Annotated in this window: 199 protein-coding genes, 5 tRNA genes and 11 pseudogenes (1 of these 215 cut by a window edge); 121 read left to right on the top strand and 94 right to left on the bottom strand. The window is 61.2% G+C overall.

From position 1 onward, the window contains the following. Window positions 1-186 precede the first annotated feature (186 nt). Window positions 187-1,518, bottom strand: coding sequence for a sensor histidine kinase (locus G7009_RS02450; RefSeq protein ID WP_181128394.1), 1,332 nt, complete (start codon window positions 1,516-1,518; stop codon window positions 187-189). 69 nt (window positions 1,519-1,587) lie between these two features. Then, complete coding sequence (locus G7009_RS02455) at window positions 1,588-2,004, bottom strand: Spy/CpxP family protein refolding chaperone (protein WP_181128395.1); 417 nt, start codon at window positions 2,002-2,004, stop codon at window positions 1,588-1,590. 712 nt (window positions 2,005-2,716) lie between these two features. Between G7009_RS02455 and G7009_RS02460 the strand changes: the two genes are divergently transcribed. Continuing rightward, the gene (locus G7009_RS02460) at window positions 2,717-3,532 is read left to right on the top strand and encodes a UDP-2,3-diacylglucosamine diphosphatase (protein WP_181128396.1); all 816 of its coding nucleotides are present in this window, start codon (window positions 2,717-2,719) and stop codon (window positions 3,530-3,532) included. 267 nt (window positions 3,533-3,799) lie between these two features. Here G7009_RS02460 and G7009_RS02465 read toward each other — a convergent pair whose 3' ends face one another. Further along, the gene (locus tag G7009_RS02465; RefSeq protein WP_181128397.1) at window positions 3,800-4,111 is read right to left on the bottom strand and encodes a DUF962 domain-containing protein; all 312 of its coding nucleotides are present in this window, start codon (window positions 4,109-4,111) and stop codon (window positions 3,800-3,802) included. A 155-nt stretch (window positions 4,112-4,266) separates the two neighbouring features. On the opposite strand from G7009_RS02465, the pseudogene G7009_RS02470 reads away from it, so the two are divergent. Beyond that, window positions 4,267-5,330, top strand: a pseudogene (locus G7009_RS02470) (AraC family transcriptional regulator). On the opposite strand, the gene G7009_RS02475 reads toward G7009_RS02470, so the two are convergent. Further along, window positions 5,287-6,741 carry a TrkH family potassium uptake protein gene (locus G7009_RS02475; RefSeq protein ID WP_181128398.1) on the bottom strand — a complete coding sequence of 485 codons (1,455 nt, stop codon included), beginning with the start codon at window positions 6,739-6,741 and terminating at the stop codon, window positions 5,287-5,289. The pseudogene G7009_RS02470 and the gene G7009_RS02475 sit on opposite strands and share 44 nt — an antisense overlap. A 102-nt stretch (window positions 6,742-6,843) precedes the next feature. Here G7009_RS02475 and G7009_RS02480 point away from each other — a divergent pair, with 102 nt between their 5' ends. Next, a complete protein-coding gene (locus tag G7009_RS02480; protein ID WP_181128399.1) occupies window positions 6,844-7,401 on the top strand; it encodes an NAD(P)H nitroreductase in 558 nt (185 codons plus the stop codon). Window positions 7,402-7,703: 302 nt separating this feature from the next. Here G7009_RS02480 and G7009_RS02485 read toward each other — a convergent pair whose 3' ends face one another. After that, window positions 7,704-8,501 (bottom strand): lipopolysaccharide biosynthesis protein, encoded by a 798-nt coding sequence (locus tag G7009_RS02485; protein WP_181128400.1) that lies wholly within the window; start codon window positions 8,499-8,501, stop codon window positions 7,704-7,706. 415 nt (window positions 8,502-8,916) lie between these two features. Between G7009_RS02485 and G7009_RS02490 the strand changes: the two genes are divergently transcribed. Beyond that, window positions 8,917-9,849 carry a KpsF/GutQ family sugar-phosphate isomerase gene (locus G7009_RS02490; protein ID WP_181128401.1) on the top strand — a complete coding sequence of 311 codons (933 nt, stop codon included), beginning with the start codon at window positions 8,917-8,919 and terminating at the stop codon, window positions 9,847-9,849. Between the two features lie 395 nt (window positions 9,850-10,244). On the opposite strand, the gene kdsA is transcribed toward G7009_RS02490, so the two are convergent. Together kdsA and G7009_RS02500 are read right to left on the bottom strand one after the other, a co-directional pair. Then, window positions 10,245-11,087 carry a 3-deoxy-8-phosphooctulonate synthase gene (kdsA, locus tag G7009_RS02495; RefSeq protein WP_181128402.1) on the bottom strand — a complete coding sequence of 281 codons (843 nt, stop codon included), beginning with the start codon at window positions 11,085-11,087 and terminating at the stop codon, window positions 10,245-10,247. A 351-nt stretch (window positions 11,088-11,438) separates the two neighbouring features. Beyond that, entirely contained in the window at window positions 11,439-12,281 is an 843-nt protein-coding gene (locus G7009_RS02500) for a lipopolysaccharide kinase InaA family protein (RefSeq protein WP_181128403.1), read from the bottom strand. 527 nt (window positions 12,282-12,808) lie between these two features. On the opposite strand from G7009_RS02500, the gene G7009_RS02505 reads away from it, so the two are divergent. Beyond that, window positions 12,809-13,108: a DUF3077 domain-containing protein gene (locus tag G7009_RS02505; protein WP_181128404.1), complete on the top strand. Its 300-nt coding sequence runs from the start codon at window positions 12,809-12,811 to the stop codon at window positions 13,106-13,108. A 1,407-nt stretch (window positions 13,109-14,515) separates the two neighbouring features. Here the strand turns inward: G7009_RS02505 and G7009_RS02510 are convergent. After that, a complete protein-coding gene (locus G7009_RS02510) occupies window positions 14,516-15,409 on the bottom strand; it encodes a LysR family transcriptional regulator (protein ID WP_181128405.1) in 894 nt (297 codons plus the stop codon). A 94-nt stretch (window positions 15,410-15,503) separates the two neighbouring features. Between G7009_RS02510 and G7009_RS02515 the strand changes: the two genes are divergently transcribed. Both G7009_RS02515 and G7009_RS02520 read left to right on the top strand, forming a co-directional pair. Beyond that, the gene (locus G7009_RS02515; RefSeq protein ID WP_181128406.1) at window positions 15,504-16,691 is read left to right on the top strand and encodes an MFS transporter; all 1,188 of its coding nucleotides are present in this window, start codon (window positions 15,504-15,506) and stop codon (window positions 16,689-16,691) included. A gap of 157 nt (window positions 16,692-16,848) precedes the next feature. Next, window positions 16,849-17,472 carry a glutathione S-transferase family protein gene (locus G7009_RS02520; RefSeq protein WP_181128407.1) on the top strand — a complete coding sequence of 208 codons (624 nt, stop codon included), beginning with the start codon at window positions 16,849-16,851 and terminating at the stop codon, window positions 17,470-17,472. A 119-nt stretch (window positions 17,473-17,591) separates the two neighbouring features. On the opposite strand, the gene G7009_RS02525 is transcribed toward G7009_RS02520, so the two are convergent. Beyond that, the gene (locus tag G7009_RS02525; protein WP_308813303.1) at window positions 17,592-17,840 is read right to left on the bottom strand and encodes an NAD(P)-dependent oxidoreductase; all 249 of its coding nucleotides are present in this window, start codon (window positions 17,838-17,840) and stop codon (window positions 17,592-17,594) included. On the opposite strand from G7009_RS02525, the pseudogene G7009_RS02530 reads away from it, so the two are divergent. After that, window positions 17,788-18,623 (top strand): annotated as a pseudogene (locus G7009_RS02530) (LysR substrate-binding domain-containing protein). The gene G7009_RS02525 and the pseudogene G7009_RS02530 overlap by 53 nt on opposite strands. A gap of 1,107 nt (window positions 18,624-19,730) precedes the next feature. Here the strand turns inward: G7009_RS02530 and dctM are convergent. The 9 genes from dctM to G7009_RS02575 form a co-directional block, all read right to left on the bottom strand. Next, window positions 19,731-21,014, bottom strand: coding sequence for a C4-dicarboxylate TRAP transporter large permease protein DctM (gene dctM / locus G7009_RS02535; protein ID WP_181128409.1), 1,284 nt, complete (start codon window positions 21,012-21,014; stop codon window positions 19,731-19,733). Next, window positions 21,014-21,646, bottom strand: a complete 633-nt coding sequence (locus G7009_RS02540; protein ID WP_181128410.1) for a TRAP transporter small permease — start codon at window positions 21,644-21,646, stop codon at window positions 21,014-21,016. Before G7009_RS02540 ends, dctM begins: the two co-directional genes overlap by 1 nt. 101 nt (window positions 21,647-21,747) lie before the next feature. Continuing rightward, window positions 21,748-22,746, bottom strand: a complete 999-nt coding sequence (locus tag G7009_RS02545; protein WP_181128411.1) for a TRAP transporter substrate-binding protein — start codon at window positions 22,744-22,746, stop codon at window positions 21,748-21,750. 408 nt (window positions 22,747-23,154) lie between these two features. Beyond that, complete coding sequence (locus G7009_RS02550) at window positions 23,155-23,979, bottom strand: HpcH/HpaI aldolase/citrate lyase family protein (protein ID WP_181128412.1); 825 nt, start codon at window positions 23,977-23,979, stop codon at window positions 23,155-23,157. Between the two features lie 260 nt (window positions 23,980-24,239). After that, on the bottom strand, window positions 24,240-24,449 hold the full coding sequence (locus G7009_RS02555; protein WP_181128413.1) for a hypothetical protein: 210 nt from the start codon (window positions 24,447-24,449) through the stop codon (window positions 24,240-24,242). Window positions 24,450-24,642: 193 nt separating this feature from the next. Continuing rightward, window positions 24,643-25,842: a CaiB/BaiF CoA transferase family protein gene (locus G7009_RS02560; protein WP_181128414.1), complete on the bottom strand. Its 1,200-nt coding sequence runs from the start codon at window positions 25,840-25,842 to the stop codon at window positions 24,643-24,645. Between the two features lie 230 nt (window positions 25,843-26,072). Continuing rightward, window positions 26,073-27,422 carry an MmgE/PrpD family protein gene (locus tag G7009_RS02565; protein WP_181128415.1) on the bottom strand — a complete coding sequence of 450 codons (1,350 nt, stop codon included), beginning with the start codon at window positions 27,420-27,422 and terminating at the stop codon, window positions 26,073-26,075. A gap of 10 nt (window positions 27,423-27,432) precedes the next feature. Beyond that, window positions 27,433-28,596, bottom strand: a complete 1,164-nt coding sequence (locus G7009_RS02570) for an acyl-CoA dehydrogenase family protein (protein ID WP_181128416.1) — start codon at window positions 28,594-28,596, stop codon at window positions 27,433-27,435. Window positions 28,597-28,662: 66 nt separating this feature from the next. After that, window positions 28,663-29,502, bottom strand: a complete 840-nt coding sequence (locus G7009_RS02575; protein ID WP_181128417.1) for an FAS1-like dehydratase domain-containing protein — start codon at window positions 29,500-29,502, stop codon at window positions 28,663-28,665. 127 nt (window positions 29,503-29,629) lie between these two features. Between G7009_RS02575 and G7009_RS02580 the strand changes: the two genes are divergently transcribed. Beyond that, complete coding sequence (locus G7009_RS02580) at window positions 29,630-30,532, top strand: LysR family transcriptional regulator (RefSeq protein WP_181128418.1); 903 nt, start codon at window positions 29,630-29,632, stop codon at window positions 30,530-30,532. 575 nt (window positions 30,533-31,107) lie between these two features. Here G7009_RS02580 and G7009_RS02585 read toward each other — a convergent pair. After that, window positions 31,108-32,169 (bottom strand): SDR family oxidoreductase, encoded by a 1,062-nt coding sequence (locus tag G7009_RS02585; RefSeq protein ID WP_181128419.1) that lies wholly within the window; start codon window positions 32,167-32,169, stop codon window positions 31,108-31,110. Window positions 32,170-32,526: 357 nt separating this feature from the next. On the opposite strand from G7009_RS02585, the gene G7009_RS02590 reads away from it, so the two are divergent. From G7009_RS02590 to G7009_RS02600, 3 genes are all read left to right on the top strand, one after another. Next, the gene (locus G7009_RS02590) at window positions 32,527-33,153 is read left to right on the top strand and encodes a glutathione S-transferase family protein (RefSeq protein ID WP_181128420.1); all 627 of its coding nucleotides are present in this window, start codon (window positions 32,527-32,529) and stop codon (window positions 33,151-33,153) included. Between the two features lie 529 nt (window positions 33,154-33,682). Beyond that, window positions 33,683-33,841 (top strand): DUF2986 domain-containing protein, encoded by a 159-nt coding sequence (locus G7009_RS02595; RefSeq protein WP_181128421.1) that lies wholly within the window; start codon window positions 33,683-33,685, stop codon window positions 33,839-33,841. Window positions 33,842-34,103: 262 nt separating this feature from the next. Next, the gene (locus tag G7009_RS02600; RefSeq protein ID WP_181128422.1) at window positions 34,104-36,308 is read left to right on the top strand and encodes a TonB-dependent receptor; all 2,205 of its coding nucleotides are present in this window, start codon (window positions 34,104-34,106) and stop codon (window positions 36,306-36,308) included. Window positions 36,309-36,914: 606 nt separating this feature from the next. Here the strand turns inward: G7009_RS02600 and G7009_RS28120 are convergent. The 5 genes and pseudogenes from G7009_RS28120 to G7009_RS02625 all read right to left on the bottom strand — a co-directional run. Then, a pseudogene (locus G7009_RS28120) lies at window positions 36,915-37,335 on the bottom strand (carboxymuconolactone decarboxylase family protein); the annotation flags it as partial. 208 nt (window positions 37,336-37,543) lie between these two features. Continuing rightward, on the bottom strand, window positions 37,544-38,146 hold the full coding sequence (gstA, locus tag G7009_RS02610; protein ID WP_181128423.1) for a glutathione transferase GstA: 603 nt from the start codon (window positions 38,144-38,146) through the stop codon (window positions 37,544-37,546). A 109-nt stretch (window positions 38,147-38,255) separates the two neighbouring features. Further along, on the bottom strand, window positions 38,256-38,951 hold the full coding sequence (locus tag G7009_RS02615; RefSeq protein WP_308813306.1) for a tRNA (adenine(22)-N(1))-methyltransferase: 696 nt from the start codon (window positions 38,949-38,951) through the stop codon (window positions 38,256-38,258). Between the two features lie 187 nt (window positions 38,952-39,138). Then, on the bottom strand, window positions 39,139-39,288 hold the full coding sequence (locus G7009_RS02620) for a hypothetical protein (RefSeq protein ID WP_181128424.1): 150 nt from the start codon (window positions 39,286-39,288) through the stop codon (window positions 39,139-39,141). 8 nt (window positions 39,289-39,296) lie between these two features. Then, window positions 39,297-39,607 (bottom strand): annotated as a pseudogene (locus G7009_RS02625) (MlaD family protein); the annotation flags it as partial. Between the two features lie 202 nt (window positions 39,608-39,809). Between G7009_RS02625 and G7009_RS02630 the strand changes: the two are divergent. Then, on the top strand, window positions 39,810-41,180 hold the full coding sequence (locus G7009_RS02630; RefSeq protein WP_181128426.1) for an APC family permease: 1,371 nt from the start codon (window positions 39,810-39,812) through the stop codon (window positions 41,178-41,180). A gap of 130 nt (window positions 41,181-41,310) precedes the next feature. After that, a complete protein-coding gene (locus G7009_RS02635; protein ID WP_181128427.1) occupies window positions 41,311-41,547 on the top strand; it encodes a hypothetical protein in 237 nt (78 codons plus the stop codon). A 93-nt stretch (window positions 41,548-41,640) separates the two neighbouring features. Here G7009_RS02635 and tspO read toward each other — a convergent pair whose 3' ends face one another. From tspO to G7009_RS02655, 4 genes are all read right to left on the bottom strand, one after another. Continuing rightward, window positions 41,641-42,081, bottom strand: coding sequence for a tryptophan-rich sensory protein TspO (tspO, locus tag G7009_RS02640; RefSeq protein ID WP_181128428.1), 441 nt, complete (start codon window positions 42,079-42,081; stop codon window positions 41,641-41,643). A gap of 186 nt (window positions 42,082-42,267) precedes the next feature. Next, on the bottom strand, window positions 42,268-42,588 hold the full coding sequence (locus tag G7009_RS02645; RefSeq protein ID WP_181128429.1) for a hypothetical protein: 321 nt from the start codon (window positions 42,586-42,588) through the stop codon (window positions 42,268-42,270). 242 nt (window positions 42,589-42,830) lie between these two features. Continuing rightward, window positions 42,831-44,021 carry a PAS domain-containing sensor histidine kinase gene (locus G7009_RS02650; RefSeq protein WP_181128430.1) on the bottom strand — a complete coding sequence of 397 codons (1,191 nt, stop codon included), beginning with the start codon at window positions 44,019-44,021 and terminating at the stop codon, window positions 42,831-42,833. After that, window positions 44,011-44,826, bottom strand: coding sequence for an alpha/beta fold hydrolase (locus G7009_RS02655; protein ID WP_181128431.1), 816 nt, complete (start codon window positions 44,824-44,826; stop codon window positions 44,011-44,013). The genes G7009_RS02650 and G7009_RS02655 overlap by 11 nt, the downstream gene beginning before the upstream one ends. Before the next feature lie 103 nt (window positions 44,827-44,929). Between G7009_RS02655 and G7009_RS02660 the strand changes: the two genes are divergently transcribed. The 4 genes from G7009_RS02660 to G7009_RS28125 all read left to right on the top strand — a co-directional run bounded on the left by G7009_RS02660 (window position 44,930) and on the right by G7009_RS28125 (window position 46,737). Continuing rightward, window positions 44,930-45,466, top strand: coding sequence for an AAA family ATPase (locus tag G7009_RS02660; protein ID WP_181128432.1), 537 nt, complete (start codon window positions 44,930-44,932; stop codon window positions 45,464-45,466). Between the two features lie 117 nt (window positions 45,467-45,583). Then, a complete protein-coding gene (locus tag G7009_RS02665) occupies window positions 45,584-46,168 on the top strand; it encodes a GNAT family N-acetyltransferase (RefSeq protein WP_181128433.1) in 585 nt (194 codons plus the stop codon). Between the two features lie 156 nt (window positions 46,169-46,324). Then, complete coding sequence (locus G7009_RS02670; protein WP_258197850.1) at window positions 46,325-46,477, top strand: hypothetical protein; 153 nt, start codon at window positions 46,325-46,327, stop codon at window positions 46,475-46,477. Then, on the top strand, window positions 46,459-46,737 hold the full coding sequence (locus G7009_RS28125) for a hypothetical protein (protein WP_375139528.1): 279 nt from the start codon (window positions 46,459-46,461) through the stop codon (window positions 46,735-46,737). Before G7009_RS02670 ends, G7009_RS28125 begins: the two co-directional genes overlap by 19 nt. A 130-nt stretch (window positions 46,738-46,867) precedes the next feature. Here the strand turns inward: G7009_RS28125 and G7009_RS02675 are convergent, their stop codons facing one another. Genes G7009_RS02675 through G7009_RS02695 form a run of 5 tightly spaced genes read right to left on the bottom strand, consistent with a single transcriptional unit; the run spans window position 46,868 to window position 53,075 of the window. Next, on the bottom strand, window positions 46,868-48,610 hold the full coding sequence (locus G7009_RS02675; protein WP_181128434.1) for an acetyl/propionyl/methylcrotonyl-CoA carboxylase subunit alpha: 1,743 nt from the start codon (window positions 48,608-48,610) through the stop codon (window positions 46,868-46,870). Beyond that, on the bottom strand, window positions 48,607-50,229 hold the full coding sequence (locus G7009_RS02680; RefSeq protein ID WP_181128435.1) for a 5-oxoprolinase subunit B/C family protein: 1,623 nt from the start codon (window positions 50,227-50,229) through the stop codon (window positions 48,607-48,609). The genes G7009_RS02675 and G7009_RS02680 overlap by 4 nt, the downstream gene beginning before the upstream one ends. A 9-nt stretch (window positions 50,230-50,238) precedes the next feature. Then, window positions 50,239-51,045 (bottom strand): putative hydro-lyase, encoded by an 807-nt coding sequence (locus tag G7009_RS02685; RefSeq protein ID WP_181128436.1) that lies wholly within the window; start codon window positions 51,043-51,045, stop codon window positions 50,239-50,241. Beyond that, window positions 51,042-51,812, bottom strand: coding sequence for a LamB/YcsF family protein (locus G7009_RS02690; protein WP_181128437.1), 771 nt, complete (start codon window positions 51,810-51,812; stop codon window positions 51,042-51,044). Before G7009_RS02690 ends, G7009_RS02685 begins: the two co-directional genes overlap by 4 nt. Before the next feature lie 27 nt (window positions 51,813-51,839). Then, window positions 51,840-53,075 carry an NRAMP family divalent metal transporter gene (locus G7009_RS02695; protein WP_181128438.1) on the bottom strand — a complete coding sequence of 412 codons (1,236 nt, stop codon included), beginning with the start codon at window positions 53,073-53,075 and terminating at the stop codon, window positions 51,840-51,842. A 268-nt stretch (window positions 53,076-53,343) separates the two neighbouring features. On the opposite strand from G7009_RS02695, the gene G7009_RS02700 reads away from it, so the two are divergent. Then, window positions 53,344-54,006 (top strand): GntR family transcriptional regulator, encoded by a 663-nt coding sequence (locus G7009_RS02700; protein WP_181128439.1) that lies wholly within the window; start codon window positions 53,344-53,346, stop codon window positions 54,004-54,006. 114 nt (window positions 54,007-54,120) lie between these two features. Here G7009_RS02700 and G7009_RS02705 read toward each other — a convergent pair whose 3' ends face one another. The 7 genes from G7009_RS02705 to G7009_RS02735 form a co-directional block, all read right to left on the bottom strand. Then, window positions 54,121-54,603: an HIT family protein gene (locus tag G7009_RS02705; RefSeq protein WP_181128689.1), complete on the bottom strand. Its 483-nt coding sequence runs from the start codon at window positions 54,601-54,603 to the stop codon at window positions 54,121-54,123. A 120-nt stretch (window positions 54,604-54,723) separates the two neighbouring features. Continuing rightward, window positions 54,724-55,107: a RidA family protein gene (locus G7009_RS02710; protein ID WP_181128440.1), complete on the bottom strand. Its 384-nt coding sequence runs from the start codon at window positions 55,105-55,107 to the stop codon at window positions 54,724-54,726. Between the two features lie 33 nt (window positions 55,108-55,140). Next, entirely contained in the window at window positions 55,141-55,833 is a 693-nt protein-coding gene (locus G7009_RS02715; RefSeq protein WP_181128441.1) for a DUF3726 domain-containing protein, read from the bottom strand. A gap of 2 nt (window positions 55,834-55,835) precedes the next feature. Beyond that, window positions 55,836-57,530, bottom strand: coding sequence for a hypothetical protein (locus G7009_RS02720; RefSeq protein WP_375139529.1), 1,695 nt, complete (start codon window positions 57,528-57,530; stop codon window positions 55,836-55,838). A gap of 26 nt (window positions 57,531-57,556) precedes the next feature. Continuing rightward, window positions 57,557-59,107 carry a BCCT family transporter gene (locus tag G7009_RS02725; RefSeq protein ID WP_181128443.1) on the bottom strand — a complete coding sequence of 517 codons (1,551 nt, stop codon included), beginning with the start codon at window positions 59,105-59,107 and terminating at the stop codon, window positions 57,557-57,559. A 57-nt stretch (window positions 59,108-59,164) separates the two neighbouring features. Next, window positions 59,165-60,151 (bottom strand): dipeptidase, encoded by a 987-nt coding sequence (locus G7009_RS02730; protein ID WP_181128444.1) that lies wholly within the window; start codon window positions 60,149-60,151, stop codon window positions 59,165-59,167. A 13-nt stretch (window positions 60,152-60,164) separates the two neighbouring features. After that, the gene (locus G7009_RS02735) at window positions 60,165-61,607 is read right to left on the bottom strand and encodes an aldehyde dehydrogenase family protein (protein ID WP_181128445.1); all 1,443 of its coding nucleotides are present in this window, start codon (window positions 61,605-61,607) and stop codon (window positions 60,165-60,167) included. A gap of 92 nt (window positions 61,608-61,699) precedes the next feature. Here G7009_RS02735 and G7009_RS02740 point away from each other — a divergent pair, with 92 nt between their 5' ends. Together G7009_RS02740 and G7009_RS02745 are read left to right on the top strand one after the other, a co-directional pair. Next, a complete protein-coding gene (locus G7009_RS02740) occupies window positions 61,700-62,581 on the top strand; it encodes a LysR family transcriptional regulator (protein ID WP_181128446.1) in 882 nt (293 codons plus the stop codon). A 132-nt stretch (window positions 62,582-62,713) separates the two neighbouring features. Beyond that, complete coding sequence (locus G7009_RS02745) at window positions 62,714-64,909, top strand: OsmC domain/YcaO domain-containing protein (protein ID WP_181128447.1); 2,196 nt, start codon at window positions 62,714-62,716, stop codon at window positions 64,907-64,909. A 30-nt stretch (window positions 64,910-64,939) separates the two neighbouring features. Here the strand turns inward: G7009_RS02745 and G7009_RS02750 are convergent, their stop codons facing one another. Further along, a complete protein-coding gene (locus G7009_RS02750; RefSeq protein ID WP_181128448.1) occupies window positions 64,940-65,653 on the bottom strand; it encodes a TorF family putative porin in 714 nt (237 codons plus the stop codon). A gap of 300 nt (window positions 65,654-65,953) precedes the next feature. Between G7009_RS02750 and G7009_RS02755 the strand changes: the two genes are divergently transcribed. Further along, window positions 65,954-66,160, top strand: coding sequence for a hypothetical protein (locus tag G7009_RS02755; protein ID WP_181128449.1), 207 nt, complete (start codon window positions 65,954-65,956; stop codon window positions 66,158-66,160). 108 nt (window positions 66,161-66,268) lie between these two features. On the opposite strand, the gene G7009_RS02760 is transcribed toward G7009_RS02755, so the two are convergent. The 3 genes from G7009_RS02760 to G7009_RS02770 form a co-directional block, all read right to left on the bottom strand. Beyond that, window positions 66,269-66,766 (bottom strand): signal peptidase II, encoded by a 498-nt coding sequence (locus G7009_RS02760; RefSeq protein ID WP_181128450.1) that lies wholly within the window; start codon window positions 66,764-66,766, stop codon window positions 66,269-66,271. A 239-nt stretch (window positions 66,767-67,005) separates the two neighbouring features. Beyond that, complete coding sequence (locus G7009_RS02765) at window positions 67,006-67,959, bottom strand: YsnF/AvaK domain-containing protein (protein WP_181128451.1); 954 nt, start codon at window positions 67,957-67,959, stop codon at window positions 67,006-67,008. A gap of 53 nt (window positions 67,960-68,012) precedes the next feature. Then, the gene (locus G7009_RS02770; protein ID WP_181128452.1) at window positions 68,013-68,423 is read right to left on the bottom strand and encodes a DUF2382 domain-containing protein; all 411 of its coding nucleotides are present in this window, start codon (window positions 68,421-68,423) and stop codon (window positions 68,013-68,015) included. A gap of 332 nt (window positions 68,424-68,755) precedes the next feature. Between G7009_RS02770 and G7009_RS02775 the strand changes: the two genes are divergently transcribed. Continuing rightward, window positions 68,756-70,549 (top strand): bifunctional diguanylate cyclase/phosphodiesterase, encoded by a 1,794-nt coding sequence (locus tag G7009_RS02775; protein WP_181128453.1) that lies wholly within the window; start codon window positions 68,756-68,758, stop codon window positions 70,547-70,549. Window positions 70,550-70,642: 93 nt separating this feature from the next. On the opposite strand, the gene G7009_RS02780 is transcribed toward G7009_RS02775, so the two are convergent. The 8 genes from G7009_RS02780 to G7009_RS02815 form a co-directional block, all read right to left on the bottom strand. Further along, a complete protein-coding gene (locus G7009_RS02780; RefSeq protein WP_181128454.1) occupies window positions 70,643-71,644 on the bottom strand; it encodes an NADP-dependent oxidoreductase in 1,002 nt (333 codons plus the stop codon). A gap of 116 nt (window positions 71,645-71,760) precedes the next feature. Continuing rightward, window positions 71,761-72,924 carry an MFS transporter gene (locus G7009_RS02785; RefSeq protein ID WP_181128455.1) on the bottom strand — a complete coding sequence of 388 codons (1,164 nt, stop codon included), beginning with the start codon at window positions 72,922-72,924 and terminating at the stop codon, window positions 71,761-71,763. 265 nt (window positions 72,925-73,189) lie between these two features. Then, entirely contained in the window at window positions 73,190-74,389 is a 1,200-nt protein-coding gene (locus G7009_RS02790) for a benzoate/H(+) symporter BenE family transporter (RefSeq protein WP_181128456.1), read from the bottom strand. A 245-nt stretch (window positions 74,390-74,634) separates the two neighbouring features. Then, window positions 74,635-75,006: a glutaredoxin family protein gene (locus G7009_RS02795; RefSeq protein WP_181128457.1), complete on the bottom strand. Its 372-nt coding sequence runs from the start codon at window positions 75,004-75,006 to the stop codon at window positions 74,635-74,637. 70 nt (window positions 75,007-75,076) lie between these two features. Then, window positions 75,077-75,622, bottom strand: coding sequence for a GTP cyclohydrolase I FolE (gene folE / locus G7009_RS02800; protein ID WP_181128458.1), 546 nt, complete (start codon window positions 75,620-75,622; stop codon window positions 75,077-75,079). A 70-nt stretch (window positions 75,623-75,692) separates the two neighbouring features. Further along, window positions 75,693-76,253 (bottom strand): Smr/MutS family protein, encoded by a 561-nt coding sequence (locus tag G7009_RS02805; protein WP_181128459.1) that lies wholly within the window; start codon window positions 76,251-76,253, stop codon window positions 75,693-75,695. 52 nt (window positions 76,254-76,305) lie between these two features. After that, a complete protein-coding gene (locus G7009_RS02810) occupies window positions 76,306-76,626 on the bottom strand; it encodes a hypothetical protein (RefSeq protein ID WP_181128460.1) in 321 nt (106 codons plus the stop codon). A 73-nt stretch (window positions 76,627-76,699) separates the two neighbouring features. Further along, window positions 76,700-77,290: a cysteine hydrolase family protein gene (locus tag G7009_RS02815; protein WP_181128461.1), complete on the bottom strand. Its 591-nt coding sequence runs from the start codon at window positions 77,288-77,290 to the stop codon at window positions 76,700-76,702. Between the two features lie 177 nt (window positions 77,291-77,467). Here G7009_RS02815 and prmB point away from each other — a divergent pair, with 177 nt between their 5' ends. Next, the gene (prmB, locus tag G7009_RS02820; protein ID WP_181128462.1) at window positions 77,468-78,376 is read left to right on the top strand and encodes a 50S ribosomal protein L3 N(5)-glutamine methyltransferase; all 909 of its coding nucleotides are present in this window, start codon (window positions 77,468-77,470) and stop codon (window positions 78,374-78,376) included. 650 nt (window positions 78,377-79,026) lie between these two features. Here the strand turns inward: prmB and G7009_RS02825 are convergent. Together G7009_RS02825 and G7009_RS02830 are read right to left on the bottom strand one after the other, a co-directional pair. Continuing rightward, a complete protein-coding gene (locus G7009_RS02825) occupies window positions 79,027-79,815 on the bottom strand; it encodes a hypothetical protein (RefSeq protein ID WP_181128463.1) in 789 nt (262 codons plus the stop codon). Window positions 79,816-79,985: 170 nt separating this feature from the next. Next, window positions 79,986-80,948 carry an alpha/beta hydrolase gene (locus G7009_RS02830; RefSeq protein WP_181128464.1) on the bottom strand — a complete coding sequence of 321 codons (963 nt, stop codon included), beginning with the start codon at window positions 80,946-80,948 and terminating at the stop codon, window positions 79,986-79,988. 134 nt (window positions 80,949-81,082) lie between these two features. On the opposite strand from G7009_RS02830, the gene aroC reads away from it, so the two are divergent. From aroC to G7009_RS02845, 3 genes are read left to right on the top strand one after another with little or no spacing between them, the layout of a single operon-like run. Further along, on the top strand, window positions 81,083-82,174 hold the full coding sequence (gene aroC, locus G7009_RS02835; protein WP_181128465.1) for a chorismate synthase: 1,092 nt from the start codon (window positions 81,083-81,085) through the stop codon (window positions 82,172-82,174). A 38-nt stretch (window positions 82,175-82,212) separates the two neighbouring features. Beyond that, window positions 82,213-83,367: an MFS transporter gene (locus G7009_RS02840; protein WP_181128466.1), complete on the top strand. Its 1,155-nt coding sequence runs from the start codon at window positions 82,213-82,215 to the stop codon at window positions 83,365-83,367. Next, window positions 83,367-83,900 carry a hypothetical protein gene (locus G7009_RS02845; protein WP_181128467.1) on the top strand — a complete coding sequence of 178 codons (534 nt, stop codon included), beginning with the start codon at window positions 83,367-83,369 and terminating at the stop codon, window positions 83,898-83,900. The genes G7009_RS02840 and G7009_RS02845 overlap by 1 nt, the downstream gene beginning before the upstream one ends. An 89-nt stretch (window positions 83,901-83,989) precedes the next feature. Here G7009_RS02845 and G7009_RS02850 read toward each other — a convergent pair whose 3' ends face one another. Continuing rightward, window positions 83,990-84,262 carry a DUF3509 domain-containing protein gene (locus G7009_RS02850; RefSeq protein WP_181128468.1) on the bottom strand — a complete coding sequence of 91 codons (273 nt, stop codon included), beginning with the start codon at window positions 84,260-84,262 and terminating at the stop codon, window positions 83,990-83,992. A 267-nt stretch (window positions 84,263-84,529) separates the two neighbouring features. Here G7009_RS02850 and G7009_RS02855 point away from each other — a divergent pair, with 267 nt between their 5' ends. Then, a complete protein-coding gene (locus tag G7009_RS02855) occupies window positions 84,530-85,054 on the top strand; it encodes an ankyrin repeat domain-containing protein (protein ID WP_181128469.1) in 525 nt (174 codons plus the stop codon). 59 nt (window positions 85,055-85,113) lie between these two features. Then, on the top strand, window positions 85,114-85,644 hold the full coding sequence (locus G7009_RS02860) for a hypothetical protein (protein WP_181128470.1): 531 nt from the start codon (window positions 85,114-85,116) through the stop codon (window positions 85,642-85,644). A 46-nt stretch (window positions 85,645-85,690) separates the two neighbouring features. On the opposite strand, the gene G7009_RS02865 is transcribed toward G7009_RS02860, so the two are convergent. Beyond that, window positions 85,691-86,629, bottom strand: a complete 939-nt coding sequence (locus G7009_RS02865; RefSeq protein WP_181128471.1) for a ZIP family metal transporter — start codon at window positions 86,627-86,629, stop codon at window positions 85,691-85,693. A 127-nt stretch (window positions 86,630-86,756) separates the two neighbouring features. Here G7009_RS02865 and G7009_RS02870 point away from each other — a divergent pair, with 127 nt between their 5' ends. From G7009_RS02870 to G7009_RS02885, 4 genes are all read left to right on the top strand, one after another. Further along, window positions 86,757-86,954: a PLDc N-terminal domain-containing protein gene (locus G7009_RS02870; protein WP_181128472.1), complete on the top strand. Its 198-nt coding sequence runs from the start codon at window positions 86,757-86,759 to the stop codon at window positions 86,952-86,954. Window positions 86,955-87,469: 515 nt separating this feature from the next. Further along, complete coding sequence (locus G7009_RS02875; protein WP_181128473.1) at window positions 87,470-89,548, top strand: LTA synthase family protein; 2,079 nt, start codon at window positions 87,470-87,472, stop codon at window positions 89,546-89,548. 184 nt (window positions 89,549-89,732) lie between these two features. Then, the gene (locus G7009_RS02880; protein WP_181128474.1) at window positions 89,733-89,969 is read left to right on the top strand and encodes a hypothetical protein; all 237 of its coding nucleotides are present in this window, start codon (window positions 89,733-89,735) and stop codon (window positions 89,967-89,969) included. Window positions 89,970-90,162: 193 nt separating this feature from the next. Beyond that, window positions 90,163-90,495, top strand: coding sequence for a ribonuclease E inhibitor RraB (locus tag G7009_RS02885; protein ID WP_181128475.1), 333 nt, complete (start codon window positions 90,163-90,165; stop codon window positions 90,493-90,495). Window positions 90,496-90,815: 320 nt separating this feature from the next. Here the strand turns inward: G7009_RS02885 and G7009_RS02890 are convergent, their stop codons facing one another. Then, a complete protein-coding gene (locus tag G7009_RS02890; RefSeq protein ID WP_181128476.1) occupies window positions 90,816-91,622 on the bottom strand; it encodes a c-type cytochrome in 807 nt (268 codons plus the stop codon). Window positions 91,623-92,147: 525 nt separating this feature from the next. Between G7009_RS02890 and G7009_RS02895 the strand changes: the two genes are divergently transcribed. Beyond that, window positions 92,148-92,876, top strand: coding sequence for an amidotransferase (locus G7009_RS02895; RefSeq protein ID WP_181128477.1), 729 nt, complete (start codon window positions 92,148-92,150; stop codon window positions 92,874-92,876). Window positions 92,877-92,964: 88 nt separating this feature from the next. On the opposite strand, the gene G7009_RS02900 is transcribed toward G7009_RS02895, so the two are convergent. Together G7009_RS02900 and G7009_RS02905 are read right to left on the bottom strand one after the other, a co-directional pair. After that, complete coding sequence (locus G7009_RS02900) at window positions 92,965-93,936, bottom strand: magnesium and cobalt transport protein CorA (RefSeq protein WP_181128478.1); 972 nt, start codon at window positions 93,934-93,936, stop codon at window positions 92,965-92,967. A gap of 84 nt (window positions 93,937-94,020) precedes the next feature. Beyond that, complete coding sequence (locus G7009_RS02905; RefSeq protein ID WP_181128479.1) at window positions 94,021-95,487, bottom strand: right-handed parallel beta-helix repeat-containing protein; 1,467 nt, start codon at window positions 95,485-95,487, stop codon at window positions 94,021-94,023. A 243-nt stretch (window positions 95,488-95,730) separates the two neighbouring features. On the opposite strand from G7009_RS02905, the gene G7009_RS02910 reads away from it, so the two are divergent. The 3 genes from G7009_RS02910 (at window position 95,731) to def (ending at window position 97,581) form a co-directional block, all read left to right on the top strand. Further along, on the top strand, window positions 95,731-95,922 hold the full coding sequence (locus G7009_RS02910; RefSeq protein ID WP_181128480.1) for a CsbD family protein: 192 nt from the start codon (window positions 95,731-95,733) through the stop codon (window positions 95,920-95,922). A gap of 166 nt (window positions 95,923-96,088) precedes the next feature. Beyond that, a complete protein-coding gene (locus G7009_RS02915) occupies window positions 96,089-97,048 on the top strand; it encodes a YihY/virulence factor BrkB family protein (protein ID WP_181128481.1) in 960 nt (319 codons plus the stop codon). Next, window positions 97,045-97,581, top strand: a complete 537-nt coding sequence (def, locus tag G7009_RS02920; protein ID WP_181128482.1) for a peptide deformylase — start codon at window positions 97,045-97,047, stop codon at window positions 97,579-97,581. The genes G7009_RS02915 and def overlap by 4 nt, the downstream gene beginning before the upstream one ends. Here def and G7009_RS02925 read toward each other — a convergent pair. After that, on the bottom strand, window positions 97,536-97,904 hold the full coding sequence (locus G7009_RS02925; RefSeq protein WP_181128690.1) for a GNAT family N-acetyltransferase: 369 nt from the start codon (window positions 97,902-97,904) through the stop codon (window positions 97,536-97,538). The genes def and G7009_RS02925 overlap by 46 nt on opposite strands. Window positions 97,905-98,251: 347 nt before the next feature. Here G7009_RS02925 and G7009_RS02930 point away from each other — a divergent pair, with 347 nt between their 5' ends. Next, window positions 98,252-98,509 (top strand): DUF2790 domain-containing protein, encoded by a 258-nt coding sequence (locus tag G7009_RS02930; protein WP_181128483.1) that lies wholly within the window; start codon window positions 98,252-98,254, stop codon window positions 98,507-98,509. 322 nt (window positions 98,510-98,831) lie between these two features. Next, entirely contained in the window at window positions 98,832-99,476 is a 645-nt protein-coding gene (locus tag G7009_RS02935) for a LysE family translocator (RefSeq protein WP_181128484.1), read from the top strand. Here G7009_RS02935 and G7009_RS02940 read toward each other — a convergent pair. After that, window positions 99,440-100,249 carry a helix-turn-helix transcriptional regulator gene (locus G7009_RS02940; protein WP_181128485.1) on the bottom strand — a complete coding sequence of 270 codons (810 nt, stop codon included), beginning with the start codon at window positions 100,247-100,249 and terminating at the stop codon, window positions 99,440-99,442. The genes G7009_RS02935 and G7009_RS02940 overlap by 37 nt on opposite strands. 157 nt (window positions 100,250-100,406) lie before the next feature. Between G7009_RS02940 and G7009_RS02945 the strand changes: the two genes are divergently transcribed. The 4 genes and pseudogenes from G7009_RS02945 (at window position 100,407) to G7009_RS02960 (ending at window position 102,328) form a co-directional block, all read left to right on the top strand. After that, window positions 100,407-100,886 carry a GyrI-like domain-containing protein gene (locus G7009_RS02945; RefSeq protein WP_181128486.1) on the top strand — a complete coding sequence of 160 codons (480 nt, stop codon included), beginning with the start codon at window positions 100,407-100,409 and terminating at the stop codon, window positions 100,884-100,886. A 111-nt stretch (window positions 100,887-100,997) separates the two neighbouring features. Further along, the gene (locus tag G7009_RS02950; protein WP_181128487.1) at window positions 100,998-101,423 is read left to right on the top strand and encodes a YybH family protein; all 426 of its coding nucleotides are present in this window, start codon (window positions 100,998-101,000) and stop codon (window positions 101,421-101,423) included. A gap of 56 nt (window positions 101,424-101,479) precedes the next feature. Then, window positions 101,480-101,840 (top strand): annotated as a pseudogene (locus G7009_RS02955) (YciI family protein). After that, entirely contained in the window at window positions 101,837-102,328 is a 492-nt protein-coding gene (locus G7009_RS02960; RefSeq protein WP_181128488.1) for an SRPBCC family protein, read from the top strand. Before G7009_RS02955 ends, G7009_RS02960 begins: the two are co-directional and overlap by 4 nt. A gap of 106 nt (window positions 102,329-102,434) precedes the next feature. On the opposite strand, the gene G7009_RS02965 is transcribed toward G7009_RS02960, so the two are convergent. Beyond that, on the bottom strand, window positions 102,435-102,905 hold the full coding sequence (locus tag G7009_RS02965) for a MaoC family dehydratase (protein ID WP_181128489.1): 471 nt from the start codon (window positions 102,903-102,905) through the stop codon (window positions 102,435-102,437). Between the two features lie 446 nt (window positions 102,906-103,351). On the opposite strand from G7009_RS02965, the gene fadD2 reads away from it, so the two are divergent. The 22 genes from fadD2 to mgtE all read left to right on the top strand — a co-directional run bounded on the left by fadD2 (window position 103,352) and on the right by mgtE (window position 127,225). Next, the gene (gene fadD2 / locus G7009_RS02970; protein WP_181128490.1) at window positions 103,352-105,040 is read left to right on the top strand and encodes a long-chain-fatty-acid--CoA ligase FadD2; all 1,689 of its coding nucleotides are present in this window, start codon (window positions 103,352-103,354) and stop codon (window positions 105,038-105,040) included. Between the two features lie 614 nt (window positions 105,041-105,654). Further along, entirely contained in the window at window positions 105,655-107,352 is a 1,698-nt protein-coding gene (gene fadD1, locus G7009_RS02975; protein ID WP_181128491.1) for a long-chain-fatty-acid--CoA ligase FadD1, read from the top strand. A gap of 485 nt (window positions 107,353-107,837) precedes the next feature. Beyond that, window positions 107,838-108,623, top strand: a complete 786-nt coding sequence (locus G7009_RS02980) for an ABC transporter substrate-binding protein (RefSeq protein WP_181128492.1) — start codon at window positions 107,838-107,840, stop codon at window positions 108,621-108,623. A gap of 87 nt (window positions 108,624-108,710) precedes the next feature. Then, window positions 108,711-109,400: an ABC transporter permease gene (locus tag G7009_RS02985; protein WP_181128493.1), complete on the top strand. Its 690-nt coding sequence runs from the start codon at window positions 108,711-108,713 to the stop codon at window positions 109,398-109,400. Further along, entirely contained in the window at window positions 109,397-110,095 is a 699-nt protein-coding gene (locus G7009_RS02990) for an ABC transporter permease (RefSeq protein ID WP_181128494.1), read from the top strand. The genes G7009_RS02985 and G7009_RS02990 overlap by 4 nt, the downstream gene beginning before the upstream one ends. Before the next feature lie 22 nt (window positions 110,096-110,117). Next, window positions 110,118-110,882: an ABC transporter ATP-binding protein gene (locus G7009_RS02995; RefSeq protein ID WP_181128495.1), complete on the top strand. Its 765-nt coding sequence runs from the start codon at window positions 110,118-110,120 to the stop codon at window positions 110,880-110,882. A gap of 99 nt (window positions 110,883-110,981) precedes the next feature. After that, window positions 110,982-111,953, top strand: a complete 972-nt coding sequence (argR, locus tag G7009_RS03000) for a transcriptional regulator ArgR (protein WP_181128496.1) — start codon at window positions 110,982-110,984, stop codon at window positions 111,951-111,953. A 536-nt stretch (window positions 111,954-112,489) separates the two neighbouring features. Beyond that, window positions 112,490-113,710, top strand: a complete 1,221-nt coding sequence (locus G7009_RS03005; RefSeq protein ID WP_181128497.1) for an aspartate aminotransferase family protein — start codon at window positions 112,490-112,492, stop codon at window positions 113,708-113,710. Window positions 113,711-113,839: 129 nt separating this feature from the next. After that, window positions 113,840-114,859: an arginine/ornithine succinyltransferase subunit alpha gene (gene aruF / locus G7009_RS03010; protein WP_181128498.1), complete on the top strand. Its 1,020-nt coding sequence runs from the start codon at window positions 113,840-113,842 to the stop codon at window positions 114,857-114,859. Between the two features lie 66 nt (window positions 114,860-114,925). Continuing rightward, window positions 114,926-115,957 carry an arginine N-succinyltransferase gene (gene astA, locus G7009_RS03015; RefSeq protein WP_181128499.1) on the top strand — a complete coding sequence of 344 codons (1,032 nt, stop codon included), beginning with the start codon at window positions 114,926-114,928 and terminating at the stop codon, window positions 115,955-115,957. Then, a complete protein-coding gene (gene astD / locus G7009_RS03020; protein ID WP_181128500.1) occupies window positions 115,954-117,417 on the top strand; it encodes a succinylglutamate-semialdehyde dehydrogenase in 1,464 nt (487 codons plus the stop codon). The genes astA and astD overlap by 4 nt, the downstream gene beginning before the upstream one ends. A gap of 22 nt (window positions 117,418-117,439) precedes the next feature. Then, complete coding sequence (gene astB, locus G7009_RS03025; RefSeq protein WP_181128501.1) at window positions 117,440-118,789, top strand: N-succinylarginine dihydrolase; 1,350 nt, start codon at window positions 117,440-117,442, stop codon at window positions 118,787-118,789. Window positions 118,790-118,803: 14 nt separating this feature from the next. Further along, the gene (locus tag G7009_RS03030; protein WP_181128502.1) at window positions 118,804-119,091 is read left to right on the top strand and encodes a topoisomerase II; all 288 of its coding nucleotides are present in this window, start codon (window positions 118,804-118,806) and stop codon (window positions 119,089-119,091) included. A 10-nt stretch (window positions 119,092-119,101) separates the two neighbouring features. Continuing rightward, window positions 119,102-120,109: a succinylglutamate desuccinylase gene (gene astE / locus G7009_RS03035; RefSeq protein WP_181128503.1), complete on the top strand. Its 1,008-nt coding sequence runs from the start codon at window positions 119,102-119,104 to the stop codon at window positions 120,107-120,109. A gap of 402 nt (window positions 120,110-120,511) precedes the next feature. Next, window positions 120,512-123,136, top strand: a complete 2,625-nt coding sequence (alaS, locus tag G7009_RS03040) for an alanine--tRNA ligase (RefSeq protein ID WP_181128504.1) — start codon at window positions 120,512-120,514, stop codon at window positions 123,134-123,136. Between the two features lie 85 nt (window positions 123,137-123,221). Continuing rightward, the gene (locus G7009_RS03045; protein ID WP_181128505.1) at window positions 123,222-124,457 is read left to right on the top strand and encodes an aspartate kinase; all 1,236 of its coding nucleotides are present in this window, start codon (window positions 123,222-123,224) and stop codon (window positions 124,455-124,457) included. 179 nt (window positions 124,458-124,636) lie between these two features. Further along, the gene (gene csrA / locus G7009_RS03050; RefSeq protein WP_003254503.1) at window positions 124,637-124,825 is read left to right on the top strand and encodes a carbon storage regulator CsrA; all 189 of its coding nucleotides are present in this window, start codon (window positions 124,637-124,639) and stop codon (window positions 124,823-124,825) included. Between the two features lie 72 nt (window positions 124,826-124,897). Continuing rightward, window positions 124,898-124,988 (top strand) — tRNA-Ser (locus G7009_RS03055). Between the two features lie 108 nt (window positions 124,989-125,096). Continuing rightward, a tRNA-Arg gene (locus tag G7009_RS03060) sits at window positions 125,097-125,173 on the top strand. 73 nt (window positions 125,174-125,246) lie between these two features. Next, a tRNA-Arg gene (locus G7009_RS03065) sits at window positions 125,247-125,323 on the top strand. Window positions 125,324-125,397: 74 nt separating this feature from the next. Then, window positions 125,398-125,474 (top strand) — tRNA-Arg (locus G7009_RS03070). A 308-nt stretch (window positions 125,475-125,782) separates the two neighbouring features. Then, entirely contained in the window at window positions 125,783-127,225 is a 1,443-nt protein-coding gene (gene mgtE / locus G7009_RS03075; protein WP_181128506.1) for a magnesium transporter, read from the top strand. A 71-nt stretch (window positions 127,226-127,296) separates the two neighbouring features. Here the strand turns inward: mgtE and G7009_RS03080 are convergent, their stop codons facing one another. Beyond that, window positions 127,297-127,623 (bottom strand): Arc family DNA-binding protein, encoded by a 327-nt coding sequence (locus G7009_RS03080; RefSeq protein WP_009681471.1) that lies wholly within the window; start codon window positions 127,621-127,623, stop codon window positions 127,297-127,299. A 347-nt stretch (window positions 127,624-127,970) separates the two neighbouring features. Here G7009_RS03080 and phnN point away from each other — a divergent pair, with 347 nt between their 5' ends. Continuing rightward, on the top strand, window positions 127,971-128,564 hold the full coding sequence (phnN, locus tag G7009_RS03085; protein WP_181128507.1) for a phosphonate metabolism protein/1,5-bisphosphokinase (PRPP-forming) PhnN: 594 nt from the start codon (window positions 127,971-127,973) through the stop codon (window positions 128,562-128,564). A gap of 7 nt (window positions 128,565-128,571) precedes the next feature. Here the strand turns inward: phnN and G7009_RS03090 are convergent, their stop codons facing one another. Then, window positions 128,572-128,760, bottom strand: a complete 189-nt coding sequence (locus G7009_RS03090) for a hypothetical protein (protein WP_181128508.1) — start codon at window positions 128,758-128,760, stop codon at window positions 128,572-128,574. A gap of 486 nt (window positions 128,761-129,246) precedes the next feature. Here G7009_RS03090 and G7009_RS03095 point away from each other — a divergent pair. Further along, window positions 129,247-129,318 (top strand) — tRNA-Arg (locus tag G7009_RS03095). A 1,006-nt stretch (window positions 129,319-130,324) separates the two neighbouring features. Here the strand turns inward: G7009_RS03095 and G7009_RS03100 are convergent. Then, a complete protein-coding gene (locus tag G7009_RS03100; RefSeq protein ID WP_181128509.1) occupies window positions 130,325-130,657 on the bottom strand; it encodes a DUF7693 family protein in 333 nt (110 codons plus the stop codon). A 65-nt stretch (window positions 130,658-130,722) separates the two neighbouring features. Between G7009_RS03100 and G7009_RS03105 the strand changes: the two genes are divergently transcribed. From G7009_RS03105 to G7009_RS03110, 3 genes are all read left to right on the top strand, one after another. Then, window positions 130,723-131,256 (top strand): enoyl-CoA hydratase/isomerase family protein, encoded by a 534-nt coding sequence (locus G7009_RS03105; protein WP_181128510.1) that lies wholly within the window; start codon window positions 130,723-130,725, stop codon window positions 131,254-131,256. An 18-nt stretch (window positions 131,257-131,274) separates the two neighbouring features. Continuing rightward, window positions 131,275-131,409 (top strand): hypothetical protein, encoded by a 135-nt coding sequence (locus G7009_RS27615; protein ID WP_258197851.1) that lies wholly within the window; start codon window positions 131,275-131,277, stop codon window positions 131,407-131,409. Between the two features lie 445 nt (window positions 131,410-131,854). Next, window positions 131,855-132,778, top strand: a complete 924-nt coding sequence (locus tag G7009_RS03110) for a LysR family transcriptional regulator (protein WP_181128511.1) — start codon at window positions 131,855-131,857, stop codon at window positions 132,776-132,778. Here the strand turns inward: G7009_RS03110 and G7009_RS03115 are convergent. Then, the gene (locus G7009_RS03115; protein ID WP_181128512.1) at window positions 132,775-133,914 is read right to left on the bottom strand and encodes a porin; all 1,140 of its coding nucleotides are present in this window, start codon (window positions 133,912-133,914) and stop codon (window positions 132,775-132,777) included. The two genes, G7009_RS03110 and G7009_RS03115, sit on opposite strands and share 4 nt — an antisense overlap. Before the next feature lie 382 nt (window positions 133,915-134,296). Between G7009_RS03115 and G7009_RS03120 the strand changes: the two genes are divergently transcribed. Continuing rightward, entirely contained in the window at window positions 134,297-135,616 is a 1,320-nt protein-coding gene (locus G7009_RS03120) for an MFS transporter (protein WP_181128513.1), read from the top strand. A 3-nt stretch (window positions 135,617-135,619) separates the two neighbouring features. Beyond that, window positions 135,620-136,795: a M20 aminoacylase family protein gene (locus G7009_RS03125; protein ID WP_181128514.1), complete on the top strand. Its 1,176-nt coding sequence runs from the start codon at window positions 135,620-135,622 to the stop codon at window positions 136,793-136,795. Between the two features lie 155 nt (window positions 136,796-136,950). Here G7009_RS03125 and G7009_RS03130 read toward each other — a convergent pair. Further along, window positions 136,951-137,670 (bottom strand): annotated as a pseudogene (locus G7009_RS03130) (transposase); the annotation flags it as partial. Continuing rightward, window positions 137,671-138,196, bottom strand: a pseudogene (locus G7009_RS27620) (transposase); the annotation flags it as partial. It abuts the pseudogene before it with no gap. Between the two features lie 424 nt (window positions 138,197-138,620). Here G7009_RS27620 and G7009_RS03140 point away from each other — a divergent pair. After that, complete coding sequence (locus G7009_RS03140; protein ID WP_181128515.1) at window positions 138,621-139,760, top strand: lactonase family protein; 1,140 nt, start codon at window positions 138,621-138,623, stop codon at window positions 139,758-139,760. A gap of 136 nt (window positions 139,761-139,896) precedes the next feature. After that, window positions 139,897-141,058 (top strand): annotated as a pseudogene (locus G7009_RS03145) (IS3 family transposase). A gap of 7 nt (window positions 141,059-141,065) precedes the next feature. Here the strand turns inward: G7009_RS03145 and G7009_RS03150 are convergent. Together G7009_RS03150 and G7009_RS03155 are read right to left on the bottom strand one after the other, a co-directional pair. Beyond that, window positions 141,066-141,308: pseudogene (locus G7009_RS03150) on the bottom strand (transposase); the annotation flags it as partial. 202 nt (window positions 141,309-141,510) lie between these two features. After that, the gene (locus G7009_RS03155; protein ID WP_181128516.1) at window positions 141,511-142,476 is read right to left on the bottom strand and encodes an endonuclease; all 966 of its coding nucleotides are present in this window, start codon (window positions 142,474-142,476) and stop codon (window positions 141,511-141,513) included. A 61-nt stretch (window positions 142,477-142,537) separates the two neighbouring features. Between G7009_RS03155 and G7009_RS03160 the strand changes: the two genes are divergently transcribed. Then, entirely contained in the window at window positions 142,538-144,565 is a 2,028-nt protein-coding gene (locus G7009_RS03160; protein WP_181128517.1) for a sensor domain-containing diguanylate cyclase, read from the top strand. Between the two features lie 43 nt (window positions 144,566-144,608). Here the strand turns inward: G7009_RS03160 and G7009_RS27625 are convergent, their stop codons facing one another. Both G7009_RS27625 and G7009_RS03170 read right to left on the bottom strand, forming a co-directional pair. Further along, window positions 144,609-144,878 (bottom strand): hypothetical protein, encoded by a 270-nt coding sequence (locus G7009_RS27625; protein ID WP_258197852.1) that lies wholly within the window; start codon window positions 144,876-144,878, stop codon window positions 144,609-144,611. Window positions 144,879-145,351: 473 nt separating this feature from the next. Further along, window positions 145,352-146,151 (bottom strand): annotated as a pseudogene (locus G7009_RS03170) (NAD(P)/FAD-dependent oxidoreductase); the annotation flags it as partial. Window positions 146,152-146,426: 275 nt separating this feature from the next. On the opposite strand from G7009_RS03170, the gene G7009_RS03175 reads away from it, so the two are divergent. From G7009_RS03175 to G7009_RS28130, 5 genes are all read left to right on the top strand, one after another. Next, entirely contained in the window at window positions 146,427-147,917 is a 1,491-nt protein-coding gene (locus tag G7009_RS03175) for an aldehyde dehydrogenase (protein ID WP_181128692.1), read from the top strand. Window positions 147,918-148,079: 162 nt separating this feature from the next. After that, a complete protein-coding gene (locus tag G7009_RS03180) occupies window positions 148,080-148,958 on the top strand; it encodes a helix-turn-helix transcriptional regulator (RefSeq protein ID WP_181128693.1) in 879 nt (292 codons plus the stop codon). Window positions 148,959-148,971: 13 nt separating this feature from the next. Then, window positions 148,972-150,354, top strand: a complete 1,383-nt coding sequence (locus tag G7009_RS03185) for an aspartate aminotransferase family protein (RefSeq protein ID WP_181128518.1) — start codon at window positions 148,972-148,974, stop codon at window positions 150,352-150,354. 163 nt (window positions 150,355-150,517) lie between these two features. Further along, window positions 150,518-151,963: an APC family permease gene (locus G7009_RS03190; protein WP_181128694.1), complete on the top strand. Its 1,446-nt coding sequence runs from the start codon at window positions 150,518-150,520 to the stop codon at window positions 151,961-151,963. 184 nt (window positions 151,964-152,147) lie between these two features. Then, complete coding sequence (locus G7009_RS28130; RefSeq protein ID WP_375139530.1) at window positions 152,148-152,348, top strand: helix-turn-helix domain-containing protein; 201 nt, start codon at window positions 152,148-152,150, stop codon at window positions 152,346-152,348. 10 nt (window positions 152,349-152,358) lie between these two features. Here G7009_RS28130 and G7009_RS03195 read toward each other — a convergent pair. Then, window positions 152,359-152,702 (bottom strand): annotated as a pseudogene (locus G7009_RS03195) (hypothetical protein); the annotation flags it as partial. 255 nt (window positions 152,703-152,957) lie between these two features. Beyond that, window positions 152,958-153,998, bottom strand: coding sequence for an ABC transporter substrate-binding protein (locus tag G7009_RS03200; protein ID WP_181128519.1), 1,041 nt, complete (start codon window positions 153,996-153,998; stop codon window positions 152,958-152,960). Between the two features lie 317 nt (window positions 153,999-154,315). Between G7009_RS03200 and G7009_RS03205 the strand changes: the two genes are divergently transcribed. Beyond that, window positions 154,316-155,233 (top strand): LysR substrate-binding domain-containing protein, encoded by a 918-nt coding sequence (locus G7009_RS03205; protein WP_181128520.1) that lies wholly within the window; start codon window positions 154,316-154,318, stop codon window positions 155,231-155,233. A 650-nt stretch (window positions 155,234-155,883) separates the two neighbouring features. On the opposite strand, the gene argE is transcribed toward G7009_RS03205, so the two are convergent. The 5 genes from argE to G7009_RS03230 all read right to left on the bottom strand — a co-directional run bounded on the left by argE (window position 155,884) and on the right by G7009_RS03230 (window position 161,791). Continuing rightward, complete coding sequence (gene argE, locus G7009_RS03210; RefSeq protein ID WP_181128521.1) at window positions 155,884-157,041, bottom strand: acetylornithine deacetylase; 1,158 nt, start codon at window positions 157,039-157,041, stop codon at window positions 155,884-155,886. Next, entirely contained in the window at window positions 157,034-157,711 is a 678-nt protein-coding gene (locus G7009_RS03215; RefSeq protein WP_181128522.1) for a DUF1028 domain-containing protein, read from the bottom strand. Before G7009_RS03215 ends, argE begins: the two co-directional genes overlap by 8 nt. A gap of 79 nt (window positions 157,712-157,790) precedes the next feature. Further along, window positions 157,791-158,216 (bottom strand): RidA family protein, encoded by a 426-nt coding sequence (locus G7009_RS03220; protein WP_181128523.1) that lies wholly within the window; start codon window positions 158,214-158,216, stop codon window positions 157,791-157,793. 55 nt (window positions 158,217-158,271) lie between these two features. Continuing rightward, on the bottom strand, window positions 158,272-159,549 hold the full coding sequence (locus G7009_RS03225; RefSeq protein WP_181128524.1) for a flavin-containing monooxygenase: 1,278 nt from the start codon (window positions 159,547-159,549) through the stop codon (window positions 158,272-158,274). Between the two features lie 328 nt (window positions 159,550-159,877). Next, a complete protein-coding gene (locus G7009_RS03230; protein WP_181128525.1) occupies window positions 159,878-161,791 on the bottom strand; it encodes a hypothetical protein in 1,914 nt (637 codons plus the stop codon). A gap of 957 nt (window positions 161,792-162,748) precedes the next feature. Here G7009_RS03230 and G7009_RS03235 point away from each other — a divergent pair. Then, window positions 162,749-163,810 carry an acyltransferase family protein gene (locus tag G7009_RS03235; protein WP_181128526.1) on the top strand — a complete coding sequence of 354 codons (1,062 nt, stop codon included), beginning with the start codon at window positions 162,749-162,751 and terminating at the stop codon, window positions 163,808-163,810. A gap of 39 nt (window positions 163,811-163,849) precedes the next feature. Here G7009_RS03235 and G7009_RS03240 read toward each other — a convergent pair whose 3' ends face one another. Together G7009_RS03240 and G7009_RS03245 are read right to left on the bottom strand one after the other, a co-directional pair. Further along, window positions 163,850-164,665, bottom strand: coding sequence for a DUF1206 domain-containing protein (locus G7009_RS03240; protein WP_181128527.1), 816 nt, complete (start codon window positions 164,663-164,665; stop codon window positions 163,850-163,852). 113 nt (window positions 164,666-164,778) lie between these two features. Then, window positions 164,779-167,328, bottom strand: coding sequence for an ATP-binding protein (locus G7009_RS03245; RefSeq protein ID WP_375139531.1), 2,550 nt, complete (start codon window positions 167,326-167,328; stop codon window positions 164,779-164,781). 288 nt (window positions 167,329-167,616) lie between these two features. Here G7009_RS03245 and G7009_RS03250 point away from each other — a divergent pair, with 288 nt between their 5' ends. Together G7009_RS03250 and G7009_RS03255 are read left to right on the top strand one after the other, a co-directional pair. Continuing rightward, window positions 167,617-170,172: a bifunctional diguanylate cyclase/phosphodiesterase gene (locus G7009_RS03250; RefSeq protein ID WP_181128529.1), complete on the top strand. Its 2,556-nt coding sequence runs from the start codon at window positions 167,617-167,619 to the stop codon at window positions 170,170-170,172. Between the two features lie 94 nt (window positions 170,173-170,266). Beyond that, window positions 170,267-170,587 carry a hypothetical protein gene (locus G7009_RS03255; RefSeq protein ID WP_181128530.1) on the top strand — a complete coding sequence of 107 codons (321 nt, stop codon included), beginning with the start codon at window positions 170,267-170,269 and terminating at the stop codon, window positions 170,585-170,587. A gap of 1,435 nt (window positions 170,588-172,022) precedes the next feature. Here G7009_RS03255 and lpdA read toward each other — a convergent pair. The 4 genes from lpdA to G7009_RS03275 are packed head-to-tail and all read right to left on the bottom strand — an operon-like array spanning window position 172,023 to window position 177,044. Beyond that, window positions 172,023-173,402: a dihydrolipoyl dehydrogenase gene (lpdA, locus tag G7009_RS03260; RefSeq protein WP_181128531.1), complete on the bottom strand. Its 1,380-nt coding sequence runs from the start codon at window positions 173,400-173,402 to the stop codon at window positions 172,023-172,025. Between the two features lie 2 nt (window positions 173,403-173,404). Further along, window positions 173,405-174,751, bottom strand: coding sequence for a dihydrolipoamide acetyltransferase family protein (locus G7009_RS03265; protein WP_181128532.1), 1,347 nt, complete (start codon window positions 174,749-174,751; stop codon window positions 173,405-173,407). Then, entirely contained in the window at window positions 174,752-175,810 is a 1,059-nt protein-coding gene (locus G7009_RS03270) for an alpha-ketoacid dehydrogenase subunit beta (protein ID WP_181128533.1), read from the bottom strand. A gap of 1 nt (window position 175,811) precedes the next feature. Further along, window positions 175,812-177,044 (bottom strand): 3-methyl-2-oxobutanoate dehydrogenase (2-methylpropanoyl-transferring) subunit alpha, encoded by a 1,233-nt coding sequence (locus tag G7009_RS03275; protein ID WP_181128534.1) that lies wholly within the window; start codon window positions 177,042-177,044, stop codon window positions 175,812-175,814. Window positions 177,045-177,240: 196 nt separating this feature from the next. On the opposite strand from G7009_RS03275, the gene bkdR reads away from it, so the two are divergent. The 3 genes from bkdR (at window position 177,241) to G7009_RS03290 (ending at window position 180,958) form a co-directional block, all read left to right on the top strand. Beyond that, window positions 177,241-177,726 carry a Bkd operon transcriptional regulator BkdR gene (gene bkdR, locus G7009_RS03280; RefSeq protein ID WP_181128535.1) on the top strand — a complete coding sequence of 162 codons (486 nt, stop codon included), beginning with the start codon at window positions 177,241-177,243 and terminating at the stop codon, window positions 177,724-177,726. A gap of 474 nt (window positions 177,727-178,200) precedes the next feature. Further along, on the top strand, window positions 178,201-179,442 hold the full coding sequence (locus G7009_RS03285; RefSeq protein WP_181128695.1) for a glutamine synthetase family protein: 1,242 nt from the start codon (window positions 178,201-178,203) through the stop codon (window positions 179,440-179,442). Between the two features lie 148 nt (window positions 179,443-179,590). After that, complete coding sequence (locus tag G7009_RS03290; RefSeq protein ID WP_181128536.1) at window positions 179,591-180,958, top strand: MFS transporter; 1,368 nt, start codon at window positions 179,591-179,593, stop codon at window positions 180,956-180,958. 52 nt (window positions 180,959-181,010) lie between these two features. Here G7009_RS03290 and G7009_RS03295 read toward each other — a convergent pair whose 3' ends face one another. The 4 genes from G7009_RS03295 to flgA form a co-directional block, all read right to left on the bottom strand. After that, window positions 181,011-181,748 carry a flagellar brake protein gene (locus tag G7009_RS03295; RefSeq protein ID WP_181128537.1) on the bottom strand — a complete coding sequence of 246 codons (738 nt, stop codon included), beginning with the start codon at window positions 181,746-181,748 and terminating at the stop codon, window positions 181,011-181,013. Window positions 181,749-181,825: 77 nt separating this feature from the next. Then, entirely contained in the window at window positions 181,826-182,293 is a 468-nt protein-coding gene (locus G7009_RS03300; protein ID WP_181128538.1) for a flagella synthesis protein FlgN, read from the bottom strand. 44 nt (window positions 182,294-182,337) lie between these two features. Then, on the bottom strand, window positions 182,338-182,652 hold the full coding sequence (gene flgM / locus G7009_RS03305) for a flagellar biosynthesis anti-sigma factor FlgM (RefSeq protein ID WP_181128539.1): 315 nt from the start codon (window positions 182,650-182,652) through the stop codon (window positions 182,338-182,340). Between the two features lie 151 nt (window positions 182,653-182,803). Continuing rightward, window positions 182,804-183,556, bottom strand: coding sequence for a flagellar basal body P-ring formation chaperone FlgA (gene flgA / locus G7009_RS03310; protein ID WP_181128540.1), 753 nt, complete (start codon window positions 183,554-183,556; stop codon window positions 182,804-182,806). A 64-nt stretch (window positions 183,557-183,620) separates the two neighbouring features. Here flgA and G7009_RS03315 point away from each other — a divergent pair, with 64 nt between their 5' ends. The 15 genes from G7009_RS03315 to G7009_RS03385 all read left to right on the top strand — a co-directional run bounded on the left by G7009_RS03315 (window position 183,621) and on the right by G7009_RS03385 (window position 201,725). After that, window positions 183,621-184,550 carry a chemotaxis protein CheV gene (locus tag G7009_RS03315; RefSeq protein WP_181128541.1) on the top strand — a complete coding sequence of 310 codons (930 nt, stop codon included), beginning with the start codon at window positions 183,621-183,623 and terminating at the stop codon, window positions 184,548-184,550. Between the two features lie 48 nt (window positions 184,551-184,598). Further along, a complete protein-coding gene (gene cheR, locus G7009_RS03320; protein ID WP_181128542.1) occupies window positions 184,599-185,426 on the top strand; it encodes a protein-glutamate O-methyltransferase CheR in 828 nt (275 codons plus the stop codon). A 963-nt stretch (window positions 185,427-186,389) separates the two neighbouring features. Then, complete coding sequence (gene flgB / locus G7009_RS03325; protein WP_181128543.1) at window positions 186,390-186,797, top strand: flagellar basal body rod protein FlgB; 408 nt, start codon at window positions 186,390-186,392, stop codon at window positions 186,795-186,797. Between the two features lie 3 nt (window positions 186,798-186,800). Next, window positions 186,801-187,241 carry a flagellar basal body rod protein FlgC gene (gene flgC / locus G7009_RS03330; protein ID WP_181128544.1) on the top strand — a complete coding sequence of 147 codons (441 nt, stop codon included), beginning with the start codon at window positions 186,801-186,803 and terminating at the stop codon, window positions 187,239-187,241. 15 nt (window positions 187,242-187,256) lie between these two features. Beyond that, on the top strand, window positions 187,257-187,973 hold the full coding sequence (flgD, locus tag G7009_RS03335) for a flagellar hook assembly protein FlgD (RefSeq protein ID WP_181128545.1): 717 nt from the start codon (window positions 187,257-187,259) through the stop codon (window positions 187,971-187,973). Window positions 187,974-188,003: 30 nt separating this feature from the next. Further along, window positions 188,004-189,365 carry a flagellar hook protein FlgE gene (gene flgE, locus G7009_RS03340; RefSeq protein WP_181128546.1) on the top strand — a complete coding sequence of 454 codons (1,362 nt, stop codon included), beginning with the start codon at window positions 188,004-188,006 and terminating at the stop codon, window positions 189,363-189,365. A 71-nt stretch (window positions 189,366-189,436) separates the two neighbouring features. Next, window positions 189,437-189,625 carry a hypothetical protein gene (locus G7009_RS03345; RefSeq protein ID WP_181128547.1) on the top strand — a complete coding sequence of 63 codons (189 nt, stop codon included), beginning with the start codon at window positions 189,437-189,439 and terminating at the stop codon, window positions 189,623-189,625. 181 nt (window positions 189,626-189,806) lie between these two features. Then, entirely contained in the window at window positions 189,807-190,547 is a 741-nt protein-coding gene (locus G7009_RS03350) for a flagellar basal body rod protein FlgF (RefSeq protein ID WP_181128548.1), read from the top strand. A 46-nt stretch (window positions 190,548-190,593) separates the two neighbouring features. Further along, window positions 190,594-191,379, top strand: coding sequence for a flagellar basal-body rod protein FlgG (flgG, locus tag G7009_RS03355; RefSeq protein ID WP_181128549.1), 786 nt, complete (start codon window positions 190,594-190,596; stop codon window positions 191,377-191,379). 53 nt (window positions 191,380-191,432) lie between these two features. Beyond that, on the top strand, window positions 191,433-192,128 hold the full coding sequence (flgH, locus tag G7009_RS03360; RefSeq protein ID WP_181128550.1) for a flagellar basal body L-ring protein FlgH: 696 nt from the start codon (window positions 191,433-191,435) through the stop codon (window positions 192,126-192,128). Between the two features lie 12 nt (window positions 192,129-192,140). Then, entirely contained in the window at window positions 192,141-193,250 is a 1,110-nt protein-coding gene (locus tag G7009_RS03365; RefSeq protein ID WP_181128551.1) for a flagellar basal body P-ring protein FlgI, read from the top strand. Between the two features lie 11 nt (window positions 193,251-193,261). Further along, entirely contained in the window at window positions 193,262-194,455 is a 1,194-nt protein-coding gene (gene flgJ, locus G7009_RS03370) for a flagellar assembly peptidoglycan hydrolase FlgJ (protein WP_181128552.1), read from the top strand. 12 nt (window positions 194,456-194,467) lie between these two features. Next, on the top strand, window positions 194,468-196,513 hold the full coding sequence (gene flgK / locus G7009_RS03375) for a flagellar hook-associated protein FlgK (protein WP_181128553.1): 2,046 nt from the start codon (window positions 194,468-194,470) through the stop codon (window positions 196,511-196,513). 13 nt (window positions 196,514-196,526) lie between these two features. Continuing rightward, entirely contained in the window at window positions 196,527-198,095 is a 1,569-nt protein-coding gene (locus tag G7009_RS03380) for a flagellar hook-associated protein 3 (RefSeq protein ID WP_181128554.1), read from the top strand. A 75-nt stretch (window positions 198,096-198,170) separates the two neighbouring features. Continuing rightward, on the top strand, window positions 198,171-201,725 hold the full coding sequence (locus tag G7009_RS03385) for a glycosyltransferase (RefSeq protein ID WP_181128555.1): 3,555 nt from the start codon (window positions 198,171-198,173) through the stop codon (window positions 201,723-201,725). A 96-nt stretch (window positions 201,726-201,821) separates the two neighbouring features. On the opposite strand, the gene G7009_RS03390 is transcribed toward G7009_RS03385, so the two are convergent. The 5 genes from G7009_RS03390 to G7009_RS03410 are packed head-to-tail and all read right to left on the bottom strand — an operon-like array spanning window position 201,822 to window position 209,447. Beyond that, a complete protein-coding gene (locus G7009_RS03390; protein WP_181128556.1) occupies window positions 201,822-206,234 on the bottom strand; it encodes a glycosyltransferase in 4,413 nt (1,470 codons plus the stop codon). Between the two features lie 58 nt (window positions 206,235-206,292). After that, on the bottom strand, window positions 206,293-207,441 hold the full coding sequence (locus tag G7009_RS03395; RefSeq protein WP_181128557.1) for a hypothetical protein: 1,149 nt from the start codon (window positions 207,439-207,441) through the stop codon (window positions 206,293-206,295). After that, complete coding sequence (locus G7009_RS03400; RefSeq protein ID WP_219856411.1) at window positions 207,434-208,105, bottom strand: NTP transferase domain-containing protein; 672 nt, start codon at window positions 208,103-208,105, stop codon at window positions 207,434-207,436. Before G7009_RS03400 ends, G7009_RS03395 begins: the two co-directional genes overlap by 8 nt. Further along, window positions 208,081-208,683, bottom strand: coding sequence for an HAD-IB family phosphatase (locus G7009_RS03405; RefSeq protein ID WP_181128558.1), 603 nt, complete (start codon window positions 208,681-208,683; stop codon window positions 208,081-208,083). The genes G7009_RS03400 and G7009_RS03405 overlap by 25 nt, the downstream gene beginning before the upstream one ends. 2 nt (window positions 208,684-208,685) lie before the next feature. Continuing rightward, the gene (locus tag G7009_RS03410; RefSeq protein ID WP_181128559.1) at window positions 208,686-209,447 is read right to left on the bottom strand and encodes a class I SAM-dependent methyltransferase; all 762 of its coding nucleotides are present in this window, start codon (window positions 209,445-209,447) and stop codon (window positions 208,686-208,688) included. A 320-nt stretch (window positions 209,448-209,767) separates the two neighbouring features. Between G7009_RS03410 and G7009_RS03415 the strand changes: the two genes are divergently transcribed. The 19 genes from G7009_RS03415 to G7009_RS03505 all read left to right on the top strand — a co-directional run. Further along, on the top strand, window positions 209,768-210,703 hold the full coding sequence (locus tag G7009_RS03415) for a ketoacyl-ACP synthase III (RefSeq protein ID WP_181128697.1): 936 nt from the start codon (window positions 209,768-209,770) through the stop codon (window positions 210,701-210,703). A 252-nt stretch (window positions 210,704-210,955) separates the two neighbouring features. Next, window positions 210,956-211,798, top strand: a complete 843-nt coding sequence (locus tag G7009_RS03420) for a flagellin domain-containing protein (protein ID WP_181128560.1) — start codon at window positions 210,956-210,958, stop codon at window positions 211,796-211,798. A gap of 70 nt (window positions 211,799-211,868) precedes the next feature. Beyond that, a complete protein-coding gene (locus tag G7009_RS03425; RefSeq protein WP_181128561.1) occupies window positions 211,869-212,225 on the top strand; it encodes a flagellar protein FlaG in 357 nt (118 codons plus the stop codon). A 79-nt stretch (window positions 212,226-212,304) separates the two neighbouring features. Then, the gene (gene fliD / locus G7009_RS03430) at window positions 212,305-213,708 is read left to right on the top strand and encodes a flagellar filament capping protein FliD (RefSeq protein WP_181128562.1); all 1,404 of its coding nucleotides are present in this window, start codon (window positions 212,305-212,307) and stop codon (window positions 213,706-213,708) included. Window positions 213,709-213,835: 127 nt separating this feature from the next. After that, on the top strand, window positions 213,836-214,231 hold the full coding sequence (gene fliS / locus G7009_RS03435) for a flagellar export chaperone FliS (RefSeq protein ID WP_181128563.1): 396 nt from the start codon (window positions 213,836-213,838) through the stop codon (window positions 214,229-214,231). 9 nt (window positions 214,232-214,240) lie between these two features. After that, a complete protein-coding gene (locus G7009_RS03440) occupies window positions 214,241-214,537 on the top strand; it encodes a flagellar protein FliT (protein WP_181128564.1) in 297 nt (98 codons plus the stop codon). A 166-nt stretch (window positions 214,538-214,703) separates the two neighbouring features. Then, window positions 214,704-216,179 carry a sigma-54 dependent transcriptional regulator gene (locus tag G7009_RS03445; protein ID WP_181128565.1) on the top strand — a complete coding sequence of 492 codons (1,476 nt, stop codon included), beginning with the start codon at window positions 214,704-214,706 and terminating at the stop codon, window positions 216,177-216,179. 205 nt (window positions 216,180-216,384) lie between these two features. Beyond that, on the top strand, window positions 216,385-217,590 hold the full coding sequence (locus G7009_RS03450) for a sensor histidine kinase (RefSeq protein WP_181128566.1): 1,206 nt from the start codon (window positions 216,385-216,387) through the stop codon (window positions 217,588-217,590). After that, window positions 217,590-218,966: a sigma-54-dependent transcriptional regulator gene (locus G7009_RS03455; RefSeq protein WP_181128567.1), complete on the top strand. Its 1,377-nt coding sequence runs from the start codon at window positions 217,590-217,592 to the stop codon at window positions 218,964-218,966. Before G7009_RS03450 ends, G7009_RS03455 begins: the two co-directional genes overlap by 1 nt. 105 nt (window positions 218,967-219,071) lie before the next feature. Continuing rightward, entirely contained in the window at window positions 219,072-219,398 is a 327-nt protein-coding gene (fliE, locus tag G7009_RS03460) for a flagellar hook-basal body complex protein FliE (RefSeq protein ID WP_181128568.1), read from the top strand. A gap of 14 nt (window positions 219,399-219,412) precedes the next feature. After that, window positions 219,413-221,194 carry a flagellar basal-body MS-ring/collar protein FliF gene (fliF, locus tag G7009_RS03465; protein WP_181128569.1) on the top strand — a complete coding sequence of 594 codons (1,782 nt, stop codon included), beginning with the start codon at window positions 219,413-219,415 and terminating at the stop codon, window positions 221,192-221,194. After that, window positions 221,187-222,206 carry a flagellar motor switch protein FliG gene (gene fliG, locus G7009_RS03470; RefSeq protein WP_181128570.1) on the top strand — a complete coding sequence of 340 codons (1,020 nt, stop codon included), beginning with the start codon at window positions 221,187-221,189 and terminating at the stop codon, window positions 222,204-222,206. The genes fliF and fliG overlap by 8 nt, the downstream gene beginning before the upstream one ends. 73 nt (window positions 222,207-222,279) lie before the next feature. Beyond that, window positions 222,280-223,038 (top strand): flagellar assembly protein FliH, encoded by a 759-nt coding sequence (gene fliH / locus G7009_RS03475; RefSeq protein WP_181128698.1) that lies wholly within the window; start codon window positions 222,280-222,282, stop codon window positions 223,036-223,038. Continuing rightward, entirely contained in the window at window positions 223,028-224,386 is a 1,359-nt protein-coding gene (gene fliI, locus G7009_RS03480) for a flagellar protein export ATPase FliI (protein WP_181128571.1), read from the top strand. The genes fliH and fliI overlap by 11 nt, the downstream gene beginning before the upstream one ends. A 6-nt stretch (window positions 224,387-224,392) precedes the next feature. Next, window positions 224,393-224,842 (top strand): flagellar export protein FliJ, encoded by a 450-nt coding sequence (gene fliJ / locus G7009_RS03485; protein ID WP_181128572.1) that lies wholly within the window; start codon window positions 224,393-224,395, stop codon window positions 224,840-224,842. A gap of 980 nt (window positions 224,843-225,822) precedes the next feature. Further along, complete coding sequence (locus G7009_RS03490) at window positions 225,823-226,128, top strand: STAS domain-containing protein (protein ID WP_181128573.1); 306 nt, start codon at window positions 225,823-225,825, stop codon at window positions 226,126-226,128. Window positions 226,129-226,137: 9 nt separating this feature from the next. Continuing rightward, window positions 226,138-227,841 carry an ATP-binding SpoIIE family protein phosphatase gene (locus G7009_RS03495; RefSeq protein ID WP_181128574.1) on the top strand — a complete coding sequence of 568 codons (1,704 nt, stop codon included), beginning with the start codon at window positions 226,138-226,140 and terminating at the stop codon, window positions 227,839-227,841. A gap of 75 nt (window positions 227,842-227,916) precedes the next feature. Continuing rightward, window positions 227,917-228,213: an Hpt domain-containing protein gene (locus G7009_RS03500; RefSeq protein ID WP_219856421.1), complete on the top strand. Its 297-nt coding sequence runs from the start codon at window positions 227,917-227,919 to the stop codon at window positions 228,211-228,213. Between the two features lie 72 nt (window positions 228,214-228,285). Continuing rightward, window positions 228,286-229,279, top strand: partial view of a flagellar hook-length control protein FliK gene (locus tag G7009_RS03505; protein ID WP_181128576.1) — the 5' portion only. It continues 212 nt past the right edge of the window; the window shows 994 of its 1,206 coding nt (coding positions 1-994); its start codon is at window positions 228,286-228,288; its stop codon lies off the right edge, out of view.

Consider the following 229,279-nt stretch of genomic DNA (forward strand, 5'->3'; position numbering starts at 1 on the left):
CGCCACCGGGACACCGCGCACCGGTGGCGAGCGGGCTTGTCCCGCGATAGGCCGGCAGCGTCACTGAAGATTCCAGAAGCCAAACAAGAGCGCCAGCCAACGAAACTTGATGACTTTTCCTCGACTGACCAGCATCAGGCCATTATCCGGCGTGTGCTAGGCACAAGTGAAAGGTACGTTACGCCCTCAACCCCCCACCGGCTTCGTCAACGGCAACTCCAGCCGGGCGACGAAGCCGCCCTGAGCATGGTTTTCGAACACCAGGCTCCCGCCATGACGTTCCACTGCCTTGCGGGCAATCGCCAGTCCCAAGCCATGACCCGATGCTTGCTGCCCCGGCGCGCGGAAGAAGGGTTCTCCCAGGCGCGCCAGATGCTCCGGCGCCGCGCCGGGACCATGGTCGCGCACACTCAGGAGAATGCGATCCTGATCACCCTGGGCGCTGATCTCGATGGGTTGGCCCACGGGGTTGAAGCGCAAGGCGTTGCGTACCAGGTTGTCCACGGCTCGCTCGATCAAGGTCGGCCAGCCCATCAACGTCAGGCCGGGCGTACTTTCCAGGCGAATCTCCTGGTCCGGCGCGCTGAGCTGGGCATCCTTGCGTACGCTGCCGAGCAAGGCATTGAGGTCGACCGTTTCGGCATGGGCCTGTTCAGCATCGACGCGAGCCAGTTCGAGGATTTCGCTGATCAGGTCTTCCAGGCGATCGCATTCTCGGGTCAGGCGCGGCCACAGGGCTTCGCGCTGGGCAGGCTCGGCGCGTTCGGCCAGTGCCAGGGCGATGCGCAGACGCGCCAGCGGGGAACGCAACTCATGGGATACATCACGTAGCAGTTGGCGCTGGCTGCCGATAAGGCTCTGCAAGCGCGCGCCCATCTTGTTGAAGTCGTTGGCCAGGACCCCGAACTCGTCCCGCCTGTCAGCCAGGCGCGCCAGGCTGTTCTGCTGGTAGCTGGCCTGGCCCAGGTCGTGCACCGCCCCACGCAGTCGACTCAGCGGCCGGGTGATCGACAGCGTCACCAACAGGCTGAACAACGTCAACACCACCAAGGCGATGCCCAGTGCGCTGAGGGGCCACAGCAGGCTGTCGCGGTGCCAGGCATCCAGCTCGGGGTGGGGAATGCGGTAGATCAGCAGGTAGGTCTCGCCGCTGCGAGGGCTGGTGTATTCCTCGGTCAGTCGTCGCCAAGGCAGGCGCTTGTCATTGTGCTGGCGCGCCTCGAAAGCTGCCGCCCGCCGCGGGAACGTGCCTGGCACCACGGCTTCGCCGCTCTCGTTGAGCACCTGTACATCGATCTTGAAGCGTTGCCTGCGGCGCTCCAGGAACTGCTGCGCGGAGTCGACACCTTCCTGTTCATAATGCTCGGCCCAATGACTGGCCAAGGTGTTCAGGCCCGGATGACGGCTGAGGATCCAGGCATCCTGGTTCAGCATATGGCCGAGCAGAATGGACAGACCGGCGACCAGGGTGATGGCCAGCCAGAAACTCGCCAGGATGCGCCAGAACAATGAACGCAAGACAACACCTCCTACAAACGGGAAAAGCCCGACCTGCCGCAGGGGCGGGTCGGGCGTGCGGTCGACAGCTTACTGGGCCTTGCTGGCTTTTTCAGCTTTCCAGGCCTTGAATTCCTGCCACTCGGCCTTGCGTTCGGCGCGTTTCTTTTGCATTTCGTCGAACTGCTTCTGCTGTTCTGGCTTGAGCAGGCCGCGGATTTCAGCTTGGGTCTTGTCGTGCCGTGCCTTGAGCTCGTCCTTCATGGCTTTCTGCTCGGCGGCCGGCAGCTTGTCCAGGTAGCGCTTGGTGATGTCGCGATGGGCTTTCATGTCCTCGCCCTTGAGCTTGCCGATCTGCTGGCGCTGTTCGTGGGTCAGGTCCAGTTGAGCGTAAGGCGCGCCACCGCGGTGATGTGGGCCTTCGTGACGCGGGCCGCCTTCTGGCATGGCCATGGCAACGGTTGGCAGAGCGGCGGCGAACATCAGAGCGATCAGGGTCTTGCGCATGGTGTCTCTCCTTTCGAGGGCCGGTGTTTACCGGATGTGCTCAGTTTAGGGAGATCAAGGTCAAGGGCGGTCAGGTGAGCGTAAAGCTTGCGTAAAGACGATGGTGACGTCATGACGTTCGACGCTGCCCATTGCTCCCTGCAGGCGGGCGAGAGCTGCTTGGCGTGACTGCGACGGGATCGCTAATGCAGTGTCGCTGCTGCGGCATCTTTCGCACGTTGAACAGGGATAGTGTGGCTTTGGCGTGACTGCGACGGGATCGCCAAGGCAGTGTCGCTGCCGCGGCATCTTTCGCACGTTGAACAGGACAGTGTGGCTTTGGCGTGACTGCGACGGGATCGCCAAGGCAGTGTCGCTGCCGCGGCATCTTTCGCACGTTGAACAGGGATAGTGTGGCTTTGGCGTGACTGCGACGGGATCGCTAATGCAGTGTCGCTGCTGCGGCATCTTTCGCACGTTGAACAGGGATAGTGTGGCTTTGGCGTGACTGCGACGGGATCGCCAAGACAGTTTCGCTACCGCGGCATCTTTCGCACGTTGAACAGGACAGTGTGGCTTTGGCGTGACTGCGACGGGATCGCCAAAGCGGTGTCGCTACCGCAGCATCTTTCGCACGCTGGACAGCATTGCCTTCGCGTATCTGTCATGGCAACGCCACCGCGTTGTCACCTGGATCTGTCACCCTCCTGCAAACAGCGCCGGAGGCCGATCCATGACCCACGTCGAATGCTCTCGACCGTCGCGCAAGCAACGTGTACGCACGTTGTGGATCTCCGATGTGCACCTGGGCACCCGGGACTGCCAGGCCGAGCACCTGTCGCGTTTTCTCAAGGGCTACCAGGCCGACCGCGTCTATCTGGTCGGCGATATCATCGACGGCTGGAAGCTGCGCGGGGGGATCTACTGGCCGCAGGCCCACACCAACGTCATCCGCCGCCTGCTGACCATGAGCAAGCGCGGGACCGAGGTGATCTATGTCACCGGCAACCATGACGAATTCCTGCGGCGTTACTCGACGCTCGTTCTTGGCAATATTCAATTGGTCGATCAGGCCGAGCATTTGACCGCGGACGGTCGGCGGTTGCTGGTAATCCATGGCGACCAGTTCGATGTGATCACTCGGTATCACCGATGGCTGGCGTTTCTGGGTGACCGGGCCTATGAGGTGACGTTGGTGCTCAACCGCTGGCTGAACCACTGGCGGGCGCGTTATGGCTATGGGTATTGGTCGCTCTCCGCTTACCTCAAGCACAAGGTGAAGGGAGCGGTGAACTTCATCAGCGACTTCGAACAGGCCATCACCCATGAGTGCACCCGGCGCGGATTTCATGGGGTAGTGTGCGGGCATATTCATCATGCCGAGATTCGCAAGGTGGGCGATGTGGATTATTTCAATTGTGGCGATTGGGTGGAGTCCTGCACGGCGTTGATCGAGCACTGGGATGGGCAGATCGAGCTGTATCGGCTGGCCGAGGTGCAGCAGGGGCGCTTAGGGCAGGCAATGCCTAGGGTGAAAGAGCCGGTTTGATCGGGTTTGTAAGGGCTGGCCTTGATGTCGATCAGTTGACGCAAAAGTAATCATACTGAAGCTTATCTTCAATCTTACAGATCTTCTGTGACGCTGATGGCCTCTCGCGAGACTGGCCCGCTCACCACCGTGGCGGGGTGTGAAAGTACGCATTGCCCCCAGTGGTGAGCGGGCTAGTCCCGCGATGAGGCCATCAGCCGCACCGCCTCTCCAGTGGCAAGCGGGCTTGCCGGACCACCCGCGATAAAGCCGTCAGCCGCCTCCCACTCAAAGCTTCACCTTCCCCCGCAAAATATCGCGAAACATGGCGAAATCCCCGATCAAGCTGTAAAAAGGATAGGTAAAGGTCGCCGGCCGATTCTTCTCGAAGAAAAAGTGCCCGGCCCAGGCGAACCCATACCCGGCCAGTGGCACCGCCACCAACAGTAGCCACTCGCCGCTGGCAATGGCATAAGCCAGCAGCGCGATGACCAGACTGGTCCCGACAAAATGCAAACGGCGACAGGTGGGGTTGCTGTGCTCTCCCAGGTAATAAGGGTAGAACTCGGCAAAACTGCGGTATTGCGCTGTACGGGTCATGACTGTGCTTCCAAGGCTGCTCTGACTGAAAGGGTAGGACTGCGTGGAACCTGATTCGAGTCTAGAGTGATAAGCGGTACTGGCCAGTGACAATAAGCGCCAATTGAATATCCTTTGCAATCTACCGCGGGAGCGGTCAGCACAAGAAGTCGCCCATGAGTGAGAGAACCACGTCAGCCAGCTGGGCTTCAGGGATCGTCAAGGCACTCGAACTCGAAGGGCTCGATTGCCGCGCTATGTTCAAGCAACTAGGGCTCGATTTTTCCGCCCTCGACGACCCTGACGCACGTTTTCGCCAGGATGACATGACCCGGCTCTGGCAATTGGCCGTGGAATTGTCGGGCAATCAGGCCGTCGGCCTGAACATGTCGCGGGTGGTGCGGCCGGCATCCTTCCATGTGGTCGGCTATGCGTTGATGTCGAGCCGTACCCTGGCCGAAGGTTTCCATCGCCTGGTGCGCTATCAGCGCATCATTGCAGAAAGCTCCGACCTGAGTTTCCATCTGCACGACGGCAACTACACCCTCGTACTGACCGTGCATGGCGATCACCTGCCGCCTACTCGCCACAGCGCCGAGGCTTCACTCGCCTGCGCCTTGTCACTGTGCAGCTGGCTCAGCGGCCGAGCGATCCAGCTGCGAAGGGTGCTGATCCAGGGGCCACAGCCGGCGGATGTGGAACCTTACCGAAAGGCATTCCGCGCACCGCTGATATTCGACGCGCCGCATGATGCGCTGGTCTTCGAACGAGCCGACATGGAAGCAGCGCTACCGACCGCCAACGAGGCCATGGCCATCCTGCATGATCGCTTCGCCGGGGAGTACCTGGCGCGTTTCTCGGAAAGCCGGGTGACCCACCGCGCCCGCCAGGTGCTGTGCCGGATCCTGCCCGAGGGCGAACCCAAGCGCGAAGCGGTCGCCCAGGCCCTGCACATGTCCCAGCGCACCTTGCAGCGTCGGCTGCAGGAAGAAGGCACCAGCTTCCAGAACCTGCTCGACGACACCCGCCGTGAACTGGCTGAGCAATACCTGGCCCAGCCTGCGATGACGTTGCTGCAAACCGCCTACCTGCTGGGCTTCGCCGACCCGAGCAACTTCTACCGCGCCTTCCGGCGCTGGTTCGACACCACGCCGAGCGAGTATCGCGGCCGGCGGGGCGCGGCGGCCGCGCAAGACTCAGTGGCGCCAGAAGGCCGGCATGCACAGCACCAGCACGGTGATGATCTCCAGGCGGCCAAGCAGCATGCCGCCCGCCAGGATCCACTTGGCCGCATCGGGCAGGGTAGAGAAGTTGCCCGCGGGCCCGATCACTTCGCCGAGGCCCGGACCGACACCGGATACGGTGCTGGCGGCACCGGTCAGGGCGGTCATCCAGTCGACCCCCAGCAGTGACAGCAGCAGGGCGATGATGCAGATGGTGATCGCGAAGAAGAACGAGAACGTCAGGATCGAGCGCACGATCTCTTCATCGAGACGGTGGCCGTTGTACTTCTGCTTGATCACCGCGCGTGGGTGGATCAGCTGGTTGAGGCTGGCCTTGAGCAGGATGTAGGCGACCTGGAAACGGAAGATCTTGATCCCGCCCGCCGTCGAACCGGAGCAACCGCCGATGAAGCCCAGGTAGAAGAACAGCATGAGCGAGAAGTTGCCCCACAGACTGTAGTCACCCAGGGCGAAGCCGGTGGTGGTGACCACCGAGGTGACGTTCAGGGCCACGTGGCGCAGGGCGTCGAACCACGGCAGGTTGTTGGTGGCCCAGTACCAGGTGCCGAGCACGATCCAGGTAGCCACCAGCAAGCCGAGCAGTCCCTGGACCTGCTGGTCGCGAATCATCGCGCCGCGATTGCCGCGCAAGGTGGCCACATACAGGGTGAACGGCAGGCTGCCGAGGATCATCACCACCACCGCGACCCAGTGCACGGCAGGCATGTCCCACTTGGCCAGAGACTGGTCGGAGGTGGAGAACCCGCCGGTGGAGATCGCCGACATGGCATGGTTGACCGCATCGAACAACCCCATCCCCGCCCACCAGAAGGCCAGACTGCCCAGCACCGTGATGCCGACGTACACCAGCACGATCGACTTGGCGACCATGTGCGAGCGCGGCATGACCTTTTCCGAGCGATCGGACGACTCGGTCTGGAACAGGCGCATGCCACCGATGCGCAGCAACGGCAGGATCGCCACCGCCATGCCGATGAAGCCGATGCCGCCCAGCCAGTGCAGCATCGAGCGCCACATCAGGATGCCCGGCGACATGCTGTCCAGCCCGCTCAATACGGTCGAACCGGTGGCGGTGATGCCGGACATGCTTTCGAAGAAGGCGTTGGTGTAGCTGATGTGCTGGGTCAGCAGGAAGGGCAGGGCGGCGAACAGACCCACCACCAGCCAGCTGCTGACCGTCAGCAGGTACATGTCGCGAGGCCGCAGGTGCACGTGCTCCGGCCGTCCCGGTATGACCAGGGCCAACCCGGCAACGAAGGTGATCAGGCTTGACCAGAGGAAGGAATGCATGTCGCCGGTGCGTTCGAAGATCACCAGGGTCGCCATGGGGACGACCATGCTGACCGCCAGGGTGATGAGGAAGATGCCGATGATGAAACCAATGATCCTTAAGGTCGGCAACGCCATGTGATCTGCTCTGACTTGGAACGGAAGGGCGCCATTCTACCTATGGACCTTTCGAAGTAAACGCTAGAATGACCGCACATTCATCTTTCTTGGGGGTAGCCGATGGAGGCTCTTGATGCGTTGCTCAACCGTGTGTCCGTGGCACGTTTGACCGACCCCGCGCCTGATGGCGCTCAGCGCGAAGCCTTGTTTCAGGCCGCTTTGCGCGCGCCCGACCATGGCCAGCTGCGGCCGTGGCGTTTTCTCACCATCGAAGGCGAGGGCCGTGATCGCCTGGGCGAGCTGTTCGCCGAAGCGGTGGAGCGCAAGGGCGACGCCACGTCCAAGGCGCTGGACAAGGCCCGCGCCATGCCATTGCGCGCGCCGTTGCTGATCGTGGTGATCGCTTGTCTGCAGGATCATTACAAGGTGCCCAAGTCCGAGCAGCGCCTGGCCGCCGGTTGCGCCGCACACGGTATTCTCCTGGCTGCCCATGCCCAAGGGATCGGCGCGGTGTGGCGCACCGGCGACCTGGCGTTCGATGACCATGTGCATCAGGGTCTGGGGATGGCGGAGAACGAAGAGGTGATCGGTTATCTGTATGTCGGAACGCCGGAGAACCAACCGCGCCCGGCGCCGGTGCTGGAAACGGCCGAGTTCGTGCAGGGCTGGGGAGGCTGAATAGAGCGCTCGAGGCGGGTGGGTGGGCAAGGCCAGCCAGTTGTGGCGAGGCAGCCTGGTTTTCGGATGCTGGAGGTTTGGCTTTCGGTTTCAGAATCGGCTGGGCTTTTAAGGGCCTATCGCGGGACAAGCCCGCTCGCCACCTGGGTTTTCGCCACGCCCGCGCATCGGTGGCGAGCGGGCTTGTCCCGCGACAGGGCCAGCAGATGCCCAGCAGATCTTGAAATCCTGAAGAGAAGTTCCAGCATCTGAAAATCGGGATACCTGCTTTAACGGGCAGGTCCCTGCCAACGCATCGCGGCTCAACCGGGCAGGTGACGAGCCACCAGCGCCCTTGCCTGGGCTACATCGATCTTGGGGATCACCGAGGTCGGGACACGCGACGTGGCCGACAGGTTGTAAACCTGGAACCTGTCATCGATCACTCTCTGCCTCATCAACGCCAGTGACGGCAGGATACGACGCTCCCAATGCTGGTCCAGCCCGCAAGGGGAGTGCCCTGTCTGGCCCGTTTCATAGAAGCGTCCCACCGATTGGTCGAGATCCACTCCGACCAGAAACACCTCGCTGAAACCGAGATGGCAAGCCAGCTGCAGCGCCACGTAGGCGACGGTCCTGGCATCGAAAAAGCCCTTGCTCAGGTTTCTGCTGAAGCCGATCGAGCGCCCACGTTTGCTCCAGAAAGTCCAACTGCGCACCAGCGATCCCGTGCCCAGCCAATCCTCGAGCGAAAGGGCACGGGCCTTGAACAACGGATAGCGGTTGGTGACAGGCGGGATATCGTGCTCTTGCAGGCGCTCTGGCCATAGCAACAGATTATTGCTGTGTTGCAACGCCCAGGCATAGAGCTCGGGCTGTTGATTGGGGAAGTCCAGATCGGAGCAGACGTAGAAGAACGGCTTGATCGGGGTGCCCATCAACATGGAGACCGAACCGTTCATTGCGATCACTGGCACATCGGGGAAATGAGCCAGATCAAAATGCCGGGCACTTTGGCCTGAGGCGAGAATGATGACAGGACCTTTGCAGGTCTTATGGCACGTCTCGAAAGAGCGCAACATTTCTTGTGAACATGCTGCCGTTGGTTTTTTGGGGCGCATAAGAAGCCGAAAGTTGCTGAGACGATTTGACGGGCGCGAGTGGTGCGGATAGCTGAAGTTGTAGCTTTGATGGACAGGATAAACAAGCCGTATAGCACAAGTGTTTTACGCTGGCCAATGTTCATCGTGGATACGTGGTTTGGATGTTGTTGCGGATTGTGAGTGACCACAAGTTCAGAGTGACGGGGTGGTTGTATGGGTAATCGGAGCAGTCTCTATTTAGGGGCTTATACAGCCGCACCCGCCAGATGCGGAAAAGCCGATTCCAAGCAGGGTATGTTCATACAACCCTAGCCTCCACACTCAGCCAAACGCAGCCCCTTCGGCCCACCAAGACACCAAGCTTTGCGTGATAACGCAAACCCCCTTAAGATCCCCGCCCATTATCAGCCTGTCGACACGATCACCCTCCTTGATGAACCACCTTCCAATCGCAAGAAAATCCCTGATCGCCCAAGCCCAGGCCGTCACCCAGATGGCCGGCCGCCTGAACGATGAATTCCAGAATGCCGTCGAATTGATCCTTGGCTGCAAAGGCCGGACAGTCGTCTGCGGCATGGGCAAATCGGGTCTGATCGGCAAGAAAATGGTCGCCACCTTCGCTTCCACCGGCACGCCGAGTTTCTTCCTGCACCCCGCCGAAGCGTTCCACGGCGATCTCGGCATGCTCAAGCCGGTCGACGTGCTGATTCTGATCAGCTACAGCGGCGAAACCGAAGAACTGATCAAGCTGATCCCGAGCGTCAAGTCGTTCGGCAACACGATCATCGCCATGACCGGCAATGGCAGCTCCACCTTGGCCAAGCATGCCGATATCTGGCTGGATATCTCAGTAGAGCGCGAAGTCTGCCCCAACAATCTGGCGCCGACGACTTCGACCCTCGCGACCATGGCGATGGGCGATGCCCTGGCAGTCGCGTTGATCGAGGCCATCGGGTTCAAACCCATGGACTTCGCGCGCTACCACCCCGGTGGCAGCCTGGGTCGCAAGTTGCTGACTCGCGTTCGGGACGTCATGCATTCGCCAGCGCCGGTGGTCACACCCGACACCCGTTTTCATGACTGCCTGTTGGTCATGACACAGAGCCGTCTGGGTATGACCCTGGTGATCGACCAAGACAAACTGGTCGGCATAGTCACCGACGGAGATGTCCGCCGAGCCTTGTTGGAAGACGAAGGAACCGTTGATGCCGTTGTCTCCGAATTCATGACCACCACCCCGCATACCATTGACCAGGATGCCCGGCTGGCGACGGCGGAGGCCTATATGATCGATAACAAGATTCGGGTGCTGGCAGTTACGGGGGAGGGGAATGCGGTAGTGGGTATCGTCGAGATTTTCGACTGACTTTACCTGTGCTCGGGTGTCTCTGATTGACTCGATATGAACGGGCATGTGTAGCCAATGCCAGTCAATTAAGGCAAAACATTCGATCTTCACAGGCTGAAGCTTATCTGAGGGGTCTCGAAGTTTTGTGATGCTGATGGCCCTGTCGCGGGACTAGCCCGCTCGCCACCTGGTATGGGTTTCGCTGCACCACGCACCGGTGGCGAGCGGGCTAGTCCCGCGACAGGGCCATCAGCACCACTGAAGATTTCAGAAACCCCAGGATATGCCCCAGTATGCAAGAGCGAATTTTTTCTACTTAACTGACTGACAGTGGGCGTGTGAGCCTCTTCTGCAACCACTCGACGGCTGCTGCTCCAAACGGGCCGACATCACGATATCGACCCTTCGCAAACTCAGCGAATGTTCAGCGGCGGGAACGATTTGACCAGATCATCCAGCGCTTTGATCTGCGCCAGGAATGGCTCCAGTTGATCCAGCGGCAGGGCGCTTGGCCCATCGCACTTGGCCTGGTCCGGATCCGGATGCGCTTCCAGGAACAGCCCCGCCAGGCCAACGCCCATGCCAGCACGGGCCAGCTCGACGACCTGCTCGCGACGGCCACCCGAGGCGGCGCCCGAAGGGTCGCGCTGCTGCAGGGCGTGAGTCACGTCGAAGATGACCGGCAGATCATCGCAGGTACGCTTCATGACACCGAAACCCAGCATGTCGACCACCAGGTTGTCGTAACCCAGGCAGGTGCCACGGTCGCACAGGATCAACTGGTCGTTACCGGCTTCCTTGAACTTCTGCACGATGTTCTGCACTTGCGACGGGCTCAGGAACTGCGGTTTCTTGATGTTCACGGGCTTGCCCGTCTTGGCGAGCGCCATCACCAGGTCGGTCTGGCGCGCCAGGAAGGCCGGCAACTGCAGCACGTCGACCACTTCGGCCACCGGGCCCGCCTGGTGGATCTCATGGACGTCGGTAATGACCGGTACGCCGAATTCAGCCTTGACCTTCTCGAAGATGCGCAGGCCTTCTTCCATGCCTGGGCCACGGTAGGAGTGGATCGAGGAGCGGTTGGCCTTGTCGAAGCTCGCCTTGAAGACGTAAGGAATCCCCAGTTTCTCTGTGACACGCACGTACTCGGCACACGCCGTCAGGGCCAGGTCCAGCGACTCCAGCACATTGACACCTCCGAAGAGTACGAAGGGCAAGGAGTTTGAGCATTCGATGGAGGAGGAAATTTTGATCATCTGTTCACTTCACATATCTGGCTGAGGTGGAAAGCTCGGTTGGGGGTAGTATAACGAGCTTGCGTCAGAGGGTCAGGATTTATTGGTTGTCGGATGTGCGCGAGGGGGTCACATATAAGCCAGAATATTGAGTCTGCTGTTCGGCTCGACGAGATGGTTTAATGATCACGGACACCTAAATGCTCGGGGTGTCAAAAAAGTTGAGCGCCATGCAAGTCTTGATAATGTTCTTGTGTAGTTGAAATGGCAGAACAGTCGGCTGTCTGTTAAGTGGCTAGAGTGTTTTGAGGGATTTTAAAATCAATAATGCCCCGTGTTAAGGATCAACCGGGGCACTTGTGTGTTTTCCGACTACCAATGCCGTTTCAACACACCACGGTGGAAGATCTCGCGGCGCTCGAGACGGCCAACGTCCTGGTGCTTGCTGATGTCGTAGATCTCGGAAAAGGCCGGGCGATCGAGGTGTGGGTAAGCGCCCAGTGCCGCCTCCACCAAGGCGTCGTAGTCGGCCTCGGTGATGTAGCGGTACATCTCGCGGTAATAGAAGAACCCCATCTGGAAGCCGAGCACTTCGCTGAAGTGGCTGGTTGGCTCGTAGAAGCAGTTCTCGAGGTCGATGGCGTGGGCCGGTCCGTCTCCCTTTTTGGGCAACATGACATTCGCCGCCCACAGGTCCATGTGCACGATGTCGTGCGAGTGCAATGAGGCCAGCAGCTCTAATACCGCGCTGATCAAAGGACGGATGGCCTGTGGGTCGCGTCTTATCAGCGTAAAGCCGTCGACGTGATCTTTCAGCAATTCCGTGATCAGGAAAAAGTCCTCGACCAGACCGAGGCGCGAGCGTCGATAACCGTAGCCGAGTAATCGAGGGACACGAGCGCCGCGACGATAGGCTTCGCACGTATTGATCATTTCTTCGATCGCCCAGTCATAGATGCCGCTGCGCTTGGGGTTGCCCCGATGGACGCGTAGCTTCTTCTTCAGCGAGTCCAGTTGTTCTCGTTTGGTGAACAGGGCGCTTTGCTGGCAATCCAGCGGGGCGCTGACCCGCTTGGCGGCGGCCGGGGAGTCGATCAGGCGTTCCAGGGCCGTCCGTGTGTAGGCGGGTATCTCATCGGTGAAGTGCAAAGTGGTGCGCTGGTGGCGCACGGTGTATGGAAAATCCTTGCGCCATTGCTGGTATTGCCCTGTCACTGAGTCCTCGCACGGTGTTGAATCGATATTGTTGTGCCGGGGATTTTACACATGCGTGGGATTAATCCTATAAGAAACGGACTTTTCTATCGGCGGTATCGCTCGGCTCGTTGGGCTGCGCTGTCGCGTAGAGAGCAAAGCCCTCAAGCGCGGTGAATATTCTGTGGGAGCGGCGGTTCGCCGATGCGATTTACCCGCGAAGCAGGCACCGCGGGTTATGGCACCGGCTTCGCCGGTTCGCGGGTAAATCGCATCGGTGAACCGCCGCTCCCACAGGGACCTGCTAAATAAATGAGTTAGCGTTGTTCTATGAGAGCGTAATTACACAGCTGGAATACAGCGTCCTCCTACGTGTCTCTGTTATGGCCTTCTCGGAACGTCCCAGTACAGTAGCAACGATGCAATCTTCAGATTTTCCTTATTCTTGTAGTCCATTTCCCAAACATACTCTTACCGCCTTTGCGCTTTTGCAGTGATTTCCTTGGGCCTCTAGTCCCGCTGGGTCATTACCAATCCAACGACCGGTTTTGGCAGGCCGCCCAACTGGCCTTTCCACGCTGCAGTCCATCGGCGTTGGCACCTTCGACGAAGGGGCTGACGAGAGTATTGGGCACCGGCTGTTTCGTGTGGTGCCGGGGCATGACCTGGACTATGTACTGGAGCAGTCGTTATTGATGATGGGTTGCGTGTACAAGCTGACGCGTGAAGCCAGCCTTGCGCCGGACGACACCTTGGTGCTGGCGGCGTATTACCTGAGCGGAATGGCCAAGGCGTTGATCGAGGATATGGCGTTGGCGCGCACGTTGGGTTTCGAGGGGGAGGGATAGTGGTGGAGCGAATCTACAGGGCGATGATCGGCGCGTTCATGGGGGGGTGGTTCGGTGTTTCCATGACTAACGGATCGCCCTGACAGGATTCATTACCAGGCGAGTCCTTCGGCCTCGATCGCAGGGCAAGCCAGCTCCCACCGGTTTAGTGCAAGCTGTGAGAAGGCGCACGATGCCAAAACTATGGTTTTGTACAGTCCGGATAGAGCCTGTTGGTTACAGGCAAGCCAGCCCCCATCGGTTTAGTGCAAGCTGTGAGAAGGCGCACGATGCCAAAACTATGGTTTTGTACAGTCCGGATAGAGCATGTTGGTTACAGGCAAGCCAGCCCCCATCGGTTTAGTGCAAGCTGTGAGAAGGCGCACGACGTCAAAACTATGGTTTTGTACAGTCCGATAGAGCATGTTGTTACAGGCAAGCCAGCTCCCACCGGTTTAGTGCAAGCTGTGAGAAGGCGCACGACGCCAAAACTATGGTTTTGTACAGTCCGAATAGAGCCTGTTGGTTACAGGCAAGCCAGCCCCCACCGGTTTAGTGCAAGCTGTGAGAAAGCGCACGATGCCAAAACTATGGTTTTGTACAGTCCGGATAGAGCCTGTTGGTTACAGGCAAGCCAGCCCCCATCGGTTTAGTGCAAGCTGTGAGAAGGCGCACGACGCCAAAACTATGGTTTTGTACAGTCCGAATAGAGCCTGTTGGTTACAGGCAAGCCAGCTCCCACCGGTTTAGTGCAAGCTGTGAGAAGGCGCACGATGCCAAAACTATGGTTTTGTACAGTCCGAATAGAGCCTGTTGGTTACAGGCAAGCCAGCTCCCATCGGTTCAGTGCAAGCTGTGAGAAGGCGCACGACGCCAAAACTATGGTTTTGTACAGTCCGAATAGAGCCTGTTGGTTACAGGCAAGCCAGCTCCCACCGGTTTAATGCAAGCTGTGAGAAGGCGCACGACGCCAAAACTATGGTTTGTACAGTCCGAATAGAGCCTGTTGGTTACAAGCAAGCCAGCTCCCACCGGTTCAGTGCAAGCTGTGAGAAGGCGCACGACGCCAAAACTATGGTTTTGTACAGTCCGAATAGAGCCCTGTTGGTTACAGGCAAGCCAGCTCCCACCGGTTTAATGCAAGCTGTGAGAAGGCGCACGACGCCAAAACTATGGTTTGTACAGTCCGAATAGAGCCTGTTGGTTACAAGCAAGCCAGCTCCCATCGGGTTCTGTACCAAACCAGAGCATTAGCATCGTGCACTTTCTCACGGTTTGCACTGAACCGGTGGGAGCTGGCTTGCCCTGCGATCGAGTCCGAAGGACTCGCCTGGTAATACAACATGCTCATTCAACGCAGAAGCTGGGGTTACACATGACCCAGAAAAACGTCGGAAGGCCTCGAAAATCCCGACCAACCTGCGTCGCTCATAGCCGATGATGCTCCCGCAAGAAATCAATGAACACCCGCACCCGCGCCGGCATTGCCGGACCACCCACGAACACCGCGTGGATCGGCTCCTTGTCCCCAGGGTTGTACGCCTCCAGCAACGGCACCAACCGACCGCTCTTCAGATCCTCAGCCACGCTGAAGACACCGATGCGCGCGATACCGGCCCCAAGTCGGGCCAACTGTGCCAGTGCCTCGCCGCTGCTGCATTCGATAGTCCCGGCGACCTTCAGTGAAAAACCTTGCCCATCACGACTGAACGGCCAGTCGGGTGCGGTCCGCACGAAGTTGAATCGCAGACAGTTGTGCCGAACCAAGTCTTCAGGTTCACGAGGCGTGCCGTGACGTTCCAGATACGCCGGCGAAGCGACGATGACTTGGCCAGTACCGCCAATGCAGCGAGCGCTCAGGGGGCTGTCCGGCAAATGACCGAAGCGCAACGCGACATCGGCTTCCCCGCCCAGGATGTCGACGACTTCATCGCCCAGCGTCAGGTCCACCAATACCTCCGGATAACGAGCGCTGAACGCCGCCACCAAGGGCACGATGGTCAACCGACCGTGGCCAAGCGCCGCGCTGACCCTCAGTCGACCTCTCGGCACGCCTTGGTCAGTGATGGCTTCCTCGACCTCGGCCATGTCGGCAAGGATGCGCCGCGCAGCGCGTAGATAGGCCTCGCCCTCGGCGGTCAGGGTGATCGCCCGGGTGGTACGTAGCAGCAAGCGGGTACCCAGGCGCTGTTCGGTACGCGCGATGACCCGGCTGACCGCAGAGGGTGTCAGCCCCAACGCCCGGGCCGCAGCGGACAAGCTCCCTTCCTGCGCCACCTTGGCGAACACCTCCATCTCCCCGGATCGCCCGCTGATATCCATTTGTGCCTCTGACGCAAAGGTGTTTGCCCGCGACACGGGCTACCGCTTGAAAAGATCTGATCGTACCATTCCCCGCACAGATAAGGAGTCGTTCATGCGTATCAATCCACCCTTGGTAGCCCTGTCCATCGGTGCCTTCGGCATCGGTGTCACCGAGTTCGCCCCCATGGGCATGCTGCCCAGTATCGCCGCGGACCTGGGCGTATCGATCCCCGCGGCGGGGCTGCTGGTCAGCGCCTACGCCCTCGGCGTGCTGATCGGCGCGCCCTTGATGACACTGGCCACGGTCAGGGTTCCAAGGCGCTACCTGCTGATCGGCCTGATGGCCATTTTCGCGCTGGGCAACCTCATGTCGGCGCTGGCAACCGATTACCAGAGCCTGCTCGTCGCCCGCGTGGTGACCTCGCTCAACCATGGCGCGTTCTTCGGGGTCGGCTCGATCGTGGCGGCCAGCGTGGTACCGCCGGAGAAGCGTGCAGGCGCCGTGGCAGCCATGTTCATGGGGCTCACGCTGGCGACCATCGGCGGGGTGCCGTTGGCCACCTGGTTCGGCGAGTTGATGGGTTGGCGCACCGCGTTCTGGGGCATCGCCGGCCTGGGTGTCGTGGCGATGGTCGCGCTCTGGTTCGCCCTGCCCGATATGCCCCTGCCTGAAAACGACGGGGTACTGGCCGAGATCCGCGTGCTGGGCCGTGGGCCAGTGCTGGCGGCGCTGGCGCTGACCGTCGTCGGCTCGGCGGCGATGTTTACCGTCTTCACCTACATCGCGCCGATCCTGCACAGCGAGACCCATGCCTCCACCACCTTCATCACCGGCATGCTGGTGCTGTTCGGGGTCGGCCTGACCTTGGGCAACGTGTGGGGCGGCAAGGCCGCGGACCGTTCGATCGATCGCACCTTGATCGTCTCGCTGGTCGTGTTGATCGCCGTATTGCTGGCGTTCTCGGTACTGATGCGCTGGCAGTTGCCGACCGCGCTGGCGATCCTGGTCTGGGGCGCCGCCAGCTTCGCCTTGGTACCGCCTTTGCAGATGCGGGTCATGGAGGCGGCCAAGGATGCGCCCAACCTGGCATCCGCGGTGAATATCGGCGCGTTCAATTTCGGCAATGCGATCGGTGCCGCGCTGGGCGGTGCCGTGATCAATGCAGGGCTGGGGTATCCGGCGATTTCGCTCGCTGGCGCGATGATGGCGGGGTTGGGGCTGGTGATGGTGCTGATGTTTGGCTGGCGTTCGCGGCGTGTTGTGGCGGGTGGGGGAGGCAAGTCGAGCGCAGTGGCGTAGGTTGGTTCTTGCTTGAGAGGAGCTGGCTTGCGGAGGTCGGTCCGTTGCTCGAGGCCATCATGCTTGATCTGTTGTGGTTTAAAGCAGCGCTTGAGGCTTCCCTTGACCGCTAACCATATCGTCATGGAGCATTTCCCTCCCAGACAAGGATGAATACATGATACGGATACTAGGCAGGGCTACCTCCATCAATGTGCGCAAGGTGCTATGGACATGCGCCGAGATTGGCATCTCTTTCGAGCAGGAAGACTGGGGCACAGGTTTCGAATCGACCCAGACGCCTGAATTCCTGGCGCTGAACCCGAATGCCATGATGCCCGTCATCCAGGATGGCGATTTCACGCTGTGGGAATCGAATTCCATCATTCGCTACCTGGCAACGCGGTACGGCGACACTGCTCTCTATCCGGTCGAAGCAAGAGCAAGGGCGAAAGTCGATCAGTGGATCGATTGGCAGGCTTCGGATCTGAACCGGTCCTGGAGCTATGCGTTCATGTCGCTGGTCCGTCATTCTCCCTTGCATCAGGACGCTCAGGCACTCATGGCAGGATGTGCGGAGTGGTCCAGGTACATGCGGATTCTGGATCGGCAGCTCGAGTCGACCGGGGGTTACGTTGCTGGTGACCAGTTTTCGCTGGCGGACATACCCATTGGCCTGTCCGTCAATCGGTGGTTTGAAACGCCTTTCGATCGGCCTGGCTTGCCGGTGGTAAGTTCCTATTACGAGCGGTTGAGCCAGCGAGCCGGGTTTTGCCGGTATGGGAGAAACGGGGTGCCTTGAGGTGCCTTACTGACAGATACCAGTGCCATACGAACCGAATGTTGTACCTTGCGACACTGGCTGCAGTGACAAAGAGTCACTGCTCTTGGCGCCGCGACCAGCTAATGGCTGACCGCTGCTCAAACCACCCCATCAGGCGGCGTTCTACCCTCAACAACGCAACCCAGATTGATCGCCGCCGTGCGCGCCATCAGCTCCCGTGCCTCGCGGGTCGCTGAACCGATATGAGGCAGCGCCAACAGCTTGTTCAACTCCAACAAAGGAGAATCGGCGGGCAACGGTTCCTGGGCGAACACATCCAGCGCCGCCCCACGGATGGCATGTCGTTGGAGCGCATCGATCAGGGCCGCACGCCAGTTGCATGTCACCCATGGCGCGGTGAGTCGGCAGGTGAGGCTGCTGGAGGACGCCATAGGCGTCGAGCTGTTCGAGCGACGTAACCGGGCGATCTTTCTCAATGACGCCGGCAGGGAGCTGTTCAACGTCACCAGGTCCTTGTTCGAGCAACTGGAAAGCACCGTTCCCCGGCTGCAGAAAGGCGTTCGTGAAGAAGTGCTGGTGATCTCCTGCGAGCCGACCATCGCAATGAAATGGCTGATTCCGCGCTTGCCTGATTTCCAGGCCGCCCAACCGCACCTGCAGCTGCAACTCCTTGCCGCGGGCGGTCCCATAGACTTCGCTCGATCAGGCGTCGATCTGGCGGTGCGTCGCGATGATTTCTACTGGGACGCGTCGATCCACTGCGAGACGATCTGCGAAGAATGGATCGGTCCGGTCTGTACCCCGGCTTCGTATCCGCAAGGTGGCCGGCTCGATGGCATGCGCCTGCTCCATAGCAAGACGCGCCCGTTGGCCTGGGAAAGCTGGTTGCGCCTGTCGGGGACGGCGGCACCGAATGCGACCAGGCTCGACTACGAGCATTTCTACTTGTGCCTCCAGGCCGCGGCGGGGTCAGCATGGCGTCGTTGCTCATGGTTCAGGACGAGGTCGAGTGCGGGCAGTTGATCGCCCCGTTCGGCTTCATGCGGGACGGGGCGATCAACTGCCTGCTGTCGCCGCGCCCGCTCGAGGAAAGCGCCAAGTGCCAGGTGTTCCGCGATTGGATCACCGCCCAGATGGCGCGCGGCATCCGGCGGATAGAAGAGGTCTGATTTTCGCTGGAAGGGGGGCGCGAGCACGCTTTGAGGACCAAGATCCAAAAGCAAGATCAAGGGGAAGTCGTCGATTCAAATGCTGGCGCTCAGCCTTCGGCTCCCGGATTCTTCAGTGATGCTACTGGCCTCATCGCGGGACAAGCCCGCTCGCCACTGATACGCGCATGTCCCGGTGGCGAGCGGGCTTGTCCCGCGATAGGCCAGTAGCCTCACTGAAATTCGAAAGCCGAATATTTTTCTTAACTGACTGACATTAACCTGTTTTTGCTGGAAGAAAGGGGGTTGAGCGATCACGCTTTGAGGACCAAGATCCAAAAGCAAGATCAAGGGGAAGTCGTCGATTCAAATGCTGGCGCTCAGCCTTCGGCTCCCGGATTCTTCAGTGATGCTACTGGCCTCATCGCGGGACAAGCCCGCTCGCCACTGATGCGCGCATGTCCTGGTGGCGAGCGGGCTTGTCCCGCGATAGGCCAGTAGCATCACTGAAATTCGAAAGCCGAATATTTTTCTTAACTGACTGACATTAACCTGTTTTTGCTGGAAGAAAGGGGGTTGAGCGATCACGCTTTGAGGACCAAGATCCAAAAGCAAGATCAAGGGAAGTCGTCGATTCAAATGCTGGCGCTCAGCCTTCGGCTCCCGGATTCTTCAGTGATGCTACTGGCCTCATCGCGGGACAAGCCCGCTCGCCACTGATGCGCGCATGTCCCGGTGGCGAGCGGGCTTGTCCCGCGATGAGGCCAGTAGCCTCACTGAAATTCGAAAGCCGAACATTTTTTCTTAACTGACTGACATTAACCTGTTTTTGCTGGAAGAGACGGGGTTGGAGCGATCACGCTTTGAGGACCAAGATCCAAAAGCAAGAACAAGGGAAGTCGTCGATCAAATGCTGGGCTCAGCCTTCGGCTCCCGGATTCTTCAGTGATGCTACTGGCCTCATCGCGGGACAAGCCCGCTCGCCACTGATACGCGCATGTCCTGGTGGCGAGCGGGCTTGTCCCGCGATAGGCCAGTAGCATCACTGAAATTCGAAAGCCGAACATTTTGTCTTAACTGACTGACATTAGCCTAAACCCTTCCTTTCCTGCCGCATGCAGACATCCCCTACGGCATCCCCAGCCAATTCGGCAGGGCCAGCGAGATGAACGGTACATAGGTGACCAGAACCAGGAATAACAGCAGGATCGACAGCCACGGCAGCGCCGCGCGGATGGTTTGCCCCAGTGTCAGGCCGGTCACCGCCGAGGTCACGAACAGGTTCAACCCCACCGGTGGATGCACCAGGCCAATCTCCATGTTCACCACCATCACGATCCCCAGGTGGATGGGGTCGATCCCCAGTTTCATGGCAATCGGGAAGAAGATCGGCGCGAGGATCAGGATGATGGCCGACGGCTCCATGAAGCTACCGGCGACCAGGAGGACGATATTCACCATGATCAGGAAGCCGATCGGCGTCAGGCCCTCGGAAAGCACCCAGTTGGTGATCTGCTGCGGGATCTGCTCGGTCGTCAGCACATGGGCGAACAGTATCGCGTTGGCGATGATGAACATCAGCATGATGGTCAGCCTGCCGGACTCGAGCAGCACTTTCGGGCAGTCCCTCAAGCGCATGTCCTTATAGACGAACAGGGCGATGAACGCTGAATACACCGCTGCCACCGCCGCCGCTTCGGTTGGGGTGAACATGCCGCTGTAGATGCCGCCGAGGATGATCACCAGCAACAACAGGCCCCAGAACGCACGTTGTGCGGTATGCAACCACTCGCGAAAGGTCGCCCGAGGCTGGGCCGGCAGATTTTTCACCCGGGCGACGATGTAGATCACCACCATCAGGGACACGCCCAGGAGGAGGCCAGGGATCACGCCCGCCATGAACAGTTTGCCCACGGACGTTTCGGTCGCGGCCGAATACACCACCATCACGATCGACGGTGGGATGAGGATGCCCAAGGTACCGGCGTTGCAGATGATCCCGGCGCCGAATTCCTTGGGGTAGCCCGAACGCACCATGCCCGCGACCGCAATCGAGCCGACGGCTGCAACGGTGGCCGGCGATGAGCCCGACAGCGCCGCGAACAACATGCACGCCAATACCGCCGCGATGGCCAGGCCGCCGCGGATGTGGCCGACGCAGGCGTTGGCGAAGTCGATAAGCCGCTGGGCCACGCCTCCGGTGGTCATGAACGCACCCGACAAGAGGAAGAACGGGATCGCCAGGAAGGTGTAGCTGTCGGAGGTTTCGAACAGCTTGATCGCCAGCGAACTCAGCGAATCCTGGCTGAACAGCAGTATCGACACCGCACCCGACAAGCCCAGCGAGATGGCGATGGGCACGCCCAGGAACATGAATATGAAGAGCAGCAGGAACAAACAGATAACCGTCATCAGTGATGCTCCTCACCGGGATTGGCCAGTTTGGTGGCTTCTGCCGCTTCGTCCGCCAAACCCAGGCCCAGCTGACGATGGGTGTAGATGCGGTACAGGATTTCCAGATAACGCACGGTGATCAGCGCGAAACCGAAGGGTACGATGAGCGCGATATGGCCGATCTTGATCCCGTAGCGGTCCAGGTCTTCGGCGCCGATGCCCGCGGCCATCACCGCCCAGACCCATTTCAGGCTTGCCACCAGAAACAGCCCGGCGTACGCCAGGCAGCATGCGCAGGCGATCATTGCCAGTACGCGCTGCACCGGTTTGCGGGCCTTCTTGACCAGCACGTCGATGCCCAGGTGGCCCGCCGTGCGCACGCCATAGGCGATGCCGAAGAAGATCAGCCAGCCGAAAAGCGCCTTGGTCAGTGAGATGCTCCAGGTCATTTCCTGGGCATAACCCATCAGGTGATCGCCGATGGAGGCGAAGAAGTCGCTGCTGAACGCCCATCGGTCGCTGAGCGTGTAGAACATCGAATAAAGGTTGTTCAGCGCCACGTAGATGAACGTCACCAGCGTCATGGCAGCCAGGAGAAAGGCAATCATGCCTTCCTCGAAGTGCTCCCAGACTCGCCTGAGCCCTTGCATAAGAATTCTCCGAACGGGGGGAGGGTGGCCACCCTGGGGGTATGGCCACGCATGCATCACTCCCTGGCAACACAGCGTATGCAGGGAGTAGAGGCCACCACTCAGGACGCCTGGTTGGCTGCCTCGGCCGCTTTGATCAGGTCCGCGCCGATTTCATTGGAAAACTTCTCCCAGACAGGGCGCATGGCTTCGCGCCATTGCTCACGTTGCTCCGGGGTCAGTGAGTCGATTTCGCTGGTCTTGGCGTCGATGATTTTCTGCCTGGCGGCCAGATTCAGCGCTTCGGCCTGTTTGTTCACCTCGACGGTGACCTGATCCATGATCTTTTGCAGCTCTGTCCGGACATCCTCCGGCAGACCGCTCCAGAACTTGGAATTGGTGATGACCATGTAGTCGATCAGGCCATGGTTGGTTTCAGTGAAGAAAGGCTGTACCTCATGGACCTTCTGGCTTTCGTAGTTGGACCAGGTGTTCTCCGTGCCATTGACCGTGCCGGTCTGCAGGCCTTGATAGACTTCGGCAAAGCTCATCTTGCGAGGGTTGGCGCGAATCGCCTTGAACTGTTCTTCAAGCACGCTGGACGCCTGGACGCGGAACTTCAGACCACGGGCATCCTTGGGCAGGATCACTTTCTTGTTGGCCGAAAGTTGCTTGAGGCCGTTATGCCAATAGGCCAGGCCGTGGATGCCCTTGTCCTCCATTGAGGTCAGCAACGCCTTGCCCTGAGGGCCTTGCTGGAAACGGTCGACCGCAGCCAGGTCGTTGAACAGGAAGGGCAGGTCGAAGATCTGGATCTGCTTGGTGTAGTGCTCGAACTTGGCCAGCGAGGGCGCCAGCATCTGCACGTCGCCCAGCAGCAAGGCTTCCATCTCCTTGCCGTCGCCGAACAGCGACGAGTTCGGGTACACCTCGACCTTCACCTTGTCCTTGAGCTTGGGATCGGCGGCGACCAGCTGCTGAAACATCAGCGCGCCTTGGCCCTTGGGGGTGTTCTCCGCCACCACGTGCGCGAACTTGATCACGACAGGGTCGGCTGCCTGCGCGAGGCTTGTGATGGAGAGCGCGGCGGCGCAGAACACCGCCTTGGTCAGCTTCAACATAGCGATTACCTTTTTATTGTTGTAAGAGAAATCAGCCTTTGAGCGTCGTTTCGGGGCTACCTGTGTTCAAAAGCAGCTTCAAACTTTTCAATCCTAAGATGGCCCAGTCCATTGCGTTTCGTGAATTAGCTTTTTTATAACCCTGCATTCGCGGATGCTGAACGCCAACCAGGGAACTCGACTCGATCCTGGAAAAGCTTAGCTCACTGCGAGAGCGGCAACCGCTAGGCACGCAGCAGCATGGAGGCGCCGATCGTCTGGTCTTCCAGTTAAAGCGCGCCTGCACGGTTGATGGAGCTGAAGCGTCATTCACCGCCGCGGCCAGTAGCCGCTGAACAGCGGCACGAGAGCGCCGATCGTCCGGTCTTCCAGCTAAAAGCACCCTTGCGCCGTTGACGGGGATAAAGCCTAACTCACCGCCAGAGCCAGTAGCCGCTGGGCACGCAGCAGCACGGGGGCATCGATCATCTGGCTTTCCAATTGAAACGCGCCCGCGCCATTGGCGGCGACGCTCGCTTGCACCACCTTGCGCGCCCACTCCAGGTCGTCCGCGCTGGGCGCGAGGGCACGATGGATGTGCGCCACCTGGTTGGGATGGATGCACAGCGCGCCGCCATACCCCATGTCATAGGCGTGCCGGACCGCGCGCTGCAGACCGTCGGGGTCGCCGATGGCCGGGTAGACGCCATCCAGTGGTGGTAGCAAGTCGGCGCCGCGCGAGTGCAGTTGCACCGCCATGCGTGCCTGGTCGAGGAACAGCTGGGCAGCGACGCTGTCCGTGTTCAGGCCGAGATCGAGAGCCAGGTCCAGGCTGCCGAAAGACAGGCGCTCGACGCCGTCGGCGTGAGCGATCCGCTCCAGCGCCAACAGGCCTTTGGCGCTTTCCATGATTGGCCAGATCGGTTTGCCGGTTTGCCAGGCAACAGCGACCTGGACTGCGCTTTCCACCTTGGGCAGCAACAGGCCAGCGACGCCGGGCTGTTGCTTGCAGAACGCCAGGTCGGCGGCGTGCTCGGGGTGATCGGGTGCATTGACCCGTACCCAGACCGATGCCTGCGGCTCGCTGAGTAGAAAGGCCCCCAGGTGATCGCGCGCCTGGCGTTTGAGCGGCTCCTCGACGGCGTCCTCGAAATCGACGATGACCACATCGGCGCCCGCCGCCAATGCCTTGGCAAAGCGCTCTGGTCGGCTTCCCGGCACGAAGAGCGCCGAACGGACAATGGATCGCGACATGCTGAAGAACTCCTCGTGGGTTGAAAGAACACAGCTGTGGCTCGCCTAGGCAAGCACCGCCTCTCATGGAACGGCACTTAACTCATTGTCCAGCGTGTACCTGTGGCGGTTCGCCGATGTGACGTGTCCCGCGAAGAAGCCAGTCCAGACACCTTGGTGTATGGCACGGGCTTCGCCCGTGTTCGCGGGACAAGCCCGCTCTCCACCTGGGCTTGCGGCCCTTGTTTTCTGCGCGACTGCACAGCCGGGAGCCGGTGATCTCACACCACCCCGGCTGCGACCAGGCGGGCCTGCTCATCCGCTGAAAACCCCAGCTTGCCGAGAATGCCGCTGGTGTGTTGCCCCAGGGCCGGCACACCGTCCCCGGCACGAAGAGCGCCGAACGGACAATGGATCGCGACATGCTGAAGAACTCCTCGTGGGTTGAAAGAACACAACTGTGGCTCGCCTAGGCAAGCACCGCCTCTCATGGAACGGCACTTAACTCATTGTCCAGCGTGTACCTGTGGCGGTTCGCCGATGTGACGTGTCCCGCGAAGAAGCCAGTCCAGACACCTTGGTGTATGGCACGGGCTTCGCCCGTGTTCGCGGGACAAGCCCGCTCTCCACCTGGGCTTGCGGCCCTTGTTTTCTGCGCGACTGCACAGCCGGGAGCCGGTGATCTCACACCACCCCGGCTGCGACCAGGCGAGCCTGCTCATCCGCTGAAAACCCCAGCTCGCCGAGAATGCCGCTGGTGTGTTGCCCCAGGGCCGGCACACCGTCCATTCGCGGCGTGAACGCCGTGTTGCGTCCCGGTGGCAGCAGCGACGGCACCTTGCCGCTCGGGCTGTCCACTTCGCGCCAGCAATCGCGGGCCTTGAGCTGCTCGTGGTCCCAGACACCCTGCATGTCATTCACTCGGGCATTGGCGATTTGCGCCTCCTCCAGCCGGGCGATGACCTGGTCGAGCGACAACGTGGCAAACCCATCGACGATGATCTGTCGCAGCGCTTCACGGTTTTCCGAGCGCTTGAAGTTGGCCGAGAAGCGCTCGTCCGAGGCCAGCGCCGGGTCCAGCAAGACCTTCTCGCAGAACAGCGCCCATTCACGCTCGTTCTGCAGGCCCAGCATGATGGTGCCGCCACCGCCGGTGGGGAACGGCCCATAAGGGTAGATGGTCGCGTGAGAAGCGCCGGCCCGGGCCGGAGGCGGGGCGCCGTTGTAGGCGTAGTACAACGGGTAGCCCATCCATTCCACCAGGCTCTCCAGCATGGACACATCGATGCGGCTGCCCACGCCGGTCTTTTCACGCAGCAGCAAAGCCGACAGCACGCCGGTATAGGCGTACATGCCCGCCGCGATGTCAGCGATCGAGCAGCCCGCCTTGGCCATCTCGTTCTCGCCCGGGCCGCCGGTCACCGAGAGAAAACCGCCCTCGCTCTGGATCAGCAGGTCATAGGCCTTCTTCTTCTCGTAAGGCCCACCTTCGCCGTAACCAGAAATATCACAGACGATCAGCCGTGGAAAACGCTCCTGCAATGCCTCGAAGGACAGTCCCATGCGCGCCGCCGCGCCTGGCGCCAGGTTTTGCACCAGGACGTCGGCCTTGCCCAGCAGGGCCTCGAGAATGCCACCTGCTTCGTCCTGCTTCAGGTCGAGCGTCAGGCTTTCCTTGGAACGGTTGGTCCAGACGAAATGCGAGGCCAGGCCGTCGACCCGCTGGTCGTAGCCACGGGCGAAATCACCGCTGCCGGGGCGTTCGATCTTCACCACGCGGGCGCCCAGATCGGCCAGCTGGCGCGTGCAGAAGGGTGCCGCGATGGCGTGCTCCAGGCTGACGACGGTGATGCCGTCCAGTGGACGAGGGTTGGAGTGAGTCATTTTTCATTACCTGCGCGAGAGCTCCGGCCTTGGCCTGCAACGGTGAATTGCCGCATGCCAAGGCGCGTCAGCTGTGAGATCAGATCCGCCGCGATGGCGTGTTCCAGGCTGATGAGGGTGATGCTGTGCAGTGGCCGAGGAGTGGGTCGAGTCATGGGATTATCCAGTGGCTGGAGCTGGCGGCCCTGGCCTGCAACGGTGCTCTGTCGCGGGCCAAGACGCGCCAGCTGTCAGATCAGATCCGCCAACGATGCGGCGTCACGCAGCTGCCAGACCTTGTCGATCAGCACCTTGCCCTGCGCTTCGCTGCGTGCACCGGAGAACGCCAGCAAGCGCTGGAACTTGGCCTCGAGCTCCGGTCGCGACAAGGTGTTGCCAGGGTCGCCCTTGGGCTCGTCGATGGCCGCGGTGAGCGTGCGACCGTCGGTGGTGGTGACGATCACGCGGCCCAGCCAGCGCGCGGGATAGGCGGTATCGACCTCGGGATCCAGCTGCATTTCGACTTTCTCGCGGAAGGCGTCCACGGCGGCATCGGTCAGGGCCAGGTCGCGGAATTCGATCAGTTGGGCGCTGCCGTGCACGGCGATCAGCCCGAGCACCGCGCCCATGGAAAACTTCGCCTGGTGCACGCTGGCCGGTTTCACCACACGGCCCAGCACGTCGATCGCGCCTTGGTGCACACGTGTGACGACCTTGGCGATCTGGTCATGGCGCAGGCCTTCACGCTGCATCAGGTACAGCAGGGCATCGGCGGCCGGGTGCGTATGACGGCACGAGGCATGGAACTTGAACGAGGTTTCGATCAGCGCCCAACGCGTCCCCAGGCGGTCCGACAACCTGGCAGGGTCTGCGTCGGTGGACATGCCCGCGGCTATGCCCTGGTCGCCCTCGAGGATGTTGCGCGCGCCGGTCAGCCCGTCCTTTGTCATGTAGGCGGCCAGCAGGCCGTCCGCGGCAGCCTTGGCGGTATGCAGCTGCTTGGAGTCGGCGGCATCGCGCAGGAACTCCCACAGCCCGGCGGCCTGGGTGCCGGCACTGCCCAACAGGTTGATGAATTGCTCCTTGTCCAATCCCAGCAGCTTGCCCACGCCCACGGCCGCCGCCAAGGTGCCCACGGTGGCGGTGGTGTGGAAGATGCGGTAGTGCGAACGGCCCATGAATTCGCCGATGCGAATCCCGGCTTCGTAGCCGGCTACCGAGGCCAGCAGCAAGTCCTTGCCGGACTTGTCCAGGTCCTGGGCAGCCGCCAGCACCGCCGAGAACACCACGGTGGCCGGGTGCAGCACCGAGCTGTTGTGCAGATCGTCCTGTTCGACCAGGTGGGAAGACGCGCCGTTGACCAATGCCGCGAAGTAGGGCGAGGTGCCGCGCCCGTTGACCAGGATCTTCGCGCGCCCGTCAACCGGGCCCATGCGTTCGGCCCAGCGTTCGAACAGCGGAATCGGGTGAGCGCCCTGGCTGGCCAACGCCGAGCCTATCCAGTCCAGGAACAGCTCTTCAGTGCGCGCCAGCACCTCGGCGGGAATCTGATCGTAATGGAGGTCGGCCAGGAATGTGGCCAAGGCTTGGGTATGGCTCATGTGCAAGGCCTCAGAAGCTGCGTGGCAGTTCGAGCAAGTGCTCGGCGACGTAGGACAGGATCAGGTTGGTCGAGATCGGCGCCACCTGGTACAGCCGGGTCTCGCGGAATTTGCGCTCCACATCATATTCGCAGGCGAAACCAAAGCCGCCATGGGTCTGCAGACAGGCATTGGCGGCTTCCCACGACGCTTTCGCCGCCAGGTACTTGGCCATGTTGGCGCTGGCCCCGGCGTTCTTGCCGCTGTCGTATTCCTCGCAGGCGCGCCAGCGCATCAGGTCGGCGGCCTCGATCTCGATGTGCGCCTCGGCGATGGGGAACTGCACCCCCTGGTTCTGTCCGATCGGACGGCCGAACACCACGCGGTCGCGGGCATAGGCGCTGGCTTTCTCGATGAACCAGCGGCCGTCGCCGATGCATTCGGCGGCGATCAGCGTGCGCTCGGCGTTGAGGCCGTCGAGGATATAGCGGAAGCCCTTGCCTTCTTCGCCGATCAGACTGTCGGCCGGCAGTTCGAGGTTGTCGAAGAACAGCTCGTTGGTTTCATGGTTGACCATGTTGGCGATGGGCTGGACGGTCAGCCCCTTGCCGATGGCCTCGCGCAGGTCGACGAGGAAAATGGACATGCCTTCGGATTTCTTCTTCACCTCGGCCAGCGGCGTGGTGCGTGCCAGGAGGATCATCAGGTCGGAGTGCTGGATCCGCGAGATCCAGACCTTCTGGCCATTGATGACGTATTTGTCGCCTTGCCTGACGGCGGTGGTCTTGATCTTGGTGGTATCGGTGCCGGTGGTGGGTTCGGTCACCCCCATCGACTGCAGGCGCAGCTCACCGCTGGCCAGCTTGGGCAGGTAGTGGCGCTTCTGCGCCTCGCTGCCGTGGCGCAGCAGCGTGAACATGTTGTACATCTGGCCGTGGACGGTGCCGGAGTTGCCGCCACAGGCGTTCACTTCCTCCAGGATGACCGACGCTTCGGCAAGCCCCAGGCCCGAGCCGCCGTATTCGGTCGGGATCATCGCCGACAGCCAGCCGGCGTCGGTGAGGGCCTTGACGAAGGCTTCGGGGAAACCTTTCTTCTCGTCGATGTCGCGCCAGTAGGCGGCGTCGAATCCGGCGCACAGGGCACGCACGCCTTCACGGATGGCATTGAGGTCTTCGCAGTCGTAGGGATTCATGGTCGTGCTCTCTGGATCGGACGGCGGCGCGCCACGCAGGAACGGGCGCGATCACGGAACAGGGTGTCAGTCGAACTCCACTTCGGCGCTTTGCGCGACGCCTGCGTCATTGCCGGCCCACAACTGCGCGCTGCCTGCCTCGACGATGCGCCCACTCACCTCGAACGGGGTGGGCAAGGTCAGCGGCCGTACGCCGCGATAGGCGAAACGCCGCACGCGTTTGTCGGGGTTGGCCCGGACGAAGGCGCGCAGGTTCAAGGTGGCGATCATCGGTCCATGCACGACCAGGCCGGGGTAGCCCTCGGTGTCGGTGACGTAGGGGTAGTCGTAGTGGATACGGTGGCCGTTGAAGGTCACGGCGGAGTAGCGGAACAACAGGGTCGGCGTGGGCGAAATGGTTTCGCTCCAGTCGCCCGGCCCTGGCGCTTCGCCACTGGCGAGCTTGGGTGGGTTGGGTTCGCGATAGACGATGTCCTGCTCTTCGCGCACGCAGAGTCGACCGTCTTGCGAGTAGTCATGGCGTACCGTGACGAACAGCAGCGAGCCGGTACGGCCGTGCTTTTCCTCGATCCGCAGGATGGTCGACAGACGATGCGCCTCGGCGCCGACGGTAAGCGGCTCGATGAACTCGACCCGGCCACCGGCCCACATGCGGTTGCGATTGTCGGCGGGAGGCAAAAAGCCGCCACGCGCCGGATGACCGTCGCCGCCCAGTTGCGATTCGGCCACGGGCTCCTGAAAAAAGCACCACTGCCAGAGCGCTGGCAGCGCCTCGCCGTCGGCGGGTGCGTCTTCGCCGAAGGTGGCGGCGATGCGCTTGACCAGGTTGCGGCTCAGGACGTCGTGGGCTTCTTCCGTACGGCCGATCCAGGCGGTGAAATCCGTCGTCGAAGTGGGGGCATTCATTACCGTTCGCCTCTGCGTTTATTGTTATGGGCAGATCATGCGAGCCGCTGGGCATTCTGAGAATTTGCATTTGCGTAAGGCGGCGTTCAGCTAAGCTGAACACTTCGTTACCTGTCTGGGTGCTCTTATGCATTTCGACCTGGCCGACCTGAGGCTGTTTATCCATATCGGCGAATCCCCGAGCCTAACCCAGGGCGCGCGCCGGGCATTTCTGTCCCCGGCCGCCGCCAGTGCACGCGTCAAGGCGCTGGAGGGCCAGCTCGGTACTCGCCTGCTCTACCGCGACAGTCGGGGTGTCGAACTCACGCCAGCCGGCCAGAAGCTGCTCAAGCATGCCCGCCTGATCATGAACCAGGTGGATTACCTGAAGGCGGAGTTCACGCATTTCGGCACGGATTCGGCGGGCCACATCCGCATCTTCGCCAACACCACGGCGGTGACCGAGTTTCTCCCCGAGGTGCTGGCGGGATTTCTCGCCAAGCGCCCCGGGGTGACGGTCGACCTGCAAGAGCGCTTGTCGCGCGATATCGTCCGTGGCGTGCTGGATGGCAGCACGGACATGGGGATCATCGCCGGCCCGGTGGAGGCCGCCGGGTTGCAAGTGATCCATTTCAGTACCGATCGCCTGCTGCTGGCCGTGCCCGTGGGTCATGAACTGGCGGCTCAGAAGCAAGTGACGTTGAAACAGACGCTCGCCTTCCAGCACATCGGCCTGCATGAAGGCAGCACGCTGTTGAGCTTCTTGCGCGACCATGTCGAGCGGATGGGGCAGAGTCTGTCACTGAGGATCCAGGTGTCGGGGTTCGAGGCGATCTGCCGCATGGTGGAGGCCGGCGTGGGCATCGGCGTCATTCCCGAATCCGCGGCGGTGCGTCACAGTCGCACCATGAAACTGGTCACCATCGCGCTGGACGAACCCTGGGCGGTGCGCGAGCGCAGCATCCTGGTGCGAGAACTCGATGCGCTGCCGGGCACGGTGCGGGCGTTGATTGCCACGTTGATGCCTGAAAGCGGCACGGGGATGGGGTGATCGGGTCCTGCGATTAATGCCGATCGGTCAATACACAGCATTTGGTTTTCAGCTGAGATCTGCGGTGCCGCCGATGGCCTCATCGCGGGTCAAGCCCGCTCGCCACCGATCTTGCGGCAGCCGCCCTTTCTCCGGTGAACCAAATCCCGGTGGCGAGCGGGCTTGACCCGCGATGAGGCCATCGGCGGCACCGCAGATCCTAGCCACCGAACCCCGACCGCTTCCCCTAACCGACCGGCGTTGGGCCTGCGATGGGTTTCTCCGCAAGACTCTGCCAAAGCTCGTCCCGCTGTGCCCTTACGGCCGCGCACACTTACGAACCCGCTGGTTTCCCGTCAATTGCGTACTTATTCTCTGCTCGACAGTGCAGCGCCACACTCGGCGCCCACTCAGGGTGGGAGGGCAGGGCGGGCCTCTTTTCGGTGAACCAAATCCCCGGTGGCGAGCGGGCTTGACCCGCGATGAGGCCATCGGCGGCACAGCAAATCCTAGCCACCGAACCCCGACCGCTTTCCCTAACCGACCGGCATTGGGCCTGCGATGGGTTCTCCGCAAGCCCAACGCCCAGCGATAACTCAGGGTATCAAGCGCTCCTCGCGCAGTTTGTCGAATACGTCGAAAAACGCCTGATCGCTGGCCTGGTAGGCAGTGAATCCCATGATCCGGCTCTTCGACATGTCCGTGACCACCTCGATGGGGCGCCCGAGGTCCGCGTCGGTGTGCCATGGCGAAATCAGGCGGCCAATATCGCTTTCTTTGAGCCCGTGTTCAGCGGCGATCTCGGTCCAGACGGTCTGGTCATCGGCCATCTGTCGTTCGAGAGGCGAGGGCGCGGCGGGGTAATCGGCGGGAGCCAGGTCGAAGTAGTCGGCAATCCTGCGCCACATCCATTTCCACCGGAACACATCGCCATTGGTGATGTTGAACGCCTGATTGGCCGCTGCGGGCGTCGTGGCGGCCCACAACTGTTGTCTGGCCAGTTGGCGTGCGTCGGTCATGTCGGTGAGGCTATCCCATTGCACCCTCGATCCCGGAAACACGAAGGGCCGCCCGGTCCGTTTGCAGACGGTGGCATAGACGGCCAGGGTGGTCGCCATGTTCATCGCGTTACCTACGGCGACACCGGTGACGGTATGCGGCCGATGCACGCTCCAGGAGAAAACGTCCCTTGCCGCGGCGGCGAACAGCTCGTCTTCTTGGGCGTAGTAGAAGTTTTCAACGTCCAGGCGGCCCTGGTCTTCTCGGAACGGGGTCTGCGGGAGACTGCCTTTGCCATAAGCTTCGAAAGGGCCAAGGTAGTGTTTCAAGCCAGTGACCAAGGCGACGTGCCGAACACTCCCGGCGGGGCGTATGGCATCGAGGACGTTGCGCACCATACCGGCATTGACGCGGATGTTTTCCGCTTCGGTGGCTTGCCGCGACCAGGTGGTAATGAACACATGGGTGGGTTTCATATTCGCCAGCGCTTGGCTCAACGAGGCCGGATCCTGAAGGTCGGCGGCCACCGGAATCACGCCAGGAGTCGGCGAGGGATGACGCGAAAGCGCTGCGACCTGCCAGTGGTTTTCGATCAGTAATTGCGTGATGGCGCTGCCGACGATGCCGCTGGCACCCACGACCAATGCTGTCTGGGACATAGGTCTCTCCTCGATTGTAGGGTTATGAGCCCACTGAGGCGACGGAGGTTCAAGCGGTCCGCAGGACCTCGGCAAGGACAGTGACCAATGCCCAAGATCGCGCGCGAGGCGCGACGCAATGACCGTTCGCTGATCGCTCATAAGCGTATCGCCTCAATGCCTGTGACAACCGAGCACCTTGAGCGGCTGACGATCTGGAAAAGTTGCGTCGAGCTTCGAGCGCGGCTTTGCTTGCGCGGGGGAAACGTTGGCACTTGATTCAGGCTCCCCGGCAATCCGCGATGATCCAAAATTCAGGGCACTCCGTGCCGGCACGGTAGTCACTCCTAGACACCTTTCTCGCCCAGCGGAGCCCTCATGATCACTGTTCACCACCTCAACAACTCACGCTCGCAGCGCATCCTGTGGTTGCTCGAAGAGCTTGGCCTGCCCTACGAGATCAAGCGCTACCAGCGCGATCCGAAGACCAACCTCGCGCCACCCGAGCTCAAGGCCATCCATCCGCTGGGCAAATCCCCGGTGATCGAAGACGGTCCTCACGTGCTGATCGAGTCCGGCGCCATCGTCGACTACCTGATTCGCCGTCACGGAGAAGGGCGTCTGCAACCTGATCCGGCCAGCGCCACCTACGACGAATATGTTCAATGGCTGCACTTCGCCGAAGGCTCGGCCATATTGCCGCTGATGCTCAACCTGTACGTCGGGCGCCTGGGCGACGCTGGCGCGCCGCTGCACCCTCGTATCCAATCGGAGCTGGCCAACTACCTCGGCTACCTGAACGAAGCGCTAGGCCTGACGCCGTATCTGGTGGGTGAAGAATTGACCGGCGCGGATATCCAGATGAGCTTCGTGGGCGAATTCGCCAAGGCTCAGGGCATGTTGCAGCCGTATCCGAATGTGGCGGCGTGGGTGCAGAGGTTGCAGGAGCGACCTGCGTATCGCAAGGCGCTGGAGCAAGGCGGGCAGTATGCGTTTGCGAAGTAGAGTATCGGGCTGTGGCAGGCTGGCCAACGGATCGTAGGGCTGGATTCATCAGTCTTCGAAGGCGGCACCGCCCTGTTACTGCCGCATCTGGAAACTGACGGCCTGGCCCGCGAGCGTGGAAGGTTGTGCCAGGCGGTCCTTGGGAGTGATAGCCTTGCTCACAAGATGAACGGCACCCAGATGTTGGACAACCGACCATTACCGGCGGCAACACCGGATTATTACTGGCGGCACCGCTGGACCCCGTGTAATGACATGAACTCGTCCATGCTGCCGTTGGCTTGTTTAAGAACGCCACCGTGGCACTGTGATGCCTCGGCGTGGGCGAGTCCATGTCATTACACGGGGTCCAGCAGTGCCGCCAGTAATGGTTGAGTGTCCAACATCTGGAGTGCCGTTCAACTTGGAGCTGGCTTGCCGGACCGCCGCAACGTCAGCAAGGGCCGTAGCAGCCTCAAGAAAGCCATATGTATCAAGTGACCAGCAATAAGCCGATATCATCAAGCCCTTACCTATCTAGTAGAACGCTATGAACCGTCGTAAAAAGATAAACCAGTTACTCAAGGCTCACGCCAAGAAGGCAAGCGCCAAGTTGGCGCCGAAAAAGCCTAAATACATCAGCAAGGCTGATCGATTGAAGCTGTCTGAGGAGTCCAGTGACGAAACAATCGTTTCTCCTGACTCCTGACTCCTGACTCCTGACTCCTGAGCTGCATGGCTCGGGTATTTCTGCTTTGCAGGCCACCTCTCAAAGAGAAGTCCACCTGTCCGATAGCCAGGCAGAATCGACGACGCAATCCACCTCGCCTGGTGGCTTGTGATGACCGATCCAGGGCGGTCCGCCCCGAGCTTCGGTCTACTTTGCGAATAGCCAGCTCGCTTTCCTTGATAGATATGGATGGGAAGGATTAGCATTCGTGTATCCGATTCATCCCTCCCAGGATTTCACCATGGTGTCTCGCTTCCCAACCCGGCCAGCTCTGTTGGCAGTCTGCTGTTCCGCAAGTCTGATGACGCACGCTGCCGAGCCGATCCAGCTTGATGCGACCGACGTCAATGCCGACGCCATCATGCAAAGCCCCGGGGCGCTTCCCGAGGAATATGCCGGTGGCCAGGTGGCCCGTGGGGGCCAGATGGGGGTGCTGGGCAACCAGGACAACATGGACGTTCCCTTCACCATGACCAGCTACACGTCCAAGGTCATCGAGGATCAGCAGGCCGAGGACATCGGGGACGTGCTGGCCAACGACCCATCGGTACGGGAGTCGTTCGGCTTCGGCAATCAATCCAAGATTTTCGTGATCCGCGGCCTGCCGCTGGCGGGGGACGATATTTCCTTCAACGGCCTGTACGGGATCCTGCCGCGCCAGATCATGTCCACGGACGGTGTGGAACGTGTCGAGGTGTTCAAGGGGCCCAATGCCTTTCTCAACGGCGTGAGCCCGACCGGTACGGGGCTGGGCGGTAACGTCAACCTGCAACCCAAGCGGGCCGGCGACCTGCCTACTCGTCGCTACACCCAGGACATCAGCTCCGATGGGCGGATTGGCGAGCATCTGGATATCGGTCAGCGCTTTGGCGAGGACAACCGGTTCGGCGCAAGGTTGAACCTCAGCCAGCGCGAAGGCGAAACCGCCGTGGACGATCAGGACCAGCGCACCAAGCTGTTCGTCGCGGGCCTCGACTACCGTGGTGACGGCTTCCGCCTATCGACCGATATCGGTTACCAGAAACAGCGGGTCAACCACCTGCGCAACTCCGTGCGCCTCGGCACTGCCGCCAACGCGACCACCAAGGTTCCGACCGCGCCGGACGCCAGCCACAACTATGGCCAGGACTGGAGCTACAGCGAGTCGGAAGATACCTTCGGCATGGTGCGTGGCGAATGGGACCTGAACGAAAGCTGGACCGCCTACCTGGCGGGCGGTGCCCGCCATACCCGCGAGCATGGCACCTATGGCACGCCGGTTCTGGTAGGTAATTCCGGGAGAGCCACGATCGGTGGCTCGGATATCGTGCATGGCGAGGACAACACCAGTTTCAGCGCCGGCCTCAACGGCCGCATCCAGACGGGGCCGTTGAGCCACCAGATCGCGCTGGGCGCATCGACCATGTGGGCACAGCAGGAAAACGCCTACAAGTTCTACCGTTCCACCGCTGGCAATACCACTATCTACGACAACGTGAAGCTCCCCCGGCCAACCGACGTCAGCAGTACTGGCGGCGAAATGGGCGACCCGGGCGTAACCGGCAAGACTCGTAATCGCAGCATCGCCGTTTCCGATACGGTCGGCGTGTTCGATGACCGCCTGTTGCTGACTTATGGCATTCGCAGGCAGCAGTTGCGCGTTGAAAACTACTTCTACGACGGCACTTTCCCCAACAGTCCCACCAACCCGTCCAAGGACGGCAGCCGAAGCGGCGCGCCCTATGACGAATCGGTCACCACGCCGGTCTACGGCATCGTGTTCAAGGCCACCGACAGCGTGTCGCTTTATGCGAATCGCATCGAAGGGCTGGCCCAAGGTCCAGTAGCTCCAAGTAATGTCGAAAACGCCGGTCAGGCATTCCCGCCGGGACGCACCAAGCAGCTCGAGGCAGGTATCAAGCTGGACATGCTGAGCTTCGGCGCCAGCCTGGCCGCTTTCCGCATAGAGAAACCTGCGGATGGATACGTCCAAGGGAGCCAGTACCTTCGTGATGGCGAGCAAGTCAACAAAGGCCTCGAACTGAGCGTGTACGGCGAGCCGATCGAGGGACTGCGCCTGATGGCAGGCGGCACCCGCATGACCTCCGAGCTCAAGAACACCGCGGGCGGTAGCGCCGATGGCAACCATGCCATCGGCGTGCCGACCTTCCAGTTGAACGCGAGCGTCGATTGGGATGTGCCGGGCGTACCGGGACTGGCCCTCAATGCCAGGATGCTGCGTACGGGTGGCCAGTATGTCGATCAGGCGAACACCCTGAGCCTGCCAACGTGGAATCGGTTCGACGCGGGCGCTCGGTACAGTCTGAGGGTCGCCGAGAAGGACCTGACGCTGCGCGTGAATGTGGAAAACATCACTGACAAGAACTACTGGGCATCGGCCAACGGTGGCTACCTGACGCAGGGGGATCCGCGCCTTGTGAAGTTCTCTGGCACGATCGATTTTTGAGGCGATGTGTCAGGGCCGTTTGTAGATGCGATCCTGTGGGAGCGGGTTCACCCGCGAACACCGGCAAAGCCGGTGCCATACCCAGCAATGTATTCTTCGCGGGTAAACCCGCTCCCACAGGGTGCGCGCAGCGCTTGTGGGCGTTGATTACCTCGCATGCTCGCCGGTACTTTCTCGCGGAAACTGTTCTGAAAGCCAAGGTCTGCTATGGATGATAGCAGCCCCTTGCGAGTGCCTGATATCGGCCCATAGCAGACCTTCGCGGGGGGCTGCTCACGGCCAGAAGCAGACTGCTTGGCAGATGCGATCCTGTGGGAGCGGGTTTACCCGCGAACACCGGCAAAGCCGGTGCCATGCACCGCGTCGCATTCTTCGCGGGTAAACCCGCTCCCACAGGGTGTGCGCAGTGCTTGCGGACGTTGATTATCTCGCATGCTCGCCGGTACTTTCTAGCGGAAACTGTTCTGAAAGCCAAGGGTTGCTCACGGCCAAAAGCAGACTGCTTGGCAGAGGCGATCCTTGTGGGAGCGGGTTCACCCGCGAACACCGGTAAAGCCGGTGCCATGCACCGCGTCGCATTCTTCGCGGGTAAACCCGCTCCCACAGGAATGCCACGCTCAGGCGGTTCCAGCCATTGATCGAGATGACCAGGAACGACAGGTCGGCCAACTCTTCGTCCGACAGCCGCTCGCGCACGCGGTTGAAGATCTCGTCCGAGACCCCGTGCGGCTCAAGCCGGGTCAACGTCTCCGTCCATTCCAGCGCGGCGCGCTCACGGGCCGAAAACAGCGTCGACTCTCTCCATATCGTGACATGGTGCAGGCGCAATTCCCGTTCACCGTGGATCTTCGCTTCCTTGACATGCATGTCCACACAGAACGCACAGCCGTTGATCTGCGATGCCCGCAGCGTGACAAGGTGGCCGACCTCGGCGAGGAATGGCTTCTTGTTCAGCAGTTGGGTGAGTTCAAGGTACTTGCCGGCAGCGGCCGGGGGATAGCTTGTAGTAATCGAGACGTTGAGACATGGCCTGTGTTCCTTCGCGAGTAGGTTGGACCGATGCGGTAGGCAAGCGGTAGGCGAACTCTATCGTCGGCACGTCCCTGTTCGCAGGGCCAAGATACGCGTTTTCGACTGGGCCATCGATGAACGGCAGAAGGTCGGCAAATCGTTGGGCAGATCTTTGAATGGACAGCCTATGGCTGCTCGGAGGCAGCCATAGGATTGCAACTCTGCTACAGCAAGCCTTCCGCCTTCATCGCTTGCTGCACGGATGGGCGCTGACTCAGGCGTTGATGGTAGGCAGCCACCGACGGCCAGGGGGCCAGGTCGACTTTGACCTTCGCGGCCCAATTGAGCACGGTGAACAGGTAGGCATCCGCGACGGTGAACCTACTGAACAGGAATTCCCGGCCTTCCAGCTGCTCCGACAGCCAGTCCAGACGCTTGCCGAGCAGCTCTGTCATTGCTGCTCGCCATTCCGGGGTCTGCTTGGGATCGAACAACGAGCCCATGGTCTTGTGTAACTCGGTGGAGACGAAACTCAGCATTTCCAGGAGCTGGTAATGCTCGGCACTGCCGGGCTCGGGGGCCAGCTCGCTGTCGGGGTGTTGGGCGGCCAGGTATTGCAGCACCACCTGCGCTTCGGTCACTACGCGCCCATCGTCCAGTTGCAGGGCAGGGACGTAGCCTTTTGGATTGATCTCAAGGTAATTCTCGCCGGTGTCGGTCTGCTTGCTGGTGCGATCGACCTTGACCAGGTCAAAGGGCGTGTTCGTTTCGCGCAGCACGATGTGAGGGGCTAGAGAGCAGGCACCGGTTAGGTAGAAGAGCTTCATGGCAGATCCTTTCAGGAGGTTGAACCTTAAGCGATGAGACACTCAGGGCAGTAAAGATAGACCATGGAAACCCGGGCGGATTTCCTTTTCCGCGGATTCCGGGTCCCGTTCAAGCCAACAGCTCGTTGATCCATCGGATCTGCCGGGCGAGCTCTTGCGTCTTCTCCTCGGGTACGGCCTGTCGCGCGCGGGCGAAATGGGCCAGGGTCTTCTGCTTGAGACGGAGCATGCGTTGCCACTTGAGCAGGAACGCCGGGCTGCGCGCCCGCATCTGCAGTGGGCCGAAGTACAGCTCTTCGGCGGTATAGGCTACCGGTCCGTCGCGTTCGGCCACGATGATTTCGTAGTCGAAGCGGTTTTCTCGCAGCAGGTCCTCGTGGAGGATGCGATAGCCCTGTTCCATCAACCAGCGCCGTAGTGGCTGCTCGCCGCCGTTGGGCTGCAGGATCAGGCGCTCCTGGCCGCTCAGGCGTGCCTTGTCGAGGTCGAGGATGTCGCGGATCGTCTCACCGCCCATGCCGCAGATGCAGATCGCCGTGATCCTGTCTTCCGGCCTGATCGCCGCCAGGCCGGCGGCCAGGCGCACGCTGATCCGCTGCTCGAGGCCGTTTTCGCGCACGGTGCGCTCTGCCGAACGGAACGGCGTCAACGCCACCTCGCCAGCCACCGCGGCCGTGATGGCGCCACGGCGCATCAAGGCCACCGGCAGATAGCCATGGTCCGAGCCGATATCGGCCAGGCGCGCCCCTGTCGGCACCTGCGCCGCCACGCGCTCCAGACGCATGGACAGTGTCTGTTCGTTCAACCGCATCCCCTTTTTCATCAGGCTCGTCCGGCACGTCTGGCCGGATCGGGGCGCGATTCTGTCGGGCAATGCGGGGTATTTCAAATTTATGCGACCAGGGCCGTGGCTTGGACCGTGTCTGCCGTGGTCTTGACCTTATCGTTCTGCAATGCGCTTGGCGCAGGGCGCATTGGCAGCGCCTGCGCATTCACTCGCGAATGCGTGAGGGCTGCTGGCTCAGAAAAGCGCTCACGGTGGCGATACACGCGCCTTGCACCGGGCCCAGAAGCTTTGGATAGATCATCGCGTCGACCATCACCGGGAAGGTCTGACGCTGTTCATCGTAGTGCAGCTGCACCGCGGTCACCTCGCCTTTTCCCCATAGGTAATCGGTGGTGCGACTCCATGTCGGTGAATACCTGGGCGGGCACCTCCGATTGTCCCGCATCGGCGCCAATGAAGCTGCCCGAGAGCAAGGTATCGGTCCCGCTGACGCCGCTGGCACCGATACGTGGACGTACGACCCAAAAACGCGCGCCTTCGGTAGCGAAGCTCTCGGCCTCCTTGGTCAGTTGGACTTTGGCGACGACATGGGTGTCATCGGCCAGCTCCACTGAAGTCACCCCACCGATAACCGAGCTGCGGTATTTCACCGGGGTCTTCTGCGCCACCAGGCCGGCAACTGTCCTCATGAGGGGATAGGCGGCGCAGCAAGGAGCGCATGCACCCGCGCAATAAGGGTTTCAGGTACCCAAGTGTACACTCCGACCTAGCCCCTCCTGGCCAATGCGTTACCAAGCGCCGCGATGGTTTGCGCTCCATGGTGTGGAGCAGATGTCCCAGCCCCGGCAATGAACAACAATAATCTCGGGAAATGCAATGTCTGACCATAGCCTCAACGAAAGTCCAGCCGACTCGGATCCATCGCTTCGACGCGTTCTGGGCTTGCCCGCCCTGGTGTTCTTTGGCTTGGTGTACATGGTGCCCCTGACGGTATTCACCACCTATGGCATCGTCACCGAAGTGACCGGTGGGCGCGCTGCCGGTGCCTATGTCATCACCCTTATAGCCATGGCATTCACCGCGGCTTCCTACAGTTTCATGGTGAAGCGATACCCCGTCGCGGGGTCGGCTTACTCCTATACCAACCGGTCCTTCGGGCCCAATACCGGTTTTCTCACGGGCTGGTCGTTGCTGCTCGACTATTTGTTCATACCGATGATCAACTACCTGCTTATCGGTATCTTCCTGAACATCGTCTTTCCGGCAATCCCGATCTGGACGATCGTGGTTAGCGCCGTCGTCCTGGTCACCCTGCTCAACGTCGTCGGTATCACTTCGGTGGCACGAGCCAGCAATGCGATCGTGGCGGCCCAACTGGTCTTTATCGTGGTGTTCGTCGCCTCGTCGGCGCAGACCTTGAACACCGGTGTGCCGATCGATTTTCTGGCGCCCTTGCGGGGCAGCGACAGCGTGACGGGTTTCGGCCCGCTCATGGCCGGCGCGGCGATATTGTGTCTGTCCTTCCTCGGGTTCGACGCCGTTTCGACTCTGGCGGAAGAAACCAAGGACCCGCGCAAGACGCTGCCGAAAGCGATCATGCTGACGACAGTAGGGGCGGGGGTACTCTTCACGTTGCTGGCCTATGTCAGTCAACTGGTTCACCCGGCCATCACCTTTGATAACGTGGACACGGCCGCCAACGAGGTCATGCTCATGGCAGGCGGCCAGTTGCTCGCCAACTTCTTCACCGCAGCCTTCGTTGCCGGTAGCCTCGGCTCGGCAATCGCTTCCCAGGCCGCGGTATCGCGAATCATCTTTACCATGGCCCGGGACCGCTTCCTGCCAAAGGCATGGCTCGGCAACCTGTCGCCACGCTTCGGTACACCGGTCGCGGCGACCTTGCTGGTTTCCTCGGTGTCGATGCTGGCGCTGGTCATAGACCTCACGACCTTGGCTTCGCTGATCAGCTTCGGCGCTCTGGTGGCGTTCTCGGCGGTCAACCTGTCGGTCATCCGTACTTACCTGATCGATGAGCCGAACAATCGGACTGCCGCCGGGATCCTCAAGTACGGGATCGTTCCCGGCATTGGACTGTGCCTGACCCTTTGGCTGTGGACCAGCCTGTCGGGGCTGACATTGGCTATCGGTTCCACGTGGTTCCTGATCGGGCTGGTGTATCTGGCGTTCCTGACCTCCGGCTTCCAGTCACGTATCAAGGAAATCGCGTTTCCTGAAGGAGGCCACTGACGCGGGTGATGAGTTGGTTGTCAGGGCCCGCCTGACAGCCGTCCCCCACGGATGGCGCTCGAGTTGAACCAATAACTGACTGAAGAGTCAGGATAGACAGTTGTTCTCTCTCTATCACGAGGATCCCTCCATGCGTCTCTATACGCTCGAGTACCTGTTCAACGGCGAGCCCCGCACACACCAGTTCGAATTGGAACAGTCCAAGTTATCCGTCCAGGAGGCGGCGATGCACTTGCTGCAGCTGCATTTCGGGGACGGGGAGAACAGCCTCGTCATGCCCAGCGCGGACGCGACCCCGGAAGAGGTCCTGGAGCAGGCCGAATTGTTGGGGCTGACGCAGATCGAGGTCGTCGATAAGACTCGTTGAGGGCAGGGCAGCGAAGTGCGGCGCCGGCCTGGCAGACCCGGGGGCCTCGGAGCAGCGTGCTCCGAGGCCCGAACGAGACGCGCGTCGAGCGCCTCAGCGGTTATTGCGCAGGATGGAGAAGTTGAGCGCGGTGGCTACGCAAAGCCATAGCAGATAAGGCAGCAAGAGGAACCCGCTCAGGGTGTCCAGGCTGAATGCCATCACTACCATCACGGCGACAACGAGCCAGAGCAGAGTGATGATCAGCATGCCGGCGAAAATACGGTGCGCGCCGAAGAATACCGGTGTCCACAGCGTATTGAGCGCAATCTGTGCAGCCCATAATGCCAGCAGCTCCTGGCTCCCAGGCAACAGGGTCAGGCGGTAACCTGCCCAGGCGAGGAGCAGGTAGATGATTGTCCAGGCGACGGGGAAGGCCCATTTGGGCGGAGTGAAGCTTGGTTTGACGAGTTCTTCGTACCATTGGCCCGGTTTGAAGATGATACCGGTGCTCGCCGCAGCACCACAGGCTATGAGAAAAACTAGGAAGGTCATCGTCTGTCCTTAGCTGAGGCCAGCTGTCTGGGTTTGAAAAGCCATATCGGCCGTTTCAGGTTGGACGCCCAGTGAAGCGAAAAGTCTGTTTGGCGGAACGAATTTCTTTGTCGCTCCACATGCAATTTCGGACAGGTCCGCTATCGGGCCAAGCCTACTCCTGCCCGTGCGCTGCCATCTGGCGGTTCACGCCGGCAGCCGCGCTCCGGTGCGTTCGGCCGCATTCTGGAACACGCGTCGAAGCTCGTCCGCCTCTTGCTCGGCGATCGCCTTGGCAACGATCAGCCCATGCGCAAAGCCAAGCCCTTGCCCCTTGGCGGCGGCCAGTTCCTCGCGGCTGCCTGCCTCTGCGATATCGCCCAGGTACAGAGCCGCTGGATGTTCGTAACGGTCCTGCAACCTGAGCGCACGCAGTTCGTCCAGGGCGATACTGAATTGAGCGGCGGCAGCCCCACTCATACTTAGATGCTCGAACTGAAGCAGGCTCAGACGGTCGGTGGCGGTCATTGGAAGAATCTCTATGTTTGGAAAACCGGTGGATGAAGAGACACACCGGTTCCTTGGCAATCAAGGGCTGTGCTGTTAATTGAGGGTATCAGATGGAACGGGCGTTGGAATACCGGGATGAAGCATTACCACGGGTTGCAATGGGCTACCCGATCCGAACACAAGGCGCCCCAGGAGTTCATGCTTGAAAACGGGGGGGCATGTGGATTCGTCCGAGTGCTTTCGAAGAGTCGAAACGCGGGTTATCCAGGTCCCGTCGGCCGCTCGACCAGGGGCAGTCTGGCGCTGAAGGTCGTTCCATCGATAGCGTTGGAACTCACCGCAACCTCTCCTCCGTGTGCTTTGGCGATTTCCCGCACGATGAACAGCCCGAGGCCCACGCTTCGCACATTGTCCTCACGCTCGCTGGCACGGGTCATGGGTTCGAAAAGGCGAGCCATCACACCTTCCTCGATCACGCAGCCCCTGTTGTGCACGGAGACGGTAGCCGTTACGTCCTCCAGGGACGAGGTGATGGTGATCGGATAATCGAGATCACCATAGGCCACACTGTTGGCGACCAGGTTGCCAACGATTTGCTGGATACGATCAGCATCGAGATCGGCAGTGCCCACACCCAGGGATTCGTGGCGCAAGTTCGCCTGGGGGAAGGCAAGTCGCAGTTCGTTGACGCTTTGGCCGATCACCTTGTGCAGGTCGAGGGGGTTTCGAGTGATGCCGATACCATGGCCGACCCTGACCAAGGCGAAATCGAGCAGCTGCGCAATCATGCGTCGCGCTCGCTCGGATGACTGGCTGATATGGCCGAGCAACTGGGTTTCCTGGATGCTGCGTTCGCCGCGGGAGAGCAGATCGGTGGCCATCTTGATCGCGGTCAGTGGGTTTTTCAGGTCATGGCTCGCGATTGCCACCATCTGTTCGGCGAACAAGGCTCTGCGCTGGGATTTTTCATAGGCCAGCTTCAACTCCGCTTTCGCTTGCCGCAATGCCATCTCGGCATCGGTCTTTTCACTCAGCAACGCTTCGGCCTGCTTGCGCGCGGCGAGCAGCTCGCGCTCGTACCGGTCACGATCCGTGGTGCCGAACAGGGCCAGCTCATAGAACACCCCGCCGGGGTATTCACGTCGGACTCCGTTCAGCAACATGGTAACGGTATGCCCGGCGCAATGGACCAAGTCGAGCTTCACCTCGGCGACGGAGCCCTGCATCCGCATCAGGGGTGCCCAGTGGGTCTGATGAAAGATTCGTCCTCCCATGGTCAGCAGTTTCTGGAACTGTCGGCCGCAAAGCTCGGAGGGCTCAAGGCCGATCCAGGTGCGGAAGATGTCGTTGGCGCGCAAGATCGTGCCATCTTCGGTAGTGACGATCAGCCCACAGGGCGCGCCTTCGAAAAGTGCCTCGAAGTCAGGCAACGCGGGCGGGTCAGCCGGCATGTCCGACGACCCAGGGAGACAGGAACTGGTCCATGGCTTCAGAGCAGGCACTCGGCGCGCTCATGTGCGGGCAGTGACCGACATTGGGGATGATGCACAGGGTACTGGCAGGCATGACGGCATGCAGGTACTCGCCCACGGCAAGAGGGGCGATCAGGTCATCGGTCGACTGCAGAATCAGCGTCGGCGTAGCGAGCCCCGCGATATCGGATCGGTTGTCCGACAGGAAGGTGACGCGCGCGAACTGCTTGGCGATCTCGGGCTCGGTTCGGCAGAAGCTGTTGGCCAGCTCCTCGCTGAGGGCCGGCTGCCCCGGCGCGCCCATGATGACCGGCGCCATCGTGCTCGACCAGCCGAGGTAGTTGCTGTCCAGGGTATCGAGCAGCGAGTCGATATCCTCGCGTGTGAATCCGCCTACATAGCCGTCCGAATCGATATAGCAGGGTGATGGACCGACCATGACGTGCGCCGCGACGCGGCCTGGCATCATGCGATCGGCCAATGCGCCGATCATGGCGCTCACGGAATGTCCGACCAGGATGACCGGTCCCACCGCGTAATGCTCGATGATCTCGCTGAGGTCGTGGGCGTAACCGGCGAGCAAGCTGTATTTTTCCTTGTCGTAGGCGCCGAGGTCCGACTTGCCGGCACCTACCAGGTCGTACCGGACCACCCGAAAGCGGCTGGTGAAGTGCCGGTACAGGTAGATCCACATCGTCTGATCGCAGCCGAAGCCGTGAGAAAGAATCAGGGTCGCCGGGCCATCGCCCTCGACACTGACGTTGTTACGCTGCTGAAGAGTCATGTCTGTTATCGCCGCGTAGCCCCATGGATTCAGCCGGGTATGATACCGGAGGTTTGAGGCCGTAGGGCCACCACATCCTTGGAATGAGAGAAACGGAAGCCCCATGCGACGGATTGTGATACTTGGTAATGCAGGCAGTGGTAAATCCACCTTCGCGCGTGCCTTGGGCAAGCGCCTTGAGGTGTCGGTGGTACACCTGGACTGCCTGTTCTGGGAACCTGGCTGGGTCGAGCCCGACGCCGAGCGATTCCGAAACCGGGTGCGGGAGGCAGTGGCCAGCGGTACCTGGGTCTGCGAGGGCAACTATGCCCGACGCACCTTCGATCTGCGCCTGCCCCGTGCCGACCTGGTTGTCTGGCTCGATACCCCACGGCTGACCTGCTTTCTGCGAGTGATCAGGCGCAGCGTCACGAATCGCCCTCGGCCTGACCTCGCGGCGGGGTGCAAGGAGAAGTTCGATCGAGCGTTCCTGAAGTTCCTGTGGTTCGTATGGACGTTCGACCGCAGCTACCGTCCCGGTATCGAAGCAGTCCGCTTGGCCATAGCCGTGCAAGTGCCCACGGTGCACTTACGCGGTACGCGGCAGATTGCTACATTTCTCGATGGCTTGACCCCGGTAGAGGAAGGCTGTCGCCCATAGATCAGAACCCTTGGCCGGCTCCGCTCGCAAGCATCCTGAACCTTCACCCTGCCTGCGCATACGGATATACACGTCGGGCTTATCGATCAGCGCAATCTCCCATAATGGATCTTCGCCATGGAATGCACGCCCACTCTCAAGACCCGCCGCCTGACCCTCGTACCCCTGCGATTGGCTGACGCACCGGCTGTTCAATGGCTGTTCGCGCACTGGGAAGTGGTGCGCTATCTGGATAGCCGCGTCCCCTGGCCTTATCCCGAAGATGGCGCGCTGACCTATATTCGCGACGTTGCCCTCCCTGCAATCGAGGCAGGACGCGAATGGCACTGGATGATCCAGCTCAGCGGGGAGTCGGCTTGCAGCATCGGTAGCATCAGCCTGTACGACCAGCCAGGGAACAACCGGGGTTTCTGGCTCGCGCCCCAATGGCAGGGCAAGGGCTACATGCGCGAAGCCTGTGAAGTCATCAATGCCTACTGGTTCGAAACCTTGAGCCGGCCCCTCATGCAAGTGCCCAAGGCTGTGGCCAACCTTGCCTCGCGTAGCATTTCCGAACAGGAGGGGATGCGGCTGGTGGACGTGCGGGACGGCAAATTCGTGTCCGGAGCGATGCGCAAGGAGATCTGGGAGCTGTCACGGGATGAATGGCTGGCAAACGCTGGAACGAGCGGCATGATCGAGCTGAATGGGAACGAAGCCTGAGAGTTCCATCTTCAATGCCTCGATATGCAGCAGATTTCGATCTGGCTCCAAGGCAGCTCGCAAGCTTCCAACCACTCAAGGGGTTACAACATAGGCATTGCATAGTCTGGGTGTGCCGCTAAATCGCATAGGTCAGGCCTATGCAGGAGCACCACCATGCGCATCGTTTCGATTCTCAAGAATGGTAAAAACCAAGCAGTTCGCTTTCCAGACGACATGGCTTATGAGGGTGTCGGAGAGCTGGAAATCACGCGCTGCGGCGACACGATCACGCTACTACCTACGCTGAGATGCGATACGGGCAGATAGGCAAGAAAACATCACCCAAGCACAAGACGTTGGTCGATGAGTTTGTAAGACGTCTGGATGAGGTTTCACCTTGGGATCGGCACGCCGACGACATGACGATAAGACTAAAGCGTGAACTGACTGAAGTTGGATCGGTAATTGGCGAAAATGATATCGCAATAGCGGGTCACGCGATTGCCACCGGCGCTGTGTTGGTGACGAACAACGTGCGAGAGTTCAGCCGCGTTGCAGGGCTTTCTTACGAAGACTGGGTTCACTGAACAGGCGCGTAGGCCAGGCCCTTCGAGAGACCGGCGCAGACAAGCAGCAGCGAAGAATGACCGGTCTCTTGACGGTAGTGGCCGCTGGAGGCACAAGTCCAAATCCTTCGCTGCCGCTTGTATCATCTCCTCAGAGCGTTGCCGTTCTACCCAATGCCGCGCCTGCCTCCAGATAGGCACCTGCCTGCTGCTCGATGACCAGCCTGCCACTGCGCGGTGCGGTTACCTGGGTTTCCATCTTCATCGCTTCCATCACCGCGATGACGTCCCCGGCCACGACCTGGGCACCATCTTCCACCAGCCAGGCGTGCAGGTTGCCGGAAATGGGCGCCTGTACCTGGTCCTCACAGGGTGCGACAGGGTCGGTTACCGGGTTCGGTGCCGCCAACGACCGATCGGCCAGCGGCGTGAGGCTTTGCAGCAAGGCACTGGGCAGGCCCACCGCATGACGCTTGCCGTCGATCTCGATGAAGGTGCGTAGCACGGCCGCATCCTCCACGGGCAGAGTCCGTGGGGCGAGGGTGACCCGTTCGGCGAAATCGGTTTCGATCCAGCGTGTGTGCACGGCGAACCGGCCGGGGCCGGTAAAATCGTCATGGGCCATGACGGCCTGGTGGAAAGGCAGGACCGAGGCGACGCCTTCGATGCGGAACTCGGCCAGGGCGCGGCGGGCTCGTGCGATGGCCTGTTCGCGGGTAGCACCGCTGACGATCAGCTTGGCCATCATCGAATCGAACGTGCCAGGGATTCGCGAACCGCTGGTGACGCCGCTGTCCAGGCGTACGCCAGGGCCGGAGGGTGGCTGGAAGAGGCTGATCTGCCCGGGTGTCGGCAAGAAGCCCTTGCCCGCGTCTTCCGCGTTGATCCGGAACTCGAAGCTGTGGCCGCGCGGGGCGGGTGTTTCGTCGAAGGACAGGGACAGGCCGTCGGCGATGCGCAGTTGCTCGATCACCAGATCGACGCCGGTGGTTTCCTCGGTGACCGGATGCTCGACCTGCAGGCGTGTGTTGACCTCGAGGAACGACAGGGTGCCGTCCTGGCTGAGCAGGAACTCCACCGTGCCGGCACCGACATAGCCCGCCTTGGCGCAGATGTCACGAGCGGCCTGGTGGATGCGTTGGCGCTGCTCGTCGCTGATGAAAGGCGCCGGCGCCTCTTCCACCAGTTTCTGGTTGCGGCGTTGCAGCGAGCAGTCGCGGGTGCCGACCACCACCACCTTGCCCTGCGTGTCGGCGAGGATCTGCGCCTCGATATGCCGAGGGCGATCGAGGAACTGTTCGACGAAGCACTCGCCACGGCCGAAGGCGGCTTGGGCTTCACGCACCGCCGAGGCGAACAGCTCGGCGACCTCGTCCAGGCGCCAGGCGACTTTCATGCCTCGTCCGCCGCCACCAAAAGCGGCCTTGATGGCAATCGGCAGGCCGTGCCGTTCGGCGAAGGCCAGCACCTCGGCCGCGCTTTCGACGGGTCCGGGCGTACCGGCTACCAAAGGTGCGCCTACCTCCTGGGCCAGCTTGCGCGCCTGGACCTTGTCCCCCAGCACATCGATGGTCTGTGGCTTGGGGCCGACCCAGATCAGCCCCGCATCGAGCACCGCGCGGGCGAAATCGGCGCGTTCGGAAAGAAATCCGTAGCCAGGGTGCACCGCGTCCGCGCCGCTGCGCCTGGCGATGTCGAGCAGCTTGGCGATATCCAGATAAGTATCGGCCGGACGCTGGCCATCGAGCGAATAGGCTTCGTCGGCCAGGCTCACGTGCAGGGCATCCATGTCGGCGTCGGCGTACACGGCCACGCAAGGCACGCCGTAGTCGCGGCAAGCGCGGGCGATGCGCACGGCGATTTCACCGCGGTTGGCGATCAGCAGTTTCTTCATGAGGGTTTCTTCGTATCGGCAGTTGAAAGAGAGGCTTCGGCGTCGGGTCGGATCTCACTGAACCTATCCAGCGGGTTGAAGCGGATCCGTGCGTTGACGGGTATCTGCCCGGCCAGGTCCAGATGGTGAGTGGCCACGGCGGCAATCACCGGGTAGCCGCCGGTCAGCGGATGATCCGCGAGAAACAGTACCGGTTGACCGTTGGCGGGGACCTGGATGGATCCGACGGAGGTCCCTTCACTGGGCAGTTCCTGATCCTGGCTGCGCTCCAGTGGAGTTTCGCCGAGCAGACGGATACCGACCCGGTTGGACTGCGCGGTGACACGCCAGGGCTGGCTGCTCAGACGATCGAGAGCGTCCTGGGTGAACCAGTCGCTGCGTGGTCCCATGACGACGTCGAGCGTGACGATGTCGTCAGCGGTGGGCAGTTCGAAGGCCGGTGTTTCATCGAGCGACACGCCGGTGCCCGTGGCGGGCGCGGCGAACGGCAGACGATCACCGGCGGCGAGCACGGGTGGGCCGACCTGTGCCAGGGTATCGGTGGACAGGCTGCCCAGCACGGGCGCTACATCGAAGCCGCCGCGAATCGCCAGATAGCTGCGCAGCCCCGCTTTGGGTGAGCCAAGGCTGACGCGATCGCCATCGTCCAGTTCGATAGGCTGGTAGTTGCGCGGGTGCCAGCGCAAGCCGCTGGCGGTGGTGATGCTGATCGGCGTCTGCGCGCCAGTGACCGCGATCACGGCGCGGCCATGACAGACGAAGCTCAGGCCGCCGAGCACCGCTTCCACGCAGGCCATGTCCGAGCGGTTGCCCACCGCGCGATTGGCCGCTCGCAATGCGCTCCGGTCCAGGGCACCGGAAGCGGCTACACCCTGGCTGGTCTGGCCGACGCGGCCAAGATCCTGCAATACACTTTGCAAGCCAGGGGTGATGATTTCCAGATACGTATCGCTTGCCGTCGTGAAAGCGTGTTCTGCGTGCCGAGGGGGCGGGAGACCCGCGCCGGGAAGCGGCCCGGCATCGATGAAGCGGACCCGGTAGCCAGGGCGCAGCAGGGCCGGTTCAGGACGGGCCAGGTCCCACATCTGCAAGGGCGTGACGCCGATGATCTGCCAGCCACCGGGGCTGGCTTGTGGATAGACGCCGCTGAAATCGCCCGCCAAGGCGACCGCGCCTGCCGGTATGCGGGTACGCGGGGTTTTCTTGCGAGGCACCTGAAAGCCGGCGCCGCCGGTGAGGTAGGCAAAGCCTGGAGCAAACCCGCAGAAGGCCACGCTGTAGTCGCTGCCGGTATGCCTGCGGATGACCTCTTCACGGCTGATGTCCAACAGGCTGGCAACCTCGTCGAGGTCCTCCCCCGTGTAGTGCACGGGAATCTCGACACGGCGCTCGTCGCGAACACTGCGATGGCTCAGGTCACGGGCAGCGATCCGGTTGACCAGGGCCTGGCGCTCGATGGCGCTGGGACGGAACTGGATCAGCAGCGTCCGGGCCGCGGGAATGACGTCTTCCACGCCGGGGATGGGCTCGGCCACCAGAGCATCGAACAGCGCCAGCGTCTCGTCGAGGTCGCTCAGTTCGACGAGCAGAGCGTCAAAGTTGACCGGTAGAAAGCGCACGGCAGTCTCCTAGACGTGGTACGTGCTGTCGGGCACGTCGGTGATGAACATGTGTCCGGGCGAATGGGTGATGGCAAACGGCACGCCGGAGGCCATGACCGCCGCCTGAGGCGTCACACCACAAGCCCAGAACACCGGTACTTCACCGGGTTCGATACGTACGGCGTCGCCGAAATCGGGACGCTCCAGGGCCTTGATACCCAGCAGTGCGGGCTCGCCAATGTGTACCGGGGCGCCATGGACTGATGGATAACGTCCGGAGATACCGACCGCGTCGGCCACGCGGTCCGCCGGGATCGGCCGCATGGACACCACCATTTCACCCTGCAGACGCCCGGCCGGGCGACAGGCACGGTTGGTCCGGTACATCGGGACATTGCAGCCATCGGCGATATGGCGCACTTCGATACCGGCCTCCTGCAGACCCGTCTCAAAGGTGAAGCTGCAGCCGATCAGAAAGGCCACCATCTCGTCATTTTCCGCCCAGGCTTGGGTGGCATCGCTGACTTCCTCGGTCAGCTGCCCATCCCGCCAGATGCGGTACAGCGGAAGGTCTGTGCGCAGGTCGGCCCCTTCGGCGAGGACGGTGCTCGGGCTGCCGGCCTCGGTGACGTCCAGGATCGGGCAGGCCTTCGGGTTGCGCTGGGCGTACAGGAGGAAGTCGTAGGCCCAGGCGCGTGGCAGGGCAATCAGGTTGGCCTGGGTCATGCCCGGTGCGATGCCGGCGGTCGGGTTGATCTGGCCGCCACGATATTGCGCGCGCGCCTGGCGAGCGGCGGCGATAGCTGTCTGGCGGGCATGTTCGAGTGCGTTCATCGGAGTGCTCCAGCAAATGGGGCCAAGGTAATGTTGGCGAGCTCGAAGACGCGGCGCAGTTCGCGGGCCATGTCTACCGCGGCGGGGCTGTCGCCATGCACACAGATAGAGTCGGCGTTGATGTGGGTCAGGCTGCCATCAATGGCCTCGATCATGCCGTCCTCGACCAGGCGCAGCATGCGCCGTGCAACGATTTTCGGATCATGCAGCACCGCGCCCGGCTCACGCCGTGAGACCAGGGTGCCTTGTGGGGTATAGGCACGATCAGCAAAGGCTTCGGCGACACAGTGCAGGCCTTCGTTACGTGCCAGCTCGAGCAGGCTGGAACCGGCCAGACCTACCAGGATCAGGCCGGGATCGACCGCGCGAATGGCTTCGATCACCGCCAGCCCTTGCCTGCGGTCGTGGGCAATGGTGTTGTACAGGGCGCCGTGCGGCTTCACATAGCGCACGTGGGTGCCCGCAGCCGTGGCCAGACCCTGTAGGGCGCCGATCTGGTAGATCACGTCGGCGGTCAGCTCATCGCTGGCCACGTCCATGTTGCGTCGGCCGAAACCGACCTTGTCGGGATAGGACACATGGGCCCCGATGGCGACGTTCTTTCGGTGCGCGGCCTTCAGCGTGCGCAGGATGCCGGCCGGATCGCCCGCATGGAAACCGCAGGCGACATTGGCGCTGGTCACCACCTCGAGCATCGCGGCATCGTCACCCATGCGCCATTGGCCGTAGCTTTCGCCCAGGTCGCTGTTGATATCTATGGTTGGCATTGTCGATAGTCCTTTGTGCATTCAGGTTCAGGCCACGTCGAGGAAGGCGAAGATCGGTCCCGCGGAAATCACCGCCATGTACCAGGTCAGCGCGCAGGTCAGGCCGCCGAGCACCAGCAACCAGCGCGGGTAGTGGTAACCGTCCATGAGGTCGGAGCGGCACCAGCCCACGTAGATGAAGATGCTCAGGCCGATAGGCAGTATCAGCCCATTGAAGCCGCCCGCGAAGAGCAGCAGCGCGGCGGGAGGGGTGCCCAGGAGCAGGAAGATCGCCAGGGACAGCGAGATGAATACCACCGTGGCACGGTTGCGCGTCCGTTCGGTGATGGACGGCTGGAACACGGTCACGAACGAGATCGAGGTATAGGCGGCGCCGATGACACTGGTGATACCCGCCGCCCAGAGGATCAACCCGAAGGCACGCAGGCCGAATTGGCCAGCCGCCGCCTGGAAGGCCTGTGCCGCCGGATTGGCGCCCTGGCCCGAGGTGTCGATCACCACCCCGCTGGCGACGACGCCGAGGATGGCCAGGAACAGGATGTAGCGCATGGCGCCCGTGACCAGGATGCCGGTGAGGGCGGCCCTGGTGACCGCCTGGAGGTTTTCCACGCCGGTCGTGCCGCGGTCCAGCAGGCGATGGGCACCCGCGTAGGTGATGTAGCCGCCGACGGTACCGCCGACGATGGTGGTGATGGAGGCGAAGTTGATCTGGTCCGGCAGCACGGTCTGGTACAGCGCCTGACCCAGCGGCGGGTTGGAGGCGAAGGCCACGAACAGGGTCAGGGCGATCATCGTGACGCCCAGCACGATCATGATCCTGTCGACGGCGACACCCGCCCGATGGGAAAGGAATATGCCGATGGCCACCAATGCGCTCAGCCCACCACCCCATTTGGCGTCGATCCCCATCAGCGCGTTCAGGCCCAGGCCCGCCCCCGCGATGTTGCCGACGTTGAAGATCAGCCCGCCGAAGATCACCAGGACGGCCAGCAGGTAGCCGCTGCCGGGAACGGTCGCATTGGCGATGTCGGAAGCGCGCATGCGCGTAAGGGTCACGATGCGCCAGACGTTCAGTTGCACGACGAAGTCGATGAGGATCGAGGCGAGGATGCCAAAGGCGAAAGCGGCACCGATGGTGGCCGTGAAGGTCGCTGTCTGGGTGATGAAACCAGGACCGATGGCCGAGGTGGCCATGAGAAATACGGCCGCGAGTAGCGACGATTGGCGGGATCTGGCGAATTCGCCGGTGCTCTTGGCCTGCATGCAGCGCTCCTGGGTAAGTGAATTACGTAGGCTGTATGTCAGGCAATCTGCGTGCCATTGTCAGTCTTTATGCAAAAAATCGTTTATTCATGTATGTTGAATTGTTGAACAAAGCCAGCTTTATTGATCAGCTATTGCACCTTTTTGTTACCTCTCCACTCACCGCGGGTAACGCCATGGTGCGTCCAGTGACAGCCAACGATGCTTGCCTAAGGCCGCATACTCGAAGACCATCTGCCTTTTCCAGGCCTACTGCGTGTGACGATCGATGAAAAAAGATTCCCTCGATAATCTGCCCACTCTCGGTGAAACCATCACTGCGGAAATCCGCCGCAAGCTGGTCGAGGGTGAGCTGGCGCCGGGGCAGCGCCTGTCCGAGGCCGCGCTGAGCGAGAGCCTGAAGATCTCGCGCAACACCCTGCGCGAAGCGTTTCGCATGCTGACCCATGAGGGCTTGCTCAGGCATGAGCCCAATCGAGGTGTGTTCGTCGCGGTACCGGACATGGGCTCGATCATCGACATCTACCGCGCGCGACGTTTCGTCGAGTGCCAGGCGCTGTCACAGGCCTATCCCAAGCACCCGGCGGTGGAGCGCATGCGCGAGTCCGTGGCCGTGGCGATGCGGTGCGCCGAGGCCCAGGACTGGGGAGGGGTGGGCACGGCGAACATGGCCTTTCACGCGGCCATTGTCGAACTGGCCGACAGCCCGCGCTTGAATACCTTCTATGCCCACCTGTCCGCGGAACTGCGCCTGGTCTTCGGGCTACTCAACGATCCGGAGTTCATTCATGCGCCCTATATCGACATGAACACCGCGATTCTCCAGCGGCTCGTGGCAGGGCGCCCGGCAGAGGCCGCGGCGGCGCTGGAGGCTTATCTGGTGCAGTCCGAGCGGACTGTGCTAGCGGCGTATGCACGGCGTGGGGGGTGAGGTGTCGCGGGCGATGCGCAACCTGTGGGGCTGATCCCTCTAAAGCTCTTCACGTCTGGTGAGAGCTGCTAAAGCCTGTCATCAAAGTGAACGGCTCCCTTAACGGCCTGCCAATCAAGAGAATGCAATTCGCAGATTCCCGATCACCTCTTCAATGGACGGTCCTTGAGCAGCAGGTGGCGTAGGACTTTCGCCAAACTCCCGCCAAATGAACAACGTCAACTCTGCACCATCCGTCAGCGAGTATGGGGTATGGGCTGACCCGAACGTTTCAAGCAGCCTGTATTTCGCATCGCTCCAGAACAGGGCTTCGACCCATGGGTAGACTGGAATGAAGTGAAAATGGATAGGCAGGTCTGGCTCATGGCCAAAGCGGCTGATGTAGAGACGTTTGGGTCGCAGTTGCCGCTCAAGGATCTGCTGGGTTCTAGCAAGCAAAGGGCCAAGCTCGGCCAACGCCTCCGGCGCTAGCTGGGCCAATGAGCTGGCTTGGGTCTTGGCGCCCAACATCAGATAGCCGGGAAGCGTACTGGCCAGATGGTGATTGATGATCCAGTGTTCAGTCTCATGAACGATAAAGTGCGGTGCGATTTCCATGTTGGCGCAGCCATCCTCAATATGCGCCGGCAGGGTGCCTAGGGTTTTCAGAAAGCTCAACTACCCAATCAGCGCGCGCTAATTGTCACCAGCATTCCTCACCCACTCAAGGCACGCGTTTCACGCGACCTGCGGCAAGCAGGCATACACCACCATTTCGACCAGCATCTCCTCGCGTGCGAGCCCCGCCACCACGACTGCGGCACGGTTGGGGTAAGGGGCCTGGAAGTACTGCGCATACACACCATTGACCGTTGCCAGGTAACTACGATCGGTGACATAGATCAATACCTGAGTCACGGCGTCCATCGAACTACCTGCGGCTTCCAGGGTATGACGCAGGTTGTCCAGGGTCTGGCGAGCCTGCGCTTCAATGCCGCCGGCGACCACCTGGCCGTGGGTATCTATCGGGATCTGTGCGGTGTAAAGCGTACCGTTGCCCACGACAGCCCACTCTAGCGGAGCTTTGGATGCGAACAGGTCGGTCTTGATGGCGTATTTCATGGGTGTATTCCTGAGTAAGATGGGCGAGACGTGTCAGTCGATATCGCTGCCGCCACCCGCGCCGTTGCGTCGCGAGGCTTCGGTGCTTTCGACCAGAACCTGTTCCGCCAACTGCTTGAGCCGCAGCCATGTGGCTTCGTGGACGCTGAAACCCTGCGCAAGCGCGGCGTGCGCGCTGGCCTGAGGGCGAGCAGGTGTTGCCGGGCGGCTGAAGATGACAGTGATGCTTTGCTCCACGTCCTCGGCGCAAGATCGCTCTTCGATGTGCAGGTCAGGACAGCCGTTGCCTGCGCGAAAGGACGCAATGCGAACTTGCCTGGCATCGCCCCAGCGCGCTTGAACATCCAGTCCCAGCTCAGCGACCCGCCCCAGATAACCGAGCAACAGGAGTCGGTTGTGGCATTGATGGATCTGCAACACGGCCTGGCCGCCACGCAGCGCTTTGCTCAGCGCGAACTCCACTACGGTCGCCGCACAACGCAGCACGCTCTGGCCCTTGGCATCGATCACCAGGAGGACGCTATCTTCATAACGCAGGGCGAAGGGCTTTTCAGCTTCGCTCTGCAGGTAGTCCAAGGCCTTTTCGAGTGCCCCGATGCCGTCCAGCCCTTGCAGTTGCAGCCAGCCGACCATGTCGGCGGCGTCCTCGCAATCGCCGGCGGCAAATCCCATGCCTTCGAAGGCCTTGCGGCACATCACCTGGATTTCGTTGAGGGATACGCGCATGTTCAATGGTCTCCTTTCGGCATGACCGCAAAGTTCCAGTCGTCGGCGAACGGCTGACCAATCTCGCTTACTAGCGGCGCTCCCTGGAACAGGGTGATACGTACCCATCGGCTGGATTTGGGGTCGAACTTGCCCGCGCCGAAGAACGCCAGCTTGCAACGCAACAGGTGGATGGGCAGCATGTCTCGGGCCAGCAGGTTGGTGCGGATCTCGCCGTAGGTACACTGCGCCATGCCCTGCAGGCGGCGGACCGTGCCCTTGAACGCTGGTTGCGCGATCAGGAAGTGCGCGGTCAGCTGATTCGGATGCGCGCGCAGGTGATCGAGCAGTGCGCGATGGCAGCGCTGGATGTTGCGTGCGATGCCCAGTTGCATCTCTTTCTCGGCGCCAGGCTCTTCGGCGCGCATGCCCAGGCGGGGCTCTTCCTTTTCAGCCGAGCGATACCAGAAGAAGTGTTCGGCATCGGTATCGCTGAAATCGTAGGCCAAGGCCCAGTCATAGTGCTGTTCGATCAGTTCGCGCAGCTCATCCAGGGGCATTTGCGCATCCAGCTGCCAGTTTTCAAGGACGCCCATCTGATCGGCCAGCGGCGTCACCTGCTCGGGGTACAGCTCCAGCAGCAGGCTGACCAGCAACTCCTGGCAACCCATCCCCGCGTGCGCTTCGCTCCACGCCAGCAAGCTTGACCAGAGATCGTCGCTGGCGGGCTGACGATTGAGCCAGTCGCCTAGTAAGGTGAGGTCGACAAGGGTCTGCAGGTCTTGCTCGTGCTGGCGCAGGTCTTCAGTCACGGTCTGTTGCAGGTGCAGCTGTGCCCGTTGCAGGAGCTGATGGAAACGCTGCATGCGCACCGGGTCGGCCGCTTGGGCCGCTACTCTGGCCAGTCCGGTTTCCCGCGCCAGGATCCATTGGTCGACCAGTTGCGGATGGTTGAGCAGGAAGGGCGCCATGCCCAGCCCGGTGGAGTTGCCCACGCCCAGATAACGCTGCAGTGCGATGTCGAGTTTGACCGCCCGTTGCGGATTGCGAGCCCGGGCCATGTGCTCGATCTGCTCGATGCTGAAATGGCGCAACAGGTATACGGCGAACATCTGCGCGCTGAAGGGCTGTTTGAAGTCCGCGTTGTCCTGCAGGCAACCGAAGTCGGCGATACCGAACTTACCGTTGCCATAGACGGCGGTGGTCCGATACAGGTAGCCGACATTGGCCAGCTGGCGTGGGTCTGGCTGGGTGCCTTCGGCCAGGGCCGAGACGAATTGCTCGAAATTGCGCAGGCTGCGGTTGGCGCGAGACAGCACCAGCACCCGGGCGTCGAAGCGGCCTGCTTCCTGTAGCGGAACGTTGCGCCGCAGGTCGACCAATTGTGCCTCGTCGAGATCCCCGGCTACCAGGACGAAGCTGATATCCCATTGATCGGCGATTACCCGGTCGCTGCGCTTCTCGGGCGGCAGGTAGGCCGACAAGATCACGCAGTGATAGCGCGCGTTCGGCGTATCGATGCGATAGATGGCGGTGCCGAAGCCTTCTTCATTCAGATCGAAACGGCTGCGCTGGATGCGCCAGTGCTGATTCATCATGCGGCGCATGCTGCTGCGCACAAAACTCAAGGGGCTCTGGAAATGGCTACCAAGGCGTGGCAGGTCCATGACCTGGCTGGCGGGACGCAGAGCGAGCGCGGCAAACTCGGTGTCGGACATTGTTGTCATTCCTGGATGGATCATGATCAGAGACCTTGCTCGCGGGCCATGTATCGGGCGATGCGTACGGCATCCCACAGCGCCGGCAGGATCACCAGCGACACCGGCACTGCGGTGATGACGATGAACGATTGCAAGGCTGTCACGCCGCCGGCACCGATAGTGATCAGCACCACGGCCGCCAGGCCCATGCCGATTGCCCAGAAGCCGCACAGCCATTTCTTCGGTTTGTCGTTGCTCGACATCGCCAGCGCGACGGTAAAGGCCATGGCGTCGCCATTGGTCGCCACCGAAATGAAGCTCAGGAACAGAAACAGCGCGCTGATCAGGCCGCCTAGGGGCAGGCTTTGGGTGACGCCCAGCAGCAGGTCTTCAGGTTTGCTGCCATGGGCGGTGACGATCCCGGGTGTCTGCAACTCAAGGCCGATGCCGGTACCCCCTACCACGGTGAACCAGAACATGGTCACCAGCGGGGCGATGATCGACAGTGTCATGATGATCTCGCGAATGGTGCGACCCCGCGAGATCCGTGCGACGTACAATGCGACCATGGGCGCATAACCGATGAACCAGCCCCAGTAGAACACCGTCCACCAGTCCAGCCACTTGGGATCGGCACGGAACATCGTCAGCGGGATGAACTGCTCGACGTGCAGCGCGAAAGCCGAAGGGAAGCCCCCGAGGATGAACAGCGTCGGCCCGAACACCACCATGAACAGTGCCAGGCCCAGCATCAGCCAGACGTTGATCTCGCTGACGAAGCGGATGCCCTTGAGACCGACCAGGCAAGAGGTGGTGTACATCAGGGTGACCAGGACGATGGTGATCGACTGGGTCAGGATGTCGTTGGGCACTCCCCAGACCGTATGCAGGGCGCTGCTGATCTGCAGACCGAGGAAGCCGATCGGACCGATGGTGCCGGCGACCACCGCAATGATCGAGGTGGCATCGGCGAATGTACCGATGGGACCTTTCAAGGCGCGTTCGCCGAACAGCGGGTAGAGCAGGGTACGAGGTGCGAGCGGCAGGCCCTTGTCGTAGTGCAAGTGCATCAGCACGATCGCCAGCAGGCTGCCAAGCACCGCCCAGGCCAGGAACCCCCAATGCACGAAGGACTGTGCCAATGCCGCGGTCGCCGCGGCTTCGCTATGCGGCTGTACACCGGCAAAGAACGGCGCAGGACTGGCAAAGTGCATCAGCGGTTCAGCCGCAGCCCAGAAGGCTCCGCCACCTGCGAGCAATGCGCACATGATCACGGCGATCCAGTTGAAGGTGCTGATGTCCGGCCGCTGCTCGATGCCGCCCAGGCGCACGCGTCCGCACTTCGAAAAACCGATGCCCAGGCTGACCGCGAAGGTCGCCAGCATCAGGACCTGCCAGTACAGGCCGAAGACCTTGGTCGACCAGGCGAACAGCGTGTTGACCAGCGCCGATACCGCCTCGATATCGACCAGCGCCGCGATCAGGAAGGCGCCCAGAAAGCCGCCGCTGATCAGGAACAGCGGCCAGTCGATATCTCGGGCGATCGGTGGGGTCAAGGTTTGACCGTCCACCTGTAGGGTGCTTGGATTTTTCATGAATCCTCCAGAACCTGCGTTTGTTTTTATTATTCATGCTGTCCGTGCAGGGATGGCTCAGGCCTGTGCCGTGGTGGCGGTTTCCAGCAGGCGCAACCAATTCAGTCCCATGATCTTGCGCACATCGTCTTCGCTAAAGCCACGGACGCGCAGGCCCTGGGCGATAGTGGGGAAGTCGCGGCTGTCGCGGAACCACTGCAGCGGAGTTGGCCAGTTGGCGTTGTCCTTGGAGCCTTCGCCGTAGTCCTTCTCCTTGCTCCAGCGCCCGTTGCGCATCCACTCGAGCACGGACAGCGGCTGCGACTGGCACAGGTCGGTACCGATGCCGATATGCTCGACGCCCATGAGGTCGGCGGTCTTGGCAATCATGTCGCAGAAGCTCTCCAGGCTGCAGGCCGAGGCGCCCTTGAGGTGGAAGGGATAGGTGCTGAAGCCCAGCAGACCACCGGATTGGGCGATACCGCGCAGCACCTCATCGGACTTGTTGCGTTTGGCCGCATGGAAGCTCGACGGATTGGCGTGAGAGATGATCACCGGTCGGCTCGACAGCTCGATGGCTTCCAGCGTGCTGCGTTCGGCGCTGTGCGACATGTCGATGAGCATGCCGACCCGGTTCATCTCGGCGATGACCTGGCGGCCGAAACGGCTGATACCATTGTCTTCACGCTCGTAGCAGCCGCTGGCGAGCAGGCTCTGATTGTTGTAGGTGAGTTGCATGACGAACACGCCCAGTTGGCGGAAAACTTCCACCAGCGCGATGTCGTCCTCGATCGGCGAGCAGTTCTGGAAGCCGAAGAAGATACCCACCTGGCCGTTTTCCTGGGCCAGTCGAATATCGCTGGCCGAGCGTACCGGGCGGATCAGCTCGGGCCAGGTTTCGAAGCGACGGTTCCACTCGCCCAGGCGCGAGAGCGTTTCACGGGCGTTTTCGTGGTAGGCGATGGTGGCGTGCACCGCGCTCAGGCCACCGGCCTGCATCTGCCGGAATATTTCCGGGCTCCAGTTGGAGTACTGCAGGCCGTCGATCATCAGAAGGTCATGCATGCTGAGCGCTCCATCAAGGCCGGACATAAGTGGTCTTGACCACGGTGTAGAAGTCGCGGGCGTACTGCCCTTGTTCGCGCGGGCCGAAGCTCGAGGCTTTGCGACCGCCGAATGGCACGTGATAGTCGGTGCCGGCGGTAGGCAGGTTGACCATCACGCAGCCTGTCTGGGCACGGCGCTTGAACTCGCTGGCATGGCGCAGCGACTGGGTGATGATCCCGGCGGTGAGGCCGTACTCGGTGTCATTGAGGGTCGCCAGGGCCTCCTCGAAATCGCTTGCTCGGATAACACAGGCGATGGGCCCGAACACTTCCTCGCGGTTGATGCGCATGTCATTGCGGCTGTCGATGAACAGCGCCGGGCGCATGAAATAGCCGTCGGTCTCCAGTTGCAGGCGCTCGCCACCTTCTATCAACGTGGCACCCTCGGCCTGAGCCAGGCGCAGGTATTCCAGGTTCTGTTCCAGTTGCCGCGCCTCGGCCACCGGACCGATCTGCACGCCGGCCTCCAGGGCATGGCCGACCTTGAGCTGACGCGTGCGTGCGCGCAGGGCCTCGACAAAGCGGTCATGGATGCCCGCGCAGACGATCAGGCGCGAGGACGCCGTGCATTTCTGTCCCGTGCCGAAGAACGCGCCATTGAGTGCGCATTCCACGGCCACCTCGAGGTCGGCGTCGTCCATCACCACCAATGCATTCTTGCTGCCCATTTCCAGCTGGCAGCGCACAAGGTTGCCGGCAGTGGCGACGGCGACATGTCGGCCGGTGGCCAGCGAGCCGGTAAAGGTCAGCGCGTCGATTTTCGCTGACTGCACCAGGGCTTCCCCAACGCTGGAGCCGCTGCCCATGACCAGGTTGAAGGTTCCATGGGGCAGACCCTGGCGACTGATGATCTCGGTCAGTGCCCAGGCGCTGGCGGGCACCAGGTTGGCCGGTTTGAACACCACGGCGTTACCGAAGGCCAGGGCCGGGGCAATCTTCCATGCGGCAGTGGCCATGGGGAAGTTCCAGGGAGTGATGATGCCCACCACGCCTATCGGCTCACGATGCACTTCGATATCGATTCCGGGGCGCACGGAGGCAGCGGTCTCGCCCATCTGGCGCAGCACCTCGGCTGCGTAGTAGTGGAAGAACTGGCCGCTGCGATTGACCTCGCCGATGCCCTCGGCCAGTGGCTTGCCTTCTTCACGCGAGAGCAGTTGGCCGAGCTCTTCCTTGCGGGCTATCAGCTCGTCGCCGATAGCCATCAGCACACGTTGGCGCGCTTCCAGGCCTACGGCTGCCCACAAAGGCTGCGCGGCACGGGCGGCCTGGATGGCCGAGTGGGTTTGCTCGGCGCTGGCCTGATGGTATTCACCGATCAGGTCAGTGACGTCCGAGGGACTGTGGTTGCTCAGCGTGGCGTGGCCTTCGCACCACTGGCCATCGATGTAGTTTTTGTAGGGAGTGAGTGACATTGAGAACCTCCGTTTGCCTGGCTCTCATCTTGCGAGCACTATGCTAAAAATAAAAATTAATAAAAAAAATGATTCGATAAGGATTACTAAGCATGTTGCCAGAACTGAAAATTGCCCAGTTGCGCTATTTCTTGCTGGTGGCTGAGCTCAAGAGTTTTCATGCCGCCGCGCGACAGGCGTATCGCACCCAGCCGGCGATGTCCCTGGCGGTGCGCGAACTGGAACAGAAACTCGGACAGGCATTGATCGAGAAGGGTGGCGGCCGTGTCGCACTGACGCCCTTTGGCGAGCATTGCCTGCCCTTGTTCCAGGCCCTGATCGATCACCATGACCGCATCGCTCGCGAGGTTACCTTGCTGGCCCGGCATGAAATTGGCCAGGTCAGCATCGCCACGGTGCCTTCGGTGGCCAGCCGGTTGTTGCCGGGCCCTTTGGGACGTTTCGTGGCCGAACATCCGAATGTGCAGATCGGCATCCAGGACGGTACCGCCGACAGCGTCCAGCAGCTGTTGGCTCAGGGGCAGGTCGACTTCGGCATCAGCAGCATGTGGATGGCCGACGATCAGATCGAGTTTGCACCGCTCCTCAATGACCACGTGGGTGTGGTATGTCGGGCTGATCACCCTTTGGTGCGCGCCGGAGGGGCTTTGCACTGGTCGCAACTGCAGGGTTTGCCGATGATTCGTAACGGCACTTCACGTCTGCTGGAAGGCACCGACGCTCAATGCTTGCTGGAGCACAGTCGCTTGTTCATCTCCAACATGATCTCGCTCATCGCGATACTGGAGGAAGGTGTCGGCATCAGTACCTTGCCTTACCTGGCGTTTCCACAGGAAAACGAGAAGCTTGCCTTTCTGTCGCTGGCCGAACCGAAAGTGGAGCGGCGGATTGGAATACTCACCTGCAAGGGGCGCAGCTTGTCGCCAGCCGCGGAGGCGTTGATGCAGTTCTTGAAGGCGCATGTGTCGCTATAGGGATTACAGGCGCCTCGGGCAGGCAAAGCGTGCGTGGAGGCCGCACGGCACAACACATCATTCAAGACTTCCCAGCGAAAAAACCGGATAATGCCGGCCATTTCGTTTCGCATTTTATGATGGTATTCCCGCATGGAAATCAAGGTCAACTTTCTCGACAACCTTCGACTTGAAGCCAAGTTCGATGATTTCACGGTGGTGGCCGATCAACCTATTCGTTACAAGGGCGATGGTTCGGCGCCGGGCCCGTTCGATTATTTCCTGGCGTCATCGGCGTTGTGCGCGGCGTACTTCGTGAAGTTGTACTGCGAGACCCGTAATATACCCACCGATCATATTCGTCTGTCGCAGAACAATATCGTCGACCCGGAAAACCGCTACAACCAGATCTTCAAGATCCAGGTCGAGTTGCCCGCGGATATCTCCGCCAAGGACCGCCAGGGCATCCTGCGCTCGATCGACCGCTGTACCGTGAAGAAGGTCGTGCAGACGGGGCCCGAGTTCGTGATCGAGGAAGTGGAAAATCTCGATGCCGATGCGCAGGCGCTGCTGATGCCGGATTCGACCTCGGACGCGCTCACCTATATCCCGGGCAAGGACCTGCCACTGGAGCAGACCATCGCCACCATGTCCGGCATCCTCGCGGGCCTGGGCATGAAGATCGAGATCGCCTCATGGCGCAATATCGTGCCCAATGTCTGGTCGCTGCATGTGCGCGATGCGCATTCGCCGATGTGCTTTACCAACGGCAAGGGCGCGACCAAGGAAAGCGCGCTGGCGTCGGCGTTGGGCGAGTTCATCGAACGTCTCAACTGCAATTTCTTCTACAACGATCAATTCTGGGGCGAGGACATCGCCAACGCGGATTTCGTGCATTACCCGGATGAACGCTGGTTCAAGCCTGGTCGCAAGGATGCACTGCCCGCGGAAATCCTCGACGCGTACTGCCTGGAAATCTATAACCCCGATGGCGAACTGCGCGGTTCGCACCTGTACGACACCAATTCCGGGAATGTCGCGCGTGGTATCTGTTCGCTGCCGTTCGTGCGCCAATCGGACGGCGAGGTGGTGTATTTCCCGTCCAACCTGATCGAAAACCTGTACCTGAGCAATGGCATGAGCGCCGGTAATACCCTGGCCGAGGCGCAGGTGCAGTGCCTGTCGGAGATCTTCGAACGCGCGGTGAAACGTGAAATCCTCGAGGGCGAGCTCGCCTTGCCGGATGTGCCGCAGGAAGTGCTGGCCAAGTACCCCGCCATTCTGGCGGGTATCCAGGGCCTGGAAGAACAGGGCTTTGCGGTGCTGGTGAAGGATGCGTCGCTGGGTGGCGAATTCCCGGTGATGTGCGTGACCTTGATGAACCCGCGTACCGGTGGCGTGTTTGCCTCGTTCGGTGCGCACCCCAGCCTTGAAGTGGCGCTGGAGCGCAGCCTTACCGAATTGCTGCAGGGTCGCAGTTTCGAAGGCCTGAACGACCTGCCTCAGCCTACCTTCGAAAGTCATGCGGTCACCGAACCGAACAACTTCGTCGAACACTTCATCGATTCCAGCGGTGTGGTGTCATGGCGCTTCTTCAGTGCCAAGGCCGACTTCGAGTTTGTCGAGTGGGACTTCTCCGGCGAGGGCGAAAACTCCAACGAGGAGGAAGCCGCGACCTTGTTCGGCATCCTCGAGACGCTGGGCAAGGAAGTCTATATGGCGGTGTACGAGCATCTGGGCGCTACCGCCTGCCGCATCCTGGTGCCGGACTATTCGGAAATCTATCCGGTGGACGATCTGATCTGGGACAACACCAACAAGGCGCTGCTGTTCCGCGCCGATATCCTCAATCTGCACCGCCTGGACGATGCCGGCCTGGAAGCCCTGCTTTCGCGTTTGGAAGCCAGCGAACTGGATGACTACACCGACATCACCACCTTGATCGGCATCGAGTTCGACGACAATACGGTCTGGGGCCAGTTGACGATCCTGGAGCTGAAACTGCTGATCCATTTGGCCTTGCGGCAGTTCGAAGAGGCGAGGGAGTTGGTGGGCGCCTTCCTGCAGTTCAATGACAACACGGTCGAGCGCGGGCTGTTCTACCAGGCTTTGAACGTGGTGTTGGAAGTGGTGCTGGACGAGGACCTGGAACTGGAAGACTACGAGGTCAATTTCCGCCGGATGTTCGGTAACACGCGTATGGATGCGGTGTTGGGATCGGTCGACGGAAGCGTGCGTTTCTACGGCTTGACGCCGACCAGCATGAAACTCGAAGGCCTCGACAGGCACCTACGCCTGATCGATAGCTACAAGAAGTTGCATGCGGCACGAGCGAAGGTAACGGGTTGACCATGACGAGCCAGGCCGTTTGCTCGGCAACTAGAAAAAGCTGCGCTGTGCCTTGAGCGTCACCATGCTTTCACAGTAGGTATTGAGCCCGGTGTATGCATCGCAGCCACTGTCACTGAGTTCCGAGCTGCTGTAGATCAGGTTGAGGTCCATGCCCAACCAGGGGCGCGAGAGTTCCAGTGACCAGTCGTTGAAGCTCTCCACCTGGCTGCCCTCGCCGATGGTGAAAGGCGTGCCCAGGCGATGGTGGGCAACTTTGACGGTCAGGCCGACACCGAGCATGGGCACTTGGCCAAAGTCGGCGAACAGTGTCCCGGTGCGGTTCTCGGGGGTGTCGTTCAACGCGCCGCCCAGGCGGCTGCCGAATACGGACAGCCCCCCGTATACGGCATGGCTGTCGTTGCCGGAGATATCCGGGTAGCTGTAGTGGATCAGTCCCACCTCATAGCCGAGGCTGGTATTGAAACGCTGCTTGTACCCCAGGTAGCTGTCGACCTGGAGGCTGGAAGTCAGGCCCATGCTCGGCGCGTACTGGCCGACGTACCAGCCGCTGGCGTGGGTGAGGTCCAGGCCTCCATGGAAAGAGCCGATGGCGCTGGGCGAGATCAGCCCCTGGGCCATGGTGCGGGAGGCGATGGTCCCCAGCTTGAAGTCGAAATCGCCCAGTTGGCGCTGGATCTGCTGGGCCAGCAGCGGCGGGCTGAAGAGAAGGGCTGCCGTCAACAGCAGCAGGGGCCTGGTCATGGTCACCCTTCTGGAGGCTGCTCAAGGAGGATTGAGGATACCTGTGTTGGTGCCTCGGTGGAACCGCACATGGCCGACCGAGACAAGCCAGGAGGCTGGTTCTGGACGCTGCGAAGACCAAACCGACCCTCATTCGAAAGCGAATTGGCCGTTATCGGCTCATGTTCGGCGCAATTGCCTGGAGCGGACTATTCTCTGTCATTGGATAGTGGGGGGCAGCCGCCGCATGCGACTGTCTTACGCCATGAGCGCTCATGCAGGGTCGCGCGCTCCTCACGTATCCTTTCCAGGAGCCATGCCATGCACAATTATCTAAGACTCAGGCAGGAAGCCGAACTGCTCAAGCAACAGGCATTGGAGGCGATCAAGCGTCGAGACGATGCCAAGGCCGAGGGGCGACCCGCAGCGGAAATGGAAAGGCTGAAGCAGGAAGCGGATACGCTTATGCGGGACTTCACCAAGTTCGTGATCAAGAATTTCGAAAAATACTGCGTTTCGATTCATTGACGCGGAGTCCGACATTTAGCGCGTTCGTGTTGGACGAACCTCGCTTGCACGCATGCATTCGCTGAATCGGGCTCCAGTCCAGGCCTGCAGGGTGAGATCACGATCGTCTCAAGCCCACCTTGGCTTTCTAAACCCTTCGAGTACCAGTACTGCGGCTCCGCCCATGATGGCCATGTCGGCGAGATTGAACACGCCAGTGTGCAAATGGCCAAGGTTGAGCACCAGATAGTCCACGACATGCCCGCCACGAAACGCTCGATCGATCAGGTTGGAGCCACCGCCGAGCGCGATCAGGTAGACCGCCGCGGCCTTGCCCAGCGCGCGTTTCCAGCGAGCCAGCGCCCATCCGGCCGCCCAGAACACGACTACGCCAACCCCGAGAATGAAGACCAGCTGTTTCACATCGGGCGAAAGACCGGCGCCCAGGCTGAGGAACGCTCCGGGATTGAGGCTCAGGCCCAGATCTACCCAGGCGGCACCGCTGCCCCATTTGAAACTGTTGGCGTCCAGGTGAAGCAGGGCAAGTACCTTTACCCACTGGTCGAGGCCGATGAAGCCAAGGCCCAGGCAAATGGCGAAGAAGCGGCTTTTCAATAGGTGTTGCATGGAGGTCTCGAAGGCGGAACGGGAGGAGGGAGTCGCATTGGCGCGAAGATAGCGCAGGGCTGGACAAACGTCCAGTGGATGAAGTGTAGAGGGGTTGTTGTCCGAATTCGCCAGCCCATGTGTCAGATGCTGGAACTTGTCCTGGCTGCCACAATGTTGGAAGTCGAAAGACAAATTCCGACATGAGAAAAGAACAGGCCGCCCGAAGGCGGCCCGCATCTCGGTCACGCAAGGCGCTATCAACGATCCTTGAGGCGGCCAGTCAGAGGATCCACGTTCTTGTCGCGGGTCAGCGAATCGTGGTCGGTCTCTACATCCACATCGGTACGACGCACGGTGTCACGCACGGTCTCTTGGCGATCGGAAGACTCCTTGCCGACGGTGACTTCTTCGACCACACGTGCCGATTTCTCGACGACCACTTCTTCAGCGGTTTCCTGGATTTCGATGGAGCCGGCCTTGAAGCTGTTGAGCTCGCTCGCCGAGGCGGCACGGTCAACCGGGCGACGCTCGATGTGAGCATGCTCTTCATGCAGGTTCACGGTTTCTTCCACGGGACGCTCGGTCACCCGGGAAACCACACGTACCCGGCCGGTATTGACTTCACGCTTGCCTACTCGAAGGTCTTCTTCGATGACAGGGATCGCCGTGCGACCGGTAGGGTCTTCGACGCGACGATCGACCACTTCAGCGTGATCGGTGCCCTGATGCGTGCCGGCGAGATGGGTGGTAGTCGTGTCTTGTACGCCAGCCACGCCCGAGGCATAAGTGCCCGAGGTGCCTTCATAATCCCAGGAAGAGTCGGTCCAGGTGCGAGAGCGCTCGTCGATATCGATGGCGCCGTTGCGCTCGAGTATCTCTTCGGCTTCTTCGCCCAGCTCGTCGGTGGCGACTGTGACGGTCAGCAAGGTCGCGCCGCGGCGGTAGGCTTCAGGATAGGCACGGCCATGACGGTGCGGTTTGTCGTCTTCGTCGGTACCGAAGAGCGAGCCGAAGAAATGGCTGACCTTGTCCATGAAGGACTCATCATGCTCATGACGCAGATCGGTGGTGTCAGTACTGTTCTGGGGGGCATCGAGGGAGGATGATGAGATTTGGATGTCGCTTTCCAGGATCTGTTTTGACAGCAGCTGTTGCTTGGCAGCTTGAGCTTCACTCAGGTTGTCGAATGCCGCTACTAGAGTATGTGTCATGGTCATCTCTCTTCTTTGCTAGGGAATAATGGGCGTTGATTAAAAGCTCGTGATCAATCAGAGTCCGAAGGGTTGCGCTCATCCTGTTTGAGCACGACGGTTTCACTTCTCAGTGTCACATCTTGAGTGCAGGGCACTTCATCCACGTGATACCGGATCTGTAGCTCTTCCTTGAGGACAAGGCGTTTTTCCACGACCAGGACTTCTTCCAGAACGGGAATGATGGTCAGGCCGTCTACGGTCCTGACTTGGGGAGGGTTCGCAGGGTCCACCGTAATGCCTCTGGGCACGCGCTCCACCGACGCCCCCCGACGTTGCAGGACTTCCGACACCTCGTAGTTCCGTGTTTCGACGTGTTTTTCTACCGTGATCACGCCCGTGGTGACGGTTCGTTTACCTACGGTAGCGAACTCCTCGAGGACGGGGATTGGCTTGTTCGGATCGAGCATGTCGGGGTCGTTCATAAAACCGATCGTTACCTCGAAGATGTGCTTGGCTACTATTAAGCTGAGTGCCTTTAGGCGGGATCAGTTCAAAACGATCGCTGTTGCATGGATTCGGCAGACGAGCGGTCTTATAAGCAGATATATCCTCTCTATGCCTTTGTTTATGAACGTCCTTGTGTACAACGCTCCTGGCTGGCCAGCCTGGATATATCGAGTCACGTTCGGCCAACAACGACGGAATGCGACGCCCGTCGAGCGTCCTATTTGAAGCTTGATATCGGGTGGATAGCCAAGTGCCATCTTTTCTGGGATGCTGCCCTTACCCCATGTATTAACGAAGCAGGTGAGCCATGACAGGCGGTCCTCCTATCCCGATTCAGGAAAGCAAGCGCCTGGCCGCGCTATCAGAGCTGTGCCTCTTCGAAAGCCAAGGGGATGTAGAGCTCGATGCGATGGTGAATATGGCTGCCCGGGCGTTCAAGGTGCCGATCTGTCTGGTTTCCATCGTCAGTAGCCGGCAGCAGTGGTTCAAGGCCAGGGCGGGCCTGGCCGCTGCGTCGACCTCCAGGGACGTGTCCTTCTGCGCCTATACGATCTTGCAGAAGCAGCCGCTGGAAATCCCGGACGCGACCTGCGACCCCAGGTTTCTGGGCAATCCCCTGGTCACGGGTGAACCCGGTATCCGTTATTACTGCGGCGCGCCACTGATCACCGAAGAGGGGCTGGCCATCGGCAGTTTGTGCCTGATCGACACCGTTGGCAGGCCGGCAATGAGCGAGTCGGACAAATCGATGCTGGTCGGCTTCGCCGACCTGGTGATGAAGATCCTGACAGGCATCCGCCTCAGGAATTTTGTCGATCAACCGACAGGCCTGATGAATCGAATGCGGTTGCACTGCGATGTCGAGGATCGACTTGCCCAACAGGGCGAACTGACGCTGTTGGTGGTCGATATCATGACCGCCACGCAGCTCAGTGGCGTGGTCACGGCTCTGGGGTACAACTTTGCCCACGACCTGATCTTGAGCGTCAAGGACCTGATCGTCGGGCAATTGTGCGGTGCGCGGCAGCTGTACAAGATCAGCCCGACCCGCTTTGGCTTCGTCCTTCCCGAGGAGGTGGACATAGATAGCGCCTGTGCCGGGTTAGTGCAGGCGCTCACGCCGCCTGTGGAATGCCATGGGGTTCCGGTAACCTTGGACGCCGGTATTGGCGTGTTGCCGATTTCCAGGGGCCCCGATCATGATCTGGATTGGCTGAGAGTGGTGGTCAGTGCCGCCGACCAGGCCAGGCGTACGTCGCGGCGCTGGGCCTTCTACGAACCGAAGGTCGATGCCGCCCAGCGGCGCGCATTGATCCTGCTCGGCTCGTTGTCGCAAGCGCTGGCCAGCACGGATCAATTGCACCTGGTCTACCAGCCGAAGGTCGACCTGCAGTCTGGCGAGTGTCGCTCGGTGGAGGCGTTGCTGAGGTGGGACCATCCCCAGCTGGGCCCGGTATCGCCCGCCGAGTTCATTCCCCTGGCAGAGAAGACGGCGTTGATCACCGATATCAGCTTCTGGGTGTTGACGTCGGTAATCCAGTATCTCAAGCGCTGCCCGGTGGAGGGGTTGGCCGTGAGCATGAATATCACGGCGCGGGATCTGGAAAACCCGCTGTTCATGGACAGGTTGCTGGAGGCAATGGCCTATCATCAGATCGAGCCGACGCGCATAGAACTGGAATTTACCGAAGGCGTGTTGATCGAGCAGCCTGACATGGTCGATCAGCAATTGCAGCGGGCCCGACGCGTGGGGATCGGTATCGCTATCGATGACTTCGGTACCGGATACAGCAATTGGGCCTACTTGAGCCGCATCCCCGCGACTATGGTCAAGTTGGACAAGACCTTGGTGCAAAAGGTCTCGGCCAGTACCAAGGACGCGCTGCTGGTCAAGACGCTGATCGAGCTGGCGGGAAAGCTGGGGTATCAGGTGGCCGCCGAGGGGATCGAGACGCCGCAGATGCTGGCGCAGGTCAAAGCGTGGGGGTGCGCGCAGGGGCAGGGGTTCTATCTGGCCAGGCCCATGAGCGAGGCGGCATTCGAGCGGTGGCATGCGCAGCTGCGACCGCAGCAATCGTGGGCTGGGGGCATGCTCGATTGAGCTCTTGGAGGCTGCGCGAGCAGGTGGTAGGCGTTGCGCAGGTGACACCGCCCGGCATGTCTTCGACACATGACGAGCGGTGGCAGGAAGGGGTCAGACCTTCAACACTAACTTGCCGAAATTCTCCCCATTGAACAGTTTCAACAGGGTCTCGGGGAAGGTTTCCAGTCCTTCGACCACGTCTTCCTTGCTTTTTACCTGCCCGCTAGCGAGCCAGCCTGCGATTTCCTGCGCGGCAGCGCCATACTTGGCGGTATGGTCCATGACCACGAAGCCTTCCATGCGCGCGCGGTTGATCAGCAGCGAGAAATAGTTGGCCGGGCCTTTGATGGCTTCCTTGTTGTTGTACTGGCTGATGGCGCCGCAGATGACGACGCGCGCCTTGACGTTGATGCGGGTCAGCACGGTATCGAGAATGTCGCCGCCGACATTATCGAAGTACACGTCCACGCCCTTGGAGCACTCGCGCTTGAGGCCGGCGAGGACATCTTCGGCCTTGTAGTCGATGACGCCGTCGAAGCCGAGTTCTTCTTTCAGGTACTGGCACTTCTGTGCCCCACCTGCGATGCCGACCACCCGGCAGCCCTTGATCTTGGCGATCTGCCCGACAATGCTGCCGACCGCGCCGGCAGCGCCGGAGATGACCACGGTCTCGCCTTCCTTGGGTTGGCCGACCTCGAGCAAGGCGAAGTAGGCAGTCATGCCGGTCATGCCTAGAGCGGAGAGATAGCGAGGCAGGGGTGCGAGGTCGGGGTCGATCTTGTGCAGATCCTGCGCTTCGCCGGTAAAGTAATCCTGCACGCCCAGCGCGCCGCTGACGTAGTCGCCGACCTTGTACTTGGGATGATTCGACGCAGTCACTTGGCCTACTCCGAGGGCACGCATGACCTCGCCAAGGCCCACGGGGGGAATGTAGGACTTGCCTTCGTTCATCCAGCCGCGCATGGCGGGGTCGAGGGAAAGGTAGAGGTTCTTGACCTGGACCTGGCCTTCGGTCGGTGATGGGACGGCGGCTTCATCGAAGGTAAAGTCGTCCCGGCGCACGGCACCGACAGGACGTTTGGTGAGCAGGAAGCGGCGATTGGTCTGGGTCATTGCACGGGCCTCGGTGGATGGCGATGTGTGTTGATAGTTCGTTGCTTGCGGCCCGGCAAGGTTCACCTGGATGGCGAATGGGAGGCGATTCAGCGAGGTGATCGGAAGCGGCGCGGTCAACGCGCCGACAAGCGTACGTCGCGCTCGCTGCTTGCCAGTACTCCCGCGACCGCCAGGCAGCCGAGCAGCAACGCTGCGCCGAAGATGAGCAAGGCCGTGTTCGGTCCCAGATGATCGCTCAGCATTCCTGTGAGTATTACCGGGAGGCTGAAGCCCAGATAGGCGAGCAGGAAGAACCCTGCGCTGGCGCGGGTTTTCTCGCTGCCGGCCAACTGGTTCACCGCGGCGAGCCCACCAAGGTAGATGAAGCCATAGCAGGCGCTGCTGGCCACCACGGCTCCAGCCAGTACCGCCGCCAGCTGACCCTGCATGGCGCCCCAGGCAAGCAATGCGTAACCACAGGGCAGGATCGACAAACCGAGCAGGGTGGCGCGCGCGCTGGGCAGGCGGCGGGCCAGCGGCTGGAAGAGCAGGCCGCAACTGATCACGCAGAAGGTCGAGAACCCGGACCAGGCGCTAAGGCCGTGTTGCCGCAGAATGCTCGGCAACAGGGCGATCACCAGGCCGACACAGGCCCAGGCGAGCAGGATGGCGAAGCCGTAGGCCAGGCTGCCGTCGGGATAGGCCGGCAGGCGCAGCATCGGGCTGTGACGGTCGGCCCTGCGGTCGGGCAGGCGCCAGGCGGCGATCAGCGCCACGGTTGCCAGGGCCAGGTGCAAGGGAAAGCTGCCGGGCGTGAGCGTGGGTCCTTGCAGAAGGAACACGCTGGTCAAGGCCGCGCCCAGACCGAAACCCAGCGAGGTACTGGCAGTGACCCAGTTGGCCGCGCGGCCGGGGGCGCTGCCGGGCATGAGTTCGCTCATGTAGGCGGTTGCAGTGGCGGAGGCCAGTCCAGTCCCCAGACCGAGCAGCAGGCGCGCCACGGCCAGGGTTTCCAGGCCGGGGGCGAGCAGGGTCAGCAGGGTGGCGAGCATCGACAGGGCAAGCGCAACCAGGATCAACGGACGTCGACCGACCCGATCGGCAAGGCCTCCGAGCAGCAGGAGGACAGGGATCACACCCAGGACATAGCCGGAAAATGCCACGGCGGTGGCCGCCGCGCCTTGTCCGGAAAGATCGGCATAGGCCGTATAGAGCGGAGCCTGGAGGTTGACGGCCAGGGTGATCAGGCACAAGGCGAAGGCCAGGCGAAAGTGGGCGATCGGGTTAGCGGTGGGCATGGGTGGTTCCTTGAGGGGTGTTGGCCGGTTGGTCTGCATCTCACATAGTGGACCTGTGGCAAGGGCCGGGACGCCGGACCGCCTGCGATCAAGCCCGGAGGGGTCGCCTGGCAACGAAGATCGTTCATTCAGCACGGTGGTCGTGGATGCGCTAGATACAGGTAATCCGCGTACCCACAACCATCAGGGTGAATACAGCGTTAGCTTTACCAGGCGAGGCCTGCGGCCTCGTTCGCAGGCGTCCGGCGTCCCGGCAAGCCCGCTCCTACACGGGCCCCGGCTTTCGTGGACTCAGGATCATCAACGCCATCACTCCCGCGATGATTCCCCAAAACGCGGAGCCGATCGAAAACAGCGTCAGCCCCGATGCCGTGACCATGAAGGTGATCACCGCTGCCTCACGCTCGCGGGCTTCGCTCATGGCGACGGTCAGCCCGTTCATGATCGAGCCGAACAGGGCCAAGGCTGCGATGGACAGCACCAGCTCCTTGGGCAGCGCTGCGAACAAGGCCGCGAGGGTGGCGCCGAAAACCCCGGCGACACCATAGAAGATCCCGCACCAGACGGCCGCGGTATAGCGTTTGCTCGGGTCTTCATGAGCGTGCGGGCCGGTACAGATGGCCGCGCTGATGGCGGCCAGGTTGATGCCGTGGGAGCCGAAAGGGGCAAGCAGCAAGGATGCCAGGCCCGTGGCGGAAATCAGGGGGGAAGCCGGCACCTGATAGCCGTCGGCACGCAGCACGGCGATGCCGGGCATGTTTTGCGAAGTCATTGCCACGACGAACAGCGGGATACCGATGCTGATGGTCGCGGCGAGTGAAAAGCTTGGCGTGGTCCAGATCGGCGCCGCCACCTCGAGGCTGAAGCCGCTGAAATCCAGCAGGCCCAAGGCGCCGGACAGTGCCGTGCCGACCAGTAGGGCGGCCAGTACGCAATAGCGTGGCGACAGACGCTTGATCAACAGGTAGCTGAAGAACATGCCCATCACCAGCAAGGTACGGTGCTGGGCGGCGACGAAGATCTCGCTGCCTATCTTGAACAGGATCCCGGCCAGCAACGCCGATGCCAGCGAAGCCGGAATGCGCCTGACCAAACGCTCGAAGCTGCCGGTCAGCCCGCAGATCAGTACCAATATCGCGCAGGTGATGTAGGCGCCGATGGCCTCGCCGTAGCCGACGCCGCCCAGGCTGGTGATCAACAGCGCCGCCCCGGGCGTTGACCAGGCGATGGTAATGGGCGTGCGGTAGCGCAGGGACAGCCCGATGCTGCAGATCGCCATGCCGATCGACAGTGCCCAGATCCACGAGGAGATCTGCGCGCTGCTCAGACCTGCTGCCTGGCCAGCCTGGAACATCAGCACCAGGGAACTGGTGTAGCCGGTGAGCATCGCGATGAAGCCGGCGACCACGGCCGACGCAGAGGTGTCTGCCAGTGGGCGCAGCCGCGCTGAGGTGGCATTGGTCATGGGGAACTCCTTGTACTTGTGTAAGCTTTTTTCAGCCTAGCGCGACAAGGGGCGATGCTTGCGGTACAGCGGGGAGTGCATTTAACCGTACAGTCGATGAGCGGGCTGCTGGCTGGCGCAGGCATGCCATGGCATTTTAGCGCTCTTGAGATCGAGCGCCGCCCGCGCGGCGCTCGATCTCAAGAGCGCGTTAGAAATCCGACGGCATGCGCGCAGGGAGCACGACACGCCTTGGAAGCAACCTCTCAACTCTCGGAAAACCGCCTGTCCAGATAAGCAATGATCTCCTTGGACTCATACATCCAGGTCGTCTTGCCTTCTTCCTCGATCCTCAGGCACGGCACCTTCACCCGGCCGCCGCCGTCGAGCAGGGCCTGGCGATGGACAGGGTCATGCTTGGCATCGCGCAATGCGACCGGCACGTTCAATCTGTGCAGGGCGCGGCGGGTCTTGACGCAGAACGGGCAGGCATGGAACTGGTACAGCGCAAGGCCGCGCGCCTGCTCCTCGACGCGCGCCTGGGCTGCCGGGTCGCGCTTGCGCTTGGCCGGGCGGCTGATCCAGTCGCCGAACACGATGAGCTGGCCGAGGCCGACGCGCAGGGCTTTGACGATCATGGGCAACTCCTGATCTTGTTGAACGCCGAAAAAAGCCGACCCCGAGGGGCCGGCTCGGATCGCAGGCCGATCACTTGATCAGGCTGAGGAATTCGCTACGCGTGGCCGAATTTTCCCGGAAAGCACCGAGCATCACCGAGGTGATCATGCTCGAATTCTGCTTCTCGATACCACGCATCATCATGCACATGTGCTTGGCTTCGATGACCACGGCGACACCGGTAGCACCAGTCACCTGCTGCACGGCCTCGGCGATCTCGCGGCTGAGGTTTTCCTGGATCTGCAGGCGGCGGGCATACATGTCGACGATGCGGGCAACCTTCGACAGGCCCAGTACCTTGCCCGCAGGCAGGTAAGCCACGTGGGCCTTGCCGATGAACGGCAGCATGTGGTGTTCGCACATCGAATACAGCTCGATATCCCGGACGAGCACCATTTCGCTGTTGTCGGAGCTGAACAGCGCGCCGTTGGTGACTTCTTCCAGGGTTTGCTCATAACCGCGGCAAAGGTACTTCATCGCCTTCGCGGCCCGCTTGGGCGTGTCACGCAGGCCCTCGCGGGAAACATCCTCGCCGAGTTGGCTGAGAATCGCGGTGTAGTTCTGTTCCAGGGACATGGATCTAACCTGTGGGATTAATCGCAAACGCGAAGGGTACGGCGGCGCGGGCGACGCTGCAAGCGCGACGTCATTCGTCGCGACCTTCGAGCATGGTGCGCTTGAGCATCACATAGACCGCGCCGGTACCCCCATGGCGGGGCTGGCACGAGGCAAAGCCGAGTACCTGCTGATGCTGGCGGAGCCAGGTATTGACGTGGCTCTTGATCATTGGCCGCCTGCCGTCGATCCGCGCGGCCTTGCCGTGAGTCACGCGCACGCAGCGCACCTCCAGCTTGGTCGCCTCGGCGATGAAGGCCCACAAGGTTTCGCGCGCACGCTCCACGGTCATGCCATGCAGGTCGAGGCTGCCCTCGAACGGGATCTGCCCGAGCTTGAGCTTGCGGATCTGGCCTTCCTGAACGCCGTCACGCCGCCACAGCAACTCGTCTTCGGCGCCGACGTCGATCACGAACTGATCGGACATGCCGTCCACGACCAGAGCTTGGTCGCTGCGAATCGTCGCCGCCTGGCGCAGGCCGGCCAGTTGCTTGCGGTCGGTCCTGGGCTTGCCGACTTCGGCGCGGTCGTGCTTGATCGGTTTGACGCCGCGGATCTCGCTGCGGAACAGGGAAAAATCGTCGTCTTGCATGCATGCCTCCACGTGGGCGGCGTAGTTTACGCGACTGCTCGACGTCGTACAGTCAATCGTGCTTTTTCATCAAGTGAGGTGAAAGGTTCAGCTCGCGATGACGACGCAGACGCAGGCGACTGCGGCGCCAGAAACGGACACCGAGGTAGAGCATGAGCAGGCCGGAGACAGCCAGAACGATACCCAATGGCCGATTGGCGTTGAGTTCGGCAAGCGCGTCATAGTTGCCCAGCAGCCCGGCGATACCGGCCATGGCCAGGAGAATGCCGAAAGTGGCAAGCACGGCAGACAAGCCTGCGGCCAACCGCACGCCCCAGTGACGGGGCTGGCGGGTGCGCAGGCGTTTGGCATCGAAACTGTCGGAGAGCTTCATTCCGATCTCCTTTGTGGATATCGGGGGTTGGACTTCTGGCCCACCCTCCGGGTTCCGGTCGACCGCTGGGCGGTCAGATCAGGCTGGCGGTGGGGGCTACGCAAGCGAAATTGTCGGCCATCACGGCCATTTCATTGCGGTGGATCTGGGCGGCGGGGATGACCTCGTCCTTGAAGGCCAGGTCGCGGGTAGTCGATGCATCTTCCACCAGGGTGCAACGGTAACCATAGTCCTTGGCGCGCCGCACGGTGGTACTGACGCTGGAATGGCTCATGAACCCACAGACGATGAGATCCAGGTGGCCGAGCGCCTGCAAGGTTTCGTGCAGCTGGGTGTTCTTGAAGGCATTAGGCATGCGCTTCTCGATGACGGTCTCGCCCGCGAGTGGCTCAAGGCCCGGAATGAACTCGCCACGACTGCCTTGCGGATCGAACAGGCCTCCGACGGTACCCAGGTGGCGAACATGGATGATCGGGCGCCCGGCCTTGCGCGCGGCCTCGAGCAACCGGGTGATGTTGGCCACGGCCTCGTCCATGCCAGACAGCGCCAGGGGACCGCTCAGGTACTCCTTTTGCGCATCGATGACAATCAGGCTGGCCTGGCTCAGCTTGGCCGGCGGATAGTCGCGACCGCTGAGGCGGAACATCGTGGTTGGAACAGACATCAAGGGCTCCTTGGGTAGGGCTTTTGTGCCCTATTCTCCCTTGCCTTGGCGACAATGGGAATGCTTGACATCGCAGATAGCGTAGTTCCTGGCCTGCGGGCCACTTCCGGCAACGCCGAGGGAACATTTATCCACTTGGACTGTTAGACTTTTGTACTGTCTGAAAAGGAGTCATCCGTGATCACATCCCGCCTGCGCACCTTGCGCGACCATATTCGTTGGGCGGTCAGCCGCTTCCACGAACACGATTTGTTCTTTGGTCATGGCGCCGACAATGCCTGGGACGAAGCCCGCCTTCTGGTGTTGGGCGCCGTGCACCTGCCATGGGAAATCGCTGACGCCTACCTGGACTGCCAGCTCGAGGATGACGAGCGAGTACGTCTGCAGCATCTGCTCAAGCGCCGCATCGAAGACCGTGTACCGACTGCCTACCTGCTCGGTGAAGCCTGGTTCTGCGGCATGGCCTTCAAAGTCGACGAGCGCGTGCTGGTGCCACGTTCGCCTATCGGTGAGCTGATCGAAAAGCGCTTCGAACCGTGGTTGGCCGAGGAACCCACGCGCATCCTCGACCTTTGCACGGGCTCGGGATGCATCGGCATCGTCGCCGCCGAGGTGTTTCCGGAGGCCGAAGTGGTGTTGGCCGACCTCTCGTTCGAAGCCTTGGAAGTGGCCAATGGCAATATCGAGCGCCATGGCCTGGAGGATCGAGTGTTTACCGTCCAGGGCGATGGATTCGGCGGTTTGCCGGGACAGCGCTTCGACCTGATCCTGTCGAACCCGCCCTATGTCGACGCCGAGGATTTCGCCGACATGCCGGCTGAGTATCACCATGAACCCGAGCTAGGCTTGGCGTGCGGTTCCGATGGCCTTGATTTGGTGCGACGCATGCTGGCCGAGGCTGCCGACCACCTGTCCGAGAAGGGCTTGCTGATCGTCGAGGTCGGCAATAGCCAAGTGCATGTCGAGGAACTGTATCCGGAAGTCGACTTCGCCTGGCTGGAGTTCGAGCGAGGCGGGCATGGGGTGTTCATGCTGACGGCGGCGCAGTGCCGGGAGCATCAGGCATTGTTCGCTTCGCGGGTGTAGTGGGGGCTGGAGTGTGTTGTGGCTGCCAGGCGCATGCCGTTGGGCTTTCTAGCGCCCTCGAGATCGAGCGCCGCCCGCGCGCGCGGCGCTTCGCGTAGTGCATGTTGTTGGATTTTTAGTGCCCTTGAGATCGAGCGCCGCCTGTGCGGCGCTTCGCGTAGTGCATGTTGTTGGATTTTTAGTGCCCTTGAGATCGAGCGCCGCCCGCGCGGCGCTTCGCGGGTAAACCCGCTCCCACATTTGTTGCAACGTACCATGGCCTGATAGACCGAGTTCTTAGCCCTGCTTGTAAGACTTGATATCGAGGTGTCAGCAAAAGCCTATAGAAATCTTCAGCCAAGCACCAAGGCTGACAACTCCTCTCTCTCAGGCCATGGTGCGTTGCAACAAATGTGGGAGCGGGTTTACCCGCGAAGCGCCGCGCGGGCGGCGCTCGATTTCAGGGGCGCTACAAATGCTATGACATGCACTACGCGAAGCGCCGCGCGGGCGGCGCTCGATCTCCGGGGCACTAAAAATGCCATGACATGCCCTGCGCGAAGCGCCGCACGGGCAGCGCTCGATCTCGAGGGCGCTAAAAAAACCACGGCACGCATCTAGCGACCACTCCCCAACCAACCTCACCCCCCGATAATCCGTAAACCCTATATCTACCGAGTAGCCATCCAGATCAGCAACCCCGCCTGAAACACCGAAAACGCCACCAGACAGGTAATGGTGAAACGCAATCCGCTGTCTTCTCGGCTGTACCTGGCTACTCGTTCATCCCGCTCGCGCAGCTGCGCTTCCTTCTCCTGCAGGCTCTGCTCCGCCTGCTGCAGCATGCTTGCCGCGTCCAGGATGCCGACGGGCTGGACTCTGTCACCGTTCCATCCCGCCTTGAGCTGGCCAACCTGTAGCTCCACCGTATGTGCCTTCAGGCGCTGTGCATCCGTATAGGCCACTTCCATCCCCGCGCTCTGCAGGACATGGTCTCGGCGCAGACGGATGTCTTCGTTCAATGGACTCTTGGTGAGCAGGTCGGTGGCCTCGATGCGGTAATGCGACCATCTGCGCTGCAGCCACAAGACAGCCTGGGCAATCAGGAAGCGCCCCAGGCCCCGGTTCGCCGGATCGACCTGCAACCCGGCGTCGGCGCCCAGGCGCACCAGGCGCTCATCATGATCGACCCAGACATCCAGCCGGTTCTGCTCCTTGTGCACCTTCTGCCCGGGAAGGCGCACTTCCAGGCGCAGCAGGCTGCAGATCTTGCTATGCCGCTCGGTGTGGCCATATTCCACGAAGCGCAACGGTCGTGCGCCACTGGTGCGGTCGGTAGGCAAAGGCGCCAGGCGCAGCAGTTGGAAGCGCTCGGGCACCACATCGGCCCAGAGGTGGGTTTCCCCCTGAGGAGTCTGTTGTTCTTCGCCGGTATTGGCGGCTGCGGGGGCGTCGGTCATCAGGAAGTCCTCTGTGCACGTCTCGGCGTCCAGCGCGGGGCCGACAGATGAGGCTACCCGGCGAGCCGAGACCTGATCAGGAAGGGCAGGGCCCTTGCCGCACGCGCATGATTGTCAGAAGACTTATCGGCCAGCGCGGGCGATTCCTGAGGGTGCTCGTCGAGGCTTCTTCAGCTGGCGGGCAGCCCCTGGATGAACGCAATGATCCGCTCACCCAGCTCCCGCGCCAGCGGCAGGTCGGGATTGTTGTAGCTGTCACGCTGCTGGCTCATGTCCCGAGGACTGATGCGCAGCATGTGGTTCATGCCGTCGATCAATGCCAGCTGGGCATCGGGCTTGGCCGCCTGCAAGCGCTCGGCATCCTCCACGTCCACCTGCACATCGTTGCGCCCCTGCAGGATCAGCGCCGGTACCTTGAGCCGGGCGAAGGCCGCCGCGGGGTCCTGGCGAAACAGCGAGATCAGGTAGGGCTGTACGCTGGGCCGGAACACCGAGCGTAATGGGGCGGGCACGTCAAGGCTGGTCTGCCCGGCCTGCAGGCGATCGAGCAAGGCGGTGCCTCGGGCCAGGTCGGCGGGGCGCAGGCGCTGCGCCAGTTGCTCACGCAGTACCTGCGCCACCGGTCGACCACTGCCGGCAAGGGTGATGACGGCACTGGCATCGGCCTGTTCGGCGGCCAGGCTGGCGATCAAGGCACCTTCGCTATGGCCTATCAGAATCAACTGGCCGAAACGCGGATCGGCCTTGAGCTTGCGACTCCAGGCTACGGCATCGTCCACGTAGCGCTCGACACTGAGGTCACGCTCGTCAGGCGTGGCCGGTTGGCTGGCGGCCACGCCGCGCTTGTCGTAACGCACGCTGGCGATGTGCTCGTTGGCCAGCAGCAAGGCCAGGCGCTTGAGGTTGTCGATGCGACCACCCGCCGGGTTGTTGCCGTCACGATCGGTGGGGCCGGAGCCTGCGATGATGAGCACCACCGGCGGTGGCGTATCGCCTTGCGGCAGGAGCAGACTGCCATGCAAGGTCCCCTGGCCGGTATCCAGGCTGATCGGGCGATGCAGGACGGTCGGGGCGGCGGCTTGCGCCAGGCCGGCGCAGAACAGCAGAAGCAGGGCGGCGATGCGTGACATCATGAGGCTACTACGTGAGGGGATGCCGGTTGGACCCGGCACCTGGCGCAAGGTTCGTTCAACGGGGATGAACTGCCCGGTGCGCCTGCGTATACTGGCGGCCTTGTTCAAATCAGGCTGATTCGCGGAGCGTCTGCATGTCCGGCAATACCTACGGCAAGCTGTTCACTGTCACCACCGCTGGCGAGAGCCATGGTCCGGCGTTGGTCGCCATTGTCGACGGCTGCCCGCCCGGCCTGGAGATCTCCCTGGCCGACCTGCAGCACGATCTCGACCGGCGCAAGCCGGGCACCAGTCGGCATACCACCCAGCGTCAGGAGGCCGACGAGGTCGAGATCCTCTCCGGTGTGTTCGAAGGGCGGACCACGGGCTGCTCCATCGGCCTCCTGATCCGCAATACCGACCAGAAGTCCAAGGACTACTCGGCGATCAAGGACCTGTTTCGCCCGGCCCATGCCGACTACACCTATCATCACAAATACGGCACTCGCGACTACCGTGGCGGCGGCCGCAGCTCGGCGCGCGAAACGGCCATGCGCGTGGCCGCCGGTGCCATCGCCAAGAAGTACCTGGCTACCCAGGGTATTCAGGTGCGCGGCTACATGAGCCAGCTCGGCCCGATCGACATTCCGTTCAAGGGCTGGGATTCGGTCGAGGACAACGCCTTCTTCAGTCCCGACCCAGCCAAGGTACCGGAGCTGGAGGCGTACATGGACCAGTTGCGCCGCGACCAGGATTCGGTCGGCGCGAAGATCACCGTGGTCGCCGAAGGCGTGATGCCGGGCCTGGGCGAGCCGATCTTCGACCGTCTGGACGCGGAGCTCGCCCATGCGCTGATGAGCATCAACGCGGTCAAGGGCGTGGAGATCGGCGCCGGGTTCGCCAGTGTCGCCCAGCGCGGCACCGAACACCGCGACGAGCTGACCCCTGAGGGCTTCCTGAGCAACAATGCCGGCGGCATCCTCGGTGGGATTTCCTCCGGCCAGCCGATCATTGCCCATTTGGCGCTCAAGCCAACCTCTAGCATCACCGTGCCGGGTCGCTCCATCGATGTCGACGGCAACCCGGTGGACGTGATCACCAAGGGCCGTCACGATCCCTGCGTGGGCATCCGTGCCACGCCGATCGCCGAAGCCATGATGGCCATCGTGCTGATGGATCATCTGTTGCGCCACCGTGCGCAGAACGCCGAGGTGCGTGTTTCCACGCCAGTGCTGGGGCAGATCTGATGGCGCATCCCGGCGCGCGCGCCGTGGCCGCCTGAGCCGTGGCGCCGATCCCGTACTGGCGACTGTCCAGCTTCTACCTGTTCTACTTCGCCCTGCTCGGATCGACAGCGCCGTTCCTGGCGCTGTACTTCGATCACCTGGGCTTTTCTCCGGCGCGGATCGGCGAGCTGGTGGCGATCCCCATGCTGATGCGCTGCGTCGCCCCCAACCTGTGGGGCTGGCTGGGTGATCGCAGCGGCCAGCGCCTGTTGATCGTGCGCCTGGGGGCGCTAGCGACGCTGGCCACCTTCTCGCTGATCTTCCTGGGCAAGAGCTACGCCTGGCTGGCGCTGGTAATGGCGTTGCACGCCTTCTTCTGGCATGCGGTGCTGCCGCAGTTCGAAGTGATCACCTTGGCCCACCTGCAGGGCCAGACGGGGCGCTACAGCCAGGTGCGCCTGTGGGGTTCGATCGGGTTCATTCTCACGGTGGTCGGGCTGGGACAGCTGTTCGAGTGGCTGAGCCTGGACATCTACCCGATTGCTCTGGTGGCGATCATGGCGGGTATCGTCGCTGCCAGCCTCTGGGTACCCAACGCCCAGCCGCCGGAACATCCCGAGCGCAGCGCCGCCGGAGGCTTTCTCAAGCAGCTGACGGCGCCAGGCGTGCTGGCGTTCTACCTGTGCGTGGGGCTGATGCAGCTCAGTCACGGGCCTTACTACACCTTCCTCACCCTGCATCTCGAGCACCTGGGCTATAGCCGCGGGGCCATCGGCCTGTTATGGGCGCTGGGCGTGGTGGCCGAGGTGCTGGTATTCCTGTTCATGGCCAGGATCTTCGCGCGCTTTTCGATCCAGCAGGTCCTGTTGGCCAGCTTCGTGCTGGCAGGGCTTCGCTGGTTGCTGCTGGGAACCTTGGCCGATGTCCCGGCCGTGCTGGTGTTCAGCCAGATCCTGCATGCGGCGACCTTCGGTTGTTTCCATGCCGCGGCCATCGCCTTCGTCCAGTCCAGTTTCGGTGCTCGGCAACAAGGGCAGGGGCAAGCGCTGTATGCCGCCCTGGCCGGTACGGGTGGTGCGCTCGGCGCGCTGTATTCGGGCTACAGCTGGAGCCTGCTGGGCCCACACTTCACCTTTGGTATAGCCAGCCTCGCCGCCATCGCGGCAGCGGTTATCATCGTCATTCGAATGAAAGAGACCGGGAACAACCCCTGATGAGCTTCCTCAGCGTTTACCACCAGTCCAGCCCTTCGGTACCCAACAAGGTGCTGACTCACCGCGATGACATCATTGCGACCCTGGCCGAGTGCGGCGTACGTTTCGAACGCTGTCGCGCGGAGGCGGCGATCCAGCCGGGTGACGACAGCGAAGCCGTGATCGATGCCTGTCGCGAACAGCTCGACCGCTTGATGACCGAGCGGGGCCTGGCGGCCGTGAAGGTGATCAGCATTGGTGGGGCACAGGCACAGCCACTCGAATTTGGCGACGAACATCTGCATACCGGTGAAGAGGTATGTTGGTTCGTGGCAGGAAATGGTCAGGTAGTGGTGCGCAATGATGAGTCTTTTTTTGCCGTGCTATGCGACAAGCATGACCTGGTGGTGATACCCGGCGGCATGCGTCGCTGGTTCGACCTGGGTGAGCAGGCACAGTGCGTGGCGATTCGGCTCTTCAAGGATGAGCAGGGCGCTCGACCCACTTATACAGGTGATCTGATTCCGCGCCAATTACCCCGGTTCGACGACTGATCGACGCCTGCAGGGGAAATTCGCGGGGTAATTCCTCTTCCATCGGATCTGTCATGGAAAAGGCATTGCCCCGCGAATCCGGTGCAACCTCAACGGTAGGTCGGCAGAGCGAAACGCTGCTGGCTTTGCAGCATGTTGATCACTGGCAGTTCGCTGGCTTGTTCGGCGAGGTCGCGGCGAATGGCGCTGATGGCCCACGACAGTTGCTCTGCGCTATGCATCTGGCTGTAAGACAGTACTCGGCGAGTCACTTTGCCGTCCGGGGTGCGCAGGGACAGCAGGATGCCGCCATCGGGACGTGGCTGGGTAGTGACCTGGTAAGCGGAAAAGACCGAGGCGAACTTTTGCTGGATGAGGTCCATATCAACTCCTGACATTGGATTTTCAGAGATGAGTTGATGGTTGCAGCGACTGTGCCAGCTTTTTATCTTACAAAAAAACCTTTAAAATCAATTAGTTACTAATAAAATTTTGTGGGAACCCCGTGCATTGTGCATGGTCGGGCAAATTGCATAGTGCATTTTGCATGGTGATGAGGATTCCCTATCGAATGCATGCATTCGGAACCTTTGACGCGCGAGTACTGCCTGACAAAGACTTAGGCATTACCCATTGCCAGGAGGTTCCAGATGTCCGATCAGCGTCAGCCCGCCACCATGAACGATGACGAGGCTGCGGCCTTTGTCAGCCAGGTATTCGACTGTGCCCGTCAGGGCGATGCCCAGATGCTGGGACGTTTGCTCGGCAGCGGCTTGCCGGTGAACCTGCGTAACCACAAGGGCGACACGTTGCTGATGCTGGCCAGCTATCACGGCCATCACGAAGCCGTGCGCGTGCTCCTGGAGCATGGTGCCGATCCCCTCATCGCCAATGACAACGGTCAACTGCCCATTGCCGGTGCTGCGTTCAAGGGCGATCTGAAGATGATTCAGCTGCTGATGGAGCAGGGCGTGGTGGTGGATGCCGCGGCGGCGGATGGTCGTACAGCGCTGATGCTGGCGGCCATGTTCAATCGTACCGAGATCCTCGATTTTCTCCTGCAGCACGGCGCTGATCCGCGACGCCAGGACGCACGCGGGGCCACGGCGCTGGATGCGGCACGGACCATGGGCGCCACGGACACCGCCGCGCGGCTGGAGGCGCTGGCCGGCTAACCGTGCAGGGCCTTTTAAGGCTATCCTTGGCGACTTTTTTCAAGCCGCAGGGCCCTTTCATGAAAAACCAGTTGCTCGAACTCATCAGCCTGATCGGTGCCGGCTGCCTGCGCGAGGAAGACATCGAGCGTATCGCCGAGGAAGCCAGCCAGGCGTATGCTGACCCGGCCGGGTTCCTGGCCGCCAACCCCGATATCAACTATGACGACAGCTTCCCGATCCCACTGGGCGAGTGGATCGTCGTCGGCAGCTTGCCCGAGACCGTCCTGTTCCAGGCTGACAGCTACCCTGAACTGTTCCAGCATATCGTCGACTCCTTCGACAAGAGCATCGCCTTCACCCTCAAGCCCAAGCAATTGGCCAAGACCGAGCCACTGACCGCGCTCAACCGCATTCAGGTGCAGATGTCGGCTCTGAACAAGGAAGCAGGGGGCTATGTGCTGTTGAACTTCAGCCAGTTGCTGGACGATGAGCTGCAAATGGTCATGGTCGGGCAGAACGACCTGCCACGCGTGCTGGAGTTGAGCGAGCAAGTGGGCATCGCCGCGGCGCCTGCCCTGGAGGCGTTGCGGGTGGCAGTCCACGTCTAGCGGCGTGCACGGTCGGTTCGAATACTCGACTCGACCGTACCAGCCGCTAGCCCAAGGCGGTATCGAGGAACATCATCACGGCGAACCCGCCCATCAGGCCGACGGTGGCGGAAGTCTGATGGCCGTTGCGGTGCGTTTCGGGGATCACCTCATGGGAGACCACGAAGAGCATCGCGCCGGCGGCCACTCCCATGCTGATCGGGTAGGCCAGTGCGAAACCCGTGGAGATGCCAAGGCCCATCACGGCCCCCAACGGTTCCATCAGGCCCGAGCCGATGGCCACCAGCGCGGCCTTGAAGTTGGACAGGCCGGTAGCGCGAAGCGCCAGGGCAACGGCGAGGCCTTCGGGAATGTCCTGAATGGCGATGGCGCTGGTCAGTGGCAGGCCGATGCTCATGTCGCCATTGGTGAAGCTGACGCCGATGGCCATCCCCTCCGGCAGGTTATGCAGGGTGATGGCCAGGACGAACAGCCAGACCCGGCTGATGCGTTCTGTCTCCGGGCCGCGTGGTCCGGTGCTTTCATGTTCGTGGGGGGTGAAATGGTCCAGGCCGAGCATCAGCAGCACCCCCAGGGTCATGCCGAGCACTACGGTGAAGGCGGCGCCCGGACCGCTGCCGGTGATTTCACGGGCGGCGTCTAAACCAGGCAGGATCAACGAAAACGAACTGGCCGCGAGCATCATACCCGCGGCGAAGCCAAGCATCACGTCCTGGCTGCGGGTACTGACATCGCGCAGGATGATCGCCAGGACGGCCCCCAGCGCCGTCGCGCCGAAGCCTGCCGATCCGCCGAGCACCGCCAGGTGGAGGTTATGGGCATGATCGCCATTGATTGCATTCCAGATGCTGACCAACAGCAGCACGACGATGATCAACAGGCTCAGGCCCAGGCCGGCGCTCAGCCAGGGCGAATTGTGCGCCTGCTGCCGCCAGGCGTTGACGAGCGAGTAGGGTGCCGCGCTTTCGGTTTGGGAGGGTGGCATCTGGACCTCGTCGGCAATGGCATGAGAGCAGTGTATTCCCGTTGCCCGTCAAGCTCGTCAGGTTTTCCTTCATGGGCGTGATAGCGGACTATGCTCAGCGACATCAACGACGTGCAGGAGCGGCAACATGGGTTCCACGTTCAATGGCCTGGTCGGCCTTATCATTCTTGCGTTGGACATCTGGGCAGTCGTCAACGTTCTCAAAAGCGGTGCAGGAGGCGGAGCGAAGATCTTGTGGGTGCTGTTGATCCTGTTGTTGCCGGTATTCGGGCTGATCATCTGGCTGATCGCCGGGCCGCGAGGGAATGTGCGAACGGGTGGATAAAGACCGCTAGCGCGCGATGCCAGCCAGTCAAGGAACACTATTCGATTTCTTACAGGCTTAAGCTTTTGGCTTCGGTTTCGAGAATCTGTGTGATGCTGATGGCCTCATCGCGGGACAAGCCCGCTCGCCACCGGGGATTACCGCGCACCGGTGGCGAGCGGGCTTGTCCCGCGATGAGGCCATCAGCATCCACAAGCTCGAGAGCTACCAGATAAGTTCAGCCTGTAAGAAATCGAATAGTGTTCCTTGGCTGACTGGCATTATGCGCTAGCGCCCTTTTTCTGGGCCTTGAGAGCCGAGGCATATAGGGGTAACCCCAGAATGTCTGAAATAGCTGCCCTGCTCGACAATGAACCCTCCGTGACAAAATTTTCACACGGCATTAACCACAATCCGCGCCGCGCAATGCTGCGTTGGCCCAATTGTCGTTTTACTCGACGGCATTTCCGGGCACATTAGGCTGTTGGGCGACGTATGCCCCCTCGCAAACCCGTAATCCTAGGATCCTCTCATTCATGGCCAACACGGATGCCCTGAAACAACGAGCGGCGTCGCGCCCGTTCGTGCCGACCCTCAAATCGCACCTTCTCTATACGCTGCTCTGCGCTCTGGTAATCATGCTGATGCTCAGCCTGGTCCGTCTGGGGCTGCTGCTCTATAACAGCGACATGATCGGCGATACGCCTTATTCCACCGTCGCCGAGGGTTTCCTCAACGGGCTGCGCTTCGACTTGCGCGTCGTGGTCTATCTCAGCATTCCGCTGCTGCTGGCCATACTCAGCCCCAGGGCCATGGCGGCGCGGGGGGTGTTCCGCCTGTGGCTGACGCTCGCGTCCAGCATCGTGATGTTCCTCGGCCTGGTGGAAATGGACTTCTATCGCGAATTCCATCAGCGCCTCAACGGTCTGGTCTTCCAGTACATCAAGGAAGACCCCAAGACCGTCATGAGCATGCTCTGGTACGGCTTCCCGGTCGTGCGCTATCTGCTGGCATGGGTCTTCGGCACCTGGCTGCTGAGCCTGCTGTTCAAAGGTATCGATCGTCTGACCCGTGGCGGCAATACCTCCGGCGCGGTGAGCGGGCAGCGAAGCATTGCGCCATGGTACAACCGGCTGGCCGTGTTCATGGTCATCCTGCTGGTGGCCGTGGTCGCTGCACGCGGCACATTGCGCCAAGGGCCGCCCATGCGCTGGGGCGATGCCTTCACCACCGATTCGAACTTCGTCAACCAGCTCGGCCTGAACGGTACCCTGACCCTGATCGACGCGGCGAAGAGCCGTTTCGGCGAAGACCGCGCCAATATCTGGAAGGCGACGCTCGACCCCGTACAGGCCCAGCAGAACGTACGCGAAGTGCTGCTCACGCCGAACGATACGCTGGTCGACGCCGACAGCGCCGCGATCCGTCGCGATTTCCTGCCGCCCGCCGAGCGTGCCTTGCCGATCAAGAACGTTGTGGTGATCCTCATGGAGAGCTTCGCCGGGCACTCGGTAGGGGCCCTGGGCAGCCAGACCCGAATCACGCCGTACTTCGACAAGCTCGCCAAGGACGGTCTGCTGTTCGATCGCTTCTTTTCCAATGGTACCCACACCCATCAGGGCATGTTCGCCACCATGGCGTGCTTCCCCAACCTGCCAGGTTTCGAGTACCTGATGCAGACGCCCGAAGGCGGGCACAAGCTGTCCGGCCTGCCAGCCCTGCTCAGTGCTCGCGACTACGATGACGTGTATGTCTACAACGGTGATTTTGCCTGGGATAACCAGTCCGGTTTCTTCGGCAACCAAGGCATGACCACCTTCATTGGCCGCAACGACTTCGTCAATCCGGTGTTCTCCGACCCCACCTGGGGCGTGTCCGACCAGGACATGTTCGATCGAGCCGCCGAGGAGCTGGCGAACAACTACGGCAAGAAGCCGTTCTATGCCCTGTTGCAGACCCTTTCCAACCATACCCCCTATGCGTTGCCCAAGGATCTGCCGGTCGAGCCGGTTACGGGCCAGGGCCGTCTCGACGAGCACTTGACCGCCATGCGCTATTCGGACTGGGCGTTGGGCCAGTTCTTCGAAAAGGCGCGCAAGCAGCCGTACTTCAAGGAGACCTTGTTCGTCATCGTCGGTGACCACGGTTTCGGCAACCATCAGCAGGTCACCGAGCTGGACCTTGGACGCTTCAATGTCCCGCTGCTGCTGATCGCGCCAGGCATCCAGGAAAAATTCGGCGCAGTCAGCCATACCGTGGGTACCCAGGTCGATGTCGTCCCGACCATCATGGGCCGTCTGGGTGGGCAGACCCGTCACCAGTGCTGGGGTCGAGACCTGCTCAATCTCCCCGAGGGCGATCAGGGTCTCGGCATGATCAAGCCTTCGGGCAGCGAGCAGATCGTCGGCCTGGTACAGGGCGACCGCATCCTGATCGAGTCCAAGGACATGAACCCACGCCTGTATCGCTACCAGCTTGGCAACGAGTTCAAGGCCGAGCTGATCGAAAGCCCCGACCAGGCAGAGATGGTGCGCAAGCTGGAGTCCTACATCCAGACGGCGACCAAGAGCTTGCTGGATAATACGGCAGGTGTAGTTCACGGAAAGCCTGAGTAAGACCTTGGTCCTGTTTGCGCGGTGTATCTTCAGGGATACCCGCGCGAACTGCGGCCTACAGCCGCTACCGGGCTCAGGGCAATCACCGCTTGGCCATCTCTTGTGAACGAACCCCAGACTCCATTGGTCAAGCAAAGACAGGGGCCATACGCCCCAGGGTTTTTCTTTGATCGAGGGCTGTTCAATGAAAGAGTGGGAAGTCATCTTTGCCGATCAGAAGGGCGAACCGACCTCGTTGTTGATTCCTTCAGAAGAGCGTCCTAGTGAAGAATACGCAGCGCAACTGATTCGCAAGCAGTTATTTCCCCTTCTGGAAACATTGGACCTGAACGACTTTAAAGACCGTGACGCTTCTCCAACCGCGCGCTGGCTCAAGGAGCAGAATGGAGTGGTCATTACCGGCATTCACGAGTCACCCTGAACCACATGCATGTTGGCGTAGCGGCCGCAAAACGCTACGCTGCAATCAGACGTAGGTCATTTCTGCGGACCCGCGTCGCTTCTTCGCTTCATTCGCTTCATGCATTAGCTCGAATTTCTCGGTAGGCCACCGCCTGCCGAGAACGTGCCTTTGGCGCCGAAAGTCTATCCATAGTTTTTCAGGAGGACGTTCCATGAGCAGCTTGAACGACGATATCAGCAGCAGTGTCCTTAGCCAGATGAAAGCTGGCGGTTTCGATTTCACCCGTATCCATCCGATCGAGTTCTATGCGGTTTTCCCCGACGAAGCAGGGGCGCGAAAGGCTGCCGGCAAATTCCAGGGCGAGTCCCTGAATGCCCAGATCTGCGAGCGTGACGATGGAGCCTGGCACCTGCAGTTGAGCAAGGTCATGTATGCCACCTACCTGGGTATCGACGACTTCGAACAAGGCTTCGAAGCGGTCATCTTGCCATTGGGCGGTGAGGTCGAAGGTTGGGGTGTCAAGCATGAGCGAACGGTAAGCTGAAGCGCCTGATCGATCGCCGTTGAACCAGGGCTGCGCGGTCAATGCCAGTCAGTTAAGGAAATGTTCGATTTCGCATGCTGGAGCTTGTATGACAGCTCTAAAGCTTTGTGAGGCTGGCGGCCTGTCGCGGGGCAAGCCCGCTCGCCACCGGTGCGCGGTGTAGCTAATACATATTCCTGGTGGCAAGCGGGCTTGTCCCGCGACAGGCCGTCAGCTTCACAGAAGACTCCATAAGCCGAAGTCTAATCTCCAGCATGTGAATTGAATATTTTTCCTTGACTGACCGGCATAGGCTGCGCGGCAGCCCTTTCCCTCCGTGTCTACCGTGCCTGAAGCTTGCGGCCGGCCATATGCTCCAGATAGGCCAGCAAGGCATCCAGTTCCTGCTCGTTCAACACGCTCGGCGCAAAGCCCGGCATTTTCGCCTGCGGCCACTGGCGCAGGCTTTGCGGGTCGCGGATCAACCGTCTCAGGTAGCCAGGACGCAAGTATTCGGTCGGATTGTGCGGCAGGTTCAGATCCGGCCCCAACTGGGCGTCACCGGCGCCATTGAGTCGATGGCAAGCGAGGCAGTTCTGCTGGAACAGGGCAAAGCCTTGGCGGATCGGATCGTCTTCGGTCAAGGCTTCGTCTGGCAATAGTGCCGGGAAGCGCTCAGCTACTGACGCCAATCGGCGCAGCGTGGTGATCTGGAACGGCCACTGCTCCGGACGAATGCCACTTGCCTCGGGGTGCGTCCAGACCAGGTAGAAGGGGCCGGCGCTGGGCTTGTCCTTGCCGAGCCCAGGCCAGGGATGAGCAGGATCTTCAATGGCCAGCCAGGCGCGAGCCGGTCCGTCCTGAAGCAATGGGCCGGCAGGCATTTCGGCGGCGAATCCGTCCAGTGCCACGGCTTGCAAGTGGTCGCCTTCGCTTACCCCGTCGAGCAGCGCGGCCAAGGGCACGGCGCGGTAGTGCATCGGGCGCTTGTAGGTCACATCCTGTTCGACCTGAATGTCCTGAGTCTGAGGATGGGCGAGCAAGGCGGCAGTCTGCCAGGTGCGGTCCGCACCGATTTGCAGGTTCAGCTGCGCCGCCGCAAGTGGCAGGCTTAAAGCGAACAGCAGCAGGGCCAGGCATTGGCGCATCGGGCATCTCCGACCATCAGGGTCGGCAGATTAACCGCGCAGGACCAATGAATGCCACAGCGGCTTCAACCGAACAGACGTGTCAGGTTCGGCAGAATCAGTAGCAAGGTCGTGGCAAACAGTATGAGTCCGGCCTGGCGTACTTTGGAGTGCTTGAACATGGCGTTCCGCCTTTTTGTTGTTATTCCTGAAGACCCGACGCCTTCCCTGTCGCGCTTCGGGCCGACTGCCATGGCGCCCCCGGACGCCATGCCTGACTGCCTCTCTTGTCTGGATATAGAATCTACAGTAGGGCGAACGTCATCCATGTTTGAGAACCCTTTGTTCTGTTTATGGGCTTTCTGATGTCAAGCGGATATAACACCAGTGTCCGCTTCGCTGGCATCCTCTGTTTAGACGGGTGCGCGGTGCCGGATACGAGAGACCTGGCTGGATACCGTTCGTCTGAGTCCTGGACTTGCTTGTACGTATCTTTCGCGGCAGGCTCTACAGCCATTCCCATTCATGTCGTTCAGGACTACTTCTATGTCGTTACGCATCTGCATCCTGGAAACCGACGTCCTGCGACCGGAGTTGATCGCGCAATACCAGGGCTACGGAAGGATGTTCGAGCAGTTGTTCACGCGCCAATCGATCACGGCCGAATTCCACGTCTACAACGTGATGAATGGCGAGTATCCCGAAGAGCACCAGGTTTTCGATGCCTATCTTGTGACGGGCAGCAAAGCGGATTCGTTCGGTGCCGATCCTTGGATCCAGACGCTCAAGGACTATCTGCTGGAGCGCTACAGGCGTGGCGACAAGTTGTTGGGCATCTGTTTCGGCCATCAGGTGCTGGCGCTACTCCTGGGCGGTAAGGTCGAGCGCGCCACGGGTGGCTGGGGCGTAGGTATCCATCGCTATACCCTGGCGGCCCATGCGCCCTGGATGGACGCGGATGTGTCGGAGCTGACCCTGTTGATCAGCCATCAGGACCAGGTTACGCAGTTGCCGAAAGACGCCACGGTGATCGCTTCCAGTGACTTCTGCCCGTTCGCCGCGTACCACATCCGCGACCAGGTGCTGTGCTTCCAGGGACACCCCGAGTTCGTCCACGATTATTCACGCGCGCTGCTGGATGCCCGCCAGACGCATCTGGGCGATGAGGTGTATCGCAAAGCCCTGGCCAGTCTTGACGAGCAGCATCAAGGGGATCTGGTTGGGGAGTGGATGTTGCGGTTCATCGGTCATTCGCCAGAAAAGCAGGAAGCGTAGCTGGAGGCCCGGCGGTGGCGATGGCGCACGCGTTCAGCAGGCCGGAGCAGCGCGCCAGGCACCGCCTGCGGCCCCGGCTGCGAGCCTGCTACAGCCATCCGGCCCGTTTGAAACTGGTGTACAGCGTCGTGCAACCCACGGTGATCACCCCCAGGACCACGTAATACCCGTAGTGCCACTCCAGTTCGGGCATGTTCTGAAAGTTCATGCCGTAGATCCCGGCTACCGCCGTCGGGAATGCCAGAATAGCCGCCCAGGCCGCCAGTTTGCGCTGGAGGATGCTCTGGCGCGAGGATTCCAGCAACATGCCGATCTCGATGGTCTGGCTGGCGATATCATGGATGCTGGTAAGGTCTTCCATCTGCCGGTTGACGTGGATCTGCACGTCGCGAAAGTAGGGTCGCATGTTCTTCTCGATGAACGGAAAGCTCAGGCGCTGCAGCTCTTCGCTGATTTCCACCATTGGTGAGACATAGCGGCGCAGGCGCAGGATGTCCCGACGCAGGCTGTGCAGGTGTTGGATGTCGCGTTCCTTGAGCGAGCCGCTGAGCACGCTCTGCTCCAGCATCTCGATCTCGCCATGAATGGCTTCGCTGACCGGTTGGTAGTTTTCGGTGACGAAGTCGAGCAGGGCGTAGAGAACGAAGTCTTCCCCATGTTCCAGCAGCAACGGGCGCGCTTCGCAGCGTTGGCGCACCAGGGCATAGGACTTGGAATGGCCGTTGCGACAGGTGATGACGTAACCGTTGCCGGCGAAGATATGGGTCTCGATGAACTCGAGACGGCCTTCGTGCCGCACTGGCGAGTAGGTCACGATGAACAGCGCGTCGCCGAACGTTTCGAGCTTGGGCCTGCTGTGTTTCTCCAGCGCATCCTCGATGGCCAGCTCATGCAGGTTGAACTGGGCCTGCAGAGTGGCCAGTTCCTCGGCGTTGGGCTCTTCCAGGCCGATCCAGACGAAATGCCCAGGCTTGCATGCCCATTCGCGGCCTTCGGCCATGCTGATATTGGTAACCTTTCTGCCGGCGCTGTAGACCGCCGCTGCGACGACTCGACCCATGGTGTGCTCTGTTTCCTGTGGCTCACGCCACACAGCTTGGGCCGTGCAGCGTGATTGAGCAACCGCTGGTATCGATCGCGGCGGTCAACGACGCAGCGCGGAGCTCAGCTCGGAGGTCGCGCCGTCTGCCGTGGTGACGGTCGCGGTAAAGCTGCCCAAGGTGCCTGCCTCCTCCAGTGGGAAACTGAATCGCCCCAGGCCTTGGCTATCGGTGTTCACCAGTACTTCACCCAAGTAGCGCTCCGCTTCCACGGCATCGCTGGATCCATTGCCGAACAGCTCTACGCGCAGGCTGGTCGAAGCCGCGCCCTTGACCTCGCCCAGCAGGCGCTTGCCGTCCAGCGCGGTGAGGTGCGGGGGTTGCTGGTTGTGATTGGGCAGGGGCTGGCAGCCCGCAGGTGCGCCTTGGGCGTCGCAGATGCTGGCCTGGTCCTGCTTCGGCAAGTCGGCGCCGATCCCGCGTGAGCCGACGTATAGCGCATGGGCCTGCGCCGGCACCCCGAAGATGATGGCCCCGGTGCGCTGGTCGGGGACGCAGGAGCCACCTGCCTCGCAGCGACGAATGTCCTGTCCGTTATGCCAGATGCGGTTGGCGGTCAGGCGTGTGCGGGTCACCTGCGGCTCCGGACGCAGGGCGATGCCGATTCGGTTGCCGTGGATCAGGTTGCCGTCGAGGATGTTGCCATCGCCGGTGACACTGACGCCGATGGAGTTGCCGCTGAAGGTATTGGCGCCCAGGTAATTGCGATGCCCCCAGTTGATCTGCAGGCCATCGGAGTAGTTCTCGAAGCGGTTGCGCACCACGGTATTGTCATTGCCCAGAAGAATCTCGATGCCTTGGGACGGCTCGGGGTTGGCGGGGGTCGAACGGAAGAGGTTGTCGGCCACCAGGTTGAAAGCGGCGCCGCGGGTGAGCTCCAGGCCGTCGCCATTGTCGATCAACTGGTTACGCAGCACCTTGTTGTTCACAGTGCTGGTGGCGGTCGGATTGCCTTTGCCATCGTCGCCGGTGAGCATGATCCCCGCACCGCCCTTGTTGGCGACGATGCGGTTGTCCTGGATGACGTTGTGGCTGGCGCGATTGACCAGGATACCGATGCAGAAATTGCGCACCTCTAGGCCACTGATGTGCACGCCTTGGGTATCGCGCAGGACCAGGCCGGGCCCTGTGGTGGTGCGTACATTGGTACCGTATTGTCCAGGCGTCGCGCCCGGGCAGGCGTGAGCACCTTCACCCTGCAGGTAGCCCGAGCCATCGATGGCGATGTACTGGCCGTCGCGGGCCCAGGCGGTCCCGCTGATCCGCACCGGGCCGAGAATGGCGGGCAAGGCGCGGGTAGGTCGAATCACATAGGGCGCCTGGCCGACAGCGTCGATTTCGATGGACTGCTCACCAGGAGTACGGTTGCTGGTTTCGATGGCCCAGCGCAGGCTGCCTGTCTGGTCATCGTCGGCGTAACGATCGACGCGCAGCACCTGGTGGGTGGTGTCGCCAAGAGCGGATAAGGAAAGCAGGGGCAGCAGGGCTGCCAGCACGGGCATCAAGCGCATGAGGACGAGTTCCGATCAGCTGTTGTTCTTATTGGTAGCGACCTGCGTGGGTCGCTGTGTCGCTGCGGATTCTAGGGCAGGGAAGTGGGGCGACGCAGCCAGGGGCGGTCGGATTCGGTGCGATATTCGCCCGCTGTTTCTCGACGGATCGACTCGAAAAGAAAATTGAAACCTTTCCCGATGTCTCCGCGTCCATTTATTGTCGGCACACTTTATGTGTCTTTCGCACAAGGAGATTTCCCCATGAGTGGCACCAAAGACAAAGTCAAGGGCATGGCCAACGAAGCAGTGGGTAACATCAAGCAGGGCGTTGGCAAGGTTGCCGACAATGACAACCTGCGCGCCGAAGGCAAGGGTCAGGAGCTGAAGGGCGAGGCCCAGCAAGTGGCAGGCGACGTCAAGAATACCGTGAAGGATTCCGTTAAAAAGCCTTGACCCTCGGCGGTCGGCAATCACGGCTACCTGAGGGTGGCCGTTTTTATTGGTGTTCCAGTGAGCAGTATCGTCGGGTACGTGGTCTATTGAACTCAACCTGCAGTCAGAGACACCCACCCGGTTTTTCGCCTGCATCGATGACAGACAAGCGGCGAAAGGAGACGCTATGATTTTCAATGCCCTTCAGGGCCTGCCTTTGCACCGCGTGCTGGTGCGCACCGTCAACGAGTTCATCAATGACGATATGTCCACCTATGCGTCAGCGCTGGCCTATCAGATGCTGTTCTCGCTGTTTCCTTTCTTGCTGTTTCTCATTGCCTTGATCGGCTTCCTGCACTTGCCGGACTTCTTCAGCTGGTTGCGCCTGCAGTCCGAACTGGTCCTGCCGCCTCAGGCCCTGGACCTGGTCAACCCGGTGATCGATCAGTTGCAACAGTCCAAGGGCGGACTGGTCTCGGTGGGTATCGTCATCGCTCTCTGGACAGCCTCCGCAGGTGTGCGGCTGATGATGAGCGCGATGAACGCCGCCTACGACGTCCCCGAAGAGCGACCAGCCTGGAAGCGTATCCCGCTTTCGATCGCCTATACCATCGGTATTGCCGCAATGCTGCTGATGGTTGCAGCCTTGATGGTGCTCGGCCCACAGGTCATGGAGTGGATCGCGGGCCAGATCGGCATGGAAGAATTCATTGTCACGCTCTGGACCATCCTGCGTTGGCCGGTGATCGTCATTCTGATGATGGTGGCGGTGGCCCTTATGTATTACGTGATGCCTGACGTAAAACAGAACTTCCGCTTCATTACCCCAGGGTCCGTCCTGGCGGTGGTCGTGTGGATCCTCGCCTCGCTGGGCTTTGGCTTCTATGTGCAAACCTTCGCCGATTACAACGCTACCTACGGCAGCATCGGTGCGATCATCGTGCTCCTTCTGTATTTTTACATCTCCTCTGCCGTGCTGCTGCTAGGTGCCGAGATGAACGCGGTGATCGAGCATATGTCGGCCGAAGGCAAGGACAAGGGTGAAAAGGATTTCGACGGTACACGATCCAAGGAAGAGCCGACCGTGCTGGGCCATGATCGCCAGAACGTGCCGGCGCCCGCACCTCATGAGCCCAACCGTCCATGATCCGTGACATCCTGAAAATGGGCGATGAGCGCTTGCTGCGTATCGCCCCGCCGGTGCCGCAGAAGCTGATTGGCAGTGCCGAACTGCAGCAACTGATCGACGACATGTTCGAGACCATGCACCATGTCGGCGGAGTGGGGTTGGCGGCGCCGCAGATCGGGGTCGATCTGCAGCTGGTGATCTTCGGCTTCGAGCGCAGCGAGCGTTATCCCGACGCTGAAGCGGTGCCGCAGACCATCCTGCTGAATCCCGTGATCACGCCCATGGGGATGGAAGTGGAGGACGGCTGGGAAGGGTGCCTGTCCGTTCCTGGCTTGCGGGGCGTGGTACCGCGTTTCAAGCATATCCGTTATGAAGGCATCGATCCGCAAGGTCGACCTGTCGAGCGCACTGCCGATGGCTTTCATGCTCGGGTAGTACAGCATGAATGCGATCACCTGATCGGGCGCTTGTACCCTTCGCGCATCCAGGACTTCACGCGGTTCGGCTATACCGACGTGCTGTTCCCGGGGCTCGACGTCAAGGACGACTGAAGACGCGTCAGCGCTATCAGCGGCTTACTGCGTTGGTAGCGCGACAGACGCTCGGCCAGCACGGCGGGCAGACGATCGGCAAGGCGAAAGCCATTGCGACGATAGAAAGGTTCGAGGTCGGGGTGGCAGAACAGCCAGGTGGGTATTCCCACGTCGTTGAGCGCTGCCTCGATGAGATGTGCGGCCACTCCCTGGCCTCGTCTCGAGGGAGCCACGAACAGTCCGGTGAGCCATTGCCCGCCGGGCACGGGACCAAGGTTCAGGCCTGCGATGATTTCCTTGTCGCGTGCCATCCATAGAGTGCCTTCGCCGACGGCACGCATGCGCGAACCATGCTGGCGATAGAATCTATCGAGCAGCGCACGGTGAGGCCCGGTCGAAGGACAATGGCGGGTCAGGCGCAGTCTGCTCGAGAAGTGCTCTGCGTCAAGGCTTGGCTCGTTGGTATCGGTGATAACAGGCGGGATTGTTGTACGCATTGTAAAAGTGAATGTACTTGTTCGGGATTTCAGTATCCGGATCGGGGAGTAGACTGTATCCATCCCAGACAGCAGTTTGAAGCGGGATCGGTACTTCGTGTCATTTCAGCAGTAGATCTGACAACTTCTCCGCGCCACTCGGGCATATGAAGTCAATCGCGTCGCTTGATTGCATTCAAAGGCCATTATCCATGAAATCACTACTGATACTTGCATTGATCGGTGCGTCTTCGTTCGCCTTGGCGGATGAGGCGAGCACGTCAGCTTCCCAGCCGGTTGTCGAACAGTACGACTACTCCACCAACCTGGACATCAAACGTGTCATCAGTCTTTCGACCCTTCCCAATGTATGCGAAGTGGTGCCGGCGACCATGACTTATGAAGACCACCAGGGTCAGGTGCATGTCTTGCAGTACCGGGCGATGGGGGAAGGGTGTGGGGAAGGGTAATGCAGTGCTGACGCAGTATGGCCACCGCCATCGTGTCGTTTGAGCAGCATTCATTGCCAGGCGAGTCCTGCGGCCTCGATCGCAGGACTCGCCCGCTCACCACTAGACGCTTGTCTTCGCTACACCGCATACCGGTGGTGAGCGGGCTTGTCCCGCGATCGAGGCCGCAGGACTCGCCTGGCAATAAATACTGCTCTGACAACGCGATGATGGTGGTTTCGCGGTACTGAAACCAAGATCCCCACAGCAATTTCTTCCAATACAGCTTCCATCCTTTCAACATCCAATAGACCCTGCTTCCATCAATAGCCGAGTCTTGCTCATGCCCTTCACCAACGGTTTTCTCCTCTCGCTCTCCTTGTGCCTGGACATCGGTATCGCCAATATCGCCATGATCACCCTGGCCATGCGGCGAGGGTTCCTGCAGGGATTCTGGTTGGGTCTGGGAACCTGTATCGGCGATCTGATCTATGCCATCGCGGCACTGGCAGGCATGACCGTGCTGCTGCAGTTCGACACCGTGCGGTGGGCGCTCTGGCTGGGCGGTTCGGCGTTGCTGGTCTGGTTCGCGATAAGGATGCTGCTGGCCGCGTGGCGCGGCGGCCATCTGGAGGCACGCGGTCAAGTGGTGGTGGAATCGGCTTGGCGCGAGTTCCTGCGAGGCATCTTCCTGGCCCTGTCATCGCCCAGCGCAATCCTCTGGTTCACCGCGGTCGGAGGTGCCTTGATCTCGCGCTCCGCAGGCGGCGGCCTGGCGCAGGCCGGCTGGTTCCTGACAGGATTCTTCGCCGCCGGGCTGTTCTGGTGCCTGTCGCTGTGCGCCGTCGCAAGCCAGGGCGGACGATTGCTGGGGGATCGGTTGCTGACCTGGTCCTACCTGCTGTCGGCAGGGATCTTTTGCTACTTCGCCCTGTATGTGATCGTTTCCGGCTACCGCGAATTCATCCTGGCGGTGCCTGTTGCGTAGATCGCTGCGTAATGCCGTGGTGTCATGCCATGCGTGCGTCGAAAGGCAGTGATGAAATGGCTCTGATCATAAAAGCCCAGGTCGAGCGCCACATCATGGGAATGCCTGCCCCGACGCAGTCGCCGACGCGCCTCGATCAGCCGCAATTGCATGTGGTACTGCAGCGGCCCCAGGCCAGTGGCTTTCTTGAAACAGCGGACAAAATGGTACTTGCTCAGCCCGGCAACGCCAGCCAGATGGTCCAGTTCCAATCGTTGCGACAGATGATCACGCATGCAGCCGAGGCTGCGGGCAAGCGCGGGCCTCTGCTCGCCTGGCGTGGCCTCGGGTTGTTCGAGCAGTTGCGCATAGAGCAGAAGCTGCGCCTGTTCCTGCTCATGGGCCGGTGATCGAGCCAGCTCGAGCAATGCGGCAAACAGCGCGGGCCGATGCAGACTGCCCTGTTCGAAGCTGGGTGGCTGGTCGGTCGAGCGCAGATTGTTCTCGGCGATCACCCGGCGCAGCGTCTCGGGCGCCAGGTGCACGCCCACGTATTCGGCGCCTTCGGGGCCGAAGCACGACCCCTGTACCGCCAACGGGTTGTACAACGTCACCTGACCAGGCAACACCTGCAGCTCCCGACCCTCCAGCCAGACATGTTCATGCCCGCCGAGGTTGGCGCCCAGGACATAGTCTTCATGAGTATGGCGGGGAAAGCTGGCGCCCGCGGCGGCACGTGCCCATGACAGCTCGAGCGACTGACAGGCATGCAGCGTTTCGATGCTGGGCGTCATCGGCGAGTCCTTGGGGCGAATTATGCGCTACGCTATCGGGCCAGTACCGTTCGGGCAATGCCTGGTGGTCCATGCGGCTCATTCGAGCGCTCGAGGTCGAGTGTTCGAATCAACCTTGCAGGCCCCTGCCGCCCAATCATACGTCGAGGCCACGGACATGACTGCCACCCCCGTCTTCCCCTCTCGCTTCGAAAGCGGCCGCTCGATGATCGTGGCTGGATTCGCCGGGCGCATCAGCAGCGATGACCTGGGCGGTCTGCCTCGTCTGTGGCAGCGTTTCGCGCCGCGCATCGGCCACGTCCCCAAGCAGATCGGCATGGAAACCTATGGCTTGTGCTATCACCCGGACGAGCGGGGCGGCTTCGAGTATCTGGCCGGAGTGGAAGTCGCCGATGCAGGCGAGTTGCCGAAGGAATTCACGACGCTGGTGCTGGCGCCGCAACGCTATGCGGTCTTCGAGCACCGCGATGGCCTGCAAGCGCTCAAGGATACGTTCGACGGCATCTTTCAACACTGGCTGCCCAACTCGGGAGAGCATTCGGCCAATTCTCCTGTGTTCGAGCGCTACCCTGCGACCTTCAACCCTGCCGATCCCCGATCGCTGGTAGAAATCTGGGTACCACTGGAACAGCCCTGAGAGGCCTGAGGATAGGTCCTTGGTTGTCGATTATCCCTACACCGTTGGGTGAGTAGTACGAGGCGCCAGTACAACGGCGTCCTCACACCTGAGCAAGCGGAGGAGACATCCATGAACACTGCTGCCGAAAATGAAATCCGCCAATTGATCGAGCGCTGGGTACAGGCCGTACGCGACCGCGACCTAGACGCTATCTGCGCACCTTACGCCGAGGACATCCTGGCTTTCGATGCCGTCAAGGCCCTGCAATTCGTTGGCAAGGCCGCCTATCGCGCGCATTGGGAAATGTGCATGAGCTACTGTACAGGGCCCATGGTTTTCGAAGTGGCCCAACTGCAGGTGCACGCCGATGCGGATCTGGCACTGGCCCACTGGCTGAATCGTTGCGGGCCCTCGGACGATGAGACGCAATGCGGCTTCATGCGCGCCACCGTGGGCTATCGTCGTATCGAAGGTCACTGGCAGGTGATCCACGAGCACTGGTCGGCACCCTTCGACATGGAAACCCAGAGAGCCCTTTTCGACCTGAAGCCCTGATCTGAGAACGGTTTGTTTTATCGCCAAATGCACTTTGCCGCGCCGCACAGAGGAGCATGAGTCCCCTGTGCCTGGTCTATCGTGACGAAGGGCTCTCGTGCTGCCTTGCAACCTGGAAGACGCCAACTGCATGACTAAGCCGAATCGTCGCGCGACCCTGGAGTAATGCTGGCGAGCGAGGCGCCGAAATCGCCAGTGTCGGCAACCACGGTACGTGCACGCGCAATGCGCATGAGCCTGACCGATGGCCTCTATACCGAGACCAGGGAGCGACTCGTCGGCTTTGATCTGGCCGACGCTCGAAATCTCGACAAGGCCTTGAATATTGCCAAGGTTTTCTCAGCCGTGCGGGTCGGTAGTGTGGAGGTGCGACCGGTGCGCGAGCTGCGAACCTGCCCACGGAGAACGTTACGATGAGCCTAGAACGACCTGGCCAGGGATCGGCGCAACATGAACTCTCCATCAGTCGATTGATCGATGCGCCCCCCGCCAAGGTGTTCCGGGCCTGGACCGAGCCGCAATGGCTGACCCAATGGTGGGGCCCCTACGGCATGACCACGCCGGAATGCGAGATGCAGCTCTGGGTGGGTGGGGTATTCCGGACCTTGATGCATGCGGCGGACGGTGCCGAATACCTTAACCAGGGCGTGTTCCTCGACATCGTCGCGCCGCGGCGGCTGGTTTTTACCGATGCATTTCTTCCGGGATGGGTGCCATCGGAGAAGGCCTTCATGACCGTGGTCGTGACTTTCGACGACGAGCTGGGCAGAACCCGCTATACCGCACGTGCCTGGCACTGGAACGCCTCGGATTGCCGTACTCATGACGAAATGGGGTTTTACCAGGGTTGGGGTGAAAGCCTGGATCGTCTGGTAGAGGTGGTGACCCAGCGGATGCCGGATTGATGGACCGGACCGAATGAGCCCCGCGGCGTGACCCTGGCCATTTGGTCGGGTGCGGCGAGCGCGGAAGCAGCGTCAGGGGAAACGCCGCTTGCGCGATATGCGGTGATCAGCCGGCGACGAAGTTCGGTGGGCTCACCAGCTCGACGGTCTGTTGCTTGCGCGGCGCGAGAATCTCGGCGACGCCTTCGACGACCAGTTCATCATTCTGGTTGTAGACATTGGTGGCGATACGCACCTTGAACTTGGGCAGTTTCTCGAGGATTTCCAGGCGAACGGTCAGCGTATCGCCGATCTTCACCGGTTTCTGGAAGCTCATGGTCTGGCCCAGGTAGATCGTCCCCGGGCCGGGCAGGGTGCAGGCCACGGCGGCGCTGATCAATGCGCCGCTGAACATGCCATGGGCAATACGCTCGCGGAACATGCTCTTGGCGGCGAACTCGGCATCCAGGTGTACGGGGTTGTGGTCACCGGACATGGCGGCGAACAGCTGGATGTCGCGCTCTTCCACAGACTTCTCGTACTGGGCGGTCTGGCCGACTTCGAGAGCTTCGTAAGGCGTGTTGCTGACCTGGGTCATCGGGACTTCCTCAAGGTTCGGAAAAGGATGGCGCATCATCGATTGGCAGTGGGCGGCCTGGGAGGCGCCTGCCATGGATCGTGGATGATAGCGCCGCTAGCCTCGTCACGAAGGATGTTGTCGAGTTGTTCGTGCCACGCCTAGCTGGGCGCGGCTGTCGGTGTCGGTTACTGGCCGCGCGTGTGAAGAAGGCGGCCAGATCGGTGAGACGCCTGCTGGTGCCCTCCGGATCACATTCGCGTGCGACGGAGCATCGTGGACCGCTCGTTGTGGGCCAGCCGTACAAATAAGATTCACGATGTTAATGGCGGCGCTTGGCGTATTTGCCGCCCTTGGCGGACCTGTTAACGTCCGCCTGTGTCGCATGGGGTTGTGGGTGGGCTAGACGGGCGCACCTGCAGCCGGCAACCAAACCTGGACGGCTCGGGCAGAGGAATAACAATAAAATGCAAGCTGACTTCTGGAATGACAAGCGCCCCGCGGGGGTACCTTCGACCATCGACATCAATGCCTACGACTCTGTGGTCGAAGTCTTCGAGCGCTCCTGCAAGCGCTTCGCCGACCGCCCGGCCTTCAGCAACCTGGGCGTGACGTTGACCTACGGTGAACTCGATGCCTTGTCCGCGGCCTTTGCCGCCTGGCTGCAGCAGCACACGAGCCTGGCGCCGGGCGACCGCATCGCGGTGCAGATGCCTAACGTGCTGCAGTATCCCATCGCCGTGTTCGGCGCCCTGCGCGCGGGGCTCATCGTGGTCAACACCAATCCGCTTTACACCGAGCGGGAAATGCGCCACCAGTTCAAGGATGCGGGCGCGCGCGCGCTGGTCTACCTCAACCTCTTCGGCAAGCGTGTGCAGGAGGTGCTGCCCGATACGGATATCGAGTACCTGATAGAAGCGAAGATGGGCGACCTGCTGGCCACGCCCAAGGGCTGGCTGGTCAACACCCTGGTCGACAAGCTGAAGAAAATGGTCCCGGCCTATAGCCTGCCCCAGGCCATATCTTTCAAACGGGCCCTGCGCGAAGGGCGTGGTCGGCAGTTGAAGCCGGCGAGCCTGGGCCTGGATGACATCGCCGTGCTGCAATACACCGGCGGAACCACGGGCCTTGCCAAGGGCGCGATGCTCACTCACGGTAACCTGGTGGCCAACATGCTGCAGGTGCTTGCCTGTTTCTCCCAGCATGGACCTGACGGGCAGAAGATGATCAAGGAAGGGCAGGAGGTGATGATCGCGCCACTGCCGCTCTATCACATCTATGCCTTTACCGCGAATTGCATGTGCATGATGGTCACGGGCAATCACAACATCCTGATCACCAATCCGCGCGATATTCCCGCTTTTATCAAGGAGCTGGGCAAGTGGCGGTTTTCCGCGTTGCTGGGCCTCAACACGCTGTTCGTCGCGCTGATGGATCATCCGCAGTTCAAGAACCTGGATTTCTCGGCCCTCAAGGTCACCAACTCCGGTGGCACGGCCCTGGTCAAGGCGACGGCGGAGCGCTGGGAGGCCCTCACCGGGTGTCGTATCGTCGAGGGCTATGGCCTGACGGAGACCTCGCCGGTGGCCAGTACCAACCCCTATGGTCAGCTCGCCCGTCTGGGCACCGTCGGCATCCCCGTGGCGGGCACGGCCTACAAGGTCATCGACGAGGAGGGTAACGAGTTGCCGCTGGGCGAACGGGGCGAGTTGTGCATCAAGGGACCGCAGGTCATGAAGGGTTACTGGCGGCAGCCCGAGGCGACGGCGCAGACCCTCGATGCCGAGGGATGGCTCAAGACGGGCGATATCGCAGTGATCGACGAGGATGGCTATACCCGCATTGTCGATCGCAAGAAAGACATGATCATCGTCTCGGGCTTCAACGTGTACCCCAACGAGATCGAGGACGTGGTCATGAGCCATCCGCAGGTCGCGAGTTGCGCGGCCATCGGGGTGCCCGACGAGCGTTCCGGCGAGGCGGTCAAGCTGTTCGTGGTAGCGCGTGAAGGCGGGGTCAGCATCGAGGAGCTCAAGGCGTTCTGCAAGGCCAACTTCACGGGATACAAGGTCCCTCGACAGATTGTCCTGCGCGATGCCTTGCCGATGACGCCTGTAGGGAAGATCCTGCGGCGCGAGCTGCGGGAGGAAGGGTAGAGGGGGTGGCCAAATTGTGGAGACCTGTCCCTCGTTGGTGGCGGCGACTCGGCCCCGTGTAGGGGCTGGCTTGCCGGGACGCCGGGCCGCCTGCGATCGAGCCTGAAAGGCTCGCCTGGCAACGAAGATGGGTTACTCGGCATGGTAGTCGTGGATGCATTGGATGCAGGCGATCGGCGTACCCACAATTATCCGGGTGAGAAAAGCTTCAGCGTTGCCAGGCGAGCCTTTCAGGCTCGATCGCAGACGGTCCGGCGTCCCGGCAAGCCAGCTCTTACACAGATCCGAGCTGTGGCTACAAGCGATCCACAACTGGAATGCAGCTCATGGCGCCAACGTTTGATGTGCAGAATGCGCCGCGCGAGCGGCGCTTGGTCTCGGAAGCGCTGACAAACCCAACAGCATGCGAGAAAAGTCTTTTTTCGTGACCAGGTCAACCTATTGAGTCATTTTTGTGACCGGCAGCCCTCATGCGGCTCTAGGCGGCCTCTGGCAAAGCTGCTACTCTCGGCGCGCTTTCGGATGATCCGGTCCCTCTGATCCGTCATTCACTACCTATAACAATCGCATCGACGCGATGAAGAATTTCGCTGTTGCTGAAGGAGTGGGCTTCCATGATCGAACATTTTTGGAAGGATAAGTACCCAGCCGGGATTACGGCGGAAATCAATCCTGACGAATTCCCGAACATCCAGGCGGTGCTCAGGCAGTCCTGCCAACGTTTCGCCGATAAACCGGCCTTTAGCAACCTGGGAAAGACCCTCACTTACGGCGAGCTGTACAGGCTGTCCGGAGCATTCGCCGCCTGGCTGCAACAGCATACCGACCTCAAGCCGGGCGACCGTATCGCCGTGCAACTGCCCAATGTCCTGCAGTACCCGGTGGCGGTGTTCGGGGCGATGCGTGCCGGGCTGATCGTGGTCAACACCAATCCACTGTATACGGCGCGCGAGCTCGAGCACCAGTTCAACGATTCGGGTGCCAAGGCCCTGGTGTGCCTGGCCAACATGGCGCACCTGGCCGAGAAGGTCCTGCCCAAGAGCCAGGTTCGTCATGTCATCGTCACCGAAGTGGCCGATCTGCTGCCTCCGCTCAAGCGTCTTCTCGTCAACAGCGTCGTCAAGTACGTCAAGAAGATGGTCCCGGCCTACCACTTGCCCTCTGCCGTGCGTTTCAACGATGCCTTGGCCAAGGGTCAGGGCCAGCCGGTTGTCGAGGCCGACCCCAGGTCCGATGACGTGGCCGTGCTCCAGTACACCGGCGGCACGACCGGCGTGGCCAAGGGGGCGATGCTCAGTCACCGCAACCTGGTCGCCAACATGCTGCAATGCCGCGCGCTGATGGGCTCCAACCTGCAGGAAGGTTGCGAGATCCTCATCACGCCGCTGCCGCTCTACCATATCTACGCGTTTACCTTCCATTGCATGGCAATGATGCTGGCCGGCAACCACAACGTGCTGATCAGCAACCCGCGCGACTTGCCCGCCATGGTCAAGGAGTTGAAGAAGTGGAAGTTCAGCGGCTTCGTCGGCCTCAATACCCTGTTCGTGGCCCTGTGCAATAGCGAGGCGTTCCGCAGTCTGGATTTCTCCGCGCTGAAGATCACCCTGTCCGGCGGCATGGCCTTGCAGTTAAGCGTGGCCGAGCGCTGGAAGACCGTCACCGGCTGCGCCATCTGCGAAGGCTACGGCATGACCGAGACCAGCCCAGTCGCGGCGGTCAACCCGGCGCAGGCCAATCAGGTGGGTACCATCGGTATCCCGGTACCGTCGACCCAGTGCAAGATCATCGACGATAGCGGGCGCGAGCTGCCGCTGGGTGAAGTGGGCGAACTGTGTGTCAAGGGTCCGCAGGTCATGAAGGGCTACTGGCAGCGCGAGGAGGCCACTGCCGAGATCCTCGATGCCGAGGGCTGGCTCAAGACGGGTGACATCGCGCTGATCCAGCCGGACGGCTACATGCGTATCGTCGATCGCAAGAAGGACATGATCCTGGTGTCCGGTTTCAACGTGTACCCCAATGAGCTGGAAGACGTCCTCGCCAGCCTGCCTGGTGTGCTGCAGTGCGCCGCTATCGGTGTGCCGGATGAAAAGACCGGGGAGGCGATCAAGATCTTCATCGTGGTCAAGCCTGGCATGACGCTGACCAAGGAGCAGGTGATGGGCCATATGCGTGCCAATGTCACGGGCTACAAGGTCCCGCGCCTCATCGAATTCCGCGATGCGCTACCGACCACCAACGTAGGCAAGATCCTGCGGCGCGAACTGCGGGATGAGGAATTGAAGAAGCAAGGCCTCAAGAAAATCGCCTGAAGCCTGGCTTGAACGGTGCATCAAGCGTGGGAGCCCTCCGGCGGCGAGCGAGCTCCCTCGTTACTTCGACATTCATCGGTAACTACATGTGTCACCGGCAATGGCCCATGGCGGGGCGAGCGGAAACAGTGCTGCCAGGTTTCGGTGCGCCTGAATAAGCATTTTTTGCGCTAATGCACGCTACACTTGCCGGATTACAAGGCTTTGCCAATAATAGGCCCGGTAATTGCTTTGATGACAGGTTGTTTCTCTCTAGTCCTTGCATGTCTTGCATGGATTGTCAATCCCGCAGGATGCGGTTTCTTGCGCTTCTATAACTAGTTGTCGCTTTGAAGAAATATCGACTATCAAGCTGTGGTTAAAATGCCACTCTCGCTCATGGTTCGTGACTTTTGGTTGCAGGCCTGCGGCTCGCGTTATACCCATTCGCATATCGGGCAGTCATAACTCCTGCCTTGTTAGCCCTATACCGATGGAGTCACCAGATGAAGAAGCTCGCACTGCTTGGCGCCCTGGCGCTGTCCGTGTTTTCCCTGGCATCGCTGGCCGATGAGAAACCCCTGAAGATCGGCATCGAAGCCGCCTACCCGCCCTTTGCCTTCAAGCAGCCCGACGGCAACCTGGCCGGTTTCGACTACGACATCGGCAACGCCTTGTGCGAACAGATGAAGACGAAGTGCACCTGGGTCGAACAAGAGTTCGATGGCCTGATCCCGGCCCTCAAGGTGCGCAAGATCGATGCGATTCTGTCGTCCATGTCGATCACCGAGGATCGCAAGAAGTCCGTCGACTTCACCAACCGCTACTACCTGACGCCCGCGCGCCTGGTGATGAAGGAAGGGGCGGCGGTCGGCGACAACCTGGCGGAGCTCAAGGGCAAGAAGATCGGCGTGCAGCGCGGGACGATCCATGACCGCTTCGCCAAGGAAGTCCTGGCGCCGCAGGGTGCCACCGTGGTGCCTTATGGCACGCAGAACGAGGTCTACCTGGATGTCGCGGCCGGTCGTCTCGATGGCACCATCGCCGACGCCACTCTGCTCGAAGACGGCTTCCTCAAGACCGATGCCGGCAAGGGCTATGCGTTTGTAGGTCCGGCCTTCACCGATGCGAAGTACTTCGGTGACGGTATCGGTATCGCCGTTCGCAAGGGCGACACGGCGAACGTCGAGCGAATCAACGCCGCCATCGACGCCATTCATGCCAACGGCAAGTACAAAGAGATCCAGGACAAGTACTTCAACTTCGACATCTACGGCCCTGAAAAGCAGTAAGACGTCGAGTTTCACCCCTGCAATGGTGCAAACAGCAGTGCGCTGAGGTTTGCACCATTTTCATTTCCCAGGTCGAGGACCTCAATCATGTTGAAAGGCTACGGGGCAGTCATCCTCGATGGGGCGTGGCTGACGTTGCAGCTTGCCCTGTCGTCCATGGCCCTGGCCATCGTGCTCGGTCTGCTTGGCGTGGCCCTGCGTTTGTCGCCGGTACGCTGGCTGGCTTGGCTGGGCGATATGTATGCAACCGTCATTCGCGGCATACCGGACCTGGTCCTGATCCTGCTGATCTTCTACGGCGGCCAGGATTTGCTCAATCGTGTCGCGCCGCTGCTGGGTCATGAAGACTACATCGACCTGAACCCGCTCATGGCGGGCGTCGGTACCTTGGGCTTTATCTTCGGTGCCTATCTGTCGGAAACTTTCCGCGGTGCGTTCCTGGGTATTCCCAAGGGGCAGGCCGAGGCGGGTGCCGCCTATGGCATGAATGGTCGCCAGGTCTTCTTCCGCATCATGGTGCCGCAGATGATCCGTCTCGCGATCCCGGGCTTCACAAACAACTGGCTGGTGCTGACCAAGGCCACCGCGCTGATTTCGGTGGTCGGCCTGCAGGACATGATGTTCAAGGCCAAGCAGGCCGCGGATGCCACTCGCGAGCCGTTCACCTTTTTCCTGGCGGTCGCGGCGTTGTACCTGGTGCTGACCAGTGTCTCGCTGCTGGCGCTGCGTTACCTCGAGCGACGCTACTCGGTTGGCGTAAAGGCGGCTGAACTATGATCTTCGACTACACCGTCGTCTGGGAAGCCTTGCCGTTGTATCTCGGCGGCCTGTTGATCACGCTCAAGCTGCTGGCGATTTCGCTGTTCTTCGGCCTGCTGGCCGCCGTGCCCCTGGGGCTGATGCGGGTTTCGAAACAGCCCTTGGTCAACGCTCCGGCCTGGCTCTACACCTATGTGATCCGGGGCACGCCGATGCTGGTGCAGCTGTTCCTGATCTACTACGGGCTTGCCCAGTTCGAAGCGGTACGCGAGAGCATTGTCTGGCCCTTGCTGTCCAGCGCCACGTTCTGCGCCTGCCTGGCCTTTGCTATCAATACCAGTGCCTATACCGCCGAAATCATCGCTGGCAGCCTCAAGGCCACGCCTCATGGCGAGATCGAGGCCGCCAAGGCAATGGGCATGTCACGCATGAAGATGTACCGACGCATTCTGCTGCCGTCGGCCCTGCGCCGTGCGCTACCGCAGTACAGCAACGAAGTGATCATGATGCTGCAGACCACGAGCCTGGCCTCGATCGTCACGCTGATCGACATCACCGGGGCAGCGCGTACGGTCAATGCCCAGTACTACTTGCCTTTCGAGGCCTACATCACGGCGGGCGTGTTCTACCTGTGCCTGACCTTCATTCTGGTGCGGCTGTTCAAGATGGCCGAACGCCGCTGGCTCGGCTACCTGGCGCCGCGCAAGCACTGATCGCTCTGTGAGAACCGACAGCATGTACAAACTCCAAGTCCAAGACCTGCACAAACGCTATGGCAGCCACGAGGTGCTCAAGGGCGTCTCCCTGTCGGCCAAGGCAGGCGATGTGATCAGCATCATCGGCTCCAGCGGGTCGGGCAAGTCGACGTTCCTGCGGTGCATCAATCTGCTGGAACAGCCGCATGCCGGCAAGATCCTGCTCAACAACGAAGAGCTGAAACTGGTAACGGGCAAGGACGGGGCGATGCGCGCCGCCGATCCGCGGCAGCTGCAGCGCATGCGTTCGCGCCTGTCGATGGTGTTCCAGCATTTCAACTTGTGGGCGCACATGACGGCGTTGGAAAACATCATCGAGGCGCCTGTCCATGTGCTTGGCGTAAGCAAGAAGCAGGCGCTCGAGAAGGCCGAGTACTACCTGGCCAAGGTCGGCGTGGCCCACCGCAAGGACGCATATCCGGGGCACATGTCCGGCGGAGAGCAGCAGCGCGTGGCCATTGCGCGCGCGCTGGCGATGGAGCCGGAGGTGATGCTGTTCGACGAGCCGACCTCGGCGCTCGACCCCGAGCTGGTCGGCGACGTGCTCAAGGTAATGCAGTCCCTGGCCCAGGAAGGTCGGACCATGGTAGTGGTGACGCATGAGATGGGCTTCGCGCGCGAGGTATCCAACCAGTTGGTGTTCCTGCACAAAGGGCTGGTCGAAGAAACCGGTAATCCGCGCGAGGTGCTGGCCAATCCGCAATCGGAGCGTCTCAAGCAGTTTCTCTCTGGCAGTCTGAAGTAAAGGCTGCCGCTTCGCACCAAATTAGGGCATGCTGCGCATCGAGCGCGGTATGTCCCGGCGCTACTGACTCGAATCACTTCAGGTTTCGGACCGCACCTTATGACCACCCAGCGTATCGGATTTCTCATCTGGCCCGGCACCAAGCCGTTGACCCTGGCGCTGGCTGAGGACGTTTTGAGGGTGGCTCAGCAGGTGCACCCGGATGTCACCTACGAGCTGGTGTTCCTTCAGGCCGAAGCGCCGGAGGAGGGCGCTTGGCGGCTGCCGGGCGAGTCCTGGGTCGGACGCATGGACGGCTATCAGAAGCTGTTCCTGCTAGCCGATGAACCACCGCAGGCGGTAGGTGCCGCGTTGTCGACCGCGCTCAAGCAGCAGGCACGCAGTGGCTGCCTGATCGGGGCCCTGTCGGCGGGTGTGTATCCGCTGGCGCTGCTGGGGTTGTTGGACGGTTATCGGGCGGCGGTGCATTGGCGCTGGCAGGATGATTTTACCGAACGCTTCCCTAAGGTCATTGCCACCAGTCATCTGTTCGACTGGGACCGTGACCGGCTGACGGCTTGCGGCGGGATGGCGGTGGCTGACTTGCTGCTAGCGGTTCTGGCTCGTGATCATGGTGCCGAGCTTGCGGGTGCGGTGTCCGAGGAACTGGTGGTCGAGCGTATTCGCGAAGGCGGGGAGCGCCAGCGTATCCCGTTGCAGAATCGACTGGGGTCGAGTCACCCGAAACTCACCCAGGCCGTGCTGTTGATGGAAGCCAACATCGAAGAGCCGTTGACTACCGACGAGATCGCCCAGCATGTCTGCGTCTCGCGACGCCAGCTCGAGCGCATCTTCAAGCAGTATCTCAATCGTGTGCCGAGCCAGTATTACCTCGAGTTGCGCCTGAACAAGGCCCGGCAGATGTTGATGCAGACCAGCAAGTCGATCATCCAGATCGGGTTGTCGTGTGGTTTTTCGTCCGGGCCGCATTTCTCCAGTGCCTATCGCAACTTCTTCGGTGCCACGCCTCGGGAGGATCGCAACCAGCGGCGCAGCAACAGTCCGTTCGAGCTGAGCTCCGGGGGTGGCTGATCGGGGAAGCCAGGTGGCCGCATGTTGCTGGTGCATGTTCCTCAGAATCTTTGGCATTTGCAGGTTGAGCACCGTATCGCGGGTAGGCCCTATTTTATAAGTACGGAAAACATTCGATTTTCGAGTGCTCGAACCTGTCTTCCAGCTTTGAAGTTTGCTTGAAGCTGATGGCCTCGTCGCGGGACAAGCCCGCTCGCCACCGGTGCGCTGCGCAGTGAAGATACAGTCCAGGTGGCGAGCGGGCTTGTCCCGCGACGAGGCCATCAGTTTCAAAGAAGGCATTGATCCAATGCTCCATCGGGCTCTGTCGATATCTTCCTTGTTCACATTTATCCGCCCATCTCTCCCGCCACCCTCCCGCTGCGTTTAAACTGCGCGATTGCGACAATGTTTGTCGCATTGCCGAAAGCCTTGATAAAACAGGGTTGGCGCTGTAACAAGTTGTCGCTTGGCGACAAGGACAGGCGCCGATCAGTCCTTACAATCCCTCCATCGCTTGCCACTTCCTGGCGAGCGTTTCTCTTCAGGAGATTCAGATGTCCGTTGAGCAAGCCCCGGTGCAACGTACCGATTTCGACCAGGTCATGGTGCCCAACTATTCTCCGGCGGCCTTCATTCCCGTGCGCGGCGAGGGTTCTCGAGTGTGGGACCAGAGCGGTCGCGAACTGATCGACTTCACCGGCGGCATCGCGGTCAATGCACTGGGGCATGCTCATCCGGCATTGGTCAATGCGCTGACCGAACAGGCCAATCAGCTCTGGCATGTGTCCAACGTCTTCACCAACGAGCCGGCCCTGCGCCTGGCGCACAAGCTGGTCGACGCGACCTTCGCCGACCGGGCGTTCTTCTGCAACTCCGGCGCCGAGGCCAACGAGGCCGCCTTCAAGCTGGCGCGCCGCGTGGGTCACGATCGTTTCGGCCCGGAGAAGCATGAGATCATCGCCACCGTGAACAGCTTCCACGGTCGCACCCTGTTCACCGTCAGCGTCGGTGGCCAGCCCAAGTACTCCGATGGCTTCGGCCCGAAGATCACCGGCATCAGCCATGTCCCCTACAACGATCTCGAAGCGTTGCGCGCGCAGATCTCCGACAGGACTTGCGCCGTGGTCATCGAGCCGATCCAGGGTGAAAGCGGCGTGGTACCGGCCGATCTGGCTTACCTCGAAGGCGCGCGCCAGTTGTGCAACGAGCACAACGCGCTGTTGATCTTCGATGAGGTGCAGACCGGCGTCGGTCGCACCGGCGAGCTCTATGCCTACCAGCACTACGGTGTCACGCCGGACATCCTGACCAGCGCCAAGAGCCTGGGCGGCGGTTTCCCGATCGGTGCCATGCTGACCACCACCGAGCTGGCCAAGCACTTTGCCGTGGGCACTCACGGCACTACCTATGGCGGCAACGCGCTTGCCTGCGCCGTGGCCAATGCCGTGCTGGACGTCGTCAACACGCCTGAAGTGCTGGCCGGGGTCAAGGCCAAGCATGCGCGCTTCAAGACTCGCCTCGAGGCGATTGGCGAACGATACGGTGTATTCAGCCAGGTGCGCGGCGTCGGCCTGTTGATCGGCTGCGTCCTGACCGAGGCCTGGAAGGGCAAGGCCAAGGATATCCTCAACGCTGCCGAGCAGGAAAATGTCATGGTCCTGCAGGCCGGTCCCGATGTCGTGCGATTCGCCCCGAGCCTGGTGGTCGAAGACGCCGATATCGACGAAGGCCTGGATCGCTTCGAGCGTGCCGTGGCCAAGCTGACGCAGGGCTGATACGCCCGTGGCACCGTAGCCGGCCCTCGCGAGGGCCGGTGATTGTCGAGTTCCAGCGCGGGCGCCGCAGGTGCCCGCCGATTTTTCGTGCCGACGCCGTTGGCCTGCTTTTCCTGAAGGAGTGACACCATGCTGGTGATGCGCCCCGCGCAAATGGCTGATCTGAGTGAAGTGCAGCGACTGGCTGCGGACAGCCCCGTTGGTGTCACCTCATTGCCCGATGACGCCAGCCGTCTGGGTGACAAGATCGCCGCTTCGGAAACGTCCTTCGCCGCGGAGGTCAGTTTCAACGGCGAGGAGAGTTATTTCTTCGTACTCGAAGACAGCCAGACAGGCAAGCTCGTGGGCTGCTCGGCGATCGTCGCCTCGGCTGGCTACTCCGAGCCTTTCTACAGCTTTCGCAACGAGACCTTCGTGCATGCGTCGCGTGAGCTGAAGATCCACAACAAGATTCATGTGTTGTCGCAATGCCACGACCTGACCGGCAATAGCTTGCTGACCAGTTTCTACGTCGTGCCCGAACTGGTGAACAGCCACTGGGCGGAGCTCAATTCGCGTGGACGCCTGCTGTTCATGGCGGCGCATCCCGAGCGTTTCGCCGAGTCGGTGGTGACTGAAATCGTCGGCTACAGCGATGAACAGGGCGACTCACCGTTCTGGGATGCCATCGGCCGCAACTTCTTCGATCTCAACTACGCCGAGGCCGAGCGGCTGTGCGGGCTGAAGAGCCGGACGTTCCTGGCCGAGCTGATGCCTCATTACCCGATCTACGTCCCGCTGCTGCCGGACGCCGCGCAGGAAGCCATGGGTCAAGTGCATCCGCGCGCGCAGATCACCTTCGACATCCTGATGCGCGAAGGCTTCGAGACCGACCACTACATCGACATCTTCGACGGTGGCCCGACCTTGCATGCTCGTGTCTCGGGCATTCGCTCGATCGCCCAGAGCCGCGTGGTGCCGGTCAAGGTGGAAGAAGGCGTCGGCAAGGGCCTGCGGCCGTACCTGGTGTGCAACGGTCAATTGCAGGACTACCGCGCCGTATTGCTCGAACTGGACTGGGTACCCGGCAAGCCGGTCAGCCTGAGTCCGGAAGCCGCCGATGCCCTGGGTGTCGGTGAGGCCGGTAGTGTGCGCCTGGTCGCCGTCTGATGCCCGCGGGCGGATAGCCCAGGCCGAGTTTCGCGGCAGGCAATGGCCGCCGCCCAAGGAGAGAGCATGATCGTTCGTCCCGTACGCAGCAGCGACCTTCCCGCGCTGATCGATTTGGCACGCAGCACCGGCATGACCGGGCTGACCACCTTGCCCGCCAATGAAGCGCGCCTGGAGCACCGCGTCGGCTGGGCCGAGAAGACGTTCCGCGGCGAAGCCGAGCGAGGCGACACCGATTACCTGTTCGTCCTGGAGAACGATGAAGGCGAGGTGGTCGGTATCTCGGCCATCGCCGGTGCCGTGGGCTTGCGCGAACCCTGGTACAACTTTCGGGTCGGCCTGACCGTCAGCGCCTCGCAGGAGCTGAACATCTACCGCGAGATCCCGACCTTGTTCCTGGCCAACGACCTGACCGGCAACTCCGAGCTTTGCTCGCTGTTCCTGCGCAGCGACTGTCGCAACGGTTTCAACGGGCGGCTGCTGTCCAAGGCGCGCCTGTTGTTCATCGCCGAGTTTGCCGAGCTGTTCGGCAACAAGGTCATTGCCGAGATGCGTGGCATATCCGATGCCGATGGCCGCTCGCCTTTCTGGGAAAGCCTCGGACGGCATTTCTTCAAGATGGAATTCAGCCAGGCCGACTACCTGACCGGCGTGGGCAACAAGTCGTTCATCGCCGAGCTGATGCCCAAGTTTCCGCTTTACACCTGTTTCCTTTCCGAAGCCGCGCGCGGCGTGATCGGCCGGGTCCACGGCGACACCGAGCCAGCCCTGGCCATGCTCAAGGGCGAGGGTTTCAGCTACCAAGGCTATGTCGACATCTTCGACGCGGGCCCTTCGATCGAGTGTGAGACCGCGCGCATCCGCGCGGTGAACGAGAGCCAGACCCTGGTGCTGGCCATCGGTACGCCAGGTGACGACGCGACCCCGTATATCATTCACAACCGCAAGCGCGAGGACTGCCGCATCGCCGCAGCACCCGCACGCCTGGCGGCCGGTACACTGGTGGTCGATCCTGCGACCGCCAGGCGCCTGCGCCTGAGTGCCGGTGACAATGTGCGCGCCGTGCCGCTGTCCCCTAGCAGGGAGACCAGGCAATGACGACGCATTTCATCGATGGAACGTGGCATACGGGGCAGGGCGAGGCCTTCTCATCGCTCGATCCGGTGACCCAGGCCGTGCTCTGGGAAGGGCAGGGCGCCACCGCGGAGCAGGTCGACAGCGCCGTGCAGGCCGCGCGCCAAGCTTTCCCGGCCTGGGCGCAGATCGGCTTGGAAGGACGTATCAGCGTGCTCGAGGCCTTCGCAGAGAAGCTCAAGGCGAACGCCGATGCGTTGGCCCACTGCATTGGCCAGGAAACGGGTAAGCCGCTGTGGGAGTCGGCCACGGAGGTGACCAGCATGGTCAACAAGGTGGCGATCTCGGTACAAGGCTATCGTGAACGCACCGGGGAAAAGAGCGGCCCGCTGGCTGACGCCACGGCAGTCCTGCGACACAAGCCTCACGGCGTGGTGGCGGTGTTCGGTCCCTACAACTTTCCCGGCCACCTGCCCAATGGGCATATCGTCCCGGCCTTGCTGGCGGGCAATTGCGTGATCTTCAAGCCCAGTGAGCTGACGCCCAGGGTGGCCGAACTCACGGTCAAGTGCTGGATCGAGGCGGGGCTCCCCGCCGGAGTGTTGAACCTGGTGCAGGGCGCGCGGGACACTGGGGTCGCACTGGCGGCCAATCCTGGGATCGATGGGCTGTTCTTCACCGGCTCCAGCCATACCGGCAATCTCCTGCACCAGCAGTTCGCAGGTCGCCCGGACAAGATCCTGGCCCTCGAGATGGGCGGCAACAACCCCTTGGTGGTGGATGAGGTGCAGGACCTGGATGCGGCGGTCTATACCATCGTCCAGTCGGCCTTCATTTCCGCCGGTCAACGTTGCACCTGTGCCCGGCGCCTGCTGGTCCCGCAAGGCAGCTGGGGCGATACGCTGCTGGCGCGTCTGGTCGAGGTGTGCAGAGGCATCAGTGTAGGGGCGTTCGACCAGCAGCCCGCGCCCTTCATGGGCTCGGTGATTTCCCTGGCGGCCGCCGAGGCGCTGCTTCAGGCTCAGAGCGACTTGCTGGCCAAAGGCGCCACGGCGCTGCTGTCCATGACTCAGCCGCGTCCCGGCACCGCCTTGCTGACACCCGGCATCATTGATGTCAGTGACGTGGCCGCGCGCGTGGATGAGGAATTCTTCGGGCCCCTGCTGCAAGTGGTGCGCTATGGCGATTTCGATGCCGCGATCAGGGAGGCCAACGACACTCGCTACGGCCTGGCGGCCGGTCTGCTCTCGGACTCCGCCGAGCGCTATCAGGACTTCTGGCTGCGCAGTCGCGCCGGCATCGTCAACTGGAACAAGCAATTGACCGGTGCCGCCAGCAGCGCGCCGTTCGGTGGTGTCGGCGCCAGTGGCAACCATCGCGCCAGCGCCTACTACGCGGCGGATTATTGCGCCTATCCCGTGGCTTCGCTGGAAACCGCCCACCTGGCCCTGCCGGCAACCCTGACGCCGGGCGTCACTCTATAACAACCGGTCTGGGAGCTAGCCGATGAAATCCTATGAAGTGAATTTTGATGGTCTGGTCGGGCCGACCCACAACTACGGCGGCCTGTCCTACGGCAACGTGGCTTCGCAAAGTAACAGCCAGCAGGCGTCCAATCCGCGTGAGGCTGCTCGCCAAGGGCTGGCGAAGATGAAGGCGCTGATGGACATGGGCTTCAAGCAGGGCGTGCTGGCCCCGCAGGAGCGCCCGGACGTGGCGGCCCTCCGTCGCCTGGGGTTCGGCGGCAGCGACCAAGAGGTGATCGAGCGCGCGGCGAAAGAGTCGATGCCGTTGTTGGTCGCCAGCTGTTCGGCGTCGAGCATGTGGGTAGCCAACGCAGCGACCGTCAGCCCCGGCGCCGACACCGCTGACGGCCGCGTGCACTTCACCGCGGCCAACCTCAATTGCAAATACCACCGCAGTATCGAGCACCCGACCACCAGCCGTGTACTGGGCGCAATGTTCGCCGACGACAGGCATTTCGCCCATCATGCGGCCCTGCCAGCGGTGGCGCAGTTCGGCGACGAGGGTGCGGCGAATCACACCCGTTTCTGCCGCGAGTACGGGGCGCCGGGTGTGGAGTTCTTCGTCTACGGACGCAGCGCGTTCGACAGCCGCTTTCCTGCACCGCAAAAGTATCCTGCGCGCCAGACCCTCGAAGCGTCCCAGGCCGTGGCGCGCCTGCATGGGCTGAGCGAGGAGGGCGTGGTCTACGCTCAACAGAACCCGGCGGTGATCGACCAGGGCGTGTTCCACAACGATGTGATTTCGGTGGGCAATGGCGAAGTCCTGTTCTATCACGAGGATGCCTTCCTCGACACCGACAGGGTGCTTGCCGAGTTGCAGGCCAAGCTGGCCGGCAAGGGCGGTCGCCTGCAGGCGATTCAGGTACCGCGTGCGGCGGTCACGGTGGAGGATGCGGTGCGCTCCTACCTGTTCAACAGTCAGTTGCTCAGCCGCGATGACGGTTCCATGCTGCTGGTGGTACCGGAAGAGTGCCGCAATAACGAGCGAGTCTGGGCCTATCTGGGACAACTGACCGGCCAGGGTGGCCCGGTGCGAGAGGTGAAAGTGTTCGACCTCAAGCAGAGCATGCAGAACGGCGGTGGCCCGGCGTGCCTGCGGTTGCGCGTGGCCCTGAACGAATCCGAACTAGCGGCGGTCAACCCAGGGGTTATCATGACGCCGCCGCTCTACGACAGCCTCGTGCAGTGGGTCGACCGGCATTATCGCGACCGCATGAGCGATGCCGATCTGGTCGACCCGCAATTGCTGAACGAATGTCGTGCGGCACTGGATGAATTGACCCGGATCCTCCATCTGGGCTCGGTCTATCCGTTCCAACGCCAACCTTGAAGAGAGAATGTGAAATGTCCGATGCCCTGCAGCTGATCCTTGAAGACGACGACGGTACTCAACTGGAAACCTCCTGCACGCGTTTTGCCGTGGTCTGGCAAGGCAAGGAAGTCTGGATCCAGCAGGATGGCCGAGGCCAGTTGCTGATCGGCGTCGACGTCGACGAAGGCGACAGCGAATACGCCAACCTGCTGCTGCGCCCGATGGCCACCAACCTGGTCAGCCTGCAGCTGGAAATGGAGCCCGCCGACGTGGAGGATGACGACCACGTGCACGGCCCTGATTGCGGTCACCAACACTAAGGAATCGCCCATGCTCGCCCTCGGCAAACTGCTTGACCTGACCCTGGCTGATCACGAACCGGCCGAGAAGACGCAAGTGACGACCGGGGGTGTACGATTGCGTTGGCTGGGGGCGGGAGCGTTGGAAGTGCGCCCTTCCGAAAGCTGCGACAACGGCCTGGACCTGCTGCTGTCGGCGGGCATCCACGGCAACGAGACCGCGCCCATCGAGTTGCTGGACGAGTTGCTGCATGGTGTGGCGCGCGGCGACATCAAGCCGCGTGCCAGGGTGCTGTTCCTGTTCGGCAATCCTATGGCGATCCGCAAGGGCGAGCGCTACGTCGAGCAGGACATCAACCGTCTGTTCAATGGCCGTCACGATCTTTCCAGCGGAGCGGAAGCCTTGCGCGCGGGCGAGCTCGAGCAGTTTGCCCGCGTCTTCTTCAGCGTGCCGGGTCGGACCCGCCTGCATTACGACCTGCATACCGCCATCCGCGGCTCGAAAATCGAGCAGTTCGCGCTGTACCCGTACAAGGAAGGCCGCCAGCACTCGCGTCGTGAACTGGCCCGCCTGCGCGCGGCTGGCATGGAGGCCGTGCTGCTGCAGAGCAAGTCATCCATCACCTTCAGTGCCTTCACCTACGAACAGCTCGAGGCTGAAGCCTTCACCCTGGAGCTGGGCAAGGCCCGGCCTTTTGGGCAGAACGAACAGGTCAGCCTCGATCGCTTGCAGACGCGACTGCGGCAGATCATCGAAGGCAACGAGCCCGATACGGATGATTCGCTCGACGGCCTGCAGTTGTTCAGCGTGGCGCGCGAAATCATCAAGCACAGCGACAATTTCCACCTGCATCTCCCGGCGGATATCGAGAACTTCTCCGAGTTGAGCAAGGGTTACCTGCTGGCCGAAGACCTGGCCGAGATGCGCTGGGTCGTCGAGGAGGAGGGCACGCGGATCATTTTCCCCAATCCCCGAGTGAAGAATGGGTTGCGGGCGGGGATCCTGGTCGTTCCGGATGCGGGTCAGGGGTTGGGGTGATCGACCGATCAAGCCGGGCATCCGGTCGAAGGTTTACCCTGATGCCTGGCAACGCGGGCCTCTCGATCAGGCCTTGATGGTTACGAACTCATATCGTTTCAGTGCCCGCCGAGCTTGCCGATTGCAACGCTATCTCCCACGCTGAGTAACGGTTCATCCGTCTTCCCCTCTCTTTCCTCTCTTATTGACGGTAATTGGCTTGCCAGTGCGCAAAGCCGGGCTTTAGCATCGCCAATAACGCTGTTTTCGCATTCATTCGCCTGGCAAGCCGTCGATTGAATGGCTTTGCGACGTATAAACACACTGCACCGAGATTGCAGGACCGATATAATGCGGCCCTTTGCCGTCCTTACGTCAGTTCGACGTACATGCTCAAGGGCCGCCGTTTCCGTGGAAGAACCTATGAAAAGCGCAGAAATCCGTGAAGCCTTCCTTCGCTTCTTCGAAGAGCAGGGCCATACCCGAGTTGCCTCCAGCTCCCTGATCCCGGGCAATGACCCGACGCTGCTGTTTACCAACGCAGGCATGAACCAGTTCAAGGACTGCTTCCTGGGTCAGGAAAAGCGCGCTTATACCCGTGCCGTCAGCAGCCAGAAATGCGTACGCGCTGGCGGCAAGCACAACGACCTGGAAAACGTCGGCTATACCGCGCGTCACCATACCTTCTTCGAAATGCTGGGCAACTTCAGCTTCGGCGACTATTTCAAGCGCGACGCGATCACCTTCGCCTGGACGTTCCTGACCTCCGAACACTGGCTGAACCTGCCCAAGGAAAAGCTCTGGGTCACCGTCTACGAAAGTGATGACGAAGCCTACGAGATCTGGACCCGGGAAATCGGCGTTCCCGCCGAGCGCATGGTGCGCATCGGCGACAACAAGGGCGCGCCCTACGCTTCCGACAACTTCTGGACCATGGGCGATACCGGCCCGTGTGGCCCTTGCACCGAGATCTTCTTCGACCACGGCGCCGATATCTGGGGTGGCCCGCCCGGCTCGCCGGAAGAAGACGGCGATCGTTACATCGAGATCTGGAACAACGTCTTCATGCAGTTCAACCGCACCGCCGACGGCGTCCTGCACCCGCTGCCCGCCCCGTCGGTGGACACCGGCATGGGCCTGGAGCGCATCAGTGCCGTGATGCAGCACGTGAAGTCGAACTACGACATCGACCTGTTCCAGAGCCTGCTTGCCGCGGCCGCGCAGGCCATCGGTTGCAGCAATGATGGCCAGCCCTCGCTGAAAGTGGTGGCCGACCATATCCGCTCTTGCGGCTTCCTGATCGCCGACGGCGTACTGCCTTCCAACGAAGGCCGCGGCTACGTGCTGCGTCGCATCATTCGTCGCGCCTGCCGCCACGGTAACAAGCTGGGCGCCAGGGGCAGCTTCTTCCATCGGATCGTCGCGGCGCTGGTGAGCGAGATGGGTGTGGCGTTCCCCGAGCTGACCCAGCAGCAGGCGCACATCGAGCGTGTCCTCAAGACCGAGGAGGAGCAGTTCGCCAAGACCCTGGAGCAGGGTCTGCGTATCCTCGAACAGGACCTGGCCCAGCTGCAGGGCGAGGTCGTTCCGGGCGATGTGGTGTTCAAGCTCTACGATACCTACGGTTTCCCGATGGACCTGACCGCCGATATCGCCCGTGAGCGCAGCCTGACCATCGACGAGGCAGGCTTCGAGCGCGAGATGGATGCCCAGCGCGAGCGCGCCCGCTCCGCCAGTGCCTTCGGCATGGACTACAACAGCCTGGTCAAGGTCGACGTCGCCACCGAGTTCCTGGGCTATGCCGCGAACGACGGCGACGCGACCGTGGTCGCCCTGTACAAGGATGGCCAGTCGGTGCGGCAATTGGCCGAAGGCGAGGAGGGCGTGGTCATCCTGGACCGCACGCCGTTCTATGCCGAGTCCGGTGGCCAGATCGGCGATTGCGGCTACCTCCAGGCGTCCGTCGCGCGCTTTGACGTACGTGATACCACCAAGACCGGCGGCGCTTTCCTGCATCACGGCGTAGTCACCGGTGGCAGCCTCGAAGTCGGTGCCTCGGTGCAAACCCGCGTCGATGCCGACGTCCAGCAGGCCACCGCGTTGAACCATTCGGCGACCCACCTGTTGCACGCTGCGCTGCGCCAGGTATTGGGCGATCACGTCCAGCAGAAGGGTTCGTTGGTCGACAGCCAGCGTCTGCGCTTCGACTTCAGCCATTTCGAGGCGATCAAGCCAGAGCAGATCAAGGCCCTCGAAGAGATCGTCAACCGCGAAGTGCGCAAGAACACCCCGGTCGAGATCGAGGAGACCGATGTCGAGACGGCCAAGCGCAAGGGCGCCATGGCGCTGTTCGGCGAGAAGTACGGTGATACCGTTCGCGTACTGACCATGGGCGGCGATTTCTCGGTCGAGCTGTGCGGTGGTATCCATGCCAAGCGCACCGGCGACATCAGCGTCTTCAAGATCATCAGCGAGAGCGGCGTGGCCTCCGGCGTGCGCCGCATCGAAGCGGTCACTGGTGCCGCCGCGCTGGCTTACCTGAACGCTGCCGAGGAGCAGGTCAAGGAAGCCGCGCAACTGGTCAAGGGCAACCGTGACAACCTCATCGACAAGCTGTCGGCGGTGCTCGAGCGCAACCGTCAGTTGGAGAAGCAGCTCGAGCAGCTGCAAGCCAAGGCCGCCAGCGCCGCAGGGGACGATCTCTCCAGTGCCGCCGTGGAGGTCAAGGGTGCCAAGGTCCTGGCGGCTCGTCTGGACGGGCAGGACGGCAAGGCCCTGTTGGCTCTGGTCGATCAGTTGAAGAACAAGCTCGGCCAAGCAGTGATCCTGCTCGGCAGCGAGCATGAGGGCAAGGTCGTGCTGGTTGCCGGCGTGACCAAGGACCTCTCCGGCCAACTCAAGGCTGGCGATCTGATGAAGCAAGCCGCCGCGGCGGTGGGCGGCAAGGGCGGTGGTCGTCCGGACATGGCTCAGGGCGGAGGCGTCGACGTCGCCGCGCTGGACAGTGCCCTGGCCCTCGCAGTGCCGTTCGCCGAGCAAGGCCTTTGAAGTGAGCGCGGCCCGCCGTTCCTGGCGGGCCGCGGCATGATGGATTGTTTATTGGGTGCCCTTCGTGGGCTGAGGCAGCTTTGAAATGGCGTTGATCGTACAGAAATTTGGCGGTACCTCTGTCGGTTCCATCGAGCGGATCGAGCAGGTTGCCGACAAGGTCAAGAAATTCCGCGACGCAGGCGATGACCTGGTGGTCGTGCTGTCGGCCATGAGCGGAGAAACCAATCGCCTGATCGACTTGGCCAGGCAGGTGAGCGATCAACCGGCTCCACGCGAGCTGGACGTGATCGTCTCGACCGGCGAGCAGGTGACCATCGCCCTGCTGGCCATGGCATTGATCAAGCGGGGCGTGCCGGCGGTGTCCTATACCGGCAACCAGGTGCGCATCCTTACCGACAGCTCGCACAACAAGGCGCGCATCCTGCAGATCGACGACCAGAAGATCCGCGCCGATCTGAAGGCCGGGCGCGTCGTGGTCGTGGCGGGTTTCCAGGGCGTCGACGAGCACGGCAGCATCACCACGCTCGGTCGTGGCGGCTCCGACACCACCGGCGTCGCGCTGGCCGCGGCCCTGAAGGCCGACGAATGCCAGATCTACACCGATGTGGACGGCGTCTACACCACCGACCCGCGGGTAGTGGCGCAAGCGCGTCGTCTGGAAAAGATCACCTTCGAGGAAATGCTGGAAATGGCCAGCCTCGGCTCCAAGGTGTTGCAGATCCGCTCGGTCGAATTCGCCGGCAAGTACAACGTCCCGCTGCGCGTGCTGCACAGCTTCAAGGAGGGTCCAGGTACCCTCATTACCATCGATGAAGAGGAATCCATGGAACAGCCGATCATTTCCGGTATCGCCTTCAACCGTGATGAGGCCAAGCTGACCATTCGCGGCGTACCGGACAATCCGGGTGTCGCCTTCAAGATCCTCGGCCCGATCAGTGCCTCGAACATCGAAGTCGACATGATCGTGCAGAATGTCGCGCACGATAACACCACGGACTTCACCTTCACCGTTCACCGCAACGAGTACGAGAAGGCACAGAGCGTCCTGGAAAACACGGCTCGCGAGATCGGTGCGCGTGAAGTCATTGGCGATACCAAGATCGCCAAGGTCTCCATCGTCGGTGTCGGCATGCGCTCGCACGCCGGCGTTGCCAGCCAGATGTTCGAAGCCTTGGCCAAGGAAAGCATCAATATCCAGATGATCTCCACCTCGGAGATCAAGGTGTCGGTGGTCATCGAAGAGAAGTACCTCGAACTGGCGGTACGTGCGCTGCACACGGCTTTCGAGCTGGATGCCCCCGTACGACAGAGTGAGTGAAACACTGCCTTGAGGGGCGCGGCTTGCCGCGCCCTTCGCGTTTCTGGCTTTCACGCGCGATCCTGTCCTTTCGTGCGCGAGAGCCGATACGGGGCTGCTTCGGATCTTCCTGATGGAAAATAGGCGTGGCCCCTGCCGTAAAGACTGTTATCCCTGAATGATTGTGTAAGGAGAAAGCTATGTTGATTCTGACTCGTCGGTGCGCCGAGAGCCTGATCATTGGCGACGGTGAGATCACCGTGACTGTGCTGGGCGTCAAAGGAAACCAGGTGCGTATCGGTGTCAGCGCCCCTAAGGAAGTGGCGGTTCACCGCGAGGAAATCTACCTGCGGATCAAGAAAGAGAAAGACGAAGAACCAAGCCTTTAATTTTTATCGATTTTTTTTCACAAAAGGGTTTGCAAACGGGGAGAGGTCTGGTTATTATACGCCCCGTGTTGCGGTGAGGTGGCCGAGTGGCCGAAGGCGCTCCCCTGCTAAGGGAGTATACCTCATAAGGGTATCGGGGGTTCGAATCCCCCCTTCACCGCCATTATTCGTGTAGGGCGCTTCTAACTGGCTGGGTTGCTTAAGTCGTTGAAATTAAACGAAAAAGTACTTGGCAAATCGGTAAAGCGAACTATAATGCGCGGCAAGACATGGACTCATAGCTCAGCTGGATAGAGTACTCGGCTACGAACCGAGCGGTCGCAGGTTCGAATCCTGCTGAGTCCACCATATAATAAGCCTGGTTCTTCATCGAGGCAGGCTTGTTTAAACCAGTGGTAACCTGGTCTAAAATTACCAAACTGGACTCATAGCTCAGCTGGATAGAGTACTCGGCTACGAACCGAGCGGTCGCAGGTTCGAATCCTGCTGAGTCCACCATACAATAAGCCTGGTTCGTTTATCGAAGCAGGTTTGTTTCAACCAGTGGTAGCCTGGTCTAAAAATACCAAACTGGACTCATAGCTCAGCTGGATAGAGTACTCGGCTACGAACCGAGCGGTCGCAGGTTCGAATCCTGCTGAGTCCACCATATACCAAGAAGCCCGCTTTCATAGCGGGCTTTTTGCTGTCTGGAGCATTACCTTTTCTTTAGCGTTCGCCGTCGCACGCACGGCTTCGAGCGTTGTCATAGCTTTCTCTCGCAAGCGATTGTTCTGGCCAAAAATTTAAGCGATCACGCCGCCAAGGCAGTGTATGATTGCGCCCGTCAGCCCCGCCGGGGCTTGTGGAATGCCACCATGGACTTACCCAGTAGTTACTCAATAGCCCGATTTGTTCAGCAGAATCTGACCGATTGATTCTCCCGGCGTGCTCCGCTGCTGGGAGTGGAGTTCGCCTATGACCGAAGTCGAAGTAAAGAAAGCGCCTGAAAGCCTGCAGGATCGCCTGGCCCAGGTGATCGACCTGCTGCAACGCCAGCGGGTGGTCGAGGACCTGACGCACCGTCAGGAAGGCCACCACCATGACTTGGTGGAGAACCTGGTCCATCGGCAGAACCTGGTCGAGCTGCAACGCAAGCTCGATGACCTGCACCCCGCCGACATCGCCTACATCCTCGAAGCACTGCCGCTGGACGACCGCCTGACGGTCTGGCAGTTGGTGCGCTCCGAGCGTGACGGCGACATCCTCCTCGAAGTATCCGACTCGGTTCGGGAAAACCTGATCGCCGACATGGACGATCACGAGCTGCTCGCCGCCGCCAAGGAGATGGACGCCGACGAGCTGGCCGACCTGGCGCCCGAGCTGCCGCGTGATGTCGTCCACGAGCTGATGGAAAGCCTCGACGCGCAACAGCGTGAGCGTGTGCGATCGGCCTTGAGCTACGACGAGGATCAGGTCGGCGCGCTGATGGACTTCGAGATGGTCACCATCCGCGAAGATGTCAGCCTGGAAGTGGTATTGCGCTACCTGCGTCGGCTGAAGGAGCTGCCTGGCCATACCGACAAGCTGTTCGTGGTCGATTCCGACGGTGTCCTCAAGGGCGTGCTACCGATCAAGCGTTTGCTGGTCAACGATCCGGAGAAGCAGGTTTCCGAAGTCATGGCCAGCGATCCGGTGAGCTTCCATCCCGATGAAGATGCCTATGATGCGGCTCAGGCGTTCGAGCGTTATGACCTGGTATCGGCGCCGGTGGTCGACAAGAAAGATCGCCTCATCGGCCGTCTGACCATCGATGAAATGGTCGACTTGATTCGTGAGGAAAGCGAGAGCGAAGTGCTTAACATGGCCGGCCTGCGCGAAGAGGAAGACATCTTCGCCTCGGTCTGGCGCTCGCTGCGCAACCGCTGGGCCTGGCTGGCCATCAACCTCATCACCGCATTCCTGGCTTCCCGTGTCATTGGCCTGTTCGAGGGCTCGATCGAAAAACTGGTCGCACTGGCCGCCTTGATGCCTATCGTGGCGGGTATCGGCGGCAACTCGGGCAATCAGACCATCACCATGATCGTCCGAGCCATGGCTCTGGACCAGGTAAGCCCTGGCAATACCTCGCGTCTGATGCGCAAGGAGCTGGCGGTTTCCCTGCTCAACGGCTTGATCTGGGGCGGCGTGATAGGAGTGGTGGCGTTCTTGCTGTATGACAGCTGGTCATTGGGAGTGGTCATGACGGCCGCCATGACCCTGAACCTGCTGCTGGCTGCCTTGATGGGGGTGTTGATCCCCATGACGCTGATGCGCCTGGGGCGCGACCCGGCAATGGGCGCAAGCGTAATGATCACTGCAGTGACCGACAGTGGTGGGTTCTTCATCTTCCTGGGGCTGGCCACCATCTTCCTGCTCTGACCGAGCCTAGCGATCGAACATGAAAAAGCCAGCTTTCGCTGGCTTTTTCAATACAGGCAAGCAGTCAGCAATCAGGAGGCGTCAGCCGCCATTTCCGCGTCATGAGCGATCAGTGCCACCAAGGCATTCTGCTGACGGTGGGAAAGCTGACGGAAGCGTTGCAACAGTTCGCGTTCATGCAGTGACAGCTCCGGGCTGTCGAGGCGCATGCTCAGTTCATCGCCAAGAGCTCCTTCCTGGATAAGGCTCTGCTCCAGACGGGCGATGATTTCGGAGTTCATGCTGCGGTGATGGTTGCGCGCAACCTCGGCAATGCGCTCACGCATTCCGTCTGGCAGGCGGACGACGAATTTGTCAGCAGTGCGGCTCGAATAGATAGCCTGTTTCATTGGGCGCATATAATTGACCGGTTTTTCTGGTTCAGGGGAAGCGGTTCGCAAAATTGGCCGCACGGTGCGAATACGACCGTAACGACGACAAAATGTTCAACCGTGACTGGAATTAAGGTGTTCATCTTGCCTCAGGATCGTCGATTCCTTGGCGTCAAATCTGTGACAAATAGTGATCCCGCTGCAGGCTTATTGCCAGTACCAATCATCAGAAATGAGTACTGGTTTGAAAAGTTTATCGCTCGTACGGCTCTACGGATCATCAGCCCTTTGCCGTCAAAAACCGGTAACGGTCAACAAAGCTCAGGAAAAACGCCTAGAATGCGCAGGTTTCCTTGATACAGAGCATAGTGGCTATGCAGCATGACGCAAGTGAGAATCGTAACGGCCTTCATGCAGGCAGGCTGATTTATCTTGTCGGGCCTTCCGGCTCGGGTAAGGATTCCCTGATCGAGGCCGCGCGCACCCAGTTGGCTGCCCATGACATTCGTATTGCCCGGCGTGTGATTACACGGTCGGCGGAGGCTTTGGGTGAGCACGCGCATGGCGTCAGCATTGGGCGTTTCGAGCATCTTCTAAGAGAGGGTGCCTTCTCCATGCACTGGCGAGCCAATGGTCTGGCTTACGGCATTCCAGTCGGGATCGATGGATGGTTGAACGCCGGGCATCATGTTCTGGTCAATGGTTCGCGGGGTTATCTGCCTGAAGCCTGTCTACGTTATCCACGGCTTTTGGCGATATGCCTCGAAGTGGCACCCGAGGTTCTACGAAGGCGTCTGGAGGAAAGAGGCCGGGAAAGCCCGGAGGAGATCGAAGGACGCATGAGCCGAAACGCGCGATTGCAAGGCGAGAACGGCTTAGGCGTACGTACACTCGATAATTCTGGAGCGCTTCAGGAAACGGTCAGGGCATTGCTTGGTCTGTTACGTGAAGAGGCGGTAATTGCCTAGACGGCGTCTAGAAGGCAATTCGCTGTGATGTTTCGGAGTGCATCCGCGCCTGATCGGATCCCATGACGGCTTGCTGCGCTTGCAGGTTAGGCGCGTATTTGGCGAGATGGCCTGCCGAGGTAGAAAAATCACTTACACCGAGGGTCACGACGGCACCCAGGACCAGGGCGTTCAACAGGAGCAGAAAGCTGTTCATGATGTGTTCCTCGATCAAGGAAGGGATATCGATACTCAAGCAGGTGTCGTGCCAGACATGCAAAGGAAATATTACCACTTAAATCAATGAGTTAGGCTTTATTTTCAGGGTAGGGCCATGCACTTTGCATTTTGCACGGTCTATTTTCATGCATTTTGCCCGCTAGCCCGCGCGATGGAATTCATCCTACGGGCAAAAAGCCCGATTCAAACATGACAAAAGGCAGCTCGGTGGGTAACATGCTCGCCGTCCTCACCGCGCAGCGCTCGCTGTCGGTTCAAAGGTCTCAGTAGCTCAATTGGATAGAGCATCCCCCCTAAGGGGAAGGTTGCAGGTTCTTATCTGGGGTGGGGCACAGTCTCCGAATGAGGCTGGCAGTCCTGCCTGACTGGCCTAGAGATCTGCAAGGGTGGAATGCCCAAGGGGAGTGGAATGAGGGTAACCCTTTTCTAAATCCCTGGTTTTGCGTAAGATATGCCGCTTGATGTCTCCTTAGTTTAACGGATAGAACAAGCCCCTCCTAAGGGCTAGATGCTGGTTCGATTCCAGCAGGGGACGCATTCTTCATCAGCCCACCTCCCTCCTTTTCCAGTGCCTGGCTCGCGGATTTTCTGTGCCTTCCGCATCCGATTTCTCTTAGTTTGAATGTGGTAGACCCAGCTACAATCCTTCCAAAGCACAGCCCCTCTGCCTCTCGAAAAACAGATCATCTGATTAGCCGGACGCGACTCCCAGCAGTCCATTCTTTAGCTGGCAATTTCCTCAAATCATCCTAGGTACCGCAGGAAGTAGGGCGGTTCGCTTGATGAATAGGCTGACGCTAAAGCAAGCACTCTACGGCCTCGCTGGCTGATAAACCTCCGCGCTTACATGCAAGAAGAAAATCCTGGTCAAGCATCGCCTGGTCGTCAGCGAACAACCCGTGAAATTGAGCGACTATGTCCGGACGCGGACGCCCATCGGTTGGATAGGCGCTCGTAGAATCACCTAGAGAGATATCTTCCTTGGCCCGTTTTAGAAGAGACAACCAAAGCCCATAGGGGACGGTCGTACGGTTCTCGTGTCGGCAACGGTATGAGAGTATCCGAAGCAGCTCAGGAGCTCGACTAATACAGACCTCACACACGACGCGTAGCGCCCCAAACGGAGCGTCACTCATTCCGATGACGGAGCTGTGACGCAGTCTAGGTATGGATTGATAGGATTCGTCGATGTTGACCGGATGCTCGTAAGCGTACTGCAAGGCCAGAGCACCGAAGCGTTCGGTACCAAGAGACCTAGCGAGGCGCTCGATAGCTTCGAGCTCGTGAAGGTTGTCCTGTGTTAAAGCTATCAATTCCTCACACCCCTCCTGTAGCTAACGACGCCATCTGTTGGTCAGATACGTCAGCAAACATTAATCTTATCCTCATGCAGCCAACGTAGTTAATGCATTCGAACTGAAAGGCGAGCGGAACGCGCAAGCCGCATGGCTGCAGGCGTGAGGATGGAAGCCCGTAGGGCCGAGCCACGTAGTGGCTTGGTATACGACAGCCGGCCCCAGCGGGGTATGCCACGAAGTCCTCTACAGAGCCTTCAACATCTTTTCCAAGGTCTGATGTTCCCACGTCGATAACAGAGCAATCGGATCAGTCCGATCACCTGAATCGAAATCCCAACATTGCCCATCCGGGCTCACAGCCTGCTCGCAGTAGTTCAGCTCATCGCAATCGTTGTAAATCGTGATGCGCCAACCCTCCACGTTGACGACAAAGTGACAGGCGTAGACCTCATCCCAAGTCTGGTCGCCGATCTTGGTCATAGCCCGACGCCCAAGCACCACCTCTCGCAGCACCTGGCAAACCTCACGTGCCGTGAGCCCGTCTCGAGATCCATCGCCGCAATCGTCTAGTGTCATAGGGCAGTCTATTTTCTCAGTCATCTACTTGAGGATTCTACTCTCCACGCACAGGGATGGATGTCATGGCTTCAGTTGACGGCCATTTGGACAAGGCACGGGTGATCGTCCTTAGGGCTGAGGGACGGGTATTTTCAGCTGGGGCCGATTTGAGTTCGGCAGCCTTCGTTCCGCCCGGTCCCGGGCGTGCCCAGCGTCAGCATGAGATGCAACGGTTGTATTCCGGTGTTGTGCGGCTAATGCGCAGTTGCCCGCAACCCATTATTGCCTTGGCCCAAGGGGCTGCTTGCGGGGCAGGCTTTTCGTTGCTGCTGGCGTCTGATGTAAGGCTGCCGACTGAGCACGCAAAAATGAATGCCGCGTATCTGCGCATCGGTCTGGGTGGCTGTGATATGGGCTCCGGTTACCTGATGCCACGCCTGGCAGGACTATCAGCGGCAAGCGAATTCCTTCTCAGCGGCCGCTTCATCAGCGCACAACGTGCGCTGGCGATGGGGTTGATCAGCGAAATTGTCGCACCTGAACAGTTACTCGAGAGCGGCCTTTCGCTGGCCCGCGACATGCTCAAGGCATCGCCCATGGGATTGCGCCTGACCTAAGAAACCTTGAATGCCAGCGTGGATGCCGGCAGTCTCGACGCTGCTCTGGTACTTGAGGACCGCCAGCAGGTAATCCTGCTCGATACCGAAGATCACCGTGAGGCGGTGGCGGCGTTTCTGGAGCGAAAAGCACCGAGTTACGAGGATTTTTGAGGCGATATCGTGATGGGCGGAGATGAGATGGGCGCGATCATGAATATCGGTAACTACAGATCCGCATCGAGCAGGGCAAAGTCTTTCCCATAACATGTGCATGGCTATCACCCCCTGTGAGCGGGCAGCGCTGCTCTGGCCGTAGACACTACGCCACCCTCGCCGAGTAGCGATCCACGGGAGGGTGCACTATAAACACTCCGCGACTGATATTCGAAGTGGCCGTGGTGGCCCGCACCGATGCGCCGAGATCAACGCCTTTTGCCGTACCCACCTGGACGCGTTCAAGGTGCCGCGCATGATAGTCTTTGGTGAGCTGCCAAAAATATCCACCGGTAAGATTCAGAAATTCCCCTGCGTGACGGACCCGCCAGCGCTGATCTATGCGCGCCTCTGGCCGGCATCTTGCTTTATCTTTGCCACTGATAAAAACGAGCCGGACACCGTGAAATTTCATCAAATCAAAGCCTTGGTCGCAATCAACCAATGCGGCAGCATCAACGAGGCTTCGCAAATACTGCATGTCACCCAGCCGGCGCTGAGCCGCTCGATCAAGGATCTGGAACGAGAGCTTGGGCTGGCCTTGCTGCAGCGATCGTACAAGGGCATGTCGCTGACCGATGAGGGGCGGCGCATCATCCGCCACGCCCACATGGCCGTTGAAAGCATGCGGCGTCTGCAGATCGAGGCCGATAACATTCATGATACTGCGGTGGGGGAGGTGGCCATCGGGGTGACTTCGTTGACCGCCATGCTGCCGGGTTTCGAGCAGTGCATCAGTGATTTTCAAGCGAAGAACCAACGGGTGCGAATCAAGCTGGTCGAGCAGCGCCCTAGCCATATTGTCCAACGTTTGCGTGACGGGACGCTGGATTTTGCACTGACTTCGCAGCAGAACACTCAGCGCCTGAATCTCGACTGGGAAGCCTTGCATCGTATTCAGGGTGCGGTGCTTTGCAGCCCCGGCAATCCCTTGCGCCACTCGCGTTCACTGCGCCAGTTGCAATACGCCAACTGGATCAGCCTGGATGAGATCGACGATCGCTCGTCGCAGTTCTACCAAATGTTCGAGGTCAACGATATTCATCCGCCGCAGAAGGTCATCGAGTGCGCCTCTCTGCTGTTGGCCTTGCGTCTGGTGGAGAATGCCGATGCTTTCATGACCCTGAGTAACCTGGCGGTGGGCAATACGCTGCCGCCGGGACGCTCGCCAGAGTTGGTCTGGGTCGAGGTCGAGGAGATCATTCCCGACTATCCGATTTATCTGGTGTGCGTCGACCGCCACTCGCTGACGTCGCCGGCCAGGGACCTGTTCTATGGCCTCAGGTCCAAGTTGACCGCAGAGTCGATATCCGAAAGCGCTGGTTAGAAGTGGTAGTACATGCCTATTGCCAAGTTCTGCGGGTCGTCACCGGCCTGCTCAAGCGGGATGCCAGCATAGGTCACGGCTGAATTAGGACGGTTGTCGATCAGCGCGACGCGGCCGTAGATTGCCCAGTTGGGCCGTAGAAAATGGTCGTAGCCGAGCATCACGCCGACCGCATCTTGGTCGCCGAATTCGATGTTTCGCTTGACCAGTGCCAGGCGTGCCACGTCGGTTTTGCCCACTGGCGCTGAGATGCCCAGCGTCCACGCGCTCATGCTCGGCGTAGCGTGATAGTCGACATCCTGGCGCTGCCAGGTCAGGCTGGCCGCGAGAGGCCCGAAATCATAAAAGGCTGAAGCGCTCTTGAAATAGTTATGGGTCTGGCGCTGGCGGCCGCCGTCATCCCACGGGTCGCTGAGATAGTCATTGAACGAGCCCAACAACATCCACCGCGCATTGCTGTACTGCACGCTCAGGCCCTTGCCGCGCAGGGTTTTGCCCGAACTGGCGGTGTCGTTCAAGCCGAAGCTCAACGCGCTGCCGAGGCTGAAGCCGCCGAACTTGGGCGTGGTGTATGCCAGGGTATGTTTGGGCCGAAGGTCAAGGTAATAGGCTCCGCGCCCGGCAGGCGGGATGGTGAGGTAGGTGTAGGGCGAGCCATAGGTGGCCAGAAATGGATCGGCGAAGGTCGGCGTGCCCATGCCGTAGGTTTTGCCGAATTCTAGCTTGCCATACGCTTGCGAACGCAGCGCCGCAACCGCCAAGCGTAGGGCGCCGATCTGCTTCCAATGCTCATCAAATGCTTGGCCATTGAGGTTGAAGCCTTCTTCGACATCTATTTCCAGCACCGTGTCCGGGGCTAGCGCCTTGCGCATGTATAGCCCCAACTTGTTAGTCCAGGCCGCGCCGCCAGCGACCTTGAATCCCGAGTGATGACCCGAGTCCTGGTAGTTCACAAACGCATCGACGGTGCCATAGAACTTGAGCTTGTCGTCATAGCCCTTGTCGACGTTGTAGTAGCCAAACCCCGATGCCACCCGGGCGATGGAGGGGAACCCCTCGGCCAGGCTGGCAATCGGCAGACCAAGACCCAGGAGCATGGCGACCAGTGACAAACTGCGCGTGGCGGACGTATCCATTCGGACTCTCCGTGACATGATGGCTGTGGTTTGCAGTCTTCCCGAAAATAAAATCTTCCGGAAATTGTCAATTTCATATGCCTATGTCTTTTTGCTAACTTGCTTATCCGGCGAAGTTGATTTTGGGGCTGTCGAGCGAGGTGAACTGGTCGCGAAACGTGGGATTCTGCTTCTTTGTTCCCGGATTCATCCGTGATCGCTGCCAGAAAATAGTGCGTCGGGTGGCTGAGATGCTGGAAATCGCCCTCCCTTGGAGCGCTATGGCGCATGAGGCCGCGCAAACTTAACAATTGGTTAATTGCCTGCAAAAAATGCAAGTGATTGATTGCTAGGGTTGCCCGATAGTTGGCGTTAACAACGCGAACGACTCGGAGAGAGCCCCATGAGCATCCTGCATTCCGATACCCCTTTGGCAAACAGCGCGATCCGGCCGGAGCACGCTGCCGTCGGGTCTAGAAAAGCCACCGTGGCATGCGCCCTGGGCAACGCTCTAGAGATGTACGACTTCACCATCTACAGTTTTTTCGCTGTGGTGATTGCCAAGAACTTTTTCCCGGCACAGTCTCCGGTGGCGTCATTGCTGATGTCGTTGACCGCCTTTGGCGTGGGTTTTCTGATGCGGCCAGTGGGAGCGATGGTGATCGGCCGCTTCGCCGACCGGAACGGTCGTAAGGCGGCGCTGACCCTGACCATCTCTCTAATGACGCTGGGTACCGCCCTCATCGCTTTCGCCCCCACTTACCAACAAGCCGGCGCTTTCGGCACCATGCTTCTGGTGATCGGGCGACTGACCCAAGGGTTTTCCGCCGGCGGTGAAATCGGCACCGCCTCGGTGCTGCTGATGGAGTCGACCTCGACGGCCAATCGTTGTCACAGCGTAAGCTGGCAGGCCGCCAGCCAGGGGTACGCGGCTTTGGTAGGGGCCGGCATCGGGCTGCTGCTCAGCAGTGTCATGAGCACGCCTGACCTCGAAGACTGGGGGTGGCGCATCCCGTTCATCGTTGGCCTGCTGATCGGCCCGGTCGGCTGGTACATTCGCCGTTGCCTGTCTGAGACCCTGGAGCAGCCAGCGATCTGCGAACCGTGTACGGCGAGCCGCAAAGCCCATTGGCGCGAGATGATCGACCTGCGCAACACCGTTCTGGCCATCGGCCTGATGGCGAGTGCGACCATTGGCATGTACCTGTTCATTTTCTATATGCCGTCGTATCTGGTCACCACGCTGCACTACCCACAGCGCAGTGCCCTGGCAATTGCCTGCGTTGGCGCAGCGTGCCTGGCGATCATCTCGCCGATTGCCGGGCGCTATGCCGACCGCCACGGCCTGCGCAAAAAGCTTCTGGTGTGGACCGTCACTTTGCCGGTCATAGCGGCATGGCCGGCGCTGTGGCTGTTGTCGCACACCACCAACCTATACGCTGCAATGCTGATCGTGGCGCTGCTGGTATTGCCCGGCTGCGTCGGTTCCGGGGCGTTTTTCGCGATGATCATGGAAGCCTTCGCCAAGCCGCAACGGGCACTTGGCACCTCAGTCAGTTACAGCTTCGGCGTGACCTTGTTCGGTGGCTTCTCGCCGCTGATCGCCACGTGGCTGACCTCGACCCTCAACAATCCGTTGGCCCCGGCCTTTTACCTGTTGGCCGGTGGGGCGATCAGCCTGACCTGCCTGAAACTGTTCCCGGAAAATACTGGAAGAGCCTGACCCATGCGCACTCAAGAAGCCGAAACTACTTTCAGCGACACCGACCTGCAAACCTTCGTGGCCTTGCGTCGGCAAATTCACGCAGCTCCCGAGCTAGGAGGCGAGACCCCGCACACCGCCGAATTGGTCGCCGCCAAGCTGGAGCAATGGGGCTACCAGGTTCACCGCGGCATTGGCGGTCATGGCCTGGTAGGGGTTTTGCAAAAAGGCCATGGTCTGCGTCGCATTGGCCTGCGCGCGGACATGGACGCGCTACCGATGCAGGAGAAAAATGCCTTTGCCCATGCCAGCCAGATTCCGGGTCGCATGCATGCCTGCGGTCACGACGGGCATACTGCGATCTTGCTCGCCGCCGCCTATCGCCTGGCGACCGCTAACTTCAACGGCACCCTCAATCTGATTTTCCAGCCTGACGAGGAAGGGCTGTGCGGCGCCAAGGCGATGATCGACGACGGCCTGTTTCAACGCTTTCCGTGCGATGCAATTTTTGCCCTGCACAACATGCCCGGTTCGCCGGTGGGCACGGCGGTGATCCAGGCGGGGCCGACTATGGCGTCGTCCGAGCGGGTGCGCCTGAGCATCACCGGCAAGGGTGGACATGGCGCCATGCCCGAGCTGGCAGTCGATCCAATGCCAGTGGTTGCCAGTCTGATCAATGCCATCCAGACCATCAAGTCACGCAATCTGGGCCCTGAAGAATACGCCGTGATCAGCATCGGCATGCTGCAGGCAGGCAGTGTCTACAACATCATTCCCGACGAAGCCAGCATGTTGATCAGCGTGCGCACCGACACCCCGCAAACCCAGCACAAGATTAACCAGCGCCTGGAGCAGATTGTCCGCGGTCACGAGCAGTCGTTCGGTGTCAGTATCAATTTGCAGATTACTCAACTAGCCCCTGCGTTGATCAACCACGCGGCCGAAACTGCGTTAGTTCGTCAAAGCCTGGAGCCGCTATTCGAGCCCGGCCAGTTGCACAGCCGTGGACCCAAGATCATGGGTACCGAAGACTTTGCCTGGATGCTCAACGAGGTACCGGGCTGTTACTTCATGCTGGGTAACGGCGAGGGTGAGTTTCATGGCTGCTCGGTGCATAACCCGCACTACGATTTCAACGACGAATTGATCCGCTTGGGCGCTGACTGCTGGGTGAAACTGGCGGAGGATTTCCTAGCCTAGGCCCGGTCATCATCCATTGTTCACAGAAACGTGTTCAGCCTGATCTGTCAGGGCCTTACTGGCAAGGATGCCGAAAGCCCTCGGCGACTGGTGTCCGGAAACTTTGCCAAATCAAGAAGTCTTTTTCAGAGTTTCCCTAGAGGGTGTAGACAAAATTATGTCGTGAGTCGACGCGCAAGTATGCGCGCCTCGGCCAGCCACACCCACGCTTCACTCACGGCGAGCAGTCGATCGTGGTGCATGATTAGCCGCCGAGCCCTCTCATTCCAAGCATGAGTCCGCTCAACAACCCACCTATTGGGCATAACTACGAAGCCGGTAGGTGCAGGAGCTACAGTAAACAGATCGCCTTGCTCTGAGTGCCATTGCCCCGTTCTTCTATTGTTTGACCCCCGGATTAATTGAACGTTGACCGCGTGCATTTGATGCATGCATTGAGCCCATTTACCCGCGTATGCACTATCGACGAAAAGCGTAGTCAATGAAGGGTATTTTTCCTTCGAGTAAGCCACGGCGTCATCCGCTGCGTCGCGATCCTGCACACTCGCTGCGCTGATACTCACCGCCAGAAGCAGGCCCAGCGTATCGACTATCAGACTTCGCTTGCGGCCCTTTACTTTCTTGCCTGCGTCGAAGCCACTGGCTCCGCCTTGAGGGGAACTGCGAGTCGATTGGGAATCCCATTCAGCATCAGTCAAGCAACTGGGATATCGCTGCTCTGGCAACTGGCGTCGGTGCGTTTCGTTGTAGCCATAGGACTTGCGAGGTTCGGGTGACACAAAGCTGCCCTTGGCGCGCTGCTTTATGCGTGTAATCCCCGCCAGCTTCAAGGCTTTTGCAAACGTGTCGGGATGAGCGGTGACACCTGTTTTCGCCAACAGATACCGTTCCGGCAGAGCGGTCAGTTGCCCTCGTCTTCCACTCCCCAGTAGTCGTTGAGCTTTTTCGCAGCACCAGCAAGGCGGCTGTTTCAGCCAGTGCCTTGTCCTTGCGGCGCAATTCGCGCTCCAGCTGTTGAATACGTTTCCTGTCCTGTCGCGCTTGCTCCCGATCCGCCTTGGGCTGAGGTTTGACAGGGGCCATGCTGCTGATGAACGACTGTCTCCAAGCTGCAACTTGCTCGGGGTACAGACCTTTGCGGCGGCAATACTCACCCAGCCCCACCTCGGACAGGTTGGCGCTTTCGATGACGGTAGAGAACTTCATTTCCGCCGATCAGGATTCGGCTGGGTGATGAGGATCGGACACTTCACATCCTTTGGCTCTGGCTTGTTTACGCCAGTTGGACAGCGACATTTCGGTGAATCCCTCGCGCCGGGCTACCTCGGCCCTCGTCAGGCTCAGCGGGGAGAGCAGCATCTTGAGCAGTTCAGCTTTACGCTCAGAGGAATAGTACGGCACTTCGACTCGCTTTCCGCCCCCAGGGTTGGTTTTCAGGTGAATCGGGAGAGGCGACAACTATCCTGGCACCGGGGACTCACTCCAAACACTAAATCACCTGGCGATAATAGATAGCAGCCTATCGTTAAGTTAAGCTGGCCTTGCCAGTTATACCCCAGTGAAAGATACGCACGCCAGATGCCTCAGCACAGTATCTTATGAGTGGAAGCAGGATTCTCGTACAAATCGGGGATCGCAACTGCGCTCCAATCCCAACGCATAACGGCATAAATTTCTGCGGTAGGACTGTTTGAATCAGAGCACCTACGGCCTCCCCGGGCCTGACAAGCAGTTCAAGCTTGACAAGTCAAGCCAGAAAAACCAAAAATTGATCAATGATGTATGAAGTCTGACGACTAAAAACAACAACGTGGAGAAGTATCAGATGGACCGAGCCAAAACTATCAAGCGCCTTGCCAGCGCCGCACTGCTAGTGAGCGCCTCACAGGCCTGGGCCAACACTTTTGTCTACGTCTCCAACGCCACCGACGGTACTATTAGTAGCTACGACCTGTCTAAACAAGGGCAATTGCAGCCCCTGACCACCACCGAAGCCGGAGCAGGCGTCATGCCGCTCGCTTTAAGCCCAGACCACAGCAAACTCTACGCCTCCATCCGGGGCAAACCTTACTCAGTAGCCACCTACGCTATCGAGCCCGCCAGTGGTGCACTCAAGCACCTGAAGAATGCTACCGTTGCTGACAGCCTGGCCTATATCTCGACGGACAAGACCGGCCATCACTTGTTTGGCGCTTCATACGGCGAAGACCTGGTAAGCGTTAACTCAATTAATGCCGATGGCGTAGTTACGGATAACGCGCAGCAAATCATCAAGACCGGCCCGAATGCCCACTCAATCATCGTAGATAACACCAATCGGTTTGTGTACGTCGCCAACTTGGGCGCAGACAAACTTCTTGAATTCAGATTCAATGCCGCCAGCGGCAAACTTGATCCTCTCGGCCACGTTGAACTACCCAAAAACAGCGGCCCGCGCCACCCAGTCATTTCACCAGATAACCGCTTCCTCTATCTGCTTAGCGAGATGGCCGGCAGCGTCACCACCTTTGCCGTAAACCAAAATACCGGGCAGCTCAGCGCACTGGGTGAGGTCAACGCGATACCAGCAGACTCCGACCTGGTACACGGCACTGCCCGACCGATGATCAAGCCAGGGCAACCGGTACCGCCGCCACTGGCCACCAACCTGATCTGGGCCGCCGACATTGCGCTGACGCCTGACGGGCGCTTCCTTTATACCTCTGAGCGCACTGGCAGTACCGTCAGCGTGTTTACGGTAGACCGGAACAGCGGCCTGCCCAGCTTCGTGCAAAACCTTAAAGTCGAACAGCAACCGCGGGGTATCACCGTAGACCCCGCGGGTCAATGGCTGCTGGTCACTGGCGAAAAAAGCCCTAACATTGGTGTGTACGCCATTGATCCGAGCCGCGGCACACTCACTCAACACGCCACCGCACCTGCCGGCAAAGGCGCAAACTGGGTACAAGCCGTCAGTTATCCATGAAATAAAATCGGTGCCTCTCAGTTGGTCACACCCAAGACTAGGGGCGCCATGCATCCCGCCTACGCTCAGACCTGTGTAGTGGTCTAATGACCGGACACCTATTTAGGCGAGAATGCTCGCCCCAGAGAGGTGTCTGATGACCAAGCAACGTCGTACCTTCACCCCTGAGTTCAAGCGAGAGGCTGCGTGCCTGGTGATTGACCAAGGCTACAGCCATACCGAAGCAGCCCGTTCGCTTGGGCTGGTTGAGTCGGCCTTGCGTCGTTGGGTGAACCCGCTCCAGCAGGAACGTGGCGGTGTCACTCCGATCAGCAAAGCCCTGACGCCCGAGCAGCAAAAGATCCAAGAGTTGGAAGCCCGAATCAATCGGCTGGAACGGGAAAAATCGATTTTAAAAAAGGCCACCGCGCTTTTGATGGCCGAGGAACACGAGCGTTCGCGTTAATCGATCAACTGCGGGCTCAAGAGCCTGTTGATCTGTTGTGCTCGGTATTTGAAGTCACCCGATCTTGCTACTACGCCTACTGCCGCAAACGTCGATTTCCGGATGCCGAGCGGGTGGTTTTGCGCAGCCGCGTGAACGAGCTGTTTACGCAAAGCCGAAGCGCTGCGGGCAGTCGAAGTATCATGCTGATGATGAAAGAGGACGGCCTTAAAATCGGGCGATTCAAAGTATGCAAGTTAATGAGCGAGATGAACTTGATCAGCAAGCAGCCGGGTCCCATGCCTACAAAAAGGCCACAGTGGAGCGGCCTGATATCCCGAATGTGCTTGATCGAGAGTTCACCGTTGCATCCCCCAATGAGGTCTGGTGCGGTGATATTACGTACGTCTGGGCTCAGGGCCGGTGGCACTATCTGGCGGCCGTAATCGACCTTTATGCGCGCCGGGTGGTGGGTTGGGCGTTCTCACCCAAGCCCGACGCCGACCTGGTCATCAAGGCGTTGGACATGGCCTATGAGCAACGTGGCCGGCCTCAAAATGTGCTGTTTCACAGCGATCAGGGCAGCCAATACGGCAGCCGTAGTTTCCGCCAGCGACTATGGCGATACCGCTTCAAACAGAGCATGAGCCGGCGCGGCAACTGCCATGACAACGCGCCGATGGGGCGGCTGTTTCGCAGTCTGAAAACAGAATGGATACCGACGGTGGGTTACATGAGTGCTACGTTGGCGAAACAGGATATCGGTCGGTTCCTGATGGAGCGGTACAACTGGCGGCGACCGCATCAGTTCAATGAAGGCCTAGCACCTGCGGTCGCCGAGGAAAAACTTAAGGCAGTGTCCGGGATTAGTTGACCACTACATACAGAACTTCTTCCATCGCCGGATCGCTCAGGGAGAACCAGTTCTGCAACAGATGGATGTGCAGCATGGTTTCCAGCGGATAAGGTTTTCGGCCGCCACCGGCTTTAGGGTAAAACGGCTCGATCAGCCCCAGCAGGCCTGTCCAGGGTACGACCTGATCCATCTCGGCGAGGAAGCGTTCGCGGCGGGTTTGCTTGCGCTTGCCGGCGTACTCAAAGTCGGAAAAGCTCATCTGGCTCATGGGCGGCTCGGATCAGGTGGTCAGGGAATTTTCGCATAACTGAGAGCTTGTTCGGAGATTCCCATACAATTTCGACATCCCGACTCTTCCCCGCATTGCCCTTCGCGAGCATGGTCAGCATCCCGCTTTGTGGGGATGCCAATCAACGATCAGACTGACTCGGCAGCGGACACACGCTCATTCCATGAACCTCATCCCGATGTCATTTGCAATTTCCGGCCTTGCGATAACCTGCGGCCAGAGCTTCAGGCTCTGAGCTGAACGACACCTGGTTCTTCACCGATACCTTGTCATAGCTCGGGCAGCCTGTAGGCAGGTGATAGAGACGACTATTACGGTTGCCGATGATTGCCCCGCCATTCGCCTTGCTCGACGTCTGGGCGCTGGCCTTTGTGTTGGAAGTCGACACGGGGATAGCGCTCACGACACCTTCACCCACGGGTTTGTAGCCCAGTGTCCATTCACGCTCGCCGGTAACGAAGGGATTGGGGTGCCCCATGATCCTGGCAATACGTTGGTTACGTTCCTTCTCCCACGCGGACACGGGATGCTGCTTGTCCCAAGCCATGAGGAGCTGCTGTTGCTGGCGCGACATGTTCAACTTGTACCGATCGAACATGTAGAAGGTTGTCCTGGCAACCAGCCCCTTCACTTCGTCACGGGGTTCGGCCGCGCGTTGCTGGAAATCGACCTTGGTCGTGCACTGACCGTATTGAGGCGCTACACCTGAGGCCATGCCGTAGTTGAAATTGCTGCGGTCGCCGTTTACCTCGCCCACGGCGGGGTAGAGGTTGAACAGGTCAGCTTCCATCGCACGGAAAACCGGATCGTCGTCTACACAGTGCTCGCGACCTCCATTCTGCCAGCATTGACGCTGGTGTCCGAACGTCCATGCGGGAACGATGTGCTCCCATTCAGTGCGTTCTGCACGAGTCTGCTGCTTGCGGGTCTCATAGCCGCAGGACTTGGCATCGACCCTGCCGCCTGATTGGCCTGCCCACGTCCATTTGCAGCCACAATAAAGTTCGCCCATGGCGCTGTTCGCCTGATCGAAGTACACCTTCTGCTTGGCGATGACCTTGGCTTCGGTGAAGGACGCGGGAGGGCTGGAGAAAGCGGGGGAAACAACAGCGAGGGAAAGGACTAGGACGTACAACAGCTTCTTCATGTGCACACATCATCGAGATTGAGGCTTCGATTATACGTAGGTCATTCACCGATTCACCTGATTGACATTTCAATTTTCCGTCGAAAAAGTCATACAAATAGCGCGCTGGCGAATGGTGATTGTCGTTCGTCGCTGCAGTCGCCCAGGTAAGCGTTCCGGCGACCCGATTCAGCGGTTTCTCTTCACAACCCTTGTGACATCGGTAGAGTCTGTCGCTATCGTTGCGAATCGATTCCCTGATGAGCGAGCAGCCATGCAAATCGCACCATCCCCACTCAATGAAGCCGCGCGCCTGTGCTTCCTCGAGAGCCTCAACATTCTCGATACGCCCGCCGAAGAATCCTTCGACCGCATCACCCGGCTCGCTGGCGCTTTGCTCGATGTGCCCATGGCCTTGGTCTCGCTGGTCGACATGAATCGCCAATGGTTCAAGTCGCGCCAGGGTATCGATGTCCGGGAAACCACTCGAGACGTCGCATTTTGTGCTCATGCCCTGCATGTAGAGGAGCTGCTGGTCATACCGGACGCACGGTTGGATCCGCGTTTTGAAGACAATCCGCTGGTTGTAGGGGAACCCTTCGTACGGTTTTACGCCGGAGTACCGTTGCGCTTCGCGGGTGAGCTGACGGTCGGTACGCTCTGTGTGCTGGATACCAGGCCACGACAAGTGTCGGACGCCGACTTGGCGAACCTTCGCGATCTGGCCAGGATCGTCGAGCGAGAAATGCTCCATCGCAGCCTGGCTATCGACGTTGGTGCGATACAGCAAGCAGAACAGAGTGCGCTGGTTTCTTCGGACACGCGTTTTCGCATGGTCTTCAATAACAGCCCCACCGCTAAGGCCATAACAGGGCTGGATGGACGAATACTCCAAGCCAATCGCGAATTGTGTCAGCTCCTTGGTCAAGCCCCCGAGTCCTTGGTGCTGCTTCATTTGGCTGACCTGATAGATCCCAGGGATCAGCAGGACCTCGAGCTTTTCTGGGGTCGGCTGATCGCGGGTGCGCTGGATTCGCATGTCGCCGAGGTGCGTTTCTCAAGTGATGCTGGAGATACGGTATGGGTAGAGCTGAGCATGTCTGTCCTGCGCGGGGAGGGGGGAGAGCCCGAACAGATGGTGGTGTTCGCCCGAGACATCGGGGAGCGCAAGCGCAGGCAGCTGCAGCTCCAGCGATACCAGGCCACGCTGGAGCAACAGGTAGCGCAACGTACCGACGAGCTCGAGCGCAGCCAGGAAACCTTGCAGGCCATTGCCGACAATCTGCCCGTGCTGATTGCCCACATCGATACCGATCTCCGGTACCGATTCAACAATGCCGTGTATCAGCAGATCTTCGGGCTGGCGCCGGCTCGGTTGAAAGGTCGGAAAGTGAAGGATGTGCTGCCCGAATACGTCTATCAACAATTGTTGCCCTGTTTCACCAAGGCACTGGCCGGTGAGCGCGTGGAGGCCGACAACATGCGCTATAGCCCGAACGATTCCCGCATCTGGCATGCCACGTACGTGCCGGATATCCGTAACGGAAAGGTCGAGGGCTTCTTCGTGATGTCGTTGGATGTGACGGATCGCAAGCAGAGAGAGAAGACCCTGCTGGATCAGGCGACCCTGGACTCGTTGACCGGCCTGCCCAACCGTTCGGCGTTGCACAAGGAGCTGGACTATGTAGTGCAGCATCGAATCCCATTCGCGCTCTACTTCATCGATCTCGACGGCTTCAAGCAGGTCAACGACAAATATGGCCACGAAACCGGCGACCTGCTTTTGCAAGCGGCTGCGGAGCGGATGCTGACGATCATGCGCGCCGACGACACGGTGGCCAGGCTAGGCGGGGACGAGTTCGTCGTCATCGCCCAGCCGGTGTCCAGTCAGGCGGCGATCAGGGATATCGCACGCAAGCTCTGCGACACGCTGTCCGCTCCCTTCGATCTCGAAGAGGTCAGGGTATCCATCGGAGCAAGCATAGGCATCCATGTGAATCATTCGGGACTTGCTCCGCTGACGGCGGACGAGGTCTTGGTTCGAGCGGATAAAGCCATGTACGAGGCCAAGCGACAAGGGCGCAATGGCTATTGTGTTGCAGCTGATTGAGTAGGTAACTAGCTAACGTTCGGGAGGCCACCGAGGCCCACGTTCAATTTTTCGTTTGAAGAACCCACCCTTCCTGGCTCATGTCCCGAGTGAGCCGTGAGCAAGGAGCTCCATGAAGGCGGCGGAACAGCTCCATAATCATGGCCAGACTGTGCTCGGCCACGGTATTGGCGGCATAACCTGGCACGCTGGCCACTTCGATGCCGTGGGCATCGCAATAGCCGTTGAACACATGATGCTCAGCCCCACCTTTCTCGATATTACAGTCATGACAATTGATCGTACGCTTGCGCTTGTTCGCGCGGATTGTCATGGATTTCTAATTGTCGAGATTGATAGGACATGGGGACTGCGGCAAGCCCGGAAGTGGGCCACGATCGGCACAGGAGAAACTGGCGGGCCTCACACCGCTGCAAACCCATGTTTTCCGCCACTCCTAGGAAAACCATAAGAAAGTCGCCGCAGGTAGGCATTCGCAGCGGCTATGCCAGTCAGTTAGGAAAAGCATTCGGTTTTGAAGTGCTGAAGCCTGCCTTTCGGTTTTTGCGATTTTCTGTGGAGCTGAGGGCCTCGTCGCGGGGCAAGCCCGCTCGCCACCGGGGGCATGTTCTCGCTGTGGCGCGTACCGGTGGTGAGCGGGCTTGTCCCGCGACGAGGCCGTCGGTATCACAGAGGATTCGCGAGCTGATAAATAACTTCAGCCTGAACATCACGTCGCACGCGCCTCCCCAAGTGGCGCTTGAATGCCGAGAATGCCAACAACTCATCGCGTTCGCCGGCCAGTCAGTTGGCCAACAGGGTGTCGGTCACCGGTGCCCAGGTGGTGCCCAAGCCATTGCAGCAGAGTGCTCCGTGGGCCTTGGGGGCAAGCGAGCCGAAATGAGACATGTGATTGCGCGACAGGCACATGGAGCCGCCCCATGTGTAATCGAAAGGCGACCCGGTGGGTATCGGGAATCGGCGTTCGAACGACTCTCTGTGCTGGCGACCGGCATGATCGAGATAGCGCCGATGGGCCCTGCCATCGGCGTTGAAGCTGAAGCTGTTGCGAACCAGCAGGCGTTGATCGGGGTGCGGCGCCACGTGCGGCCGGAGGGATCGGCGGGAATGCCCCCAGGTTTCCTTTCCGCCCAGACGATTTTGCTCCTCTGCCGTCAAAGGGCGCGTCATGCTTGCGTAGGTGAAGATGGGTAGGAGCCTGCCTGGCAGGAAACCGAAGTGGGAGGCGAAGGCGAGGTCAGCAGCAACTGATCGACAACGATCTCGCCACTGGCATGCTTGAGCGTGATGCGGTCGCCTTGCTCGATGGCGGTGATGACCGTGTGCTCATACAGGGTCACGTTACCGGGTAGCGTATTCGCCAATTCTTTGGCCAGGGCAGCGGGCTGTAGCAGCATGGTCCCCGGCGTATAGAGGGCCTTTTCGTAGAGCGAGGTACCAAGGTGAACGGGTATGTCTCGACTCTCGATCATCTCGTAGGGCTGGCCAAGCTTTTCCAGTCCGCTGCGATGGGCCTCCAACACCGCGAGCACTTTGCTTTCGTCTGCGGCCTGACACTTGCCGTTGGCGCGGATCTGACAAACGATGCCCATTTCTGTTGTCGGTGACAACGGTTGGCAAGTAAGAGAAATGCTCGGGCACACGGTTATTAAAGTATTCCCTTGAGCGTGAATGTGCTGGCAACGTAAAAAAGCCTGGTGCGCCGAGAGCGTGTCAGATGCCCCTCGACGTCCTATTTGCGCAAACGGCATCTTTAGTTTGGCCAGTTTTTTTATTCCGCCAAGGCATATATTTACTCGTTTTACTTGGGCTGAGACTGCCGCACCATCATGTGCTTGTTAAAACAATCACGGAGCGAAGCGTGCACGATTTCAATTATTGGCAGCAACGTGCTGCACAACAACGTTTCCTGGACAAGGCGTGGATCAATGGACGTTGGGTCTCAGCGCAATCCGAGGCGACGTTCGATTCCGTCAACCCTGCGACTCGTCAACTTCTCGCGCGGGTAGCGGCCTGTGGCGAAGTCGAAGTCGATCTGGCCGTTAGGGCGGCCCGTCGTGCGTTCAACGAAGGTCCTTGGGTTCGCATGTCGCCGTCCGAGCGAAAGAAAATCCTGTTGCGCTTGGCGGAGCTGCTGATGGCTCATCGGGAAGAGTTTGCATTGCTCGACTCGCTCAACATGGGCAAGCCGGTCATGGATGCGTACGACATCGATGTTCCCGGTGCAGCCAATGTGTTCGCGTGGTACGGCGAGGCAGTGGACAAGATCTACGATCAGGTCGCTCCAACGAGCAAGTCTGCCTTGGCGACTATCACCCGTCAGGCGCTTGGCGTGGTCGCTGCGGTCGTGCCGTGGAATTTCCCGTTGGACATGGCGTCATGGAAGCTGGCCCCTGCGCTGGCTGCCGGAAACAGCGTGGTTCTCAAACCTGCGGAGCAGTCTCCGTCCTCGGCCCTGAGGCTGGCTCAGTTGGCGCAGGAAGCGGGTATTCCTGATGGCGTTCTCAACGTAGTCCCGGGCCTGGGCGAGAGCGCTGGGCGAGCATTGGGTCTACATCCGGACGTGGATTGCCTCGTGTTCACGGGCTCTACCCAGGTCGGCAAATATTTCATGCAGTATTCAGCCCAATCGAACCTCAAGCAGGTGTGGCTGGAATGCGGTGGTAAAAGCCCGAGTCTGGTGTTCGAAGATTGCCAGGATCTCGACCTCGCCGCGGAGAAAGCTGCCTTCGGCATCTTCTTCAATCAGGGCGAGGTCTGTTCCGCCAATTCCCGTCTCTACGTACAGCGCTCGATTCAGGACGAGTTCATCGAGCGCCTCGTCGCCAAGGCAAGCCAGTGGCTTCCCGGCGATCCTCTGAACCCGGCGAGCCGCGCGGGTGCCATCGTCGATGGACAACAGGCGGGGCGCATCGTCTCGGCCATCGAGCAAGCCACTGCGGATGGCGCACGCCTCGTGTACGGCGGCGACAGGTTGACGTTCAACGGGTCCGACAATTTCATCGCGCCAACCATTTTCCGCGACGTCCACCAGAGCATGGCGCTGACCCGAGAAGAAATCTTCGGGCCGGTATTGGCAGTCAGCGCTTTCGATACCGAAGAGCAGGCGCTCTCGATGGCCAATGACAGCATCTATGGGCTCGCCGCCTCTGTCTGGAGCGACGACCTGAACCGTGCCCACCGTGTAGCGGCTGCCTTGAACGTGGGCACTGTATCGGTCAATACGGTGGACGCGCTTGACGTGACGGTGCCGTTCGGGGGTGGCAAGCAATCAGGGTTCGGGCGCGATCTGTCACTGCATGCGTTCGACAAGTACACCCAGCTGAAAACGACCTGGTTCCAGCTTCGTTGAGCTGCAGTCGAGGGCAGGTTTCAAGCGTGCACAGGGTGTCGATTCCCCCCATAGGGTGATATCGGAGGTGCTGCCCTCATGGGACAATCCCGAGCACTAGGCGGGATATTCAGCGCCTCTTGAAAGGATTCACGAGGCGCCTTCGCAGACAGGTGGCGCATGATGGAAAGTGAACGGCTTGCATCGTTGCAGTGGTTTCAACAGCTGGCAAAAGTGACCGAGGTCATAGGTCAGCACGAGTTTGTCACTACCTTGGTCGATGCGTTGAGTTGCCTGGCGCCGATTCGAGCCGCGACGGTGTATCTCTATCCGCACGAGGGGCTGCCCACTGCGCTGTTCGAGTGTGACGACGAAGGGCCGTGGTTACCGGAAGGTAACGTCAAGCAATACCTGACAGGGTTCTATCTGCTCGACCCTTTTTATGGGGCCTGCGTCGATAACCTGGCCTCCGGTTGTTATCACCTGGCAGACGTGGCGCCAGACCATTTCGAGCGCAGCGAATATTATGTGGCTTTTTATCAACATGCCCATATAGAGGACGAACTCAATTACATATTGCAAGTTGCCCCCGGACTGACACTTTCTCTTTCACTGGTCAGTGCGAACAAGTTGAGCGACGCCGCATTGAGGCACTTCAAGATCATCAGTCCCTGGGTGCTGTCCGTGCTCGACAGGCATTGGGAAGGATTGGGCAATGACGCACGCGGCGAAAGGTTCGAGAGTCCGTTCGCTCGCAAGGTACACGCGGCGCTCAAGAACTTTGGCTGCTCGCTGTTATCGCAGCGTGAGTGTGAAATCGCCCAATGCATATTGCGCGGCCATTCCACGCGATCGTTGGCTGAACGTCTGGTCATTTCTGAAGATACTGTCAAGACGCACCGCAAGCATGTGTACAGCAAGCTGGATATAAGTTCCCAGTCTGAACTGTTTTCCTTGTTCATCCATTCCTTGGCTCATGCGCAAGGCGTGCTGGGCAAGGACCCTCTGGAAACCTACCTGGGCATGGGCGCAAGGCCCATACCCGCGTTACGCCAACTATAAGAAGGAACATCAGATGAATGCACCATTGAAGCTGGGTCGCGCGACCGCAGATTACCAAGCCTCGGACGCTGCGCATCACATTCATGCCTTTCTCGATCAAAAGGCACTGAATGCCGAAGGCCCCCGAGTGATGGTCCGAGGCGAGGGCCTTTACCTCTGGGACAACGATGGCAATCGCTACCTCGATGGCATGTCCGGCCTCTGGTGCACCCAGCTAGGTTATGGCCGCAAGGACCTGACTGTCGCGGCGAGCGCGCAGATGGACCAGCTGCCTTACTACAATATGTTTTTCCACACCACTCACCCGGCGGTGATCGAGCTCTCGGAACTGCTGTTCAGCCTGTTGCCGGGGCATTACAGCCACGCCATCTATACCAATTCCGGTTCTGAAGCGAACGAAGTACTCATTCGCACAGTGCGCCGTTACTGGCAGGTTGTCGGCAAGCCTGAAAAGAAAATCATGATTGGCCGCTGGAATGGCTACCACGGCTCCACCTTGGCCGCCACGGCGTTGGGCGGCATGAAATTCATGCATGAAATGGGCGGCATGATTCCAGATGTCGCGCATATCGACGAACCGTATTGGTACGCACAGGGTGGCGATCTCACCCCAGCCGAATTTGGCCGCCGATGCGCGTTGCAGCTGGAAGAAAAGATCCTGGAACTGGGCGCCGAGAACGTCGCCGGATTCATCGCCGAGCCATTCCAGGGCGCGGGGGGCATGATCTTCCCACCTGAGAGCTATTGGCCCGAAATCCAGCGCATCTGCCGCCAATACGATGTCCTGTTGTGCGCCGACGAGGTGATCGGAGGCTTCGGACGCACGGGCGAATGGTTCGCTCACCAGTACTTTGGATTCGAGCCCGATACCTTGTCGATCGCCAAGGGTCTCACCAGTGGCTACATACCGATGGGTGGCCTGGTGTTGTCCAAGCGCATCGCCGAGGCGTTGGTCGAGCAGGGCGGTGTGTTCGCCCACGGCTTGACCTATTCCGGCCATCCCGTTGCAGCTGCCGTCGCAATAGCCAACCTCAAGGCTTTGCGCGACGAGGGCATCGTTACCCAAGTCAAGAACGACACGGGGCCTTATCTGCAAAAATGCCTTCGGGAGGTCTTTGCCGACCACTCCCTGATCGGGGAAGTCCAGGGTACGGGTCTGGTGGCAGCCTTGCAGTTTGCCGAGGACAAGGCGACTCGCAAGCGCTTCGATAACGAGAGTGACATCGCCTGGCAGTGCCGTACGTTCGGTTTCGAGGAGGGGATCATCATCCGCTCGACGCTGGGCCGCATGATCATGGCGCCCGCCCTGGTAGCGGGGCACGCGGAGATCGACGAGTTGATCGAAAAGACGCGCAGGGCCGTCGACCGTACCGCGCGGCTAATCGGCCGAGCGTAGACGCACTGAAAGGACGTGGCGTCGGCGGCTTCGCAGCCGGCGCCCTCCCTCCCTAGACCTCGAGCGTGTGGTGAACCTGATGAGTCCAGGGGTTACACGCTTCGCATACCCGCGTGTCGTCGATCTTGCGCAGTACCCATCCATAACAACAAAAGGTGTACTCATGGCTGCTCATCCCACTCTACCCAGCGGCGGAACAGGCCGTGCCCCAGCGCCCCGGAAACTGGGACTCACATCCTTGTTGGCGGTAGCCATTGGCCTGGTCGTCTCCCAAGGCGTCATGGTCTTGATGCTGCAAGGCGTGGGGATTGCCGGGTTCGGCTTCATCATCCCGCTGGCAATCGCCTGGTTGCTCGCCCTTTGCTATGCGTGCTCGTTTTCCGAACTGGCGCTGATGATGCCTCGTTCCGGGGGGCTGAGCACCTACACGGAAGTTGCGATCGGACAGTTCCCGGCGATACTCGCGACGTTTTCAGGATACATAGTCGTCGCCATGTTCGCGCTCTCCGCCGAGCTCTTGTTGATGGAGTTCATCATCGACAAGGTCTACCCTCACTCGCTCCCTTCGTTATCGATAGCGTTTGGTGTTCTCGCATTGTTCACGGTGTTGAATCTATTCAATATCGATATCTTCGCGCGTCTTCAGACGGCGCTTGCGGTTGTCATGGTGGTCATCCTGCTGGTAATGGGGCTTGGTGCGATTGCCAGTGATATCCCCACGCCGAACCCGACGGCCCTGGCGCAGTGGAATCCCATGGGCATGGGCGTGATCGCGCTTGCCGCCATGGCGGTATGGGGGTTTGTCGGCGCGGAGTTCGTCTGCCCCTTGGTGGAAGAAACACGTCGCCCGGAACGCGCTATCCCCGCATCGATGTTCATAGGGCTTACCGTTATCTTCGTGATCATCTGCGCTTATGGCCTAGGCGCTCTGTTGACCGTGCCGCAAGCGGAACTGGCGGCCAATGGACTGCCTCATTACCTTTTCGCCACGACCGTGTTCGGGGAGACCGGCAAGGTATTTCTGGTAGCCGCGTCGATCACTGCGACCTGTAGCACGCTCAACAGCTCACTGGCGGCGATCCCGCGGATGCTCTTCGGCATGGCCCGGAACGGGCAAGCGTTCAAGGTGTTCAAGGTTCAAGGCAAGCGCAGCGGCGCTCCATGGGTCGCTGTGTTGTTCATCTCCGGCGTGACGGGCCTGCCGCTGCTGTTGATGCACGATCATCCCGACGCCATCAATCAGTTGCTGCTTTCCGCCGCTCTGGCATGGCTTCTGGCCTATGTGATCACGCACATCAATGTCATCGCCTTGAGACGCAGGTACCCGCTGGCCGCGCGGCCCTTCAAGACCCCCCTCTACCCCCTTCCACAGGCAGTCGGCATAGCAGGCATGCTCTATGCCATCTGGCATGTGTCACCGAGCCCGGACATGACCTTCGCCATTTTCGCCTATGCGGGCATGGTCCTGCTGCTAGTGTCCGTAATCGCGATCATCTGGATCAAGGTAGTGATGCGCAAGCCGCTGTTCAAGCCTGAACCCCTGGCGCTAGATGAACAGTCGAACCGTCCCGACTTGCCCGGCGTCACGGTACCCGGCGTGCCCGTTTGAGGGACGAACAGGCGAGCGCTGTCGTTGTGGGTCGCGATCCCTGTGGGGCATCGACCTCTCTTCGAGCAGCGCCTGGCCGAGCCTGTGCACTGCGCTCTTTTCTCATTACGCTGACAAGTCTCGCGGCCATCCAAAGTATCTTCACTGTGAAGAAACGGTCCGGGTCGATGCCCTTAATGCATTCATGGCCACCGTCGTCGCGGGAAGCTTTTCGGCGGCGGCTCGGTTGCTGGATATCTCGCCCGCGCTGGGCAGCGGAGCAGTTCAATGTCTCGAGGTAGCCTTGGGATCAGGTTGTTCGTCCGCTCCAGTGGGTCTGCGCACATCGCACATCACTCACGCCCACGGTTCAGGTCCTGGGGGCCTCTCTCGCCGAGCGCTGTGAAAGCCATGGCGTCGACCGAGCCGAGCGCAAGGGTGTCGAGCTGTTGCGCCCGTGGGGCCGAATGGTCGATGACCTGGTGGGCGCCCAGTTCGCTCCCCCATTGACGGGTTTGCGGGCGCGAGGCGGTGCCGATCACCGTGAGCTGCGTGAGTCTGCGGGCCAGTTGAACCAGGATCGAGCCAACGCCGCCAGCGGCGCCGATTACAAGCTGGTGTCGACCGGGTTGACGGCGATCGCCTTGACCTCGACCAACAGGTCGCGAGAGCCCGGCATGGGTTCCGGCAGATCCATCTCGAACAAGGATCGAGGGTCCTGGATCGGCAGGCCGGGTTGGCTGAATACGACGGCTTTCATGGGGGCATTGTCCTTTGCAGGGAGAGGAGGAGTGTCAGGGGATCTGTCCGGTCGTTTCTGAAAAGCAGGTCAATCGAAGGAACACTCTCAGCATTTCATTGAAAATGAGCATGGACATGAACATAGGGACGAGCTGGGCCAGCGAGCACCCGGCGCTCGACCCATGTAGCTGGCACATACCAAAAAAGCCGCTGGATAAGCGGCCTTTTCGGTATCGAGGGTACGAAGTCTATTGCAGCCAATTGGCTGGATCCTTCAGCGAGCGGCCCAGGCGTTGAAGCGCTCCTCGAGCTCCTCGCCGTGGTCGACCCAGAACTCGGCATCGACCAGCTGCGCCTGGGCCAGGTTGTCCGGCGCCGTCGGAAGCTGCTTCTGGACCTCGACCGGCAGTTGCGAGAGGGCTTCGGTGCGGACCGGGCCGTATGGAATCTGGGTGGAGAAGGTTTTCTGGGACTCGACCTGGCTGGCGAAGGCGATGAATTTCTCTGCCAGTGCCTTGTTCTTCGAACCGCGCACGATGGCCCAATGATCGGGATCGTAGAGGCTGCCGGGCCAGACGATGCTCAGCTGGGAGCCTTCTTTCTGCGCCGCGGCGATCCGGCCATTGTAGGCGGCCGACATCACCACGTCCCCGGCCATCAACCACTGAGGCGGCTGGGCGCCGGCTTCCCACCACTGGATGTTTTTCTTGATCTCGTCCAGCTTGCGAAATGCGCGGTTCACACCCTCGGGCGTGCCCAGCACCTTGTAGAGATCGTCCCGGCTGACTCCATCGGCGAGCAAGGCGACTTCCAACGTGTACTTGGCCCCTTTGCGCAGGCCGCGTTTACCAGGAAAACGCTGGATGTCCCAGAAGTCGGCCCATGAGCTGGGGCCGACAGTGAGTTTCTGAGCGTTGTAGGCGAGCACCATCGACCAGACATAGCTGGCCACGCCGCATTCGCTCACGGTGCCAGGCAGGTAGCTTGATTGGTCGCCGAGGATCGCCGGATCCATGCGCTCGAAAAGCCCCTCTTCGCAGCCGCGGATGAGCTCCGGGCTCTCGACCTCTACCACATCCCAGGAGACATGGCCCACATCGACCATCGCCTTGATCTTGGAAAGCTCTCCGTTGTACTCGCCCGCCACTACCTTGGCAGCGCCGCTTTTTTCGAAGGGCTGGAAGTAGGCTGCCTGTTGGGCGACCTTGGTCGCACCGCCGAATGAAATGACGGTAAGGCTGGATTCCTCGCAAAGGGCTGGAAAACTGGCGGCGCAAAGAAACGCCAGGCTGATCGATGCGGTGTAAGTACGCATGAGACTCCCTCACTACTTGTGGTTGTGTTTGTGTGTGTAGAGGCAGTAGGGCCAGCCGGCCCGAGGTCGTGACACTGGTGAAGCGTCCCGGTCGATTTTTATGATTGTCGACCGCCCATGGTCTGATGCCGGTCATTGAGGTAGATGGTGCGCCACTATGGTCGCAAGGAAAACGAGTAAAAATATGCTTCAGTCATATGAAAAAGCTCTGTAGCCGCACGCCCACCCGTTCACTGTCCTGGGTTAATGTGGTCATCACTCGAAGAACACCGCTTTCGCTAACGCGCTGGCCGGCAAACCTTGCATCCGGGGTACCTGTGGCTTCCTATACGTTGAGACAGCTCAAATACTTTGTGACGACCGTGGAGGCCGGCAGTGTCGCCGAGGCTTCGCGCCAGCTGTACATCGCGCAACCCTCGATCTCCACGGCGGTCAAGAACCTCGAGGAAAGCTTCGGGGTTCAACTGTTCATTCGTCACCACGCCCAGGGTGTCTCCCTGACCCCGAGCGGCAAGCGCTTCTACCACAAGGCGCAGGAACTGCTGCGCCTGGCTCATGAATTCGAACAGAATGCCTTGGCCGACAACGATGTCGTGACCGGCCAGATCGATATCGGCTGTTTCGAAACGGTGGCGCCGCTCTACCTGCCGCAGCTGATAGCCGGCTTCAACGAACTTTATCCAGGGGTCGACATTCGCATCCGCGACGGCGACCAGCAGGAACTGGTGCAAGGGCTGACCTCAGGCTCGTTCGACCTGGCGATCCTGTATGACCACGAGCTGGACAACACCATCGAAACCGAACCCCTGATGCCGCCACAGAGACCCTACGTGCTCTTGCCCGCCAATCACCGCTATGCCGGGCAGGCACAGGTATCGCTCAGGGACCTGGTGAGAGAGCCCATGATCCTTCTGGACGTGCTGCCCAGCCGCACGTATTTCGTGAGCCTGTTCCATGAGCTCGACCTGACGCCCAACATCGTCTTCGGCTCACCCTCGATCGAGATGGTGCGCGGCATGGTCGGTCAGGGCTTTGGTTTCTCGCTTCTGGTGACGCGTCCGCACTCCACCAGCACTTACGATGGCAAGGAGGTCGTGGCGATCGAGATCGCCGAGCCGGTGACGATGTCGGGGCTGGCCAGCGCAAGGCTGCGCAAGGCGCAACTGACGAAACCGGCGCAGCTGTTCGTGAACTTCTGCCGGGAGAGGCTGACGCAGATGAGTCAGGAGACCTGAGACGCGGGTTTTTCACGTGGCTTCGTAGAGAACCGCGGGCAAGCTCTGATGCAATCAAAAAGGCGAGGGGTCGTGCTGAGGCTTGTGTTCCACTCCATAAGCCTGCGGCGAGTCTGATGGCCTTGTCGCGGGACGAGCCCGCTCGCCACTGGGATGCGGTGCGGCGACAAGCGAGTCAGGGGCCGCACGTGAGACAAGCCAGTTCATCATTGGGGCATGTGCGCTACGTATCCATAAGCCTGCGGCGAGTCTGATGGCCTTGTCGCGGGACGAGCCCGCTCGCCACCGGTATGCGGTGCGGCGACAAGTGAGTCAGGGTCCGCACGTGAGACAAGCCAGTTCATCATTGGGGGCATGCATTCGCTGCGCTACGTACCCATAAGCCTGCGGCGAGTCTGATGGCCTTGTCGCGGGACGAGCCCGCTCGCCACCGGGATGCGGTGCGGCGACAAGCGAGTCAGGGGCCGCACGTGAGACAAGCCAGCTCATCATTGGGAACATGCATTCGCTGCACCACGTACCGGTGGCGAGCGGGCTTGTCCCGCGACAAGGCCCTCAGCCTTATGAAAGACTTTGAGAGAAAACTAAAAGCACGGTAAATGAACCGTAATGTCGCTTCTTGATTGACTGGCAATGAAGCAAGTTCCGGCTCAAGCGCCGAGGTAGGTGGCCACGCGCAGCATCATCTCATCGCAGCGCTTCAACTGATCCAGGCTCACGTACTCGTCGGGCTTGTGGCCCTGGTCCATGCTCCCGGGCCCGCAGACGACCGTGGGTATGCCGGCCTGGTCGAACAGGCCTCCCTCGGTGCCAAAGGCGACGGTACCGAATTCCGCGCAACCGCACAGATCCGCCACAAGCAGCGCGGCTTCGCTGTCTGCGGGCGTGGCCAGGCCTGGGTAAGCGCTCAGGGGGCGCAGGTAGATGCCGGTGTCCGCCTTCACCGCCTGCATGCGCGGTACCAGGGCATCCGTGGCGAAACGCTCCAGGGCGTCGGCGACCTCCTGGGCATCGAAGCCTGGCAAGGCACGCACCTCGAAATCGAACTCGCACTCGGCCGGCACGATATTCAGCGCTCGCCCCCCCTGGATGACGCCGGTCTGGATGGTGGAGTAGGGGGGATCGAACCGCGCGTCATGCTTGCCAGGCTCGGCGAGCGCTTCCCCGATCTCGCCCAGCCGACCGATCAGCCTTGCCGCATACTCGATCGCGTTGACCCCATAGGGCGCATACGCCGAGTGGCAGGCAGCGCCTTTCACCTGGCAACGCATCGCCAGCTTGCCCTTGTGGCCAAGCACCGGCTTGAGTTCGGTCGGCTCGCCGATGAGGCACAGTCTGGGTTTATTAGGCCGCTGCTCGAGGCGGGCGAGCATGGAGCGCACCCCCAGGCAGCCCACTTCTTCGTCATAGGAAAAGGCCAGGTGCACCGGCCGACGCAGGGCGCTTTCGACGAACCTGGGCACCGCGGCCAGGACGCAGGCAATGAAGCCCTTCATGTCCGCCGTGCCGCGGCCATGCAGCCGGCCATCCGCTTCGGTCAGGGTGAAGGGATCGAAGGTCCAGTCCTGACCGTCGACCGGCACCACGTCGGTGTGGCCCGACAGCACGATGCCGCCTGACGTATCCGGGCCGATGCTTGCGAACAGGTTGGCCTTGGTACGTTCGTCGTTGAACAGCAGCTCGCTGTCCACACCGAACCCAGCCAGGTAATCCCTGATGAAATAGATCAGCTCCAGGTTCGAGTCGCGGCTCACGGTGGCGAAGCCGACCAGCCGCTCGAGCAATGCCCGGCTGGATTGGCTACTCATCCCCGGGCACTCCGTAGCTCGGTGCCGCCGTGGGGTCGAGCGCACGGGTGAGGTAATCCTGCAGCTGCGGTTTGTAGGTTTCCCAGAGCGAATCCAGTTGGCCTATCGGATCCGCGTCGGCCCAGTCCACGCGCAGGTCCGCGATCGGCCAGACCAGGTCACCGACGATCTTCATCGCCGCCGAATGCACGGGCCCGGCCTCGCCTCCTGCCGCCATCGCCGCATGCATGGCCGCCATGAGGCGATCGCCGAGTTGGCCGGGGGCGCTTTCGAATGCCTCGACCATGGCCTGGATCACATCGACGCTGGACAGCAGGTTGCCCGCGGCTGCGCACTGGTCACCGGCCACCGCGTTGTGAATGCCCAGGGATTCCTTGCCGCTGAAGGTCGCGATACGGCCGTCGCTGTCGATGACGGTGACCTGTCGATACTGGCTCCAGCCATTGGCATGCAGGGCACGGTCCAGGGCCACGCCAGGCTCGAGCTGTTCGTGCTCCAGCAGGTCGAGAATTTCAGGGCCCAGTGCCGGCAGCGTGATGTTCTGGGTGGATACCGCGCCGACACCGGCCCTGACCCACGGGCAGCGCGCGCCGACAGCGATGCTGGAAGAACTGATGGCAATACCGAGCTGGCCCGTTTCCGAGCAGCGACCGATGATGGAGAACGTCATGTACTACTCCTCGAAATTCCTGGAATACAGAGACCGGGCTACCAGCATGGGAGAACGGCCTCCATGGATCACTTGCCGATCAGCTCGCCTGCCAATCTTCCGGGATCACCGCGATGACGTCGATTTCCATCAGCCACTGCGGTTGCGCCAGGGCGGAAACGACCAGGCCGGTAGAGATCGGGAATACGCCCTTGAGCCACTTGCCCACCACTTGATAAACCGGCTCGCGGTAGCGAGGGTCGATGATGTAGGTCGTGGTCTTGACGATGTGCGACAGATCGCTGCCAGCCTCTTCGAGAAGCTGTTTGATGTTCTTCATCGCCTGTTCGGTCTGGGCGGCGGGGTCGCCCAGGCCCACCAGGCGACCCTCGAAGTCGGTGCCTACCTGGCCCCGCACATAGACCGTGTTGCCGGCGCGCACGGCCTGGCACAGGTCGTTGTCCAGCGTCTGGTTGGGGTAGGTTGCCTTGGTGTTGAACATGCGAATGCGGGTATGGGTTGCCATGTCTGTTCGATCCTGTTGAATCAGAGTGTCGTGAGGGGGGGTACCCGGCTGGAACTTACTGTTCCTGCTCGCGCTGGGTAGCGTCGCGGTAGGACAGATAGGTGCGCTGGGTAGCGATGTGGCCAGCCACATGCTTGGCGTCATGCCAGACCCCCCAGATGAACGCCGAACCCCGACGGGACAACCATGGCAGGCCCAGGAAGTACACGCCCGGCTCGCTGGAAACACCGCGCTGATGCTTCGGCTTGCCGCGCTCGTCGAACGCGTCCACCTTGAGCCAGCTGTAATCGACGGAGTAGCCAGTCGCCCAGATGATCGAAGTGATTCCGGCCTCGGCCAGGTTCAGCTCGAGCACGGGATGAGTCACGCAGTCAGGATCGGGGTAGCGAGTGCGCGCCTCCGGCTCTTCCGGCAGGTCCAGGCCGTTGCGCGCGATATAGGCATCCGCGGCATCCAGCAGGGCCAGGTAATTCTCATCGCCAGCGGTCAGGTTGGCCGTCAAGTCGTCCTGGAACTTGACCGCGCCGTTTTCGAACGACTGGGTCAGGCCGACAAGGGTCATGCCTTGATGAGCCAGGCCACGGAAGTCGACGGTGTTGCCACCCCGAGCGCCACTGACCGCAATGGTGACGTGCTCCCGCCCTTTTTTGACCGTTTCGGCATCCCACTCGCCCAGCACTCCGAGCCACCAGCAGAAATCGCGGTTGCGATAGGCGCGCGGCGGACGATCATGCGCGCCGACGGACAGGTACACCTTCCTGCCAGCGCGTTGCAGCTCATCGGCGATCTGGACACCGGACGAACCGGCGCCTACCACCAGGACAGCACCCTCTGGCAGCTGCTCGGGGTTGAAATAGGCGGCGGAGTGGATCTGGTGGATGTTGTCATCCGCGGGAGCGATCGGTGGTATGACGGGTTTCTGGAATGGGCCAGTTGCCACGACGACACGGTTCGCTTCGATCACCCCATCGGAGGTCTCGACGGTGAAACCCGGGCGACCCACATTGCGAACCACCTGACGGACTTCCACGCCGGTGCGGATGGGGGCATCGAATTTCTTCGCGTAGGTTTCGAAATACGCCGCGACCTGATCCTTGGAGGCGAAGGCATCGGGAGCAAGCCCATCGAATTCCAGGCCAGGGAAGCGATCGTGCCATGCCGGGCCATTTGCAACCAACGAGTCCCAACGGCCCGTGCGCCACGCTTCGGCGATTCGGCTACGTTCGAGGACGAGATGAGGGATGCCGAGCGTGCTCAGGTGCTCGCTAATTGCGATACCGGCTTGACCAGCGCCAACCACAAGGGTATCGATCTCTGTTTTTTGTACTGGCATCTGTGAATCCTTCGAGAGGCAGGAGTGGACCAGGTCGGCGATAGCGTCGCTGTCTATGCACATCCATCGTGTGGTGATCGTTTGCGCCGTGTTCATCGGTAGCCAAGGCGTTCATCGATCACATGCGGGATGGGATAGGTCACATTCTGTTCAAAGGGTGCAGTTCGCGAAATTATGATTTTTGTGGTCGCTGCCTAGGAAAATGCTGTTACCCCCGTGTGCAAAGGGTTCCAGGCCCTTCGCGAGAACTTTGAAGAGCCTCCGGAGCTTGAAAAAAACAGGGAAGTCACCCTGGCGCAAGGGTGCAGATCCTTGCGCAGGGCCATGGTCATGAGTCTTTCCAGGACAAGGCGAACAGTGTTTCGGCGGGTACTTCGAACTGGACGCGGCCGTCTCGGCAATCGACCGTGGCATCACGGCTACGGCTGTCGGGGCCGAAAAGCGTGAGAGCCGGACAGACGCTGCCTACGCCTCGCAGGCTGACTTGTTGCAGGCGGGCGCCCTTGTTCACGCCAAGCACACTGCGTTGTCGATCACGGGCCATGGCCAATGCGTCGACTTCGAACGCGCTGTTGTCCAGACGCTGGACCTGATCCAGCCAATGCGCCTGCATGAACTGTTGGGCGAGTCCCACGGGCTTCAACTCGAAGCGACCCGGGCCTGGCATCGCGATCATGCCCTTGAGATGGTTGGGATCGTCGGCAGCCTGAAACCAGTTGAGCAGATCGAGCAAACCGTCCTGGGCCGAGTTGATAGCGACCGAGGCCCACCACAGGGAGGCGAAGTGCGTTTCCTGTTCGTAGGGGCTCACGCTCCCACCGCTGGATATGTTCGTCTGGTCCAGCAGGAGCGCCTTGCGCGGCCGGCCATTGGCTTGCAGACCCACCACCTCGGCAGCTCGGCGCACATTGTCGCGGTACACCCGTGTGGCCAGCAGGTCGCGGACCATCCATTCATGCCAGGCCATGGCGTCGATCTTCGATCCCGATTCGGCGAGCATTCGTTGGGCCCAGTCGATGCCCCTGCGTTGCGCGCTCTCTGGCCGGAACGGACCGCCGACCAGCCGCGAGCTTGCCGGCATCGCGATACGCACGCCCGCTTCGCGAGCGCCCGGGAAGTCGCGCACCCGTTGCTCCATGGCATCGAAGTAGCGCTTGTAGGTGGTGTAGTCGCGGTAGTTGAGATTGGGCTCGTCGGCGAACGACAGGTAGTGAGTGCCGCTGCCACCCAGGGCCACAGTCGCCGCCAGCCAGGCGTCCAGACCCTTGAAGCTCTGGGTATCGGGCCGCAAGTCGGCCTTGCGCTGGGTGGCGGCCAGTAACGTCATGTTCGTATCGATGGCGCCGCGCTCCTGATAGAAACGTCGGAAGGCATCTTCGTAATGGGGCTTGGCGGCAAGGATGTCGACCAGGCTGTAGAACCCGGCCGCGCGTGGCTTGAGTGCATCGAGCGCGGCATGGCTCGACGGCGGCGGCAGCAAGTAGGGCAGAGCGACGCCCAGGCGCGGGGTAGGGCCGAGCACATCGGCATGCACAGTGAGTTCGGTACGGCCACTGTCCTGACGCAGCGGTTGCAGGTCTTGTGGACGCTGGGCGAACAGATTCGCCGTGCCGTCCAGCCAGAAGGCCGCCTTGCCGCGGCCTTGCAGGCGCAGGCGCCAGGTCTGATCGATGTCGCTTGCGGGCAGGGCGATCTTGTCGAATTGCGGATAGGCCTGATAGGACTTGAGGGTCAGTGCGACCTTGGCGCCATCGTTCAGACGTTCGGCCTGCAAAGCCCTCACGCCACCGAAGTACTTGCCCGCCAGGACCGCACGCTCACCGGCGCGGACCTTGAAGTAGAGCTCGGTATCAGGCCCGGTTTCGACGCTGAAGTGCACCTTGGCCGGCGCGAACAGGCCGACCGTGGTGTCGTCGTATTCCAGGCGGTAGCGCCTGAAACTGTAGCCCGGCACCTCGACGCGGTAGCTGACCTTGCTGGCTGGCAACGGCCAGGCTTGTTGGCCACGGCTTTCGCTGGAAGGGATCAAGCGCTCGGCGCGCAATTGGCCCTCGCCGTCGAGCAGGTAGATACGTTCGTCGTTCGCGTCCGTTTGCCACGCCGGTACCCAACTGACGCGCACCGTATCGTCGCGACCCGGTTGCAGGTAGAAGCTTCCGTCGCGCACGTCGCCCCACCGCATGGGGTCAGCCTGAGCCAGGCCGCCGAGTGCAAGTATCATTACTGCAAATATAGACTTCAAGTTCTTTGCCTCGGTGTCAAACGCAGCGCAACGATAGTGTTGCCTGGACGGAAACAGGGTGGGTATTCGCGCAAACGGGTCTGGACGGGATACGGCGAATGCGCGCAACTTTTCGCAAAAACACTCATGTCCATGGCGGCGTGTCCCCGTTAGGTTTTCAGACAGGTGATAAGGGTGTGTAACAGGTTATAGACCAATAGTGGCACATTGCATCATTCCGTGAATTTTTGCTGTTCACGGGGCTCAGTTGCACGATGGCCTCTGGGGGCATGTCGTTGGTGTTTTAGCGCCCTTGAGATCGAGCGCCGCCCACGCGGCGCTTCGCGAGCAAATCGCATCGGCGAACCGCCGCTCCCACATTTATTGCAACGTGCCATGGCCTGACAGACCGAGCTCAGCCTTGTTTGTACGACAAAGATATCGAGACGTCAGCAACAGCCTTGATGCAATCCTCAGCCATGCACCAAGGCTAACAACCCCGATCTCACAGGCCATGGCACGTTGCAATAAATGTGGGAGCGGCGGTTCGCCGATGCGATTTACCCGCGAAGCGCCGCGCGGGCGGCGCTGGATCTCAAGGGGGCCTACACATGCCATGACATGCACCACGCGGGCGGCGCTCGATCTCAAGAGCGCTGAACATGCCATGACATGCACCTGGAATCCCTCATGTAAACCCAAATAAATATAAGGTAATCAATCGGTGAACAATTTTATTTTCTACCGTTCAATCACTTTCCGATAGGTTGATCACATCAATGTTTTATTGGCGCCATTTGTGCGTCACGATGTTCCCATAAAATAAACCGAAACCAACTTGAACTTTGCAACGCTACTGCTAATGTTGCCTCGGCTTCGCACTTCGCAACCTATCGATTGTTCATGTTGGCGTATCCATAGTGTTAGCGCACGACAATAGAGTGCTTGCTGCTCCCTCCCAATTGAAAGGATCACGTCATGAGCGCCCCGCTCCAAGCGCCAGCCGACAAGCTGGACAGTGTTCAACTGCTGCGCGCCATCGCGGCACTCGCCGTGGTTTTCTTTCACATTCCATTGTTTCGCAATGGCGACTGGGGCGTGGACATCTTCTTTGTGATCAGTGGCTTCATCATGGCCCTGGTCACGACCCACTCCACCAGCCACTTTTTCACCAAACGGGTGGTTCGTGTCGTTCCGCTCTATTGGCTCGGCACGCTGGGTGTCTTCGGCGTGGCCCTGTTACTGCCGAGTCTGCTGGATAACACCACCGCGGACGTGCCTGGCCTGCTCAAGTCCCTGTTCTTCATTCCCTACCAGAAGGGTCAATACGTCCAACCCCTGCTGTACCTGGGTTGGACCCTGAACCTGGAAATGTTCTTCTACGCGGTGTTCGCCATCTCCATGGCCATCAGTCACCGTCACCGGCTGCTGATCTGCTCGAGTCTGCTGCTGGCGCTCGTGCTGCTAGGCAACCTGGTAGCGTTCGAGGGCCTGTTCGCACGCTTCTACACCCAGGAAATCCTCGCCGAATTCGTCCTGGGCATGGCCTGTTACGGCGTCTTTGCCCGCACCGCCGGCTGGCGCCGGGCAGGGCCCGGCACGGGCGCGCGCGCAGCCCTGATCGTGCTGGGTGTCGCTGCCCTGGCCTGCATGCCCTTTACCAGCGGCCTGATCGAGGCGGTGGGACGTTCGGGCGTCTGGGGCATATTGGCGACGGTCGTGTTCCTGGCGTTGGTCCATGGGCTGTCGGGAGTTCGCCTGCCCGGCTTGCTGGTACTGATCGGCGACGCCAGTTACTCCCTCTACCTGTTCCACCCCTATGTGTTGAAGGTGTTCAACAAGGTCTTCCACGTGTTCGACACACCGGGCATGCTTGCCTATGTCATGACCCCCGTGAGTATTGCCCTGTGCTGCGTCGTGGCAGTGGGCATCTATCGCTGGGTGGAGCTACCAACCACTCAATGGCTGCGCGCTCGTCTCATTGACCGGCGCAAGTCGGCAATTGGCTCGCAGGTCATGCCGGCCGGAAGCGGCGAATAGAGCGGCACTTGGACACCCTGGCCGGTATACCGCATGAGCCTATGCTCCTGGCACGCCAGGCACATCCATGTTGATCCTGCGCCAGGCGGCTTGGGCAAGGCTGTAGAGCGAAAAGGCCAGCAACCCCAGGCCCATCGCCATCAAGATAACGCCGCCGGCTGGGAGATTCTGCAGGGCATCGAGAGCATCCTTCATGCCTGGCGGGTTCATGGCCTTGTAATTGGAGCCACTGATCATCAGCAGCAGGGCTATCTCGATAAACACCACCCCACGAGCGATCAGGCCGAAGCGCGAGACGGGGCGCACATAGCGCATGACGTCCTTGTCGGCTTCGAAGTATTTCTCGAACGATGCCTTCCAGCCCTTGACGATATGAGCCATCCCTACGCCCAGCGGGACCATGGCAATGAGGTATATCAGGGTATTGGAGTGCTCCCAGGACAGCAGGTGAGCCAGCAGGTCCTTGGCCTGTCCTCCGCCGGAGCCGCCGGCGCTTTCGAGACCGCTGACCAGCAGACCCAGCGCGAAGAATGCCAACGCGCCGTTGGCCATCGCGCTGGCCAACAGGCCTGTCCGAATCACCACCCCCTTGAAGCTTTTACCATGATGGTCGAAGTCGCGGACTGCTTGCAGCACACGCCATCCGGCAAAGGCCAGCAAGCCGGCCACTACCAACCCGACGAGTACGTGGCCGAACGGCTGGCTCAGCAGGGCTTCCAGGCTCTTGTGGCTGTCCTTGGGTCTTGTGGAGTCTCGAGCGGCCAGCAGAGCGAAGATACCGATGATCAGATAGATTGCTCCCCGCGCGGCGTAGCCACCCCGTGCGAGTGCGATGAGACCTTGTTGCGTTGGCATGAAGAGGGTTCCAGAGAGGCTGTAGGTGAAAGACCTGTCTGGCCGGGTGGGGTTCGATCACAAGCTCGAGCGGATCGAACCCATGCAGCGGACGCGGACCTGTCCCGCCACCTTCAGCGCGCCAGGCCGCCTACCTCCATCTTCAGCATGTCACGCGCCTTGAGCACCAGGTGCGCCATGGCGAACGGCTTGGTGATTACCGCCATTCCCGTGTCGAGATGCCCGTCGCCCACCGCCGCGTTCTCGGCGTACCCGGTCACGAACAACACCTTGAGCCGAGGGACGATGCCCCTTGCCGCATCCGCGACTTGCCGCCCATTCATTCCTCCGGGCAGCCCTACGTCCGTGATCAGCAGGTCAACCGCGGGCCGCGCCTGCAATCCGCTAAGTCCCGTCATGCCGTCGGTGGCCTCCATCACGGAAAAACCTTCCTCTCGAAGCGCTTCGGCCATCAGCATTCGCACCGTGGCATCGTCGTCGATGACCAGAACCATGCCCTGACCGGCAACTGGCGCGGACGCCGAGGCCCGTACCGCGCCCTCAGGGGCTATCTCTCCCAGAAACCGTGGCAGGTAGAGCGTGAAGGTGGAGCCGGATCCCGGCACGGAGTGCGCGAGCACATGGCCCCCGGACTGGTTCACGAAACCGTGGATCATGGACAGGCCAAGCCCGGTGCCTTGCCCGATGGGCTTGGTGGTGAAGAAGGGGTCGAATATCCTGTCCATGAGCTCTGGTTCGATCCCGGAGCCCGTATCCTTCACGCTGATACGCACGAAGTCGCCCTCATGCCTGAGGCCGCGGGGCAGGTCGTTGCCATCGGTATTGGCGGTCTCGATGCTCATCAGTCCGCCGTCGGGCATTGCATCTCGCGCATTGATAGCAAGGTTGAGAAGGGCGCTTTCGAGCTGCGCGGCGTCGATCTTCGTCGGCCACAGTGCCGGGTCCTGGACAACGCTGATATCGATGGACGGACCGACCGTGCGCCTGATCAGGTCCTGCATGTTCAGCACCAGATGGTTCACATCGGCGGGCTTGGGATCCAGCGTTTGCCGACGAGAGAACGCCAGCAGGCGCTGCGTCAATGTCGCGGCCTTGTGCGCGGAGCCGTGCGCCGCCTTGATGAAACGTCCGATATCGTCGCTGCGGCCGACAGCGATGCGTTTCTCCATGAGCTCCAGGCTGCCGAGGATGCCGGCCAGGAGATTGTTGAAGTCGTGGGCGATGCCGCCAGTCAGCTGTCCCACGGCCTCCATCTTTTGCGCCTGCCTGAGCGCTTCATGCGCAAGCAGCAGTTCATTCGTTCGGGCTTCTACTCGTTGCTCTAGGGTCGCATTGGCGTTTTTCGTTTCTTCGAACAGCTTGGCGTTGTCAATGGCGATGGCGGCCTGGGCAGCCAGGGCGGCCATCAGTTTTTCATGCCGCTCGGTAAATTGATCCGCTTCGGGATGGCCGTAGAAAAGGCCCCCCAGTACTTGGCCCGAACGTGAAACCACGGACACTGCCAGATAACTTCTGATCGGCAGGTAGCCGGCGGCGGGCAGGCCATAATGGGGCGCGAATGCCTGGTATCGCGGATCCAGCGAGATGTCACCGGAACGTACGACACCCAGGTTCTCGAACGTCGGGTCGAACAGCCGTGTCGGCTCTGGGGGCGGCAGGTGAGCGAAGTCACGCTTGGAGGCGCCCGACAAGGTAACCAGGCGCAGCTTCTGGCCATCCTCATCGACCACGTTATGGAAATACGCGCCATAACGCGCGCCGGTCAACTCTATCCCGGCATCCGTCACCGTCTGCACCAGCCGCTGCAGATCGAGGTCGCCGGCAAGCTGTGCGTTGATCCGGTTGAGCGTCTCCAGGGTCCGGCTCTCTTCGCGCAGGGCCGCCTCGCTGGCGGTCAGTGCCGCGCGCGCCAGGTGCGCCTCGGTGACATCGAACCCTTCGCAGAAGATACCGGTCACTTCACCCGAGTCGTCCAGCAGGGGTTCATAGATGAAATCCAGGAAACGTTGCTCGGAAGGTGCTCCTGGATAGCTCAGCAGAATGGGCGTTTCGGCGGAGACCAGCCGTTGGCCGGTATGGTAGACACGATCGAGCCACTCGTAGAACCCCTGACCCTCGAGCTCGGGAAATGCCTCGTAGATGGTCTTGCCGATAAAATCCCTGTCGCCGAACAATCGCTTGTACGACTGGTTGACGAAATCGAAGGTGTGGTCCGGGCCGCGCAGGATCGTGATGAAGCCTGGCGCCTGCTCGAACATGCGTCTTTGACGCCTGGACTCCTCTTCGAGCCTGCGTTCGCCGAGGATTCGCTCGGTGGTCTCGTGGCCCTGGTTGAACACGCCCGCGATCTGCCCGTCTTCTCCCGGGATCGGCGTGAAACTGTAGTTCCAGTAGGTCTCGCACAGGTCGCTGCCTCGCGCGATCAGCAGCAGTTGATCGTAGGCGGAATAGCCCCGGGCAGTGCTGACGACGCTCTCGAACTGTGGACCGATCACATCCCAGATGTCTGCCCATACCTCACGTGCCGGTCGGCCCAAGGCCGTGGGATGGCGGTCATCGGGTATGGGCGCCCAGGCATCGTTGTAGAGCAGGCACAGGTCCTGGCCCCAGTAGATCGCGGTGGGAAAGCTGGAGTGCAGACAGATGCTCAGGGCCGATCGCAAGGATTGGGGCCAGGTACAGGGGTTCCCCAAGGGTGTCCTGGACCAGTCATGGCTCCGGATGAGCCTGCCCATTTCCCCGCCACCTTGGAGGAAATCCAGGGGCACGGAGCTTGGTACGTTTACGGTCATCGGTGTTGTCTCAAGCGATCAGGGTGTTCGATGCGGTCAATAGTATCGAGGAACGCCAGCCGAGGGTGGATCGATGTTGCAGAAAGCCATCACCGTTGCTCATCCATTGGCCTTATTGGCCGATAACCTGGCATGAACCCCGTATGCCGGTCGAGAGCAATGATCAAGAATCCCACCTGTGGTCCCACCCCCCCAGCAAGCCAGGGCCAGAGCGTCAATCTGACGCGCGCCTCATTATTCTTGTTCACCGGGCTTCTGACATTGGTCCTGTTGTTCGCCGGCGCGCTTGCCACCTATTTCGCGCTCAACCTGGACCGGACAGAGGCGAAGAAAGCGGCCTTCCTTGCCGACAAGGCGGTCCAATCGCTGCGCAAGAACGTACTGGCAACGACCAAGGATTATGCGTTCTGGGGCGACGCCTACCGCAACCTGCATCTTGCGCTGGATACGGAATGGGCATTCGTCCAGGAGAATCTAGGTCCTACACTGTTCCCGGCCTTTGGTTTCAATGGTGTGTTCGTGATCGGCACCGCGGACCAGACACTCTATTCGGTGATTGATGGCAAACGCTCGCAGGTGCCTGCCGCGCAGTGGCTAGGTGAGCCACTCGACCAGCTAGTGCGGGAGGCTCGTGCGCAGGAAGAGCACGAGAAGTCGGTAAGCGCATTCGTACGTACGAACGCAGCGCTGGTCCTGATCGGTGCCGCGGCCATTACGCCGGGTACGGACCCGACAGTACAGCGCGACGACGGCCTGGCATCGGTACTGGTATTCGCCAGGAGGCTCGACAACGGCAGCCTGGAATCCCTCGGTAACAGCTTCGGCGTCGAACACCTGCGTTTGGCTCAACGCCCGGCACTCGAGCCAGGTCAGGTAATGGACAAGGCGAAAGCGCTAGCGACGCTTGCATGGAGTCCCCCGACGCCGGGCCGCGAAATACTGGCGTTCATGCTGCCTCTGCTGGGGCTGTTCGCGCTGCTCGTCTACCTGATGGTATGGATAATCCTGCGCCGTGCCACGGCAGCGGCGAAGCTGCTCGATCTCAGTCATGTCGCCTTGCAACGCAGTCAGGGGGCGCTGGCCATCAGCGAAGCGCGCTTTCGGGATGTGGCCGAGGCCAGTTCGGACTGGATATGGGAGGTCGATGACCAAGGCCGGTTCACCTATCTCTCCGAACGGTTCGAGATCATTACCGGCTTCGCCCGGGAGGCCTGGCTGGGGATCGCCATAGAAAAGCTGGTCAAAGGCGAGGAGGGGTCGCTGCTGGAATGGTTGAACCACCGGTCCAGGAGCGCCAATGCTTCCTTCCAATGCACCTGCGTGGACAAGGAAGGCGGATATCGCATCCTGCGGGTGACGGCCAGGGACATGCAGGGCCAAGGCTATCGCGGGACCGCCGTGGACATCACCGACGATGTCGAGGCGCGAAAACGTATCGAGTACCTCTCCGAACATGACGTCTTGACCGGGCTGCCAAACCGAGAACGCCTGCGGGACTTCCTGGAAGGAAGGCTCAGGTCCGCGTCGACCGGCACGAACCCTCTGGTGATGTTCAGCATCGACCTCGACCGTTTCAAACCGGTGAACGATCTGCTGGGCCATGCGGTAGGCGACCGGGTGCTGCTCGAAACCGCACGGCGGTTGGGCGAATGCGTGCGCAGCGGGGACCTGGTGGCGAGGGTCGGAGGGGATGAGTTCGTGATGGTCGTCACCGGTATGCTCGATCATGTGGAGATCGAGGCGCTCTGTCGCCGATTGATCGATGCGGTCGAGCAGCCGATCCAGCTCGAAGAGCAGAACATCTTCATCAGCGCCAGTATCGGGATTGCCCTGTCGCCAAGTGACGCACGCGAGGCAGCGGAGCTGCTGCGCTATTCCGATATCGCGCTCTACGAAGCCAAGGCGAGCGGCAGAGGCACCTGGCGCTTCTACGCGGGTGACATGAATGCGCGGATCATCGAGCGCCGACGGCTTGAAAGCGACCTGCGTTATGGCATCAAGAATGGCGAACTGCGCCTGTATTTCCAACCGCGTTTTCGGATCAGCGATGGCCAGATGGTCGGCGCCGAAGCGCTGGTGCGTTGGCAGCATCCTCAACGTGGGCTGGTTTATCCGGATACCTTCATCCCGATAGCCGAAGACACGGGGCTCATCGCATCGTTGAGTGACTGGGTCCTCGATGCGGCGTGCAAGACGGCCGCCGACTGGCCTGAAGAACTGTTCGTATCGGTCAACCTGTCCTCCAAGGAGTTCCAGTCCACTCAATTGATCGAGCGGATCGAGCGGGTCCTGGCTGTTTCCAGATTGCAACCCGCTCGCCTGGAGCTGGAGCTGACCGAAAGCGTGATGGTCGAGGACGCCACGAGTGCCTTGAGTATCATGCGATCGCTCAAGGCATTGGGCGTGAAGTTGGCGATGGATGATTTCGGGACCGGCTATTCGTCACTGAGCTACTTGCGCTCGTTCCCGTTCGATGGGCTGAAGATCGACCGCAGCTTCGTGAGCCGATTGGGCGAGAGCGAGGATGACAAGGCCATCATCCAGGCGATCGTTGGCCTGGGCCGTGCATTGTCGCTGACCGTGACCGCCGAGGGCATCGAAACCCCGGAGCATCTGGCGCTGTTGAAAGCCGTGACCTGCGATGAGGGACAGGGGTATCACCTGAGCAGACCGATGGATGCGGTCGCGTTCAATCAGATGATGATGACGACCTAGGAAACAGGCTTCGGCGTGGATCGAGTAACTGAAAAGCAGAGGAGCGAGCGAAGATGATACCGACGTCATTCAAAGACTCTATCGGGGCCTGGTCATGAACCCGAGCACACCGGACGGTCGATATTTCGTGGTCAAGGGTCAGCTCTGGCGTTGCAGCGATCCCTCGCTGGCCGAGGACGTTCGACAAGGATCGGTCGACGAACTCATGGCCGGGAGGCGGGACGTCAAGGCGGCCAAGGCCTCGGGCGAGGTAGCGCAGTTGAAGGCCGCTCGGGCCCGCGTCAACGCCGCCAAGGTGGCGCTCGGCGAGCGAGGGCCCGTCTGGTGGGATGACGGGAGCCCGGATTACAACAGGTTCCTGGTCACCAACACGCCTTACGCCGACTGGTACCGCGCGCTCGGCCCGCGGACCTGACGTGTTCGACAAGGCCATGGACAGGTCACGTGTCTGAATCGGACGCGCGGTGATCGTTCATGTCTTGCGCCGACTACCTCGCCACACGGCCTTCCCGTAGAATCCGCGCCCTTTTGCTGGGATGTGGAGGATGGTCAGGGGTGAAAACCGCGCTACGGCGTGTGGATTGGTGACGATTGTCTTGTGGAGCACCGCCGCCGGTCTCATCAGGAGCGTGAGTGACGGTTTCGGCGCGCTGGGTGGAGCGGCCCTGATCTATGCCTGGGGCGCCATCCTGCTGTTGATCCTCTTCGGCAAACCGCGGCTGCGCTGGTCTTCGCGCTTCTACCTGGTCGTCGGCAGTGCGCTGTTCGTCGCCTATGAAGTCTGTCTTTCACTGTCGTTGGGGTATGCGAACGACAGCAACCAGGCGATCGAGCTGGGGGTCGTGAACTACCTGTGGCCGTGCCTCACGGTGCTACTGGCCATCTTCATGAGCGGCCAGCGCGCCAGCCTGCTGGGTCCGGCATGCCCTGATGCCTGGCAGTCAGGGAAGCCGTCTGATCTGGATGTTGAAGCTCATCGTTCGGTTTCTGAGATCAGCTGTGCGGCTGCTGCCCCTGTCGCGGGGCAAGCCCGCTCACCACTGGTTCTGTGCAAGTCATGCCACTGGTTGTGTGCAAGCCATGCCACTGGTCTGTGCAGGTCATGCCACTGGTTGTGTGCAAGCCATGCCACTGGTCTGTGCAGGTCATGCCACTGGTTCTGTGCAAGTCATGTCACTGGTCTGTGCAGTTCATGCCACTGGTTGTGTGGAAGACATGCCACTGGTTTTGTGCAAGTCATACCAATGGTCTGTGCAGGTCATGCCACTGGTTGGGTGCAAGACATGCCATTGGTTCTTTACAGGCCATGCCACTGGTTGTGTGGAAGACATGCCACTGGTTTTGTGCAAGTCATAACACTGTTCTGCGCAAGTCATGTCATTGGTCTGTTCAGGTCATGTCACTGGTTGTGTGCAAGACATGCCACTGGTTCTGTGCAAGTCATGTCACTGGTCTGTGCAGGTCATGCCACTGGTTGTGTGGAAGACATGCCACTGGTTGTGTGCAAGTCATACCACTGGTCTGTGCAGGTCATGCCACTGGTTGTGGGCAAGACATGCCATTGGTTCTTTACAGGCCATGCCACTGTTGCTGTGGAAGACATGCCACTGGTTCTGTGCAGGTGATGCCAGCGATATAAACAAGCTATGAAAGATGCTGGTGCCTTAGGCCTACGCTGGTGCTTTAAGCCTGCGCTGGTGTTCTGGCCCAAGTGGGGCACCGGTGGCATGACTTGCGAAGAACCGGTGGCGAGCGGGCTTGTCCCGCGATAGGGCCAGCAGCTTCACAGAAAATTACAGGGGGGTTACGCTCCATTTGCATAACCCGCCAGCCCAACTGCGCTGCTCCACTCAAAGATGCAACGCATGCCCCAACGCCCGCAGCGCCGCCTCCTGCACCGCCTCCCCCAAGGTCGGATGCGCATGGATGGTCCCCGCGATATCTTCCAGCCTAGCGCCCATTTCCAGTGACTGGGCAAACGCGCTGGACAGCTCCGATACCCCCACGCCGACAGCCTGCCAACCCATCACCAGGTGATTGTCACGACGAGCGACCACGCGCACGAACCCGCTACGCGATTCGAGCGTCATGGCGCGCCCGTTGGCGGCGAAGGGGAACTGCGCGACGATGCAGTCCAGGCCCTGCTGGCCGGCCTGTTCAGGTGTAGTACCCACCACCACCAGCTCCGGATCGGTGAAGCACACGGCGGCAATCGCGGCGGGCTCGAAACGCCGAGATTTGCCGGCGATCAGTTCCGCCACCATCTCGCCTTGGGCCATCGCCCGATGGGCCAGCATGGGTTCACCCGTCAGGTCACCGATGGCCCATACGTTGCGCATGCTGGTCTGGCAACGTGCGTCCACGTCGATAGCCGGGCCGTTCATCTTCAAGTCCAGGCATTCCAGGCCCTGCGTGCGTGGCCGACGGCCTACCGCGACCAGCACTCGGTCCGCTTCGAGGGTCAACGTCTGCCCCTGGCCATCGCGAGCCGTCAGGCACTGGCTAGCCGGATCGTAACCCTCGACGCTGTGACCCAGGTAAAGCTGGATACCGAGCTTGCCGATCGACTCGGCCACCGGCTGGGTCAGCTCGCTGTCGTAGGTCGGCAAGATACGCTCGCGCGCTTCGACCACGCTGACCCTAGCGCCGAGCTTGCGGTAGGCAATGCCCAGCTCCAGGCCGATGTAGCCGCCACCCACCACCACCAGGTGCTTGGGCAACGTCTCGGGCGCCAGGGCCTCGGTCGACGAGATGATCGGTCCGCCCAGGGGCAGCATCGGCAACTCGACACTGCTCGAACCGGTCGCCAGCAGCAGGTGTTCACAATGAATCCGCTGGCCATCGACCTCGACGTTCTTGCCATCGACGATCGTTGCCCAGCCCTGGATCACCTTGACCCCGTGCTTTTTCAGCAGCGCGGCTACCCCGGTCGTCAGGCGATCGACGATGCCGTCCTTCCAGGCCACGCTGCGGCCGATGTCCAGCCTCGGTGCACTGACGTGAATGCCGAGCGCCGAGCCATCCTGGTGGCTGCAAGCCTGATGGAATTGCTCGGCCACATGAATCAGCGCCTTGGAGGGGATGCAGCCGATGTTCAGGCAGGTACCGCCCAGGGCCTGGCCTTCGACCAGTACCGTGGGGATGCCCAGTTGCCCGGCGCGAATGGCAGCCACATAGCCGCCAGGTCCGCCGCCGATGACCAGCAGGGTCGTATCGAGGGTCTGTTGCATCGTCACTCCACGAACAGGCAGGCAGGTTGTTCCAACAGGCCGCGCACGGCCTGGATGAACAGCGCGGCATCCATGCCGTCGACCACCCGGTGATCGAACGAGCTGGACAGGTTCATCATCTTGCGCACCACGATCTGGCCATCGATCACCACGGGCCGATCGACCATGCGGTTGACGCCGACGATCGCCACCTCCGGTGTATTGACCACCGGTGTGCTGGCAATGCCCCCCAACGCCCCGAGGCTGGTCAGGGTGATGGTCGAACCGGACATTTCCTCGCGCGTGGCCTTGTTGTTGCGCGCGGCATGCGCCAGGCGCGTGATCTCGCTGGCGTTGTCCCACAGGCTGCCCGCTTCGGCATGGCGCAGGACCGGTACCATCAGGCCATTGTCGCCCTGGGTGGCAATGCCTACGTGCACGGCGCCGTGACGGGTGATGACCTGAGCTTCATCGTCATAGGTGGCGTTGATCTGCGGAAAGTCGCGCAGGGCAACGACCATGGCCCGGACCAGCAGGGGTAGCAAGGTCAGCTTGCCGCGACTCTCGCTCCATTGCTTGTTCAGGTGCAGGCGCAGGGCTTCGAGCGCCGTGACGTCGATCTCCTCGACATAGCTGAAATGCGCGACCCGGCGCTTGGCATCCTGCATGCGCTGGGCGATCTTGCGGCGCAGGCCGATGACCGGGATCTGCTCGCTGTCAGTGCGCCTGTCATAGCCGCCTGGCGCTTGGCCGACACGGGTATTCGGCCGGCTCATGAAGCTGTCGAGATCTTCGTGCAGGATACGACCGGCGGGCCCGCTGCCTTGTACGTAGCGCAATTCGATGCCGGCATCCAGGGCGCGCTTGCGCACGGCAGGGGAGGCGAGGGGCTTCTCGTCGGCCTGGCGATGCGCCACGGAAGCCGCGCAACCCGTGTAGCGCCCCCCAGCGCCAACCGCAGCTGGGGCTCCCTCGGACTGGACGGCATCAGCCATGGCAGAGGCGCCCTGTGGCTGGACGGCGCCAACTGCGGCAGAAGCAGCTGGCAGCTGGACAGCGCTTGCCGCCTCCACGGCCCCAGCTGGCTCGACCAGCTTGGCCTGCGGTGTGTCGACATGATTGCCGCTGCCTTCCACTTCGATGCGAATCAGCTCACTGCCGACCGCCATCACTTCACCGGGCTCACCGCCCAGCGCCAAGACCTTGCCGCTGACCGGCGAGGGTATCTCGACGGTTGCCTTGTCGGTCATGACATCAGCCACCACCTGATCCTCGGTGATGGTGTCGCCTATCTTGACGAACCATTCCACCAGTTCCACCTGCGCGATGCCCTCGCCAATGTCCGGCATCTTGATGACGTGCGTGCCCATTCAGACCTCCATGACCCGTTTCAATGCCGCGCCTACCCGGGTCGGCCCGGGGAAGTAGGCCCATTCCTGCGCGTGGGGGTACGGTGTATCCCAGCCGGTGACACGCTCGATGGGGGCCTCCAGATGGTGGAAGCAGTGCTCCTGGACCAGCGCCACCAGTTCGGCGCCGAAACCGCAGGTGCGCGTGGCTTCATGGACGACGACACATCGACCAGTCTTCTTCACCGAGTCGACGATGGTCTCCAGGTCCAGCGGCCAGAGGCTGCGCAGGTCGATGACTTCGGCATCGACGCCGGTTTCCTCGGCTGCCACCTGGGCCACGTATACCGTGGTGCCGTAGGTGAGGACGGTGACATCGTTGCCGGGACGGGTGACGACCGCCTTGTCCAGCGGCACCGAGTAATAGCCGTCCGGTACCGCACTCTGCGGATGCTTGGACCAAGGCGTCACGGGACGGTCGTGGTGGCCGTCGAACGGGCCGTTGTACAAGCGCTTGGGCTCGAGGAAGATCACTGGATCGTCGCATTCGATCGAGGCGATCAACAGGCCCTTGGCATCGTAGGGATTGGACGGCATTACCGTGCGCAGGCCGCAGACCTGGGTGAACATCGCTTCCGGGCTCTGGCTGTGGGTCTGCCCGCCATAGATCCCGCCGCCGCAGGGCATGCGCAGGGTCAGCGGGGATATGAACTCGCCCGCCGAGCGATAGCGCAGGCGCGCCATTTCCGACACGATCTGGTCGGAAGCGGGGTAGAAGTAGTCGGCGAACTGGATTTCCACCACGGGCCGCAGCCCATAGGCGCCCATGCCGACGGCCGTGCCGACGATACCGCTTTCGGAGATCGGCGCGTCGAATACCCGTGACTTGCCATACTTGACCTGCAGCCCTTCGGTGCAGCGGAACACGCCACCGAAGTAGCCGACGTCCTGGCCGTAGATCACCACATTGTCATCGCGCTCGAGCATCACATCCATGGCCGAGCGCAAGGCCTGGATCATGGTCATGGTGGTCGTGGTCATGGCGGTTCCCGGGTCGATGCTGTTGCTTTGGTCGTTCATCTCAGATCCCCAGTTCCTGGCGTTGGCGACGCAGATGGTCAGGCATTTCCTTGTACACATCCTCGAACATCGAGGCAGCGCTCGGGATAAGGCCGTTGCTCAGCGTGCCGAACTGCTCGGCGGCCTTCTGCGCGGCGATGACCTCGGCTTCCAGCTCGGCCGTGACAGCCTGGTGCTCTTGCTCGGACCATTGGCCGAGGGTGACCAGGTGTTGCTTGAGGCGGGCAATCGGATCGCCGAGCGGGAAGTGGCGCCACTCATCGGCCGGGCGATATTTGGACGGATCGTCCGAGGTCGAGTGGGGACCGGCGCGGTAGGTGACCCATTCGATGAGGGTCGGGCCGAGACCGCGACGCGCCCGCTCGGTGGCCCAGCGCGAAGCCGCGTAGACCGCCAGAAAATCGTTGCCGTCCACCCGTAGCGAGGCAATGCCGCAGCCGACGCCACGACCGGCAAACGTGGTGGACTCGCCCCCGGCGATGGCCTGGAAGGTGGAGATTGCCCACTGATTGTTGACCACGTTGAGGATGACCGGGGCGCGGTAGACATGGGCGAACGTCAGTGCGGTGTGGAAGTCCGACTCGGCGGTGGCGCCGTCGCCGATCCAGGCCGAGGCGATCTTGGTATCACCCTTGATCGCCGAGGCCATCGCCCAGCCTACCGCCTGTACGAACTGGGTGGCCAGGTTGCCGCTGATGGTGAAGAAGCCGGCCTCGCGCACCGAGTACATGATTGGTAGCTGGCGCCCCTTGAGCGGGTCACGCTCGTTGGAGAGCAACTGGCAGATCATCTCGACCAGCGATACATCGCGGGCCATCAGGATGCTCTGTTGACGGTAGGTGGGGAAGCACATGTCGGTGCGGTTCAGGGCCAGGGCCTGGGCGGTGCCGATGGCTTCCTCGCCAAGGCTCTGCATATAGAAGGACATCTTCTTCTGGCGCTGGGCAACCACCATCCGGCTGTCGAAGATGCGCGTCTTGAGCATGGCGCGCATGCCTTGACGCAGGACCTGGGGATCGATGTCCGCAGCCCAAGGGCCCAGCGCATTGCCTTCGCCATCCAGTACCCGGATCAGGCTGGAAGACAGGTCGGCCGTGTCGGCGGGCTCTACATCGATGGGAGGTTTGCGAACCTGGCCAGCGTCATTCAGCCGCAGGTAGGAAAAATCGGTCTGGCAGCCTGGCCGGCCTGTGGGCTCGGGCACATGCAAACGCAGGGGGGCGTACTCGTTCATGCTTTTACGCTCGCTCGATCTGTTGTTTTTTTGAGCTTTGAAGCGGTCGCCGCTGCTGTCGGCTTGTGACCGATCTGGCAGCGTTGGTTACATCATAGGAGGCTGGCGGGAGAATTTTTCTCTCTTGTTCATTGCCTTTATCGCGGGTCGGAGATAAACATTCCGCATAACCACAAGAATCAGGTGAATTTGTCTCATGCGAAAACTGGATCGCACGGATATCGGTATTCTCAACGCCCTTCAGGAAAATGCGCGTATCACCAATGCCGAGCTGGCGCGCTCGGTGAACCTGTCTCCCACGCCCTGTTTCAACCGGGTCAAGGCCATGGAAGAGTCGGGGGTGATTCGTCAGCAGGTGACCTTGCTGTCGCCCGAGGTATTGGGGCTGGACGTGAATGTATTCATCCATGTCAGTCTCGAGAAGCAGGTAGAGCAGTCGTTGCATCGCTTCGAGGAGGAAATCGCCGAGCGCCCTGAAGTGATGGAGTGCTATCTCATGACCGGAGACCCCGATTACCTCTTGCGTGTGCTGCTGCCCAGCATCCAGGCGTTGGAGCGCTTCCTCGACTACCTCACACGGTTGCCCGGTGTTGCCAATATCCGTTCCAGCTTTGCCCTCAAGCAGGTGCGCTACAAGACGGCATTGCCATTACCCGCCAACGGGATGAACCTGCGTGAGTGAGGGGCGGGTTGGCGCCGCCATCTGTTGCGCGCAATGCCGGACAGACAAGGTAGAACAGCCGATTCAGAGGCTGGAGTTTATCGGGTAGGTCTCGAACTTTTTGTGATGCTGAGGGCCTATCGCGGGGCAAGCCCGCTCGCCACCTGGATTGTGTTTTCACTGCACCGGTGGCGAGCGGGCTTGCCCCGCGATAGGCCCTCAGCATCACAGAAGATTCCACAAACCGAAGACTAAGCTTCAGGCTGTGAATCGACTTTTTTGCCTTGACTGACCCGCATCGCCCCCGCTGCGCAGGCTTGATATTCCGTGCGTTCGGCGCCTATGTTGTAGCTGTTGCCGTTTACGGCCTGTACACATGACAAGGATGAAGCCATGACGACCGATGGCCAGCGTTCATTCGCCGAGCGTTTGACAGGCATTGACGAGATCGAGTGCGTGACCCCGGACCTCAATGGGGTGCCTCGCGGCAAGGTGATGACCGCGCAGGGCTTTCTCGAGGGACGTCGCCTGCAGATGGCGCGGGGGGTGCTGCTGCAGTGCATCATGGGTGGCTATCCGGCTGCGAGATTCTATGGCGGCGACGACGGCGACCTGGCGCTGGTGGCGGATCCCGGACAGGTCCATCGCCTGCCCTGGAGCGAGGAGCCGAGAGCCCTGGCGATCTGCGACGCCGACGAACTGGATGGCGGCGGCTCGGGCCTGTCGACACGAGGCCAGCTCAAGGCCGTGATCGCCCGTTATGCGGCCCTCGGGCTGGCACCGGTGGTGGCCACCGAGCTGGAGTTCTTCGTCTTTGCGGCCAACCCTGATCCGGGCCAGGCATTCCAGCCGCCCCTCGGCAAGGACGGTCGTCGCGAAGATGGCCAATCGGCTTTCAGCGTCAGTTCCAACAACGGCCTGCGTCCGTTCTTCAGCGAAGTCTATCGCTGCATGGCCGCCCTCGGCCTGCCGCGGGACACCTTCATGCACGAAATGGGCGTCAGCCAGTTCGAGATCAATCTGCTGCATGACGACCCACTCTTGCTGGCCGACCAGACCTTCCTGTTCAAGCACCTGCTCAAGGAGGTGGCTCTCAAGCACGGGGTGACGGTGGTGTGCATGGCCAAGCCGCTGGCCAGAACGGCCGGCAGTTCCATGCATATCCACCAGAGCCTGGTAGAGATCGACAGCGGTCGGAATGTCTTCAGCGACCGCGATGGCCAGGCGACCGATACCTTTCATCATTTCATCGGCGGGCTACAGGCTTGCATGGCCGACTTCACGGCCTTGTTCGCGCCCCATGTCAATTCCTACCAGCGGCTGTGTCATCCCTATGCGTCGCCCAACAATGCCTGCTGGTCCGAGGACAATCGCGCCGCCGGTCTGCGTATCCCCGCCAGCTCGCCCTCGGCGCGACGCGTCGAGAACCGTCTGCCGGGCGCCGATGCCAACCCTTACCTGGCAATTGCCGCCAGCCTGGCGGCCGGGTTGCATGGCATCGAGCGGCGTCTGTCGCCAACGTCCGCCATCCAGGGTGAGTTCCAGGTTCCCGAGCACCTGAGCCTGCCTTGTACCTTGCATGCGGCCCTAGAGCGTCTCAAGCGCAGCACGCTGGCCCGGGAACTGTTCGGCACCGAGTTCATCGAAGGCTACGTAGCGACCAAGACCCTGGAGCTGACCGATTTTCTTGACGAGATCACTCCCTGGGAACGTCGTGTACTCGCCGCTCAAGCCTGATGGCTGAAAAGGAGAGGCGCCGACCGGAGGACATGTCCGGGTGCGTCGCTCGGTTGTCTTTTTCAGCAGCAGGACTGCATCGGTCAGGCTTTAACCCTTATGCTTGCCAAAAACGATTCACCCGCTCAAGGAGCCCTTTGGGACGCTGATGGGACAGATCTGGAAGTCATTTCGCTCGCTGTATTTCGCTGCCCTGATGATGCTGATCGGCTCCGGTCTGCTAAGTACCTACCTGGCGTTGCGCCTGGCTGCCGACAATGTCGACAGCCTCTGGGTCGGTGCCCTGATGGCCGCCAACTATTTCGGTCTCGCCGTGGGTGGCAAGATCGGACATCGCTTGATTGCCCGTGTCGGGCACATCCGCGCCTATGCCACCTGCGCCGGTATCGTCGGCGCCGCGGTGCTGGGCCACGGTATGACCGACTGGTTGCCCGCCTGGGTAGGGCTGAGGATGATCGTGGGCCTGGGGATGATGTGCCAGTACATGGTTCTGGAGAGCTGGCTGAACGAGCAGGCGGATGCCCGTCAGCGTGGCGCCGTCTTCAGTGGCTACATGATCGCGTCCTACCTCGGACTGGTGCTTGGCCAAATGATCCTGGTAGTGCATCCCGAGCTGGGCCCGGAACTGCTGATGCTGGTCGCCATGTGCTTCGCCCTGTGCCTGGTGCCGGTGGCGATGACTCGACGCATCCACCCCGCGCCGCTGCATCCGGCGCCCCTGGACCCGCGATTCTTCATCAAGCGGGTACCGCAGTCGCTGAGCACGGTGCTGGGGTCCGGTCTCATCGTCGGGTCGTTCTATGGTCTGGCGCCGGTATACGCCTCCGATCAAGGCATGCCGACCCAACAGGTCGGTCTTTTCATGGGCTGCTGCATTCTCGCGGGCCTGGTGGTGCAGTACCCGCTGGGCTGGCTGTCCGACCGTTATGACCGGGCCCTGCTGATTCGCAGCCTGGCCGGTGGTCTGGCGCTGTTCTCGCTGCCGTTGGCGATACTTCCCAGCGTGCCGCTGGAGCTGCTGTTCGGCATCGGTTTCCTGATTTCCCTGTTGCAGTTCGGCCTGTACCCATTGGCCGTGGCCTTTTCCAATGACCACGTCGAAAGCGAGCGCAGGGTTTCCCTGACCGCCATGCTGCTGGTGACCTACGGCGTCGGCGCCAGCATCGGTCCATTGCTGGCGGGTGTGCTGATGAAAGTGTTCGGCGCGCAGATGCTCTATGCCTTCTTCGTGTTCTTTGCCTTGGTCCTGGTCTGGCGGATACGTCCGAAGGCTGTCACTGGGCTGCATCAGGTCGACGACGCACCGCTCAATCACGTGGCCATGCCAGCGGCAGGTTCGCCATTGTCCGCCGCGCTCGACCCTAGGGTGGACGAGCAGGTGGTGCAGGATGTGATGCACACGCCAGCGGCGGCGGCCCCGGAAGAGGCCGCGATGCAAGAGGGAGCAGAAGAGAAATCACGGGAGGAGGTAGCGTTCGTTGCCGAGTCCGAAGACGACAAGCCGCGCCCGGTCTAGATCGATCCGGCGTCGGGCGAGCTTGCAAGAGGTCGCCCGACAGCGCGTCGGATCAGTAGTCGTCCTTGTCGAACCGTCGCGCTTCACGCTGTAGCTGATAGACGAAGCTCTCGACCTTGCGCTGCAACTGACCGGTAAGGTTGTGGAAGCGCACGCCTGCGAAGGTGGTGTTGATGTGCTCTTCGAAGTGCAGATGGCGCAGCTCGACCATGACTTGGGACATGCCGAGCGGCGCGCCCGCGCTGAACTTCTCGTAGACCTGGCCCAGTTGCAGGCGGTCCTCGATGTCGCCCTCGAAGCGCAGCTTGCATCCTGTCGCCGAAATATCCAGCAACTTGCCGCGCAGGGCACCCAGCCCCCTGAGACGTACACCGTCCAGCGTGACATCGATCAGTTGGGAAAGCTTCAGCGCCGCGCGAAAGGCGTTGCGCCGCTGGTGATAGGTCACCTCGTCGGGCAGGCTGCCGCGGTAGCAACGGTTGCCGTCGATCTCGGAGATACTGACTTCGGTGTTGCAGTCCCAGGCGATACGTACGCCGTCATGGAAGCCTTCGATGCGGAAGGGCTCGCCATTCTCGATGAATCTCTCGCCATCGCGGGGGATCATTTCATCCAGTGCCAGGGTGTCGGTGTCCACGTGGACGACATAGCTCTGGAAGCGCTGATCGCGTTCAGGGAAAGTGATCATCAGCGGATCATGGCTTTCAAGCAGCAGTCGCAGGTTGGCAGCAATTTCCAAGGGCGTAGTCAACACCTTCGGCGGCTGCGGAGCATCGGCTTCATCGAACACGGGTCAACAATCTCCAGGCAAAACGACACACGCAATAAGGCATTTTGCCAGCATGTATCGTGCCTTGAATAGAAAAATCACACTTGGCTGAGTGTCTGAGGCTTGCTCAGCGGCGAGGTAGCGCCCCGACTGTTGTAGAGCGACGGCGAGTCGCCGCCCATGAGAATCCTAATCTGGCTGGAGGTCGCATGCTGCTGGACCTGGATGATGCGGCCGTTGGTCTCGTTGATCTTCTGGCAGGCATCCATCAGCCGGGTCAGCGCATCGAGCTGCTGCATGATCACTTCGCCAGCCGACGACTGCGCCGCAAGGGCTTGCACACCGGCACGATCGGGGGTGAGGCCGAGGCTGGTAAGCAGGTGGTTGCGCCGCTTGCCCTGCTGTTCGAGCAATACGATCAACGACTGCTTGCGTGCCAGGATGTTTTCCAGCAGCAGCATGTCCCGGCCGTGCAGGGCCAAGGTTTCACTCTCGAGCAGCTCGAGCAGTTCTTGCGTCGGGGCAAGGTCGTCTTCGATCAGTTGCAGCAGGGTCATGTCGTGCATGGCGGGCTCTCGTATGGCGTCCCTGAAGTCAGCGCGCCGCGAGGTCAGCGCTGGCCTTCGAAATTGAGCATCTTGCTGGCGACGCGACCGGCATCGACCTGATAGCTGCCATCGGCGATGGCCTGTTTCAACGCGGCCACACGGGCGCTGTCGACGACCGGCTGGTCACGCAGCTTTTCGCTGATCTTCTGCAACTGTTGAGCCTCGTTACTGAGGTGTACCGTTTCTCCGCTGGTGCCAGGACGCACGGAGGCGGCAGTGGTTTCGCCGGATTTCTCTGCGCCGCTGGACGCAGTGTTCGTGCGTGCGCCGCCCGAGACGGACGGTGAATTATTCAAACGACTGAAGTCGATGACCATGATCAGAAGCCTCTGGGTATTGGACGCTTGCCTTGTTTTCGGCCATGGCGCAAAAAACTTTAGGCACGAATGCGAAGTCGTCTCTCGACGATCACCCGCAACCCGTTCTGACACAGTTTAGGAAAAGCGGCTCACCACCGCCAGCCTTATCCTACATGGCGACCTCGACCTGGCCAGGCCCCGTCACACGGGCCTTGACCACCCGCTTGGAATTCAGGTTGCGCACGCGGATCTGCTCGCTCAGACCGCCCTTGACCAGGGCCTCCCCCGGCATGCGCACGCTGAGCGTGCCGCTACGCGCCGTGATCACCACCTGGTCGCCCTTGCGAATGACTTCCGCCTGCTCCAGATGCTGGGGTGTCAACACCTGATCGAGCACGGCAGGACGCAGCAGTTTCATACCCACGGCCTGGTCCAGCTGGGTCAGAAATCCTTGATTGAGCGTACCGACGTCGCGCTCGCGCAGGATCACGTCGCCTTCGCCCACCACGCTCTCGCGCTTGAGCGGACGAGCCATGGTCACCACATCGCGAAACAGTCGCACCTGGGCCGGAACGAAGACCGTCCACGGCCCGCTGCCATTGCAGCGAACCCGTACCGTGACCCGGCCAAGAGGTTGCGCCGGGCTTTCCAGCGAAGCGTCCAGGTCGCGGTCGCACAGTGGCATGCGCAGGCGCGGGTCCAGTGTATTCACCGTGATCTCGTAGCGCCCTTCGGTTTGGCTGGAGGCCAGATAATCCTCGACCGTGAATTCAAGAAACCCCTGGGTGACGCCGATAAGCTGTTCAGGCAGGGTGGCGGCGGCAGCCTGGACGCGAGCGTAGGGTGCCCACAGGCACATCGCGGCCAGGAGGCCGAATGCCAGGCGAGTCAATCGTCGGAAAAATGTCGTTTTAGTGTGCATGACACTCAAAAAAGCAAAGCTCGTGCCGATTCGGTACGCAGGCTGAATCGAAAAGGAGTCTGGCATGGCAGGTGTTATGGATTCGGTCAACCAGCGCACGCAGCTGGTTGGACAGAATCGCCTGGAACTACTGTTGTTTCGCCTCAATGGCAATCAGCTGTACGGCATCAACGTGTTCAAGGTGCGCGAGGTGCTGCAATGCCCGGAGCTTACCCTGCTGCCGCGATCGCATCGGGTCGTGCGTGGCGTGGCCAATATCCGCGGGGCGACCATCCCGATCATCGACCTGTCGATGGCGACCGGCTTGCCCGGGCTCGAGGAGGAAACGCGCAAGAGCTTCGTGATCATCACCGAGTACAACACCAAGACCCAGGGTTTCCTGGTGCATTCGGTCGAGCGTATCGTCAACATGAACTGGGAAGAGATCCATCCGCCACCCCGCGGCACGGGGCGCGATCATTACCTGACGGCGGTGACCCGCGTCGACAACCGCATGGTCGAGATCATCGATGTGGAAAAGGTGCTCGCTGAAGTGGCGCCGTCTTCCGAGGCGGTCTCGGAAGGGGTGATCGACGCCGAGGTGCAGGACAAGGCGGTCATGCTGCGGGTGCTGACGGTCGACGACTCGTCGGTGGCGCGCAAGCAGGTCAGTCGTTGCCTGCAGACCGTCGGTGTCGAGGTAGTGGCATTGAACGATGGTCGCCAGGCGCTGACTTACCTGCGCAAGCTGGTCGATGAGGGCAAGCGACCGGAAGAAGAGTTTCTGATGATGATTTCCGACATCGAAATGCCGGAGATGGACGGCTACACCCTGACCGCTGAAATCCGCAGCGATCCGCGCATGCAAAAATTGCACATCATCCTGCATACTTCCCTATCCGGAGTATTCAACCAGGCGATGGTCAAGAAAGTCGGTGCCGATGATTTCCTGGCCAAGTTCCGGCCGGACGATCTGGCCCAGCGCGTCGTCGACCGGATCAAGGCTACGCATTGAACGGCCGGGGGCGAGCCCCTGGCGTTACAGATTTGAGAGGCGGCACCATTGTCTACGGCTAATTTGGATTTCGAACAGTTCCGGGTATTCCTGGAGAAAGCCTGTGGCATCCTGCTGGGCGAGAATAAACAGTACCTGGTCTCCAGCCGTCTCAACAAGCTGATGGAGCAGCAGGGCATCAAGTCGTTGACCGAGCTGGTGCAGCGCATCCAGAGTTTGCCGCGCAGTGGTCTGCGCGAGCAGGTGGTGGACGCCATGACGACCAACGAGACCTTGTGGTTCCGCGATACCTATCCTTTCGAGGTGATGAAGAACCGGGCCATTCCCGAGTTCATCAAGGGCAATCCCGGTCAGCGCCTGCGTATCTGGTCGGCCGCCTGCTCCTCGGGACAGGAGCCGTTTTCCCTGTCCATGACCATCGATGAGTTCGAGCGGAGCAACCTCGGCCAGTTGAAGATGGGGGCGCAGATAGTCGCCACCGATCTGTCCGGGTCCATGTTGGCCAATTGCAAGACCGGCGAGTATGACAGCCTGGCCATTGCCCGCGGTCTGTCCCAGGAGCGCCTGCAGCGCTATTTCGATGTCAAGAGCCCCGGACGCTGGGCGGTCAAGCCGGCGATCCGCAGTCGCGTCGAGTTTCGCCCCATCAATCTGCTAGACAGCTATGCCGCCCTGGGCAAGTTCGATGTGATCTTTTGCCGCAACGTGCTGATCTACTTCTCGGCACAGGTCAAGAAGGACATCCTCTTGCGCATGCACAGTGCTCTGAAGCCGGGAGGGTACCTGTTCCTCGGGGCTTCCGAGGCGCTTAATGGCTTGCCGGACCATTATCGGATGGTGCAGTGCAGTCCGGGGATCATCTACCAGGCGAAGTGAGTGAGGAGGGGGGCGGTGACTCAGGTGGATTAGGTGGCTGCCTTTCCTGGCTGAGGTATCTGTTTTTCCGCCACTATTGCATGGGTTTGTCTGTCTTTATTGCCAGGCGAGTCCTTCGGACTCGATCGCGGGACAAGCCCGCTCGCCACCGGGAGTCACTTCGCCCGGTAGCAAGCCCGGCCACCACCGGGAATCACCTCACCCGGTAGCAAGCCCGGCCACTACCGGGAATCACCTCACCCGGTAGCAAGCCCGGCCACTACCGGGAATTACCTCACCCGGTAGCAAGCCCGGCCACTACCGGGAATCACCTCGCCCGGTAGCAAGCCCGGCCACCACCGGGAATCACCTCGCCCGGTAGCTAGCCCGGCCACTACTGGGAATCACCTCACCCGGCAGCAAGCCCGGCCACCACCGGGAGTCACTTCGCCCGGTAGCAAGTCCGGCCACCACCGGGAATCACCTCACCCGGTAGCAAGCCCGGCCACTACTGGGAATCACCTCGCCCGGTAGCAAGCCCGGCCACCACCGGGAATCACCTCACCCGGTAGCAAGCCCGGCCACCACCGGGAATCACCTCGCCCGGTAGCAAGCCCGGTCACTACCGGGAATCACCCTGTACCGGTGGCGAGCGGGCTTGCCCCGCGATCGAGGCCGAAGGACTCGCCTGGCAATACTGACGTGGCCTTACCCGGAATGTTGTGGCTACTCGGACCATCCGGACAAGATCATGCGATAGCGAAAGCATTCTACTCCCGTCAATTTTTTGTTTTACCGCCATCCCCTCCCTCCAATTGCCGCTTCCGACCGCCCCAGCGGAAAACCTTTGCCGCTTTTCTGGCAGCATCTCCTCCTCAATAAAGCCCTTACCCCAGTCATTACGGCTTTCCAGCCAACTGGCACACCCTTTGCTTTAGCGTTGACCAACGACTGATCCGGTCACCCTTTGAAGGTTTTCCTGTCATGAGCATCAGCTTCGACAAGGCGCTCGGTATCCACGAACGGGCCCTGAACTTCCGCGCCCAGCGCGCCGAAGTGCTGGCCAACAACATCGCCAACGCCGACACGCCGAACTACAAGGCGCGCGACATGGACTTCTCCTCGATGCTCGCCGCGGAGTCCGAGAAGCGCCAAGGCGGCTCGTTCGGCCTGGAGCGCACCAACAGTCGGCATATCGATGCCCAGGGCGCGAGTACTGGCGAGCAGACGTTGCAATACCGCACGCCCATGCAGCCATCGATCGACCAGAACACCGTGGATGCGCAGATCGAGCAATCCAACTATGCGCAGAACGCCATGGATTTCCAGGCCAGCTTCACGTTGCTCAACAGTAAATTCAAAGGGCTGATCTCGGCCCTGCGCGGAGAGTGATCCATGTCCCTTGCCAGTGTCTTCAATATTGCCGGTAGCGGCATGAGTGCGCAGACCACGCGTCTCAATACCGTCGCTTCCAACATCGCCAACGCCGAGACGGTCTCGTCGAGCATCGACCAGACCTACCGTGCACGTCATCCGGTGTTCGCCACGACCTTCCAGCAGGCCCAGGGCACCGGGCAATCGTTGTTCCAGGATCAGGACGGCGCCGGACAGGGCGTCCAGGTCACGGGCATCGTCGAGGACCAGAGCAACCTCGAGGCGCGCTACGAGCCGAGTCATCCGGCCGCCAACAAGGATGGCTATGTCTATTACCCGAACGTCAACGTCGTCGAGGAAATGGCCGACATGATCTCGGCCAGCCGGTCCTTCCAGACCAACGCCGAGCTGATGAACACCGCCAAGACCATGATGCAGAAGGTCCTGACCCTGGGTCAGTGATAAGGAATCCGAACCATGGCTGTCGATAGCACCAGCGGTGTGAACCTGAGTGACGTGATCAAGGCGTCGGGTGTCAGCGCCGCTACCACCACTTCCAGCAACAAGAGCGCATTGACCAGTGCCAGCAACGACGCGCTGGGCAAGGATGCGTTCCTGCAACTGCTGGTCACTCAGATGCAGAACCAGAATCCCCTCGACCCCCAGGACAACGGCGAGTTCGTGGCCCAGCTGGCACAGTTCAGCAGCCTGGAGGGCATTACCAGTCTCAACGATTCGGTGACTTCCATCGCCGGTGCGCTGGGTTCGTCCCAGGCCCTGCAGGCGTCGTCGCTGGTCGGGCGTTCGGTGGTGGTGCAGAGCGACAAGGCCGTGGTCGATACCACCAAGAGCCTCACCGGCTCGGTCGTCGTGCCGCAGTCGATCAGCTCGGCCACGGTCACGGTCACGGATGCTGAGGGCAATACCGTGAAGACCCTCGACCTGGGGGCGCACTCTGCCGGCAATGCCGAGTTCATCTGGGACGGCACCAACGCCAAGGGCGAGAAGGTCGATCCGGGCACCTACAGCTTCACCGCGCAGACCACGGTCGATGGCGAGGCACTGCAGATGTCCACCCTCCTGCCGGCCACCGTCACCAGCGTCACGCTCAGCCAGACAGGCGGCGAAATGATGCTCAACCTCGCGGGATTGGGCCAGCTGGCCCTGTCCAAAGTGCAAACCATCGGGATCTGAGGCCGGCTCACGCGGCACTAGGAGAGAAACATGTCTTACAATATCGGCCTCAGTGGCCTCTACGCTGCCAATAAGCAGCTGGATGTCACCGGCAACAACATTGCCAACGCCAACACCACCGGCTTCAAGTCTTCCCGTGCCGAGTTCGCCGATGCCTACAGCAGCGCCAATCGGCTGGGCGCCGGCAGCAATGCCATCGGCAGCGGCGTGCGCCTGGCGGAGGTATCCCAGCAGTTCGGTCAGGGTGACGTCGTCAATACCGGCAACGTGCTCGACATGGGCATCCAGGGCCAGGGTTACTTCATCCTGAACAACGGCGGCACCAACAATTACACCCGTGCCGGCGCCTTCCAGACGGACAAGGACAACTACATCGTGGCGTCCGATGGCTTGCGTCTGCAAGGCTACGCGGCCGATGCGGCCGGCAAGATCACCAAGAACGGGCTCACCGACCTGAAGATCGACACCTCGGCCCTGCAACCCAAGGCGACCAGCCTGGTCGATCAAGGCCTTAACCTCAATTCCTCGGCCGACTCCATCCCGCTCGAGGCCTATGACAACAGCACGCCGCCGGTGCTGGTAGCCAACAAGCCGTTCGACCCGTCCGACGACAGCACCTACAGCCGGTCCTTCCCGACCAAGGTGTACGACAGCCAAGGCAACGAGCACACCCTCGAGCAGTTCTACCGCAAGACCGACACCAACCAGTGGACCACCTACACCCTGATCGACGGGCGCAATCCATTCGACCCGAGCAGCACCCAGCCGCTGAGCGGCTCCATCGCGTTCAACAGCGATGGTTCCGTCAATTCCATGTCGGCGAGTGCTGCGGGAGTGCCAGATGGCGCGTCGTTCAGCGTGGCGAACAACACCTTCACCATGACTGGCTGGATACCGGCCGCGCAGAGTGCCGCCGGCACCTGGGGCGCCAATGGCGCGGTGGGTGACGCCAAGGGCATGCGCCTGTCGATGGCCAACACCACCTCCTACAATTCGGAGACGGCGCGGATCGCGCAGACCCAGGACGGTTATGCCACCGGTACCCTGTCGAGCTTGAGCATCGATTCCAGCGGCGTGCTGTTCGCCAGCTTCAGCAACCAGCAGTCCCGCGCCATCGGTCAGGTGGCCATCGCCAGCTTCGCCAATGAGCAGGGCTTGCAGCAAGTGGGTGGTACTCGCTGGACGGAAACCTTTGCCTCCGGCATTCCGGGCGTCGACTCGCCGACGACCGGCACCCTGGGTTCCATCGAGTCCAACTCGCTGGAGTCCTCGAACGTCAACCTGACCGCTGAACTGGTCGACTTGATCAAGGCACAGAGCTACTACCAGGCCAACGCCAAGACCATTTCCACCGAGAGCACGATCATGCAGACCATCATCCAGATGGCCTGATCCGCGATCCTTCGCTCCAGCGTCAACGGACCCCTTTCCTGGAAGGGGTCTGTCGTTTTCGGGAGGCCATGATGAAAACTCGCTTGCTCGTCGCTTTCGCGCTCGCCTCCTGCCTGCTGCAGGCCCAGGCCGGCATGGCGCCGTGGTACCGCTGGGAGAGTCAGGCCGATGGCCGATTGGTCTGCTCGCAGTGGTCACCGGGCAAGGGCTGGAAGCGCTTTGCCGGTCCTTATCACAACGCGGGCTGCCGCGACCGCTGAAAGCTTGCCGTTAGCGGCAGGCTGGCGCCGGATAATCGACGTCGATATCGAAGTCGGATTTCCCCAACTACCCGTATTCATTGACTGTTGCCGACTTTCGAGAAGTTGGTTCGGAACTTGCTTTACTGGCTGCACAGCAACGGCGGGCGGCAATCGATCGCCTGTGTAGCGGAGGATGACTGTGGACAAGATGCTTTATGTGGCCATGACCGGCGCCAGCCAGAACGCGCTGGCCCAGCAGGCCCACGCCAACAACCTGGCGAACATTTCCACCAGTGGCTTCCAGCGCGACCTGGAACAGGCGCGCTCGATGCCGGTGTTCGGTGACAGCTTTCCGTCGCGCGCGTATGCAATGACCGAGCGCCCGGCGACCGACTTCACGCCCGGTGCCCTGCAGGAAACCGGGCGTGACCTCGACGTTGCCGTCAGCGGCAACGGCTTCATCGCCGTGCAGGCGCCGGATGGCAGCGAGGCCTACGTGCGCACCGCCAGCCTGAACGTCGACGCGCTGGGGGTACTGCGCGCCGGCAACGGCATGCCGGTGATGGGCAATGGCGGGCCGATCGCTGTTCCGCCAGAGCAGAAGATCGAGATCGGCGAGGACGGCACCATCAGCATTCGCGCCATGGGCGAAGGCCCGCGGGTGATGGCCGAGGTCGACCGCATCAAGCTGATCAACCCCGACACACAGGGCCTGACCAAGGGCCTGGATGGACTGCTGCATACCCGCACTGGGCAGCCTGCCGATCCTGACGTGAACGTCAAGGTGGTCTCGGGCTTCCTCGAGGCGAGCAACGTCAACGCGGTCGAGGAAATGACTTCGGTGCTGGCCTTGTCCCGTCAGTTCGAGCTGCACGTGAAGATGATGAACACGGCCAAGGAAGGCGATGAAGCCATGGCTCGCGTTTTGCAAATCGGCTAACCACATTTGAACGAACGCCGTAAAACAGGCGCTCGAGGAGAACAGCATGCTTCCGGCTCTTTGGGTCAGTAAAACCGGTCTGTCCGCCCAGGACACCAACCTGACGGTCATTTCCAACAACCTGGCCAACGCTTCGACCACTGGCTTCAAGCGCGATCGCGCCGAATTCCAGGACCTGCTCTACCAGATCAAGCGTCAGCCCGGTGCCCAGTCGACCCAGGACAGCGAACTGCCGTCCGGCCTGCAGGTCGGTACCGGTGTGCGCATCGTCGGCACGCAGAAGAACTTCCAGACCGGGAGCCTGCAGACCACGGAAAACCCGCTCGACATGGCGGTCAACGGCAGGGGCTTCTTCCAGGTACTGCAGCCCGATGGCACGGTTTCCTATACCCGTGACGGTACCTTCCACCTGAACTCCGATGGCCAGATCGTCACGGCCAACGGTTTTGCCCTGGAGCCGGCGATCGTCGTGCCCCCAGAAGCCCAGACCTTCACCGTCGGTCAGGACGGCACGGTATCGATCACCACCGCTGGCAACCCGGCGGCGCAGGTCATCGGCAATATCCAGACGGCCGACTTCATCAACCCGGCCGGCCTGCAGGCCATGGGTAACAACCTGTTCCTCGAAACCGCCGCCAGCGGCGCGCCGCAGATCGGCACCCCGGGCCTCAACGGCTTCGGCACCACCCTGCAGCAGACGCTGGAAAACTCCAACGTCAGCACCGTCGAAGAGCTGGTCAACATGATCACGACCCAGCGTGCCTACGAGATGAACTCCAAGGTCATTTCCACCGCCGACCAGATGCTCTCCTTCGTTACCCAGCAGCTGTAAGCATGCTTTTCCGGTCGCCCACGCAGTCCCCGTTACACCGTGAGGTAAGCGTCATGAATCGTCTGTTGTCCGTTTTCGCCCTGGGTGGCGTGGTGCTGCTGGCCGGTTGTGTCGCGCCGCAGGCCAGGCCCAACGATCCGTACTATGCGCCGGTGCTGCCGCGTACCCCATTGCCGGCGGCGGCCAACAACGGTTCGATCTACCAGGCCGGTTTCGAGCAGAACCTGTACAGCGACCGCAAGGCGTTCCGGGTGGGTGACATCATCACCATCACCCTCAACGAGCGGACTTCGGCGAGCAAGAATGCCAACTCGCAGATCGGCAAGGACAGCACCGCCAGCATAGGCCTGTCCTCGTTGTTCGGCGCCTCGCCCAGCACCAACAACCCGTTTGGCGGCGGTGACCTGTCGCTCAACGCCGGCTACAGCGGCGAGCGCTCGACCAAGGGCGACAGCAAGGCTGCCCAGGGCAACACCCTGACCGGTTCGATCACCGTCACCGTGGCCGATGTGCTGCCCAATGGCATCATCGCCGTGCGCGGTGAAAAGTGGTTGACCCTCAACACCGGTGACGAGCTGGTACGCATCGCGGGAATGGTCCGTGCCGATGACATCGCCACCGACAACACGGTGCCATCGACGCGCGTGGCCGATGCGCGCATCACCTATTCGGGCACGGGCGCTTTCGCCGATGCAAGTCAGCCAGGATGGCTGGACCGTTTCTTCATCAGCCCGCTTTGGCCCTTCTGAGTGCGGATGCCCATGTTCAAGTTCAGGCAGCTGATCGCCGCCACTCTCATCCTGTCCTGCGCGTTCGCCGCCCATGCCGAGCGCCTGAAGGACATCGCCAGCATTTCCGGCGTTCGGACCAACCAGTTGATCGGCTACGGTCTCGTGGTGGGACTCAATGGCACGGGTGACCAGACCACGCAGACCCCGTTCACCTTGCAGACCTTCAACAACATGCTGTCGCAGTTCGGTATCAAGGTGCCGGCCGGCTCTGGCAACGTGCAGCTCAAGAACGTCGCGGCGGTGTCGATCCATGCCGACCTGCCGGCGTTCGCCAAGCCGGGCCAGGTGGTCGACATCACGGTATCGTCGATCGGCAACTCCAAGAGCCTGCGCGGCGGCAGCCTGTTGATGACGCCGCTCAAGGGGATCGACGGCAACGTCTATGCCATCGCCCAGGGCAACCTGGTGGTGGGCGGTTTCGATGCCGAGGGTCGTGACGGCTCGAGGATCACCGTCAACGTCCCGTCGGCTGGCCGCATTCCTGGCGGCGCTACCGTCGAGCGCGCAGTGCCGAGCGGCTTCAACCAGGGCAACAGCCTGACCCTGAACCTCAATCGCCCGGATTTCACCACGGCCAAGCGCGTGGTCGACAAGGTCAACGAGCTGCTCGGCCCTGGCGTGGCCCAGGCCCTGGATGGTGGCTCGGTACAGGTCACCGCGCCGATGGATCCGAGCCAGCGGGTCGACTACCTGTCGATCCTCGAGAACCTGGAGATCGATCCGGGCCAGGCGGTGGCCAAGGTCATCATCAACTCGCGTACCGGCACCATCGTCATCGGTCAGAACGTCAAGGTATCGCCGGCGGCGGTGACCCACGGCAGCCTGACCGTGACCATCACCGAAGATCCGATCGTCAGCCAGCCCGGCCCGTTCTCCAACGGCGAGACCGCAGTCGTGCCGCGCTCGCGGGTCAACGCCGAGCAGGAAGCCAAGCCGATGTTCAAGTTCGGTCCGGGCACCACGCTTGACGAGATCGTGCGTGCGGTGAACCAGGTGGGCGCGGCGCCAGGCGACCTGATGGCCATCCTTGAAGCCTTGAAGCAGGCCGGCGCGTTGCAAGCCGACCTGATCGTGATCTGAGGACGCTGGCGATGAATCCCAAGAGCCTGGTTTCCAGCACTGGCGACAGCGGGTCGTACACCGACCTCAATCGCCTGAACTCGATGAAGATCGGTGACCGCGACAGCGAAGCCAACCTGCGCAAGGTGGCCCAGGAGTTCGAGTCGCTGTTCGTCAGCGAGATGCTCAAGGCATCGCGCAAGGCCAGCGACGTGCTCGCCGCGGACAACCCGCTGAACACCGAGACGGTCAAGCAGTACCGCGACATGTACGACCAGCAGCTGGCGGTGAGCATGTCGCGCGAGGGCGGCGGTATCGGCCTGCAGGACGTGCTCATGCGTCAGTTGTCCAAGCAGAAGAACCCGGTTGCCAATCCCAGCCCGTTCCCCCGGACCGAGGGCGCCGCGCCGGCCTTGTGGGGCAGCAAGGTGGCCGAGCCGGTGCGCGATACGACCGCCGCCGCGACGCGCAACGATGTCGCCGCGCTCAACTCGCGGCGCCTGGCCTTGCCTGGCAAACTCACCGATCGTTTGCTGGCCGGTATCGTGCCCTCGGCGGGCGGCACGGCCGCGGTCACCAACGACGCCGCGTTGCCGGCTCGACAGGGCGTACAGGCCACTGCGACAGCCAAGAACGACTGGACCCCGGCGCAGGCGTTTGCCGCGCCAGGCGACCTGCAGATCCTTGGCCGCGCGGTGGCTCAGCCGCCCCTGGCGCCGAAGAAAGCGTTCGCCAACAGCGACGAGTTCGTCGCCACCATGCTGCCGATGGCCGAGCAGGCCGCCAAGCGTATCGGCATCGATCCGCGCTATCTGGTGGCCCAGGCCGCCCTGGAAACCGGGTGGGGCAAGTCGGTCATGCGCAATACCGACGGCAGCAGCAGCCACAACCTGTTCGGCATCAAGGCAAGCGGCAACTGGGAAGGTGACCAGGCGCGGGCGATCACCAGCGAATTCCGTGACGGGCGCTTCGTCAAGGAAACCGCGGCGTTCCGCTCTTATGACTCCTACCAGGACAGCTTCCATGACCTGGTCAGCCTGCTGCAGAACAATGCGCGCTATCAAGATGCGGTGAAGTCGGCCGATAAACCAGAACAGTTCGTGCGGGAATTGCAGAAGGCCGGGTATGCCACCGACCCTCAGTACGCCAGCAAGATCTCGCAGATCGCAAAACAGATGAAGTCGTACCAGAGCTATGCATCGCTCGGTACCTCAACGCAATCATAAGGGTCCGGAACCATGGCGAGTTTGATCAGTATTGGCATGTCGGGGCTCAATGCCGCGCAATCCGGGCTGCATACCCTGGGTAACAACATCGCCAACGCCGATGTCGCGAGTTACTCTCGCCAGCAGACCGTCCAGCAGACCAAAGGCTCGCAGCAGTACGGCAACGTCTATATCGGCAGCGGCACGACCCTGGCCGATGTACGACGGGTCTACAACTCATTCCTGGAAAACCAGCTGCGTACCACCACGTCGCTGAGCAGCGATGCCGCTTCGTACCTGAAGCAGATCACCCCACTGGACACTGCCCTGTCGAGCAGCGATACCGGTATCACCGCGGCGCTGCAAAGCTTCTACACCGCCATGCAGGACGCGGCGGCCAAGCCTACCGACGACTCTTCGCGGCAATTGCTGCTGGGCAGCGCCCAGTCGCTGGGCAAGCGTTTCAATGCCCTGTCTTCCCAGCTCAACCAGCAAAGCACCGACATCAACAGCAACATGGCGTCGATCGCGGATCAGGTCAACAAATTGACCTCGACCATCGCCCAGTACAATGACCAGCTCTCGCGCGTCTCGGCGACACAGGGCAGCCCGAACGACCTGCTTGATCAACGCGATGGTGCGGTCCGCGAGCTGACCACGCTGATCGGTGCGCAGGTGGTGGAGCGCGAAGGCAACTACGATATCTACCTGAACAACGGGCAAGCGTTGGTGCTGGGCAAGACCACCCAGAGCCTCGAGGTGGCGCCCAGCCAGAATGACCCGTCGCGCATGGCGCTGATGCTCAATCGTGGCAGCACGAAAATGGATATTTCCAGCAGCACGACCGGTGGCGAGCTGGGCGGTCTGTTGCGTTATCGCCAGGAAACCCTCGACCCCGCGCTCAACGAACTGGGTCGTGTGGCGCTGGTGGTGTCGGACGCCATCAACAGCCAATTCGCCCAAGGCATCGACAGGAACGGCGAATTCGGCGCCACGCTGTTCGCCGACATCAACAGCGCCAAGGCCGCCGGCGAGCGCAGCACGCCCCGTCTTGGCAACAGCGTCGGCTCCGGTAACCTCGATGTAATGATCAAGGACACTGGCAAGCTGACCACCAGCGATTACCAGGTGACCTTTACCAGCCCGACGGTCTACACCGTGCGCAAGCTGTCCGATAACAGCGAGCTGGGCAGTTTCGACCTGAACGCCGATCCGGCCCCGGTGATCGATGGCTTCAGCCTGACGCTCAATGGGGGCGCCCCGAGCACCGGCGACAGCTTCAAGATCACCCCGACGCGCAATGGCGCATCCGCTATCGATACTGTCCTCACCGATCCCAAGCGTCTGGCGCTGGCGGCTCCCCTCACGGCGACCAGCGGCTCCGGCAACCAGGGCACCGGCCAGATCGGCCAGCCGACCTTGACCACCGAACTGGATATCCACGATTCGGCGCAGCGGTCTCAGCTGCAGACTGGTTTGAAGTACTCGACGCCCGTGAAGCTGGTGTTCGGCACCGACACCGGCTCCCCGCAGGCGTACAAGATGTACGATGCCAAGGGCACCGAAATCGGCACCGGCACCATCCTCCCAGGCGAGAGCAACACGCTGAAACTCAGCGTGCCCATGGTCGATGGCAGCGGTAATCCGATCACCGAGGGTGGCACGCAGCAGAATTTCACCTTCGAGATGACCATTTCCGGCTCACCGAAGAACGGCGACAGCTACACCGTGTCCTTGACTGGCGCGGGCTCGGCGGATAACCGCAATGCCCAGTCGGTCCTCGACCTGCAAAGCAAAGCCACCCTCGAAGTAGGCGCCAATGGCAAGGGCATCAGCATCACTGACGGCTACGCCAAGCTGGTGTCCAACGTGGGCGGCAAGGCGTCCCAGGCCGGCATGGACAGCAGTGCCACCGGCGCGTTGCAGCAGTCTGCGCTGGACAGCCGCGACTCGGCGTCCGGCGTCTCGATCGACGAGGAAACCGGCAACCTGATCAAGTTCCAGCAGTACTACACCGCGTCGTCGCAGATCATCAAGGCGGCCCAGGAAACCTTCGCCACCCTGATCAACAGTCTTTAAGGAGCCGTAGACCGTGCGTATTTCCACCTCGCAGTTCTACAACACCAATGCCGCCAACTATCAGCGCAGCTTCGCCAACGCGGTCAAGACCCAACAGGAAGCGAGCGATAGTATTCGCGTGCGCACCGCGGCCGACGATCCGGTAGGTGCCGCGCGTCTGCTGCAGCTCGAGCAGCAGCAGAACATGCTCAAGCAGTACAGCGACAACGTCACGACGGTGCGCAATGCGCTGGGTACGGCCGAAACCACCCTGAACTCGATCGGCACGCTCTTGCAGCGCGTCAACGAGCTGGCGGTGAGTTCCGGCAACGGTGCTTTCACCGACGCCGACCGCAAGGCCAACGCCGATGAGCTGGCGTCCCTGGAAAGTCAGCTGTACACCCTGATGAACAGCAAGGACGAGAGCGGCAAGTACCTGTTCTCCGGCTCCAAAGGTGATACCCAGCCTTACGTGCACAACGCTGACGGCTCCTATTCGTACCAAGGCGACCAAGGCAGCCTGATGCTGCAGGTCGGCGACATGATCAGTCTGGCCGCCAACGAATCCGGTTACACCGCGTTCGAGCAGGCGCTCAACACCAGCCGTAGCCAGACCAGTCTGATCGCTCCTCCGGTCGACGATGGGCGGGTCAGCCTGTCCAGTGGCCAGGTTTCCGGCAGCGCGATATTCAACGACCGCTTCCGCAGTGGCGAGCCCTACACGGTCGAGTTCACCAGCAGCACGCAATACAAGATCACCGATGCCGATGGCAATGACGTGACCCTGGAAGCCAGCGAAGGCGGGAAGTTCAACCCCAAGAGCGAAAGCCCCACGGTGAGTTTCCGCGGCGTCGACCTGCGCCTGAGCATCAACTTCAAGGACGGTGACAGCGCCGATCCGGACGCCGCGATCGCGGGCCATACCTTCACCCTGAGCGCCAAGCCCGACGCCATCGCCGGTACCCGCAGCGCCGGCAATGGCTCCTCGGCCCAGGTGACCGGTGCCCGAATCGCCGACCAGGAAAAATACCAGTCGTCCTTCCCCGGTGGCGGTGCGGTGCTCAAGTTCACCAGTGCCAGCGAGTTCGAGCTGTATGCTTCGCCGATGACCGCCGACAGCCGTCCGGTTGCCAAGGGCAGCCTGAGCGGCACGACCGCCACGGCGGCCGGGGTGAGCTTCGAGCTCTCCGATACGCCGGCCAGCGGCGATCAGTTCGCGATCAAGGTGGATACGCACCAGAACCAGAATGTGCTGGATACCATCAGCCAACTGCGTACGGCGTTGACGACGCCGATGGACAACGACTCGACCGCCCGCGAAAACTTCATCGCTTCGTTGGACTCGGCAATCGGCAATATCATCAGTGCCACCGATCAGGTCACCTCGTCTATCGCCTCCATCGGCGGGCGCGGCCAGGCGCTCGATGTCCAGGCCGAGACCAATGAAGCGCTGAGCACCGAGAACACCAAGACGCAGAGCTCGATCCGCGAGAGCGATCCTGCCGAAGTGATGCTGCGCCTGCAGATGCAGAACAACATGCTTCAGGCTTCGCTGCAGTCCTACGCCAAGATCGCGACCCTGTCGCTGATCAACTACATCTGAGTCCTCTCCTACCTATAGGACCGAGGCATGACCCCGAAGGGGGCCGGCCTCGGACCGCCTCCCAGGTTGTCTATCGTGAGCAAGCCGCCCCTCGTCAGTATCGTCATCCCCGCCTTCAATCCGCGTTTCTTCGCCATGGCCTTGCAGAGCGCCATGGCGCAGACCTACGAATGCCTGGAAGTAGTGGTATGCGACGACAGCGACGGAGGTGAGATCGAGCGCGTGGTGCGTTCCTTCGAGGGCGCGGGCGTTTCCGTGCGCTATATCCGCAACGACCGGCATCTGGGGTTCGTGGGCAACGTGAGACAGGCGGTGGCACTCGCGTCGGGAGAGTTCGTCAAGATCCTCTGCGACGACGACCGACTGTTCCCGGCCTGCGTGGAGCGGCAGGCCCAAGCCCTGGCGGATCATTCGGATGTCAGCCTGGTGCTGGCCCAACGGGTGCTTGCCGATCCCGAGAATTTCATCTTGCCCATGCGCATGTCCAATGCGCAGTTCGCCAACGTCGATACCCTGTTCAAGGGCGACGACATCCTGGCCGTGCTGGAAGGACGCTCCTTGAGCTTCCTCGGAAACCTGTCGGCGGCATTGATGCGACGAGAGCAGGCGCATGCGCTATTGCAAGCGCTGACCCAGGGCGAGCATGGTTTTGTCGGCCTGTTGGACCAGGCGCTGTTCGTCTGCCTGATGCGTGGCAGCAACCTGGTGATGATCAGTGATCCCTGCGTGGTCGAACGCATCCATCCGCAGCGCCTGAGCAAGCAGGAATCGGTAGTGCGTGTGTTGCCACAGGAGCGGCAATGGTTGCAACAGATGCTGGCGGCACGCGGTGGGGAAGCGGCGCCGGCCAGCGGGTGGGTGCGGCATTTGCCTCTGGCCGCGGCCGAGCAGCAGCCCCGCCAATGGCGCGAACTGCATATGGTGCTGCTGTTGAGCAACTGGCAGACCTGCATGCAGGGTCGGGTCGGAGGCGAAAGCGAGAGTTACGCCGAGTTCTACCGGGAATGGTTCGACGCGCGCAAGTTCAGCGACGCTCAGCGCAGGCAGCTGCCGCATACCTTGCAGGAGTGGCCGCGGCATCCGCGCATCGTCACGCTGGTTCTGGACCCCGAAGGCGATGCCACGGGGGTGGAGCTCACGCTCGACAGCCTGGAGGCCCAACTCTACGGCGCCTACGAATGCGTGGTGATGTCGACGTCCGATCCGTTGCCCCGTGCGGGCGTCAGGCAAGTGCCACTGCAGGCCGACTGGCCGCTGCAGGTCAATCGGGAGCTCGAAGTGCAGGTGCAAGCCGATTGGTTCTACCTGCTGCGGGCCGGGGATGTGCTCGGGGAATCCGCGTTGTTGATCCTGGCCGAGCGCATCGCCGTCATCCCTGGGCTGGCATGCATCTACAGTGACGAGGGGGCTTTGGTCGATGGACAGTCGCAAGAGCCGGTGTTCAAGCCGGCCTTTAATATCGATCTGCTGCGCAGCTACCCTTATGTAGGACGCGCTTTGGCTTTCGAGCTCGATGCGGTCAGGAGCCTGGGCGGTTTCGACTCGACCTTCGCGGAGCTGGCCCCTCACGATCTGATCTGGCGGCTGGTTGAAACCCGTGGCCCCCAGGTCATCGAGCATATTCCAGAGATCCAGTTTCAATCCCGGTTCAGCTACGCGCAGTGGCTGTCGCTGCCGTCGGTGATCGAACAGAACATGCCGCTGGTGCAGGCACACCTGGCGCGACTGGGCGTGGCCCATCGTATCCACCACGACGGCAACCCATTGCTTCATCGGGTCGAGTACCTGCATGACAGCCAGCCCCTGGTCTCTGTCGTCGTGGCCTGCGGTAGCGATCTGGCAGGGCTGCAAGCCACGATACAAAGCGTTATCGAGCAGACCGGCTATCCACGTTTCGAGGTCGTGATCGTGGCGGGCGCCGAGACCGACCCGGCCATGGAGCAGTGGCTCGAAGCGATGTCGGAAGTCGGTCAGGCCCTGCTGCGAATCGTACGCACGCCAGGAGGCAACGATGCGGCACTGCTGCGTAATGCGGCGGCGGAACAGGCCAATGGCGAATACCTGCTCATGCTTTCGGCCGGCCTGCAGGCCCTCGATCCGGGATGGCTGGAGGAGCTGCTCCAGCTCGCCCAGCGCCCGGAGGTCGGGGTCGTGGGATGCAAGATCCTGGACCGGCAGGACCGCGTGGCCCAGGCCGGAATCGTGCTGGGGGTGGGCAGCGCCGCCGGTCCGGCCTTCGTCGGTGAGGACGCGCAAGCCGGAGGCTATTTGCAGCGGTTGCAGGTCGTGCAGAACTGGACCGCCGTCTCCGCGGACTGCCTGATGGTTCGCAAGGAAGTGCTCGAGAGCCTGGGCGGTTTCGATGTCCATACCTATGCTTCGGGCCTCGCTGAAATCGATTTCTGTCTCAGGGCCAAGGCGGACGGCTACCTGATCGCCTGGACGCCACATGCACGCCTGCGAGCGACTACCCGTGACGTGACCCCGGCTGCCGCCGGGGAAGCGGAGCGCACCTTCTGCGAGCGGTGGTGGCCGACCGTGATCAACGATCCCGCCTACAACCCCAACCTGAATCTGGGCTCGGCGAACTTCAGTCTCGAAGCCACGCTGCAGGGCAGCTGGAATCCACTGTGCGCCCGAGTGCTGCCGTCGGTCCTGTGCCTGCCGATCAATGCTTCGGCCGTGGGCCACTACCGGGTAACCCAGCCGTTTCGCGAGCTCGAAGCCGCCGGGCGTGTGGTGGGGCGTATCGCCTATGAATCGCTCAACTCGATCCAGTTGGCGCGCATGGATCCGGATGTGATCATCCTGCAGCTCAGGCACACCGCGGAGTCGGCCAAGGACATCGAGCGTATCGCGCGTTATTCCAAGGCACGGCGCGTATTCGAAATCGACGATTACGTCCTCAAGACCCCGAGCCTCAACAACCATGCGCGCAACACGCCCGCCGATATCGAGCAGCAACTTCAAGCCTGCATGGGGTTGTGCGACAGGGTAGTGGTCACGACCCAGGCCTTGGCCGATGCCTTTTCTCATATGCACTCCGATATACGGGTAGTGCCCAATATGCTGGCTCCGGAGCTCTGGCTGGGCTTGCAGAGTCGTCGCCAGGTCTCCCGCAAGCCACGCATCGGCTGGGGCGGGGGAACCAGCCACGGGGGGGATCTCGAGGTCATCGCCGAGGTCGTGCGCGAGTTGGCCGGACATGTCGAATGGGTATTCTTCGGAATGTGCCCCGAGCACCTGAAACCCTACATCCATGAGTTTCATCCCGTCGTCGGGTTGCAGGCCTACCCACGGAAACTGGCGAGCCTCAATCTCGATCTGGCATTGGCACCGTTGGAGTTCCATGTCTTCAACGACTGCAAGAGCAATCTGCGGCTGCTCGAATACGGCGCCTGTGGGTACCCGGTCATCTGCTCCGACACCGCCGCCTATCGTGGCGATCTGCCTTGCACACGGGTGCGCAGCAATAGCGCGAAGGAGTGGCTGGAAGCCATTCGCATGCACCTGAAAGACCCGGTGGCCAGCTACCGCATGGGCGATGAGCTGCGTGAAAGAGTGCTACGCGATTATGTACTGCGTGGCGACAGCCTTCGGCAATGGGAATGGGCCTGGCTCGCTGACTGAGCCTTTCCGGCGAGCGCCAGGCCAGGCCTGGCGACAGTATTTTCCGGATCGAGGTGCCGGACAGGTGGAGTACCTGTCCGGACCTCGAGCAGTGTTTCAGTCGGCCAACCAGGCCTTGCGCCATGCTTCCAGATTGCTCTCATCAAGCAGCCAGTGTTGGCGTACCACGGCTTGCAGCGCATCGCCGCGGTCTACCGAATGGCCTGATTCGGACAAGTGCATGCGGATCGCCTCGATCCATCCTTCAGCCGTATTTCGCGCGCGTGTCACGGGTAGTTCCAAGCCGGTAGTCGAGCCGATATCGCTACTGATCACTGGGTAGCCGCACGCCCCGAACTCCAGCAGGGCAAGGTGATGCCGGCATTCGTTGAACAGGTTGTCGTCCAATGGGGCAAGAGCGATGTCCAGGTTCAATTGCGCCAGCCTCGTGGGGTACTCATCGATGCCCACCTCGCCGTGCAGTTCGCTGACATGAGAACGCAGCAGGGCAGGGCAGTGGCCGAAGAAGACCCATTCCACGTCTTGTCCCAGTGCCGCCATCACCTCCACGAGCATTGACAGATCGACTGTCTGACAGCTGTTGGCGGTCAGGCCTATCCGCGCTCGACCGTCCAGGGGCTGTTGCCTTTGCAAGGCACTCCAGGCAGCGACCGGCAAGCGGCTCTGAACGACACGAATGTCCGTATGCATACCCTCCAAGGCTTGTGCCAGGCGCTGGGTAGGGACGACCAGGCGATCGACCAGGGCCAGAGGGCTTAGCAATCGCGCGCGCAGGTCATCGGGCAGGGTAGCGCGCGTGCTCGCCGAGCCAGACAGGCCAGTTCCATCTCCACCCCACTCGTAAACCTTGAACGCGCGGGAGAAGGCGCCGATCCGGCGCATGCCCGCCAGACGCTCCTCGCTGAGCTGTCGCTGCAGGACAATGCTGTCCGGTGCGTATCGCTCCAGGTCGGTGACATGCAGAAGCTCGAGGGAAACCGTGCCGTCCACCGCGCACGCTTGCTGGAGTGCGTTGAACGGCTCGACGATTCGGTACTGGCTGGAGTCGCAAAGCTGGGCCGGATGCGCCAGAACGGTCGGCAAGGGTTTCCAGGAGGACAAGGGCCGCCATGACAAGGCGGTCTGGGCCAGCTTGAATCCGCCCGGTTGCGCCTGGGAGAAATTCGGATTGTAGGCCGGATCACGCGCCAGTCGCGGCAACCATTTGTGGTAGAGAATGTCCTCCTCCTGCACCGAGGCCTTGGGCATGGACTCCTCGCTGATCATCAGCCTGGCGTTCGCTGCCCAGACAGTCAGGAAGCCCGCTTGAGTAACCCGCAGGCAGAGGTCGACATCCAGGAACGCATCCGGTATGTCGTCCGAAAGGCCGCCGAGCGCCTCATGGATCTCGCGGCGTATCAGCAGGCAGTCGCGACTGACCGCGCTGTAGTCCTGATCGACCAGCAGCCGCTGCATGTAACCCGCCTCCTGCAGCAGCTCGCCGTCGAAGGGGCGCCCGGCAGGGCCATCCAGGCCAAGGATCAAGCCGGCGTGGCGCACCTTCCCATCAGCAGACAGCAACTTGGCCCCGACCACGCCGACTTCTGGGCGCTGACCGTGGTTGAGCAACTCATCCAGCCAGTCGCCGTCGATGATGGCGGTTTCCGCCGATAGCAACAGCAGGTATTCGCCATTGGTCTGTGTACTCGCATGGTCGATGAGCGCAGCCGTTGGCAGGCTGGCGGTCGGGCGCAGCGTCCTCAGCCGACTTTCTCCCAGGGCCTCCAGCGCAAGCAGCCATTCACCGATGTCGGCGGCCGAAGCATCGCTTTCGATCAGCAGGATTTCGTAGTTGGGATAGCGTGTGTTCGACAGCAGGCTTTCCACGCAACGCTGCAGATGCGGCAGCTTGCTGCCGGTCAGGATCAGCACCGAAACGAGAGGTTGCTGCGGGTGACCATAGCGCACTCGGTAGTGGCCCGGCTGATCCGAAACGACATCAGGGTCTTGATACCCACGGGCTTGCAGGTGCTCGATGATCGCCTTCTTTTCATCCGGATTGTCGAGCAGGCGCGGAGGGCGGGTAACCACCAGTGGCTCGGCTACATGACCCAGGCCATCCAGGCCGCCGAGGGTGATCAGGCGCAGGACCAGTTCGAATTCCGGCGCCTGGGCATAGCGCGCGTCGAAGCCACCGGCCTCCACCAGGGCAGTTCTGTTCAGCAACCAGTGTCGTCCCATGGCCGCGGGCAAGCTAAGCAGGTAGTCGAGGTTGAAGTCCGGGAGCAGCGCCGCCGCCAGGGTGCCATCTTCCTGACGGTACATGCTGTCGCAGTAGATGGCTCGGCAGTCGGGCGCCGTGAGCAGTTCCAGACCCGCGACCAGCAGACCGTTGGGCGTCAGAACGTCCCCGGCCTCGAGTATGCACGACCAGTCGAACGTCGATTCGCCTATGCATCGGTTCAGGGTCTCGATCCAGTTCTCTTCCGATACCTGCAGGACAGGGCCCGAGAACCCTTCATGGCCCTGTGGGGCGACAGTCAGCAATGTCGCCAGGCTGTTTGCATAGCCATTGTAGGAAGGCTCCAGTGATCGACGCGTTGCCGCCACTTTCTCGGCATCGCCCGTGAGGTCGAGCACGAAGAAGGCGAATCGTGGGCCTTGCCCGTGGTCTTGCAGGCGTTCTTCGATCAGGCACTGCTGATGCGCGGTCAGGCTGCGTCGACGCAACCACTCCAACTGGCTGGATGCTCCCGGCTCCCGCGCAAGCAGGCCGAAGCGCCTGAGCATCTTGCGTCGCTCTCGCCGCACCGAGTCGTTGTTGAGGTCCGAGTGCCTGGCATACAGCAACTGGTAGAGTTCGCCATAGCTGCTCAGGGCCTGTGCCGAACGCCGTGTGGGATCGTTGGTCGCTTCGCGCAGGCGGACCTCCACGGTCTGCGCATAGAGATGCTGGAAGGAAGCTCGCGCGGCCAGGCGCATGAGGAAATCCCAGTCCTCAAGTCCATGCATGACTTCGTCGAAGCCACCGATGCTGTCCAGCAGGCTGCGTGGCCAGGCAAAGGTGTTGATGGGGATGTAGTTGTCGACGAACAGGCGTTCCACCGAGAACTGGGCATGGGGGTAGCGCTGCTCGCGGCGCAATTCAACCCGCGTATCGCCTTCCAGCTTCTCGATGATGTAGATCGAATCCGTATAGACGACCGCGTTGGGATAGGCTTCGATCCCTTGCGCCAATACCTGCAGGTGGTCCGGCAGGTAGCGATCGTCGTCGTCGAGGTACACCAGGTAGCGTCCACGCGCCAGGCGATGCGCGGTATTGCGAGCCGCGGCCGGACCCTGGTTGCGCCCTTGGCGCAGGTAAGTGATGGGGAAGTCGAAATCCGTGAGTAGCGACTCGACAGGCGTACCGTTGTCATTGACCAGGATCACCTCGAAATCGCGGAAGGTCTGCGATGCCAGACTACCCAGGGCATCCATGAGCAGGACCGGCCGGTTGAACGTGGTGACGATCACCGAGAACAGGACGGTGGACTCGTTCTGCCCTTGGGAGAAATCGAACAGACTCTGGTGAATGCGCATCTTGCGTTCATCGAAGCGCGCCTGGACCTCGGCGGGCTGGGCCGCCAGCCGGCGCTCGTAGAACCTCCAGATCGACATGGCGCCGCGTTGCAGGCGCTGCCGGGCGGCCGGAGTCGCCAGGTTCAGCTCGAGGATCCGAGTGTGTTCTTCCAAGGGTTTCTCGGAGGCGTAGAACCCCTGGGAAATCTGCCCGTCGTGAACCCGGTAGCCCACCGTGGCCTGATGCAGGAACAGGAAGTCGGGGGCTACCTGGGCCATGCGTGTCCACAGCTCCCAGTCTCCCGCGAGCATGTCCTTGCGGTGGATCCTGCCGTCGTCCAGGGTCAGGCTAGGCAGGATGCTGCGGCGGAACATGGCGGCCGACGGGGTGATGTAGCTGTCGTAGCTCAGCAGATCGGCCAGTTCGTCGCGGCCTCCCACGTAGTTGCCCGCGCGGTGCCCGGCATGCGCGCCGTGCCTGAGCATGCGGCTCTCTTCATCGATCCACATGCACTGGGTATAGCCCAGGGCCACCTGCGGGTTGCGGTCCATGGCTTCGACCAGGCTGCTCAGGTGACCCGGGTAGAGCAGGTCGTCCGAACCGAGCACGACCACATACCGGCCGGTGCCCGCGCGCAGGCACTGGTTGTAGTTGTCGATCATGCCAAGATTGCGCGGGTTGACCTGGTAGCTGAAACGCGGATCCTGACGGTAGCGTTCGAGCAACTGCACGCTGTCATCGGGCGAGCAGTCGTCGAAGACCCGCAGCTCCAGGGTCACGCCCTTCTGGGCGAGTACCGAGTCGATGGTCTGCCCCAGGAAAGCGGCGTTGTTGTACGACATGACCGCGACGGTGACATCCGCGGTCGAAGCCTTGGGCGCCCGATGGCGCGCCTTCGCCGCGCAGACCTGTTCCAGCCCGTTCAGCAGACGCCTGATTGCCGGTTCCTGCAGATAGTGTTCGCTCATGCCTGCCCCTCGTATACAGACATCCGCCACGTTGCGTAGTCCCGGTAATGGTCATTGTTCATTGCATCAGGTCCTTCAGTACGTCGACGACCCGTTGGCCGGCCTGACCATCGAAGCGATGGAAGAAGTCGTCGATCGCCGCGCGACGGCCCACCCCGAGCGGGTCGTCGCCACGGATGAATTCTTCGAGGAACAGCCGCAGCTCGGCGGCGTCGCTTGCCGTGCGATAGTGCCGCACCAGTGCTGCGCCTTCTTCGTTGACGCCCAGCCCATGGGGGTTACGCAGATAGAGCACCGGCTTGCCCGTGGCCAGGTACTCCATCAGGAATGACCCGGCATCGCTCATGATCGCTTCGCTGGCGGCGAAGGCGTGTCGATGGTCGGCACGCTCATCGACTATGACGCCACGCGCTTGCAGTTCGGTCTTGAGTGCGCGGATGCCTGCCTCGTCGAGGATGTTGAGGTTGATCAGCTTCTTCCATAGCAGCGGGTGCGGACGGAAAATCAGCGCGAGGTCGGGGAGGTCGGCGAAGGCGTCGAAGATTCCCTTTGCCAGCAGATCGAAGGTGGACCATAGGTCACCGTCGATCGAGAAATGCGCATTCCAGAGAATTGCCCGACGTGTTCCGATGGCTTCGCGCAGGCTCGGATCGACCTCGAAGCGCGCCAGGTTCGCCAGGTTGTCCATCCGGGGGTGGCCCGTGACGTGGACATGTCGTGCTCCGGTCGGACAGTGACGCTCGAACATCGCGCGAGCGCCCTGCGAACGGACGAACACCGCTGTCCCGCCGGTGGCTACCGGCTGCCCATACTGGTAGACGTAGTTGTGCTCACCGCCGCCGACCTCGAGCCCGTAAGGCACATAGGCCGTGCAAGGCACATGCCGGCGCAGGTTGGCGAAGCGATAGGCAGGAGGCCGCGTCTCGTCATAGGGCGAGGTGTAGATCACGGCGTCGAGGCCCGCCTGCTCCAGGTCGACATCGTCCCAAGCCACGTAAGGCACGCCAAGCTCGTCCAGGTGGGCCTGCGAAGCTTCGCGCTGCCACTGATAATCCTGGTGGAAGAACGGCAGCATGATGACCAGCACTTCAAGGTCGTCGTCCTGCCGGGCGGCGTCCCAGACCGTGCGCACGTTGCCCCAGGATTCAGGCAACTGATAGAGGATGGCCAGGCGACGCTTGCCGTTGCGCTTCGTTTGGTCATGCATGTTCGGCCTCCAGGTTCCAGCCGCTGGCGAGTACTCGACCGGCCATGTCGAGGTCGGCGGTGGTGTCGATATCGAATGCCTTGAGTTCGGCCGCGCGCATCGGCAGGAATGGCTCCAGTGCCTGGTAGACATAGATAGGCTTGTCTACCACCAGGGCCGGTTCGATGATCGCGATGCCGGTCCATTCGCGTGAATGATGGGGTTCGCGAGTGAAGCCCACGACCGACTCGGCGTTCGCGTCCAGGAGCACCCGGACACCGTCGCTGGTGGTATAGCGGGACACGCCGATCAGTTGGCGGTGCTCGTTGGACGCTGCCATGAAGTCGTTGAAAGACTCTGTCTCGACCACCGTGTCGGCATCGATCATCAGGAACCGTTCATCCAGATGCCGCGATACCAGATAGAGGCTCTGCAATGTGTTGGTGCGCGCATAATCCGGATTGCGGACCACGATGATATCGTTGCGCAGGGACATCGCATGGGCGATCACGTCCTCCTCTTCGAAACCCACCACCAACCATAGGGTCTGCGCCCAGGCCAGACGCTCGAGGTGGTAGTCGAGCAGCGTGCGTCCATTCACTTCGACCAGGCACTTGGGCTTGTTCAACCCCAGTCGCGAGCCGATACCGGCTGCGCAGATCACAGCATGCTTAATAGGCGACATAGGGTCTTCCCGTCGTTGATGACGAAGTCACTGAGCTTTACCAGCAGGGGGTTGGGGGCGTGGGTGCCACCAAAGGCGATCCGCCAGTTGGCGGCTTCGAACATGGGAACATCGTTCATGCCGTCGCCGACAGCGATGATCCGGTCGAAACGGTCACGCAGGCTGTCGACCGCGTCGCCCTTGTGCAGGACGTGCCGGATGCCTTCGACCCGTCCCTCTTCCATGCAAGCGGTCGAGGTGAAGCTCTGGATACCAAGGCGGTCGAGGATCGGCCTGACCCATACATCAAGGTTGCCGGTCACCACGAAGCACTGGTCTGGCCGACTGGCGATGAAGTCGAGCATGTGCCTGTCGAACTCGACCTGATCGATCAAGGCCTGGTGGATCCAGTCGAGCCTCGCGTCGCGCAGCAGCCGGACGCGCAGCTTGAAGGATTTGTCGAAGGGCAGCACGCCATTGATCGTGGCCTGGGTCAACACCGATATCTCGTCTTCGAGGCCTACGGAGGAGGCAATCAGCGGTAGCAGCTCCTGGCGCGTCAGAGTACCGTCGAGGTCAAAGCAATACGCGGTCGTCACGGTCAGTGCGCCCTCTGCAGAATCATGAAGTACTGGCGTGTTTCGGCGCGCTTTTCCAGCTCGTCGGCAAACAGAAAACCGGCATCCTGCACGCTGAAGGTATCGGCAGCCGTGGCCCTGGCCAGAAGTCGCTCGAGCTCGGGGATGGTTCTGTAGATGGCCGAATACTCCTGTTGCAGTTCGTTGGAGTAGAAGCGGTCCAGGGTCATGCGTTCTTGCACGCCGACCGGTTCGCGTAGATAGACAAGCCCCCCTGGGGCGCAGAGGCGGCAGGCGTCGGCCAGCACTTTCACGCAGTCTTCCTCGTTCAGATAAATCAGAAGCCCGGCAACGATGACCAGGTCATAAGGGGGAGCGACGTCCAGCAAGGCGGGCTCGATGGCCGTGGCCGACATGACCTGGAAGCGCAGTTGGGGCTTGTCGAGCAGTCGCGCCTGGGTCTCGGCCTTTTCGATCAGGGATGCCGAGAAATCGATGCCAAGGTAAGCGGCGTCCGCGACCTGGTCGCTGATGAACCAACCCCAGCGACCCAGGCCGCAGCCAATGTCGAGAACCTTGCAGCCCGAGCGCAGCCGCAGGCGAGGACCGAGCGCGTCCTTTTCCGCCTGATCGCGCCGCGCGACCAGATCGGGGTTCTGATCCTGGTACATGGTGGCACTGAGGACATTTGCGTAATCTCGTCTGGCGCGGGCCTCAAAGAAGGTGTGGGTCGCGTCGTAGTCGATATCGACCTGCGTTCCCTTCGATCGTCCTCGGGTGCTCATGGTTGTTCTCTCTGATAGGTACGGTCGGCATGTGCAAGGGGCATCCCCGTCAGGCTTCCGACGTCAAGGCCGGTGATAAGCAAAAGGTTTGCCAACGGAGCGGTCGTGCCTCGGATCGCACACGCACCGTGGTGGAGGCCATCGCCTGCGCCGTGGGGCGGCGAGGGTTTCGATGGAATGGATGGACAGCCGTGACTTGGCAGTCGAAACGGGCATCTCTACTCTATTGAGTCAGCGGGCAGCCACGTCGGCGCGGCATGCAAGCCTTGATCCCAAGGTCCATGGCCCGCACAATCCGCCATATCTATCGGGAAGCCACAATGATTGGCATCAAAAGCATCGCGAGTTACGTCCCTGTCGAAGGCGTCGACAATTACGCCCAGGGTGCCAAGTTCGGCAAGGACCAGGAGTTCATCTTCGGCAAAATCGGTTCGACTTTCCTGCCGCGCAAGGACGAGACCCAGGAAACCTCCGACCTGTGTGTCGAGGCGGCGAGGGCGCTGTTCGCCAGTAATTCTTCACTGGATCCAGCATCGATCGATGTCGTAATCGTCGTTACCCAGAACGGTGACGCCGAAGGACTGCCGCACACCGCAGCCATCGTCCAGCACAAACTGGGACTTGCGACGCGTGTTGCCGCCTTCGATATCTCGCTGGGATGTTCGGGCTATGTGTACGGCCTGTACGCCATGAAGGGGTTCATGGAAGCTGCGGGGCTGAAAAACGGACTGCTGATCACCGCCGATCCCTATTCCAAGATCGTCGATCCGGAAGATCGCAATACCACGATGTTGTTCGGTGACGCAGCGACGGCAACCTGGATGGGCGAGGATGCTGGTTGGCTGCTAGGTAAATCATTGTTTGGCAGTGACGGCGCTGGTGCCGAACATTTGCGCACCACCGATGGCAAGTTTTTCATGAATGGCCGGCAGGTCTACAATTTCGCCCTGGTGAAAATCCCGGCTCATTTGCAGCAACTGCTCGACACGAGTCATTTGCACGCAGATGACATAGACCTTTACTGCCTGCATCAGGGCAGCGCGGCGATCGTCGATGCCGTGTCGCTACGCTTCAAAGAGGGTGAGCACAAGCAGAAATTCGTCAAGGACATGGTCGAGACCGGCAACACCGTGTCGTCGAGCATTCCGCTACTGCTCGAAAAGCACGTACTCGGCTCACCGCACAGGCGTGTCGCGCTGAGCGGGTTCGGCGTGGGCTTGTCATGGGGTTCGGCGATCATCGAACGTTCCGAGTGAGCCGACCCGGGTCATCGAAAAGGCGCTGCCCTCACAAGGCCAGCGCCTTTTCGATGTCCGCCAGCAAGGTCGTTGGTTATTTGGCGTCAAGTCCTTGATTTCATTGGTATGGCCGGTTGCCACTAAAAAATTTGCAAAAAAGCCCTAAAGCAACCTGCCTTCACGACGATAACCATTACGAAGGTTCTCTAGGCCACACCCGGCGGATGCCAGGGCCGGAAGCCGCAGTACCCATACCACGAGGATTTCGTCATGGCTTTGACCGTTAACACCAACACCACCTCCCTGGGCGTCCAGAAAAACCTGAACCGTGCTACCGATGCACTGGCCACCTCGATGACTCGTCTGTCTTCCGGCCTGAAGATCAACAGCGCGAAGGACGATGCCGCCGGCCTGCAGATCGCTACCCGCATGACCTCCCAGATCCGCGGTCAGACCATGGCGATCAAGAACGCCAACGACGGTATCTCCATTGCTCAGACCGCCGAAGGCGCGATGCAGGAGCAGACCAACATTCTGCAGCGCATGCGTGAACTGGCAGTCCAGTCGCGTAACACCTCGAACAGCGACGACGACCGTGACGCGCTGAACAAGGAATTCGCGCAGATGTCGGACGAGCTGACTCGTATTGCCAACAGCACCCAGCTGAACGGCAAGAACCTGCTGAACTCGGCTGCCACCATGACCTTCCAGGTCGGCTCCAACACCGGTTCCGACAACCAGATCAGCATCACCCTGGCTGACCTGACCGCAACCACCCTGAACGTCAGCAGCGGCAGCATCGCGATCTCCGGTACCGACGCCGAGATCGAGGCCAACTTCAACGCCGCCGTCGACGCGATCGACACCGCGCTGCAGACCATCAACACCAATCGTGCCGACCTCGGTGCCGCGCAGAACCGTCTGACCAGCACCATCAACAACCTGCAGAACATCAACGAAAACGCCGAGGCCGCTCGCGGCCGTGTACAGGACACCGACTTCGCCGCGGAAACTGCCCAGCTGACCAAGCAGCAGACCCTGCAGCAAGCTTCGACTTCGGTCCTGGCCCAGGCCAACCAGCTGCCATCGGCTGTACTGAAGCTGCTTCAGTAATCCTTGATGGGTTCTGGCGGGGGAGTGCATTTGAAGCGCTTCCCCGCTTTTTCGTTCTCAGGTGGTGGACATGGACATTAACGTCAAGATGAACCTGTCGTATCAGGCTGTTCGTACAGCCGAACAGGTCGCCGAAAAGCCGATTACCCGCTTGGCAGATATCCCCCCTGACAGTGGCAAAAGCGGCCTGCCACCCGTCGAGGATGCTGACAAGGTCAAGAGCGCCGTCTCGGAAATCGAGAAGTTTATCAACTCGAGCCGTCGCAACCTGGAATTCTCCACGGACGAAGAATCAGGCAAAATCATCGTCAAGGTCATCGCCAGCGATACGGGCGAGTTGATCCGCCAGCTTCCCTCCGAAGAGGCTCTACGGATCGCCAACAGCCTGAGCGATGTCAACAGTCTGTTGTTCGACGCCAAGGTCTGACCGGGCGACGAGCATCATGACCAGTTTCATGTCGGGCTTGCAGGAGCAGGTCGCGACGCGTTTATGAGAGGGACACAGCATGGCAAGTCCGATTAGCTCCTCCACCGGCCTTGGATCTGGTCTTAAGATCACCGAGATCGTCACGGTGCTCGTCCAGTCCGATACTGCGGCCAAGCAGGCACAGATCACCCGGCAGACCAGTAACAACACTGCGATGATTTCCGGTGTCGGCGCGCTGCGCAGCGCCCTCACGGCGTTCCAGGACGCCATGAAGAAACTCAACAGCGCGGATGCGCCCTCGTTCAACCCCTACGCCGCCACGTCCGGTAACGAAGCCATCTTCAAGGTATCCGCCGACAGTACTGCCGTTCCCGGCAGCTATGACATCGCGGTGAGCAACCTGGCTACCGGTTCGAAGGTGGCCAGCCAGAAGTTCGCCGATGGCGCCAGCGCCGAAATCGGCGAAGGCGAGCTCACCATCGCCCAGGGTGACACGTCCTACAAGATTCAGGTCGGCAGCGGCGCCACGCTGCAAAGCGTTCGCGACCAGATCAACAAGGAAATGGGTGCTAACGGCATTTCCGCCAACATCATCAACGAGTCGGGCGGTTCGCGTCTCGTGCTGTCTTCCACGACTACCGGCAAGGGTACCGATCTGGTGCTGAGCGGTATTCCCGAGCTCGAAATCGACGGCACCAAGTCGATGGCCGACAATGCCAACGGTGCCGGCTTCATCACCAATCCAGCCAAGAATGCCGTTATCACCATCGACGGTCTGCAAGTCGAGAGCGCTACCAATACCGTCAAGAATGCCATCAGCGGCATGACCCTGGAGCTGACCGGAACCTCGTCCTCCAATAGTTCGACCAAGGCCACGGTAGCCGCGAACAATGACGGCTTGAAAAAGTCGGTCCAGGGCTTCGTCGATGCCTACAACACGCTGCAGAAAACCATTACCTCGTTGACGTCCACCAGTCTTGACGAAGATGGCAACACGGTACTCGGTTCGCTGACCAACGACCCGACCACCCGCTCGTTGCTGGGCGATGTGCGCAAGGTATTGACCGAGGTCGGCTCGGGCGACCAGCTGACCACCTTGAGCCAGCTGGGTATCAACACCCAGAAGGACGGGACGCTGGAGTTCAATGCCACCAAGTTCACCACGGCGATGGATGAGAAGAAGCTCGGTACCGAGGTGCAGGAGCTGTTTTCCGGTACGAACGGCATTTTCGCGCGGATGAACAAGGCGATCGACCCCTACAACGCCACTGACGGCACATTGGTCCAGCGCAAGAACAATCTGGATGTCGTGGCCAAGCGCCTGAGCGATCAGCAAGCGGCGCTGGACCGACGTTCGGAGTCGTTGACCGAAGCCTTGACCAAACGTTATGTCGCGCTAGATACCGCGCTCGGCAAGATGACCGCTCAAGCCAGCCAGATCACGTCGTTCTTCGACGCCATCAACGCCCAGGCGAAATCCTGATCCCGTCGCGCACCAAGCCCAACGTCGCTTTCCAGTCACGTCGGGCTTTTTCTTCACCCTAAAGTTTTTTACCGTACTGGCGATACAAACGGTACACGCAACCTTTTCCGCTGCAACGAGGTAGACCATGAACCCGATGTTGGCCCTTCGGCAATACCAGAAAGTCAACGGTGTGGCGCAGACGTCCGTAGCCAGCCCGCACCGTCTGGTGCAGATGCTCATGCAAGGCGGGCTCGACCGCATTGCCCAGGCCAAGGGCGCCATCGCGCGCAATGACATCGCCCAGAGGGGCATATTGATCGGCAAGGCTATCGATATCGTCGGCGGCCTGCGTGAAGGGTTGGACCTCGAAAACCATGCCGACAGCCTGGCCGAGCTGGACAGTCTGTATACCTACATGAGCCGTCGCCTGGTCGAAGCCAACGTGAAATCCGATCCGGCCATTCTCGACGAGGTGGCGCGCCTGCTGATCACCGTCAAGGAAGGCTGGGATGCCATTGGCGATCAGACCGCAGAGTCGTAGGAGAACCCGATGAGCCTGGTAATCGAGCGTATCGAACAAACGCGCGAGGCGCTGTTGGCCGCGCTGTCCACACGCGATTGGGAAGCCGTGAGCGAGCTCGACATCGAGTGCCGCCTGTGTGTCGACGATGTGCTGGCGGAAGCTTCTGTCAACGAATCGGCGGTCCGTGGCAGTCTTGAGGAGCTGCTGGGGGTCTACCGGCAATTAATTGAAATTGCAAGTGGTGAGCGTCAATCTATAGTCGATGAGATGTCGCAGATCCGCCAGGCAAAAAACGCCGCAAAGGTATACCATTTGTTCAGCTGACGCTGGATGATACAAAAACAGGGCGCCATAAATTTGACTGACCCTGTTTTTTTGACTTAACTAGTGGCTGTTTGCGTTTATCAGACGTCCGATTGCTGAAGTGTTCAGTCGGAATGCTGTCGAACACGCCCCCGGGCGCCGATATGACTAGGGAAGTTGCTATTGCATGTGGCGTGAATCCAAAATTCTCCTGATCGATGACGACGGCGAGCGCCGCCGGGACCTGGCGGTGGTGCTGAATTTTCTTGGCGAAGAAAATCTCTCCTGTTCCAGCCAAGACTGGCAGCAATCGGTCGAATCGCTGTCATCGAGTCGCGAAGTGCTCTGTGTCCTGATCGGATCTGTCAACTCGCCCGCCAATCTGCTGGGGCTGGTTAGGACAGTGTCTGCCTGGGATGAGTTCCTTCCAGTGTTGCTGTTAGGTGACATTTCTTCCGCAGACTTCCCCGAAGACCTGCGTCGCCGGGTGTTGTCCAGCCTCGAGATGCCACCTAGCTACAGCAAGCTGCTCGATTCCCTGCATCGTGCCCAGGTCTATCGCGAGATGTATGACCAGGCCCGCGAGCGCGGTCGTCACCGCGAGCCCAATCTGTTCCGCAGCCTGGTCGGCACGAGCCGAGCCATCCAGCATGTCCGGCAGATGATGCAGCAGGTGGCCGATACCGATGCCAGCGTGCTGATCCTCGGCGAGTCCGGTACCGGCAAGGAAGTGGTTGCGCGTAACCTGCACTATCACTCCAAGCGCCGCGAAGGGCCCTTCGTTCCCGTCAACTGCGGGGCGATCCCGGCCGAGCTGCTCGAGAGCGAGCTGTTCGGGCACGAGAAAGGTGCTTTCACCGGGGCCATCACCAGCCGGGCCGGCCGCTTCGAGCTGGCTAACGGCGGCACGCTGTTCCTCGACGAGATCGGCGACATGCCGCTGCCGATGCAGGTCAAGCTGCTGCGTGTCCTGCAGGAGCGTACGTTCGAGCGGGTCGGCAGCAACAAGACCCAGAGCATCGACGTCCGCATCATCGCCGCCACTCACAAGAACCTGGAGAGCATGATCGAGGAGGGGACCTTCCGCGAGGACCTCTACTACCGCCTCAACGTCTTCCCGATCGAGATGGCGCCGCTGCGCGAGCGCGTGGAAGACATTCCGCTGCTGATGAACGAGCTGATCTCGCGCATGGAGCACGAGAAGCGCGGCTCGATCCGCTTCAACTCCGCTTCGATCATGTCGCTCTGCCGTCATGGCTGGCCGGGCAACGTCCGCGAGCTGGCCAACCTGGTCGAGCGCATGGCGATCATGCATCCCTATGGTGTCATCGGCGTTGCCGAACTGCCGAAGAAGTTTCGTTACATCGATGACGAGGATGAGCAACTGGTCGATAGCCTTCGCTCGGATCTGGAAGAGCGCGTGGCCATCAACGGTCATACGCCGAGCTTCCCCAATCAGGCGATGCTGCCGCCTGAAGGCCTGGACCTGAAGGATTACCTGGGCAGCCTCGAGCAAGGCCTGATCCAGCAGGCGCTGGATGATGCCAGTGGCATCGTCGCGCGTGCCGCCGAGCGTTTGCGTATCCGGCGTACCACGCTGGTCGAGAAGATGCGCAAATATGGCATGAGCCGCCGCGACGGCGAGGAACAGGCGGAGGATTGACGCCTGCGCCACCCGGCGAACTCATTCATGAGGCCGCCGGGGGCACCTTGAACGCTGCCTCCAAAAGGGCGCAAAGCCCCATCCATGCTGTTCTGCGTGCCGCCTCTGGCGCTCTTTCGGGCTGATTACCCGGATGAACGGCACGGCTATTGCTACTGCGCTTGCAACGCGCCGTTTTTGACGGTCAGCCACGCGAGAGAGCACGATGCCCCAGGCCGCCCAGATATCCCGAGCCCCCGATCCGCAAGGCCGCAACCCGGTCGAGCCGCAAGGTCGAAAGGACCTCGAGCAGGCGTTCGCCCTGTTCAGCCAGGTCTCCAGCCAGCTCAGCGAGTCCTATTCCCTGCTGGAAAACCGGGTCAGCGAGCTCAAGGGCGAGCTTGCAGTGGTCAGTGCCCAGCGCATGGCCGAACTGGCTGAAAAGGAACGCCTGGCCAATCGCTTGCAGCACCTGCTGGGCTTGTTGCCGGGCGGGATCATCGTCATCGATGCCCAAGGGTACGTATGCGAGGCCAACCCTGCGGCGTGCGACCTGCTGGGCGAGCCTTTGATCGGCCAGCTGTGGCGCCAGGTGATCGCGCGCAGTTTCGCCCCGCGCGACGATGACGGGCATGAAGTCTCCCTGCGTGATGGGCGGCGCCTGTCCATTGCCACTCGATCGCTGGATGCCGAACCGGGGCAGCTGGTGCTGCTTACCGACCTGACCGAAACCCGCCGCCTGCAAGATCAGCTGGCCCGGCATGAGCGCCTGTCCGCCCTGGGGCGCATGGTCGCCTCCCTGGCGCATCAGATCCGCACGCCACTGTCGGCGGCACTGCTTTATGCCAGTCACCTGGCCGATACCGAGCAGGAACTCGCTCCCTCGATGCGCCAGCGCTTTGCGAGCAGCCTCAAGGAGCGCCTGCATGAACTCGAGCATCAGGTCCGGGACATGCTGGTCTTCGCCCGTGGCGAACTGCCGGTCACCGACCGGGTGACGCCCAAGGCTCTGTTCCAGGCCTTGCAGCAGGCTGCGCAGGCTCATGTCCAAGGACACTCCGTTCGCTGGCAATGCGATACCCATTTAGGCGAACTGATGTGCAATCGCGATACCTTGGTCGGCGCGCTGCTCAACCTGATCGAGAATGCCCTGCAGGCCAGCAGCGCGCCGGCGCGGGTAAAGATTCATCTGTATCGCCGCGATTGCACGCTGCACCTGTGCATCAGCGATGCCGGGTGCGGTATGGAGGCGAGCCTGCTGTCGCGCCTGGGCGAGCCGTTCCTGACCACCAAGGCTACCGGCACCGGCCTTGGTCTGGCGGTGGTCCAGGCAGTGGTCCGGGCGCATCAGGGCAGCGTCCGGGTAAGATCGAAGATCGGACGGGGCACCTGCGTAAGCGTCACCTTGCCGCTGATCGGCGAGGCACGCTGATGGCTATCAAGGTCCTGCTGGTCGAGGACGATCGCGTACTGCGCCAGGCCTTGGGCGACACGCTGGAAATCGGCGGTTTCGCCTATTCTGCCGTCGGTTCTGCCGAAGAGGCGCTGAAGGCCGTGGCGGGCGAGGCCTTCAGCCTCGTGGTCAGCGACGTGAACATGCCTGGCATGGACGGTCACCAGCTGTTGGCCCAGCTGCGTCGCCATCATCCGCAATTGCCGGTACTGCTGATGACCGCCCATGCAGCGGTCGAGCGTGCGGTCGATGCCATGCGCCAGGGCGCGGCGGACTATCTGGTCAAGCCTTTCGAGCCCAAGGCCCTTTTAGGGATGGTGGCGCGGCATGCCAGCGGTCGGCTGGTCGCGCAGGATAGCGGCCCCGTCGCCCAGGAGCCTGCCAGTCGGCAATTGCTGGAACTGGCTGCGCGGGTCGCGCGCAGCGATTCCACGGTGCTCATCTCCGGTGAGTCGGGTACGGGCAAGGAGGTCCTGGCGCGTTACATTCACCAGCAGTCGTCGCGCGCGGGTCAACCGTTCGTGGCGATCAATTGTGCCGCCATTCCGGACAACATGCTCGAAGCCACGCTGTTCGGTCACGAAAAGGGAGCCTTTACCGGCGCCATCGCCGCCCAGCCCGGCAAGTTCGAGCAGGCGGACGGTGGCACCTTGTTGCTCGACGAGATTTCCGAGATGCCGCTTGGACTGCAGGCCAAGCTGCTGCGCGTGTTGCAGGAGCGGGAAGTGGAGCGGGTAGGGGGGCGCAAGCCGATCAGCCTGGACATCCGCATCCTGGCCACCACCAACCGCGACCTCGCCGGTGAAGTGGCTGCCGGACGTTTTCGCGAGGACCTGTACTATCGCCTGTCGGTCTTTCCGTTGGCGTGGCGTCCCTTGCGCGAGCGCAGTGCCGACATCCTGCCCTTGGCCGAGCGACTGCTGGCCTACCATGTCGACAAGATGAAACATGCTCCTGTGCGGCTCTCGAATGCGGCGCGGGCCTGCCTGCAGGCCTATGCCTGGCCTGGCAACGTCCGCGAGCTGGACAATGCGCTGCAGCGGGCGTTGATCCTGCAGCAGGGTGGCGTGATCGAGGCGGCGGATTTCTGCCTGGCCGGCACGCTGCCGCTTGCACCTGTCTCGTCGCCGACGACGAATGTGCCTGCCATCGATGCGCGAGCGTCGGATACCGGCTGTCTGGACGGTGACCTGCGCCGTCATGAGTTCCAGATGATTATCGATACCCTGCGCGCCGAGCGCGGACGACGTAAAGAGGCTGCCGAGCGGCTAGGAATCAGCCCGCGCACCCTGCGTTACAAGCTGGCGCAGATGCGCGATGCCGGCCTGGACGTCGAGGCCAGTCTGTTCAGCTGAACCCTTTGCGCACAAGGCAATGACTGGGCTGGCACTCTTGTTGCTAGATCCTGGGTAACCGCTGCATGAGTGTCAAAAAAATGCGGCTGCAGGAGAGAGGAAGTCATGAGCCAAGGTGTTGAATTCAATCGTTTGATGCTGGACATGCGTGCCATGCAGGCGGACGCCATGTCGATGCCCAAGGCCGTTGCCGCGCCCGAGATGGGCTCGAGCAATTTCGCCGACATGCTTGGGCAAGCCATCAACAAGGTGCAAGACACCCAGCAGGCTTCGTCGCAGCTGGCCAACGCCTTCGAGATCGGCAAGAGCGGCATCGACCTGACCGACGTGATGGTCGCCTCGCAAAAGGCCACCGTGTCGTTCCAGGCACTTACCCAGGTACGCAACAAGCTTGTCCAGGCGTACCAGGACATCATGCAGATGCCGGTGTGAGGGCATATTGAGTCATGGCTGAAGCAGTCGTCGATAACGCACCCGCCAAGAGCCGCCCGGCCGCGTCCAAGCCGCCGCTGTTCGGCCTGGCGTTCCTGGAAAACATCTCGCGGATGCCCGTGCTGCGTCAGCTCGGCCTGTTGGTCGGTCTCGCCGCGAGCGTGGCGATCGGCTTTGCCGTGGTGCTCTGGTCCCAGCAGCCTGACTATCGTCCGCTCTATGGCAGCCTCACCGGCATGGACACCAAGCAGGTCATGGAGACCCTGGCCGCCGCCGACATCCCTTATACCGTCGAGCCCAATTCGGGCGCCTTGCTGGTCAAGTCCGACGACATTTCCCGCGCGCGCCTGAAACTGGCGGCCGCGGGTGTTGCGCCAACCGATGGCAACGTCGGCTTCGAGCTGCTCGACAAGGAACAAGGCCTGGGCACCAGCCAGTTCATGGAAGCCACGCGCTATCGTCGCAGCCTGGAAGGCGAGTTGGCGCGTACCGTTTCCAGCCTCAACAACGTGAAGGCCGCCCGCGTGCACCTGGCGATCCCGAAGAGCTCGGTGTTCGTTCGTGACGAGCGCAAGCCCAGCGCCTCGGTGTTGATCGAGGTCTACCCGGGGCGCGCCCTCGAGGCGGGCCAGGTCATGGCCATCGTCAACCTGGTGGCGACCAGCGTGCCCGAGCTCGACAAGTCGCAGGTCACCGTGGTCGACCAGAAAGGCAACCTGCTTTCCGAGCAACTGCAGGACACCGCGTTGACCATGGCGGGCAAGCAGTTCGACTACAGCCGCCGCATGGAAACCATGCTGACCCAGCGCGTGCACAACATCCTGCAACCGGTGCTGGGTAACGACCGTTACAAGGCCGAGGTGTCGACGGATGTCGATTTCAGTGCCACCGAGTCCACGTCGGAGCAGTTCAACCCCGATCAACCGGCCCTGCGCAGCGTGCAGTCCACCGATGAGCAACGCTCCAGCAGCCAGGGTCCGCAAGGCGTGCCGGGTGCCTTGAGCAACCAGCCACCGGGCGCGGCCACCGCACCGCAGACCACCGGCGGCACCGCGGCCGCCGCCGGCGCCATCGCGCCCGGTCAGCCGCTGCTGGACGCCAACGGGCAGCAGATCATGGACCCGGCCACCGGCCAGCCGATGCTCGCGCCTTATCCGAGCGACAAGCGTCAGCAGTCGACCAAGAACTTCGAGCTGGATCGCTCCATCAGCCATACCCGCCAGCAGCAGGGTCGCCTGACGCGCCTGTCGGTGGCCGTGGTGGTCGATGACCAGGTCAAGCTCGACCCGGCCACCGGCGAAGCCACCCGCGCGCCGTGGAGTGCCGAGGACCTTACCCGTTTCACTCGCCTGGTGCAGGATGCGGTGGGCTTCGATGCCAGCCGCGGCGACAGTGTCAGCGTGATGAACGTGCCGTTCGCCGCCGACCGTGGCGAAGAGATCATCGACATCCCGTTCTACTCGCAGCCCTGGTTCTGGGACATCGTCAAGCAGGTACTCGGCGTGCTGTTCATCCTGGTACTGGTGTTCGGCGTATTGCGGCCAGTGCTCAACAACATTACCGGCGGTGGCAAGCAGGCAGCCGCGGACAGCAACGACATGGAGTTGGGCGGCATGATCGGTCTGGATGGCGAACTGGCCAACGACCGTGTCAGCCTGGGTGGCCCGCAAAGCATTCTGTTGCCAAGCCCGACCGATGGCTATGAGGCACAGTTGAACGCAATCAAGGGCCTCGTGGCCGAAGATCCGGGTCGTGTCGCCCAGGTCGTGAAAGAGTGGATCAACGCCGATGAGTGATAACCGAGCCGTTAGCGCCAAGCTGAGTCGTGTCGACAAGGCTGCCATCCTCCTGCTGTCCCTGGGCGAGACCGATGCCGCCCAGGTGTTGCGACACATGGGGCCGAAGGAAGTCCAGCGGGTCGGTGTGGCCATGGCGCAGATGGGCACCATCCATCGTGAGCAGGTCGAACAGGTGATGAGCGAGTTCGTCGAGGTCGTCGGCGACCAGACCAGCCTGGGCGTGGGCTCCGATGGTTATATCCGCAAGATGCTTAACCAGGCGCTGGGCGAGGACAAGGCCAACGGCCTGATCGATCGCATCCTGCTCGGTGGCAATACCAGCGGCCTGGACAGCCTGAAGTGGATGGAGCCGCGCGCGGTAGCCGACGTCATCCGCTTCGAGCACCCGCAGATCCAGGCGATCGTCGTGGCTTACCTGGACCCGGACCAGGCCGGCGAGGTACTGAGCAATTTCGACCACAAGGTACGCCTGGACATCATCCTGCGCGTGTCCTCGCTCAATACCGTCCAGCCGGCGGCGCTCAAGGAGCTGAACCAGATCCTGGAGAAACAGTTCTCCGGCAACTCCAACGCCGCGCGTACGACGCTGGGTGGCATCAAGCGGGCCGCCGACATCATGAACTTCCTCGACAGCTCGGTGGAAGGTCAGCTCATGGATTCGATCCGCGAGGTCGATACCGACCTGTCCGAGCAGATCGAGGACCTGATGTTCGTCTTCAACAACCTGGCCGACGTGGACGATCGCGGTATCCAGGCGCTGCTGCGCGAAGTGTCCTCGGACGTGCTGGTGGTTTCGCTCAAGGGTGCCGACGAAAGGGTCAAGGACAAGGTCTTCAAGAACATGTCCAAACGCGCTTCCGAGCTGCTGCGCGACGACCTGGAAGCCAAGGGTCCGGTGCGTGTCAGCGATGTGGAGACCGCGCAGAAGGAAATCCTCACCATTGCCCGACGCATGGCCGAGGCCGGCGAGATCGTGCTCGGTGGCAAGGGTGGCGAGGAGATGATCTGATTGCATGGCAGGTGCCATGGATAGCGCCCGCTTTGCGGTCTTCAACTCCACCGGTTTGCGAGAACTCGACAGCATGTCCACCAAAGAACACTCCAGTGACCTCATTCGCGCGGACCAGCTGCGTGGCGTCGACGTCTGGGCAATGCCCAGCTTCGATCCCCAGCCCGAACCCGTGCCGGAGCCAGAGCCGGAAGTTGTCGAGGAGATCGAGGAAGTCCCGCTGGAAGAAGTCCAGCCGCTGACGCTCGAAGAGCTCGAAGCCATCCGCCAGGAAGCCTATAACGAGGGCTTCGCCACCGGTGAGCGCGAAGGTTTTCACAGTACTCAGCTCAAGGTCCGGCAGGAAGCGGAGACGGCGCTGGCGGCGCGACTCGACAGTCTGGACCAGCTCATGAAGCACCTGTTGGACCCCATTGCCGAGCAGGACAGCCAGATCGAAAAAGGCATGATCCACCTGGTCAGCCATGTGGCCCGCCAGGTTATCGGCCGTGACCTGCGCATCGATTCCAGCCGCATCACCCAGGTTCTGCGCGAGGCGCTCAAGCTGTTGCCGATGGGCGCCGACAACATCCGTATCCATCTCAATCCCCAGGATTTCGAGCTGGTGAAGGCCTTGCGCGAACGTCACGAAGAGCAGTGGAAACTGCTCGAGGACGAGTCGTTGCTGCCGGGTGGCTGCCGTATCGAAACGGCCCACAGTCGAATCGATGCAACGGTGGAAACGCGTATCGAACAGGCCATCTCGCAGATCTTCGACCAACTGCACGATCAGGCGCTGCATCCCGCGGCTGCCGATATGACGCTTGACCTGGGTCGTACCGATGCGTCTTGATCGAACCAGCTTCGGCAAGCGCCTCGATGGCTATGCCGACTCGGTGCGCCTGCCCGCCCAACCGGTGGTCGAAGGGCGCCTGTTGCGCATGGTCGGGTTGACCCTCGAAGCCGAAGGGTTGCGCGCGGCGGTGGGCAGTCGCTGCATGGTGATCAACGACGACAGTTACCACCCGGTCCAGGTCGAGGCCGAAGTGATGGGTTTTGCCAGTGGCAAGGTCTTTCTCATGCCGGTGGGCAGCATTGCCGGGATTGCCCCTGGGGCGCGCGTCGTGCCGGTGGCCGATAGCGGCCGCCTGCCGATGGGCATGAGCATGCTGGGTCGCGTGCTCGATGGCGCGGGTCGCGCCTTGGACGGCAAGGGCGGGATGAAGGCGGAAGACTGGGTGCCGATGGATGGCCCGGTCATCAACCCGCTCAATCGTGATCCGATCAGCCAGCCGCTGGATGTCGGCATCCGCAGTATCAATGGCCTGCTGACCGTAGGGCGAGGCCAGCGTCTGGGCCTGTTCGCCGGTACCGGGGTGGGCAAGTCGGTGCTGCTGGGGATGATGACGCGCTTTACCGAAGCCGAGATCATCGTGGTCGGCCTGATTGGCGAACGGGGACGCGAAGTCAAGGAATTCATCGAGCATATCCTTGGCGAGGAGGGGCTCAAGCGCTCGGTCGTGGTGGCGTCGCCGGCCGACGATGCGCCGCTCATGCGTCTGCGAGCGGCCATGTACTGTACCCGCATCGCCGAGTATTTCCGGGACAAGGGCAAGAACGTACTCTTGCTGATGGACTCGCTCACGCGATTCGCCCAGGCGCAACGGGAGATCGCCCTCGCCATCGGCGAACCTCCGGCCACCCGTGGCTATCCGCCTTCGGTATTCGCCAAGCTGCCCAAGCTGGTGGAGCGAGCCGGGAATGGCGAGGCGGGCGGCGGGTCCATCACCGCCTTCTATACCGTGCTTTCCGAAGGCGACGACCAGCAGGACCCGATCGCCGACTCGGCGCGTGGCGTGTTGGACGGGCACTTCGTGCTGTCCCGACGTCTGGCCGAGGAGGGGCATTATCCGGCAATCGACATCGAGGCTTCGATCAGCCGGGTCATGCCGCAGGTGGTCAGCGCGGAACACCTGCGCCAGGCCCAGACATTCAAGCAACTCTGGTCGCGTCTGTCGCAGAGTCGCGACCTTATCAGCGTGGGTGCCTATGTGGCGGGCGGTGATCCGGAAACCGACCTGGCGATTGCCTTGCAGTCCAAGCTGGTCGGTTTCCTGCGTCAGCGCTTGGACGAGAATGTAGGCATGGAGCAGAGCCGTGCTCAATTGAGCGGCATTTTCACCCCTCAGGCGGGTGGTTGATAGGCCATGGCCCAGACCAGTCGAGCGGCGCGCCTGGCGCCCGTCGTGCAGATGGCCGAGGAAACCGAGCGCAAGGCCGCCCAGCGTCTTGGCCAGCTCCAGCAGCAGGTTGTCCAGGCCCAGGCCAAGCTTACCGAGCTGGAGCGCTTTCGCGAGGACTACCAGAAGCAATGGATCGCTCGTGGCGGGCAGGGCGTCGATGGCAGCTGGCTGGTCAACTATCAGCGCTTCCTTGGCCAGCTGGAGACCGCCATGACCCAGCAGCGACAGAGCCTGGTGTGGCACCAGAACAACCTCAAGAATGCTCGCGATACCTGGCAACAGGCCTATGCGAGGGTCGAAGGGCTGCGCAAGCTGGTGCAGCGTTATCTTGAAGAGGCCCGACGCGCCGAGGACAAGCGTGAGCAACGCCTGCTGGACGAGCTGTCGCAGCGGTTGCCGCGGCAAGGAATGTGACGGGGCGATCGAATAGGCACTGCGAGTTGTTGCGTTGCTGATGGCTTCGGTGCGAACAGGTCGGGCTGCCGAACCGCTGCTCCCAGAGGAATGTGAACTGAATCCCAGCTGTCAGGCCCCGTGCATTACGCATGGCAAAAGCTTGGACCCATGTGGGAGCGACTGTCTTGCCCAAGAGTCGAAATGCAGACCGACCTTGGGGGTAGTCCACTTCCAGTGGGAGCGGGTTTACCCGCGAATGCGGCGGTGAATCCAACATCGTATTCGCGGGTAAACCCGCTCCCACTGGTGTCCGGGTAAGATCAGCCTGGCGAATGCAGGTCCATGCATGTCGCCCGCTCCCGAGCAACCCGCTGACCTGCCTTGGGCCCATTCGGCAGCTGTTCTCGCATCCAGTGGGAGCGGGTAAACCCGCTCCCACTGGTGTTCGGGTAAGATCAGCCTGGCGAATGCAGGTCCATGCATGTCGCCCGCTCCCGAGCAACCCGCTGACCTGCCTTGGGCACGTTCGGCAGCTGTTCTCGCACCCTGTGGGAGCGGGTAAACCTGCTCCCACAGGTGTCCGGGTAAGATCAGCCTGGCGAATGCAGGTCCATGCATGTCGCCCGCTCCCGAGCAACCCGCTGACCTGCCTTGGGCACGTTCGGCAGCTGTCCTCGCACCCTGTGGGAGCGGGTTTACCCGCGAAGCAGGCCACGGGGTGGGTGGCTCGGGCTTCGCTCGTGTTCGCGGGCAAGTCGCATCGGCGAACCCGCCGCTCCCACGCGGAGCGCCTGCATTTCGAGTTTTGAGCGAGACAGTTGCCTCCACATGAGTCCGAGCTTTTGCCATGGGTAATGGACGGGTGTCCAACATCTGGGGTGCGGTTCAGCGGGTCCCGTGATGAAGCCTCATGCATCACGCATCCGCAACGGATTTGCCGCCCGCCGTCCTGGCTGCTACACCTTCTCTAATCCGCCATCATCGAAGGAATCGCTAGCATGGCTGTCGAGTCCAACTTCTCTCGGGAAAAGAACGAGCTGACCATCAAGGTCAGAGGTCGCTTCGATTTCGGCAAGCATCAGGAATTTCGTGACGCCTACGAGCGACAGTCCACGCCGACGGCATCGGTGGTCATCGACCTGCAAGGCGCTACCTACCTGGACAGTTCCGCGCTGGGCATGCTTCTGTTGCTCAGGGATCATCAAGGCGGCGATCAGTCGCGCATCAGCGTGATCAATACCAGTACCGACGTGCGCAAGATCCTCGCCATCTCCAATTTCAACAAGCTCTTCGAGATCAGTTGAAGGACTGCCATGCCAGCCAAGGAAGCACTGAGCGTGCTGATCGCCGAAGACGGAGCGGTGGATCGCCTGTTGCTGGCGCAGATCGTACGAAAACAGGGACACCGCGTGTTTACCGTGGAGAATGGGGAGCAGGCGGTGAAACTGTTCGTCGAACAGCGTCCGCAACTGGTGTTGATGGATGCGTTGATGCCGGTCATGGATGGCTTCGAGGCCGCTCGACAGATCAAGGCGCTGGCCGGCGAGACGTTGGTGCCCATCATTTTCCTCACCTCGCTCAACGAGGAAGAAGCGCTGGTGCGCTGCCTCGAGGCTGGCGGCGACGATTTCATGGCCAAGCCCTATAGCGCGATTATCCTGGGCGCTCGAATCCGCGCCATGGACCGCTTGCGCCGTCTCCAGGCAACCGTGCTGGAGCAGCGTGACCAGATTACTCGCCATCACAATCACCTGCTCAACGAGCAGCGCGTGGCCAAGGCCGTGTTCGACAAGGTGACCCATTCCGGCTGCCTGAACGCGCCTAATATCCGCTACCTGCAATCGCCCTATGCGTTGTTCAATGGTGACCTGCTGCTGGCTGCCTTCACGCCTTCGGGCAACATGCATGTGTTGCTCGGCGATTTCACCGGCCACGGCTTGCCGGCTGCCGTCGGGGCCATGCCCTTGGCCGAAGTGTTCTATGGCATGACCGCCAAAGGTTATGGCCTGGTCGAAATCCTTCGCGAGATGAATGCCAAGCTCAAGCGCATTCTGCCCGTGGACATGTTCTGTTGCGCGCTACTGCTTAACCTGAGCTTCCAGCGGCAGACAGTCGAAGTCTGGAGCGGAGGGATGCCCGACGGCTACCGGCTGTCTGCCGAGGGAGAGATGCTGTCGTGCCTGTCTTCCTGTCATTTGCCGCTGGGCATCCTTTGCGCGGAGCATTTCGATGACAGCACCGAGACCCTGCCGCTGCAAGAGGGGGAGCGTCTGTTCCTGCTCTCCGATGGAGTTGCAGATACCTGCAACGAGCAGGATCAGCTGTTCGGTGTCGACCGCCTTGGCGAGGTGCTGACCGGCAACCGCGATGTCGAGCGGTTGTTCGATGAAGTGCATCAGGCCTTGGCGCGTTTTGGCGGGCGTCCACGCGACGATATCAGCCTGCTGGATATCCGCATGCTCGAGCCGCAGTGTCAATTGGCACCCGCGGTGGTCTACTCCGACGGCCTGCACGGCGCGCCTCTCGAGTGGTCGCTACGCTTCGAATTGCGGGACCAAAGTCTGAAAAGTCTCAACCCTGTGCCCTATCTGCTGCAGCTGTTGCAGGAGATCCACGGGTTGAGGGCGGTCACCGGCGCTTTGCACAGTGTGCTCAGCGAGTTGTATTCCAACGCGCTGGAGCATGGCGTGCTGGGCCTGGACTCGCGGCTCAAGTGTGATGCTCAGGGTTTCGCCCAGTACTACCACGAGCGCAACCGGCGTCTGTCGGGGAAAGTGGAGGGTTGCGTCAGCATCGCCCTGCGGGTTGAACCCCATGCTGCTGGAGGCCGTCTGATGATCGAGGTGCGGGACAGTGGGGCGGGGTTCGATGTCGAGCGAGTACTGTCCAGCCCGGTCAAGGAACAGGCGTTCAGTGGCCGCGGACTGAACCTTGTGCGTCGCCTGAGCCGCGATGCCCGTTGGCTGGATGGCGGGCGTCGTGCCTGCGTGGAATTCGCCTGGGAGGTCCAGGCATGATTAGCTTGCTCAAGGAGCGAACAAGTGTCCGAACATCGTATCGATCAAAAGGTCCTGAGCGACCTGCAGGAAGTGATGGAGGACGGTTACCTGCAATTGCTTGAAACCTTCCTGGAAGACTCCGAACATCGTATCAATCAGCTGCATGGGGCCAAGGACGCCAGTGAGCTGGGAATGACCGCACACAGTTTCAAGGGCAGCAGCAGCAATATGGGGGCCGCCGCGCTGGCCGAGCTCTGCCGGCAACTGGAAGAGCGCGTCCGCCAGCAGCCGCTTTGCGGAATCGAGGACCTGATCCATCGTATCGACCTCGAATACCTTGAGGTCCAGCGCTTCTACCAGGGTGAGCGAGAACGTGTTTCCGCGGGGTAGGCACAGAGCTGGCGCGAGTCTTGCCTGTCTTTGCCGGATAACGTTCAGCCTTCTGGCGCGGAGACCCTTTCAATGCCTGTCGCACCCAACCCCCTGCTGCAAGCCAGCGCTGTCGGCCAGCATTCGCGCACATCCGCCGTGGGCACTGAAAAGTTGTCGCAGGCCGCTTTCGACAAGGCACGAGACTTCGAGCAAATGATGGCGCGGCAAGGGCGCGAGGCATCGGCGGCGCGAGATGATCGCAACGTGCAAGCCAAGCCCAAGGACAAGCCGGAACCTGCCAAAAGCGGCAATAGCGAAGACGAGGGAACGGGCAAGGTTGCCGAAGACGGCAATAATCTGCCAGACACCGAGGCGGCTTCCCGTGCGGCAGGTGCCGAGCCTGACCAGGGTGGCAACGCCTTGCCCCTGGCACAGGCCATAGTGCCCGCGCCGCAGCCGGCTGGCTTGCTGTCCGGCGATGAGGCCGGGTCGCTACCGACGGATTTCGATCCTGACGCCGATCCACTGGCCGGCATGCCGGCACTGCGCCTGGCGCTGGAGCAGAGCGCCCAGGCCCAGGGAGCGACGTCGGCCCATGCCGCCGATGACAAGCAGGCGACGCTGCAGGCGAACGTCAATACCTTGGCGAATCCGATTGATGGCGAAGGCGAGTCCGAGCCGGGTGCCGAGGCCCTCGGCGGTTTGCTTGAAGAAGGTCTGAAGGACATCAAGGGCGCCGCGAGCGATAGCCGTGTCGACGATTTCGGCGATCGTCTTGCCGCCCTGACTCAAGCCGTTACGCCGAAGACCGCCAATGTCGTTCCCGCCACCAGTCCGTTGCAGCAGCCATTGGCAATGAACCAGAACGCCTGGAGCGAAGGCCTGGTCAACCGGGTCATGTACCTCTCCAGCCAGAACCTCAAGTCAGCCGACATCCAGCTCGAGCCCGCCGAGCTGGGTCGATTGGATATTCGGATCAACGTCGCGCCGGACCAGGCCGCTCAGATCACTTTCATCAGTGGTCATGCCGGGGTGCGCGATACGTTGGACAGTCAGCTTTATCGCCTGCGTGAACTCTTCGCCC

The sequence above is a fragment of the Pseudomonas capeferrum genome (genome assembly GCF_013523055.1).
Classification (GTDB): Bacteria; Pseudomonadota; Gammaproteobacteria; order Pseudomonadales; family Pseudomonadaceae; genus Aquipseudomonas; species Aquipseudomonas capeferrum_A.

What these genes read in the sequence shown, in the direction of transcription:
- G7009_RS03420 (WP_181128560.1), top strand. Translation starts at nt 210,956, where the DNA reads ATGGCTTTGACCGTTAACACCAACACCACCTCCCTGGGCGTCCAGAAA.
- G7009_RS02850 (WP_181128468.1), bottom strand. Translation starts at nt 84,262, where the DNA reads ATGGACCTCATCCAGCAAAAGTTCGCCTCGGTCTTTTCCGCTTACCAG.
- G7009_RS02870 (WP_181128472.1), top strand. Translation starts at nt 86,757, where the DNA reads ATGGGTTCCACGTTCAATGGCCTGGTCGGCCTTATCATTCTTGCGTTG.
- G7009_RS02945 (WP_181128486.1), top strand. Translation starts at nt 100,407, where the DNA reads ATGACTGCCACCCCCGTCTTCCCCTCTCGCTTCGAAAGCGGCCGCTCG.
- G7009_RS02510 (WP_181128405.1), bottom strand. Translation starts at nt 15,409, where the DNA reads ATGGATATCAGCGGGCGATCCGGGGAGATGGAGGTGTTCGCCAAGGTG.
- csrA (WP_003254503.1), top strand. Translation starts at nt 124,637, where the DNA reads ATGTTGATTCTGACTCGTCGGTGCGCCGAGAGCCTGATCATTGGCGAC.
- G7009_RS02730 (WP_181128444.1), bottom strand. Translation starts at nt 60,151, where the DNA reads ATGCATGACCTTCTGATGATCGACGGCCTGCAGTACTCCAACTGGAGC.
- G7009_RS03155 (WP_181128516.1), bottom strand. Translation starts at nt 142,476, where the DNA reads ATGAAGAAGCTGTTGTACGTCCTAGTCCTTTCCCTCGCTGTTGTTTCC.
- G7009_RS03140 (WP_181128515.1), top strand. Translation starts at nt 138,621, where the DNA reads ATGGACCGAGCCAAAACTATCAAGCGCCTTGCCAGCGCCGCACTGCTA.
- G7009_RS27625 (WP_258197852.1), bottom strand. Translation starts at nt 144,878, where the DNA reads ATGACAATCCGCGCGAACAAGCGCAAGCGTACGATCAATTGTCATGAC.
- G7009_RS02710 (WP_181128440.1), bottom strand. Translation starts at nt 55,107, where the DNA reads ATGAAATACGCCATCAAGACCGACCTGTTCGCATCCAAAGCTCCGCTA.
- G7009_RS03365 (WP_181128551.1), top strand. Translation starts at nt 192,141, where the DNA reads ATGTTCAAGTTCAGGCAGCTGATCGCCGCCACTCTCATCCTGTCCTGC.
- G7009_RS02585 (WP_181128419.1), bottom strand. Translation starts at nt 32,169, where the DNA reads ATGTCCCAGACAGCATTGGTCGTGGGTGCCAGCGGCATCGTCGGCAGC.
- G7009_RS02705 (WP_181128689.1), bottom strand. Translation starts at nt 54,603, where the DNA reads ATGGAAATCGCACCGCACTTTATCGTTCATGAGACTGAACACTGGATC.
- fadD2 (WP_181128490.1), top strand. Translation starts at nt 103,352, where the DNA reads ATGCAAGCTGACTTCTGGAATGACAAGCGCCCCGCGGGGGTACCTTCG.
- G7009_RS02560 (WP_181128414.1), bottom strand. Translation starts at nt 25,842, where the DNA reads ATGACTCACTCCAACCCTCGTCCACTGGACGGCATCACCGTCGTCAGC.
- G7009_RS02890 (WP_181128476.1), bottom strand. Translation starts at nt 91,622, where the DNA reads ATGCGCCAATGCCTGGCCCTGCTGCTGTTCGCTTTAAGCCTGCCACTT.
- G7009_RS02795 (WP_181128457.1), bottom strand. Translation starts at nt 75,006, where the DNA reads ATGATCGTCAAAGCCCTGCGCGTCGGCCTCGGCCAGCTCATCGTGTTC.
- G7009_RS02985 (WP_181128493.1), top strand. Translation starts at nt 108,711, where the DNA reads ATGTTGAAAGGCTACGGGGCAGTCATCCTCGATGGGGCGTGGCTGACG.
- G7009_RS02595 (WP_181128421.1), top strand. Translation starts at nt 33,683, where the DNA reads ATGAACCGTCGTAAAAAGATAAACCAGTTACTCAAGGCTCACGCCAAG.
- G7009_RS02465 (WP_181128397.1), bottom strand. Translation starts at nt 4,111, where the DNA reads ATGACCCGTACAGCGCAATACCGCAGTTTTGCCGAGTTCTACCCTTAT.
- G7009_RS02760 (WP_181128450.1), bottom strand. Translation starts at nt 66,766, where the DNA reads ATGCAACACCTATTGAAAAGCCGCTTCTTCGCCATTTGCCTGGGCCTT.
- G7009_RS02580 (WP_181128418.1), top strand. Translation starts at nt 29,630, where the DNA reads ATGCATTTCGACCTGGCCGACCTGAGGCTGTTTATCCATATCGGCGAA.
- G7009_RS03235 (WP_181128526.1), top strand. Translation starts at nt 162,749, where the DNA reads ATGAGCGCCCCGCTCCAAGCGCCAGCCGACAAGCTGGACAGTGTTCAA.
- G7009_RS03005 (WP_181128497.1), top strand. Translation starts at nt 112,490, where the DNA reads ATGTCCGTTGAGCAAGCCCCGGTGCAACGTACCGATTTCGACCAGGTC.
- fliE (WP_181128568.1), top strand. Translation starts at nt 219,072, where the DNA reads ATGAGCCAAGGTGTTGAATTCAATCGTTTGATGCTGGACATGCGTGCC.
- G7009_RS02875 (WP_181128473.1), top strand. Translation starts at nt 87,470, where the DNA reads ATGGCCAACACGGATGCCCTGAAACAACGAGCGGCGTCGCGCCCGTTC.
- argR (WP_181128496.1), top strand. Translation starts at nt 110,982, where the DNA reads ATGACCACCCAGCGTATCGGATTTCTCATCTGGCCCGGCACCAAGCCG.
- G7009_RS02765 (WP_181128451.1), bottom strand. Translation starts at nt 67,959, where the DNA reads ATGACACATACTCTAGTAGCGGCATTCGACAACCTGAGTGAAGCTCAA.
- flgM (WP_181128539.1), bottom strand. Translation starts at nt 182,652, where the DNA reads ATGGTCATCGACTTCAGTCGTTTGAATAATTCACCGTCCGTCTCGGGC.
- G7009_RS02520 (WP_181128407.1), top strand. Translation starts at nt 16,849, where the DNA reads ATGATACGGATACTAGGCAGGGCTACCTCCATCAATGTGCGCAAGGTG.
- aruF (WP_181128498.1), top strand. Translation starts at nt 113,840, where the DNA reads ATGCTGGTGATGCGCCCCGCGCAAATGGCTGATCTGAGTGAAGTGCAG.
- G7009_RS02725 (WP_181128443.1), bottom strand. Translation starts at nt 59,107, where the DNA reads ATGAAAAATCCAAGCACCCTACAGGTGGACGGTCAAACCTTGACCCCA.
- G7009_RS02860 (WP_181128470.1), top strand. Translation starts at nt 85,114, where the DNA reads ATGAAAAACCAGTTGCTCGAACTCATCAGCCTGATCGGTGCCGGCTGC.
- G7009_RS03500 (WP_219856421.1), top strand. Translation starts at nt 227,917, where the DNA reads ATGGAGGACGGTTACCTGCAATTGCTTGAAACCTTCCTGGAAGACTCC.
- G7009_RS02930 (WP_181128483.1), top strand. Translation starts at nt 98,252, where the DNA reads ATGAAATCACTACTGATACTTGCATTGATCGGTGCGTCTTCGTTCGCC.
- G7009_RS02910 (WP_181128480.1), top strand. Translation starts at nt 95,731, where the DNA reads ATGAGTGGCACCAAAGACAAAGTCAAGGGCATGGCCAACGAAGCAGTG.
- G7009_RS02485 (WP_181128400.1), bottom strand. Translation starts at nt 8,501, where the DNA reads ATGCGCCCCAAAAAACCAACGGCAGCATGTTCACAAGAAATGTTGCGC.
- G7009_RS03200 (WP_181128519.1), bottom strand. Translation starts at nt 153,998, where the DNA reads ATGCGTACTTACACCGCATCGATCAGCCTGGCGTTTCTTTGCGCCGCC.
- flgH (WP_181128550.1), top strand. Translation starts at nt 191,433, where the DNA reads ATGAATCGTCTGTTGTCCGTTTTCGCCCTGGGTGGCGTGGTGCTGCTG.
- fadD1 (WP_181128491.1), top strand. Translation starts at nt 105,655, where the DNA reads ATGATCGAACATTTTTGGAAGGATAAGTACCCAGCCGGGATTACGGCG.
- G7009_RS02780 (WP_181128454.1), bottom strand. Translation starts at nt 71,644, where the DNA reads ATGACCCAGACCAATCGCCGCTTCCTGCTCACCAAACGTCCTGTCGGT.
- lpdA (WP_181128531.1), bottom strand. Translation starts at nt 173,402, where the DNA reads ATGCAACAGACCCTCGATACGACCCTGCTGGTCATCGGCGGCGGACCT.
- astD (WP_181128500.1), top strand. Translation starts at nt 115,954, where the DNA reads ATGACGACGCATTTCATCGATGGAACGTGGCATACGGGGCAGGGCGAG.
- G7009_RS02865 (WP_181128471.1), bottom strand. Translation starts at nt 86,629, where the DNA reads ATGCCACCCTCCCAAACCGAAAGCGCGGCACCCTACTCGCTCGTCAAC.
- G7009_RS02740 (WP_181128446.1), top strand. Translation starts at nt 61,700, where the DNA reads ATGTTGCCAGAACTGAAAATTGCCCAGTTGCGCTATTTCTTGCTGGTG.
- G7009_RS03215 (WP_181128522.1), bottom strand. Translation starts at nt 157,711, where the DNA reads ATGACGTTCTCCATCATCGGTCGCTGCTCGGAAACGGGCCAGCTCGGT.
- G7009_RS03390 (WP_181128556.1), bottom strand. Translation starts at nt 206,234, where the DNA reads ATGAGCGAACACTATCTGCAGGAACCGGCAATCAGGCGTCTGCTGAAC.
- G7009_RS03490 (WP_181128573.1), top strand. Translation starts at nt 225,823, where the DNA reads ATGGCTGTCGAGTCCAACTTCTCTCGGGAAAAGAACGAGCTGACCATC.
- G7009_RS02900 (WP_181128478.1), bottom strand. Translation starts at nt 93,936, where the DNA reads ATGGGTCGAGTCGTCGCAGCGGCGGTCTACAGCGCCGGCAGAAAGGTT.
- G7009_RS03190 (WP_181128694.1), top strand. Translation starts at nt 150,518, where the DNA reads ATGGCTGCTCATCCCACTCTACCCAGCGGCGGAACAGGCCGTGCCCCA.
- G7009_RS02550 (WP_181128412.1), bottom strand. Translation starts at nt 23,979, where the DNA reads ATGTCGCGATCCATTGTCCGTTCGGCGCTCTTCGTGCCGGGAAGCCGA.
- G7009_RS02990 (WP_181128494.1), top strand. Translation starts at nt 109,397, where the DNA reads ATGATCTTCGACTACACCGTCGTCTGGGAAGCCTTGCCGTTGTATCTC.
- G7009_RS02540 (WP_181128410.1), bottom strand. Translation starts at nt 21,646, where the DNA reads ATGCAAGGGCTCAGGCGAGTCTGGGAGCACTTCGAGGAAGGCATGATT.
- fliS (WP_181128563.1), top strand. Translation starts at nt 213,836, where the DNA reads ATGAACCCGATGTTGGCCCTTCGGCAATACCAGAAAGTCAACGGTGTG.
- G7009_RS02695 (WP_181128438.1), bottom strand. Translation starts at nt 53,075, where the DNA reads ATGCAGGCCAAGAGCACCGGCGAATTCGCCAGATCCCGCCAATCGTCG.
- dctM (WP_181128409.1), bottom strand. Translation starts at nt 21,014, where the DNA reads ATGACGGTTATCTGTTTGTTCCTGCTGCTCTTCATATTCATGTTCCTG.
- G7009_RS02635 (WP_181128427.1), top strand. Translation starts at nt 41,311, where the DNA reads ATGCGTCTCTATACGCTCGAGTACCTGTTCAACGGCGAGCCCCGCACA.
- G7009_RS02845 (WP_181128467.1), top strand. Translation starts at nt 83,367, where the DNA reads ATGAGCTTCCTCAGCGTTTACCACCAGTCCAGCCCTTCGGTACCCAAC.
- G7009_RS02785 (WP_181128455.1), bottom strand. Translation starts at nt 72,924, where the DNA reads ATGCCCACCGCTAACCCGATCGCCCACTTTCGCCTGGCCTTCGCCTTG.
- G7009_RS02720 (WP_375139529.1), bottom strand. Translation starts at nt 57,530, where the DNA reads ATGTCCGACACCGAGTTTGCCGCGCTCGCTCTGCGTCCCGCCAGCCAG.
- G7009_RS03120 (WP_181128513.1), top strand. Translation starts at nt 134,297, where the DNA reads ATGAGCATCCTGCATTCCGATACCCCTTTGGCAAACAGCGCGATCCGG.
- G7009_RS02980 (WP_181128492.1), top strand. Translation starts at nt 107,838, where the DNA reads ATGAAGAAGCTCGCACTGCTTGGCGCCCTGGCGCTGTCCGTGTTTTCC.
- G7009_RS02570 (WP_181128416.1), bottom strand. Translation starts at nt 28,596, where the DNA reads ATGAATCCCTACGACTGCGAAGACCTCAATGCCATCCGTGAAGGCGTG.
- G7009_RS03495 (WP_181128574.1), top strand. Translation starts at nt 226,138, where the DNA reads ATGCCAGCCAAGGAAGCACTGAGCGTGCTGATCGCCGAAGACGGAGCG.
- G7009_RS03180 (WP_181128693.1), top strand. Translation starts at nt 148,080, where the DNA reads ATGGAAAGTGAACGGCTTGCATCGTTGCAGTGGTTTCAACAGCTGGCA.
- G7009_RS02675 (WP_181128434.1), bottom strand. Translation starts at nt 48,610, where the DNA reads ATGAAGAAACTGCTGATCGCCAACCGCGGTGAAATCGCCGTGCGCATC.
- fliG (WP_181128570.1), top strand. Translation starts at nt 221,187, where the DNA reads ATGAGTGATAACCGAGCCGTTAGCGCCAAGCTGAGTCGTGTCGACAAG.
- G7009_RS03400 (WP_219856411.1), bottom strand. Translation starts at nt 208,105, where the DNA reads ATGTCGCCTATTAAGCATGCTGTGATCTGCGCAGCCGGTATCGGCTCG.
- G7009_RS02670 (WP_258197850.1), top strand. Translation starts at nt 46,325, where the DNA reads ATGCGCATCGTTTCGATTCTCAAGAATGGTAAAAACCAAGCAGTTCGC.
- G7009_RS02455 (WP_181128395.1), bottom strand. Translation starts at nt 2,004, where the DNA reads ATGCGCAAGACCCTGATCGCTCTGATGTTCGCCGCCGCTCTGCCAACC.
- G7009_RS03100 (WP_181128509.1), bottom strand. Translation starts at nt 130,657, where the DNA reads ATGACACTAGACGATTGCGGCGATGGATCTCGAGACGGGCTCACGGCA.
- astE (WP_181128503.1), top strand. Translation starts at nt 119,102, where the DNA reads ATGCTCGCCCTCGGCAAACTGCTTGACCTGACCCTGGCTGATCACGAA.
- G7009_RS02925 (WP_181128690.1), bottom strand. Translation starts at nt 97,904, where the DNA reads ATGCGTGCCGTCGGCGAAGGCACTCTATGGATGGCACGCGACAAGGAA.
- G7009_RS03395 (WP_181128557.1), bottom strand. Translation starts at nt 207,441, where the DNA reads ATGCATGACCAAACGAAGCGCAACGGCAAGCGTCGCCTGGCCATCCTC.
- G7009_RS02895 (WP_181128477.1), top strand. Translation starts at nt 92,148, where the DNA reads ATGTCGTTACGCATCTGCATCCTGGAAACCGACGTCCTGCGACCGGAG.
- G7009_RS02545 (WP_181128411.1), bottom strand. Translation starts at nt 22,746, where the DNA reads ATGTTGAAGCTGACCAAGGCGGTGTTCTGCGCCGCCGCGCTCTCCATC.
- G7009_RS02940 (WP_181128485.1), bottom strand. Translation starts at nt 100,249, where the DNA reads ATGACGCCCAGCATCGAAACGCTGCATGCCTGTCAGTCGCTCGAGCTG.
- flgE (WP_181128546.1), top strand. Translation starts at nt 188,004, where the DNA reads ATGTCTTACAATATCGGCCTCAGTGGCCTCTACGCTGCCAATAAGCAG.
- G7009_RS03030 (WP_181128502.1), top strand. Translation starts at nt 118,804, where the DNA reads ATGTCCGATGCCCTGCAGCTGATCCTTGAAGACGACGACGGTACTCAA.
- G7009_RS02600 (WP_181128422.1), top strand. Translation starts at nt 34,104, where the DNA reads ATGGTGTCTCGCTTCCCAACCCGGCCAGCTCTGTTGGCAGTCTGCTGT.
- G7009_RS02480 (WP_181128399.1), top strand. Translation starts at nt 6,844, where the DNA reads ATGGAGGCTCTTGATGCGTTGCTCAACCGTGTGTCCGTGGCACGTTTG.
- G7009_RS02965 (WP_181128489.1), bottom strand. Translation starts at nt 102,905, where the DNA reads ATGACCCAGGTCAGCAACACGCCTTACGAAGCTCTCGAAGTCGGCCAG.
- folE (WP_181128458.1), bottom strand. Translation starts at nt 75,622, where the DNA reads ATGTCCCTGGAACAGAACTACACCGCGATTCTCAGCCAACTCGGCGAG.
- G7009_RS02660 (WP_181128432.1), top strand. Translation starts at nt 44,930, where the DNA reads ATGCGACGGATTGTGATACTTGGTAATGCAGGCAGTGGTAAATCCACC.
- G7009_RS03240 (WP_181128527.1), bottom strand. Translation starts at nt 164,665, where the DNA reads ATGCCAACGCAACAAGGTCTCATCGCACTCGCACGGGGTGGCTACGCC.
- G7009_RS02735 (WP_181128445.1), bottom strand. Translation starts at nt 61,607, where the DNA reads ATGTCACTCACTCCCTACAAAAACTACATCGATGGCCAGTGGTGCGAA.
- argE (WP_181128521.1), bottom strand. Translation starts at nt 157,041, where the DNA reads ATGAGTAGCCAATCCAGCCGGGCATTGCTCGAGCGGCTGGTCGGCTTC.
- gstA (WP_181128423.1), bottom strand. Translation starts at nt 38,146, where the DNA reads ATGAAGCTCTTCTACCTAACCGGTGCCTGCTCTCTAGCCCCTCACATC.
- G7009_RS02825 (WP_181128463.1), bottom strand. Translation starts at nt 79,815, where the DNA reads ATGACCGACGCCCCCGCAGCCGCCAATACCGGCGAAGAACAACAGACT.
- G7009_RS03290 (WP_181128536.1), top strand. Translation starts at nt 179,591, where the DNA reads ATGGGACAGATCTGGAAGTCATTTCGCTCGCTGTATTTCGCTGCCCTG.
- G7009_RS03270 (WP_181128533.1), bottom strand. Translation starts at nt 175,810, where the DNA reads ATGAACGACCAAAGCAACAGCATCGACCCGGGAACCGCCATGACCACG.
- G7009_RS03265 (WP_181128532.1), bottom strand. Translation starts at nt 174,751, where the DNA reads ATGGGCACGCACGTCATCAAGATGCCGGACATTGGCGAGGGCATCGCG.
- G7009_RS02905 (WP_181128479.1), bottom strand. Translation starts at nt 95,487, where the DNA reads ATGCGCTTGATGCCCGTGCTGGCAGCCCTGCTGCCCCTGCTTTCCTTA.
- G7009_RS03445 (WP_181128565.1), top strand. Translation starts at nt 214,704, where the DNA reads ATGTGGCGTGAATCCAAAATTCTCCTGATCGATGACGACGGCGAGCGC.
- G7009_RS02880 (WP_181128474.1), top strand. Translation starts at nt 89,733, where the DNA reads ATGAAAGAGTGGGAAGTCATCTTTGCCGATCAGAAGGGCGAACCGACC.
- G7009_RS03275 (WP_181128534.1), bottom strand. Translation starts at nt 177,044, where the DNA reads ATGAACGAGTACGCCCCCCTGCGTTTGCATGTGCCCGAGCCCACAGGC.
- fliF (WP_181128569.1), top strand. Translation starts at nt 219,413, where the DNA reads ATGGCTGAAGCAGTCGTCGATAACGCACCCGCCAAGAGCCGCCCGGCC.
- G7009_RS02745 (WP_181128447.1), top strand. Translation starts at nt 62,714, where the DNA reads ATGGAAATCAAGGTCAACTTTCTCGACAACCTTCGACTTGAAGCCAAG.
- mgtE (WP_181128506.1), top strand. Translation starts at nt 125,783, where the DNA reads ATGACCGAAGTCGAAGTAAAGAAAGCGCCTGAAAGCCTGCAGGATCGC.
- G7009_RS02590 (WP_181128420.1), top strand. Translation starts at nt 32,527, where the DNA reads ATGATCACTGTTCACCACCTCAACAACTCACGCTCGCAGCGCATCCTG.
- aroC (WP_181128465.1), top strand. Translation starts at nt 81,083, where the DNA reads ATGTCCGGCAATACCTACGGCAAGCTGTTCACTGTCACCACCGCTGGC.
- G7009_RS03440 (WP_181128564.1), top strand. Translation starts at nt 214,241, where the DNA reads ATGAGCCTGGTAATCGAGCGTATCGAACAAACGCGCGAGGCGCTGTTG.
- G7009_RS02960 (WP_181128488.1), top strand. Translation starts at nt 101,837, where the DNA reads ATGAGCCTAGAACGACCTGGCCAGGGATCGGCGCAACATGAACTCTCC.
- G7009_RS02575 (WP_181128417.1), bottom strand. Translation starts at nt 29,502, where the DNA reads ATGAATGCCCCCACTTCGACGACGGATTTCACCGCCTGGATCGGCCGT.
- G7009_RS03450 (WP_181128566.1), top strand. Translation starts at nt 216,385, where the DNA reads ATGCCCCAGGCCGCCCAGATATCCCGAGCCCCCGATCCGCAAGGCCGC.
- G7009_RS03255 (WP_181128530.1), top strand. Translation starts at nt 170,267, where the DNA reads ATGAACCCGAGCACACCGGACGGTCGATATTTCGTGGTCAAGGGTCAG.
- G7009_RS02755 (WP_181128449.1), top strand. Translation starts at nt 65,954, where the DNA reads ATGCACAATTATCTAAGACTCAGGCAGGAAGCCGAACTGCTCAAGCAA.
- flgB (WP_181128543.1), top strand. Translation starts at nt 186,390, where the DNA reads ATGAGCATCAGCTTCGACAAGGCGCTCGGTATCCACGAACGGGCCCTG.
- flgJ (WP_181128552.1), top strand. Translation starts at nt 193,262, where the DNA reads ATGAATCCCAAGAGCCTGGTTTCCAGCACTGGCGACAGCGGGTCGTAC.
- G7009_RS02690 (WP_181128437.1), bottom strand. Translation starts at nt 51,812, where the DNA reads ATGCCAACCATAGATATCAACAGCGACCTGGGCGAAAGCTACGGCCAA.
- G7009_RS02830 (WP_181128464.1), bottom strand. Translation starts at nt 80,948, where the DNA reads ATGATGTCACGCATCGCCGCCCTGCTTCTGCTGTTCTGCGCCGGCCTG.
- G7009_RS03250 (WP_181128529.1), top strand. Translation starts at nt 167,617, where the DNA reads ATGATCAAGAATCCCACCTGTGGTCCCACCCCCCCAGCAAGCCAGGGC.
- bkdR (WP_181128535.1), top strand. Translation starts at nt 177,241, where the DNA reads ATGCGAAAACTGGATCGCACGGATATCGGTATTCTCAACGCCCTTCAG.
- flgG (WP_181128549.1), top strand. Translation starts at nt 190,594, where the DNA reads ATGCTTCCGGCTCTTTGGGTCAGTAAAACCGGTCTGTCCGCCCAGGAC.
- G7009_RS02655 (WP_181128431.1), bottom strand. Translation starts at nt 44,826, where the DNA reads ATGACTCTTCAGCAGCGTAACAACGTCAGTGTCGAGGGCGATGGCCCG.
- G7009_RS02950 (WP_181128487.1), top strand. Translation starts at nt 100,998, where the DNA reads ATGAACACTGCTGCCGAAAATGAAATCCGCCAATTGATCGAGCGCTGG.
- G7009_RS03410 (WP_181128559.1), bottom strand. Translation starts at nt 209,447, where the DNA reads ATGAGCACCCGAGGACGATCGAAGGGAACGCAGGTCGATATCGACTAC.
- astA (WP_181128499.1), top strand. Translation starts at nt 114,926, where the DNA reads ATGATCGTTCGTCCCGTACGCAGCAGCGACCTTCCCGCGCTGATCGAT.
- G7009_RS02775 (WP_181128453.1), top strand. Translation starts at nt 68,756, where the DNA reads ATGACAGGCGGTCCTCCTATCCCGATTCAGGAAAGCAAGCGCCTGGCC.
- G7009_RS03345 (WP_181128547.1), top strand. Translation starts at nt 189,437, where the DNA reads ATGAAAACTCGCTTGCTCGTCGCTTTCGCGCTCGCCTCCTGCCTGCTG.
- G7009_RS03225 (WP_181128524.1), bottom strand. Translation starts at nt 159,549, where the DNA reads ATGCCAGTACAAAAAACAGAGATCGATACCCTTGTGGTTGGCGCTGGT.
- G7009_RS02995 (WP_181128495.1), top strand. Translation starts at nt 110,118, where the DNA reads ATGTACAAACTCCAAGTCCAAGACCTGCACAAACGCTATGGCAGCCAC.
- G7009_RS03090 (WP_181128508.1), bottom strand. Translation starts at nt 128,760, where the DNA reads ATGAACAGCTTTCTGCTCCTGTTGAACGCCCTGGTCCTGGGTGCCGTC.
- flgC (WP_181128544.1), top strand. Translation starts at nt 186,801, where the DNA reads ATGTCCCTTGCCAGTGTCTTCAATATTGCCGGTAGCGGCATGAGTGCG.
- G7009_RS03115 (WP_181128512.1), bottom strand. Translation starts at nt 133,914, where the DNA reads ATGGATACGTCCGCCACGCGCAGTTTGTCACTGGTCGCCATGCTCCTG.
- kdsA (WP_181128402.1), bottom strand. Translation starts at nt 11,087, where the DNA reads ATGATCAAAATTTCCTCCTCCATCGAATGCTCAAACTCCTTGCCCTTC.
- def (WP_181128482.1), top strand. Translation starts at nt 97,045, where the DNA reads ATGATCCGTGACATCCTGAAAATGGGCGATGAGCGCTTGCTGCGTATC.
- G7009_RS02565 (WP_181128415.1), bottom strand. Translation starts at nt 27,422, where the DNA reads ATGAGCCATACCCAAGCCTTGGCCACATTCCTGGCCGACCTCCATTAC.
- fliJ (WP_181128572.1), top strand. Translation starts at nt 224,393, where the DNA reads ATGGCCCAGACCAGTCGAGCGGCGCGCCTGGCGCCCGTCGTGCAGATG.
- alaS (WP_181128504.1), top strand. Translation starts at nt 120,512, where the DNA reads ATGAAAAGCGCAGAAATCCGTGAAGCCTTCCTTCGCTTCTTCGAAGAG.
- G7009_RS03185 (WP_181128518.1), top strand. Translation starts at nt 148,972, where the DNA reads ATGAATGCACCATTGAAGCTGGGTCGCGCGACCGCAGATTACCAAGCC.
- G7009_RS02515 (WP_181128406.1), top strand. Translation starts at nt 15,504, where the DNA reads ATGCGTATCAATCCACCCTTGGTAGCCCTGTCCATCGGTGCCTTCGGC.
- G7009_RS03285 (WP_181128695.1), top strand. Translation starts at nt 178,201, where the DNA reads ATGACCGCGCAGGGCTTTCTCGAGGGACGTCGCCTGCAGATGGCGCGG.
- G7009_RS02915 (WP_181128481.1), top strand. Translation starts at nt 96,089, where the DNA reads ATGATTTTCAATGCCCTTCAGGGCCTGCCTTTGCACCGCGTGCTGGTG.
- G7009_RS02715 (WP_181128441.1), bottom strand. Translation starts at nt 55,833, where the DNA reads ATGCGCGTATCCCTCAACGAAATCCAGGTGATGTGCCGCAAGGCCTTC.
- G7009_RS02935 (WP_181128484.1), top strand. Translation starts at nt 98,832, where the DNA reads ATGCCCTTCACCAACGGTTTTCTCCTCTCGCTCTCCTTGTGCCTGGAC.
- G7009_RS02645 (WP_181128429.1), bottom strand. Translation starts at nt 42,588, where the DNA reads ATGACCGCCACCGACCGTCTGAGCCTGCTTCAGTTCGAGCATCTAAGT.
- G7009_RS28130 (WP_375139530.1), top strand. Translation starts at nt 152,148, where the DNA reads ATGGCCACCGTCGTCGCGGGAAGCTTTTCGGCGGCGGCTCGGTTGCTG.
- G7009_RS03425 (WP_181128561.1), top strand. Translation starts at nt 211,869, where the DNA reads ATGGACATTAACGTCAAGATGAACCTGTCGTATCAGGCTGTTCGTACA.
- fliD (WP_181128562.1), top strand. Translation starts at nt 212,305, where the DNA reads ATGGCAAGTCCGATTAGCTCCTCCACCGGCCTTGGATCTGGTCTTAAG.
- G7009_RS03415 (WP_181128697.1), top strand. Translation starts at nt 209,768, where the DNA reads ATGATTGGCATCAAAAGCATCGCGAGTTACGTCCCTGTCGAAGGCGTC.
- flgK (WP_181128553.1), top strand. Translation starts at nt 194,468, where the DNA reads ATGGCGAGTTTGATCAGTATTGGCATGTCGGGGCTCAATGCCGCGCAA.
- G7009_RS02770 (WP_181128452.1), bottom strand. Translation starts at nt 68,423, where the DNA reads ATGAACGACCCCGACATGCTCGATCCGAACAAGCCAATCCCCGTCCTC.
- G7009_RS03455 (WP_181128567.1), top strand. Translation starts at nt 217,590, where the DNA reads ATGGCTATCAAGGTCCTGCTGGTCGAGGACGATCGCGTACTGCGCCAG.
- G7009_RS02885 (WP_181128475.1), top strand. Translation starts at nt 90,163, where the DNA reads ATGAGCAGCTTGAACGACGATATCAGCAGCAGTGTCCTTAGCCAGATG.
- flgA (WP_181128540.1), bottom strand. Translation starts at nt 183,556, where the DNA reads ATGCACACTAAAACGACATTTTTCCGACGATTGACTCGCCTGGCATTC.
- fliI (WP_181128571.1), top strand. Translation starts at nt 223,028, where the DNA reads ATGCGTCTTGATCGAACCAGCTTCGGCAAGCGCCTCGATGGCTATGCC.
- G7009_RS03080 (WP_009681471.1), bottom strand. Translation starts at nt 127,623, where the DNA reads ATGCGCCCAATGAAACAGGCTATCTATTCGAGCCGCACTGCTGACAAA.
- G7009_RS02790 (WP_181128456.1), bottom strand. Translation starts at nt 74,389, where the DNA reads ATGACCAATGCCACCTCAGCGCGGCTGCGCCCACTGGCAGACACCTCT.
- G7009_RS02490 (WP_181128401.1), top strand. Translation starts at nt 8,917, where the DNA reads ATGAACCACCTTCCAATCGCAAGAAAATCCCTGATCGCCCAAGCCCAG.
- fliH (WP_181128698.1), top strand. Translation starts at nt 222,280, where the DNA reads ATGTCCACCAAAGAACACTCCAGTGACCTCATTCGCGCGGACCAGCTG.
- G7009_RS03125 (WP_181128514.1), top strand. Translation starts at nt 135,620, where the DNA reads ATGCGCACTCAAGAAGCCGAAACTACTTTCAGCGACACCGACCTGCAA.
- G7009_RS03045 (WP_181128505.1), top strand. Translation starts at nt 123,222, where the DNA reads ATGGCGTTGATCGTACAGAAATTTGGCGGTACCTCTGTCGGTTCCATC.
- G7009_RS02555 (WP_181128413.1), bottom strand. Translation starts at nt 24,449, where the DNA reads ATGAGAGGCGGTGCTTGCCTAGGCGAGCCACAGTTGTGTTCTTTCAAC.
- astB (WP_181128501.1), top strand. Translation starts at nt 117,440, where the DNA reads ATGAAATCCTATGAAGTGAATTTTGATGGTCTGGTCGGGCCGACCCAC.
- G7009_RS02750 (WP_181128448.1), bottom strand. Translation starts at nt 65,653, where the DNA reads ATGACCAGGCCCCTGCTGCTGTTGACGGCAGCCCTTCTCTTCAGCCCG.
- G7009_RS03300 (WP_181128538.1), bottom strand. Translation starts at nt 182,293, where the DNA reads ATGCACGACATGACCCTGCTGCAACTGATCGAAGACGACCTTGCCCCG.
- G7009_RS03315 (WP_181128541.1), top strand. Translation starts at nt 183,621, where the DNA reads ATGGCAGGTGTTATGGATTCGGTCAACCAGCGCACGCAGCTGGTTGGA.
- G7009_RS02815 (WP_181128461.1), bottom strand. Translation starts at nt 77,290, where the DNA reads ATGTCTGTTCCAACCACGATGTTCCGCCTCAGCGGTCGCGACTATCCG.
- phnN (WP_181128507.1), top strand. Translation starts at nt 127,971, where the DNA reads ATGCAGCATGACGCAAGTGAGAATCGTAACGGCCTTCATGCAGGCAGG.
- G7009_RS28125 (WP_375139528.1), top strand. Translation starts at nt 46,459, where the DNA reads ATGCGATACGGGCAGATAGGCAAGAAAACATCACCCAAGCACAAGACG.
- G7009_RS03105 (WP_181128510.1), top strand. Translation starts at nt 130,723, where the DNA reads ATGGCTTCAGTTGACGGCCATTTGGACAAGGCACGGGTGATCGTCCTT.
- G7009_RS02855 (WP_181128469.1), top strand. Translation starts at nt 84,530, where the DNA reads ATGTCCGATCAGCGTCAGCCCGCCACCATGAACGATGACGAGGCTGCG.
- G7009_RS02700 (WP_181128439.1), top strand. Translation starts at nt 53,344, where the DNA reads ATGAAAAAAGATTCCCTCGATAATCTGCCCACTCTCGGTGAAACCATC.
- G7009_RS02460 (WP_181128396.1), top strand. Translation starts at nt 2,717, where the DNA reads ATGACCCACGTCGAATGCTCTCGACCGTCGCGCAAGCAACGTGTACGC.
- G7009_RS02805 (WP_181128459.1), bottom strand. Translation starts at nt 76,253, where the DNA reads ATGCAAGACGACGATTTTTCCCTGTTCCGCAGCGAGATCCGCGGCGTC.
- G7009_RS03220 (WP_181128523.1), bottom strand. Translation starts at nt 158,216, where the DNA reads ATGGCAACCCATACCCGCATTCGCATGTTCAACACCAAGGCAACCTAC.
- G7009_RS02650 (WP_181128430.1), bottom strand. Translation starts at nt 44,021, where the DNA reads ATGCCGGCTGACCCGCCCGCGTTGCCTGACTTCGAGGCACTTTTCGAA.
- G7009_RS02685 (WP_181128436.1), bottom strand. Translation starts at nt 51,045, where the DNA reads ATGAACGCACTCGAACATGCCCGCCAGACAGCTATCGCCGCCGCTCGC.
- G7009_RS02810 (WP_181128460.1), bottom strand. Translation starts at nt 76,626, where the DNA reads ATGAAGCTCTCCGACAGTTTCGATGCCAAACGCCTGCGCACCCGCCAG.
- G7009_RS02475 (WP_181128398.1), bottom strand. Translation starts at nt 6,741, where the DNA reads ATGGCGTTGCCGACCTTAAGGATCATTGGTTTCATCATCGGCATCTTC.
- G7009_RS02665 (WP_181128433.1), top strand. Translation starts at nt 45,584, where the DNA reads ATGGAATGCACGCCCACTCTCAAGACCCGCCGCCTGACCCTCGTACCC.
- G7009_RS02630 (WP_181128426.1), top strand. Translation starts at nt 39,810, where the DNA reads ATGTCTGACCATAGCCTCAACGAAAGTCCAGCCGACTCGGATCCATCG.
- flgD (WP_181128545.1), top strand. Translation starts at nt 187,257, where the DNA reads ATGGCTGTCGATAGCACCAGCGGTGTGAACCTGAGTGACGTGATCAAG.
- tspO (WP_181128428.1), bottom strand. Translation starts at nt 42,081, where the DNA reads ATGACCTTCCTAGTTTTTCTCATAGCCTGTGGTGCTGCGGCGAGCACC.